The sequence below is a fragment of the Xanthomonas vesicatoria ATCC 35937 genome (genome assembly GCF_001908725.1).
GTDB classification, from domain to species: domain Bacteria; phylum Pseudomonadota; class Gammaproteobacteria; order Xanthomonadales; family Xanthomonadaceae; genus Xanthomonas; species Xanthomonas vesicatoria.
In genome coordinates this window covers 1897177-2127862 of record NZ_CP018725.1, presented here as the reverse complement: position 1 = coordinate 2127862, position 230686 = coordinate 1897177, and the positions used below count along the sequence as shown (strand labels likewise).

The 230686-nt window shown below is 64.2% G+C and carries 189 protein-coding genes, 5 other RNA genes, 3 pseudogenes and 1 riboswitch (2 of these 198 running past the window's edge); of the genes and pseudogenes, 98 read left to right on the top strand and 99 right to left on the bottom strand.

Annotation, left to right across the window (positions count from 1 at the left end):
• On the top strand, nt 1-32 hold the 3' portion of the coding sequence (locus BJD12_RS09220) for a MetQ/NlpA family ABC transporter substrate-binding protein (protein WP_005992101.1). 769 nt of this gene lie to the left of the window's left edge; only the last 32 of its 801 coding nucleotides appear in the window; its start codon lies off the left edge, out of view; the stop codon is at nt 30-32.
• Between the two features lie 669 nt (nt 33-701).
• Nucleotides 702-1259 carry a CcdC protein domain-containing protein gene (locus BJD12_RS09215; RefSeq protein ID WP_005992099.1) on the top strand — a complete coding sequence of 186 codons (558 nt, stop codon included), beginning with the start codon at nt 702-704 and terminating at the stop codon, nt 1257-1259.
• A 107-nt stretch (nt 1260-1366) separates the two neighbouring features.
• On the opposite strand, the gene BJD12_RS09210 is transcribed toward BJD12_RS09215, so the two are convergent.
• A complete protein-coding gene (locus tag BJD12_RS09210; RefSeq protein WP_005992097.1) occupies nt 1367-2038 on the bottom strand; it encodes an OmpW/AlkL family protein in 672 nt (223 codons plus the stop codon).
• Nucleotides 2039-2182: 144 nt separating this feature from the next.
• On the opposite strand from BJD12_RS09210, the gene BJD12_RS09205 reads away from it, so the two are divergent.
• From BJD12_RS09205 to lpdA, 5 genes are all read left to right on the top strand, one after another.
• Nucleotides 2183-2743: a DNA-deoxyinosine glycosylase gene (locus BJD12_RS09205; protein ID WP_039421809.1), complete on the top strand. Its 561-nt coding sequence runs from the start codon at nt 2183-2185 to the stop codon at nt 2741-2743.
• 184 nt (nt 2744-2927) lie between these two features.
• The gene (locus BJD12_RS09200) at nt 2928-3695 is read left to right on the top strand and encodes a DUF2884 family protein (RefSeq protein WP_042827967.1); all 768 of its coding nucleotides are present in this window, start codon (nt 2928-2930) and stop codon (nt 3693-3695) included.
• A 127-nt stretch (nt 3696-3822) separates the two neighbouring features.
• The gene (locus tag BJD12_RS09195; protein ID WP_005992085.1) at nt 3823-5592 is read left to right on the top strand and encodes a dihydrolipoyllysine-residue acetyltransferase; all 1770 of its coding nucleotides are present in this window, start codon (nt 3823-3825) and stop codon (nt 5590-5592) included.
• Nucleotides 5589-6236, top strand: a complete 648-nt coding sequence (locus BJD12_RS09190; RefSeq protein WP_042827966.1) for a hypothetical protein — start codon at nt 5589-5591, stop codon at nt 6234-6236. Before BJD12_RS09195 ends, BJD12_RS09190 begins: the two co-directional genes overlap by 4 nt.
• Before the next feature lie 16 nt (nt 6237-6252).
• Nucleotides 6253-8085, top strand: coding sequence for a dihydrolipoyl dehydrogenase (gene lpdA, locus BJD12_RS09185; protein WP_005992081.1), 1833 nt, complete (start codon nt 6253-6255; stop codon nt 8083-8085).
• A 566-nt stretch (nt 8086-8651) separates the two neighbouring features.
• On the opposite strand, the gene BJD12_RS09180 is transcribed toward lpdA, so the two are convergent.
• Entirely contained in the window at nt 8652-9464 is an 813-nt protein-coding gene (locus BJD12_RS09180; protein ID WP_005992077.1) for a porin family protein, read from the bottom strand.
• A gap of 634 nt (nt 9465-10098) precedes the next feature.
• Between BJD12_RS09180 and BJD12_RS09175 the strand changes: the two genes are divergently transcribed.
• From BJD12_RS09175 to BJD12_RS09130, 10 genes are all read left to right on the top strand, one after another.
• Nucleotides 10099-10464, top strand: coding sequence for a hypothetical protein (locus tag BJD12_RS09175; protein WP_074059361.1), 366 nt, complete (start codon nt 10099-10101; stop codon nt 10462-10464).
• 25 nt (nt 10465-10489) lie between these two features.
• Nucleotides 10490-11290, top strand: coding sequence for a F0F1 ATP synthase subunit A (gene atpB / locus BJD12_RS09170; RefSeq protein ID WP_005992073.1), 801 nt, complete (start codon nt 10490-10492; stop codon nt 11288-11290).
• A 72-nt stretch (nt 11291-11362) separates the two neighbouring features.
• On the top strand, nt 11363-11665 hold the full coding sequence (atpE, locus tag BJD12_RS09165; RefSeq protein ID WP_002814105.1) for a F0F1 ATP synthase subunit C: 303 nt from the start codon (nt 11363-11365) through the stop codon (nt 11663-11665).
• 113 nt (nt 11666-11778) lie between these two features.
• Nucleotides 11779-12249 (top strand): F0F1 ATP synthase subunit B, encoded by a 471-nt coding sequence (locus tag BJD12_RS09160; RefSeq protein WP_003483999.1) that lies wholly within the window; start codon nt 11779-11781, stop codon nt 12247-12249.
• Between the two features lie 3 nt (nt 12250-12252).
• Complete coding sequence (locus tag BJD12_RS09155; RefSeq protein WP_005992070.1) at nt 12253-12780, top strand: F0F1 ATP synthase subunit delta; 528 nt, start codon at nt 12253-12255, stop codon at nt 12778-12780.
• Between the two features lie 47 nt (nt 12781-12827).
• Entirely contained in the window at nt 12828-14375 is a 1548-nt protein-coding gene (atpA, locus tag BJD12_RS09150; RefSeq protein WP_005992068.1) for a F0F1 ATP synthase subunit alpha, read from the top strand.
• Nucleotides 14376-14559: 184 nt separating this feature from the next.
• A complete protein-coding gene (atpG, locus tag BJD12_RS09145) occupies nt 14560-15423 on the top strand; it encodes a F0F1 ATP synthase subunit gamma (protein WP_005992067.1) in 864 nt (287 codons plus the stop codon).
• A gap of 119 nt (nt 15424-15542) precedes the next feature.
• The gene (atpD, locus tag BJD12_RS09140) at nt 15543-16949 is read left to right on the top strand and encodes a F0F1 ATP synthase subunit beta (protein WP_005992066.1); all 1407 of its coding nucleotides are present in this window, start codon (nt 15543-15545) and stop codon (nt 16947-16949) included.
• A 168-nt stretch (nt 16950-17117) separates the two neighbouring features.
• A complete protein-coding gene (locus BJD12_RS09135) occupies nt 17118-17540 on the top strand; it encodes a F0F1 ATP synthase subunit epsilon (RefSeq protein WP_005992065.1) in 423 nt (140 codons plus the stop codon).
• Nucleotides 17541-17770: 230 nt separating this feature from the next.
• Nucleotides 17771-18358: a chorismate mutase gene (locus tag BJD12_RS09130; RefSeq protein ID WP_039421819.1), complete on the top strand. Its 588-nt coding sequence runs from the start codon at nt 17771-17773 to the stop codon at nt 18356-18358.
• Between the two features lie 384 nt (nt 18359-18742).
• On the opposite strand, the gene BJD12_RS09125 is transcribed toward BJD12_RS09130, so the two are convergent.
• Nucleotides 18743-19129, bottom strand: coding sequence for a GtrA family protein (locus BJD12_RS09125; protein ID WP_005992062.1), 387 nt, complete (start codon nt 19127-19129; stop codon nt 18743-18745).
• 146 nt (nt 19130-19275) lie between these two features.
• On the opposite strand from BJD12_RS09125, the gene glmU reads away from it, so the two are divergent.
• Together glmU and BJD12_RS09115 are read left to right on the top strand one after the other, a co-directional pair.
• Entirely contained in the window at nt 19276-20640 is a 1365-nt protein-coding gene (gene glmU / locus BJD12_RS09120; RefSeq protein ID WP_039421817.1) for a bifunctional UDP-N-acetylglucosamine diphosphorylase/glucosamine-1-phosphate N-acetyltransferase GlmU, read from the top strand.
• A gap of 102 nt (nt 20641-20742) precedes the next feature.
• Nucleotides 20743-21711 (top strand): right-handed parallel beta-helix repeat-containing protein, encoded by a 969-nt coding sequence (locus tag BJD12_RS09115; RefSeq protein ID WP_005992058.1) that lies wholly within the window; start codon nt 20743-20745, stop codon nt 21709-21711.
• Between the two features lie 134 nt (nt 21712-21845).
• Here BJD12_RS09115 and BJD12_RS09110 read toward each other — a convergent pair whose 3' ends face one another.
• The 7 genes from BJD12_RS09110 to BJD12_RS09080 form a co-directional block, all read right to left on the bottom strand.
• Nucleotides 21846-23198: a sensor histidine kinase gene (locus tag BJD12_RS09110; RefSeq protein ID WP_042827969.1), complete on the bottom strand. Its 1353-nt coding sequence runs from the start codon at nt 23196-23198 to the stop codon at nt 21846-21848.
• A gap of 8 nt (nt 23199-23206) precedes the next feature.
• Nucleotides 23207-24550 (bottom strand): sigma-54-dependent transcriptional regulator, encoded by a 1344-nt coding sequence (locus BJD12_RS09105; protein WP_039429036.1) that lies wholly within the window; start codon nt 24548-24550, stop codon nt 23207-23209.
• Nucleotides 24551-24729: 179 nt separating this feature from the next.
• On the bottom strand, nt 24730-25200 hold the full coding sequence (locus tag BJD12_RS09100) for a hypothetical protein (RefSeq protein WP_005993154.1): 471 nt from the start codon (nt 25198-25200) through the stop codon (nt 24730-24732).
• Nucleotides 25201-25320: 120 nt separating this feature from the next.
• The gene (locus tag BJD12_RS09095; RefSeq protein WP_005993156.1) at nt 25321-26547 is read right to left on the bottom strand and encodes an ABC transporter permease; all 1227 of its coding nucleotides are present in this window, start codon (nt 26545-26547) and stop codon (nt 25321-25323) included.
• A gap of 55 nt (nt 26548-26602) precedes the next feature.
• Nucleotides 26603-27904 carry an ABC transporter permease gene (locus tag BJD12_RS09090; RefSeq protein ID WP_005993158.1) on the bottom strand — a complete coding sequence of 434 codons (1302 nt, stop codon included), beginning with the start codon at nt 27902-27904 and terminating at the stop codon, nt 26603-26605.
• 11 nt (nt 27905-27915) lie between these two features.
• Nucleotides 27916-28635 carry an ABC transporter ATP-binding protein gene (locus tag BJD12_RS09085; protein ID WP_005993160.1) on the bottom strand — a complete coding sequence of 240 codons (720 nt, stop codon included), beginning with the start codon at nt 28633-28635 and terminating at the stop codon, nt 27916-27918.
• Nucleotides 28636-28682: 47 nt separating this feature from the next.
• The gene (locus tag BJD12_RS09080; protein WP_005993163.1) at nt 28683-29954 is read right to left on the bottom strand and encodes an efflux RND transporter periplasmic adaptor subunit; all 1272 of its coding nucleotides are present in this window, start codon (nt 29952-29954) and stop codon (nt 28683-28685) included.
• 206 nt (nt 29955-30160) lie between these two features.
• Here BJD12_RS09080 and glmS point away from each other — a divergent pair, with 206 nt between their 5' ends.
• The 3 genes from glmS to BJD12_RS09065 all read left to right on the top strand — a co-directional run bounded on the left by glmS (nt 30161) and on the right by BJD12_RS09065 (nt 34342).
• A complete protein-coding gene (gene glmS, locus BJD12_RS09075; protein WP_005993165.1) occupies nt 30161-31990 on the top strand; it encodes a glutamine--fructose-6-phosphate transaminase (isomerizing) in 1830 nt (609 codons plus the stop codon).
• A gap of 352 nt (nt 31991-32342) precedes the next feature.
• Nucleotides 32343-32816 (top strand): hypothetical protein, encoded by a 474-nt coding sequence (locus BJD12_RS09070; protein ID WP_005993167.1) that lies wholly within the window; start codon nt 32343-32345, stop codon nt 32814-32816.
• Between the two features lie 371 nt (nt 32817-33187).
• On the top strand, nt 33188-34342 hold the full coding sequence (locus tag BJD12_RS09065; RefSeq protein WP_058564151.1) for a hypothetical protein: 1155 nt from the start codon (nt 33188-33190) through the stop codon (nt 34340-34342).
• A 134-nt stretch (nt 34343-34476) separates the two neighbouring features.
• Here the strand turns inward: BJD12_RS09065 and BJD12_RS24200 are convergent, their stop codons facing one another.
• The 6 genes from BJD12_RS24200 to BJD12_RS09035 all read right to left on the bottom strand — a co-directional run bounded on the left by BJD12_RS24200 (nt 34477) and on the right by BJD12_RS09035 (nt 42007).
• Nucleotides 34477-36399 (bottom strand): peptidoglycan-binding domain-containing protein, encoded by a 1923-nt coding sequence (locus BJD12_RS24200; protein ID WP_039425674.1) that lies wholly within the window; start codon nt 36397-36399, stop codon nt 34477-34479.
• A 72-nt stretch (nt 36400-36471) separates the two neighbouring features.
• Complete coding sequence (locus tag BJD12_RS09055) at nt 36472-37233, bottom strand: hypothetical protein (RefSeq protein ID WP_039425673.1); 762 nt, start codon at nt 37231-37233, stop codon at nt 36472-36474.
• Between the two features lie 339 nt (nt 37234-37572).
• A complete protein-coding gene (gene gloA / locus BJD12_RS09050; protein ID WP_005998456.1) occupies nt 37573-38097 on the bottom strand; it encodes a lactoylglutathione lyase in 525 nt (174 codons plus the stop codon).
• Nucleotides 38098-38308: 211 nt separating this feature from the next.
• Complete coding sequence (locus tag BJD12_RS09045) at nt 38309-39361, bottom strand: copper resistance protein B (RefSeq protein WP_229000228.1); 1053 nt, start codon at nt 39359-39361, stop codon at nt 38309-38311.
• Nucleotides 39362-39564: 203 nt separating this feature from the next.
• Nucleotides 39565-41385: a copper resistance system multicopper oxidase gene (locus BJD12_RS09040; protein ID WP_005998453.1), complete on the bottom strand. Its 1821-nt coding sequence runs from the start codon at nt 41383-41385 to the stop codon at nt 39565-39567.
• A 223-nt stretch (nt 41386-41608) separates the two neighbouring features.
• Complete coding sequence (locus tag BJD12_RS09035) at nt 41609-42007, bottom strand: CopL family metal-binding regulatory protein (RefSeq protein ID WP_005998451.1); 399 nt, start codon at nt 42005-42007, stop codon at nt 41609-41611.
• A 132-nt stretch (nt 42008-42139) separates the two neighbouring features.
• On the opposite strand from BJD12_RS09035, the gene BJD12_RS09030 reads away from it, so the two are divergent.
• Nucleotides 42140-43243, top strand: coding sequence for a PLP-dependent cysteine synthase family protein (locus BJD12_RS09030; protein ID WP_005998449.1), 1104 nt, complete (start codon nt 42140-42142; stop codon nt 43241-43243).
• A gap of 92 nt (nt 43244-43335) precedes the next feature.
• Complete coding sequence (locus BJD12_RS09025; protein ID WP_005998447.1) at nt 43336-45360, top strand: M3 family metallopeptidase; 2025 nt, start codon at nt 43336-43338, stop codon at nt 45358-45360.
• A gap of 27 nt (nt 45361-45387) precedes the next feature.
• On the opposite strand, the gene BJD12_RS09020 is transcribed toward BJD12_RS09025, so the two are convergent.
• Nucleotides 45388-46332 carry an IS481 family transposase gene (locus BJD12_RS09020; RefSeq protein ID WP_042828825.1) on the bottom strand — a complete coding sequence of 315 codons (945 nt, stop codon included), beginning with the start codon at nt 46330-46332 and terminating at the stop codon, nt 45388-45390.
• A gap of 196 nt (nt 46333-46528) precedes the next feature.
• Here BJD12_RS09020 and BJD12_RS09015 point away from each other — a divergent pair, with 196 nt between their 5' ends.
• Nucleotides 46529-47299, top strand: coding sequence for an SH3 domain-containing protein (locus BJD12_RS09015; protein ID WP_042828826.1), 771 nt, complete (start codon nt 46529-46531; stop codon nt 47297-47299).
• Between the two features lie 217 nt (nt 47300-47516).
• Here the strand turns inward: BJD12_RS09015 and fabB are convergent.
• Nucleotides 47517-48724: pseudogene (fabB, locus tag BJD12_RS09010) on the bottom strand (beta-ketoacyl-ACP synthase I).
• Nucleotides 48724-49239, bottom strand: a complete 516-nt coding sequence (gene fabA / locus BJD12_RS09005) for a 3-hydroxyacyl-[acyl-carrier-protein] dehydratase FabA (RefSeq protein ID WP_039421849.1) — start codon at nt 49237-49239, stop codon at nt 48724-48726. The pseudogene fabB and the gene fabA overlap by 1 nt, the downstream one beginning before the upstream one ends.
• A 341-nt stretch (nt 49240-49580) precedes the next feature.
• Between fabA and dinB the strand changes: the two genes are divergently transcribed.
• From dinB to gph, 3 genes are all read left to right on the top strand, one after another.
• On the top strand, nt 49581-50660 hold the full coding sequence (gene dinB / locus BJD12_RS09000) for a DNA polymerase IV (protein ID WP_005998435.1): 1080 nt from the start codon (nt 49581-49583) through the stop codon (nt 50658-50660).
• A gap of 82 nt (nt 50661-50742) precedes the next feature.
• A non-coding RNA gene (locus BJD12_RS08995) (sX9 sRNA) lies at nt 50743-50819 on the top strand.
• A gap of 113 nt (nt 50820-50932) precedes the next feature.
• On the top strand, nt 50933-51583 hold the full coding sequence (gene gph, locus BJD12_RS08990; RefSeq protein ID WP_005998431.1) for a phosphoglycolate phosphatase: 651 nt from the start codon (nt 50933-50935) through the stop codon (nt 51581-51583).
• Between the two features lie 878 nt (nt 51584-52461).
• On the opposite strand, the gene BJD12_RS08980 is transcribed toward gph, so the two are convergent.
• Together BJD12_RS08980 and BJD12_RS08975 are read right to left on the bottom strand one after the other, a co-directional pair.
• On the bottom strand, nt 52462-52854 hold the full coding sequence (locus BJD12_RS08980; protein WP_005991787.1) for a TfoX/Sxy family protein: 393 nt from the start codon (nt 52852-52854) through the stop codon (nt 52462-52464).
• A complete protein-coding gene (locus tag BJD12_RS08975) occupies nt 52851-53333 on the bottom strand; it encodes a GAF domain-containing protein (RefSeq protein ID WP_005991788.1) in 483 nt (160 codons plus the stop codon). The genes BJD12_RS08980 and BJD12_RS08975 overlap by 4 nt, the downstream gene beginning before the upstream one ends.
• A 117-nt stretch (nt 53334-53450) precedes the next feature.
• Here BJD12_RS08975 and bioD point away from each other — a divergent pair, with 117 nt between their 5' ends.
• The gene (gene bioD, locus BJD12_RS08970) at nt 53451-54125 is read left to right on the top strand and encodes a dethiobiotin synthase (protein ID WP_005991789.1); all 675 of its coding nucleotides are present in this window, start codon (nt 53451-53453) and stop codon (nt 54123-54125) included.
• 163 nt (nt 54126-54288) lie between these two features.
• On the opposite strand, the gene BJD12_RS08965 is transcribed toward bioD, so the two are convergent.
• The 3 genes from BJD12_RS08965 to BJD12_RS08955 form a co-directional block, all read right to left on the bottom strand.
• Nucleotides 54289-54624 carry a phasin family protein gene (locus BJD12_RS08965; protein WP_005991790.1) on the bottom strand — a complete coding sequence of 112 codons (336 nt, stop codon included), beginning with the start codon at nt 54622-54624 and terminating at the stop codon, nt 54289-54291.
• A 191-nt stretch (nt 54625-54815) separates the two neighbouring features.
• Nucleotides 54816-55169, bottom strand: a complete 354-nt coding sequence (queD, locus tag BJD12_RS08960; RefSeq protein ID WP_039421851.1) for a 6-carboxytetrahydropterin synthase QueD — start codon at nt 55167-55169, stop codon at nt 54816-54818.
• A gap of 154 nt (nt 55170-55323) precedes the next feature.
• The gene (locus BJD12_RS08955; protein ID WP_005991792.1) at nt 55324-56709 is read right to left on the bottom strand and encodes a DEAD/DEAH box helicase; all 1386 of its coding nucleotides are present in this window, start codon (nt 56707-56709) and stop codon (nt 55324-55326) included.
• A 306-nt stretch (nt 56710-57015) separates the two neighbouring features.
• Here BJD12_RS08955 and BJD12_RS08945 point away from each other — a divergent pair, with 306 nt between their 5' ends.
• Nucleotides 57016-58074: a fumarylacetoacetate hydrolase family protein gene (locus BJD12_RS08945; RefSeq protein ID WP_172797243.1), complete on the top strand. Its 1059-nt coding sequence runs from the start codon at nt 57016-57018 to the stop codon at nt 58072-58074.
• Between the two features lie 43 nt (nt 58075-58117).
• Entirely contained in the window at nt 58118-58780 is a 663-nt protein-coding gene (gene maiA / locus BJD12_RS08940; RefSeq protein ID WP_005991795.1) for a maleylacetoacetate isomerase, read from the top strand.
• Between the two features lie 386 nt (nt 58781-59166).
• On the opposite strand, the gene BJD12_RS08935 is transcribed toward maiA, so the two are convergent.
• Nucleotides 59167-60300 (bottom strand): PilT/PilU family type 4a pilus ATPase, encoded by a 1134-nt coding sequence (locus BJD12_RS08935; protein WP_005991797.1) that lies wholly within the window; start codon nt 60298-60300, stop codon nt 59167-59169.
• A gap of 99 nt (nt 60301-60399) precedes the next feature.
• On the opposite strand from BJD12_RS08935, the gene BJD12_RS08930 reads away from it, so the two are divergent.
• From BJD12_RS08930 to BJD12_RS08865, 14 genes and pseudogenes are all read left to right on the top strand, one after another.
• Entirely contained in the window at nt 60400-60783 is a 384-nt protein-coding gene (locus BJD12_RS08930; RefSeq protein WP_039421837.1) for a DUF4398 domain-containing protein, read from the top strand.
• Nucleotides 60780-61670: a coiled-coil domain-containing protein gene (locus BJD12_RS08925; protein WP_005991802.1), complete on the top strand. Its 891-nt coding sequence runs from the start codon at nt 60780-60782 to the stop codon at nt 61668-61670. The genes BJD12_RS08930 and BJD12_RS08925 overlap by 4 nt, the downstream gene beginning before the upstream one ends.
• Before the next feature lie 352 nt (nt 61671-62022).
• A complete protein-coding gene (locus BJD12_RS08920) occupies nt 62023-62241 on the top strand; it encodes an HP1242/YdcH family protein (RefSeq protein WP_005991804.1) in 219 nt (72 codons plus the stop codon).
• 244 nt (nt 62242-62485) lie between these two features.
• A complete protein-coding gene (locus BJD12_RS08915) occupies nt 62486-63856 on the top strand; it encodes a pyridoxal-phosphate dependent enzyme (protein WP_005991806.1) in 1371 nt (456 codons plus the stop codon).
• A gap of 90 nt (nt 63857-63946) precedes the next feature.
• Nucleotides 63947-65146 (top strand): cystathionine gamma-synthase, encoded by a 1200-nt coding sequence (locus tag BJD12_RS08910; protein WP_005991808.1) that lies wholly within the window; start codon nt 63947-63949, stop codon nt 65144-65146.
• Nucleotides 65143-66522: a glycosyltransferase family 4 protein gene (locus tag BJD12_RS08905; protein WP_042827945.1), complete on the top strand. Its 1380-nt coding sequence runs from the start codon at nt 65143-65145 to the stop codon at nt 66520-66522. Before BJD12_RS08910 ends, BJD12_RS08905 begins: the two co-directional genes overlap by 4 nt.
• A 90-nt stretch (nt 66523-66612) precedes the next feature.
• Complete coding sequence (locus BJD12_RS08900) at nt 66613-67398, top strand: ABC transporter permease (RefSeq protein ID WP_042827951.1); 786 nt, start codon at nt 66613-66615, stop codon at nt 67396-67398.
• Nucleotides 67395-68680: pseudogene (locus BJD12_RS08895) on the top strand (ABC transporter ATP-binding protein). The gene BJD12_RS08900 and the pseudogene BJD12_RS08895 overlap by 4 nt, the downstream one beginning before the upstream one ends.
• 40 nt (nt 68681-68720) lie before the next feature.
• A complete protein-coding gene (locus tag BJD12_RS08890) occupies nt 68721-71129 on the top strand; it encodes a methyltransferase domain-containing protein (RefSeq protein ID WP_042827946.1) in 2409 nt (802 codons plus the stop codon).
• 51 nt (nt 71130-71180) lie between these two features.
• Nucleotides 71181-72242, top strand: a complete 1062-nt coding sequence (locus BJD12_RS08885; RefSeq protein WP_005991818.1) for a glycosyltransferase family 4 protein — start codon at nt 71181-71183, stop codon at nt 72240-72242.
• Nucleotides 72243-72262: 20 nt separating this feature from the next.
• Nucleotides 72263-74011: a glycosyltransferase family protein gene (locus tag BJD12_RS08880; protein ID WP_042827947.1), complete on the top strand. Its 1749-nt coding sequence runs from the start codon at nt 72263-72265 to the stop codon at nt 74009-74011.
• Nucleotides 74012-74042: 31 nt separating this feature from the next.
• Nucleotides 74043-74642 (top strand): hypothetical protein, encoded by a 600-nt coding sequence (locus tag BJD12_RS08875; RefSeq protein WP_050812867.1) that lies wholly within the window; start codon nt 74043-74045, stop codon nt 74640-74642.
• Nucleotides 74643-74721: 79 nt separating this feature from the next.
• Complete coding sequence (gene gmd, locus BJD12_RS08870; protein WP_005991824.1) at nt 74722-75756, top strand: GDP-mannose 4,6-dehydratase; 1035 nt, start codon at nt 74722-74724, stop codon at nt 75754-75756.
• Nucleotides 75740-76678, top strand: coding sequence for an NAD-dependent epimerase/dehydratase family protein (locus BJD12_RS08865; protein ID WP_042827948.1), 939 nt, complete (start codon nt 75740-75742; stop codon nt 76676-76678). The genes gmd and BJD12_RS08865 overlap by 17 nt, the downstream gene beginning before the upstream one ends.
• Nucleotides 76679-76862: 184 nt before the next feature.
• Here BJD12_RS08865 and BJD12_RS08860 read toward each other — a convergent pair whose 3' ends face one another.
• The 7 genes from BJD12_RS08860 to BJD12_RS08830 form a co-directional block, all read right to left on the bottom strand.
• A complete protein-coding gene (locus tag BJD12_RS08860; RefSeq protein WP_005991832.1) occupies nt 76863-79115 on the bottom strand; it encodes a hypothetical protein in 2253 nt (750 codons plus the stop codon).
• A gap of 89 nt (nt 79116-79204) precedes the next feature.
• Nucleotides 79205-79642, bottom strand: coding sequence for a GtrA family protein (locus BJD12_RS08855; protein WP_005991834.1), 438 nt, complete (start codon nt 79640-79642; stop codon nt 79205-79207).
• Complete coding sequence (locus BJD12_RS08850; protein WP_005991836.1) at nt 79629-80558, bottom strand: WxcM-like domain-containing protein; 930 nt, start codon at nt 80556-80558, stop codon at nt 79629-79631. Before BJD12_RS08850 ends, BJD12_RS08855 begins: the two co-directional genes overlap by 14 nt.
• Nucleotides 80559-80561: 3 nt before the next feature.
• Nucleotides 80562-81527 carry a glycosyltransferase family 2 protein gene (locus BJD12_RS08845; protein ID WP_005991838.1) on the bottom strand — a complete coding sequence of 322 codons (966 nt, stop codon included), beginning with the start codon at nt 81525-81527 and terminating at the stop codon, nt 80562-80564.
• Nucleotides 81512-82615, bottom strand: a complete 1104-nt coding sequence (locus BJD12_RS08840) for a DegT/DnrJ/EryC1/StrS family aminotransferase (RefSeq protein ID WP_005991840.1) — start codon at nt 82613-82615, stop codon at nt 81512-81514. The genes BJD12_RS08845 and BJD12_RS08840 overlap by 16 nt, the downstream gene beginning before the upstream one ends.
• Before the next feature lie 531 nt (nt 82616-83146).
• Nucleotides 83147-84091: an electron transfer flavoprotein subunit alpha/FixB family protein gene (locus BJD12_RS08835; protein WP_005991842.1), complete on the bottom strand. Its 945-nt coding sequence runs from the start codon at nt 84089-84091 to the stop codon at nt 83147-83149.
• Complete coding sequence (locus BJD12_RS08830; protein WP_005991844.1) at nt 84091-84837, bottom strand: electron transfer flavoprotein subunit beta/FixA family protein; 747 nt, start codon at nt 84835-84837, stop codon at nt 84091-84093. Before BJD12_RS08830 ends, BJD12_RS08835 begins: the two co-directional genes overlap by 1 nt.
• Nucleotides 84838-85064: 227 nt before the next feature.
• On the opposite strand from BJD12_RS08830, the gene rfbB reads away from it, so the two are divergent.
• The 5 genes from rfbB to BJD12_RS08805 all read left to right on the top strand — a co-directional run bounded on the left by rfbB (nt 85065) and on the right by BJD12_RS08805 (nt 90018).
• Nucleotides 85065-86120: a dTDP-glucose 4,6-dehydratase gene (rfbB, locus tag BJD12_RS08825; RefSeq protein WP_005991846.1), complete on the top strand. Its 1056-nt coding sequence runs from the start codon at nt 85065-85067 to the stop codon at nt 86118-86120.
• Nucleotides 86121-86178: 58 nt separating this feature from the next.
• Nucleotides 86179-87066 (top strand): glucose-1-phosphate thymidylyltransferase RfbA, encoded by an 888-nt coding sequence (gene rfbA / locus BJD12_RS08820; RefSeq protein ID WP_005991848.1) that lies wholly within the window; start codon nt 86179-86181, stop codon nt 87064-87066.
• Nucleotides 87063-87620 (top strand): dTDP-4-dehydrorhamnose 3,5-epimerase, encoded by a 558-nt coding sequence (gene rfbC / locus BJD12_RS08815; protein ID WP_005991850.1) that lies wholly within the window; start codon nt 87063-87065, stop codon nt 87618-87620. Before rfbA ends, rfbC begins: the two co-directional genes overlap by 4 nt.
• Nucleotides 87617-88516 (top strand): dTDP-4-dehydrorhamnose reductase, encoded by a 900-nt coding sequence (gene rfbD / locus BJD12_RS08810; protein ID WP_005991852.1) that lies wholly within the window; start codon nt 87617-87619, stop codon nt 88514-88516. Before rfbC ends, rfbD begins: the two co-directional genes overlap by 4 nt.
• A gap of 335 nt (nt 88517-88851) precedes the next feature.
• Entirely contained in the window at nt 88852-90018 is a 1167-nt protein-coding gene (locus tag BJD12_RS08805; protein ID WP_005991854.1) for a nucleotide sugar dehydrogenase, read from the top strand.
• Nucleotides 90019-90315: 297 nt separating this feature from the next.
• Here BJD12_RS08805 and BJD12_RS08800 read toward each other — a convergent pair whose 3' ends face one another.
• Both BJD12_RS08800 and BJD12_RS08795 read right to left on the bottom strand, forming a co-directional pair.
• Nucleotides 90316-91719, bottom strand: coding sequence for a mannose-1-phosphate guanylyltransferase/mannose-6-phosphate isomerase (locus BJD12_RS08800; protein WP_005991856.1), 1404 nt, complete (start codon nt 91717-91719; stop codon nt 90316-90318).
• Between the two features lie 45 nt (nt 91720-91764).
• Complete coding sequence (locus tag BJD12_RS08795; protein ID WP_005991858.1) at nt 91765-93111, bottom strand: phosphohexomutase domain-containing protein; 1347 nt, start codon at nt 93109-93111, stop codon at nt 91765-91767.
• Nucleotides 93112-93246: 135 nt separating this feature from the next.
• Here BJD12_RS08795 and BJD12_RS08790 point away from each other — a divergent pair, with 135 nt between their 5' ends.
• Together BJD12_RS08790 and BJD12_RS08785 are read left to right on the top strand one after the other, a co-directional pair.
• Nucleotides 93247-93978 carry a CoA transferase subunit A gene (locus tag BJD12_RS08790; protein WP_005991860.1) on the top strand — a complete coding sequence of 244 codons (732 nt, stop codon included), beginning with the start codon at nt 93247-93249 and terminating at the stop codon, nt 93976-93978.
• A complete protein-coding gene (locus BJD12_RS08785; RefSeq protein WP_042827949.1) occupies nt 93978-94607 on the top strand; it encodes a CoA transferase subunit B in 630 nt (209 codons plus the stop codon). Before BJD12_RS08790 ends, BJD12_RS08785 begins: the two co-directional genes overlap by 1 nt.
• 37 nt (nt 94608-94644) lie before the next feature.
• Here the strand turns inward: BJD12_RS08785 and BJD12_RS08780 are convergent, their stop codons facing one another.
• On the bottom strand, nt 94645-96732 hold the full coding sequence (locus BJD12_RS08780) for a glycoside hydrolase family 99-like domain-containing protein (protein WP_005991868.1): 2088 nt from the start codon (nt 96730-96732) through the stop codon (nt 94645-94647).
• Entirely contained in the window at nt 96729-98378 is a 1650-nt protein-coding gene (locus BJD12_RS08775) for an electron transfer flavoprotein-ubiquinone oxidoreductase (protein ID WP_005991891.1), read from the bottom strand. Before BJD12_RS08775 ends, BJD12_RS08780 begins: the two co-directional genes overlap by 4 nt.
• 125 nt (nt 98379-98503) lie before the next feature.
• Between BJD12_RS08775 and BJD12_RS08770 the strand changes: the two genes are divergently transcribed.
• The gene (locus BJD12_RS08770; RefSeq protein WP_005991893.1) at nt 98504-99103 is read left to right on the top strand and encodes an alpha-ketoglutarate-dependent dioxygenase AlkB family protein; all 600 of its coding nucleotides are present in this window, start codon (nt 98504-98506) and stop codon (nt 99101-99103) included.
• Between the two features lie 496 nt (nt 99104-99599).
• Nucleotides 99600-99675: non-coding RNA, sX9 sRNA (locus BJD12_RS08760), on the top strand.
• 22 nt (nt 99676-99697) lie between these two features.
• On the opposite strand, the gene BJD12_RS08755 is transcribed toward BJD12_RS08760, so the two are convergent.
• From BJD12_RS08755 to BJD12_RS08740, 4 genes are all read right to left on the bottom strand, one after another.
• Entirely contained in the window at nt 99698-100342 is a 645-nt protein-coding gene (locus BJD12_RS08755; protein ID WP_005991786.1) for an ABC-type transport auxiliary lipoprotein family protein, read from the bottom strand.
• The gene (locus tag BJD12_RS08750) at nt 100339-101265 is read right to left on the bottom strand and encodes an MlaD family protein (RefSeq protein WP_005991785.1); all 927 of its coding nucleotides are present in this window, start codon (nt 101263-101265) and stop codon (nt 100339-100341) included. The genes BJD12_RS08755 and BJD12_RS08750 overlap by 4 nt, the downstream gene beginning before the upstream one ends.
• A 2-nt stretch (nt 101266-101267) precedes the next feature.
• Complete coding sequence (locus BJD12_RS08745; RefSeq protein ID WP_042827943.1) at nt 101268-102110, bottom strand: ABC transporter ATP-binding protein; 843 nt, start codon at nt 102108-102110, stop codon at nt 101268-101270.
• Between the two features lie 85 nt (nt 102111-102195).
• The gene (locus BJD12_RS08740) at nt 102196-103425 is read right to left on the bottom strand and encodes an ABC transporter permease (RefSeq protein WP_172797259.1); all 1230 of its coding nucleotides are present in this window, start codon (nt 103423-103425) and stop codon (nt 102196-102198) included.
• Nucleotides 103426-103474: 49 nt separating this feature from the next.
• Here BJD12_RS08740 and BJD12_RS08735 point away from each other — a divergent pair, with 49 nt between their 5' ends.
• Nucleotides 103475-104734, top strand: coding sequence for a threonine/serine exporter family protein (locus tag BJD12_RS08735; protein ID WP_005991780.1), 1260 nt, complete (start codon nt 103475-103477; stop codon nt 104732-104734).
• 59 nt (nt 104735-104793) lie between these two features.
• Here BJD12_RS08735 and BJD12_RS08730 read toward each other — a convergent pair whose 3' ends face one another.
• From BJD12_RS08730 to BJD12_RS08720, 3 genes are all read right to left on the bottom strand, one after another.
• Entirely contained in the window at nt 104794-105258 is a 465-nt protein-coding gene (locus BJD12_RS08730) for an H-NS histone family protein (protein ID WP_005991778.1), read from the bottom strand.
• 144 nt (nt 105259-105402) lie between these two features.
• A complete protein-coding gene (locus tag BJD12_RS08725; protein ID WP_005991776.1) occupies nt 105403-107097 on the bottom strand; it encodes a proline--tRNA ligase in 1695 nt (564 codons plus the stop codon).
• 272 nt (nt 107098-107369) lie between these two features.
• Entirely contained in the window at nt 107370-107771 is a 402-nt protein-coding gene (locus BJD12_RS08720) for a DUF4124 domain-containing protein (protein WP_005991775.1), read from the bottom strand.
• Between the two features lie 132 nt (nt 107772-107903).
• On the opposite strand from BJD12_RS08720, the gene pssA reads away from it, so the two are divergent.
• The 4 genes from pssA (at nt 107904) to BJD12_RS08695 (ending at nt 111586) form a co-directional block, all read left to right on the top strand.
• On the top strand, nt 107904-108677 hold the full coding sequence (pssA, locus tag BJD12_RS08715; protein WP_005991773.1) for a CDP-diacylglycerol--serine O-phosphatidyltransferase: 774 nt from the start codon (nt 107904-107906) through the stop codon (nt 108675-108677).
• Nucleotides 108678-108701: 24 nt separating this feature from the next.
• A complete protein-coding gene (locus BJD12_RS08710) occupies nt 108702-109157 on the top strand; it encodes a hypothetical protein (protein WP_005991771.1) in 456 nt (151 codons plus the stop codon).
• Nucleotides 109154-109636: a ribosomal protein S18-alanine N-acetyltransferase gene (rimI, locus tag BJD12_RS08705; protein ID WP_039419880.1), complete on the top strand. Its 483-nt coding sequence runs from the start codon at nt 109154-109156 to the stop codon at nt 109634-109636. Before BJD12_RS08710 ends, rimI begins: the two co-directional genes overlap by 4 nt.
• 816 nt (nt 109637-110452) lie before the next feature.
• Nucleotides 110453-111586: a pectate lyase family protein gene (locus tag BJD12_RS08695; protein ID WP_005991766.1), complete on the top strand. Its 1134-nt coding sequence runs from the start codon at nt 110453-110455 to the stop codon at nt 111584-111586.
• Nucleotides 111587-111885: 299 nt separating this feature from the next.
• On the opposite strand, the gene BJD12_RS08690 is transcribed toward BJD12_RS08695, so the two are convergent.
• The gene (locus BJD12_RS08690) at nt 111886-113859 is read right to left on the bottom strand and encodes a transglycosylase SLT domain-containing protein (RefSeq protein WP_005991764.1); all 1974 of its coding nucleotides are present in this window, start codon (nt 113857-113859) and stop codon (nt 111886-111888) included.
• Between the two features lie 269 nt (nt 113860-114128).
• On the opposite strand from BJD12_RS08690, the gene BJD12_RS08685 reads away from it, so the two are divergent.
• Nucleotides 114129-117008 (top strand): TonB-dependent receptor, encoded by a 2880-nt coding sequence (locus BJD12_RS08685; RefSeq protein WP_005991756.1) that lies wholly within the window; start codon nt 114129-114131, stop codon nt 117006-117008.
• A gap of 195 nt (nt 117009-117203) precedes the next feature.
• On the opposite strand, the gene BJD12_RS08680 is transcribed toward BJD12_RS08685, so the two are convergent.
• Nucleotides 117204-118406: an FAD-dependent monooxygenase gene (locus tag BJD12_RS08680; RefSeq protein ID WP_005993070.1), complete on the bottom strand. Its 1203-nt coding sequence runs from the start codon at nt 118404-118406 to the stop codon at nt 117204-117206.
• A 58-nt stretch (nt 118407-118464) separates the two neighbouring features.
• Entirely contained in the window at nt 118465-118917 is a 453-nt protein-coding gene (locus BJD12_RS08675) for a MarR family winged helix-turn-helix transcriptional regulator (protein WP_005993072.1), read from the bottom strand.
• Nucleotides 118918-119130: 213 nt separating this feature from the next.
• Here BJD12_RS08675 and BJD12_RS08670 point away from each other — a divergent pair.
• Nucleotides 119131-119204, top strand: a non-coding RNA gene (locus tag BJD12_RS08670) — sX9 sRNA.
• 49 nt (nt 119205-119253) lie between these two features.
• Here BJD12_RS08670 and betA read toward each other — a convergent pair.
• The 7 genes from betA to BJD12_RS08635 form a co-directional block, all read right to left on the bottom strand.
• Nucleotides 119254-120924, bottom strand: coding sequence for a choline dehydrogenase (gene betA / locus BJD12_RS08665; protein WP_005993074.1), 1671 nt, complete (start codon nt 120922-120924; stop codon nt 119254-119256).
• Between the two features lie 148 nt (nt 120925-121072).
• Nucleotides 121073-122545, bottom strand: coding sequence for a betaine-aldehyde dehydrogenase (betB, locus tag BJD12_RS08660; RefSeq protein WP_005993076.1), 1473 nt, complete (start codon nt 122543-122545; stop codon nt 121073-121075).
• Nucleotides 122546-122583: 38 nt separating this feature from the next.
• Nucleotides 122584-124563, bottom strand: a complete 1980-nt coding sequence (gene betT, locus BJD12_RS08655; protein ID WP_005993079.1) for a choline BCCT transporter BetT — start codon at nt 124561-124563, stop codon at nt 122584-122586.
• A gap of 133 nt (nt 124564-124696) precedes the next feature.
• On the bottom strand, nt 124697-125434 hold the full coding sequence (locus BJD12_RS08650; RefSeq protein WP_039419894.1) for an endonuclease/exonuclease/phosphatase family protein: 738 nt from the start codon (nt 125432-125434) through the stop codon (nt 124697-124699).
• A 49-nt stretch (nt 125435-125483) separates the two neighbouring features.
• The gene (locus BJD12_RS08645; RefSeq protein WP_005993083.1) at nt 125484-126296 is read right to left on the bottom strand and encodes a thiol:disulfide interchange protein DsbA/DsbL; all 813 of its coding nucleotides are present in this window, start codon (nt 126294-126296) and stop codon (nt 125484-125486) included.
• Nucleotides 126297-126386: 90 nt separating this feature from the next.
• The gene (locus BJD12_RS08640) at nt 126387-127037 is read right to left on the bottom strand and encodes a thiol:disulfide interchange protein DsbA/DsbL (RefSeq protein ID WP_005993084.1); all 651 of its coding nucleotides are present in this window, start codon (nt 127035-127037) and stop codon (nt 126387-126389) included.
• Nucleotides 127038-127133: 96 nt separating this feature from the next.
• A complete protein-coding gene (locus tag BJD12_RS08635; protein ID WP_005993086.1) occupies nt 127134-127931 on the bottom strand; it encodes a c-type cytochrome in 798 nt (265 codons plus the stop codon).
• A gap of 144 nt (nt 127932-128075) precedes the next feature.
• Here BJD12_RS08635 and yihA point away from each other — a divergent pair, with 144 nt between their 5' ends.
• Entirely contained in the window at nt 128076-128699 is a 624-nt protein-coding gene (yihA, locus tag BJD12_RS08630) for a ribosome biogenesis GTP-binding protein YihA/YsxC (protein ID WP_005993088.1), read from the top strand.
• A gap of 270 nt (nt 128700-128969) precedes the next feature.
• Here yihA and BJD12_RS08625 read toward each other — a convergent pair whose 3' ends face one another.
• Both BJD12_RS08625 and BJD12_RS08620 read right to left on the bottom strand, forming a co-directional pair.
• Entirely contained in the window at nt 128970-129965 is a 996-nt protein-coding gene (locus tag BJD12_RS08625; RefSeq protein WP_005993089.1) for an MBL fold metallo-hydrolase, read from the bottom strand.
• Nucleotides 129966-130069: 104 nt separating this feature from the next.
• Nucleotides 130070-130916: pseudogene (locus BJD12_RS08620) on the bottom strand (helix-turn-helix transcriptional regulator).
• Nucleotides 130917-131234: 318 nt separating this feature from the next.
• Here BJD12_RS08620 and BJD12_RS08610 point away from each other — a divergent pair.
• Nucleotides 131235-132599: a glutamate--cysteine ligase gene (locus BJD12_RS08610; RefSeq protein WP_042828083.1), complete on the top strand. Its 1365-nt coding sequence runs from the start codon at nt 131235-131237 to the stop codon at nt 132597-132599.
• Between the two features lie 8 nt (nt 132600-132607).
• Here BJD12_RS08610 and BJD12_RS08605 read toward each other — a convergent pair.
• The 3 genes from BJD12_RS08605 to BJD12_RS08595 all read right to left on the bottom strand — a co-directional run bounded on the left by BJD12_RS08605 (nt 132608) and on the right by BJD12_RS08595 (nt 135200).
• Nucleotides 132608-132683: non-coding RNA, sX9 sRNA (locus BJD12_RS08605), on the bottom strand.
• A 343-nt stretch (nt 132684-133026) separates the two neighbouring features.
• The gene (locus tag BJD12_RS08600) at nt 133027-134484 is read right to left on the bottom strand and encodes an ATP-binding protein (RefSeq protein WP_005993092.1); all 1458 of its coding nucleotides are present in this window, start codon (nt 134482-134484) and stop codon (nt 133027-133029) included.
• Nucleotides 134481-135200 (bottom strand): response regulator, encoded by a 720-nt coding sequence (locus BJD12_RS08595; protein ID WP_074052817.1) that lies wholly within the window; start codon nt 135198-135200, stop codon nt 134481-134483. The genes BJD12_RS08600 and BJD12_RS08595 overlap by 4 nt, the downstream gene beginning before the upstream one ends.
• 137 nt (nt 135201-135337) lie before the next feature.
• Here BJD12_RS08595 and BJD12_RS08590 point away from each other — a divergent pair, with 137 nt between their 5' ends.
• Nucleotides 135338-136438 (top strand): glycosyltransferase, encoded by a 1101-nt coding sequence (locus tag BJD12_RS08590; RefSeq protein WP_005993094.1) that lies wholly within the window; start codon nt 135338-135340, stop codon nt 136436-136438.
• A 293-nt stretch (nt 136439-136731) separates the two neighbouring features.
• Here the strand turns inward: BJD12_RS08590 and BJD12_RS08585 are convergent, their stop codons facing one another.
• Nucleotides 136732-137910 carry a TDT family transporter gene (locus BJD12_RS08585; protein ID WP_005993095.1) on the bottom strand — a complete coding sequence of 393 codons (1179 nt, stop codon included), beginning with the start codon at nt 137908-137910 and terminating at the stop codon, nt 136732-136734.
• Nucleotides 137911-138016: 106 nt separating this feature from the next.
• Here BJD12_RS08585 and BJD12_RS08580 point away from each other — a divergent pair, with 106 nt between their 5' ends.
• From BJD12_RS08580 to fghA, 5 genes are all read left to right on the top strand, one after another.
• Nucleotides 138017-138931 carry a LysR family transcriptional regulator gene (locus tag BJD12_RS08580; RefSeq protein WP_005993096.1) on the top strand — a complete coding sequence of 305 codons (915 nt, stop codon included), beginning with the start codon at nt 138017-138019 and terminating at the stop codon, nt 138929-138931.
• A 219-nt stretch (nt 138932-139150) separates the two neighbouring features.
• Entirely contained in the window at nt 139151-139426 is a 276-nt protein-coding gene (locus tag BJD12_RS08575) for a metal/formaldehyde-sensitive transcriptional repressor (protein ID WP_074052815.1), read from the top strand.
• A 63-nt stretch (nt 139427-139489) separates the two neighbouring features.
• Nucleotides 139490-140599, top strand: a complete 1110-nt coding sequence (locus tag BJD12_RS08570) for an S-(hydroxymethyl)glutathione dehydrogenase/class III alcohol dehydrogenase (RefSeq protein ID WP_005993098.1) — start codon at nt 139490-139492, stop codon at nt 140597-140599.
• A 67-nt stretch (nt 140600-140666) separates the two neighbouring features.
• Nucleotides 140667-141242 carry an S-(hydroxymethyl)glutathione synthase gene (gfa, locus tag BJD12_RS08565; protein ID WP_042828087.1) on the top strand — a complete coding sequence of 192 codons (576 nt, stop codon included), beginning with the start codon at nt 140667-140669 and terminating at the stop codon, nt 141240-141242.
• A gap of 60 nt (nt 141243-141302) precedes the next feature.
• Entirely contained in the window at nt 141303-142133 is an 831-nt protein-coding gene (fghA, locus tag BJD12_RS08560; protein ID WP_039421602.1) for an S-formylglutathione hydrolase, read from the top strand.
• A gap of 312 nt (nt 142134-142445) precedes the next feature.
• Here fghA and BJD12_RS08555 read toward each other — a convergent pair whose 3' ends face one another.
• Together BJD12_RS08555 and BJD12_RS08550 are read right to left on the bottom strand one after the other, a co-directional pair.
• Entirely contained in the window at nt 142446-142784 is a 339-nt protein-coding gene (locus BJD12_RS08555) for a hypothetical protein (protein WP_005993101.1), read from the bottom strand.
• A gap of 86 nt (nt 142785-142870) precedes the next feature.
• Nucleotides 142871-143815: a DegV family protein gene (locus BJD12_RS08550; RefSeq protein ID WP_005993102.1), complete on the bottom strand. Its 945-nt coding sequence runs from the start codon at nt 143813-143815 to the stop codon at nt 142871-142873.
• A gap of 566 nt (nt 143816-144381) precedes the next feature.
• On the opposite strand from BJD12_RS08550, the gene BJD12_RS08545 reads away from it, so the two are divergent.
• The gene (locus BJD12_RS08545) at nt 144382-145197 is read left to right on the top strand and encodes a GH12 family glycosyl hydrolase domain-containing protein (protein ID WP_005993103.1); all 816 of its coding nucleotides are present in this window, start codon (nt 144382-144384) and stop codon (nt 145195-145197) included.
• Nucleotides 145198-145704: 507 nt separating this feature from the next.
• Here BJD12_RS08545 and BJD12_RS08540 read toward each other — a convergent pair.
• Nucleotides 145705-147306, bottom strand: coding sequence for a rhamnogalacturonan lyase B N-terminal domain-containing protein (locus BJD12_RS08540; protein WP_005993105.1), 1602 nt, complete (start codon nt 147304-147306; stop codon nt 145705-145707).
• Nucleotides 147307-147380: 74 nt separating this feature from the next.
• On the opposite strand from BJD12_RS08540, the gene BJD12_RS08535 reads away from it, so the two are divergent.
• Nucleotides 147381-147453: non-coding RNA, sX9 sRNA (locus BJD12_RS08535), on the top strand.
• 208 nt (nt 147454-147661) lie between these two features.
• Here BJD12_RS08535 and BJD12_RS08530 read toward each other — a convergent pair.
• From BJD12_RS08530 to BJD12_RS08505, 6 genes are all read right to left on the bottom strand, one after another.
• Entirely contained in the window at nt 147662-148003 is a 342-nt protein-coding gene (locus BJD12_RS08530; RefSeq protein ID WP_080553090.1) for a hypothetical protein, read from the bottom strand.
• Nucleotides 148004-148025: 22 nt separating this feature from the next.
• Entirely contained in the window at nt 148026-148781 is a 756-nt protein-coding gene (locus BJD12_RS08525; RefSeq protein WP_229003647.1) for a hypothetical protein, read from the bottom strand.
• A 21-nt stretch (nt 148782-148802) separates the two neighbouring features.
• Nucleotides 148803-149222, bottom strand: a complete 420-nt coding sequence (locus BJD12_RS08520; RefSeq protein WP_005993111.1) for a ribosomal maturation YjgA family protein — start codon at nt 149220-149222, stop codon at nt 148803-148805.
• Complete coding sequence (locus BJD12_RS08515; protein ID WP_005993113.1) at nt 149219-149800, bottom strand: hypothetical protein; 582 nt, start codon at nt 149798-149800, stop codon at nt 149219-149221. The genes BJD12_RS08520 and BJD12_RS08515 overlap by 4 nt, the downstream gene beginning before the upstream one ends.
• A 270-nt stretch (nt 149801-150070) precedes the next feature.
• Nucleotides 150071-151351, bottom strand: coding sequence for an amidohydrolase family protein (locus BJD12_RS08510; protein WP_005993114.1), 1281 nt, complete (start codon nt 151349-151351; stop codon nt 150071-150073).
• Nucleotides 151348-152748, bottom strand: coding sequence for an amidohydrolase (locus BJD12_RS08505; RefSeq protein WP_042828085.1), 1401 nt, complete (start codon nt 152746-152748; stop codon nt 151348-151350). The genes BJD12_RS08510 and BJD12_RS08505 overlap by 4 nt, the downstream gene beginning before the upstream one ends.
• A gap of 134 nt (nt 152749-152882) precedes the next feature.
• On the opposite strand from BJD12_RS08505, the gene BJD12_RS08500 reads away from it, so the two are divergent.
• Nucleotides 152883-153449, top strand: a complete 567-nt coding sequence (locus BJD12_RS08500; RefSeq protein ID WP_005993118.1) for a DUF924 family protein — start codon at nt 152883-152885, stop codon at nt 153447-153449.
• Between the two features lie 84 nt (nt 153450-153533).
• Here BJD12_RS08500 and BJD12_RS08495 read toward each other — a convergent pair whose 3' ends face one another.
• Nucleotides 153534-154403 carry a hypothetical protein gene (locus BJD12_RS08495; RefSeq protein WP_005993120.1) on the bottom strand — a complete coding sequence of 290 codons (870 nt, stop codon included), beginning with the start codon at nt 154401-154403 and terminating at the stop codon, nt 153534-153536.
• A 97-nt stretch (nt 154404-154500) separates the two neighbouring features.
• Nucleotides 154501-155427, bottom strand: coding sequence for a Grx4 family monothiol glutaredoxin (gene grxD / locus BJD12_RS08490; RefSeq protein ID WP_005993122.1), 927 nt, complete (start codon nt 155425-155427; stop codon nt 154501-154503).
• Between the two features lie 60 nt (nt 155428-155487).
• Here grxD and BJD12_RS08485 point away from each other — a divergent pair, with 60 nt between their 5' ends.
• Entirely contained in the window at nt 155488-156264 is a 777-nt protein-coding gene (locus BJD12_RS08485; protein ID WP_005993124.1) for a polysaccharide deacetylase family protein, read from the top strand.
• 84 nt (nt 156265-156348) lie between these two features.
• Here BJD12_RS08485 and BJD12_RS08480 read toward each other — a convergent pair whose 3' ends face one another.
• The 3 genes from BJD12_RS08480 to BJD12_RS08470 all read right to left on the bottom strand — a co-directional run bounded on the left by BJD12_RS08480 (nt 156349) and on the right by BJD12_RS08470 (nt 159400).
• Nucleotides 156349-157020 carry a methyltransferase gene (locus BJD12_RS08480; RefSeq protein WP_005993126.1) on the bottom strand — a complete coding sequence of 224 codons (672 nt, stop codon included), beginning with the start codon at nt 157018-157020 and terminating at the stop codon, nt 156349-156351.
• 458 nt (nt 157021-157478) lie between these two features.
• Complete coding sequence (locus tag BJD12_RS08475; protein ID WP_005993128.1) at nt 157479-158129, bottom strand: SGNH/GDSL hydrolase family protein; 651 nt, start codon at nt 158127-158129, stop codon at nt 157479-157481.
• Nucleotides 158129-159400, bottom strand: a complete 1272-nt coding sequence (locus BJD12_RS08470) for a pyridoxal phosphate-dependent aminotransferase (protein WP_005993130.1) — start codon at nt 159398-159400, stop codon at nt 158129-158131. Before BJD12_RS08470 ends, BJD12_RS08475 begins: the two co-directional genes overlap by 1 nt.
• 152 nt (nt 159401-159552) lie before the next feature.
• Here BJD12_RS08470 and rsgA point away from each other — a divergent pair, with 152 nt between their 5' ends.
• From rsgA to BJD12_RS08455, 3 genes are all read left to right on the top strand, one after another.
• Nucleotides 159553-160644, top strand: coding sequence for a ribosome small subunit-dependent GTPase A (gene rsgA, locus BJD12_RS08465; RefSeq protein WP_005993132.1), 1092 nt, complete (start codon nt 159553-159555; stop codon nt 160642-160644).
• Complete coding sequence (locus BJD12_RS08460) at nt 160644-161906, top strand: flavohemoglobin expression-modulating QEGLA motif protein (RefSeq protein WP_005993135.1); 1263 nt, start codon at nt 160644-160646, stop codon at nt 161904-161906. The genes rsgA and BJD12_RS08460 overlap by 1 nt, the downstream gene beginning before the upstream one ends.
• Before the next feature lie 160 nt (nt 161907-162066).
• Entirely contained in the window at nt 162067-162747 is a 681-nt protein-coding gene (locus BJD12_RS08455; protein WP_005993137.1) for a type 1 glutamine amidotransferase domain-containing protein, read from the top strand.
• A gap of 139 nt (nt 162748-162886) precedes the next feature.
• Here BJD12_RS08455 and BJD12_RS08450 read toward each other — a convergent pair whose 3' ends face one another.
• Nucleotides 162887-164806, bottom strand: coding sequence for an amylosucrase (locus tag BJD12_RS08450; protein ID WP_005993139.1), 1920 nt, complete (start codon nt 164804-164806; stop codon nt 162887-162889).
• 35 nt (nt 164807-164841) lie between these two features.
• Nucleotides 164842-167295, bottom strand: coding sequence for a TonB-dependent receptor (locus BJD12_RS08445; protein WP_058563701.1), 2454 nt, complete (start codon nt 167293-167295; stop codon nt 164842-164844).
• A 266-nt stretch (nt 167296-167561) separates the two neighbouring features.
• Between BJD12_RS08445 and BJD12_RS08440 the strand changes: the two genes are divergently transcribed.
• Nucleotides 167562-168881 carry an MFS transporter gene (locus BJD12_RS08440; RefSeq protein WP_005993777.1) on the top strand — a complete coding sequence of 440 codons (1320 nt, stop codon included), beginning with the start codon at nt 167562-167564 and terminating at the stop codon, nt 168879-168881.
• A gap of 165 nt (nt 168882-169046) precedes the next feature.
• Here BJD12_RS08440 and BJD12_RS08435 read toward each other — a convergent pair whose 3' ends face one another.
• The 3 genes from BJD12_RS08435 to BJD12_RS08425 all read right to left on the bottom strand — a co-directional run bounded on the left by BJD12_RS08435 (nt 169047) and on the right by BJD12_RS08425 (nt 172718).
• Entirely contained in the window at nt 169047-170078 is a 1032-nt protein-coding gene (locus tag BJD12_RS08435; RefSeq protein WP_042828154.1) for a LacI family DNA-binding transcriptional regulator, read from the bottom strand.
• A gap of 400 nt (nt 170079-170478) precedes the next feature.
• Nucleotides 170479-171219, bottom strand: coding sequence for an acetoacetyl-CoA reductase (gene phbB / locus BJD12_RS08430; RefSeq protein ID WP_005993781.1), 741 nt, complete (start codon nt 171217-171219; stop codon nt 170479-170481).
• 170 nt (nt 171220-171389) lie between these two features.
• Nucleotides 171390-172718 (bottom strand): CitMHS family transporter, encoded by a 1329-nt coding sequence (locus BJD12_RS08425; protein WP_005993783.1) that lies wholly within the window; start codon nt 172716-172718, stop codon nt 171390-171392.
• A gap of 71 nt (nt 172719-172789) precedes the next feature.
• Here BJD12_RS08425 and BJD12_RS24195 point away from each other — a divergent pair, with 71 nt between their 5' ends.
• Nucleotides 172790-172966 carry a hypothetical protein gene (locus BJD12_RS24195; protein WP_155616297.1) on the top strand — a complete coding sequence of 59 codons (177 nt, stop codon included), beginning with the start codon at nt 172790-172792 and terminating at the stop codon, nt 172964-172966.
• On the opposite strand, the gene BJD12_RS08420 is transcribed toward BJD12_RS24195, so the two are convergent.
• Nucleotides 172951-174144: an OprO/OprP family phosphate-selective porin gene (locus BJD12_RS08420; protein WP_042828155.1), complete on the bottom strand. Its 1194-nt coding sequence runs from the start codon at nt 174142-174144 to the stop codon at nt 172951-172953. The two genes, BJD12_RS24195 and BJD12_RS08420, sit on opposite strands and share 16 nt — an antisense overlap.
• Nucleotides 174145-174404: 260 nt before the next feature.
• Between BJD12_RS08420 and BJD12_RS08415 the strand changes: the two genes are divergently transcribed.
• The 4 genes from BJD12_RS08415 to BJD12_RS08400 all read left to right on the top strand — a co-directional run bounded on the left by BJD12_RS08415 (nt 174405) and on the right by BJD12_RS08400 (nt 178580).
• Nucleotides 174405-175106, top strand: a complete 702-nt coding sequence (locus BJD12_RS08415; RefSeq protein ID WP_005993785.1) for a response regulator transcription factor — start codon at nt 174405-174407, stop codon at nt 175104-175106.
• Nucleotides 175099-176484, top strand: coding sequence for a sensor histidine kinase (locus tag BJD12_RS08410; RefSeq protein WP_039421621.1), 1386 nt, complete (start codon nt 175099-175101; stop codon nt 176482-176484). Before BJD12_RS08415 ends, BJD12_RS08410 begins: the two co-directional genes overlap by 8 nt.
• Complete coding sequence (locus tag BJD12_RS08405; RefSeq protein ID WP_039428597.1) at nt 176484-177533, top strand: ABC transporter substrate-binding protein; 1050 nt, start codon at nt 176484-176486, stop codon at nt 177531-177533. The genes BJD12_RS08410 and BJD12_RS08405 overlap by 1 nt, the downstream gene beginning before the upstream one ends.
• A gap of 408 nt (nt 177534-177941) precedes the next feature.
• Nucleotides 177942-178580, top strand: a complete 639-nt coding sequence (locus BJD12_RS08400) for a response regulator transcription factor (RefSeq protein WP_005990924.1) — start codon at nt 177942-177944, stop codon at nt 178578-178580.
• Between the two features lie 146 nt (nt 178581-178726).
• On the opposite strand, the gene BJD12_RS08395 is transcribed toward BJD12_RS08400, so the two are convergent.
• The 7 genes from BJD12_RS08395 to BJD12_RS08365 form a co-directional block, all read right to left on the bottom strand.
• Nucleotides 178727-179113, bottom strand: a complete 387-nt coding sequence (locus tag BJD12_RS08395) for an Atu4866 domain-containing protein (protein ID WP_005990921.1) — start codon at nt 179111-179113, stop codon at nt 178727-178729.
• A complete protein-coding gene (locus BJD12_RS08390) occupies nt 179110-179655 on the bottom strand; it encodes a nuclear transport factor 2 family protein (RefSeq protein ID WP_005990919.1) in 546 nt (181 codons plus the stop codon). The genes BJD12_RS08395 and BJD12_RS08390 overlap by 4 nt, the downstream gene beginning before the upstream one ends.
• Nucleotides 179656-179671: 16 nt before the next feature.
• Complete coding sequence (locus BJD12_RS08385) at nt 179672-180742, bottom strand: aldo/keto reductase (protein ID WP_005990917.1); 1071 nt, start codon at nt 180740-180742, stop codon at nt 179672-179674.
• A gap of 455 nt (nt 180743-181197) precedes the next feature.
• Nucleotides 181198-183318: a TonB-dependent receptor gene (locus BJD12_RS08380; protein ID WP_228861022.1), complete on the bottom strand. Its 2121-nt coding sequence runs from the start codon at nt 183316-183318 to the stop codon at nt 181198-181200.
• A gap of 353 nt (nt 183319-183671) precedes the next feature.
• Nucleotides 183672-184508 (bottom strand): DUF1460 domain-containing protein, encoded by an 837-nt coding sequence (locus BJD12_RS08375; RefSeq protein ID WP_042827843.1) that lies wholly within the window; start codon nt 184506-184508, stop codon nt 183672-183674.
• A gap of 309 nt (nt 184509-184817) precedes the next feature.
• Nucleotides 184818-187463, bottom strand: a complete 2646-nt coding sequence (locus BJD12_RS08370) for a hybrid sensor histidine kinase/response regulator (protein WP_005990911.1) — start codon at nt 187461-187463, stop codon at nt 184818-184820.
• A gap of 347 nt (nt 187464-187810) precedes the next feature.
• Entirely contained in the window at nt 187811-188983 is a 1173-nt protein-coding gene (locus BJD12_RS08365; protein WP_005990910.1) for an OprO/OprP family phosphate-selective porin, read from the bottom strand.
• Nucleotides 188984-189273: 290 nt separating this feature from the next.
• Between BJD12_RS08365 and BJD12_RS08360 the strand changes: the two genes are divergently transcribed.
• A complete protein-coding gene (locus BJD12_RS08360) occupies nt 189274-190647 on the top strand; it encodes a dicarboxylate/amino acid:cation symporter (RefSeq protein WP_005990908.1) in 1374 nt (457 codons plus the stop codon).
• A 198-nt stretch (nt 190648-190845) separates the two neighbouring features.
• Complete coding sequence (locus BJD12_RS08355; RefSeq protein WP_005990904.1) at nt 190846-193155, top strand: NADP-dependent malic enzyme; 2310 nt, start codon at nt 190846-190848, stop codon at nt 193153-193155.
• Nucleotides 193156-193324: 169 nt separating this feature from the next.
• Here BJD12_RS08355 and BJD12_RS08350 read toward each other — a convergent pair whose 3' ends face one another.
• Nucleotides 193325-196669 (bottom strand): GH92 family glycosyl hydrolase, encoded by a 3345-nt coding sequence (locus BJD12_RS08350; protein ID WP_042827842.1) that lies wholly within the window; start codon nt 196667-196669, stop codon nt 193325-193327.
• Between the two features lie 705 nt (nt 196670-197374).
• On the opposite strand from BJD12_RS08350, the gene BJD12_RS08345 reads away from it, so the two are divergent.
• Genes BJD12_RS08345 through BJD12_RS08335 form a run of 3 tightly spaced genes read left to right on the top strand, consistent with a single transcriptional unit; the run spans nt 197375 to nt 200010 of the window.
• The gene (locus BJD12_RS08345) at nt 197375-197572 is read left to right on the top strand and encodes a zinc-finger domain-containing protein (RefSeq protein WP_005990898.1); all 198 of its coding nucleotides are present in this window, start codon (nt 197375-197377) and stop codon (nt 197570-197572) included.
• 10 nt (nt 197573-197582) lie between these two features.
• Nucleotides 197583-198695, top strand: coding sequence for a glycosyltransferase (locus BJD12_RS08340; RefSeq protein WP_005990896.1), 1113 nt, complete (start codon nt 197583-197585; stop codon nt 198693-198695).
• Entirely contained in the window at nt 198676-200010 is a 1335-nt protein-coding gene (locus tag BJD12_RS08335) for an O-antigen ligase family protein (protein ID WP_039424435.1), read from the top strand. Before BJD12_RS08340 ends, BJD12_RS08335 begins: the two co-directional genes overlap by 20 nt.
• Nucleotides 200011-200092: 82 nt before the next feature.
• Here the strand turns inward: BJD12_RS08335 and BJD12_RS08330 are convergent, their stop codons facing one another.
• Nucleotides 200093-201013 carry an LpxL/LpxP family Kdo(2)-lipid IV(A) lauroyl/palmitoleoyl acyltransferase gene (locus BJD12_RS08330; protein WP_042827840.1) on the bottom strand — a complete coding sequence of 307 codons (921 nt, stop codon included), beginning with the start codon at nt 201011-201013 and terminating at the stop codon, nt 200093-200095.
• Nucleotides 201014-201089: 76 nt separating this feature from the next.
• Here BJD12_RS08330 and waaA point away from each other — a divergent pair, with 76 nt between their 5' ends.
• The gene (gene waaA, locus BJD12_RS08325; RefSeq protein ID WP_005990889.1) at nt 201090-202406 is read left to right on the top strand and encodes a lipid IV(A) 3-deoxy-D-manno-octulosonic acid transferase; all 1317 of its coding nucleotides are present in this window, start codon (nt 201090-201092) and stop codon (nt 202404-202406) included.
• 590 nt (nt 202407-202996) lie between these two features.
• Here the strand turns inward: waaA and BJD12_RS08320 are convergent.
• From BJD12_RS08320 to BJD12_RS08310, 3 genes are all read right to left on the bottom strand, one after another.
• A complete protein-coding gene (locus tag BJD12_RS08320; RefSeq protein ID WP_005990888.1) occupies nt 202997-204391 on the bottom strand; it encodes a TolC family outer membrane protein in 1395 nt (464 codons plus the stop codon).
• 20 nt (nt 204392-204411) lie between these two features.
• Nucleotides 204412-205068: a protein-L-isoaspartate O-methyltransferase family protein gene (locus BJD12_RS08315; RefSeq protein WP_039426190.1), complete on the bottom strand. Its 657-nt coding sequence runs from the start codon at nt 205066-205068 to the stop codon at nt 204412-204414.
• Between the two features lie 128 nt (nt 205069-205196).
• A complete protein-coding gene (locus tag BJD12_RS08310; protein WP_039426195.1) occupies nt 205197-205850 on the bottom strand; it encodes a TetR/AcrR family transcriptional regulator in 654 nt (217 codons plus the stop codon).
• Between the two features lie 305 nt (nt 205851-206155).
• Here BJD12_RS08310 and BJD12_RS08305 point away from each other — a divergent pair, with 305 nt between their 5' ends.
• Nucleotides 206156-209179: a ligand-binding sensor domain-containing diguanylate cyclase gene (locus BJD12_RS08305; RefSeq protein ID WP_074052814.1), complete on the top strand. Its 3024-nt coding sequence runs from the start codon at nt 206156-206158 to the stop codon at nt 209177-209179.
• Nucleotides 209180-209264: 85 nt separating this feature from the next.
• Here BJD12_RS08305 and BJD12_RS08300 read toward each other — a convergent pair whose 3' ends face one another.
• Nucleotides 209265-210149 (bottom strand): LysR family transcriptional regulator, encoded by an 885-nt coding sequence (locus BJD12_RS08300; protein WP_005990878.1) that lies wholly within the window; start codon nt 210147-210149, stop codon nt 209265-209267.
• Nucleotides 210150-210276: 127 nt separating this feature from the next.
• Between BJD12_RS08300 and leuC the strand changes: the two genes are divergently transcribed.
• The 5 genes from leuC to BJD12_RS24190 all read left to right on the top strand — a co-directional run bounded on the left by leuC (nt 210277) and on the right by BJD12_RS24190 (nt 214783).
• Nucleotides 210277-211716: a 3-isopropylmalate dehydratase large subunit gene (gene leuC, locus BJD12_RS08295; protein WP_005990876.1), complete on the top strand. Its 1440-nt coding sequence runs from the start codon at nt 210277-210279 to the stop codon at nt 211714-211716.
• A gap of 70 nt (nt 211717-211786) precedes the next feature.
• Nucleotides 211787-212434: a 3-isopropylmalate dehydratase small subunit gene (gene leuD / locus BJD12_RS08290; RefSeq protein WP_005990874.1), complete on the top strand. Its 648-nt coding sequence runs from the start codon at nt 211787-211789 to the stop codon at nt 212432-212434.
• 32 nt (nt 212435-212466) lie between these two features.
• Nucleotides 212467-213216, top strand: coding sequence for a class I SAM-dependent methyltransferase (locus BJD12_RS08285; protein ID WP_039422771.1), 750 nt, complete (start codon nt 212467-212469; stop codon nt 213214-213216).
• A gap of 37 nt (nt 213217-213253) precedes the next feature.
• Nucleotides 213254-214327 (top strand): 3-isopropylmalate dehydrogenase, encoded by a 1074-nt coding sequence (gene leuB, locus BJD12_RS08280; RefSeq protein WP_005990870.1) that lies wholly within the window; start codon nt 213254-213256, stop codon nt 214325-214327.
• Between the two features lie 216 nt (nt 214328-214543).
• Nucleotides 214544-214783: a hypothetical protein gene (locus BJD12_RS24190; RefSeq protein ID WP_126936571.1), complete on the top strand. Its 240-nt coding sequence runs from the start codon at nt 214544-214546 to the stop codon at nt 214781-214783.
• Between the two features lie 395 nt (nt 214784-215178).
• Here the strand turns inward: BJD12_RS24190 and BJD12_RS08270 are convergent, their stop codons facing one another.
• The 6 genes from BJD12_RS08270 to BJD12_RS25110 all read right to left on the bottom strand — a co-directional run bounded on the left by BJD12_RS08270 (nt 215179) and on the right by BJD12_RS25110 (nt 221130).
• The gene (locus BJD12_RS08270) at nt 215179-216741 is read right to left on the bottom strand and encodes a 2-isopropylmalate synthase (RefSeq protein WP_005990867.1); all 1563 of its coding nucleotides are present in this window, start codon (nt 216739-216741) and stop codon (nt 215179-215181) included.
• Nucleotides 216738-217808: a threonine dehydratase gene (locus BJD12_RS08265; RefSeq protein WP_228861019.1), complete on the bottom strand. Its 1071-nt coding sequence runs from the start codon at nt 217806-217808 to the stop codon at nt 216738-216740. The genes BJD12_RS08270 and BJD12_RS08265 overlap by 4 nt, the downstream gene beginning before the upstream one ends.
• Before the next feature lie 138 nt (nt 217809-217946).
• Nucleotides 217947-218204, bottom strand: a complete 258-nt coding sequence (locus tag BJD12_RS08260; protein ID WP_005990863.1) for an ACT domain-containing protein — start codon at nt 218202-218204, stop codon at nt 217947-217949.
• A complete protein-coding gene (gene ilvG, locus BJD12_RS08255) occupies nt 218188-219909 on the bottom strand; it encodes an acetolactate synthase 2 catalytic subunit (RefSeq protein WP_005990862.1) in 1722 nt (573 codons plus the stop codon). The genes BJD12_RS08260 and ilvG overlap by 17 nt, the downstream gene beginning before the upstream one ends.
• Before the next feature lie 44 nt (nt 219910-219953).
• Nucleotides 219954-220958 (bottom strand): ketol-acid reductoisomerase, encoded by a 1005-nt coding sequence (gene ilvC, locus BJD12_RS08250; protein WP_005990859.1) that lies wholly within the window; start codon nt 220956-220958, stop codon nt 219954-219956.
• Between the two features lie 37 nt (nt 220959-220995).
• A complete protein-coding gene (locus BJD12_RS25110; protein ID WP_267473960.1) occupies nt 220996-221130 on the bottom strand; it encodes a hypothetical protein in 135 nt (44 codons plus the stop codon).
• 472 nt (nt 221131-221602) lie between these two features.
• Between BJD12_RS25110 and ggt the strand changes: the two genes are divergently transcribed.
• Complete coding sequence (ggt, locus tag BJD12_RS08245) at nt 221603-223312, top strand: gamma-glutamyltransferase (RefSeq protein ID WP_042827839.1); 1710 nt, start codon at nt 221603-221605, stop codon at nt 223310-223312.
• A gap of 76 nt (nt 223313-223388) precedes the next feature.
• Nucleotides 223389-225227 carry a methyl-accepting chemotaxis protein gene (locus BJD12_RS08240; RefSeq protein WP_005990855.1) on the top strand — a complete coding sequence of 613 codons (1839 nt, stop codon included), beginning with the start codon at nt 223389-223391 and terminating at the stop codon, nt 225225-225227.
• Between the two features lie 12 nt (nt 225228-225239).
• On the opposite strand, the gene BJD12_RS08235 is transcribed toward BJD12_RS08240, so the two are convergent.
• Nucleotides 225240-227210: a S9 family peptidase gene (locus BJD12_RS08235; protein WP_042827838.1), complete on the bottom strand. Its 1971-nt coding sequence runs from the start codon at nt 227208-227210 to the stop codon at nt 225240-225242.
• A 267-nt stretch (nt 227211-227477) separates the two neighbouring features.
• Nucleotides 227478-227575, top strand: a riboswitch (TPP riboswitch).
• 112 nt (nt 227576-227687) lie between these two features.
• Here BJD12_RS08235 and thiC point away from each other — a divergent pair.
• Nucleotides 227688-229565, top strand: a complete 1878-nt coding sequence (thiC, locus tag BJD12_RS08230; RefSeq protein ID WP_005990852.1) for a phosphomethylpyrimidine synthase ThiC — start codon at nt 227688-227690, stop codon at nt 229563-229565.
• Between the two features lie 417 nt (nt 229566-229982).
• A protein-coding gene (locus BJD12_RS08225; RefSeq protein WP_005990849.1) for a winged helix-turn-helix domain-containing protein crosses the window boundary here: on the top strand, nt 229983-230686 show its start. The gene runs 1642 nt beyond the window's last position; the window shows 704 of its 2346 coding nt (coding positions 1-704); it begins with the start codon at nt 229983-229985; the stop codon falls past the right edge of the window.

Sequence of the window (230686 nt, the reverse complement as noted above, 5' to 3'; positions counted from 1 at the left end):
AGTACAAGGGCGCGGTCCTGCCCGCGTTCTGAGCGCGATAACGACACGGCCGCGCTCACCAGCTGATGCGCGCGGCCCATGATGGCCAGGGCCCGGATGCAGTACGTGAGCAATGCGCGAGGCGTCCGAATCCGAGCCGCAAGCGCTGTGCCGATCGCCGCGTCCAGCCGCGCCTGACGGCTGCAACAACGCCATCTTTGCGCTGCAACAGAACGCAACGACAAGGTGCGAAGCTTCAAAGCGAAGCTTGCCAACATCGCGATATTGCTGTTCAACTGAGCCATGCGCACGTGCGCACTGCGAAGGCAACGCTGAATAAGTCTCGTCATCCCTGATAAGGTCGAATTAAGCCTCGTCCTTCCCCAAGATGCCAAAGGCCATGGACGTAAATCTCTGAATTGCAAGCGTGGCATGACATGCGCGGGAACCTGATCAGCGTGCTTTGATGCAGTGTGCCGCTGTCTGCGCATCGTACCCAGTCGATCGCGATGCGTTCCGCACTACTGGATGTGGCGCGGGACGCTCTCGCATCTATGCGATGTGCGTTGACGCAGGCCGCGTCCCCAGCCACTCACCGAGCCGGGCGCTGCCCTGTGAAGCGCCTGCAAGCGTGCGCGGCCGATTGCGCCTGCGGCACTGAACACGCGCGCCTGACGCAGGCGTAGTAGCGTGGTCTGCCTTGTTCTCCGGTCACCGACGCGATGCCCCTGCTTCTTGCCATTCCGCTGGCCGTGATCATCGCCCTGGCGGTGTTTGCGGTGCTGTTCCCGTTGTCGCTGCTGCAACGTTTCCGTGTCGGTACCGCACGCCGGCAGGCACGCGGCTGGTTGCTGATGATCAACCTCGCGTCGGCTGTGCTGTCCAGTGTGCTATTCGTGATTTTTACCGCGATCGCCGCGGCATTCTGGCCAGGTGCGATGAGTCATGCCGGGTTCGGTTGGGCATGCGGGTTGGCACTGGGTCTGCTGGCGTTGCGCCTGACCCGGTTCGAACGCACCCCAAAAGGTTTGTTCTATCGGCCCAATCTCTGGCTCGTGCTCGCGTTGACCGCGCTGGTGGTGGTGCGGGTGATCGCCGGCATGGTGCAGGGCTGGCGCAGCGCCTGGCAGGGCGTGGCGTGGCCGGTCGATGGCTGGCTCAGCCACGCCAGCCTGTTGGGCGCCGCCGGCGTGCTGCTCGGCTACGCGCTGGCTTATGCCACCTTGCTGTGGTGGCGTTGGCGCACCGCGCGGTTGCGCGGCAGCGTCTATTGGCGTTGAGGCGCAAGTCATGCATCGACGCAGGTCGACACCTGTCGATGTTATGCATAAAAAAACGGGCCTTGCGGCCCGTTCTTTCGACTCAGACGTTCTCTGTCGCTGTGTGCTTAGAAGCGCGCACCGACACCGAAGCCGACGGTCCACGGATCCAGTTCCAGCTCGCTGCCGGTACCCTGGCCGCCCACACGCAGTTCCGGACGCGAGCGCATGTAACGGGCGTCGGCACGAGCAAACCAGGTGGAGTTGATGTTCATGTCAACACCGACGGTGCCGATCACGCCCTTGGCGGTATCCAGGCCCACGTGCTGACCGGTGGTCGATGCCGCATCGATCTTCTCATTGCTGAAGTTCGACTCGTAATAGCCCACGCCCACGAACGGACGGAACACATTGTCGGCCTGGCCGAAGTGGTACTGGCCGCTGATGGCGATCGGCTGCTGCTCGACGGTACCGACCTTGCCCACGCCATCGGCGTTGACGCGGTGGTTGAACTTGTCGGCAGCGCCCCACAGTTCAACAGCCCAATTGTCGTTGATGTAGTAGCTGGCGCTCAGCGTCGGCGCGGGGCCGCCATCGACGTCCAAGCCCGGAGCCGGATCGTTCTTCGGCTTGATCAGGGCAACGCCGCCGACCACTGCCCAATGCTTGCCGGAGGCGCTATCGGCGCTGGTGGAAGTCGAGGAGGTGTCCCCGGTGTAGGTCGTGTCCTGCGCGAACGCGGACGGTGCAATCGCAAGTGCGGATACAGCAGCCAGGCTCAGGATGGAAATGGCACGCATTGGGGGTCTCCTCGCATAATTTTTGTTAGGCCCGTGGAGTGGGCCGCGCCAAAGCTATTCCTGAAAATCTGAATCCACGCCCACCTGCGACTCGCTAAAATTTCGTTTGTTCAGGAACTTTCCCAAGAAGGCCGTGGTTGCGACATGCAGGCTGAAAAAGACATTCACGCAGATGCGATTGCCGTGACGAAAAAGCACGTTCGTGACGGCTTGCCAGCGCACATTCCTAACGATTGCCGTGTATTGGTGCTCGGCTCGATGCCCGGAATCGCCTCATTGCAGGCGGGGCGCTACTACGCGCATCCACGCAATCGGTTCTGGTCCGTGATGCATGCCCTTTTAGATATTGATGCCGCCGCACCGTATGCCTTGCGCATGCAGGCGCTGAACGCGCGCGGCGTCGGCGTATGGGATGTGATCGGCCAATGCGCGCGTCGCGGCAGCCTGGATGCTGCCATCGTTGCAGACAGCGTCGTGGTCAATCCGCTGCCTGCCGTGCTGGAACGCTTGCCGCAGCTGCGCATGGTCGCCTGCAATGGCACTGCGGCGGCGCAGGCCTGGCGTCGCCACATCCATCTGCTGCTGTCGCCAGAGGCGCGCGGCGTGCCGTTGGTGGCGTTGCCGTCCACCAGTCCGGCCAACGCCGCCTGGTCGCTGCCGCGGCTATGCGATGCATGGCAACCGGTACGCGATGCGCTGGACTGAGGTGGCTTTGGCAAGCGTCAGGCATCGTCGACGATGATGCGGACCGGCGCGCTGCCTGCCGGTCAGCGCGTGCGCACGCAATCGCCATACTGCCAGCTGCCGCCATCAGTCATGCCAGCGTTCGGCACAGGCAGCCCGCAGCGCGTGGCCGCACAGTGCAGGCAGCAGATGAAGGAGCGCCGCGATGACGATCAGATACGCAATGACGATGGCGGCCGTGCTGGCACTGGGCCTTTTCGCTGCAGCGGAGGTGGCCGTTGCCGACGATATGCAGTGCGATGTCAGCAGCGATTACGACCTGACGCTCAACCCGCGCAGCCTGATCCTGATCCGCACGGGTGAATCCTCCGGCGCGCCCGCGCGGCTGGTGATGCGCCAGGGTGCGTTGTTCGTCGACGATCGCTGGGTGACGCTGAGCGCAGACGACCACACCCGGCTGGTCCAGTTCGAACGGCAGACCCGCGAGGTGGTGCCGCTGGCGCAGGAGGTCGGCCGTGAGGCTGCAGACATCGCGGTCACCGCGCTCGGCGAAGTGGCGGCCGGATTCAGCCGCAGCCCCGAGGCGACCCGCGCGCAGCTGGCCAGCGTGCGCGAGAAGATCGATCTGCGTTTGAAGCAGAGCTTCAGCAAAAGCCAGCTGACGCCGGTGAACATCGACGACGACATCGGCGCGCTGGTCGCCGAGGTGCTGCCGCAGTTGATTGGCGATGTGGTTGCCGGTGCGGTGCAGTCCGGGCTCACCGGCAACGCTGTGCAGCTGCGCTCGCTCGATGGCCTGGAAGCGCGCATCGAACGTCTGGTCGAGCCGCAGGCGCGTGCATTGCGCCCGCGTGCGCAGCGCCTGTGCGACCGCGTCGAAGCGCTGGATGGGCTGGACAATGCGCTGGCGTATCGTTTGCCCTCGGGCGAGCCACTGCAACTGTTGCGGGTGGATCGACGCACCACGAAATAAGCATGCCTGTGCGTGCGCGGACGCTGCATCCTGCCGGCCGTGCGATTTTTTCCGCGGCAATGGTTGGCGCTACGGCCCGTGGCCGGCCACAATAGGGGTTTCCCCATCTGTTGCCGGAGTTCCCCGTATGGCCGAAATCAAGGAAGCACTTGTCCCCGATATCGGTGACTACAGCGACGTCCCGGTAATCGAGGTGCTGGTGTCGGTCGGCGATACGGTCAGCAAGGACCAGAGTCTGGTCACGCTGGAATCGGACAAGGCCACGATGGAAGTGCCCTCGTCGGTGTCCGGCGTGGTCAAGGAACTCAAGGTCAAGGTCGGCGATGCGCTGTCGCAGGGCGCGCTTGTTGCGCTGATCGAAGTGGCCGACGCCGGTGCCGAGACCGCAGCCAAGCCCGCTGCTGCCGCGGCTCCGGCCAAGGCAGCACCCGCCGCTGCGCCGGCACCTGCCGCCAAGGCTGAGCCGGCCGCACCAGTTGCCGCTTCGGAAGGCGGTCTGGTCGAAGCGCGCGTGCCGGATATCGGCGACTACACCGACATCCCGGTGATCGAGGTGCTGGTCGCTGTCGGCGATACCGTCGCCAAGGACCAGAGCCTGGTCACGCTGGAATCGGACAAGGCCACGATGGAAGTGCCGTCCTCGGCCGCTGGCGTCGTCAAGGAACTCAAGGTCAAGGTGGGCGACACGCTGTCGCAGGGCAATGTGGTGGCGATCATTGCTGCCAGCGATGGCGGCGCCGGTGCGGCGCAGTCGCCGGCCAAGCCCACCACCGACACTGCCGAAACCGCCGGCAAGGTCGAGCCGGTCGCGGTATCGGCCGAGCCGGACAAGCTGGCCCAGCGCGAAATCGCGCAGGTGCAGGGCGCGCGCTCCAGCGAGTCTTCGCAGCCTGCACAGACCAGCCAGCCCTCTGCCGGTAACCCGTCCAGCCCGCCGGTGACCTTCGATGCCGACAGCGTGCTGCCATCCAAGGTGGCGTACGCCAGCCCGGTGGTGCGTGTGTTCGCACGCGAACTGGGCGTGGACCTGAACCAGCTCAAGGGCAGCGAGAGGGGCGGCCGCATCACCCGTGAAGACGTGCAGCGCTACGTCAAGGCCGCACTCAGCGGCGGCGCGCCTGCCGCAGCCGGTGCTGCGCCGGCCGGTGGCGGCAATGGCCTGAACCTGCTGGCCTGGCCGAAGGTGGACTTCAGCAAGTTCGGCGAGACCGAGACCCAGCCGCTGTCGCGCATCAAGAAGATTTCCGGTGCCAACCTGGCGCGCAACTGGGCGATGATCCCGCACGTCACCCAGTTCGAATCGGCCGACATCACCGACCTGGAAGCCCTGCGCGTGGCGCTCAACAAGGAAAACGAGAAGGCGGGCATCAAGCTCACCATGCTCGCCTTCCTGGTCAAGGCCAGCGCCGCGGCGCTGAAAAAGTTCCCCGAGTTCAACGCCTCGCTCGATGCGGCCGGCGAAAACCTCACGCTGAAGAAGTACATCAACATCGGTTTTGCGGCCGATACGCCGAATGGCCTGGTGGTGCCGGTGATCCGCGACGTCGACAAAAAGGGCGTGCTGCAGATCGCTCAGGAAAGCGGCGAGCTGGCTAAAAAGGCGCGCGATGGCAAGCTCGGCCCGGCCGATATGAGCGGCGGCTGCTTCTCGATCAGCTCGCTCGGCGGCATCGGCGGCACCGCCTTCACGCCCATCATCAATGCACCGGAAGTGGCGATCCTGGGCGTGTCCAAGTCGGCGATGCAGCCGGTGTGGAACGGCAAGGAGTTTGCGCCCAAGCTGATGCTGCCGTTGTCGTTGAGCTACGACCACCGCGTCATCGATGGCGCGCTGGCGGCCCGCTTCACCACCTACCTCAGCCAGGTGCTGGCCGACATGCGTCGCGTCCTGCTGTGAGGGCTGCGGCGCTGACGATCGCCTTGCTTGGTGTGTTGCCGTGTACCTGTGCGGTGGCACGCGAGTGCGACAGCACGCTAGGGCGCGGCTGGCCGCCGGCCGTGGGCAACTACGGTACCGCGGTGAGCACGCTGCTCGACGGCGCCAGCAAGCCGGCGTTGTCGTTGCTGACCCTGCCCACACGTGGCGTGGAAAGCGGCGTGTCGCTGGTGCCGGGCAAGGACGGCGGCGACTGGACCCTGCGGCATAGCCGTGCCGACGAGCGCGTCTACAACTGGGTCAGCGAGGCTGGTCGCGGCAGCGTGCAGTTCCGCACCGAACAGACCCCGGAAACGGTTGAGATCCCGATTCCGGCCGCCGTGGCCAAGCGTCTGGTCAGCAACTGGACCGCGGCGCTGACCCAGCTGGCACCGAGCGGCCGCACCGCACCGGTCACCGAGGGCGAAGTGCTGTCGTTCCAGGTCGAGGGCGTGCGCTACAGCGGCACGCGCCCCAGCTGCGGCGCTGGTGAGCTGCTGCTGCAGCAGGCCGCGCTGTTGATCGAAGCCAGCGACGGCAAGGAAAAGAAGCGCGACAAGCGCTGGACCCAAATCGAATCGTCGCTGGATGAACTCCAGCAGACGCTTGCCGGCACGGCCGGTTGAGCCACAGGAGAAGCAAATGGCGGTCATTGAAATCAAGGTTCCTGACATCGGCGATTACAGCGATGTCCCCGTCATCGAAGTGCTGGTCGCCGTGGGCGACAGCGTGGCCAAGGACCAGGGCCTGGTGACGCTGGAGTCGGACAAGGCAACGTTGGAAGTGCCGTCCTCGGCTGCCGGCGTGGTCAAGGAACTCAAGGTCAAGATTGGCGACACCCTGTCCGAAGGGGCGGTGGTGCTGCTGTTGGAAACCGAAGGCGAGGCCGCCGCGCCTGCGCCCGCCAAGGCCGAGACCAAGGCCGCTGCGCCTGCTGCAGCCCCTGCGGCCGCCGCGCCCGGCAGCAAACCGCCGGTCACGCCGTCGCACCGCGCCCCGGCCGAACCTGCTGCGCCCAAGCCGGCGCTGGCCAGCGGCAAGGCCGCCGATATCGACTGCAAGATGGTGGTGCTCGGTGCCGGCCCCGGCGGCTACACCGCCGCCTTCCGCGCGGCCGACCTGGGCCTGGACACGGTGTTGATCGAGCGCTACGCCAGCCTCGGCGGAGTCTGCCTCAACGTGGGCTGCATCCCGTCCAAGGCGCTGCTGCATGCCGCCGCGGTGATCGACGAAGTGGCCCATGCCGGCGACTTCGGCGTGGACTTCGGTCAGCCCAAGATCACTTTGGACAAGCTGCGCGAGTACAAGGAAAAAGTGGTCGGCAAGCTCACCGGCGGGCTGGCCAGCATGGCCAAGCAGCGCAAGGTGCGCACCGTTACCGGTGTGGCCAGCTTCGTGTCGCCCAACGAGCTGGAAATCGTCGGCGACGACGGCAAGACCCAGCTGCTGCGCTTCGAGCACTGCATCATCGCCGCCGGTTCGCAGGCGGTGAAACTGCCCAACTTCCCGTGGGACGACAAGCGCGTGATGGACTCCACCGACGCGCTGGAGCTGCACGACATTCCCAAGACCCTGCTGGTGGTCGGCGGCGGCATCATCGGCCTGGAAATGGCCACGGTGTACAGCGCCCTCGGCAGCAAGGTCACCGTGGTCGAGTTCATGGACCAGCTGATGCCGGGCGCCGACAAGGACCTGGTCAAGCCGCTGGCCGATCGTCTCAAAAAGCAGGGCGTTGAAGTCCATCTCAAGACCAAGGCCACCGACGTCACCGCCGACGGCGCCGGCATCACGGTGTCGTTCGAAGCGGCCGTGGAGGGCGAGAAACCCGGCCTGCAGGCCACTGCGTTCGATCGCGTCCTGGTGGCCGTGGGGCGTTCGCCCAACGGCAAGAAGATCGGCGCGGAAAAGGCCGGCGTTACCGTTACCGACCGCGGCTTCATCCCGGTCGACCGGCAGATGCGCACCAACGTGCCGCACATCTTCGCCATCGGCGACATCGTCGGTAACCCGATGCTGGCGCATAAGGCCACCCACGAAGGCAAGCTGGCCGCTGAAGTGGCGGCCGGCGAGAAGAAGGAATGGGTGGCGCGGGTGATCCCGTCGGTGGCGTACACCAATCCGGAAATCGCCTGGGTCGGCGTCACCGAGACCGAAGCCAAGGCCAAGGGTCTGAAGGTCGGCGTGGCCAAGTTCCCGTGGGCCGCCAGTGGTCGCGCGATCGGCATCGGCCGCACCGAAGGCTTCACCAAGCTGATCTTCGACGAAGACACCCACCGGATCATCGGTGGCGCCATCGTCGGCGTGCATGCCGGCGACCTGCTGGCCGAGATCGGCCTGGCCATCGAGATGGGCGCCGAGGCCGAAGATGTCGGTCACACCATCCATGCCCATCCGACCCTGAGCGAGTCGGTCGGCATGGCGGCCGAGGTGTACGACGGCACCATCACCGACCTGTACATCCCGAAGAAGAAGTAACCGCGCAGATCTGTAGCCGTCAGCAACGCCCCGCTCGATGCGGGGCGTTGTCGTGATGGGCATGGGCGCGTTATCGCGGTGATGATTGCTGCCGTTCCTGCCAGGAGGCTCTGGGCGCAGTAACGACGTCGGAGCCATTGCGCCAAGCCGCTATGCCGATCTGATCGCGGTCAGCGGCGATCCGCTGCGGGACGTCACCGTGCTGCGGCAGGTGAAGGGGGATCAAGGGCGGCGAGTGCATCGTCGAGTGAGCGTCCTTGCGGATGCACAGCGGCCCTGTGCCGCTGGTTGACGACGTGCACGCGCGCCAGGTGCGTTGGTCGGCGCGGTGCTCCCCGTGCAGCGTGGCAATGCGATAGGACTTGAAAGGGCGCGCAACTGGCGCGTCGGTGTGCAAGACCCGCATGGGCGGCACAGCTCTGCCTAGGCGTTGCTGCGCAGTTGCGCCTCGGAAGCGGGTATGGACGTTGCGCGCCTGTTCCCTTTGCCAGCGCGACGCCGCAGGGGCAGCCGAAACGCAAACGGCCCGCACTGGGCGGGCCGTTTGCTTGCAACTGTGGCGCAGATCAGAACGCGAACGTCACGCCTGCCACCGGGCCCTTGAACTCCTGCTTCAGGCCGATCAGGCCATCGCTGCCGCGCTGGTCGACATCGAGCTTGAACCAGTCGTAGCCGGCGAAGATGCCGAAGTTCTTGGTGAAGCGGTATTCGGCCATCGCATTGGCGCGGCTCAGGTCGCCGTCGTAGTCGCCGAAGTCGCCCCAGCTGGTGTTGAGGTACTGGCCCTGCACATTGAACAGCCAGTGCTCGCTCGGGCGTGCAGTGAAGCGGATACCCACCACCGGCGCTGCGCCGTCTTCGCTTTCGTCCACCACATCGCCACTGAATACGCTGCCCAGGTCGGCGTAGGCATTGGCTTCAACCTTTGCGTACTCCGCACCGATCTGCAGGCCCAGGCTGAGTTCCGGCGAATCGATGACCGAGTAGTCGTACACCAAGGTGGCGACCTGATACTTCAGTTCACCCTTGATGAAGCTGCCGGTTGGCACGGTGACGCCGCCGGCGCTCAGGTCCTGGGTCAGGGTTTCGCGGCGATCCTTGTCGTACTTGAAGTAGTCGAAGATCAGGCGCTGACGGGTGCTGATGCGGAACACGCCATCGACGCGCGGTTCCCATTCCTGGCCGCCCAGCTTGAAATCTTCGTTGACCGACACGTTGTTGCCCGCCAGCAGCGTATTGCCGCGGATGGTGTTGTCGTTGTCCACATTCATCGCACCGAGGCGAAGCTGGAAGCGGTCGTCGGTATCTTCGGCGTGTGCGGGCGCGACGTAGGCGACGGCCAGAACGCACGGGATCGCCAGTGCGAGGAGGTGTTTCATGGGGAGCTCCGGATTCTTGGAATGGTCAGGCCGTTTGGGCCAGTGGCGCGCACTATCGATAAGCTGGCGTCTTCCATAAGTGAAGAACCTGTCGCACAACTGTGAAGGCGGACATAGCAATCGGACAAAACGGTCCGCACGCCTAATGGGCATGGGCATGGCGCGTTGGCATCAAGAAAACTCTCCCTGGAAACGACATGCAAAAAGTGTGTCGCAGTGCATACCTACAGGTACGGTTGTCGCCGTGCACTGCGCAACTCAAGCCGACTCAAGCGGCATGGGAGCCCTCGTTGCGGCGCCGGCGAGACCGAATCGATCGTGCACTGCAGCGGATTGGACCGCGGATGGGAAAGTGTCAGGGTGCGACAAAATGCGTAAAAAGCAGGAGCCCCGGTCTCCCAGGGCTCCCATACGCGACCTGCGGCGGTACCTTTCGACGAGGATGTGCAGGCCTCGTAGGTTCCGACCGCCAGTTTGTGGCAAAGTTCCCACCCGCCGCCGCGGCAGGTTCTTGGTGCGCTGCAGCAGCGAATGACCTTTGCCGGTTGTCTCGCAATTTGTCCCATTGCTATACTTTCGCGGCTAGACGAGGCGCAACTGCGCTTCCCCCTCATTCACACGTAAGGTAACCGTAGTGCTGAACTCCGTTGACGCGGGTCGGCGGTTGATGCTGCGCGCTGCGGTATATCCGCTTGCCGCCGTAGCTATAACCAGTCTGGGGTTGCTGTTGGTCGGTCCCCGTTACTCTGCCGGTCTGGCATTGACCGGGTTTGCAACGGTACTGGGCGGTTGGGTTGCGGCACGTACCGCGCTCGGTGGTGGCATCCAGGCAGCAGGCATCGCGATGGTGCGGTTGGTGCTGGCGATGGTGCTGAAGTGGGTGTTGGTATTTGCGGCGTTGTCGCTGGGCTTTGCCCTGTGGCGGCTGCCTCCTCTGGCTCTGTTGGCGGGTATCGCCATCGGGTTGATTTTTCAGGTTCTGGCTCTGGCCAGACGTTGATTCGAACTTAAAGGGCTCCAGACACATGGCGGGCGAGGCAGCAACCCCTACCTCCTATATCCAGCATCACTTGCAGAACCTGATCTATCCGGTTCGCGAGGGTGGCGGCACGTTTTGGACCATCCACGTCGACACCCTGGTCATGGCGGTGTTGATGGGCCTGGTCATGGTGCTGGCGTTCTGGACGGCGACCCGCAATGCCACGGCCGGCGTGCCGGGCAAGTGGCAGGCGTTCGTGGAAATTTGCCTGGAATTTGTCGACCGGCAGGCCAAGGACACCTATCACGGCAGCAGCAAGCTGGTGACGCCAATTGCGATCACCATCTTCTTCTGGATCCTGTTGATGAATCTCATCAAGATGGTTCCGGCCGATTTCATCGCCATTCCGCTGGGCTGGGCAGGCATTCATGCCTGGAAGCCGGTGCCCACCGCCGACGTCAACGCCACCTTGGGCATGTCGATCAGCGTGTTCTTCCTGATGATCGTCTTCTCGCTGCGCTCCAAGGGCGTGGGCGGTATGACGAAGGAATTCCTGACGGCGCCGTTCGGCAAGTGGATGATGCCGTTCAACCTGCTTTTGAACATCGTCGAGTGGCTGAGCAAGCCGATTTCGTTGGCGATGCGACTGTTCGGCAACATGTTCGGCGGCGAGATCGTCTTCCTGCTGATCTGGGTGCTGGGCGGTGCGGGCATCGCCGGCATGGTCGCTGGCGGCGTATTCGGCCTCGGCTGGATGCTGTTCCACCTGTTGGTGATTCCGCTGCAGGCCTTCATTTTCATGATGCTGTCGATCGTGTATCTGAGCCTGGCCGAAGACAGTCACTGAGTTTGCGTCACCCTTCATCTGCTTCATTCCGCTTCATCCATCACCCTTAGAAACTTTCGTTCGGAGATCACCATGTACCTCGCCGTCCTGACCAACCTCGCTCAAGTCCAGAGCTCCACCGTCCTCGCCGTCGGCATCATGATCGGCCTGGCCGCGCTGGGTGCCGGCCTCGGTCTGGCCATCATGGCTGGCAAGTTCCTGGAATCGGCCGCGCGCCAGCCGGAGCTGATCCCGGTGCTGCAGGTGCGTATGTTCATCACCGCCGGCCTGATCGACGCCGCGTTCATCATCAGCGTCGCCGTCGGCCTGCTGTTCGCCTTCGCCAACCCGCTGGCCCAGGTGTTCATCGAGCGTCTGTCGCAGGCTGCTGGCTGATCCAGCGGTAGCAGGATGTGGAGGCAGCCCGTGCGGCTGCGTCCGCGGATGAAGGTCGGAAAGCGTCGCCACTGCGGCGGCGCTTTCACCCCTAAACAGCGATTGAGCGACCCATGGATATCACCCTTACCATCTTTGCCCAGGCGCTGGCCTTCGCCGGTCTGATCTGGATCGTCGCGACCAAGATCTGGCCGCCGCTGCTGCAGGCGATCGAAGAGCGTCAGCAAAAGATCGCTGAAGGTCTTGCCGCAGCCGATCGCAGTCAGAAGGATCTGGCGCAGGCGCAGGAAAAGGTCAACGAAGCATTGAAGGACGCACGCACCAAGGCCAACGAGATCATCGATCAGGCCCATGCGCGCGCCAACCAGATCATCGAAGCGGCCAAGCTCGAGGCAATTGCCGAAGCCAACCGTCAGAAGGATCTGGCACAGACCGAGATCGACGCGTCCGCCACGCGTGCCCGCGAGGAACTGCGCAAGCAGGTGTCCGTGCTGGCCGTCAGCGGTGCCGAGAAGCTGCTCAAGCGCGAAATCGATGCCAACGCCCACAAGGCGCTGCTCGACGAGCTGGCGGCGGAGATTTAATCGATGAGTCAGGCCCTCACCCTTGCCCGTCCGTACGGCCGCGCCGCGTTTGCGATCGCGCGTGAGGGCGGCAACTTCGCGCCCTGGTCCGATGCGCTGGCGTTTTCGGCCCAGGTGGCCGGCGACCCGCGCGTGGCTGCGTTGCTGCTCAACCCGGCCCTGGGCCAGGATCAGGCAGTGACCTTGCTAGCGCCGCCGCAGGCGGGCGAGGACTATCTGCGTTTCCTCGGCGTGCTGGCCGACGCGCAGCGGCTGTCGCTGCTGCCAGAAGTGGCAGGACTGTACGAACAATTGCGTGCCGAAGCCGAACACGTCGTCAAGGCGACGGTGACCTCGGCGGCTGCAATGAGCCCGGCGGAACTGGACACGATCGCTGCTGCGCTGAAGAAGCGTTTTGGCCGCGAAGTGGACATCACTACCGCGGTGGATGCTTCGTTGATCGGCGGCGCGGTGATCGACACCGGCGACGTGGTCATCGACGGCTCGCTGAAGGGCAAGCTTGCGCGTCTGCAAAGCTCGCTCGCCCACTGAATTCACATAAACGCATGGCCCTCGCGGCCGGCACCTAGGACTGAACGATGGCAACCACGCTCAACCCCTCCGAAATCAGCGACCTGATCAAGACCCGCATCGATGCGGTCAAGCTGTCCGCAGAGTCGCGCAACGAAGGCTCCGTGACCAGCGTGTCCGACGGCATCGTGCGCATCTTCGGCCTGGCCGACGTGATGCAGGGCGAAATGATCGAACTGCCGAACAACACCTTCGCCCTGGCCTTGAACCTGGAGCGCGATTCGGTCGGCGCCGTGGTGCTGGGCGACTACGAGAACCTGCGCGAAGGCGACGTGGCCAAGACCACCGGCCGCATCCTGGAAGTGCCGGTGGGTCCGGAACTGCTCGGTCGCGTGGTCAACGCGCTGGGCGAGCCGATCGACGGCAAGGGCCCGTTGGGTGCCACCCAGACCGCACCGGTCGAGCGCGTGGCGCCCGGCGTGATCTGGCGCAAGTCGGTCGACCAGCCGGTGCAGACCGGCTACAAGTCGGTCGATGCGATGATCCCGATCGGCCGCGGCCAGCGCGAGCTGGTCATCGGCGACCGTCAGACCGGCAAGACCGCGCTGGCGATCGATGCGGTGATCAACCAGAAGGGCACCGGCATCAAGTGCGTATACGTGGCGATCGGCCAGAAGGCCTCGACCGTTGCCAACATCGTGCGCAAGCTCGAAGAGAACGGCGCGCTGGCGCACACCGTGGTGGTGGCTGCGACCGCGTCCGAATCGGCCGCGATGCAGTACATCAGCCCCTACGCCGGCTGCACCATGGGCGAATACTTCATGGACCGCGGCGAAGACGCCCTGATCGTGTACGACGATCTGTCCAAGCAGGCCGTGGCCTACCGCCAGATCTCGCTGCTGCTGAAGCGTCCGCCGGGTCGTGAAGCCTATCCGGGCGACGTGTTCTATCTGCATAGCCGCCTGCTGGAGCGCGCCGCGCGCGTGTCCGAGGAATACGTGGAGAAGTTCACCAACGGTGCGGTGACCGGCAAGACCGGCTCGCTGACCGCGCTGCCGATCATCGAAACGCAGGCCGGCGACGTGTCCGCTTTCGTGCCGACCAACGTGATTTCGATCACCGACGGCCAGATCTTCCTGGAAACCGACCTGTTCAACGCCGGTATCCGTCCGGCCGTGAACGCCGGTATCTCGGTGTCGCGCGTCGGTGGCGCGGCCCAGACCAAGATCATCAAGAAGCTGTCCGGCGGCATCCGTATCTCGCTGGCGCAGTACCGTGAGCTGGCGGCGTTCGCGCAGTTCGCCTCTGACCTGGACGAAGCCACCCGCAAGCAGCTCGAGCGCGGTCAGCGCGTGACCGAGCTGATGAAGCAGAAGCAGTACGCGCCGATGTCCATCGCCAACCAGGCGCTATCGATCTACGCCGTCAATGAGGGTTACCTCGATGACGTGCCGGTCAACAAGCTGCTGGCGTTCGAGGAAGGCCTGCACGCGCACTTCGCCAACACCCAGGGCGAGCTGGTCTCCAAGATCAACAGCACCGGCGGTTGGGACAACGATATCGAAGCCGCCTTCAAGAAGGGCATCGCAGAGTTCAAGACCACCGGCACCTGGTAAGGGCGCCGGGATTCGGGATTGGGCATTCGGGATTTGTAAGAGCGGTTGGTCGAGGGCTTGTTGATCCTCGACCATCGTTTCGAATCTTCAGATTAGGTATTCGGAAGTCGTGGTGCGGGACGTGGGATGCTTTGGCCATTCCCGAATCCCGAATCCCGATTCCCACGAGCGAAGCGAGCGAGCAATGGCAGGCGGACGCGAAATCAAAACCAAGATCAAGAGCGTGCAGAACACCCGCAAGGTGACGCGCGCGCTCGAAATGGTCTCGGCCTCCAAGATCCGCAAGGCGCAGGAGCGCATGAAGACCTCGCGTCCGTATGCGCAGGCGATGAAGCAGGTGATCGGGCATCTGGCGCAGGCCAGCACCGATTTCCAGCATCCGTTTCTGGTCGAGCGTGAGCAGGTCAAGCGGGTCGGTTACATCGTGATCTCTTCTGACCGTGGCTTGGCCGGCGGTCTGAACAACAACCTGTTCCGCAAGATGCTGGGCGAAGTGCGCCCGTGGCAGGACAAGGGCGCCGAGATCGACGTGGTGACCATCGGTCAGAAGGCCTCGGCCTTCTTCCGTCGCATCAAGGTCAACATGGTCGGCAGCGTGACTCACCTGGGCGACAGCCCGCAGGTGGAGCAGCTGATCGGTGTGATCAAGGTAATGATCGATGCCTATATCGACGGCAAGGTGGACCGCGTGTATCTGGTCTACAACCGCTTCGTGAACACCATGACCCAGAAGGCCAGCTTCGATCAGCTGCTGCCGCTGCCGGCTGCCGAGCACAAGGTGGCGCACCACGATTGGGATTACCTGTACGAGCCCGATGCCGCGACCGTGCTGGAGCACGTGATGACGCGTTACATCGAGTCGCTGGTGTATCAGGCGGTGCTGGAAAACGTGGCATCCGAACATGCCGCGCGCATGGTGGCGATGAAGGCCGCCAGCGACAACGCCAACAAGATGATCGGCACCTTGCAACTGGTCTACAACAAGGCGCGTCAGGCGGCGATCACCCAGGAAATTTCGGAAATCGTCAGCGGCGCGGCCGCCGTATAGCCGGGAATAGGGAATGGTGAATCGGGAATGGTCGAGGCAGCACTTGGTCTTCCCAATCCCGAATCCCGTTTCCCTAATCCCGACACAAGAATCGAACAGACATTAGTGGAGTTATCCAAATGAGTCAGGGCAAGATCGTTCAGATCATCGGCGCGGTCGTCGACGTCGAGTTCCAGCGCAATGAAGTACCCAAGGTCTATCACGCGTTGAAGGTCGAAGGCACCGAAATCACCCTGGAAGTGCAGCAGCAGCTCGGCGACGGCGTGGTGCGCACGATTGCGCTCGGCTCCACCGACGGCCTGAAGCGCAACCTGCTGGCGACCAACACCGAGCGCGCCATTTCGGTGCCGGTCGGCGCCGGGACGCTGGGCCGCATCATGGACGTGCTGGGTCGTCCGATCGACGAAGCCGGCGACGTGCAGGCCTCGGACCATTGGGAAATCCATCGCACTGCGCCTTCGTACGAAGACCAGTCCTCCAGCACCGAACTGCTGGAAACCGGCATCAAGGTCATCGACCTGATGTGCCCGTTCGCCAAGGGCGGCAAGGTCGGCCTGTTCGGCGGCGCCGGCGTCGGCAAGACCGTCAACATGATGGAACTGATCAACAACATCGCCAAGGCGCACTCGGGTCTGTCCGTGTTCGCCGGCGTGGGCGAGCGGACCCGTGAGGGCAACGACTTCTACCACGAGATGAAGGACTCCAACGTCCTGGACAAGGTGGCGATGGTGTACGGCCAGATGAACGAGCCGCCGGGCAACCGTCTGCGCGTGGCGCTGACCGGCCTGACCATGGCTGAGTACTTCCGCGACGAGAAGGACGAGAACGGCAAGGGCAAGGACGTGCTGCTGTTCGTGGACAACATCTACCGCTACACGCTGGCCGGTACCGAGGTGTCCGCGCTGCTCGGCCGTATGCCGTCGGCGGTGGGTTACCAGCCGACCCTGGCCGAGGAAATGGGCGTGCTGCAGGAACGCATCACCTCGACCAAGAGCGGTTCGATCACCTCGATCCAGGCCGTGTACGTGCCCGCGGACGACCTGACCGACCCGTCGCCGGCGACCACCTTCGCCCACTTGGATTCCACCGTCACGCTGAGCCGTAACATCGCCTCGCTGGGTATCTACCCGGCGGTGGATCCGCTGGATTCCACCAGCCGCCAGATGGACCCGCTGGTGATCGGTACCGAGCACTACGACACCGCCCAGCGCGTGCAGCAGACCTTGCAGAAGTACAAGGAACTGAAGGACATCATCGCGATCCTGGGCATGGACGAGTTGAGCGAAGAAGACAAGCAGTCGGTGTCGCGCGCACGCAAGATCGAGCGCTTCTTCAGCCAGCCGTTCCACGTCGCCGAAGTGTTCACCGGCTCGCCGGGCAAGTACGTGTCGCTGAAGGACACCATCCGCGGCTTCAAGGCGATCTGCGACGGCGAATACGATCACCTGCCGGAGCAGGCGTTCTACATGGTCGGCAGCATCGAAGAAGCCGTCGAGAAAGCCAACAAGATGAGCGCCAAGGCCTGATGCGATCCCAGTCGCTGTGCGGCTGGAATCGGGAATCGGGAATCGGGAATCGTAAAGGCGGGTAGTAGGCGAGTCGGAACTACGGGAATCACGAAGAGTGCGCAACCAACCGCTCTTCCCATTCCCGATTCCCGATTCTCCATTCCCGCCTCACTACAGTGAGGCACCATGAGCACTATCCGTTGCGACATCGTCAGCGCCGAGAAGGAAATCTTCCACGGTGAGGCGACGCTGGTCGTCGCCACCGGCGAGTTGGGCGAGCTGGGCATCGCGCCCAAGCACGCGCCGTTGATCACGCGCCTAAAGCCGGGCAAGGTGGTGGTCACCACCGCCAGTGGCGAACAGCTGGACTTCGCCATCTCTGGCGGCATCCTGGAAGTGCAGCCGCAGGTGGTGACCGTGCTGGTCGACACTGCGGTGCGTGCGCAGGACATCGACGAGGCTGCGGTCCGCAAGGTCAAGGAAGAAGCCGAGCGTCTGCTGGCCAACCGGGGCGACACGGTGGACGTCGCCCAGGCGCAGCGTCAGCTTGCCGAGGCAACGGTGCAGCTGCAGGCGCTGGAGCGTCTGCGTCGCAACCTCAAGCACTGATCGATTGCCTGGCCCAGTGTGTCTGGGCAAGCGACACGCTTCAGCTGCACTACCGCCTGCAGAGATGGATTGAAAACGCCGACCTTCGTGTCGGCGTTTTTCGTTTTTGGAGATGCGCCTGCGTGGCACACGGCCGCGTATTGCCGACAGCGCGCACACTGCGTGGCTGGTTGCCATGCAGCGCTTCATTGCGGCATGGCATGGTCACCCACGACGTTGAGGACACCTCCATGACCCGCTCGATCGACGGCTTTCGCGGTTATGCACTGACTTGCACGCTTGCGGTTGCCCTCCTGGGTTGCGCGTTGCCGGCCCGCAGCCAGCCGGCGCTGGATCCGCTGCTGGACCGCATCGTGCAGCGCAATGCCATCGGCGATGCGGTAGCGCTGAGCAAGTGGGATAGCGGCAAGCCGGTATTGGATCAGACGCGCGAAGCGGCGGTATTGCTGAGCGTGCGCGATCAGGCCTCCGCGCATGGACTGGAGCCCGATGACGCGGTGCGCTTCTTTGCCGCGCAGATCGAGGCCAACAAGGCGGTGCAATACGCACTGCTGAATCATTGGCATGAGCGGGGCCGCGCGCCGGAGACCGCCCGCCCGGATCTGACCACGCTGCGCGCGCGCCTGGATCAACTGCAAGGTGAGTTACTCGACGCATTGGCGGCCGCAGGTTCGGCGCGGGCTGCTCCCGAGTGCGCAACCAGCACCGCGCGTGCGGCCGCGCACTATGCCGCGCAATGGCAACTGGACGCGCTGCATCGTGCCGCACTGGTGCGCAGCCTGGGCGACTTCTGCCAGCAGGTGGGCAACAAGTCCTAGCTGGTGGTCATCGACCAGGTGGATGGATGCAGTCGAGCCGATGATGCAGTGCCGCGTGGTGGTCTGCGCGCGGGTGGCTGTGGAGCCGGGCGATCAACCGGTCTGCGGTCAGGAACGTCTGCCCTCCCATCTGTTTATGGTGCGACGTCTTTACCGCATCTTCCGGATGCGGCGCCCCTCGCTTTGTGCAGCGGCGTCAGAGTGGAGGTCGCAAGACGCGTAGCTGACGTCGCCTTCGACCGACAGAGCGATGTGGCCAAGCGCCTGCGCCAACTCCATGGGGTCCTCGTTGGCCGCGCTCCAGGTCGAAAGCGGGCGCATACCCTACGGACTCAGGTCGAGCGCACGCTGGGGTAGGCCATGCGGCCGGTCGCTTGCCTTGCCTCAGCGATACACAACATGCCGGCCGAGAAAGAACGACACGATCGCCAGGCCGCCTTCGACCAGCGGCTTGGCCAACCAGGCCTGGCGCAGACCGACCAGATCCACCGTCGCCGACAGCAGCCAGGTGCTGATCACGGTCAGCGCCAGCCACATCACCGCAAAGCGGCGGAAGCGCTGCCAGCCCAGGCGTGCGCCACCGCCCTGCTGGGCGAAGGTGTAGCGGCCATTGAGCCAGAAACCCAGCACCGCGCCACTGATGCGCCCGAGCAGATTGGCCGGCACCGTCGGCATGCCGGCGGCAGTGGCGGCGATGAAGATGCCGCAATCCACAGCCAATTGCAGGCCGCCAATCAGGGTGAACTGGCTGCCTTGGCGGAACAGGCTCATGCGTGCCGGCGACGAAGAAAGGGCGCCCATCCTAGCGGGCGCACCGCTTAAAAAGTTGTCATCGCGTGTTTCAGGCATCGATCGAGCACGCGATTTTGCATGGCTGCGACTAGAATTTGGCCCATCTCCCGCCTTTGGAATTCTTGATGACCCTGCCCCTGCACGTCGTGATCCTGGCTGCGGGCGAGGGCAAGCGCATGCGCTCGTCCTTGCCCAAGGTGCTGCAGCCGTTGGCGGGCCAGCCGATGTTGGCGCATGTCATCGCCACCGCTCGGCAGCTGCAGCCGGCCGCGGTCCACATCGTCTACGGGCATGGTGGCGATCAGGTACGGGCCGCCTTTGCCGGGCAAGCCGATCTGCAGTGGGCCGAGCAACAGCAGCAGCTCGGCACCGGCCACGCGGTGCAACAGGCGATGGATGCGATTCCGGATGCGGCCACCGTGCTGGTGCTGTACGGCGATGTGCCGCTGATCCAGAGCGAGAGCCTGTTGCAGTTGCTGCATGCACCCGGCCGGATGGCGGTGCTGGTCGCCGAACTCGCCAACCCCACCGGCTACGGACGCATCCTGCGCGATGCCGAAGGCAAGGTGGCGGCGATCATCGAGCAGAAGGACGCCAACGACGAGCAGCGGCGCATCCGCACCATCAACACCGGCATCCTCACCGCCGAATCCACCGCACTGCGACGTTGGCTGGGTGGTTTGTCCAACAACAATGCACAGGGCGAGTTCTATCTCACCGACGTGTTTGCCAGCGCCGCCGCGGACTTCACGCCCGCAGACATGGTGCATGTGGCCGACCCGCAGGAGGTGGAAGGTGCCAACGACCCGTGGCAATTGGCCCAGCTCGAACGCGCCTGGCAGCTGCGCGCAGCGCGTGCGCTGTGTCTGCAGGGCGTGCGCATGGCCGACCCGGCGCGCGTGGAGCAGCGCGGCACGGTGCAGGTAGGACGCGATGTGCAGCTGGATATCGATGTGATTCTGGAGGGCGATGTCACGCTTGGCGATGGCGTGGTGATCGGCCCGTTCGTCCGGCTGCGCGATGTGACGCTGGGGGCCGGCGCGCAGGTGCGTGCGCACTGCGATCTGGACGGCGTGGTCACCGAAGGTGCGGTGCAGATCGGCCCGTTCGCGCGGTTGCGCCCCGGCACCATGCTCGCCGATGGCGTGCATATCGGGAATTTCGTCGAGACCAAGAAGGTCACCATGGGTGTGGGCAGCAAGGCCAACCATCTGACCTACCTGGGCGATGCGGTGATCGGCAGCAAGGTCAACATCGGTGCCGGCACCATCACCTGCAACTACGATGGCGTGAACAAGTCGCAGACCACCATCGGCGACAACGCGTTCGTCGGCTCCAACAGCGCGCTGGTGGCGCCGATCCAAGTCGGTGCCAATGCCACCATTGGCGCGGGCTCGGTGATCACGCGCGATGCCCCGGCCGGCCAGCTCAGCGTCGCTCGCCCGCGGCAGACGGTGATCGAAGGTTGGGAGCGGCCGACCAAGAAGTAGGATGAAATGCTGGCGCGTGCGCAGTGCATGCGATGGCGTGGCCGTGCGCATCGCGATGCGTGCCGATAGTGTGCGTCACGATCGACCGAAGCAAGGTGCACCATGCAGCTGCGAGCACAGATGTTGTTGATGCTGTCACTGAGTCTGCCGATGCTGCAGGCGGGTGCGGCATCGGCCCCGCCTTACCGGCTGTATCTGGCGCCCGATGGCAACGATACGGCAGCAGGTACCGCGCCTTCGACGGCATTGCGCAGTCTCGGCGCCGCGCAGCAACGCCTGGTCGAGCGCCGGCCGGCAGGGGAGGTGGAGGTAGTGATCGCCTCGGGTACCTATCTTCAACAGTCGGTGCACTGGACCTTTGCCAACGGCGCGCCGATCCGCTTCATCGCCGCTCCTGGCGTTGCGCGCCCGCCGGTCTTCGATGGACGCGGTGGCGCAACCTGGTTCGCCTTGAAAGGCGGGCGAAATGCACCGACGCGGCTGACCTTCGAGGGGTTGACCGTCAGCAACTACTGGATGGCGCTGGATCTGGGCAGCAGCAAGGCCGATGAGGACGGCAATGGCGGCAACACGATCCGCAACATGCAGTTCGAGCGGATCGGTGGGCGCTACGGCCGCAGTCAGGAGGCCGCCTATTCGTTTGCGGCGATCCGCCTGCAACAGTCGCGCGACAACCGCATCGAACACAATCGCTTCGTGTCGATCGAAAACGACACCACTACCTCCGGCTTTATCCATGCGCTGTATCTGGCGCGGCACTCGTCCGGTAACCGGATCGAAGGCAACACGTTTGTGGACGTCAACGGCGACGCAGTGCGTACGCGCGATGCCTCCGACCAGACCTATGTCGGCGGCAACCAGTTCCTCAGGGCCGGCAAATACGCTGCGTTTTCGGATTGGTTCAAGGCCGATGGCGAGTGCCCATCGCAAGGTGGCGAGTTTGTCGGCAATACCGTCGGCATCGGGTATTACCGCGCCATCGATGCGACCGGGACGACTGGGGCAGACGATGCCTGTGGCGCACTGAAGCGACCGCGCATTGCAGAGCGCGGCACGCGCAAACCCGATTGACGACGCTGCAGTCGCAGCGCGATTGTGCGCGTTTTTTGCAGCCACCGGCCGTGCGTTGTGTGGTCTTGCCGGGGCCTGGAAGGCCATCGGCTAGTTGGCCATGCGAGGCGTTCGATCGTATCGAAAGTGTCTGGCTACGCAGCCGATGCCGAGGGCAGCAACAAGGTCACACACAGCCCGCCATGTTCGCGGTTGTGCAGCGAAATACGCCCACCATGCGCTTCGGCAATCTCGCGGGTGAGCGCCAGACCCAGCCCGGTGCCGTTGCGCTTGGTCGAATAGAACGGCATCAGAGCGTTATGCAGCACCGCTTCGTTCATGCCATTGCCGCGGTCGAGCACCTCGATCCGTAGCCATTGCGGCAAGCGTGTCACGCGCACCGCCACGTCGCTGTTGGGCGGCTGCGCTTCGCTGCAAGCCTCGTGCGCGTTCTTGAGTAGATTGAGCATGGCCTGTTCGATCTGCGCCGCATCGATGCGGCTGCTGACATCGCTGATCTCGCCTTGTAACTGGAACGGGATCTGGTGCCGCAGGCGCTCCAGAAACGGCGCCCATTCGATGGTCTGCAATTGCGGTTGCGGCAGTTTGGCAAAGCGCGCATAGCCGCGGATAAAGCCTTCCAGATGACGCGCGCGCTCTTCGATGGTTTCGAAGACCGTGCCCAGGCGGTCGGTGCGTTCGCGCCGCAACAGTTCGGCGCCGGAATGCGCCAGAGAGGCGATCGGTGCGAGTGAGTTGTTCAATTCGTGGCTGATCACGCGGATGACCTTTTTCCAGGTCTGCACTTCCTGGCGCCGCAATTCGGTAGTCAGGGTGCGGATCAGCAGCAACTCATGGCCGCGTCCGTTGAGGTGGAAGCTGCGCCGGGACAGGTGATAGATCTGCTCGTCGTCTTCGTCATCGCCGTCCTCGCGCACGGCGAACAGGCAGTCGCCGCCGCGTGCCAATGCATCGCGTAGCTCGCCTGGCATGCGTTCGAGCACGTCGTCCAGATGCTGGCCTTCGAGCTTGCGTCCGCCGTAGAGCAGTTTGCGTGCGGCGTTGTTGGAAAACCCGATGCGGCGCAGCCCATCGCCGCCGGCCACCACCAGCAACATCGCCACAGGGGTGTTCTGCAGCATGGTGTCGAGCATCAATTCGCGCTGCACCAGATCGCGCCGCTGCGCGCGCAGTACGTCGCCGAGTTCGGCATGCGCCTGTACCAGCTGCGCCAGTTCGTCGGTGCCGCGCCAATACACGCCGAAGTTGTATTCGCCATCGCGGTAACTGCTGGTGGTGCCGGCCAGGGCGCGGAACAGCGAGCGCATCGGTGCGGTGGCGCGGGTGAGGCTGAACCACATCGCGGCCAGCAGCACGACGACCGAAATTGCAGCTACCTGCCAGCCGCGATCCAGCCAGTACGCCATGAACCAGGGCAGGGCGGCGGCCAGTGCCAGCACCGGCAATAGCCGTAAAAACAGTGCGAAGGTGAAGGAGCGATGCCACATATGCGCGCTCATTCGGACTTGATGCCGTAACGGTCCATCCGCCGGTACAGCGCCTGCCGGCTCAGTCCCAGTTCCGCGGCGGCTTGTGCGATCACGCCTTGGGCGCGCACCAACGCCTGTTCGATGCGCGCACGATCCGGCTCGCCGGCGACCGCTGCCACCGGTCGCGCCGCGGCGGCGCGCGGCAGGTTCAAATCGCCGGCTTCGATGCGTGCACCTTGCGCAAGCAGCGACGCACGTTGCAGCACGTTGCGCAGCTCACGCACATTGCCAGGCCAGGCGTGCCGATGCAGCGCATCGCGTGCCTGCGCAGACAACGGCTTTTCACCGGCGAGGAAGTGTTCGGCCAGTGGCGCGATGTCGCCCGGACGCTCTGCCAATGCAGGTAGTGCGATTTCCACAGTGTTGAGGCGGTAGTACAAGTCTTCGCGGAAACTGCCGGCACGGATCATCGCCGGCAGGTCGGCGTTGGTGGCGCTGATCACGCGCACCTTGGCGTGTCGCTCGCGGTTGGAACCCAGCCGCTCATAGCGCCCAGTCTCCAGCACGCGCAGCAGTTTCATCTGGCCCGCCAGCGGCAGGTTGCCGATCTCGTCGAGAAACAGCGTGCCGCCATCGGCGGCTTCGAACTTGCCTTCGCGCGCCTTGTTGGCGCCGGTATACGCGCCCGCCTCGGCGCCGAACAATTCGGCTTCGATCAAGTCGCCCGGCAGGGCGCCGCAATTGAGCGCGATGAAGGGTCCATGCCTGGTCGCCGAATTGGCCTGGATGATCTCGGCGATCTTTTCCTTGCCGCTGCCGTTGGGGCCGGTGATCAGCACCGGTAACTCCGAGCGTGCGACCTGGCAGGCGAGCGCGATGGCGCGTTCGCTGGCGGGGTCGGCGAAGACCGCGCCGCGCAGATCGTAGCGCTGGGTCAGTTGCTCGCGGCCACGGTGCTCGCGTTCGCGGCGGCGCGCGAGTTCGCGCCGCGCCTCGGAAAGTTCGAGCAGATTGTTGACCGTGGTCAGCAGCTTGGTGTCGTCCCACGGTTTTGCGATGTAGTCGGCGGCGCCGGCCTTGACCAGGCCGACGGCGCTGCCCAGATGGGTCCAGGCGGTGAGCAGGATTACCGGCAGATCCGGATGACGCTGGCGGATCTGGGTAAACAGCGCCTCGCCTTCCTCGCCGGAGGTGGTGTCGGCGGTGAAGTTCATGTCCTGGATCACCAGGTCGAATGCCTGCTCGTCCAGCAGCGCCAATCCGGCCTGCGGCGATGACGCATGCCGCGCTTCGATGTCGTGCAAGGAAAACAGCACCTCCAGCGCGGTGGCGACGGCAGCGTTGTCGTCGATGATCAGGATCTGCGGCATTGCGCGCTCGAAAGGCAAAAGGTGTGGGAGGAAGTACGCATCACAGCATACGGCGCAAGCCGGTGTCGCCGCACGCCGCGTGCCGCTGGCGATGGGAAGGCACGTTGCGATGGAACAGCGCCGCATAGGCGATGGTCAATGTGACAAGCCAGCGTGCGTAAGCCGGCTGCAAGCGACGGCTACCGCAGCGCTTGTGGCGGGGATGGTGGCGCAGGCGGCAGCGGCGGTAGCCGTGGCCCATACAGCTGCGACGTCCAGGTCAGGCTCAACTGTGCCTGACCGCGTGCTACCTGCACCTGTATTGGACGGCCTGCCGCAGCGCGCAGCGCGAACAGCAGATCGTCCACGGTCGCGATGCTGTGGCCACCAGCTGCACGCACTTGGTCGCCCTTGCGCAACTGCAGTGCCAGCGGCTCGCTGGCCTGCGTGACCCGCAGGCCGTCGGCTGTGGCGGGCAGCACCAGCGCCCGTGCGTCGCGGCGCCAATGCAGCTGATGATCGTCGATGCGCAGCGCGGTGCGCTCAGTCACCTGACCAGTGGTGGGTGTGGCAGGGTGCACGGCCGCGCCATCGCCGGCTAGCAGCGCGCCGCTCACCGCAGTGATGGCGAGTACACCGGCGACGATGCGTGGATCGACGATCGGACGCATAGGGAGAAGGGCCTTGGAAGGGAAGCATCGCGGTTTGTCGGCATGCGTCGCTGACCAGCAGCCGGCACCGCCGGTCGCCAGGGTGTGGTGATTGCCTTGAGGCAGCGTCCCATGGCCTGCTCAGGCGCTGCGCGTGGCGACTGCCGGCGGTACCAACGCCGCGCGACGTGCGGGCCAGAACACCGCAATCTGGCCCAGCATCCACAGCATGAGCGCGCCGATCGGCAGGTAGATCAATGGCAGGCGTGGCAATTCGTAGCGCGCCATCAACCACAGGTTGATCGAATAGGCCAACAGCATCCCGAGCACGATCCCGATCGAGGCCAGCAGAAAATTCTCGATCTGGAAGTACCGCAGGATTTGCGTGCGCGTGGCGCCCAATGCGCGGCGGATACCGATCTGTTTGGTGCGCTGCTGCACCCAGAAACTCGCCAGGCCGACGATGCCCAAGGCGGTCACAATCAACAGGGCGATGCATACCGCTCCAAGCAGCCAGATCATGGCACGATCGTTGCGAAAGTACTTTTCGCGGATTTCGGTATAGGTCTCTTGTTTCAGCACCAGCCGGCTGTTGTCCACCTTCATCAAGGCCGCCACCGCAGCCTTCAGCACCTCTGCCCGCCGGAGAGGGTCGCTGACGCGCACGATGTATTGCCCATCAGTGTACGGAGCACGGATAGGCAACAGCATCGAATAGGCCTTTGCCGACACTCCATTGACATTGTTCGGCCGCGCCAGGGTGCGAACGATTCCGACGATACGCAGCGGGACATCGCCAGAGTAGATGGTCTTGCCGAGCGCGCCATGGTCGGGGAACATCTTGTCGGCAGCGGCCTGCGTCAAAATGACCGCCGCGCCCTTTTTGCGGACCTCATCGTCGTTATCAGCCTTTTCCTGGCTGATGTATTCGTCGGGGCTGAAGTCGCGGCCGGCATTCAATTGCAGGCCAAGTGCATCCAGGCTGCCTTCGCTGACCAGATACTGCGCGGCATTGAGCGTAGAGCGTTCCTGCTCCGGGGTCAGGGCCAGCCCCGTGTTGGAGGAGTAATTGACGAAGGGGATCTGATTGGTGATCACCGCATTGCGCACGCCGGGCACCGCGCGTAGCGCTGCCAGATCTTCCCGGGTACGGGCATCGGCATTGGCCTGCGGACCGATGCCGTCCAGCTGGATGCTGAGCAACTGTTGTTCGGCGATACCGCTGGCGCTGTGGAGCGTGTCCAGGCGATTGCCGATCAGGAACAGCGAATTGCAGATGATGGCGCAAGCCAGTGCGATCTCCAGCACGATCAGTGCGGCGGCCGTCTTGTGGCGGCGCAAGGTGGAGATGATGGGGCGGATGTCCATGGGCTTACCTTGAAGATAGGGAGCGTGGCCCGCCGCGGTGCGGCGGGCAGGAGAGTCAGGACGACTTCAACTGCAGCGCCGGTGCGACCTGGATGGCGCGCCAGGACGGCAGGATGCCGGCGAGCAGACTCGCGGCGATCGCAATGGCGAACGTCAGCAGCAGCATCGTGATATCCAGGTGCGCCAGCGCGGCGTAATCCACCGGCTGCTGACGCACCGCCCACAGCCCCAGCCACGCCAGCACAAGTCCGCCGATGCCGCCGGCCAGGCCGATGGTTCCTGCCTCCACCAGACATTGCGCAAAGATTGCGCCACGCGACGCGCCAAGCGCGCGCCGCACACCGATCTCCCCGCTACGGCGCAGGAATTTCGCCAGCAACAGGCCTACCGTGTTGAGCAGGCACACCAGCAGAAAGCCCATGGCCAACCACAGCTGCAGGCGCACATCGCTGGGCACGACCTTGTTGTGATCCAGCCATTCCATCACATTGCGCAGGCGCACATTGTTCGGTCGGGTAAAACGCCCGGCGGCACGTTGTTGGTCGGAATAGTTTTCGAGATATGCCTTGTAATCGCCCGCCTGCTTTGCATTCTCCAACTCCACCCAATACTGCACCCAGCTGCAGGGGGCATTGAGAGCGGTGGTGTCGCCAGCTTCGACCTTGCCGTAGCAGTTGGTTCCGCCAGAATGACTCAACTTTAGATCCATCGCTACGCTGAATGGGATGTACAACTGCTCATCCGAGCCGTAGGTTTCGGTGATGTCATAGAAGCGAGGGTCGATCTTCCAGTTATCCAGAACGCCTACGATCCGGAATGTATTCTTGTCCACGCGAATCTCGCGTCCGACGCTGTTGCCACCATCGAACAACTTTTCGTTCAACGGCCTGCTGATCACCGCGACGCGTTCATGCCGCTGATCGCTGACACTTGACCAGGCCTGGCCGTGCAGGAACGGTACGTCGAACATCGGGAAGAAATCGGCCGAGCTATAACGCGCATTCAACTTGAAGGGGGTCATCCCGCTGCGCTGTGGCTCGATCGCGACATCTCCACCAGTCATTATTGCCTGGCGCATGGCGCGCTTCTCACGCAGCAGCGCTTCGGCGTCGAAACGGGTGGACTGGTAATCGGGTTCCTCTCCCGGCTGATAGCCGGACTTCGGGTGCGCATCGACCTGCACATAAAACAGCCGATCGCTTTTCTGCGGAATCGGGTCGCCCGACAACACATAGAACACCGTCAACGTGGTCATGCTGGCGCCGATGCCGAGCGCGATGGCCAGCACCATCAGTGCGGTGAGCACCTTGTTGCGGCGGAAACTGCGCACCGCCAGAGTGAAGTAATAGCCGAACATGGGCGGGCTCCTTAGTCGGCCAGGCTTGCAGCGGCGGCGGGTGCGCGCATGAGGCTGGGATTGCGTTCCAGATCGGTGGCCTGGCCATCGACGATGTGCACGTTGCGCTGCGCGCGCGCGGCCAGTTCCGGGTCGTGGGTGACCATCACGATGGTGGTGCCCTGACTGTTGATTTCTTCCAGCAACTCCATCACCCCGCGTGCCATCTGTGAGTCGAGGTTGCCGGTGGGTTCGTCGGCCAGCAGCAGGCGCGGGCTGCCGGCCAGTGCGCGTGCGATGGCGGCACGCTGTTGCTGGCCGCCCGAAAGTTCGGTGGGGTAATGCTTCAGGCGCGAACCCAGCCCGACCTTGGTCAGCGCTTCTTCGATGCGCTGCTTGCGCTCGGACGCGGGCATGCCGCGGTAGCGCAGCGGCACATCGACGTTGTCGAACAAGTTGAGGTCGGGGATCAGGTTGAAGCCCTGGAAGATGAAACCGATCTTCTGGTTGCGCAGCCGCGAACGCGCGTCGTCGGAGAGATGGCTGACGTCTTCGCCATCCAGCAGATACTGCCCGCTGGTAAAGGTTTCCAGCAGCCCGGCCAGGTTGAGGAAGGTGGTCTTGCCCGAACCGGACGGCCCGGTCACGGCAACGAATTCGCCTTCGCGCACATGCAGGTCCAGCGAGCGCAACGCGTGTGTTTCCACCTGTTCGGTGCGGAAGACCTTGGAGACCGATTGCATCTTGAGCATTGCCGATTCCTTTGCGAAAGAGAGTGCGACGAAGAGGATTGAATGAATCAGTGAACGGTGACGCGCGGTGCGTCGCCGAAGTTGTCTGCACCGGACACCACCACGCGGTCGCCGACCTGCAGGCCGGACAGCACCTGCACTTCGCCCAGACTGCTGACGCCCATGCGCACGGGGCGGCGTACCGCGGCGTTGCCTTCCATCACGTAGGCGTAGCTGCCGCCGGATTGCTCGACGAACGGGCCGCGCTCGACCTTGAGTACATTGCGACGCGTGTCCATCACCACACGCGCGCTCATGCGCTGGCTCTGGCGCAGGCCCGGCGGCTGCTTGTCGGCGAAGCGGATGCGTGCGGTGACCTCGCCGTTGACCACTTCCGGCGACACCGCCGAGATGGCGCCGGGGAATGGTTCGCCGCTACCGCTGGTGAGCTGGGCCGGCATGCCGATCGCCAAGTCGCGCGCGAAGCTTTCCGGCACCTTGATCTCCACTTCGAACTTGGACAGGTCCACCACGCCCAGGATCGGTGCGTTCGCCGCAACCTGGGTATGTTGCACAGCCTGCACCTGGCCGACTTGCCCATCGAATGGCGATAGCAGGGTGAGGGCGTCCACCTGGCGCTGCACTTCGGCCACCACCGCGCGCTGGCGGTCGGCGAGCAAGCGCTTGTTGCGCGAATCCAGGTCTGCGCCCTGGCTCTTCAGCAACGCATCGCGCTGGGCGTGTTGCAGATCGATGTCGGTCTTCTTCAAGGTGTCCTGCGCCTTGGCCAGCTCCACTTGCGGCACCGCGCCGCCATCAAAGCCGCGCTGGTAGCGCTCCAGGTCGCGCGCGGCGGCCTGCTTGTCGATCTTGGCCTGGTCGGTGAGCTTGCTGGCGTTGGCACGGGCCAGCGTGGCATCCAGCCCGGCGCGGCTGGATTCGGCTTCCAGGCCGGCCAGGGTGGCCTGTTCCTGCGCCAGCTTGCTGCGCAGCTCGGGGCTGTCGATGCGCGCCAGCTCCTGGCCCTGCTTGACCACGTCGCCGGCCACCACGCTCAGCGTCACCGTGCCGGCCGAGATGGCGTACAGCACCGGGCTGTTGGCGGCGATCACGCGGCCGTCGGCGGCGATGTCGCGCACCAGATCGCCCTGGCTCACCGTGGCGATGCGCACCCGGCTGGCATCGAAGGAGCTGCTGCCGGCGCTCCATGCGGTGATCGCCCAACCGATACCGGCCAGCACCGCCACGGTCGCGACGCCGGGCCACAGCCAGCGACGCCACGGCGCGTTGCCGGCGGGTGTACGAAGAACCTGGTCCTGGGCAGAAGTATCGCGAATCATGGTCGGCGTGCTCGGTGGCGTCATGTTGACAAAGCACGCCGCGTGCCAACTGCCAAGTGGCTGATATGAAAGACATTAACGCCGGGATGGCGGGTGTCCGCAGTGTCCGCGGACACCTGTGCGGACACGCTGTCCGGCCGCGGTCATGCAGTGGACAAGAGCGGACACGCTAAAATGCCGGTCTTCTTTCCTCATGAGCTGTCCCTATGTGCGGCATTGTCGGAGCGATCGCCGGGCGCGACGTGGTCCCGGTCCTGATCGAAGGACTCAAGCGCCTGGAATACCGTGGCTATGACTCCTCCGGCATTGCGGTGCTCGATGGTGCGCAGGTGCGCCGGGTGCGCCGGACCGGGCGCGTGGCCGAGATGGCACAGGCGGCGCAGGCCGAACAGTTCGGCGCGACCCTGGGCATCGGCCACACCCGGTGGGCCACCCACGGCGGGGTCACCGAAGCCAACGCGCACCCGCATATCAGCGCAGGCGTGGCGCTGGTGCATAACGGCATCATCGAAAACCACGAGCAGCAACGCGAGAAGCTGCGCGCGCTCGGCTACACCTTCGAGTCGCAGACCGACACCGAAGTCATCGCGCACCTGATTCATCACCATTTGGCCGACGCCGGCGATCTGCTCAGCGCGCTCCAGCGCACGGTCAAGGAGCTCAGCGGCGCCTACGCGCTGGCGGTGATGAGCCAGGCCGAGCCGGAGCGGTTTGTCTGCGCACGGATGGGCTGCCCGTTGCTGATCGGCGTGGGCGAGGGCGAAAACTTCGTCGCCTCCGATGTGTCGGCCATCGTGCAGGCGACCCGCCAGGTGATCTTCCTGGAAGAAGGCGATACCGCCGAGCTGCGTCGCGATGGCGTGCGCGTCTTCGATGCCAACGACGCACCGGTCGAGCGCCCGCTGCATCTTTCCGATGTGTCGCTGGCGTCGCTGGAGCTGGGCCCGTTTCGCCATTTCATGCAGAAGGAAATCCACGAGCAGCCGCGCGCGCTGGCCGACACCATCGAGGCGGCGATCGACGCGAAAGGTTTTCCGGCGTCGCTGTTCGGTGCCAATGCAGAAGCGGTGTTGCGCGAGATCGAAGGCGTGCAGATTCTGGCCTGCGGCACCAGCTATTACGCCGGCATGACCGCGCGCTACTGGATCGAAGCCATCGCCGGGCTGCCGTGCAGCGTGGAAATCGCCAGCGAATACCGTTACCGCGCCGCGTACGCCAACCCCAAGCATCTGATCGTCACCATTTCCCAATCCGGCGAAACGCTGGACACAATGGAAGCGCTGAAATACGCCAAATCGCTGGGGCATCTGCACACGCTGTCGATCTGCAACGTCCCCGAGAGCGCCATCCCGCGCGCCAGCGAACTGGTTTGCTACACGCGTGCCGGCGCAGAGATCGGCGTGGCCTCGACCAAGGCCTTCACGACGCAACTGGCGGTGCTGTTCCAGCTGACCATGGTGCTGGGCAAGTTGCAGGGACGCATCAGCGAGGCCGAGGAAGCCGATTATCTGGAGCAGCTGCGTTTCCTGCCCGGCAGCGTACAGCACGCCCTGAACCTGGAGCCGCAGATCATGGCCTGGGCCGAGCGTTTTTCGCCCAAGGAGAACGCCCTGTTCCTGGGCCGCGGCCTGCATTACCCGATCGCACTGGAAGGCGCGCTCAAGCTCAAGGAAATCTCCTATATCCACGCCGAAGCGTATCCGGCAGGCGAGTTGAAGCACGGCCCGCTGGCGCTGGTGGATGCGGCGATGCCAGTGGTGGTGATCGCACCCAACGACCGGCTGCTGGAGAAGGTCAAATCCAATATGCAGGAAGTGCGCGCCCGCGGCGGTGAGCTATTCGTGTTCGCGGACCAGGACAGCCACTTCAGCGAGTCCGAAGGCGTGCACGTGATCCGTACCCCGCGCCATGCCGGCGTGCTGTCCCCGGTGATCCACACCATCCCGGTGCAGCTGCTGGCGTATCACACCGCGCTGGCACGCGGCACCGACGTGGACAAGCCACGCAACCTGGCCAAGTCGGTGACGGTGGAGTAGCACCGGCGCACGACCTGCTGCGCTGTAGGGCGCGGGCGATGCCCGCAATGCGCGTGTACTGCGCGTTCCATTGCAATTGCAGTGCGCCTCCGCGCCCTACCACGCAGCGCTCGCCATCTGGTGATGGTTGCTCTGCAAGCCGTCGGTGGTTACCGGTGCAACATCGAGGCCATCGCTTATCGCCATCTGGCGTGGTGGCGGGTATGTGCCGTACCAAACCGGTTATGAAGACTCATCCCGCCTTCCAACGCAGACGCGAGACCGATTAGCGCTCGACCATGCCCGCTGCCAACGCTTTGGCCCAGGTTATGCATAAGCTTCTTGCGAGGGTCAACACCACGCAGGAGGACGTATGTACGAGTCTTTCAAACAGGGGGCGCCTGCAGAATTGTGGCAGGCGTTGGTACGCGAAGCGGGGCAGCGGATCGCACGTCCGCTGGACGAGTCGCGCGAACATTACTTGGTGTTCGTGTTGCTGCGCTTTCAGCGCGATGCGCATCTGCTCTCGCGCACGCAGGCGCTGGCGTGGCTGCATGCACAGGACCAGATCGGCAGCGTGCGGGCCGATGCGTTGCGCGATGTCGGCGATGGCTGCCTGCTGATTGCCGGGCTATTCCCCGGCGTGGCACAGCGCCGTCGTCTCAGCATTGATTACTACATCGACCTGGGGCGCGGCGCGTATTCGGAGGTGGCCGACACGCGTTGCAGCGATGCGAGCTTGTTCGCACAGCTGGCTGCGAGCTATCGCGAGTTGGTCCGCATCCTTACCGCACTGCGCACGCCCCGCGATTGGCAGCCTGGGGCTGGCGGGATCTTGCATGCCTGAGAGCGGCTGACAAAATATTTGGGCAGTCCCAACGCGCGCGCCAAGCGAGCGGTACGGCATGTACGCATGTGCGCTCCGGTTTTGAGCGTGCCGTTCGCACCATCTGACGACCGCCCAGCACGTCCGTTAGCTGCCCTGAGCAGTGAGCCTTGGCAGGGGCGGTCCCGACATGCGCGTCGGGCCCGCCCCGACTGCGATCGTCGCCGTCTGCGCGCACACTAGCCCCGCAGGCAGATCTGCGGGTGAGTGCCATTACCCAACGGTCAGGGCCCTGCACTGTTGATCATCGAGCGTCAATGCGTTGCGGCGCATCGCGCGCGCAGCATGGGGGACATGCTGCGCGTCGCAATCATCCAGAAGGACATGGATTCATGAAGACGTGTATCGCGGCGGTGCTGTTGGCACTGCCTGGTCTTGCTGTTGCACAAGACCTGCCGCCGGGCTACGCCGGTCAGGGTGGAATGACGCTGCAGGAAATCGACCCTGCCATCTATGCGTATCACTACGACCACGGATTCGTGGGTGAAGATGCAATGGGCTGGGATCCTGCACTGCAGTATGCCTGGTCGCGTATCGCCGCTGCCGAGGTCTGCGCACAGCAACCGCCATCGGATGCATTGATCGCCAAGCTGGTGGAGCAGTACGGCAAGGATGCCGTGTCGCACCGGACCAATGGCATCGGTCACGAAGCGCAGATGCGTGCCGCAAGCACGTTCTGCACACCGACGCGTAATGCAGAGGCAGTGATGGTGGTGCCGGCGTTTGCGGGCGGTGACTTTTCTACCGCAACCGCCTATGCCGCTGCTGCCGAGGCGGGGACGGTCGTGGTTGCGGCGGTAGACGGGCAATCATCAGCACAGACGCAGGGCGATATCGCCACGGTCGTTACGCCGCCGGCAGATTGGGCGTTGCTGCTCCCCTTGCGCGCCACCATGCGTGTTGGCTCTAACGGTCTGCCCAATGGCGATGAAATGCTGCGTGTGGTGCGCCGAGGGCATACCGGTGCGGTCGTCGGTACGCAGGTCGCCCTGGGCCTGCTACTTGGCAGCCAGGGACGTGGAGTCGGGGTGTCCATCTTCGGCAAAGGACACTTGAAAGGCGAGAAGATGGAAGGTGTGGGCAATCCTGGCTATCAATTGCAGCGCGATGCAGTCAACGCACACCTGAAAACCTACTTTACCGGGCATCCGGCAGCGCTTCCGGTGGATCCGTTCCCATTGCAGGTGCTGATGTCAGATTGGCTGCTGGTGTACCAGAGCCTGGCCGACGCAAAGTCACCTTACGAGCTGCGCTACGCAGTGACGATCGGAGGGGAACGGAGCGGTCTGCTGAAGCGCAAGGCAAGTCCGGTCAGTCTGGACTGTACGCCGACACCGCGCGTTGCCTCGCTGGAAGAGTGGGAAGCGAACGACTACGCGCTGGTCAAAGAAGCCGCACACGCCTATAGCGACGAATGTGCAGCGAAATTCGCCGAGCGCTTGCCGCAATGGTTTCCGGATAGAGAGAGTGTTGCGGCATCCCATTGAGCATCGGATCGGGCAACGACGGACAGCTGATCCTGCGGCGGTCCGGTAACTTTCGCAGTCAGCGCATGCTTGAAGCAGAACGGGCACTGATCCATCGATCAGTGCCCGTTTGTTTTTTCCGTATTGCAGATGTATCAGGCGACGCTGCGTGCCTGGCTGCGTTGCTGCTCTTGCTGATCTTGGACCTGTGTTTGTGATTGCGACTGCGCGTCCTGCCGGACCGCATTGCTGCTTTGCTCCAACGGGCGCTCCGCAGCAGCTGCCTTGTCCGTGTAGATGCGCTGGTGCGCGGGGTCGCTTGGCTGGCCCTGTACGGCGAACAATCCAGTGCCGTCCTTGCTCTGCATCACCGCATCGATACGCTGCAAACCGCTGACCTTGGCTTCGAACGCCAATGAACCCGCTGCATTCTCCAGTGCACGACGGTCCGCGAACGCATTCGGACCCAACTGTTCCAGCTTGCTCACGGCCTGGTTATACAGCGGATTATCGGGATTGGTTTTTTCCGACAGCAACGGCGTCTTCTCGGCTTGCTTCAGTGCCTTGAGCGTATCGACGCCAACGATGCCGTCATCCTGCAGCCCGTGCGCACGTTGGAATGCCTTGACGGCTTCGCCCGTCCGCTGGCCATAAGCACTGTCGGCTTTGAGTTCGTTGCCATTGGCATCTTTGTAGCCCAGCTGCTGCAAGGTCTGCTGCAGTTTCTCAACCTCGGCGCCATGCGCTTTTTCCCGCAGCACCCCGGATGTCCCTGCGGCATCCTGCGTATGCGTGGGTTTGTGTGCGTTGCCGTCCTGAGATTGCTGTTTGCTCTGGCTGCGGTCCTGCAGCAACTCGCGTGCCTCGGAAAGCGGGTCGCTGGCATAGAGCTTGACGCCCTTGGCATGCTTGCGCTCAAGGTAAGAATCCAGCGAGCTGAGCTCGACGCCCTCACCGCCACGCGATTGGCTGATCTTGAGTTCGCCATCCTTAGGGTCGCGCACCACCATCGTGATGTGGTCGATGCCCTTGTAGCGTCCTTTGTCCCAACTCTGGGGGCCATTGTCCTCACCAATGATCATGCCCTCTTTGAGGTTTTGGGCAGTGACCTCTTTGCCTTGGATCAGGACGCCAGAGCGCTGCTGCGCTTTTTCCACGATCATCGCCGCGCCGTCAATTGCCAGCTTGAATTCGTCTTTTTTACTGAACACGGTATGCCCAGCTTTTTCGTTGATCTCCTTCATGGTTGCGTTCTGCAGAGTGGCGACCCAGCCAGAACAATCAACATACCCTTGTTCCGGGTGCTTCCCATCCACACCTGCATGCTTGCCACTCATCGCGTATTTGACGTGGTCGTACTTCTCTGTCAAGTCATAGGCAGCGCCTAGCGCGATAGCGCCTTTCTGCTGTGCTGCCGGCGGCTGTGCTTGTGCAGGAGTACCGAGTGTCTGCGTCGATGCCCGTGAAGGTGCATCGTTAACCGGTTCGATCCCCTTTTCAGGAATGCGGATGCGATCAAACTTGCTATCCCAGTACTGACTGAACGTTTGTGCCATCTCCTTGTCGGGAAGACGTTTAAACGCGTCGTATTCGACCCCTGTAACTTCCTTCAGGTCTTCTCTGGAGACATTGTTGATGATCTTAGCGCGAGTATCGGGGCGGATGAACTCGCCGTGTGTGATCGCCGACTGGATCGAACGATAGCCGTCCGCACCCTGCTGGTGCGCCATGTACAGATCCATTCCATCGGGCTGCTCTTTGCCCGACAGATATGGCATGCCGTTGTTTCCATGGCGATTTACCAAGATGCGACGGTTGTCCTGATAAAGTTGTGCAGCGGCATCGGTATTAGCGACCGGATCCAACTCGCGGCCTCTAATTCCGTATTGCTCAGCCGTTTCGGGTACGAACTGGAATAAACCTTTAGCGCTATTTGGGCCGCGGGATGCCAGCTCGTTAAATTGGCCGCCAGTTTCGATATAGGCGAACCGCATGAAGTCGTCGCGCGGAATATTCCGCTGCTGCGCTTCACGTTCGATGATGTCCAGTACTTCAGCGCGGTTATAGTCACGTGCCATCGCGTTCTCCATGCGATCGAGGCGGCAGCAAATGCTGCCGCGTTAAGTCGACCTGAGCCAATCCTTTGACTCTTACCGGGAGGTCGACCGGTAGGTTTTCTGCGACGCATCGTAAAGGTATTCGGTTACCGTGTCACCCTGGCTGGCTGCTCCAGGGACGCTCACCCGCAACAGCGGCATGTCGCTACCATCTTGCGGCACGATGGCAAGCGTGCCGGTGACGTCGATGCAAGGGATGGATCCTGGGGAGTCGGGTCCGCAACTCGCATCGTTATTGGAACCGGCCTCGAGCGTTGCCAGGTGTCGCCACATGTTTTCATCGGTCTTCGTCAATTCATGCGGATTGAACAGTAATACGTCGATGGTCCGCATACGGACCCCCGAAACCAGATACCACGTGGGTAACGCCAGTAGCATGTCGCCCGAGGGTGTGGTCCATGTCTGGGGCTTGCGCTCGGTATCGACCTCGTTGCCTTTTTCGCTACCCCCGAATTCACCAATATAGGGTTCTACGCCAAGCAGCTTCCACTGGGACTTGCTACCCGGCTCGCTGGTCACAAACGTGGCGTGAGCAAGTGTCACCTTGGTATCAGGGGCAGCGTAGTGATTTTCGCGCTCGGCACCGTAGAGCTCGGGCGTTTCCCAGGCAAAGCCGGTGTAGTAACGCCTACCGCTGAGTTCAAATTGAAAGCCGTACCAGTAATTGATCCAGCTGCCATTGGCGACTTCATAGGATGTTGCGCCGTCGCCATCAATGTTGCTGATGAAGTACAGCACGCTATCCGGGCGGGGCGGCTGGAGCTGTTGGGTTGAACCCTGGGTTGCGTCCTGCATGGGAGAAGCATCCTTGTCTGAAGGTTTGGGGGTGGTGCTGGCCGCGGTGGCCGTTGTCTTCGGAGGTGTGGTGTCCATTGCCGCTGGCTTGCATGCGGCGATCATCGCTATCGCAAGGATCAGTGGAATCTTCCTGACGAGCATAGGGGTGCATCCATTGCGGAGGGCGGCGAAAGTCTACTCCAGCGCGGCGATGTGTCCAGTCGTCGCGCCGAGCATCGCGGGGCCAGGATGCCCGATGGGCGTGGGGCTTCCGGGCAAGCGGATGCGTGGGGTTTCAGGCCTGCACCTCATCCGTTGCATCACCCGTGAAGCCTCAGGGCCGAGCGGCCTGCGTGCTTACGCCAGCGGCGTGTTGGAGATGATCTCCACCCAGTAGCCGTCCGGGTCCTTGATGAAGGCCAGGTGCTTCATGCGCCCGTCTTCCAGACGCTTTTGATACGGCACGCCGAGACTGTCGAAGCGCGCGCAGGCAGCGTGGATGTCCGGAACCGAGACGCAGAGATGACCAAAGCCGCGCGGGTCGCTGTTGCCGTCGTGATAGACCGGCCCGTCCTGAGTCTCGGTGCCGTGGTTATGGGTGAGTTCCAGCACGCCGGGGATGCCGGCCATCCACAGACGGCGTGCTGCGTCGTCGTCTGGAATCGCTGCGTCTTTCGGTAACAGTGCAAGGAAGTACAGGCTGAACTCGGCCTCGGCGAAGTGGCGCGCATCCAGCAGGCGGAAGCCGAGCACACGCGTGTAGAAGTCCAGCGAGCGCTGTGCGTCCTTGATGCGCAGCATGGTGTGGTTGAATACGAAACCGTTGGTTTCGGCGGGCGCGGTGCTGGCGCCGGGGACGTGTTGCAGATCGGTCAGAGGCATTGTTGGGTTCCCTGTTGAGTTTTGGGCTACATGGCAGCGTGTATTGGACGCCGATGTTAGTGAGGTAATGGTGGTCGGCGTGTCTGCATTGCAGGCTCCGGTGATCTGTGTGCAGCGGGCTGGTCAATCATCGGTTCATGTCTACGCATGCAAGCGTGCGGGCAGTGCGCATGGGCGCTGCCCGACGTCCATACGCACTGCGTCGGCCACTTCAGAACCAGATGCGCACGCCAGCGATGAAGCGGCTGTCGCGCGCCGGCTCCTCATCCATCGTGGCGCGCTGGGCACGGTCGCCGAAGCTGCGCTGATGCACCCAGCCGATGTAGGGCGCAAACCGGCGCGTGATTTCGTAGCGGAGTCGCACGCCTGCTCGGAGCTGCTCCAGCCCACGGTCGATACCGCGCTGCGCATCGTCGCGCAATGCGATGTCTGCTTCCACGCGCGGCTGCAGGATCAGGCAGTTGGTCAGCAGGACGTCATATTCGCCCTCCAGTCGTAGGGCTGCGCGGCCGCCGCTGCCAACGAAGAGGGTGGCCTCGGTTTCGAACTTGTACGGTGCCAGACCCTGCACGCCGAACGCAGCCCAACTGCGATGGTCGGTGCCGATCTCCTGGCGCATGCCCACTAATACATCCCACCAAGGCGAGATGGCATGGCCGTAGAACGCTTCCACCGACGCGTCTTGCGTGCGACCCTGCTGCCGCTCGCCTTCGCTGCGTAGCCACAGACGGTTGATATCGCCGCCGATCCATGCGCGCGCTTCCCATTGCTGGCCGCTGCCGCGATCGGTATCGAACGCTTCCAGTCGATCGAGCAGCACGTAGCGGTTGACTGCCGTGCCATGCATCGCGTGGCCGTGCAGCGGTGCGAAGGCCGCTGCGATGTCTTCGGCGGTCGGCGCCGGAATCGGCTCGCGTGGTAGTGCGGCGCTGTGCGCGGAGGCCTGCGTTTGCACCGGCATGTGTGCCGGTGCGTCGTGATGCATCTGCGTATGGTCCATGGTTGTGTGATCCATCTGCACCTGCTGCACAGGGGCATCTTTCATGGATGAGTGATTCATCGCGCCATGCTCCATGCCCGCGTGCGACAGGTGGCCATGATCCGCAGGCGGCTTGACTGCGGATTCCTGCATCCGAGCACGGTGTAACACCGGTGCGTCGGTGGGTGCCACAGATGCTGCGGCATCGTGATGAGAATGCGCCGTAGACGAGGGCGTCCCGTCGCCGTGCTGCATGTGCGCGTGGGCCATCTCCATGGCAGGCATCGTGTCCTGTGCAGCTGCCGACTCCGCATCCGACGGAACTGCCGTTTGCAGATCGGCTTCGTCAGCTTGGGGCGTCATCTGCATCGCATGCGTATGCGCATCGTGCGCTGCGTCGCTGCCCGTCGCCTGCACGTGCTCCTGCGCAGCCAACGATCCACTCAACATCCACATGCTCACCAGCAGCGGGCTTAGACGGAACGCGCTCATGCGTCCACCCGCACTTCGCGCATCATGCCTGCTTCCATGTGGTACAGCAGGTGACAGTGATAGGCCCAACGGCCGAGCGCATCCGCGCGCACGCGGTAGGTGCGGCGGGTGCCGGGCGGCATGTCGATGGTGTGCTTGCGCACCTGGAAATTGCCGTCGGCATCTTCCAGGTCGCTCCACATGCCGTGCAGGTGAATCGGGTGCTGCATCATGGTGTCGTTGACCAGCACGATGCGCAGCCGCTCGCCGTAGCGCAGCCGCAGGGGGTCCGCCGAAGCGAAGGCGATGCCGTCGAAAGACCAGGCGAATTTTTCCATGTGGCCGGTCAGATGCAGCTCGATCTCGCGGCCTGGTTCGCGGCCATCCGGGTCGTCGAACAGGCTATGCAGGTCGCCGTAGCACAGCACGCGTCGGCCGTTATCGCGCAGGCCTACACCGGGGTCGTCCAGGCGCGGCGCGGTGGCATTGCTGCGCATGTCGATCAGTGGGTTGCCATCTTCGCTGGCGGGATGGTGAGGAGTCTTGTCCGATGCCGCGTCCGCAGCGTGCGCATGCTGGGCCGGCATCGGCATCGGCATCGGCATCGGCATCGCGTATGCGGCATGCGGGTCGCCTTGCATCGCATCGCCTGCATGCCTGGCATGGGCCGCGTGCGTCATGCCATCGCCATGTCCCATGTCCTGCATGGTCAAAATGGCACGCGGGTCCAGCGCGGGAATCGGCGCCCGCAGGCCATGCCGTACCGCCAACGTGCCGCAGGCGAAACCGGTACGGCCCATGTCCTGCGCAAATAGCGTAAATGCGTCCTGGCCAGTGGGCTCGACGAGCACATCGAAGGTCTCTGCAGCGGCAATCCGCAACTCGTCCACGCTCACCGGATGCACGTACTGGCCGTCGGCGGCGACCACGGTCATGCGCAGGCCGGGGATGCGGATGTCGAAGTAGGTCATCGACGAGCCATTGATGAAACGCAGCAACAGCTTTTCGCCCGGCGCGAACAACCCGGTCCAGTTGCTGGCCGGCGCCACGCCATTGAGCAGGTAGGTGTAGGTGTTGGCGTTGACGTCCGACAGGTCGGTGGGCGTCATGCGCATACGCCCCCACATGCCGCGGTCAGCCAGCGTGGCGCGCAGGCCGTCTTCGCGCGCATCGCGCAGAAAATCGCCCACCGTGCGCTGTGCGTAATTGTCGTGGCTGGGCATCTGTTTCAAACGGCGAAACAGTGCGGCCGGATCAAGATCCGTCCAATCCGACAACAGCACCACGTGTTCGCGATCAAAGCGGTACGGCGGCGGTGTCAGCGGGTCGATGACGATGGCGCCATACAAGCCGGCCTGCTCCTGGAACATCGAGTGGCTGTGGTACCAGTAGGTACCGGATTGGCGCAGCGCAAAGCGGTAGTGATACTCCTGGCCCGGCGCAATGCCATCGAAGCTCATGCCGGGCACGCCGTCCATGTTGGCCGGCAGCAGCAGGCCGTGCCAGTGCACCGAAGTCGGCTGGTCGGTCAGCGCGTTTCGCACGCGCACGCTCACCGTGTCGCCTTCGCGCCAGCGCAGCGTGGGCGCAGGCAGGCTCTGGTTGACGGTGATGGCAGGGCGCGTACGTCCGGTGAAATTGACCGGCAGCCGGCCGATCTGCAGCGACTGGCTGCTGCCGCGCAAGACCGGGGTGGTCACCGCGCCGGCTGCGCGCGCGTCGGCGCGCCACAGTCCGGTACCCGCGGCAAGACCGCCCAGGGCCAGGCCCTGCACGAAGCGGCGCCGGCTGGTGAGGGGCGGGGATGTTGGATCGAAGACAGGGGAATCGGAAGACATGTCACCTCCGGCGCATCTGCATGGATTGGCAGACGCGACGCATCGCTGGGAAATCCCGCGTGCAAGGACGCGGGGCGAAGCAGGCGTGGAATGGCCGATAGACACGGCGCGCACTAGTCGGACGGCGGGTGGTGGACGCACTGTGACAGCGTGCACGCAGTCCCTGCCGGTGTTGCGCACTGGCCACGCGCGCTCGCCGCGCAGCGCGGTGTCGTGTCGGCCGCTAGCCGATGGGAGGTCGAACCGGTTGCTCGTGTGCCGGGCTGCTGCGGCCTTCGTCCAGGGCGGCAGGCACCGCAGAATGACCGAGCAGCCCCGCCGGAACCGCAGGCAGGGTCAGCAAGGCCAGGCTGCAGTGCTGCAGGCAGTCGCAGCTGCCCAGCTTGCAGCAGTCGCTCGCGTGCGCGTGCCTGGCCTTATCGGGCAACGGCGCCGCATCGGCCGCTGGCATGGCGTCATGGCAAGGCATCGCCGCCGCCGTTACATGTATTTGCATCGTGTGCGGCTCCGTCTGCGGCATCACGCTGTGCGGCATGGCCATACCCACCGACGCCCACGCTCCGGTGGCCGTATTGGCGACCAGGCACAGGCATAGCAGCAGGCGGAACAGGCAACGCAGCACGGGCGGTCGGGGCTGGCAGAGGACACTGGCAGCATACCATCGGCCTGCAGCCGTCCGGCCGATGACCGCCTGCCGCGGGTGCGCGCCTGGTGGTGGTAGAATTGGCGCCTCTTTCGCATCACGTCCGTACCCATGTCGCAGCGCCAGTGGGTGGCCGCCGCCATCCAGAAGATCGAAGCCGATTTCAACCGTTCGGCCGACACTCATCTGATCCCGATGAATTTGCCGGGCCATCCGGGCATCGACCTGTACTTCAAGGACGAATCCAGCCACCCCACCGGCAGCCTCAAGCACCGCCTGGCGCGTTCGCTGTTTCTGTACGCGCTGACCAATGGCTGGCTGCGTGCAGGGCGTCCGGTGATCGAGGCGTCCAGCGGTTCCACCGCGATTTCCGAAGCCTATTTCGCGCGCTTGCTAGGTGTGCCCTTCATCGCAGTAATGCCGTCCTCGACTTCGCCCGAGAAGATCGCCGCGATCGAATTCCAGGGTGGGCGCTGCCACCTGGTGGAGCGCGCCTGCGACCTGGACAGCGCCTCGCACCAGCTCGCGCGCGAGACCGGTGGGCATTTCATGGACCAGTTCACCTACGCCGAACGCGCCACCGACTGGCGTGCCAACAACAACATCGCCGAATCGATCTTCAAGCAGCTGGCCGAAGAACCGCACCCGATTCCGGACTGGATCGTCTGCAGCCCCGGCACCGGCGGCACCAGCGCCACCCTGGGGCGCTATGTGCGCTATCGCCGGCACCACACCCGCATCCTGTGCGTGGACCCGGAGGTGTCGGTGTTCTTCGATGGCTATTGCCGCGCGGTGGATGGGCAGTGCCCCAAGGAGCTGGCGATCACCGGCGGCTCGCGCATCGAAGGCATCGGCCGGCCGCGGGTGGAATCGAGCTTCATTGCCAGCTGCGTGGACGAAATAATCAAGGTGCCCGATGCCTTGAGCCTGGCGGCGATGCGCCACGTCAGCGCCACCCTGGGCCGGCGCGTGGGCGGTTCCACCGGCACCAACTTCATCGGCGTGCTGCACGCCGCGCAGCGGATGCGCGCCGAAGGCCGCCAGGGCTCCATCGTCACCATCCTGTGCGATGCCGGCGAGCGCTACGCGCACAGTTATTACAACCCGGCCTGGTATGTGGAGCGCGCGATCGATATCGCCGACAGCGATGCGGCCATTACCGGCGCCGTCAACGGCGGCGCCTTGCCGCCGCTGCCTTGTGCTGCGCTGGAATGACCGCCATATCGGGAGCGTGCCAACGCGCTGAGCGTTGGCACGTGCCCCCGACATTTCGTCATCCCTGATCCAGTCCACCGCCGGAGCGCCCCATGACCAACCCGCTGCTCGACCTGTCCGGACTGCCGTCCTTCGATGCGATCCGTCCCGACCATGTAGGTCCGGCGATCGACCAACTGCTGGCCGAGGCGGAAGCGGCGGTGAAGGCGGCCGAGCAGGTCAGCCCGGTGAGCTGGGACAGCTTCGTGGTGCCGCTGGACGATGCCACCGAACGCTTGTGGCGCGCGTGGGGCCAGGTAGGCCATCTGCAGGCGGTGATGAACACGCCCGAGCTACGCGAGGCCTACAACAGCAATCTGCCCAAGGTCAGCCGCTTCGGCAGCGCGCTGGGCCAGAACCTGGCCTTGTACGCACAGTACAAGGCGCTGGCGCAATCGCCGGAAGCGGCCGATTACGACGCCGCACGTCGCAAGGTGCTGGACAACGCGCTGCGCGATTTCCGCCTCGGCGGCGCCGAACTGGACGACGATGCCAAGGCGCGCTTTGCGCAGATCCAGGAAGAGCTGTCGGCGTTGGCAGCCAAGTTTTCGCAAAACGTGCTCGACGCCACCGATGCATGGGCGTACGTGACCGAAGATCAGGCGCAGTTGTCGGGGCTGCCGGCCGAAGTGATCGCCGCCGCCCGCGCTGCTGCGGAAAAGGACGGTGTGCCGGGCTGGAAGTTCACCTTGCAGATGCCGTGTTATCTGCCGGTGCAAAGCGATGCCGATAGCCGCGAACTGCGCGCGCTGCTGTATCGCGCCAATGCCGAGCGCGCGTCCGAATTCGGCGACGCCGCGCTGGACAACAGCGCCAATATCGATCGCATTCTCGCCCTGCGCGCAGAACTGGCGCAGCTGCTCGGGTTTGCCACTTACGCCGAGTATTCGGTCGCCACCAAGATGGCGCAAAGCCCGGATGAAGTAATGGGCTTCCTGCGCGATCTGGCAGTGCGCGCAAAGCCCTATGCGCAACGCGACCGTGCCGAACTCGAAGCCTTCGCACGCGACGAACTTGGCCTGGACGAACTGCAGGCCTGGGACCTGGCCTACGTCAGCGAAAAGCTCAAGCAGGCGCGCTACAGCTTCTCCGAGCAGGAAATGAAGCAGTATTTCACCGAGCCCAACGTGTTGGCCGGGCTGTTCGATGTGATCCACAGCCTGTACGGGCTGCGCGTCAAGCCGGATAGCGCGCCGGTATGGCATCCGGATGTGCGGTTCTATCGCCTGGAAGACGCGCAAGGCGCGCTGGTCGGCCAGTTCTATCTGGATCTGTACGCGCGCGAAGGCAAGCGCGGTGGCGCATGGATGGACGATTGCCGCAACCGCCGCGAGACTGCCAATGGCGTGCAGACACCGTTGGTGTATCTGGTGTGCAATTTCGGCCGCGGCAGTGGCGATGTGCCAGCCACGTTCCGGCATGGCGAAGTCACCACGCTGTTCCATGAAATGGGGCACGGCCTGCATCAGTTGCTCACCCGCATCGGCGAGTTGGGCGTGGCCGGCATCAATGGTGTGGAATGGGATGCGGTGGAATTGCCCAGCCAGTTCATGGAGAACTTCTGCTGGGAATGGGAACGCGTGCAGGCGATGACCGCGCATGTGCAGACCGGTGAACCATTGCCGCGCAATCTGTTCGATCGGCTGCTGGCTGCGCGCAATTTCCAGAGCGGCGTGTTCACCGTGCGGCAGCTGGAATTTGCATTGTTCGACATGCAATTGCACAGCAGTTTCGACCCGGTCCAGGACAGCGTGCTGCAGCTGATCGAGCGCGTGCGCGATGAGGTGGCCGTCAATCGCCCGCCGGCGTGGAATCGCTTCCCGCATCAGTTCAGCCACATCTTTGCCGGTGGCTATGCGGCTGGCTACTACAGCTACAAATGGGCCGAAGTGCTCAGTGCCGACGCCTACGCCGCCTTCGAAGAAGCACCCGAGCAGATTGCCGAGACCGGTGCGCGCTTCCGCCATGATGTGTTGTCGCGTGGCGGCAGCCGCAGTGCTGCCGACAACTTCCGTGCCTTCCGTGGCCGGGCGCCCAGCATCGACGCGCTGCTGCGGCACAACGGCATGGCGGGCTGATGGTGCCGATTGGGCCGTCGTCACCGGCTAGTTGTGTAAACCCACCACGTTGTTCAGTGGGATTCGGGTGATGGGTGGCCTGTAGCCAAGGCTGGCATGTGGTCGATGCCAGTTGTAGTGATGAAGCCAGCCCTGCAGCGCGTGGGCTCGCTGCTCGGAGTTGGCGTAGGAGCGGGCGTAGGCCCATTCGCGCAGGCTGGTTTGCACCAGCCGCTCAGCCTTGCCATTGGTGCGTGGGGTGTATGGGCGCGTGCGCAGGTGACGCATGCCCAACCGACGGACCAGGCGTCGGAAGCTACGCGATCTGTAGCAGGCGCCGTTGTCGGTCAGGACGCGCTCAAATTGCACGCCCAAGCGCCGGTAGTAGCGCACTGTCCGCAACAGCGCCCTGCACGCACTGCGACCGCGCTCGTCCGGCTCGATGGAGCCGAACGCCATGCGGGAGTGGTCATCGATGGCCAGATGGACGTATTCCCAGCCGATGCCATCGGAGTTGACCTGGCGATTGCTGGTGACCCGATGTCCCGGCTGTCGGAAACGCGCGAGCTTCTTGATGTCCAGATGCAGCAGTTGGCCGGGCAAGGCGTATTCGTAGCGGTTCTCCGGCGCAGCCGGCTGCAGTTCGGCCAAGCGGTGCAGGCCGGCGCGACGCAGCAGCCGGGCGATGGTGCTCGGGGCCACAGGCAGGTGCCCGGCGATCTGCCGATACGTCTGTCGTGCGCGGCGCCGCTCGATGACGTGCTGCACAATCTCCTGTGGCGTGGCATGCGGGCAGGAACGTGGCCGAGAGGACCGGTCGACCAAGCCTTGCGGACCTTCTTCCTTGAACCGTCTGAGCCACTTATAGGCCGTGCGGACGCTGACACCGGCCGCATGCGCTGCTTCTTGGATGCGAAGGCCCTGAACAAGGATGCGGTCCACGAGCAGGGCTCGACCGCGCGGGCTCAAACGGGCATGTTTATGCAGGTTCATCCGGGGCTCCTGGGGGCTGGGTTGGCTTCGCAACCCCCATCTTCCAGAGATGCCCCGGATGAACAACCTACCGAGAGATCACAGCTAGCGGTCGCTACGGTGTTCGCATTGCATTGAGGTGAGCTGTCTTACAACAGCGACGTGGCGCCTCTTGGCGAGGCGCAACATGCAGTGGAACAGGCACAAGGAGAGCGCAATGCAGCGACGTTTGTCATGGAGTGCCCTATGGCTGATGGCCGCGGCCATGCCGGTTTGGGCGCAGCACGCCGGTCACGCCAACGGCCTGGTTGGCCTGCGCGCCGGGCCTGCTGAAGAGTACCGGCGCGTTGGCGAAGTTCAGCCCGGCAATGCGCTTCAGGTCTATGGTTGTCTCGACAGCGGCACCTGGTGCGACGTGCGTTCTCCGGAGGCACGGGGTTGGCTTCCTGCGACCTCGATCGTGCTGAATCACGGCGCCCTGAATCGCGTGGTGCCGAAAGTGAAGTTCTCGCTGGACACCTACTGGGACACGCACTATCGCGGCCGCGAATGGACGGTCGAGAGCGAGCGAGCGTTCTGGCGCGATCACACGCCGGGGGACGCGCTACCACTGGAGCTCTTGGCACCTGGCGAGGGCGTGCCGGCGGACGGAGTGCAGTCCATGGCACGACGCGCCAAGCTTGAGACACGTGCAGAGAACGAGCGCACCGAACGCGAGCGGGACGTGATCGATCGGGCTGCGCTGAATCGGCTAGACCGTGATAGACGGGATGAGAAGATCAACAGGTGCGAACGCTCAGGAGGCCAGGACAGTGCCGTGCAGAGTTGTATCTCTCAGGCACGCAGCGACTACGACGGAGCGGTTCTGAACAGGTGCGCAAGCTCACAAAGTCAGGACGGCGGCTCACAGAGTTGTATCGACCAGGCAAGCATCGACTACGAGCAATCGGTTCGGGAACGGAAAATTCGCGACCAGCAAGGCCGCTAGCCGGCCGTTGGTCGAACGAGGTCTGGCGTGCACTTGGCAGGGCATTGCGGTTGGCGCCTTGTGGCGGGACCAACTCCGTAGACCCCGCTTGCCGCGCCTGGCCCACGGCATCGACCGATTGCATGCAAGACCACGGCAGCCGCTACGTTCTCGGTGCGCTTTTGTCATCGCCGTAACCGGTGCCACCGCAGCGTGATCGCGGCAGTGGCACCAGCTATTACACCCGGCCGAACACCAATGTGCCGTTGGTGCCGCCAAAGCCGAAGCTGTTGGACATTACCGTGTTCAAGGTTGCGTCCTGGGTCTGTCGCAGAATCGGGAAGCCTTCGGCGCGCGGGTCGAGCTCATCGATATGTGCCGAGCCGGCCATAAAGCCGTCGCGCAGCATCAGCAGGCTATAGATCGCCTCGTGCACGCTAGCCGCCCCCAGCGAATGGCCGGACAGCGCCTTGGTCGACGATAGGGGGGGGCGTTGTCGCCGAACACCTCGCGCACCGCGCCCAGTTCAGTGACATCGCCCAGCGGTGTCGAGGTGCCGTGCGTGTTGAGGTAATCAATCGGGCGCTCCAGCCCTTGCATGGCCATATGCATGCAGCGCACCGCGCCTTCACCGCTGGGCGCCACCATGTCCGCACCATCGGAGGTCACGCCATAGCCAAGCAATTCGGCATGGATACGTGCACCGCGTGCAACGGCGTGGTCGTAGTCTTCCAGCACCAGCATGCCGCCGCCGCTGCCGATGACAAAACCATCGCGCTGCGCGTCGTACGGACGCGAGGCCACCGCCGGGCGATCGTTGAAGCCGGTGGACAGCGCGCCCATCGCATCGAACATCACGCTCATGGTCCAGTGCAGTTCTTCGCCGCCGCCGGCGAACATCACATCCTGCGCGCCATGGCGAATCAGATCTGCGGCCGCGCCGATGCAATGCGCGGACGTCGCGCAGGCGGCCGACAATGAATAGCTCAGCCCACGGATCTTGAACGCGGTGGCCAGCGACGCCGACACCGCCGAACACATCGTGCGCGGCACCATGTACGGGCCCACCTTGCGCACGCCACGGTTGCGCAGCAGGTCGGCGGTCTCCACCTGCCACTGGCTGGAGCCGCCGCCGGAGCCGGCGATCACCCCGGTGCGCACATCGCTGACCTGTTCGGCACTCAAGCCCGCGTCGGCAATCGCATCGCGCATGGCCAGATAGGCGTACGCGGAGGCGTCGCCCATGAAGCGCTTGAGTTTGCGGTCGATCAACGCTTCCAGATCCAGTGTGACCGCGCCGCCGACCTGGCTGCGCAGACCGGCATCGGCATGATCGGGCAGGGCGGTGATGCCGGAGCGGCTTTCGCGCAGGGCGGTGGAGACGGTGTCCAGGTCGTTGCCCAGACACGAATTGATGCCCATTCCGGTGACGACGACACGACGCATCAGAAGTTCTCCGTCGAAGTGAACATGCCCACGCGCAGGTCCTTGGCGGTATAGATCTCGCGCCCGTCCACCAGCATGCGCGCATCGGTCTGCGCCATCACCAGCTTACGGTTGATCACGCGGCTGACATCGATCTCGTAGCTCACCAGTTTGGCGCTCGGCAACACCTGCCCGGTGAACTTGACCTCCCCGCAACCCAGCGCACGGCCGCGGCCTGCAGCGCCGATCCAGGTCAGGAAAAAGCCGGTCAGCTGCCACATCGCATCCAGCCCCAGGCAACCGGGCATCACCGGGTCGCCGATGAAGTGGCAACCGAAGAACCACAGGTCGGGGCGGACATCCAGCTCGGCGCGAATCACGCCCTTGCCGTGCGCGCCGCCGGTGTCGCTGATCTCGGTGATGCGGTCGAACATCAGCATCGGGTCGTTCGGCAGCCGGCCGCTGTCGGGTCCGAACAATTCCCCACGCGCGCTGGCCAGCAGCTGGTCGCGCGAATACGCACTTTGACGAGTCATCACAAACGTTTCCTGCAGGGAGCGAATGGCGAAGCCGGCAAGGGTGCATGAGCCGGCGCGGTTCAATCAAACGTTTTATCCGTACGCATGCGTGCTGTTTTCAGCCGATGCGGCAGTGCGGCGCACGATGTGGAGAGTCGATGTCTGGCGCCCGTGCATGCAATCCGGCTATGACCAACCACCGGATCACCTGCACCACCATGCGGGTGCAGAGCGATGGCGAAGACAACAACGGGCAGCGGTCGCGCCCGTTCGCGCCGCGTTGCCGTTAGCACTGGATCAAGGCGTGAGACGCCGCTGCTTTATCATGGCTGCATCCTGAGTGGAGAGACGCCAGCTTGATGCGCAAGATCGTGCACGTGGACATGGATGCGTTCTACGCGTCCGTGGAGCAACGTGACGATCCCAGCCTGCGCGGCAAGCCGGTCGTGGTGGCCTGGCGCGGTGCACGCTCGGTGGTGTGCGCCGCGTCCTACGAAGCGCGTACCTTCGGCATCCGCTCGGCGATGCCGGCGCTGCGTGCAGAGCGGCTCTGCCCGGATGCGGTGTTCGTACCGCCGGATTTTGCGCGCTACAAGGCGGTGTCGCGGCAGGTGCGCGAGATCTTTCATCGGCATACCGATCTGGTCGAGCCGTTGTCGCTGGACGAAGCCTATCTGGATGTCACGCACGCCAAGACCGGCATGCAACTGGCGACCGAAATCGCACAGCTGATCCGCACCCAGATCCGCGACGAAACCCAGCTCACCGCATCGGCCGGCATCGCGCCGAACAAGTTCCTGGCCAAGATCGCCTCGGACTGGCGCAAGCCCGATGGTCAGTTCGTCATCGCCCCCAGTCGCGTGGATGCGTTTCTGCTGCCGCTCAAAGTCAATCGCATCCCGGGCGTGGGCAAGGTGATGGACGGCAAGCTGGCGGCGTTGGGCATCGTCACTGTCGCCGATCTGCGACTGCGCCCGCTGGAAGAATTGCAGGCGCATTTCGGCAGCTTCGGCCAGAGCCTGTATCGCCGCGCGCGCGGCATCGACGAGCGCCCGGTGGAGCCGGATCAGGAAGTGCAATCGGTGTCCTCGGAAGACACCTTCAGCGAGGATCTGGCGCTCGATGCACTGGACCCACATATCCTGCGTCTGGCCGAAAAAACCTGGCTCGCCACGCGGCGTACCGAGCGGATCGGGCGCACGGTGGTGCTGAAGCTGAAGACCTCGAATTTTCGCATCCTGACCCGCTCGTACACACCGGAGCAGCCGCCGGCGTCACTGGATGCATTGGCGCAGATCGCGCTGGCGCTAACCCGGCGCGTGGAGCTGCCCGACGAGACGCGCTATCGCTTGGTCGGTGTGGGGCTGAGCGGTTTCAGCGATGCCGAAGAGGGCGCGGTGCAGGGTGAGTTGTTCGGCGAGATGCCGCAGGCGCAGTGAGTGCGACTTGTGCTTGCGATGTGGTGCAGCTCCAAGAAGACTCTGCTCACCGCCAGGCGTGCATTCCGGTGCTCGGGGCGGTAGGTACCACTCGCACGCTCCGATTCTGAGCGCGCCGTCCACACCCGCCTGACGACTGCGCGCTACGTGTTGTTGGCCGCTCTCAGCTGCACGCTGCGATGACGGCATCCCGCATCTCCGCCATGCACGCTGACGCGCTCTGAATCCAGCCGCTCGTACACTGCAGGCCGCTCCCCAACGAGGCGTTGTGCATGTATCTGTATCCGCTGGTGATCTTCGACCTGGACGGCACGCTGGTGGACAGCGCACCCAATATTGCCGAAGCGCTCAACGCGACCTTGCAAGAACTCGGGCTGCAGCAGTTCAGCGAGGCGACGATCCGCGGCTGGATCGGCGAAGGCGTGCACGTGCTGCTTGCCGCTGCCTTGCGCGAGGCCGGCGGCACGCACGATGCCGACAGCGCGATGCCGGTGATGATGCGTCACTACGAAGCTAGTCTGCTGCACAACCCACAGCTTTATCCCGGTGTCGGCGAGGCGTTGGCCGGCCTGCGTGAGGCCGGCGCCACGCTGGCGTTGTGCACCAACAAACCGTCGCGATTTATCGCACCGCTGCTGGAGCACCTGGGCATCGCTGCACAATTCAGCAGCGTGCTCGGTGGCGATTCGCTGCCGCAGCGCAAGCCAGACGCGGCGCCGCTGCTGCACCTGGCCAGGCAATTCCAGCACAGCCCGCAGCAATGCCTGATGGTGGGCGATTCGGCCACCGATGCGGCCGCCGCAAATGCAGCGGCAATGCCATTGGCGATGGTGCGCTACGGCTATCTGCGCGGCTTCGACGTACAAACCGCCGGCGCGGTGGCGATCATGGATGACATGCGCGAGCTGCTTGCATTGACTTAGAGCGGTTAACAGAACGACGTCACGCCAGTCCACTGCAGTCCGGCTGATCTGCTGCCTGGCTGCAAGGCCCTTGCCCTTCCACCGTCGCGGGACACGCTGCAAGTACGTCCCTGTAAGCTCTTACGCGGCATCCATGCCGCGTAAGGTCCCGCGACGGTCGGCGGGCAATGACCCGTCGAGATGATCGGTGTGCATGTTTTCAACAACGCAGCCGACCAACTTTCTGGTGCGGGGTCCTCACCGCTTGCGGGGCCGTGTGGCGGCATGGATGCCGCCACTGAGCCTACAGGGACGTACTTGCGGCGTGTCCCGCGAACGGTGAGGGCACCGCGCATTCGACCCATTCAGCGTTTGATCTGGACTTTTGACTGCATCCACAAAGATGCGGCCGACAAAATCACTGCACTCACTGACAGGCGCTCGCTAGGTTGTGCTAGCCGCTCTTAAAACACGCAGAAGGGTCAGTGCGTGTCGCTGGCAACATTCGCACGACACCTCGCCACCTTATCGTCGTCGTTATCCGGCGTCACAGCCGACTCTGAGGCGTTGCCTGGCCTCAGCCATGATCAGGCGTTGGGTGCATTGTTCGCACCAAGCCTGCGAGCCGCGGCGGCGCATTGACGATGTGAGCGATCGACGATCAAGCGATCGAGAAATCTCACTGACGGCGCTTGCCTTGATCGAATTGCCATCGCCTCGCTTCGCGTAGCTAGCGGTAGCAACACTGCGCAACCAACTCAAGACGTCTGCCAGAACGTAGCGGGCGCTCCCCCGCGCACACAACGCGATGGAACCGGCGTATGTGCATGTAGGGAGCGCCGGTGCCGGTCACCGACTGCGTCCGCCTTGCGGCAGCGCAGCCATCTCGCCGGCGGTTCTCAATCCTCGCGCGTCTGGCTCAGGTCCGCAGCGTCGTCGTCTGCGTCGAGCATGTCGCCATGCGTATCGTCGTTGTCGGCTCGCGCGTAGTGCACGGTCTCCACCGGCCCGGCGACCGCGCGGCCGCGCACTGGTAAAAGCGCACTGGCCGCCTCGTATTCGGCCAGCAAGGCGTGCCGCCGCGCTTCCGGCACGTCCTGCCAATGGCAATCGGTCAGGGCGCCTTCCAGCGAATACAGCAGATTGAGGCTGGGCTTGAAACCGGCGCGGCGCACTTTGACGAACGCGCCCACCGCGCCGACCGCCTGCAGATCCTGCTGCGTGCGCAGGCCGACCTGGCGCAGCCACGCTGCACTTTTCGGGCCGATGTTGCGCAGCCGCTCGGTGGTCACGTCAACGCGCCGACGAAGACCTGCGCGATGGCTTCCAGGCCGTGCTGGTCGTCGGCGTCGAAGCGATCCAGCTCCGGGCTGTCCAGATCCAGCACACCGATCAACGTCTCGCCCTTGACCAATGGAATCACCAGTTCCGAGCGCGACGCCGAATCGCAGGCAATATGCCCGGGAAACGCGTCCACGTCGGCAATGCGCTGGCTTTGCCGGGTCGTGGCGGCCGCACCGCATACGCCCTTGTCCAAGGAAATGCGCACACAGGCCGGCAGGCCCTGGAACGGACCCACGACCAGCTCGCGGCCATCGTAAAAGTAGAAGCCGGCCCAGTTGAGCGACGGCAGCGAATGGAAGATCAGTGCGGCCAGATTGGCGGCATTGGCGATCCGATCCGGCTCGCCGTGCACCAGGGCCTGGGCCTGGGCGGTGAGCTGGGCATATTGTTCCGGCTTGCTGCCGGTTAGCGAAGAGGTGGCGAACATGGCCGAAGTTTAGCAGCGGCCATCCGCAGCGGCATTGCGACTCAGCCGCGCGTCTGGATTCGCGCGTTATGCTGCGCGCCCTCTCGGCAATGGCGGCCCGGCCGCAGGATCGAACGCATGCAGCACCCGGCGTTGTATGTCACCGGCACCGATACCGGCATCGGCAAGACCATGGGTAGCACGGCGCTGCTGCACGCACTACGCGCGCGCGGGCACACCGCGGTGGGGATGAAGCCGGTCGCCAGTGGCTGCGAACAGACGTCGGATGGCTGGCGCAATGAAGACGCGCTGGCGCTGCAGGCGGCCAGCCACCCGCAGCCGGACTACGCCACCCTCAACCCCTACGCCTTGCCCGCACCGTTGGCACCGGAGCTCGCCGCCGCCGATGTCGGCGTGACCCTGTCGCTGGACCCGATCACGCGGGCCTTCGCACAGTTGCGTCGCCAGGCCGAGGTGGTGGTGGTCGAAGGGGTCGGCGGCTGGGCCGCGCCGCTCAGCGCCGATCTGGACCAGGCCGACCTGGTCCGTGCGCTGCAACTGCCGGTGGTGCTGGTGGTCGGCGTGCGGCTGGGTTGCATCAACCATGCGCGCCTGACCGCTTCCGCCATCGCCGCCGACGGGCTCGCGTGTATCGGCTGGATCGCCAACGAGGTCGATCCGCAGATGGAGCGCGTGGAGGAGAACATCCAGATGCTGCACCAGCGGCTGGCGATGCCGTGCTGGGGGCGCATCCGTTGGCGTCCGGGTGCCGATGCCGCCAGCCAGGCGCAGGAGTTGCGGCTACCGATCTAGCCGCGCCTGGCCGTAAGCACGCCAGCGCCAATCGCTGCGCGCAAGCTGCGGCGATAGATCGCCTGCAAACGCGCAATAAAAAAGCCCGACAGAGGGAGGGATCTGTCGGGCCGGATTGCACGGGGGGAGGGACCCATGCAAAGACGCTGAATTTTGGTGGCCGTTACTTGCGCCGTGTCTTGCCTGTTGAGCCGGCCTGCTCGCTGCCGGTGTCGAACTGCTGCTTGGCGAACTGCCCAAGCTCGCTGGACGTCTTCAACCCCATCCCGACCACTTCCTGGTTGACCGAGGCCAAGCGCTCCAGGTTGTCGCGGGCCAGTTGCAGGCCTTTCGGCCACAGCGTCTGGTAGGCATCCAGATCGCGTGCTTGCGCAAACTCACCGAAGAAGCTGGTGGTCGCGTTGACGTTCTGCTCCAGCGTGTCCAATGCCAACTGATTGGCTCGTGCTGCGGCAGAGGCGAACTGACTGGTAAAGCTGTTATCGAACTGCGCCGACATTGCGAACCCCTTGGGGAATGCCGTGACCGTTTTTTGCGTTGCAGCATACGCAGATATTGGTGCGATGCAACAAGTTTGCTGAATTTTTCCAAAACCTTGCGTAAATTCTTTTGCATTCAAGAACTTGTTAGCGCGCCAGAAACGATGAAGCCGCCCATCGGGCGGCCTCATTTCAAACATTGCGCAGGCGATCAACCGCGATAGCGGCAACCGGAGGTGCAGGTCTCATGCACCACGATCTCGCTCAATTGCGGCAGTGCCGGCTTGAGCTGATCCCAGATCCAGATCGCCAGCCGCTCGCTGGTCGGATTCTCCAACCCCTCGATGTCATTGAGGTAATGGTGGTCCAGCCGGTCGTAGATCGGTTTGAAGGCCGCCTTGATATCGCCGAAATCCATGATCCAGCCGGTGTCGGCACCCGGTTCGCCACTGACGTGCAGCTCGACCCGGAACGAATGCCCATGCAGGCGGGCGCACTTGTGGCCGGGCGGCACATTGGGAAGCCGATGCGCGGCTTCGAGCGTAAAGACTTTGAAGATATCCATGACGGTGATCGGCAAGCGGTAACGAAAGGGAAGGGGGCGTGCCGGCGCAGCGCCGGATCACGCAAAGGTCCGGATTCGCCGGGCCAGGTACAAAACGTGGGCCTGATACAACAAGGGCCGCATGGCGGCCCTTGTGCCCAGCAGGCGCCGTCTATCAGGCGCCGCGGTTGGCCGGACGGCCAGCGCCGCCACGGCTGTCGCGCCGGCCGGCACCTGCGCCCGCATTGGCCTGACGCGGCCCAGCATTACGCTGGCCACCCGGCTTCTTCGGGCCGGCATGCGCATGCGCCTGACGCGGTGCATCGCCATGCGGACGACGGGCGTGGCTCTTGCGCGGTGCGCGATCGCCGCCCGGCTGCTCGGCACGGCCCGGCGCGCTGTTACCCCAACGGATCGGGGTCTGCGGCTCGTAGCCCGGCACGTCGCGGATTTCCACGTCGCGGCCCAGCATGCGCACGATCTGGCGCAGCAGCTTGGCTTCGTCCTGCGCCACCAGCGAGATCGCCTCGCCGGTGGAACCGTTACGGCCGGTGCGGCCGATGCGGTGCACGTAATCCTCGGCGACCATCGGCAGGTCGTAGTTGATGACCTTCGGCAGCTGGTCGATATCGATGCCGCGTGCGGCGATATCGGTGGCCACCAGCACGGTCACGCGGCCGGCCTTGAAGTCGCTCAGGGCACGCATGCGCTGGCCCTGGCTCTTGTTGCCATGGATCGCCGCGGTCTTGATGCCGGACTTCTCCAGGAACAGCGCCAGCTTGTCGCTGCCGTGCTTGGTACGTGCGAACACCAGGGTCTGCTCGCGGCTGTCCTGCGCCAGCAGGTGCAGCAGCAGATCGCGCTTGCGCGCGCCATCGACCGGGTGCACGCGGTGGGTGATGCTCTCGGCCACGGTGTTGCTCGGGGTGACCTGGATCTGCATCGGGTTGCGCATGAATTCCAGCGCCAACTGCTTGATGTTCTCTTCAAAGGTGGCCGAGAAAAGCAGCGTCTGACGGTCCTGGCGCGGCAGCTTGGTCAGGATGCGCTTGATCGACGGCAAGAAGCCCATGTCGAGCATGCGATCGGCTTCGTCCAGGATCAGCACTTCGATGCCGGACAGGTCCACGCTGCGACGCTCGATATGATCGATCAGCCGGCCCGGGCACGCGATCAGCAGGTCCACGCCACGACGCAGGGTGTCGAGCTGGTTGCCCATGCCCACGCCGCCGTAGATCACCGCGCTGGGGATGCGCAGGTACTTGCTGTAGCCGCGCAGGCTGTCGTGCACCTGGGTGGCCAGCTCGCGGGTGGGGGTCAGGATCAGCGCGCGCGGCTTGCGCGGGCCGTTGACCGGCTGCGGGCTGGTGCCCAGGTGCTGCAGCAGCGGCAGGCCGAACGCGGCGGTCTTGCCGGTACCGGTCTGCGCGCCGGCCAGCAGGTCGTGACCGGCCAGCACCAACGGGATCGCCTGCTGCTGGATCGCAGTGGGGGTTTCATAGCCCTGCTCGGCCAACGCGCGCAGCAGGAAGGGCGCAAGGCCCAGGGATTCAAAAGACATCAGGAAGCTCCAAGTAAAGCGTCGCCGCCAGGCCAGGCCTGGAGCGCAAACGCATTGCAGATGCAAAAGTGAGGCTCGGAGCGTTCCCGTGAACCGCGCTGCGAGATGGTGGATCAACCCGATCAAAGAGCGATGGGTTTGTCGGCACCACGAAAGGCGTCGGGTGGGGCGGGCGAGCGGATCGATCGATCCTGGCCTCGCCGGCTGTCCCTAAGGGAAACGGACGGCCGCATGCAGACCCGGCAAGTGTACGCGCGTTTGGCGCGCTGCACAAAAGGCGCGTTCACCAGTTGGGCTGCGGGTCAGCTGTTTCAATCGCAACCATTGTTGCGGCAGGTCGTACAATCGGCCGATCAGCCACACCACAGGATGGTCATGAAGCTAGGTTCCCTGAAGGAAGGCGGCCGCGATGGCAGCCTGATCGTGGTCTCGCGCGACCTGAGCAAGGCCGTGCACGCCACCGGCATCGCGCCGACGCTGCAGCGCGCGCTGGAAGACTGGAGCAACGTCGCGCCACGGTTGAACGCCTTGTCTGCCGCGCTTGATGAGGGCAGCGCCGACGGCGTGTTCGATCTGGATCTGCAGGCGCTGGCCGCACCCCTCCCGCGCGCGTACGAATTCGTCGATGGGAGCGCTTACCTGCCGCATGTGGAGCGGGTGCGTCGCGCGCGCAATGCCGAGGTGCCGGAGAGCTTCTACACCGACCCGTTGATGTATCAGGCCACCAGCGCCGGCTTCTACGGTCCGCGCGATGCCATCAAGGTGATCAGCGAAGACCACGGCATCGATCTGGAAGCCGAAATCGTGGTTGTCACCGATGATGTGCCGATGGGCGCCTCGCCCGACCAGGCCGCCGCGCATATCCAGCTGATCGGACTGGTTAACGATGTTTCGCTGCGCAACCTGATCCCGGCCGAGCTCGCCAAGGGCTTTGGTTTTGTGCAGTCCAAGCCGCGCTCGGCGTTGTCGCCAGTGTTCGTCACCCCCGACGAGCTGGGCGATGCCTGGCGCGGCAACAAGGTCCATCTGCCGCTGGTCACCCATGTCAACGGCGCCTGGTTCGGTGCGCCGGAAGCGGGCAACGACATGCAGTTCGACTTTGCCCAGCTGATCGCCCACGCCGCCAAGACCCGGCCGTTGTCGGCTGGCACGATTGTCGGGTCCGGCACCATTGCCAACCAAGACACCACGCTGGGCGCGTCGTGCTTTGCCGAACAGCGCGTGGTCGAGACCTTGCGCGATGGCAAGCCGAGCACCCCGTTCATGGCGTTCGGGGATGTGGTGCGAATCGAAATGTTCGATGCCAGCGGCGCCAGCATCTTTGGCGCGATCGAGCAGCGCGTCGAACGGCAGCCAGTGCCGTGACGCGTATCGTCCCGCCGACGGCCGCGGCTACCGGCCAGAGCACATGAGCGCGGTGCTGGAGCTGTTTTCGTACTGGCGTTCGAGCGCGGCGTATCGTGTGCGTATCGGCCTGCAGTTGAAGGCGCTTGACCACCTCATCCATCCGGTGCATCTGGTGCGCGAGGGCGGCGAGCAGCATGCGCCAGCCTACGCGCAGCTCAATCCGCAGGAACTGGTGCCCACGCTGCGCCACGGCGCGGTGATCATTTCGCAATCGCTGGCGATTCTGGAGTATCTGGAAGAGGCGTTCGCGGACACCGCCGCGCTGCTGCCATCTGGCCCGGTCGAACGCGCCCGCGTACGCGCGCTGGCGCAACTCATCGCCTGCGATGTGCATCCGCTCAACAACCTGCGCGTCACCCAGCTGCTGGAGCACGACTTTGCGCTGGAGGCCGCGCAACGCCTGCAGTGGACCCGGCACTGGATGCAGCGCGGGTTCGCCGCACTGGAAACACAGCTGGCGCGCGATGCGCAGACCGGGCGCTTCTGCCATGGCGACGTACCACGCCTGGCCGATTGCGTGCTGATTCCGCAGCTCTACAACGCGCACCGGTTCGACGTCGATCTGGCGCCGTATCCGACCTTGCAGCGCATCGAGCACGCTTGCCTGGCGTTACCGGCCTTCGATATGGCACGGCCTGAAATGCAGGTGGATGCGGTGGCCTGAGGGCAAAAACGCTGCAGCCCTCATCCGCCCTTGGGGCACCTTCTCCCGTGGTACGGGAGAAGGGCACTCAGCCACCCATCCGCCCTTCGGGCACCTCCTCCCGTAGTACGGGAAAAGGCAATCAGCCACTCATCGATCCGGGCAGATGTCGTCATGCTGCGCCGGCGTCGCGATGCAAGTTTGAAGAGTTTGGAGCCGGCACCCTGGAGGCATCACTTGGCCGCCGATCTCCCTTCTCCCGCAAGCGGGGGAAGGTGGCGCGCAGCGCCGGATGAGGGTGTTCGTCGCATCGACGTCGCGAATGAGGTGCTCGTCGCAGAGGTCCGGACCACCAGTCGCCAGTGGCCCCAAGCGCCGCAAGATCACCGATCTTCGCCGTCAACCGATCAGATAAACCCGTGACTGATCTTCGGTGCCGCTGCCGTCTCGTAGTCGGCATAAGGATCGTGCTCGCCGGAGCCACCTTCGGACAGCCGGAATTTCAGCGCCAGGCCGTCACGCGAATCGGCCGCACGCAACGCTTCCTCCTGCTCGATCTCACCGGTCTTGACCATCCGGAACAGGCATTGGTCGAAGGTCTGCATGCCTTCCTCCAGCGATTCTTCCATCGCCTGCTTGACCTCGTGCACCTGACCGCGGCGCAGCAGGTCGCGGATCATCGGGGTGTTGAGCAATACCTCGGTGGCGGGACGGCGGCGCCCATCCACGCCCTTGACCAGGCGCTGCGAGACCACGGCGCGCAGATTCAGCGCCAGGTTCATCAGTACGTTCTTGTGCGCGCTTTCCGGGAAGAAGTTGAGGATGCGCTCGATGGTCTGGTCGGCATTGTTGGAGTGCAACGTCGCCAGGCACAGGTGACCGGTTTCGGCGAAGGCGATCGCCGCCTCCATTGTCTCGGCATCCAGGATCTCGCCGATCAGGATCACGTCCGGCGCCTCGCGCATCGCGTTTTTCAGCGCGCTCTGGAAGGCGTGCGTGTCCAGGCCCACCTCGCGCTGGTTCACGATCGACATCTTGTGCTTGTGCAGGTATTCGATCGGGTCCTCGATGGTGAGGATGTGCCCGGTGGTGGTGCTGTTGCGGTGGTCGATCATCGAGGCAAGCGAGGTCGACTTGCCGGAGCCGGTCGAGCCCACCACCAGCACCAGCCCGCGCGGGGTCATGATGACGTCCTTGAGCACCTGCGGCAGGTTGAGCTCTTCGATGCTCGGGATCCGGCTGCGGATGGCGCGGATCACCATGCCCACTTCGCCACGCTGCTTGAACACGTTCACGCGGAAGCGTCCGGCGTCGGGCAGGGCAATGGCCATGTTGAGCTCGAGCTCGCGCTCGAACTGCGGCACCTGGCCTTCGTCCATCAGTGAGTAAGCGATTTTCTTGACCATCCCCGGCGGCAACCCCGTATTGCCGAGCGGGTAGAGCTTGCCTTCGATCTTGATGTACACCGGCGCGCCGGTGGTCAAGAACATGTCCGAGGCATTCTTTTCGGTCATCAGCTTCAGGAAGTAGCCGATATCCATGCGCAATGGTTCCCCAACAAACAGCAGCGTCTCGTTGCAAGTCCGCCGCAGGCTTCCGACAATGGCCGTGCTCGAGACTTCCTCGCTACGGCTCCCCTAATGACGGCTAGCTTCGCATACTTGCGGCGATCCCTGTATGGCATCGCCTGTTTCATGGTTCTTTCCTCTCCAGCCGCCGCCCAGGTGGCACCGGAGCTCACCGCCGCCGAACAGGCCGTGCAACGTGCCACCCAGGCCGATGCCGACCAATATGCCCCGGATCTGGTCAACCTGGCCCGCCAGGAACTGATGCAGGCCCAGCAGGCGCAACTGGACAAACGCCAGCGCAAGCAGGTGCCGCAGATTGCCCTGCGCGCCGCCGCCGATGCCGACCTGGCAAAGGCGCGCAGCGAAGAGGCGGTGGTCAGCGCCCAGCTGGAGCAACGCCGCAAGGAAGTGGCGCAGCTGCAGAACAGCCTCAACACCGGGGAGAACGGCCGATGACACTGCGCCCCTTCCTTTATATCGGTGTGCTGAGCCTGGCCACGCTGCCGTCGCTGGCGATGGCTGCCAAGGACGATCCACAGGCCGACGCGCTCAATCGGCGCCTGGCAGCGCTGCAGAACGACCCGCAGACCAGCGACCTGGCCCGCTACGAACGCCTGCAGGCGCAGCAGACCATCGGCGCGCTTGCCGAGGCCAAGCGTCGCGACCGCGATGAGCTGGTGTTTCTGGCCGACCGCCGGGTCGAGATCGCCGAGCTCACCGCCCGCACCTCGCTGGCCCGGCGCGAGCTGGACCGCCTGGAAGGCACCCGCAACGATCTGCTGATCGAAGCCAGCCGCCGCGACGCCTCGCGCGCCCGGCAGGAGGCCGAGCGCCTGCGCGTGCAGGCGCAGATCCAGGCCGAGGAGGCCGAGCGCATGCGACAGGCCGCCGAGCAGGAGACCCTAGCCCGCCAGGATGCCGAGCTGGCGCTGACCAGCGTCGCCGGCAAGCAGACGGCCAAGCTCAACGCCGCCCAGCAAAAAGCCCTTCAGCTCGCCCATGAAGAAGCCGAGCTGGTGGCCGGCGCCAAGCTGCCGTCGTCCAAGGTGGACAGCCGCGGCGAAGTGTTCTCGCTAGGCAGTGGCGCGTTTGGCGGCAAGGCGGCGTTGTCCGGCGATGCGACCGGGCAGGCCAAGGCGCTGGCCGAATACCTGAACATCGGCAAGAAGGGCCGGGTCAGCATCGTCGGCTTCGACAGCGATGCGGCGGTGGCCAAGAAGCGTGCCGAGGCGCTCCGCGACGCATTGGTCGCTGGGGGTGTTGCAGCATCGCGGCTGCAGGTCAGCGGTAGCAAGGGTGCCGCCAGCAAGACGCGTGCAGCCGAAATCGTTGTCTCGCCGTAATGCAAGTGGTTGGAAGTTAAGGCGTTTTAACCCGGGCATGACGCCCGGTTGAACCGCGGTCATTGATTGACGCAGGGAACGGCAAAAGCAGCCGTTCCGGCCTTGAACCCCCTCCGCGACCGGCGTAGGGTCGTACCTCTGGGCAGCAACTCCGCCGCCCGGAAGTACGGAGGGCCGGGTCAGTGACGCAAGGGCACGCAGTGACGCACGCAGTTGCAACAGGTAGTGGTTTTACCAGTGCGTCTACCGTGATGGCCTTTGCCGACGTGACGCGCGGGTCTTCGATTCCCAAGCAGCGCCCTGCGCCGTTCGCGGCCGGGGCGTTCTTGTTTTAAGTGAAGGAGGTAACGCCATGTTCGAAGGGCAACCGCAGACCGAAATCGACGCATTGATCAAGTCCGATCCCGAGTTCAAGCAGCTCTACCAACGCCACAAGCTCTTGAACAAGAAATGCATGGATGCCGAACTTGGGGTACTCCCCATCGACGACGTGACCTTGGGCCAGATGAAGCGCGAAAAATTGCAGGCCAAAGAAAAACTCACCCGGATGTACGACCAGCTCACGCACTGATCCTTCCCCACCGTTAGAACAAGTTCACCGTCGCGGGCGGTGGCAGCCTCCTCGTCGGCTTGCCACCGTCCGCGTCCTTGTTTGGGCCCATGCCTGCGCCCATGCCTGCGCTTGGCGCGCCTTCAGCCAGTTGAGCACGCTCGTTCATAGGCGGCCACGATCCTTTCCCGCCTGAATGAGCATTCCCCGGCCGTTCGTCGGATAATGACCGGTCTAGCCCGCGTGGCGCAGCGACGATATCCCGATGGCGATTCATTCCTCCGTACTCGAACTGATTGGCAACACGCCGATCGTCAAGGCCCAGCGCCTGGACACCGGCGTCTGCGAGTTGTTCCTCAAGCTGGAGGCGAACAATCCCGGCGGATCGATCAAGGACCGTATCGGCTTGTCGATGATCGAAGCGGCCGAGCAGCGAGGCGACCTGAAGCCCGGTGCCACTCTGGTTGAGGGCACCGCCGGCAACACCGGCCTGGGCCTGGCCCTGGTGGCGCAACAGAAGGGCTACCAGCTGATCCTGGTGGTGCCGGACAAGATGAGCCGCGAGAAGATCTTCAATCTCAAGGCCATGGGCGCCAACGTGGTGCTGACCCGCTCGGACGTGGCCAAGGGCCACCCGGAGTACTACCAGGACCTGGCCGCCAAGATCGCGGCCGAGACCCCGGGCGCCTACTTCATCAATCAGTTCGGCAACCCGGACAACCCGGCTGCGCACGAATTCGGCACCGGCCCGGAAATCCTGGCGCAGATGGACGGCCAGCTGGATGCCATCGTGTTCGGCTGCGGCAGCTCCGGCACCATGACCGGCCTGTCGCGCGCCTTCGCCACCGCCTCGCCGCAGACCGAGCTGGTGCTGGCCGACCCGGTGGGCTCGATCCTGACCCAGTACATCGAAGAGGGCACGGTCAGCGAAAAGTCCGGCAGCTGGCTGGTCGAAGGCATCGGCGAGGATTTTCTGCCGGATATCTCCGACTTCACCCGCGTCAAGAAGGCGTATTCGATCAGCGACGCGGAAAGCTTCCACACCGCGCGCGAGCTGCTGGCCAAAGAAGGCATCCTCGGCGGCTCGTCCACCGGCACCTTGCTGGCCGCCGCGCTGAAGTATTGCCGCGAGCAGACCACGCCCAAGCGCGTGCTGGTGTTCGTGTGCGATACCGGCAACAAGTACCTGTCCAAGATGTACAACGACTACTGGATGCTGGACAACGGTTTTCTGGAGCGCCCGCAGCACGGCGACCTGCGCGACCTGATCCTGCGCCCTTACAACAAGCGCGACACCGTGGTGGTCGGCCCCAAGGACCTGCTGACCACCGCGTACCAGCGCATGAAGCTGTACGACGTGTCGCAGCTGCCGGTGATCGACGACGGCGAGCTGGTCGGCATCGTCGACGAGAGCGACGTGCTGCTGCATGTGTATGGCGATGAGGCGCGCTTCCGCGACCCGATCTCCACCGCCATGGTCAGCAAGCTCGATCGCCTGGATGTCGCATCGCCGATCGAAGCGCTGCTGCCGGTGTTCGACCGCGGCCAGGTCGCCATCGTCATGGACGGCAAGCAGTTCCTGGGCTTGATCACCCGTATCGACCTGCTCAACTACCTGCGCCGCCGCGTGCAGTGACCCCCGTGCAGCCGCGCGTTTCGATGAGACGCGCGGCGCGGGCCATTCAGACCTGCTTGTTACAATCGCCCACTTTTTCCGGGAACCTCCATGTCCAACCGCACCACTCATAGCCATGACGGCGAGCGCGCGCTGTCGCTTGCAACGCTGGCGATCCATGGAGGGCAGTCGCCGGATCCCAGCACCGGCGCGGTGATGCCGCCGATCTATGCCACGTCCACGTACGCGCAATCCAGCCCCGGCGAACACCAGGGTTTTGAGTATTCGCGCACGCACAACCCGACGCGTTTTGCTTACGAGCGCTGCGTGGCCGCGCTGGAAGGCGGCACGCGCGCATTCGCGTTCGCCTCCGGCATGGCCGCCACGTCCACGGTGATGGAGCTATTGGATGCCGGCAGCCACATCGTGGCGATGGACGACCTGTACGGCGGCACCTTCCGCTTGTTCGAGCGCGTGCGCCGCCGCACCGCCGGCCTGGATTTCAGCTTCGTCGACCTGACCGACCCGGCCGCCTTCGAAGCCGCGATTCGCCCCGACACCAAGATGGTGTGGATCGAAACCCCGACCAACCCGATGCTCAAGCTGGTCGATATCGCCGCCATTGCGACGATCGCGCGCAAGCACGGCCTGCTGATCGTGGTCGACAACACCTTCGCCTCGCCGATGCTGCAACGCCCGCTCAGCCTGGGTGCCGACATCGTCGTGCATTCGGCAACCAAGTATCTCAACGGCCACTCCGACATGGTCGGCGGCATCGCGGTGGTTGGCGACAACGCAGAACTTGCCGAACAGATGGCCTTCCTGCAGAACTCCATCGGCGGCGTACAAGGCCCGTTCGATAGCTTCCTGGCGCTACGCGGTTTGAAGACTTTGCCGCTGCGCATGCGCGCGCATTGCGACAACGCCCTGGCGCTGGCGCAATGGCTGGAAACACATCCCGCGATCGAAAAGGTGATCTACCCCGGCCTGACCTCGCACCCGCAGCACGCGCTTGCGAAAAGTCAGATGTCCGGCTTCGGCGGCATCGTCTCCATCGTGCTCAAAGGCGGGTTTGAGGCAGCCAAGCGCTTCTGCGAAAAGACCGAACTGTTCACCCTGGCCGAATCGCTGGGCGGCGTGGAAAGCCTGGTCAATCATCCCGCCGTCATGACCCACGCCTCCATCCCAGTGGCCCGCCGCGACCAGCTGGGCATCAGCGATGCGCTGGTGCGGTTGAGTGTGGGGGTTGAGGATCTGGAGGATTTGCGGGGGGATCTGGAGCGGGCGCTTGAGGCGTTTAGCTCTTCATGACTGCGTCGCCGCAACGACAGGACTTCTTCGCTTATTGGCGGAGCGGGCTTGCCGGCCTTCGCCTGCAATCATGGATACGCCAACAATCCTGGTTGCAGCGTATTTATCGCGTTTTCCCGCAACGTTGGCGTGACCGCGTGTCTTCCACCCTGTCCGCCCGCTCCACGGTTCAAACGCGGTTTCAGCGCACGGATGCCTGGGAGCTGAATTCAGGAGGCGCTGACGTTTCCTTGCCGATGAGCGCTGATTTCTCCGTCACCCAGATTCCATCGGTCGGGATCAACATCGTTGGCTACCTTCGTGGCGAATTCGGGCTAGCGGAGAGCGCAAGGATGTATGCGCGTGCGCTGATCAGCGCTGGCGTGCCCGTGTCGTTGTATGACCTGGACATGGGGCTTCCGCACTCCTGGGACGACCGGAGCCTGGATGGTCTCATCGACCAGCGCATGCCGCACCAGGTCACCGTCGTCTTCGTCAATCCCGACTACCTCGAAGCCGCGTTTGAGAAGATCGGCCGGGACCGTATGGAAGGACATTACGTCATTGCATGCTGGTTCTGGGAGCTTGAAGTGATTCCGCCAAGTTGGCTGAGTGCCATTGCACTGGTGGACGAGATAATGGTGGCCTCACGATTCATAGAGGATGCATTCCGCAGCGTGACCGACAGACCGATCATGCGACTCCCGCTGCCGCTCTCTGACCAGCGTGATAGCGGCTTGCAGAGACAGGACTTCGGGCTGGATCCGGAAACCTTCGTCTTTCTTTTCACTTTTGATTTCCACTCTTTCGTGGCCAGGAAAAATCCCCAGGCCGTGGTCAGTGCATTCAGGCATGCGTTTCCCGACGGCCGCAACGACGTGCGCCTAGTCGTAAAGTCAAGCAATGGGCATATGTACCCCGAGCAGATGGCAGAACTCCTGAGCCTGGTGGCGGCAGACAAGCGGATCCTGCTGCGGGACGAGGTGATCGACAGGATGCATGTGCGCGCGCTGCAGCGCTGCTGCGACGTGTACGTATCGCTGCATCGGGCCGAAGGCTTCGGGTTGGGGCTTGCTGAGTGCATGTCACTCGGCAAGCCGGTCATTGCAACGGGCTGGTCGGGCAATATGGAGTTCATGAAGGACAGCAACTCTTGCCTCGTAGACTACGACCTGGTGCCGGTTGCGGGCCGATATCCGGAGTCGGATGGCGCGCGCTGGGCAGAGCCGAACATTGCATCTGCCGCAGCTGCCATGCGTCGGCTTGCGGACGACCCGTCACAGGCGCGGCGGCTGGGCGAAGCAGCCAGGGCCGATATCTGCACAAGGCTTGCTCCCCGAAGCGTAGCGGAGCATCTGCTGGCAAGGGCTGCGAACGTGGTCGCGTCAACGCACTGACCGTGACTTTTTTGTCGAGCCTGTGATGTAGCGATCTGGTTCCCCGCTTCACCAAAGTAGTGAACACTTTCAGAGGTAGCAATGTTGGACATGATCCGGTCCGTATGGGCCTTCCGATACTTCATTCTGTCGTCGATCAGGAATGACCTGCGTCTGCGCTTCCTGCGCAGCAAACTCGGTGCACTGTGGATGATCATCCACCCGCTTATGCAGGTGCTGATCTTTGCGACGATTCTTTCCGAGGTGCTGGCCGCGAAGCTGCCAGGGGTCAACAACAAGTTTGCTTACGCACTGTATCTGATGGCCGGAACGCTTTGCTGGACCCTGTTTGCCGAATGCATTGGCAAGTGTGTTTCATTGTTCGTGGATAACGGCAATTTGATGAAGAAGCAAGCCTTCCCGCGGATATGTCTCCCACTCATTGCCGGCGGCACCGTCATGGTGAACAACCTGTTGCTGTTCCTGGCAATCATCATCGTGTTCGCTATCCTGGGGCACACTTTGGGCCCGCAGGCAGCCTGGCTGCCGCTGCTGATGCTGCTGACGTTGGCTTTCGCGATGTCGATTGGATTGCTGCTCGGCGTCTTCAATGTCTTCGTGCGTGACATCGGGCAGGTTGTGCCGGTCGTTCTGCAGGCAATGTTCTGGGTGACGCCTATCGTTTACACCATCGATATCCTTCCCGCGCAGACCCAGGAACTCTTCAAGCTCAATCCGCTGTTCCCGCTTGTCAGCGCTTATCAGGGAGTACTTCTTTACGGGCGTTCCCCGGCGTGGATCGAGCTTGTCCCGCTCATGCTGGCGACCCTCGTCCTGTGTGTCCTGTCGTTGGTCGTTTTTCGCCGCGCGAGTGCCGAAATGGTGGATGCCCTATGAGCCCGGTGTTGATGGTTGAGGGGCTGGGGAAGTCCTATCGTGTCTGGGGTAGCGAGTGGCTACGCGCCGCCAGCTGGTTCGGGTTGAAGGTCAAGCCGCGAGAAGAGCACTGGGTTCTGCGGAATGTCGGGTTTTCGGTCGCTCCGGGTGAGTCGATCGGGATCATGGGGCGCAATGGCGCCGGAAAGAGCACATTGCTCAAGCTGATCACCGGTACCTCGCAACCTACCGAAGGACGCATCATCCGGCATGGCCGTATCGCCGCGATTCTCGAGCTCGGCATGGGTTTCAATCCGGACCTGAGTGGCCGGGAGAATGCCAGACATTCTGCCGGGCTCATGGGTTACACATTGGAACAAATCGACAAGGTGTTGCCCGAGATACAGGAGTTTGCCGAGATCGGAGAGTACTTCGATGAGCCGGTACGCACCTACTCAAGCGGTATGCAGGTGCGCGTCGCGTTTGGGGTGGCCACCGCATTTCGGCCCGATGTACTCATCGTCGACGAAGCATTGTCGGTGGGCGATGCGTATTTTCAGGCGAAGTGCTTCAAGCGCATCCAGTCTTACAAGGACGAGGGAATGACGCTGATCCTCGTCAGTCATGCGGTCGGAGATGTCGTCAAACACTGCGATCGTGCCATTTTGATCAAGGACGGTAGCGTGCATGCCGATGGTCCGTCCCGCGAGGTCTCCAACCTGTACCTCGATGAGCTATTTGGCAAAAAGCCCGTCTCGCTTCAAGCGGAGGCCAAGGACACCCCGGAGGAGTTCCGCACCGGCAGCGAAGACGTGTTCCATACCAGGCCATATTACAATGCGTCCGAGCATCGCTGGGGCAGGGCGGTGCCCGAATTCTGGACTACGTGGTTTCCAGCGACGGTCAGGAATTTCCCGCGCGCGTGGAAAGCGGCTCGAGGACGACGTTCTACGTCAAGATCGCATTCGATCAGGATTTCGACAACGTGGTCCCCGGTATCCTGGTGAAAACGATTGAAGGGCTGTTTCTTTACGGAACCAACTCCTTTCTTTCCAGCGAGGGTCGCACCGGGATTGCGGCTAAGGCAGGAGACGTGATTGTCTGCAAGTTCACCATGCCTCTTGACCTGAACGAAGCGAATTACCTGATCTCGCTCGGCATCTCCAGTGGAGATCCGCTGGTGGAACTGACGCCACTGGATCGGCGCTACGATGCCATCTTGCTGAACGTGGCCAGAGGGATGCAGTTTTGGGGAATGATGGACCTGAAGGCCGACTTCGAGATCGTTGAGGCCTTGTCATGACGACGGCGGAATTTCACATCAATTCAAAGAGCGAACAGTCATGACCGAGTCACTGAGTATGGGCGCCCTTGTGGCAGCCCTGCCTGAGAAGTATCAGCCGATTTTCGCGCATCCCGAACTTTCCGATGGCAGCTCGCGTGGTTGCGAGGATAGGCTGCTGTTGATCCGCCAGTGTGCGCAGCGCCTTCAGGCTGCGCTCGAGCGTCCGCTGCGCGTCCTGGATCTTGGATGTGCGCAGGGCTTCTTCTCATTGAACCTGGCGGCCGATGGCCACACGGTGCACGGAGTGGACTTTCTCGATCTCAATGTAAATGTGTGCAAAGCGCTGGCTGCCGAAAATCCTTTGTTTGCAGCGAGCTTTGAGCACGGTACTGTCGAAGACGTGATAGATCGGCTTGAACCGGGTCAGTACGATCTGGTCCTCGGGCTCAGCGTCTTCCATCATCTCGTACACGCCCGAGGCATCCTAAGCGTATCGGAACTGTGTCGCAAGCTTTCGGAAAAGACCGCTGCGGGCGTGTTTGAACTCGCCTTGCATGAGGAGCCGCTTTACTGGGCACCATCGTTACCGCAGGATCCTGCCGAAATCCTATCCAGTTATGCGTTCCTGCGCCTGCTTTCGCGGCAGGAGACGCACCTTTCGGCAGTGTCAAGGCCGCTCTATTTCGCGAGCAGCCAGTTCTGGTATGTGGACGGAATCATCGGCGATTTCACGTCCTGGACAGCCGAATCGCATGCGCATGGGCGGGGCACGCACTTGCAATCGCGTCGCTATTATTTCGGGCCACAGGTTTTCGTAAAAAGAATGACGCTGGCCGTTGAAGATCGCGCAGAGATCAACTTGCGCGAATTCGTCAATGAAGTGGAGTTTCTAAGCAATCCGCCACTCGGCTATCCGGCGCCGCGCCTGATCGCGTCGCTGAACGATTCCAGGGATTTGTTTCTTGCCAGGTCGATGATGGATGGGCGGCTTCTTTCCCAGGCGATCGACGATGGTTCGGCTTATGACGCCGATGAGATAATCGCGCAGATTCTCGAGCAACTTGTGTTGCTTGAACGTGCCGGTTTGTATCACAACGATGTGCGCTGCTGGAACATCCTCATCACGTCGGAAAAGCGTGCTGTACTGATCGATTACGGTGCGATTTCGAACAACGCCGCCGATTGCTCCTGGCTTGAGGACCTGTTGTTTTCGTTCCTGATCACGGTCAAGGAGATTCTTGAACGTCGGGTTGTTTGCTCCAGCCCGAGCCGTGAGCCTGCGCTGGATTTCACGACACTACCCGCCCGGTACTGCAATGCGTTCGTAGCGCTGTTTGGGCAGAATCGTTCCCAGTTGACGTTCGCCCTGCTGCAACAGTGTCTCCAACAAGCCGATGCCGCACCGGCCCCGCTTCCCGAGTGGGCATCGATTTATCGACGTCTGCATGACGCGCTACTCGTTTACAACGCGCGGCTGAGCGCGGTGCATATCGAGACGGAGCATCATCGGGTGGAGCTTGCCGCACGTGGCGCGGCGATCGAGCATTTCCGTGAGAGCGCATCGAAGGAACAGGGGCGCATCCAGTTGCTTGAACAGCAAATTGCCGCTTCCGAAAGCAGGTGCCAGCAACTCGAGGAGGACAGCGAGAAACTGGCAGCCTGGGCCAAAGGACTCGAAGCTCAAGCGATCGCATCTAACCGTGAGAGCGAGGCGTCGGCCGCGCGCGTTTCCGGGCTGGAATCAGACAGGGCGGCAGTGGCGGCACGCATCGCCGAACTTGAGCAAGGGGTAGAAGAGCGTCAGCGTGCGCGGGAGCTGACCGAGTCGCTGACCGCACGTGCTGCCGAGCTGGAATCTGACAAGGCTGTACTTGCAGCCAGGATCGAAGAGCTTGAGCAGGAGCTTGAGGAGCGCCAGCGCGCACGCGAGTTGGCCGAGTTGCTGGCCGTCGATGTGGCGCGGCTGACTGAGGAGCGCGATGTTGCGAGGACTGATGCGCTGGGCATCCAACGCGTCGTTGAGCAGCAAGAGGCGACCAATGCCGCCTTGCAGGCTCGGGTTGCCGCACAGCAGCAACAAATGTCCCACCTCGAGAACTCGCGCGAGCAGGATAGAAATCGAGTGAAGGAGCTGCAGGCCGATCTTTCCAGAAGCATGCAGATCGCTACTGCAGCACGAGAGCACATTCGCGAGCTTGAGTTGGCGGTGGAGGTCCTGGAAGGACAGATCGACAGCCTTCATGCAAGCCGGTCCTGGCGGATTACGGCGCCGCTTCGTTTGTTCACCACGCGGGTACTCAAACGTGGCGACGGCAATGTTGCGATTGTCCGTAACGCGCCAGTCCCACAGCTGGAGGTCGTAGCCACCCTTGATGGTTCGGTGCCGACTCCGGCAGAAGCTGCAATGGACAAACGTGTTGCCGCAGTCGATCAGCTGGGTAGTCGTATCCGCAAGTCACGTAAATAATCCAGAGGAAGTCAACGTTGTGGTAAGGACATCATGTAGGGGGTCTGGGTCGTGAAAAGAGTCATCGTGCTCGGTGCGCAGGTGCCGTTTATCAGGGGAGGGGCAGAGTTTCTGAATGAGGAGCTGGTCCGTCAGATCAATCTGTGGGGTAAGCAACGCCAGGTCGTTGCCGAACTGGTGCAGCTGCCGTATCGTTGGTATCCCGAAACGGAAATCCTTTCCTCCGCATTGGCGTGGCGGTTATTGGATCTGAATGAAAGTAACGGGCAGAAGATCGACCTGTGCATTTGTACCAAGTTTCCAACATACGCTGCCCAGCATGCGAACAAGACGCTCTGGCTGGTGCATCAGCACAGGGTACTTTACGATCTGGAGCGCACCCGTTTTGATTTCCCCCATCTGAACTCCCGCGATGTGGCGTTGCGCGACGCCTTGCGCGTTTCAGACACGCAGCTGTTGTCGGACATCGAATCGCGCTACACCATCTCGCAGACCGTGACCGAGAGGCTTCAGCAGTTCAATGGTCTTTCTTCGCAGGTTCTATACCCTCCATCCAAACTGGCCCCGTTGATCACATCTGGTGACTACGGCGATTATATTTTGTGCATCGGTCGACTCGAGTCGATGAAGCGGCCCGACCTGCTGATTCGCGCAGCGGCACATGTGCCAAAAGCCAAAATCGTCATAGCGGGCACAGGAGCCAGTGATTACGCGCTCTCCCTGGCACCGCTGGTGCATGAGCTGGGGCTGCAGGACAGGGTGGAACTGACGGGTTTTGTCGAGGATGAGAAACTGCTCGCGTTGATCGCCGGTTGCAGGGCCGTTTTCTACTCTCCCGTTGACGAAGACTACGGATTCGCAACCCTGGAGGCATTTGCGGCGCATAAGCCTGTCATTACGGTTGACGACAGCGGTGAAGTCGGAAGGATCGTAAAAGCCACCGGAAGTGGGTTGGTCACCGGTCCCACGGCAGAGGAAATCGCGCAGAGTATCGGGGATTGCTACGCAAGAACCGGTGCGCAACTACGCGCGCTTGCCGATGAAGGATACCGACTCAGTACCTCGATTACATGGGATCGCGTGATACGCGAGCTCGTGGAGGAAAGGATTTGAACACGCGTTTCCGCATTGCCATGGTCGGGCCACTACCCCCCGAGCATTCCGGCATTGCCGAGTATTCGGCCGGGCTGGTGGAACTGCTGCGCGCGCGCGGCGTGCAGGTCGATACGGTGGTCCGCGGTGACGTGGAACTCATGGGAACCCAGAAGGTTGTCGACGGGCTGCTTGAAGCGGATGCCGTTGTCTACCAGATGGGAAATCACCCCGCCTTTCATGGGTGGATGCTTCCGCTGATGGCATGTGTTCCCGGCGTTGTTCACCTGCATGATCTGGTGCTGCACCACATGGTGGCGGGTGTCCTGAGTGACGAGGCGCAGCTCGGCGACGGGTACACGCGGGTGCTGGAACAATGGCATTCGGCTGCTGAAGTGAAGAATGCAACGCTTGCACTGCGTTATGGCTCTCCGATCTGGGGCCGTGACGACATCGTGCATTACCCGCTTCATCAAGTGGCGACGAAATTCGCACTCGAGGTGGTCGTGCATTCCCGATACGCGGCCGACAGGGTTGCCAAGGAGTTTCCGTGGCTGCCTGTTACGGTCATCCCCCAGCTCTATCCTGTCGCCGCGCGGCATCGGGTGCGTGATCGTCTCAGCACCATTGCGGTGATGGGCGGTGGGCAGGTGAATCGCAGGTTCGACTGGATCGTTGAGGCGTTGCTGCAGGTCGAGCCCGAGTTGACTCACCCGCTTTGTCTTGAGATAGCCGGTGTGGTCGAACCTGCCGTGCAGCTACAGCTGGAACGGCTTTCGGGTTTGCAGAACGTGCGGCTGGTCAATCATGGTCGCATCGACGACGAGCAATTTCGCAGTGTGTTCGAGCGCGCCGACCTGATGATCGCGCTTCGCCAGCCAACCATGGGCGAAGCATCCGCGGTGGTGTCAAAGGCGTTGCAGGCGGGCCTGCCTGTCGTGGTATCGGATCAGGGCTGGTACGCAGAACTGCCGTCCTGCGTCAGGAAAGTGCCCCCCACTTCCGACTGTCCAGAGGTTCTTGGCCGTCTGTTGCGGTACTTTGCACTGGATTCGGCAGCGTACTCGCGTTGGGCAGAAGAATGTGGAGATCAGGCGAGTCGCCCGGAGCTTGACCCATACGGTGCTACCGACCGCTATGTGAAGCTGTTGAAATCCAACCGTGTCTTTTCCGATTTCAGGGATCGCGTCGCCGAGGCCTTGGTCGATCTCAAGATCGACCTTGATTCTCCGCTGTCGGGCGAAGTTCAGAGAATCGATGTCCGCAGTACGCTGCGTGGTGACCGGTGGGTCGATTCTGCACTCAAGGCCTTATCCGAGCGCCAGGTCGACGCGCACGGACAAATGGTCTTCGCCACGGTCGAGCCGTACCCTTATACTGAGGCCTTGCCGGTCGAAGCATGTCAGGGAGGGGCGGCACTGATCGAAACCGATCTTGGTGTGGCCGAGCCCTCCAGCGAGGTAACCGTACGGCTGATGCTGAACAATACCAGCGGGTTCCCGTGGCTCAGTCCGCCCGGGCACTCGGTGATGCCGTTCGGCATTTACATCGGATATTACTGGCGCTCCGTTGCTGCACCGCTGCAGCAAGTGGAGCAGCCGCGCCAATGGATCGACGAGCCAATCGAGCCAGCTTCGTGTCGCGAACAGGTCATCTCGCTTCGCGTGCCAGATGCAGTTGGTGAGTATGAATTGGAAATCGATCTCGTCCAGGAATCTGTTTGCTGGTTCAAAAGTCGGGGGTTTGTACCAGCCCGGCTGCTCGTACGTGTAGAAGCCACTCAATCATGAGGGCACATTCATCCAACCCAGGTCCTAACGCATGAAATCTTTTGTGAAAACCCCCGTCTCCTTGGGCACTGTCGCCATCCTGGCGACTGTCATCACCCTTGCTGGTTGCTCCAAATCGCCTGAGGCAGACCAGCCGGTAACCGCCGCACCTCAACCGGCTGCTCCGGCCTCCGAAGCACCCGGTATGACGACCCCCCTGACGCAGGAGCAGGTCGGGGCCCGCTATGCCATCGTCTCGGACCCTGTGGTTGCCAATAATGGCGAGGTGATACGCACCGTTGTGTCGGTCACCAACGCTGGCAAGGAAACGCTGAGTTCGAAGGGCACCTTGCCGGTCAACCTCGCAATCTCTCTGGTAGACAGTTCCGGCACTGTATCGGCGAAGGATTTCGTACGCGCTCCGCTTCCCGCTGATGGAATTGCTGCGGGTGCCTCCGCCGAGGTGATCGCCGAGGTGCCAGCCCAGGCAGTGGTTGGAAAGAGCCTGCGATTCGGGCTGGTACAGGAAGGCGTCGCCTGGTTCAGCGATTTCAAGATCGAGCCGCTCGACTACGGCCCGTTCACCAGCTGCGCAGATCAGGGCAAGCAGACCCTATGCGGTGCGGGTGGGAAGCCGCTGTCAGCGCGTTGAGCCGCACCGCGCGTCGGGCACAGCCCGATCCTGCATCGGCTCAAAGCCGGAACCAATACGTAAACAAGAGAATGTGTTAATGAAAACTGCGTTGATTACTGGAATCTCGGGTCAAGACGGCGCTTACCTGGCAGAACTGCTGTTGGACAAGGGCTACCGCGTATTCGGCACGTATCGCCGTACGAGTTCGGTCAATTTCTGGCGGATCGAAGAGCTTGGAATTGCAGCCCACTCGAACCTCAATCTGATCGAATACGATCTGACGGATCTAGGGTCGAGCATCCGTATGCTTGAAAGCACCGGAGCCACCGAGGTCTACAATCTGGCGGCCCAGAGCTTTGTGGGCGTGTCTTTCGATCAGCCGACCACAACGGCGCAGATCACCGGTATCGGTCCGGTCCACCTGCTGGAGGCGATCCGTCAGGTGAACCGGGATATCCGCTTCTACCAGGCTTCGACGTCGGAGATGTTCGGCAAGGTGCAGGCGGTCCCGCAGATCGAAAGCACGCCGTTCTATCCCCGCAGCCCCTACGGCGTCGCCAAGCTCTACGCGCACTGGATGACCGTGAACTACCGCGAGAGTTACGACATCTTTGGTTGCAGCGGCATCCTGTTCAACCACGAAAGTCCATTGCGTGGACGCGAATTCGTGACGCGCAAGATCACCGACTCGGTGGCCAAGATCAAGCTCGGGCTGTTGGACTGCATGGAGTTGGGCAACCTGGACGCCAAGCGTGACTGGGGCTTTGCGCGCGAGTATGTGGAAGGTATGTGGCGGATGCTGCAGGCCGAGGAGCCGGATACTTTCGTGCTCGCAACCAATCGCACCGAGACCGTGCGCGATTTCGTCAGCATGGCGTTCAAGGGCGCGGGCATCGACGTCGAGTTCCGTGGACAGGACGCTGAAGAGACTGCGGTGGATACTGCCACCGGCAAGGTGGTCATGCGCATCAATCCGAAATTCCACCGCCCTGCAGAAGTGGAGCTGCTGATCGGCGATCCCGAAAAGGCGGCCCGCATCCTCGGCTGGAAGCCTGAGACCACGCTGGAGCAGCTGTGCCAGATGATGGTCGAGGCCGATCTGAAGAGGAACGAGCGTGGCTTCTCATTCTGAGCTGACGGGCAAGCGGGTTCTGATCAGCGGAGCGTCCGGGTTCACCGGGCGCTACATGACCCAGCAGCTCAAGGAACAGGGCTGCACGGTCATTGGCGTCGGCACGCGTTCGGACGCTGCCGGCACGGGCAGCACCGACGAGTTCTGGCCGATGGATCTGCGCGACGCTGCCGACGTCGCCCGCGCCGTTGCGCAGGCCCAAGCCGACTACGTTGTGCATCTGGCAGCAGTGGCCTTTGTCGGTCATGGGGATGCCGACGATTTTTACCGCGTCAATCTGCTCGGCACGCGTAACCTGCTGCAGGCGCTGGCTGCAAGCCAACACCGCCCGGAGAGGGTGTTGATCGCGAGCAGTGCCAATGTCTACGGTAATGCAACCGAGGGCGTGATCGACGAGTCGGTCACGCCCGCGCCCGCGAACGACTACGCGGTGAGCAAGCTCGCCATGGAATATGTCGCCAGCTTGTGGCGCGAGCGCCTGCCCCTGGTGATTGCCCGCCCCTTCAACTATACCGGGGTCGGTCAGGCGACCAACTTCCTGATTCCCAAGATCGTTTCCCATTTCGCATCGCGCGCCTCTTCCATCGAGTTGGGCAACACCGAAGTGTGGCGCGATTTCGGCGATGTCAGGTCGGTCGTGCTGGCTTACCGCAAGCTCCTGCAGGCGCCAGCGGCCGAAGGGCAGATCGTCAATGTGTGTTCGGGTGTCGCCAGTTCGCTAGGGGACATCATCAGGATCTGCTCGAAAATCACCGGCCACGACATCGACGTCCAGGTGAACCCCGCATTCGTTCGGGAGAACGAGGTCAAGAAGTTGCTTGGCAGCAATGCCAGATTGCAGGAGCTGATCGGCGATTGGCAGAGTCTTGCGCTGGAGGACACGCTGCGCTGGATGCTTGAAGCTGCCAGCGCTGAGCAGTGAGGGCAATCCAAGGGCATTGAGAGCAATCGAGCTTCGGCTGGAAAATTCAGCCGAAGCTCGCTGCGAATGCCTGGTAGTGTTTTTGTTCAGCGTTATCTAACACGTTGACGCACCCGCAGTTGCCAGGAACCGTGCCAGGTGAAAGGGGCGATTAACGCGCTGGTGATCGCGCTTCCCGGCCTGCTTATCTGCTGCAATCGGACTTGCAAATTTCAAGACTGGTCAGCCCGAGGGCAAGCAGCCGCTGGTCCGCAGACATGCCGACCTGCGCGGGAGAGACCGGTGTTTCGTAGCTAAGAACCAGATGCACCACTTCACCAGGCTTGCGGGTCGTGACCGGAATCCGTAGTTCCAGCGGCACCGCTTGTGCTGCAGTGACGCGGGTGTCGAGCGCCTGGACGCCGTTGACCGTGGCACGGATGCGCAGGGCTTGCTGGGGGCCAGGCAGAAACGGGTTGCCGCGCAGAATCACCGTTGTCTTGCCGACGGTCGTTGAGTTGACACGGTAGCGCAGCGATGAGCTTGTGCCTTCCGACCAGACACCCCATGCCTCGTCGGACGACCAGCCTTGCGTAAGCAAGCTGCGGAGCGCGGGGAGCGTAATGCTGGTATCTGCCGCGGGCTCGGTGACCACGGTGTCCTTTGCAGCATCGGCGCTTGCAGGCTTGGCACCACCTGGCAGACGGAAGACCACAACAGCGCCATCCTCGCGCGTCATCGCCGGCGGCGCGCCAATGGCCTGGGTCCATTCAGCGATGACCTGCGCTCCCTGGTCGGCGTAGCCGCGCTTGTCGATGTAGACAGCGTCGAAGCCGAAGCGACCGATCGCCTTGAGCTGTGCGGCGGCGGGTTGGGTCTCCAGATTCCGGTAGAACAGGTCGCCCTCACGGCCCTTCATGCCTGCGTAGCTCCACTTCAGGTGCTGCGAGTGGACGAATCCCACCGCTAGGTCGTATGCGTGCAGGGCATTCTTGGGCGGCACTTCCGGAAACGGCATGTAGGGCAACTGGTAAACCGCTGCACCGACAGGCAGGGCAGCTTCAATGCTGCGGATGAAACGTTTGTCCTGCTCGTACGCAGTGCGCGCGCTGGATTGACACGGGCCGCACACCGCCGAGGTCTGGTCCCAGATGCCGAAGACCAGCATGCCGGCGGCAGCGATCGAGGCGATGGTCATGCGGTGCCGACGCCCCACCTTGTCGGACAGCATCTGCACGGCGATGGCTACCGCAGCGAGGGTGCTGAACGTGATGAAGATGCTGGCCCGGTTCCAGCCGCGGATGGAGGGCGATACGACGTGCGCGAAGAGTGAGCCAAGCCCGCCGATGGTCATGAAGGCCAGAAGGACGCCGGAAAGAATCGCCAACAGGGCAATGCGTTCTTCATTGCGCCGCTCGGACAGGCGCGCGAACGCGACCAGCGCCAGGATGGCAAGACCGAAGGAACCGATCAGGCCCAGCGAGGCGGTCGTGTTCTCGTTGATCAACGGTGTGCTGGCCATGTAGCTGGCCGTCACATTGGCCAGCTTCGGTAGCCTGTGGTCGGGGCGCGGCAGGATCAACTGCATCAACTTCACGCCGTAGATCTCGGACTCTGCCGGCGCGCGGGCAGCGACTTCCGGATTGTGACCGTTGATCCGCTCGTTGATCACGTTGGGTGCGACATTTGCCAGCGTGCCAAGCGCGAGGAAGAAAATGACGGGTGCTGCGAGGCGGGTGATGGACGCCCAGTTCTTCTGGAACAACGCCATGAGGCAGGCCGTTCCAATCAGGATCAGGCCGAATGCCGTGTAGTAGACGCCGAAACAGCTCAGGACCAGGTACAGCGCAGCAAGCGCGATCTTGCGGGCGGGCCGGGCGCTCCAGAAATCCAGCGATACGTCGGCGCGTGCAATCCGGATCGCAAGCATGAAGTAGATCGGGATGCCGAAATACCAGGTGTAGAAGATGTGCTGCAGGCGCAGGAAATGGAACGGCGCCAGCGTAAAGAGCATGGCAGTGGTAAAGGACAGCGAACGACCCACGCGCAGCCAGCGCATCACCCAATATGCCGTCAGAAAGTTCGCGGCAAAGCCCAGCAGGAAGAACAGATTCAGTGCTGCGGCACTGCTGCCGGTCAGCATGCCGGCAAGCTTCAGGAACAGGAAGCTGCCGGAGTCTGCCCCGGGGTAATCCAGGAAGGAGGAGCCGAATGGAAAGCCGCTACGGGCGTTTTCGAAGATCCATCCTTCCATTGCTCGCTGCGTCAGCCAGAGGCTGCTCAAAGCGTCGCCGCTATACGAGAGTGGATAGTCCAGCACGGGCAACAGGCCCGCCCGCCAGCCGACGAGCAGGACGCTGCCCGCCACGACGGACAGAAGGGCGCCTAGCAGTAGGGGCAGCCATTCGGTCTTGATGAGGGGGCGGACCGGCGTCGTCGGAGGAGGTAGGGTGCTCATGTGATCCACAGTTCAAGAATGGATGCGCTGCGTCAACGGGGGCTGCAGGCAGGCGGTAAGGTGGGGTGACATTCTGGGCTTCGTCTGGCTCAGCCCTGAGAGGGGGCTGGCTTGGGAGCCTGCAACAACAACTTGCTTAGGATGAACGATACGGGCAGCGTGACAACGATGGAGATCAGCGGACCGACCGCCGCCGGCACGCCCAGGTGCCCTACGCTGAGTTTAAGTGCCAAGGCCCCAAGTGCGTAGGTCACCAGATAGATGAGCGGAAACGCCGCAAACTTTAGCCAGCTGTGTTCAGCACGAAAGACGTAACGGGTGTTGATCAGGTAACTGAGCAGGATGCCTGCACAGAAACTCGCAAGATAAGCCCACTGATAATGCATGAAGCGAAGGAGCACCCAGTACAGCACCAGGGTCAGGCCCGTGTTGAGTGCTCCGCCCAGCAGGAAACGCAGGGCTACTGAGACTAATGACCGGTGCCGCCTCAGCAGGGCATCGGCCTGTGGGGACTCATCCGCCCGCATTCGCCAGACTCTTGAAGGACGCGTAATCGCGAATGTACTCATCGGTGTCGTAGGGCTCGGACGCAAACACCAGCAGCACGGCGTCTTTGGAGTACTTGTACTGTGTACCCCAGATCATCGGCGGCAGATGGATGCCCTGGTTCGGCGAGTTGAGCTCGACGTCGATGCGGCGTGCGCCGTCGTCTGCAAGAACCCTGACCGAGCCAGACACACAGATCAGAAACTGATGGCAGCGTTTGTGCGCATGCTCGCCACGGGTCTCCTGTGTGGGTACGCCGTAGACAAGAAAGTACCGCCGCGCATTAAAGGGCAGGAAGCTGTCGAAGTCGCCGACCGACAGAGATCCACGCATGTCGGCAAAACTGGGCATCTGGTAAAGCTTGACGCCGGGAACGACTGTGTCGGTGATTCCCTGGGCAGTGGGCAGTGGGGACGTCTTGCTCGCATCTTTGTCGGACACGTAACCCACGATGCGCGCAGGATTGCCAACCACGATGGCATTGGGTGGCACCGAGCGAGTGACCACTGCACCTGCTCCGATCATCGCGCCGCTGCCGATGGTGGTGCCGGCCAGGATTGTCGCATTGGCGCCAATCGAAGCGCCTGATTCCACGACGGTGCCGAGGAATTTCTCGGGATACACCCGGCTGCGTGGAAATAGATCGTTGGTGAAGGTGGCATTTGGCCCAATGAAAACGTCGTCGCCTAGACGCACGCCATCCCACAACTGCACTCCGCATTTGACAGTCACCCGATCCCCGACGACAACATCAGATTCGATGAAGACGCCGTCGCAGATGTTGCAGTCACGACCAAGGCGAGCGCCTGGCAGCACGTGGGCAAATGCCCAGACGCGGGTACCCTCGCCGATGGTGTCGCTTTCGCAAAGGGCATTGGGATGCACGAAATGACTCACAGGTTAATCCTTTTCGAAGTTTTCGACCGACTGCATGATCGATAGGGGCCGCGCTTTGGTATTTTCGAACGCATGCCAGGCGTAGGTACCCACGATACCCAGGCCCAACGAATTGAGTGCGCCGAAAAAGAGAATGGTCAAGATGGTCAGGGTGTAGCCCGGCACTGCGACGAGTCCAGAAAACTTCGCGGCTAGCACCAAGGCACCGAGCAACGTGGTAAATGCCAGCGCGATCAGGCCCAGCGCCGTCAGCATGCGGACCGGCAGGTCGGTGAAAGCAAAAACGCTATCGGACAGATACCGCAGTTTCTTGCTCAAGGTCCAGGCGCTCTTGCCATGCTTCCGCTCGCGCCGCTGATAACTGACAAATTCGCGCTTGCCGCCCAGCCAGAATAGTTGCGCAAGCAGGCTGGAATGGGCTTCGTTCAACAGCAACAGCCGTTCCAGGAAGCCGCGGCTGACAGCGAAGATATCCACGCCACCCTTTGGAATGTCCTTGATGACCATGCGCCGATAGGTCGCCCAGAACAAGGTTGACGCCAGCTTCGAGGCGGCCGGATCGCTGCGCGCTTCGCGTACGCCGAAGGCGACGTCGTACCGCTCGCTGGCGTAGCGCTGCCAGAAATCGATGACCAACTGAGGCGGTTCTTGCAGATCAGCGGCCATCACCGCGGTCAAATCGCCGCGGCTGAGCTGCAAGCCGGTGCGGATCGCCGGGAACGCGCCGAAATTTCGGGTCAAGGTCGCCAGCTGCGCACTAAAGGCGCAGCCAGGCAACTTGTCGCGCAGCAAGGCGTAGCTGCGATCGGGACTGCCGTCCACCACGAAAATGGCTTCAAACTTCCCCTCGACGCTACGAGCGATCGAATCGACAGCTTGCAGGAGCTCGTCAATCGAGCCCTCATTGCCGTAGATCGGAACAACCAGGCTAAGGGAAGGCGACTGCACCTCGCTCAGAACCGGTTGCATGCTTCGACAACCCGATCGACTTCTTCATCTGTCAGCTCCGGGAAGCATGGCAGCGTCGTCACGCGCGCCGCATCGGCTTCCGTGTTCGGTAATACCACGGAATCAAATGCACCCTCATGGCAGGGCTGACGGTGGTCGCACAATGGATAATGGACTTCTGTCTGCACGCCGGCGGCCTGAAGGTGTGCACGCAGCTGCTCGCGGTCATCGGAACGCACGACGTATAGATGCGCCACATTTTCGGCGCCCACCATGCCGCCCACTTCGATCTTCGGGTTGGACAGGCCCCGAGCGTAGCGGTTGGCGATATCCCGGCGACGCTGGTTCCAGCCGTCTAGCAGTGGAAGCATGTGGCGCAGCATGGCGGCCTGCAATTCGTCGAGGCGGCTGTTGCGGCCCCCACGCAGGGTATTGGTGTACTTGGCCGTCCATCCGTACTGGCGGAGTTGCGCGGCACGGGCGGCCAACTGGTCATCGTTTGTCACGATCGCGCCGCCATCGCCCAAGGCGCCCAGATTCTTGGTGGGATAAAAACTGAAGGAAGCAATATCGCCGAAGCTACCGGCGCGGTGGCCATTCCGTTCCGCGCCGTGTGCCTGTGCGCAGTCTTCCACGACCTTGATGCCACGTGGTTGACACAACGCGACGATCGCCTCGATGTCAGCCAGTTGGCCATAGAGATGGGTCACGATCACGGCTGCCGGCGCGCTGTCGACAACGAGCACCGCTTCCAGCGCAGGTACGGACATTAGCCCCGTCCCCGCGCCTGTATCGACAAAAACTGGTGAAGCGCCACAGGCCAGGACCGCGCTGGTGCCGTACATCGCCGCATTGGCAACAACGGCCACCGTATCCCCCGGGCCGATGCCCAGCGCCTTCAGGGAGAGCTCAAGGGCGTCGGTCCCGTTGGCAACGCTGACGCAGTGACGGCTTCCGCAGTAGCTGGCGAATTCGTGCTCAAAAGCCTTCACGTTCGGACCGAGCACATAGTAACCACTCGCGACGATCGTGCTTGCGATCTGGGAAAGTGCATCCTGTACGGGCGCAATGTGGCGGGACAACGAGTTGACGGGAATCAGGGCGTCCATGGAATCCGAGGTACCAAGTGATGTGCGGGTGGATTTGAAATGCTGCGGAGGTGGTATGCCGCCGTAGTGATCTTTGGCCGAGAGGATATCGCGTTCGGTAGATGGTCAGCGGGCCAGCCTGACTCAGACGAGTAAGCGGGAGCACCGAGCCGACCTGCCTGGGATCGCGCCAGACCTGCGGTGCGAGGCAACGCGCTTAAACGAGCACAAGCGCCCGTGCCGGAATGATTGAAGCTGTGCATAGACTCTGCTGGGCGGCAAGTATTGCCTCTTTGCAACGCGATCTGCCGTATATTCAGTACCTCCGCAGCACCTGAACTTGCCGAGTCATCAGTTCCAGCGGCAAGAGCGGCGACGCGGTGCCTAGAGGCTTTCAAACACCGGGGCCTCGAAGCTCTGGAAAGGCATCAGGTATCCTGCTAGTGATCGCGAATTATAACTGCACGAGCCGACGTGGCGGAAAGTTTGCCGCCATTCCATGCAACTCTGAAGGCGCCGCGTCGCCGACGAGCCCCGCGGCGGCCCCTACTCTCAGCCCAGCGCCTGTTCCAACTCAGGCAACAGCGTAAACAAATCCCCCACCAACCCAATATCCGCAACCTCGAAGATCGGGGACTCCGGATCTTTGTTGATCGCCACGATCGTGCCAGCGTCCTTGATGCCGGTTAGATGCTGGATCGCGCCGCTGATGCCGATCGCCACGTACAGCTCGGGCGCGATGATCTTGCCGGTCTGGCCGACCTGCAGCTCGTTAGGCACGTAGCCAGCGTCCACTGCGGCGCGCGATGCGCCTACGGCGGCGCCGAGTTTGTCGGCCAGGCTGTAGATGTGCTGGAAGTTCTCGGCCGAGCCAACGCCGCGGCCACCGGAAACCACGCGTTTAGCGCTCTGCAGGTCGGGGCGATCGGAGCTACCTGCAGCAAGGCCGATCAAACGGGTGTGGGTCGGCAGCGCGGCATCGACGGTGACTGCCTCAACCGTCGCGCTTCCGCCGCCGGCGGCTTCCGGCCAGGAGGCGCTGCGCACGGTTGCGACCACGATCTGGTCGGTCGGCGCTTTCACGGTGATGATCGCGTTGCCAGCGTAGATCGGGCGCTTGAAGGTGTAGGCATCCTCGACCGACATCAGGTCGGAGATCTGGTTGACGCCCAGCAGCGCAGCCACGACCGGCATCAGATCCTTGCCGAAGGTGGTGGAGGGGCCGAACACGTGCGTGTAGCCTTGGCCGGCGAGCTGGGCGATCTGCGGTCCCAGCACCTGTGCGATGGCATGTTCGTTGGCGGGGTTTGCCACTGTCAGTACGCGCGCGACGCCGGCCAGCTGCGCGGCCTGTGCAGCGACGGAGGCCGGGTCGGCGGCCAGCACGACCACATCGATCGAATCGGCCGACACCGCCAGCGCAGCGCTGAGGGTCTTGGCGGTGGCCGCATTGAGCTGGCCGTTGAGATGTTCGGCGACTACAAGAACCTTGGCCATTACAGCAACCCCTTCTGCTTGAGTGCGGCCACCAGCTCGGCGGCATCCTTGACCATCACACCACGGCTGCGCTTGGACGGCGCTGCGTAGTGGGTAGTGGTCAGGCTGTCATGCGCCGCGACTCCGAGATCGGCAAACGCCAGCGTTTCCAGCGGCTTGCTCTTGGCCTTCATGATGTCTGGCAGCTTGATGAAGCGCGGCTCGTTCAGGCGCAAATCGGTGGTGATGACCGCCGGCAGGTCCACTTCCAGCGTTTCCAGGCCAGCGTCGACTTCGCGGGTGACGGTGGCCTTGCCATCGGCGACGACCAGCTTGCCGGCGAAGGTCGCCTGTGGGCGGCCCCACAGCGTGGCGAGCATCTGGCCGGTCTGGTTGGCGTCGTCGTCGATCGCCTGCTTGCCCAGGATGACCAGGTCCGGCTGTTCCTTCTCGACCAGCTTGAGCAGGGCGCGCGCAGCAGTCAGCGGCTGGATGGCTGCATCGGTCACCACGTGGATGGCACGGTTGGCGCCCATGGCCAGACCGTTGCGTAGATGTGCTGCGGCATCCGCTGGCGCCAGGGTGGCGACCACGACTTCCGTGGCAATGCCGGCGTCGCGCAGGCGCAACGCTTCTTCCAGGGCGATTTCGTCGAACGGGTTGGGCGAGAGCTTGACGCCCTCGGTCACCACGCCGGAGCCATCCGGCTTGACCTGAATGCGGACGTTGTAGTCCACCACGCGCTTGTAGGCGACGAGGATTTTCATCGTGTACGAGATCCTTCAGCTATTGCGGGAAGGCCCGGCCGCGGCGGCAGGCTCGGGAGTGGGGCCATTCTAACCGGGCAGGGTGCACCATGCGATGGCGTATGGATGCTGCGGCGCAGCAGTCGAAATAGTGTTTAGGATGTCGCTTAAGCCCGGTATCGCCCGGACCATATATCCTGTGTGGCTTAAAACGCAGCGCGGTTCGCGCGCGACCAGGAGGGTAGACAGTGGCGACTTGGCTAGTAACCGGCGGTGCCGGCTTCATCGGTGGCAATTTTGTTCTTGAGGCGGTCTCTCGCGGTATCCGCGTGATCAATCTGGACGCGCTGACGTATGCGGGAAATCTGAACACGTTGGTATCGCTGGACGGCAATCCGAACCATGTGTTCGTCGAGGGGGATATCGGTGATGCCGCGCTCGTCACCCGCCTGTTGCAAGAACATCAGCCGGACGCGGTGCTGAACTTCGCAGCCGAAAGCCATGTCGATCGCTCGATCGAGGGCCCAGGTGCCTTCATTCAGACCAATGTGGTCGGTACGTTGGCCCTGCTTGAGGCCGTGCGCGATTACTGGAAAGCGCTGCCGGACGCACGCCGCGAGACATTCCGCTTCCTGCACGTCTCCACCGACGAGGTCTACGGCACGCTCGGCGAGACCGGCAAGTTCACCGAGAGCACCCCTTATGCACCGAATTCGCCATATTCGGCGTCCAAGGCGGCATCGGATCATCTGGTACGCGCGTTCCACCACACCTACGGGCTGCCGGTACTGACCACCAACTGCTCGAACAACTACGGTCCGTATCACTTCCCAGAAAAACTCATTCCGTTGGTTATCGCCAAGGCGCTGGCCGGCGAGCCGCTGCCGGTGTATGGCGACGGCAAGCAAGTGCGCGACTGGCTGTTCGTCAGCGACCACTGCGAAGCGATCCGCACCGTGCTGGCCAAGGGCCGGGCTGGCGAGACCTACAACGTGGGCGGCAATTCCGAGCGGCAGAATATCGAAGTCGTGCAGGCAATCTGCGCGCTGCTGGATCAGCATCGTCCACGCGACGATGGCAAGCCGCGTGCAAGCCAGATCACCTATGTGACGGATCGCCCCGGCCATGATCGCCGTTACGCGATCGACGCTTCCAAATTGAAGAACGAACTGGGTTGGGAGCCTGCCTATACGTTCGAGCAAGGCATCGCGCAGACGGTGGAGTGGTATTTGACCAACCAAGCATGGGTGCAAGGCGTGTTGGATGGCAGCTATCGCTTGGAACGGATCGGCGCCGCAGCATAACGCGCGTCCCTTACAAGAGTTCGTGCATTCGTGTGCGGGCCTCAAACAGGAGTAGCTCATGACACAACGTAAAGGCATCATTCTGGCGGGCGGGTCAGGCACGCGCCTGTACCCGATCACCAAAGGCGTCAGCAAGCAGCTATTGCCGGTGTACGACAAGCCGATGATCTATTACCCGCTGAGCGTGTTGATGCTCGCGGGCATCCGCGACATCCTGATCATCAACACGCCGCACGAGCAGGCGCTGTTCCAGTCGTTGCTGGGCGATGGCTCGCAGTGGGGAGTCAACATCCAGTACGCCGTGCAACCCAGCCCTGACGGTCTGGCGCAGGCCTATCTGATCGGTCGCGAGTTCGTCGACGGCAAGCCGAGCTGCTTGGTGTTGGGCGACAATATCTTCCATGGACATGGTCTTACCGATACGTTGCGCCGCGCAGATGCGCGTGAGCAGGGTGCGACTGTCTTCGGTTATTGGGTCAATGATCCGGAGCGCTACGGTGTTGCCGAATTCGATCAGCAAGGCAAGGTCATCGATATCGCCGAAAAGCCGGAAAAACCGCGCTCGAATTATGCGGTCACCGGCCTATATTTCTACGATGGAAAGGCCAGCGATTATGCGGCTGCCTTGAAACCCTCGCCGCGAGGCGAGCTGGAAATTACCGATCTCAATCGCTGCTATCTCGATGCTGGCGATCTGCATCTTGAACCTCTGGGACGCGGCTATGCGTGGCTGGATACAGGCACGCACCAGTCGCTGCACGAAGCGGCCAATTTCATCGAGACCATCCAGATGCGTCAGGGTCTGCAGGTATGCTGCCCGGAAGAAATCGCATTTGGGCAGGGCTGGATCGATGCGGAGCAGCTGGAGCGTCTGGCTGCGCCGTTGCTGAAGAATGACTATGGAAAGTATTTGACTGCATTAGCCAAGCGTGGGGTTGTCCATTGAAAGTGATCGAAACGACGTTGCCCGGCTGCGTCGTCATCGAGCCTGCGGTGTTCGGCGATGCGCGCGGTCAGTTCTTCGAAACATGGAATGCAGAGCGCTTCGGGCAGCATGGGCTGCCGACGAGTTTTGTGCAAAGTAACGTCTCCACCTCCGCCAAGGGGGTGCTGCGCGGTCTGCATTACCAGTGGCCTCGGCCACAGGGCAAGCTGGTAAGCGTGCTCGAAGGCGAGGTCTACGACGTTGCGGTGGATATCCGGGCTGGATCTCCCCACTTCGGGCGTTGGACCGCTGTTTTGCTGAGTGCAGAAAACCGCCGCCAAGTCTGGATACCCGAAGGCTTTGCACATGGGTTTGCAGTGCTTTCAGAGAGAGCGTTGTTCAGCTATCTCTGCACTGACGTGTACGTCAAGGAAGCCGATGCAGGCGTACGTTGGGACGACGCGGCGATCGGGATCGATTGGCCGATCAGCGACCCGGTACTCTCCGCCAAGGATGCCGCAGCGCCTTTCCTGGCGGATGTGCCGGGCGAGCGTCTGCCGGTATTTGCAGCATGACGACGTTGGTACTGGGTGCCAGTGGACAGGTCGGCACGGAATTGCTGCGGGCATTGGCAGGCGATGGCCCGATCCTGGCCAGCACCCGCAGTGGTCGGTTGCCGGATGGTGCAACGTGTGAGGTCGCCGACTTCGATGCGCCGCAAAGCCTGGTGGCATTGCTGGACCGGCTTGCGCCAACTCGCGTCGTCAACGCAGCCGCTTACACCGCCGTCGACCGTGCCGAGCAGGAGCGTGACGCGGCCTTCCGTGCCAATGCCGAGGCGCCGGCGGTCATTGCGCAGTGGTGCGCGCGCGCCGATGTGCCCATGGTCCATTATTCGACCGACTACGTCTTCAATGGGCAGGGTACTCGCCCCTATCGGCCGGACGACACCACCGCGCCGCTCGGTGTGTACGGGCAGAGCAAACTGGCCGGCGAACAGGCGGTGCAGGCGGCCGGCGGCCGTCATCTGATCTTCCGCACCGCCTGGGTCTACGCGGCGCATGGACACAATTTCCTGCGGACGATGCTGCGCGTGGGAGCCGAGCGCGACGTGCTGCGCGTGGTCGCCGACCAGATCGGCACACCGACGCCGGCCGCGTTGATCGCCGACATCACGGCGCACGCGCTACGCCAGCCCGGTGAACCCTCCGGCCTGTGGCATCTGACCGCTGGGGGGCAGACCTCCTGGCACGGTTTCGCCGAAGCCATCTTTGCCCAGGCGCATGCGCGCGGCATGCTCGCCCGCGTGCCGCACGTGGAAGCGATCAGTACCGCCGACTATCCAACGCCGGCCATGCGCCCTGCCTATTCGCGGCTGGATACCCACAGCCTGCAAGACACCTTCGGTGTGCACCTGCCCGCCTGGCAGGACGGACTGAGCCGTGTGCTGGACACGCTCGCCCGCGATTGAGCCTCTGAGTGGCTTGATGGGTAGGTGTGGCTTCAGTACTGACTCATAGCTTGCACCTCGCTTCGGCTACCATCTGAGACTGGTTCGCGCCGGGCTGACGAACTGCTTCGTGCAGGTCGCGGCTGGCGTGGATGTGCCGCTGAAGCGGGTGCGACGCGTGATGCACGGGCTGGACGCGTGCGTGCGCTGCATCGCATCGGTCGGCACCGTGCAGGTTCTTGCGTGTCCCCCAGCGGGCGCGCCGGCCCATGGCGGGCGCGGCCGCACCGTCATCACGCCATTGCCTGCGTGCAGCGCGCTGCATCCTCCCCCATCCAAAATTGCAAGGAATTCCAATGAAGATCGCTGTCGCGGGTACCGGCTATGTCGGTCTGTCCAATGGCGTGTTGCTCGCCAAGCACCATGAGGTCGTGGCGCTGGATATCGTCGAGGCCAAGGTCAAGCTGATCAACGAAGGCCGCTCTCCGATCGTCGACAAGGAACTCGAAGCCGCGCTGGCCGAGGGTGGCTTGAACTTCAAGGCCACGCTGGACGCCAACGAGGCGTTTGCCGGCGCCGAGTTCGTGATCATCGCCACACCCACCGACTACGATCCGGACACCAATTATTTCAACACCAGCTCGATCGAGGTGGTGATCGCCAAGGTGCTGGAGATCAACACCCAGGCGACGATGGTGATCAAGTCGACCATCCCCGTGGGCTACGTTGCCAAGCTGCGCGCGCAGTTCGGCACCGACAACATCATCTTTTCGCCCGAATTCCTGCGAGAGGGCCGGGCGTTGTACGACAACCTGTACCCGTCCCGGATCATCGTCGGCGAGCGCTCGGCGCGCGCGGAAACCTTCGCGCGGCTGCTGCAGGAAGGCGCGCTCAAGCCCGACGTGCCGGTGTTGTTCACCGAGCCTACCGAGGCCGAGGCGATCAAGCTATTCGCCAACACCTATCTGGCGATGCGGGTGTCCTACTTCAACGAACTGGACACCTACGCGCTCACCCACGGGCTGGACAGCCGTCAGATCATCGAAGGCATCTGCCTGGATCCGCGCATCGGCAGCCACTACAACAATCCGTCCTTCGGCTACGGCGGTTACTGCCTGCCCAAGGACACCAAGCAGTTGCTGGCCAACTACCAAAGCGTTCCGCAGACCATCATCCGGGCGATCGTGGATTCCAACACCACCCGCAAGGACTTCATTGCCGCCGACGTGCTGCGGCGCAATCCCAAGGTGGTTGGGATCTATCGCCTGATCATGAAAGCTGGCTCGGACAACTTCCGTTCGTCCAGCATCCAGGGCGTGATGAAGCGCCTCAAGGCCAAGGGCGTGGATATCATCGTGTACGAACCGACGCTGAGCGAGCCGGAGTTCTTCCGCTCGCGCGTGGTCAACGATCTGGAAGCCTTCAAGCGCGAGGCCGACGTCATCATCAGCAACCGTATGGCCGACGCGCTGCAGGACGTGCAGGACAAGGTCTACACGCGCGATCTGTTCGGCGACAACTGAGCGGGGCCGGCGCCAGGTTCTGGCGGATGGCAATGCCACTTGTCTAGGCGTCCATGAGGTTCACGCAATGCGGCGTTGTTTGCCGCCTCGCAGGTCGGAGCCATTTGGTTTCCTGACGGTACCGACGTGCGGGCGATGCAGTTGCGTCGCCCGCACGCACAGGTGTGCAATGCAGCCTACCCAAGCATGCGACCTGTGATCTGCCCACGCGAAGCGTGTCGCAATCGAAAGTCGCGGATAACGCAAGACGGCGGCCATGGGCCGCCGTCGATCTTGCCTCTTACGTTGGGCGGGTGATCAGGCCCGGCCGTAGGTGTCCTCGAAGCGCACAATGTCGTCCTCGCCCAGATAGCTGCCGGACTGCACTTCAATCAGTTCCAGCGGCAGCTTGCCCGGATTGCGCAGGCGATGGGTCACACCGAGGGGGATGTAGGTACTCTGGTTCTCGGTCAGCAGCAGCACTTCTTCGCCACGCGTCACTTCGGCAGTGCCGCTGACCACGATCCAGTGTTCGGCGCGGTGGTGATGCATCTGCAAGCTCAGCACCGCACCGGGTTTGACGGTGATGCGCTTGACCTGGTGACGTTGGCCCATGTCGATCGAATCGTAGGCACCCCACGGACGATAGACCTTGCGGTGCCAGGTGGCCTCGGAACGGCCAGCCGTCTTGATCTGGCTGACCACGTCCTTGACCTCCTGGATGCGATCACGGTGACCGACCAGCACGGCGTCCGGCGTCTCGACAACGACCACGTCTTCCAGGCCGACCATGGCGATCAGGCGCGAGCCGTACGCATAGGTGTTCTGGCAATCTATCTGGATCACATCGCCATGGTGCGCGTTGCCCTGAGCGTCCTGCTCGGACACGTCCAGCAGCGACGACCACGAACCCACATCGTTCCAGCCGGCGTCCAGCGGGACCACGACCGCATCGGCAGTCTTTTCCATCACCGCGTAGTCGATCGAGTCCGACGGGCTGGCCGCGAACGCGTCCTTGTCCAGGCGGGTGAAGTCGGCATCGCGCTTGCCGTTCTGCCACGCCTTCTGGCAGGCATCGGCAATGGCCGGGTGGAACTTGCGCAGTTCCTCCAGGTAACGGGAGGCGCGGAACAGGAACATGCCGCTGTTCCAGTAATACTCGCCGCTGGCGAGGTAACCCTGTGCAGTAGCCAGGTCCGGCTTCTCGACGAAACGCTCGACGGCAGTTGCGCCAGTACCGGAACCGGCCTTGATGTAGCCATAGCCGGTTTCGGGGGCGGTCGGCTTGATGCCAAAGGTGACCAACTTGCCCTGTGCCGCTGCTTCAGCAGCAACTTTCACCCCAGCCTGGAATGCAGCCTCGTCACCGATCACATGGTCCGAGGGCAGCACCAGCAGCAGCGGGTCGGCGCCGTCGCGCATGGCTTCCAGCGCAGCGACCGCAATCGCCGGCGCGGTATTGCGGCCCTTGGGCTCCAGCAGGATGGCAGAGGGCTTGACGCCCAGCTGCTGCAACTGCTCGGCGGCCATGAAGCGATGCTCTTCATTGGCCACGACGATGGGGGCGTGCCCCGCGACGGGCGCCGCGCGCAGCCAGGTGGCCTGCAGCATGCTCTTGTCGCCGACCAGCGGCAGGAACTGTTTGGGATAGGACTCGCGCGACAGCGGCCACAGGCGCGTGCCGGAACCGCCGGACAGAATAATCGGAAGGACATCGCTCATGAGCGGGGGAAACTCCAGTGCGTCAAAAGTGGGGGTGATGGTAAATCAGTCACGGAGTAGATCGGAAATCTCTTGCGTGCGGCTTTCTAGCAATGCGGCATCGCCGCGCGTTTCCACGTTCAGGCGCAGCAGCGGCTCGGTGTTGGAGCTGCGCAGGTTGAAACGCCATTGACCGAAATCGGCGCTGATGCCGTCGGTGTAGTCCAGCTCGGGCGACAGGTTGGCGTAATGCTCCATCACGCGGGCGACCGACGCCTTGGCATCGGCAACCTTGAAGTTGATCTCGCCGCTGCACGGGAACTTCTGCATGCGCGCTTCGACCAGGTCGGCCAGCGAACGGCCGGACTGAGAGACCAGCTCGGCGATCAGCAGCCACGGAATCATGCCGGAGTCGGCGTAGGCAAATTCGCGGAAGTAGTGGTGCGCGCTCATCTCGCCGCCATACACGGCGTTTTCGCTGCGCATCTTTTCCTTGATGAAGGCGTGGCCGCTCTTGCACAGCACCGGAATGCCACCGGCTTCTTCGACCTGCTCGACCGTGTTCCAGGTCAGGCGCGGGTCGTGCACGACCTTGCCGCCGGGCTGCTTGGCCAAAATGGCCTGCGCCAGCAAACCCACCAGGTAATAACCTTCGATGAAGCGGCCGGTGTGATCGAAGAAGAAGCAGCGGTCAAAATCGCCATCCCACGCGATGCCGAAGTCAGCGCCATGCTCCTTGACCGCCTTGGCGGTGGCGGCACGGTTTTCCGGCAGCAGCGGGTTGGGAATGCCGTTGGGGAAGTTGCCGTCCGGCTCATGGAACACGCGCACGAACTCGAACGGCAGGTGCGGTGCAAGCAGGTCTACGATCAGGCCGGCACCACCGTTGCCCGCATTGACCACCAGCTTGAGCGGCTTGAGCGTGCTGCGGTCGACGTAGCTGAGCAGGTGCTCCAGGTAGGCGGTTTTATCGGTGCGGCTCTGCTCGCTTGCGGTGGGCTCGCCGGGTGCGGCGGTATCGGCAGCGACCGTGTCGCGGATCGCGAACAGGCCGGTATCGGAGCTGATCGGCCGGGCCTGCTCGCGCACCAGCTTCATGCCGTTGTAGTCCATCGGATTGTGGCTGGCGGTGACCATCACGCCGCCGGCAGCCTTGAGGTAATCGGTCTGGAAATAGACCTCCTCGGTGCCACACAGGCCGATATCGATGACTTCGCGGCCGCTGGCGCGCAGGCCCGCTGAAAGCGCTTCCTGCAACGCTGGGCTTGCCAGACGCACGTCGTGGCCCAGGACCACGGGCCCCTGATCCAGCTGCGCCGCCAGTGCCACGCCGATTCGGCGGGCCAAGTCCTCATTGAGTTCATCCGGCACACGGCCGCGAATATCGTAGGCCTTGAAGGCGGGTAGCGTCATGGGCAAATCTCTGGTGTGGGGGACACCCGAGTTTAGCGGGTGCGCCGTGTCTTGGGTGTGGCGGAATTGCGACCGAGGACAGGGAACAGTCAGCGGATAGAATGGCCGTTTCACATCAGCGAGGTGAGGGCGGTGATGCGTAACGATGGAGAAGGTAAGCCCAGCGGTAAACGCTATGCCGATGCAACGACGGCGCTGGATGGCGTGCTGGCCGATGGCCAGACGCTGGCAGTGGGGGGCTTTGGTTTATGTGGGATTCCCGAAGCCCTGATCGCTGCCGTACGCCACAGCGGAGTCGGCGGATTGACGGTGATTTCCAACAACGCCGGCGTCGATGGATTCGGACTTGGTCAACTCTTGGCCACCCGGCAGATCCGCAAGATGATTTCGTCCTACGTGGGCGAAAACAAGGAATTCGAGCGCCAATATCTGGCTGGCGAGCTCGAGCTTGAGTTCAATCCGCAAGGCACCCTGGCCGAGCGCCTGCGTGCAGGTGGTGCGGGAATTCCTGCGTTCTACACCGCCACCGGCTACGGCACGATCGTGGCCGAGGGCAAGGAAACCCGCGAATTTGACGGCAAGCACTACGTGCTGGAAACGGCGCTGCATGCCGATGTTGCGCTGGTCAAGGCGTGGCGCGCCGATACCGCCGGCAACTTGGTCTTCCGCAAGACCGCGCGCAATTTCAACCCGGCCTGTGCCATGGCCGGCCGCGTCTGCATTGCCGAGGTTGAGGAGATCGTGGCGCTTGGCACCATCGATCCGGATCACGTGCATCTACCGGGTATTTATGTCGACCGCTTGGTGCTCAATGCGACGCCGGAGAAACGTATCGAACAGCGCACTGTGCGCGAAGGACAGCAGTAATGGCCTGGACTCGAGATCAGATGGCCGCTCGCGCGGCGCGCGAATTGACCGACGGCGCCTACGTCAACCTGGGAATTGGTCTGCCGACGCTGGTGGCCAATCACATCCCCGATGGCGTGGACGTGTGGCTGCAATCGGAAAACGGCCTGCTCGGTATCGGCCCGTTTCCTACCGAAGACGAAGTGGATGCCGACCTGATCAATGCCGGCAAGCAAACCGTGACCGCGCGTGCCGGTGCCAGTTACTTTGGCAGCCATGACTCGTTCGCGATGATCCGCGGCGGCCATATCGATTTGGCGATCCTTGGCGCCATGCAAGTCACCGACCGTGGCGACCTGGCCAACTGGATGGTACCCGGCAAGATGGTCAAGGGCATGGGTGGCGCGATGGACCTGGTAGCCGGCGTCAAGCGCGTGGTGGTGCTGATGGAGCACGTGGCCAAAGACGGCAGCCACAAGATCTTGCCGGAGTGTGATCTGCCATTGACCGGCGTGGGTGTGGTCGATCGCATCATCACCGACCTGGCCGTGTTCGATGTCACTGCCGATGGCTTGGTGCTGGTGGAGGCTGCGGACGGAGTGGAAATTTCAGAATTGCGCAGCAAGACCGGCACGGATTTCCGCAGCTGAGAGCGAGGCGATGTGTTTCACCAGCAGCAAGGCGCCGTTACGGCGCCTTGCTTGCATAGCGGTAGGGTGTGGATGCCGCCGGCTCGCGTTGGCCCATGAGGCCGTCGATCGTGGCGATGCGGTGACCGGAGTGCAGGACGGCATGTCCGAGGAAACGTTCGATCGCATGTGCCAGCGTGCCGTCGATCTGTCCTTGCTCGCCCTCGAAATCGCCAGGTTGCAGATGCGCGTCGAGTAATGGACGCAGTGCGTCGAGCTTTGCCCAGAACATGCTGCCGGAGGCGAACCGGTCATGCTCGGTCACCGTGCCGGTGCCGGTGCGGACAGCGAGATAATCCAGTGCATCGGCATTGCCACCGATAAAGTCGGTGACCGCCAACAGATGTTGCGCTGGCGCGGCAAGCCCAAGCTGTGGGTCGGCTACGAAGGCGTTGACGATTGCATCCACGCGCCCACCACCCAGCAGCGCGGCCAGCATCTCGCGCCGCCACGCATCGCCATCGTGACGATGTGTCGATTTCTTCGTATGCAGTTTCACTACCAACTGCTCGCCCTCGTCCAGCAATCGATTGGCGATGTGCAGGAACGGCAGGATGTCCCGGCCGCGATTCTCGAAGCCTTCCACCTCTGCCTCGATGCCATGCTGCTGCAGGCGTCCACGGACCTGGCCGACCAGCGTCAGATCGGTAGTGACGATCAGCCGTAACATGGCTACAGAGGGCGCAAGCGCATCGAGGATCTCGTCCAGGACATCCAGATACCATGCGTGCACGACCACGCAGGCGCGGTAAGTGCGTGGGGCCGGTACGTCATGGGCCGAACGCGTCATTGCCTGCCGCGTTGCGTCGAGCCATGCATGCCCCAGGCGCATATCCGGCTCAAGGACGGCGCCTTCAGCCCACTCGTTCCATGCATTGATGAATACCAGGCGATGCGCCGTCGGTACATGTGCAAGACGGTGATGCACTGTGGTCGACAACCAGTCCCGGTAGCGGCGAGGGGAGGCGTGTAGATAGACACGCCCCTTGCCGGAACGTCGCGGCTCGTTGTCCCAGCCGGGGTTCACTCCGGGATACAGCGTGTACTCCCGTAAGGGGCGCTGCTCGATATCGCTCGCAAGCGCACGCCAATCCAGTACCTCGCCACTGAAGTCAGGATTCAGCAGGCGCTGCCCGGCCGTTATCGATGGCGGAGTGCTCATGTTGGGAGGAAACTCGACTGCCGCATCGAACCCGATATCGCGCGGATCCGGACGTTCGAAACCCTGTACGTAAGCTAGGTGGATTTCGCCGATGCCATTATCGCGACACCATGTGCGCCAACGCACGGCGGTCTGTGCGGGCTCGGGAAGCAGGTTGGGTCGATACACCAGCAGTAGCGGACGTCCTTCGACACGCCAGTACTTCGGGTTACGCATGTACGACGCGACATGCGCAATGAAGGCGAGATCGTCGTCGGCGTCATGCGCCTGATCGATCAGAATGTCGTCGCCACGCCCATCCCAGCGCCGCGCCCACTTCTCGTTTGCCCAGCACAGGCAGAACGGTAATGTGATCGAGTCATCTTCATGCCATTGCGTGACAGGCATTTCCAGCAAGGTCTTGCCGGCGAACCAGTAGAAGTAGAAGCAGAATGCGGCGAGGCCGTATTCCTGTGCCAAGCGCGCCTGCTCGCGCATGATGTGCGGGTTGCGCAGATCGTAAAAGCCAAGGTCCGCGGGGAGGCGAGGTTGATGATGCCCTTCGAATTGCGGAAGCGCGCGCGCGACGTTGCGCCATTCGGTAAAGCCTCTGCCCCACCACGCATCGTTTTCCGGAATCGGGTGAAACTGCGGCAGGTAAAAGGCAATCAGGCTTGCAGGAAGCGCGTCAGGCAGGGGGTGTGTGCGATACGGCACATGGCCGATCGCGGCCTGGTCGCTGCGCGCGGCCGGACGCCGGGAGATGCCATGGCCTGTCCTGCCACGCGCAGGCTCCGGAACCCAGTCGCCATGTCGGTCCAGAAACCAGCCGCGCCAACGGTCGCGCTTCGCTTCGCTCAACGGAATGGTACGGAACGCAGCGCGTAGCAGCCCGAACAGGCAGTTGCGCAGGCGTGTCTGGATCGGACGGCGAGGCGAATTCACAGATTCTGGTAGTTCGGTCCCGAACCCCCCTCCGGTGTGACCCAGGTGATGATCTCGTAGGGGTCCTTGATGTCGCAGGTCTTGCAGTGCACGCAGTTGGCGGCGTTGATCTGCAGGCGCTTGCCGGAGGGGCTGGCGGTGTCTGCGACCATTTCGTAGACGTTGGCCGGGCAGAAGCGGGTGCAGGGGTTGTCGTACTCCTCCACGCAGCGGGTGGCGCAGACGTCGGTGTCCAGGACTTTCAGGTGCACCGGTTGGTCTTCGTCATGCTCGGTGGCGGCGAAGTACACCGCCTGCAGGCGGTCGCGCGGGGCCAGTTCACGCGTGCCGTAGTCGCGCTTGGGTTGTTCGTAGTCGCCGAGCTTGTGCAACGCCGACCAGTCCGCCTTGTTCTTCAGCGTCCAGGGCGAGGCGCCCTTGAGCGCGGTTTCCCAGGCAGCATTGAGCAGGCCAAACCACAGGCCTTTCTTGAAGCCGGGTTTGATGTTGCGTACTTCCTTCAGCTCGGCCATTGCGTCCGACGCACGTAGTTTCGCGTCGAAGCCCTGCGGGGCCAGATGCGACTGCGCCAGGTGTTCGGCGGCCAGCATGCCGCTGCGGATCGCTTGATGAGTGCCCTTGATCTTGGGCACGTTGAGAAGGCCGGCGGTATCGCCGATCAGCAGCGCACCCGGCATTTCCGTCTTCGGCAGCGACTGCCAGCCGCCGGTGACGATGGCGCGCGCGCCGGCGGAAAGAATGCTGCCGCCTTCCAGTAGCGTCTTGATCAGCGAGTGGTTCTTCCATTGCTGGAAGGCCTCCCACGGCTGGTACTTCGGATCGCTGTAGTCCAGCCCGCTGACATAGCCGAGCGCAATCTGGTTGTTGTCCAGGTGATACAGAAAGCTGCCGCCGTAGGTGCGATTGTCGGCCGGCCAGCCGATGGTGTGCACGATCTTGCCTGGCGTAACGCGGCCTTCGGGCACCTGCCACAGCTCCTTGATGCCGATCGAGTAGCCCTGCGGGTCGCTGTCGGCGGTGAGGTCGAAGCGCTTCAGCAGCCGCTTGGTCAGGTGTCCGCGTGCGCCTTCGGCAAGCACGGTGACCTTGGCGCGGATGTCGATACCGGGTGTATAGCCGGGCTTGTGCGAGCCATCCTTGGCCACGCCCATGTCGCCGATACGCACGCCCACTACCTGGCCGCTGTCGTCGTGCAGCGTCTCGGCGGCGGCAAAACCCGGGTAGATTTCCACGCCCAGCGCTTCGGCCTGCGGAGCGAGCCAGGCGCACATCGCGCCAAGGCTGACGATGAAGTTGCCATGGTTACGCATGCCCGGCGGCACCACCGGAAACTTGCGCGCGCTGTCCTTGCCAAGGAACCAGAATTCGTCGTCGGTGGCGGCCACGCAGATCGGTGGCGGGTGATCGCGCCAGCCGGGCAGCAACGCGTCCAGGGGACCGGGCTCGATCACCGCGCCGGAGAGGATATGCGCGCCGATGGTGCTGGATTTTTCGATCACGCACACGCTTAGCTCGGGGTTGAGCTGCTTGAGCCGGATCGCAAACGACAGCCCGGCCGGACCGGCGCCGACGGTGACGACGTCGTATTCCATGACGTCACGTTCGACCGTCTCTGACGCTTGCGCGCCGATTTCCGCTTCCGACATTGCTCCACTCCCGTTGGCTCGATGGCTGTTGCGTATTTTCCGGGATTGCATGTGACGGCGGCAAATCGGCGCGATTCATCCGCTGCCAACGACGCGCTCTGGGCACGCGTGCTAGCGTTTGTCTTATGAAGATCGAGGTGGCATTGCCGGGGGCGCAGATCAGCTGGCAGCGCGGATGGCTGGACGCGTCGCACGCCGATGCGCTGCTGCAGGCCCTGCTGGACCAGGTGCAGTGGGAGGTCCACCGCATCCGCATGTTCGGGCGAGTGGTGGATTCGCCGCGCCTGAGCAGCTGGATCGGCGATGCCGATGCCAGCTATCGCTACTCCGGCACGCAGTTTGCGCCGCAGCCGTGGCTGGAGGCGTTGCAGCCAGTGCGCGCCCGCTTGCAGGATGAAACCGGTTGCCCGTTCAACAGCGTGCTGGTCAACCGCTACCGCAGCGGCGCCGATGCGATGGGCTGGCATAGCGACGACGAGCCGGAACTGGGCGCGCAACCGGTGATCGCATCGCTCAGCCTGGGCGCTGCGCGGCGCTTTGCCTTCAAGCATCGCGACGATGCGGCGTTGAAGCAGACGCTGGAGCTGGGCCACGGTGATCTGCTGCTGATGGGCGGACAGACCCAGCGCCATTACAAACACGCCTTGCCGCGCACCGTAAAGCCGGTCGGCGAACGCATCAATTTGACCTTTCGTCAGATTGCGATGCGTGCGTCCCGGCGATAGGGGCGGCTAACAAAACGTAGCGAGCGTTCGTTTGGCAATGAGCGCAGTTTTTGGCTGGCCGTAGCTTTGGGATGCAGCTAGAAGTCCGGGTCAACGCTGAGTCGGTCGAGTGCGCGGTGCCCTCACCGCGTGCGGGACACGCCGTGAATCCGTCCATGGAGGCTCGGTGGCGGCATCCATGCCGCCACACGGTCCCGCAAGCGGCGAGGACACCGCACCAGACCGTTGGCTGGTGTTTTACCGAAGAACGAAACCGCCGCGTCTTGAGGTTAGGAGTGGCTGGTTGCTTTGCCGACACCCTGGGCACCGACCAACGCGACTGGTCCTTGCCTGCTCACCGTCGCGGGACCTTACGCGGCATGGATGCCGCGTAAGAGCTTACAGGGACGTACTTGCAGCGTGTCCCGTGATGGCGGGCAAGGAACGTGCAGCCAGGCCGCAGATCAGCCGCTCTGCGGCAGCGCTCAGGCGGGCGCTGCCAGTGCTCGGAATCGGCATGTGCCACTCGCACACCCCGGTCCTGAGCGCGCCGTCCGCGCCCACCTGGTGACTGCTCGCTGGGCTTTTTAGCCGCTCTAAGTCTGTCGCTTGCGCTTACAACGAACGCGGCAAGTTCTGGCTGTCCTGCTGCCCTGTGGTTAGCGTCCAGCCGACCAGCTCAGTGGTGACCTGGGTCAGCGCCTGCTCGAAGGCTGCGGCGACCGCGGCGATGTCGGTGCTGGTGGACGGGCGTGCGACCAGGAAGGTGCGCGAGGCGGCTACGCGTTGATCGGACGAATGCAACAGCTTGGCGTTGAGTTCGATGGTGGCCGAGGGCACCGATTGGCCGGCGTAATCGGCTTCGAAGCGGCGCACGTCGATCGCCAACTTGTAGTCCGAGCGGATGCCGGCGCCGATGCGCGCAACCGCGGCGATCTTGCCGGAGTCCTCGAACGCGCGCACCACGCTGTCTTCCAGCATATCGGTGGCCGGTTGTGCCCAGCCCGCGCCGTGATAGACCTGCAACTCGCCCGGCGTGGGACGCACGTTGATGCGCGGGCTGTCGATGATGCGTGCGGCGCTGGGCTTGGCAACCGCCAGCTGCCAGGTCACCTGCGGCCAGGTGGGATTGGGCGTGACACGCACGGTGGGGGCATAGATCGTGGCCGGCTTCTTATCGCCGCCGGTCAGTACCGAGCAGCCGCCCAGCGCCAGCAACGACACGCACAACAGGGGACGCAACAGGCGCATGGCAGTCATTTCGGTTCGAACTCCTTGGGTGCGTCGCGGCCGAGCAGGTAGCGCGCAGGGTTGTTGTCCAGTTTGTCGCTGACCCGGCGCAGGTCGCGGATCAGGCCGCGCAATTCGGTCAGTGTCGGGCCGAGCTGGCCCAGGCCGTCGTTGGCGAAACTGTTGATGGCGGCGCGGTTCTCGCCAAGGATGTTGTCGGCATTGCCGGCGGCCGAGTCCAGCTTGACCAGCGTTGCGTCCAGCTTGTTCAAGATGCCCGGCAACTGCTGCACCAGGTTCTGATCCAGCCGCTTGATGGTGCCGTTGGTGGTGGTCAGGGTGGTGTCCAGATTGCGCGCGGCGTCGCGCGCGCTGACGATCAGCGCCTGCATGCCTTCATCGCGATCGGCGATCCCGCCGCTGATCTTTTCCAGGTTCTGCAGCGTGGCCGAAATGCTGGCCACGTTCTTGTCCGAGAGCATTTCGTCCATGCGCTCGACAATGCGGTTGGCGGTATCGGTGATGTTCTGCAGCGCCGACGGCGTGGTCTGGATGATCGGCGCATCGCTCTTGTCGATGGTGGTCAGCGACGGCGCCTCGGGCGTGCCGCCGGAGAGCTGGATGATCGACGGGCCGGTCAGGCTGGTGATGGCCAGCTTGGCGCGGGTATCGCTCTTGATCGGCGTGGTGGAATTGACCCGCACGTGCGCGACCACCTGGCGCGGATCGTTCGGCGCCAGGGTCAGCTCGGTGATCGAGCCCACCGCGATACCGTTGTATTGCACCGGGCTGCCGACCGACAGGCCGGTGACCGCCTCGCGGAACACCACCCGGTATTGCTGCCAGGTGCGGTCAGAGGAGTATTTGGCGGCCCATAGCCCGAACAGCAGCAAGGCCAGGCCTGCCACGATGGTGAAGGCGCCGATCAGGACGTAATTGGCTTTGGTTTCCATGCTCAGGCGGTCTCGGTGGAGTCGGTCTTGGCCGCGCGCGCGGCGCGGGCGCGCGGACCGTGGAAATATTCCTGGATCCAGGGGTGGTCGATCTGCTCGACCTCGGCCAGCGGCGCGTTGGCGATCACCTTGCGATCGGCCAGCACCGCGATGCGGTCGCAGATGGCGTACAGCGTATCCAGGTCATGGGTGATCAGGAACACGGTCAGGCCCAGCGCCTGCTGCAAGGTGCGGATCAAACGATCGAAGGCGGCCGCGCCGATCGGGTCCAGCCCGGCGGTGGGTTCGTCCAGAAACAGCAGCGGTGGGTCCAGTGCCAGCGCACGTGCCAGGCCAGCGCGCTTGCGCATGCCGCCGGACAGTTGCGAGGGCAGCTTGTCCAGTGCATCGGCCGGCAGGCCGGCCAGCTTGATCTTCAGTAGCGCCAGTTCGAAATACCAGCGTTCCGGGAACTCGCCGTGATGTTCCTTCAACGGCACCTGCACGTTCTCGCCGACGGTCATCGACGAAAACAGCGCGCCGTCCTGGAACAGCACCCCGGTATTGCGGGTGATGTGCTGGCGGTCGGCGAAGCGACCCGAGCGCGCATCCGCACCCAGCACCTGGATGCTGCCGGCGTCCGGCTCGCGCAGGCCCAGGATGCTGCGCATCAGCACCGACTTGCCGGTGCCCGAGCCGCCCACCACGCCCAGGATCTCGCCGCGGCGCACGTCCAGGTCGAGCTCTTCGTGGACGACCTGACTACCGAACCGGTTGGTCAGCCCGCGCACGGAGATCGCCAACTGGTCGTCGTCGGCATCAGTCTCGGTGCCGGGAGTGGGGAGTGGGGATTGGGGACTAGTCAAAGCACCTTGCTCCCAGATAGCAGTGCAAGTGCCTTGCTCACGCTCTGCACGAATCCCAAATCCCGAATGTCGAATCCCCGCCTCATCACCACCCCATCTTCATGAACCACAACGCCGCAATCGCATCGAGGATGATGACCAAGGAAATCGTCTGCACCACCGAGGAGGTGGTGCGCTCGCCCACCGACTGCGCGGTGCCGCTGACCTTCAGGCCTTCCAGGCAACCGATCAGGCCGATCACCAGCGCAAACAGCGGCGCCTTCGACAGCCCGACCAGGAAATGCCGCAGCTGGATGGTGTCGTGCATGCGCGCCAGATACATCTGCGGCGGGATATCCAGATCGAATGCGCCCACGGTGACGCCCCCGGCCAGTCCGGCGATCATCGCGATGAAGGTCAGCAGCGGCAGGGTGAAGATCAGCGCGAGCAGGCGTGGAATCACCAGCAGGTCGATCGGGTCCAGGCCCAAGGTGCGGATGGCATCGACTTCTTCGCGCGATTTCATCGCGCCGATCTGCGCGGTGAATGCGCTGGCAGTACGCCCGGCCAGGACAATGGCGGTCAGCAATACCGCGAATTCACGCAGGAAGGCGATGGAGACCAACTCGACCACATAAATTTCCGCGCCGAAGTCGCGCAGGATGGTCGAGCCCAAAAATGCGATCACCGCGCCGACCAGATACGACAGCAGCACCACCAGCGGTACCGCATCCAGGCCCACCTGCTCCATGTGGTGCACGGTGGAGGTCAGGCGGAAGCGGCGCGGCTCGTGGATCAGCCGCATGATCTTGACCAGGTTTTCGCCCAGAAAGCTGTTGAGTTCCAGGATGCCCTGGCCGACACCGTGGGTCGTGCGGCCCAGGCGGTCTAGCGCGGCGACGAAGCCGTAGTCGCGCTTGGGCTTGGGGCGCTCGTCGTTGAGTTCCTCGATGGTGCACACCAGCGCCTGGTGTTCATCGCGGAAATCGATGGCGTCTTCTTTGAGCCCCATGCGACCGGCAAAGCGCAGCAGTTGCAGCACGCCGGCCGAATCCAGTTGCCCGATGCCGCGCGCGTCGATACGACGCACCCCGTCGGGCACGGCTTGCAGCAGTTCGGCCTGGGGCAGAGCGGTCGCCAGGACCCAACTGCCGGAGAGTCGGACCTGTGCCTGATCCTGCGAGTCTTGTTCGATGCGTGGAGGTTGCGGTTTGATCATGGGTGGCCTGTCCGTGGCGCCAGCATACCGCGCCGGTGTGAGCGAAAGATGGGGACGCAACCGCAGCGATGTGCATGCAGCCGCCAACCGGGGCGCCGGGCACGCGCGCTGCGGCATACACTGACGGCCTCGCCGCACGGCGTTTTTTCGATCCGACCCGCCACGCATGTCTGCTGCCACCGTCGTTCTCCCGTCCGCCAGTGCCACCTACGCCCAGCGCGTCGCCTTCGTGTCGGAAATCGCCGGGCGCCTGCATTCCTATGGCACCACGGCGCAGCGGCTGGAAGCGGCGGTTGTGGGTCTATCGCAAAAGCTGGGCCTGGATTGCGAGCCCTGGTCCAATCCCACCGGCATCATCTTGAGTTTCAGCGACCCGACCAAGGCGATCGGCTCCAGCGACATCACCCGTGTGATCCGGCTGGCGCCAGGCGAGAACGATCTCTACAAACTCAGCGTGGCCGACTACGTGGCCGACAGCGTGGCCAACGGGCGCATGAGCATTGCGCAGGGGCACACCGCGCTGCGCCGCCTGGACCGCGAAGTGGACCGGCGCGGCAAGACCTTGCAGGTGCTGGCCTTCGGCCTGGCCGCGGCCGGCGTGGCCGGATTGTGGAAGTTGCCCTGGCTGGATATCGCCACCGCTGGCGCAATCGGCATGTCGATCGGCCTGCTGACCCAGTACACCGATAAGCGTGCCGCAACCAAGGAGGCAGGCGAAGCGCTGGCCGGCCTGCTGGCCGGCGTGGTTGCCGCGCTGGTGGCATCGCTGGTCGGGCCGTTGAATCTTAATACGGTGATCATCGCCTCGCTGGTGGTGCTGTTGCCAGGCATGTCGCTGACCAATGCCTTCAATGAACTGGCCAGCCAGCACTGGGTGTCTGGCACGGCGCGCCTGGCCGGTGCGGTGACCACGGTGCTCAAGCTCACGGTGGGCGCCGTGATTGCGGTGACACTGACCCAATTGATCGGCCTGCACCCCCAGGTGGCTGCCTTGCGTCCGCAGGCCGGGTGGGTGGAATGGGCGTCGCTGCTGGTGGCCGCTTATGCGTTTGCGGTGTTGTTCAAAGCCAATCGGCGCGATTATTTATGGATCATGGCCGCAGCGATGTCCGGTTATGTCATTGCGCGTTATGCCGGGCATGCCTGGGGTGGCCCGGCTGGAGTATTTGCCTCGGCCATGGCATTGACTGCCGCCGGAAATCTGTTCGGGCGGTTGGTGCAAAAACCCGGTGCGCTGATTCGATTGCCGGGCATCATCATGCTGGTTCCCGGCAGCGTCAGCCTGCGCGGATTTTTGACCTTGGTGCAGCAACAGGATGTCAGTGTCGGACAAGCCGCATTGTTGGCAGTCACCAATATCGTGATGGCATTGATGGCCGGTTTGTTGTTTGGGAACCTGTTGATTCCGGCGCGCAAGAATTTATGAGCGGCCAGAAAATCGCCCAATAAAAACGCCGGCACTGCCGGCGTTTTTATTGGTTTGGATCAAGCGGCCTTGGACTTCTTGGTAGCGCGCTTCGTCACGGTTTTACGTGGCGCGGCCTTCTTGGCCGATGCCTTCTTTGCACCGCCGCCAACCTTGTTGATCAGGAAGTCTTCCACCTTCTTGCCAGCAGCGGTCAGTTCGGCCAGCCAGCGCGGCTGCTTGCCACGGCCGGTCCAGGTTTCCTGGGGATTGGACGGGTTGCGGTACTTCGGCGGAACCTTGCCCAGCTTGCGGCCGGCGCGTGGACCCGGCTTGCCGGCAGCAGCCGGACGACCCGGACCGGCACTGGCGGTGGTACCAAACAATTCTTCGATGGAATAACCCTGCGCTTTCGCAGCGCGGGTCAGCTGCGTGCGAACCTTGGCGATCGGTGCGCGCTTGGCAACCACGGTCTGCTGCTTCTTTGCATTTTTGATCAGGGCGCCCAACTGCTTGGCCGACAGGCCAGAAAGATCGATCGACATCGTTACTCCGGAAGATTGAGAGAGAAAGAATGCCGATCCTTGGCAGCGGTGGCCATCATAATGTCAGAAAACCCGCATGACAAATGCGCCGAAATACATCGGCGCCTTGTGTTCATGCAATTGAAGCGTGATTGACCGGTTTGATCAGCACCCAAGGCGGGAGAATAATCCGGCCTTATCCAGGTTTTCTGCCGCTTCGGCGGTGCGGGCGCGATATTCAAATGTACCGGCTGCCAAGCCACGTTCGGAGACCACCACCCGATGCGGAATGCCCAAGAGTTCCATATCGGCAAACATTGCGCCCGGACGCAGGCCGCGGTCATCCAATGCGGCATCCAGGCCCGCGGCGAGTAATTCGTCCAGCAACGCCTGGGCCGCAGCGACCACCTGGGCGTCCTGCTTGGGATTGATCACGCATACCACCACTTGCCACGGCGCCATCGGGGCCGGCCAGAGGATGCCGGCGTCGTCATGGTTCTGTTCGATGGCTGCTGCCACGATGCGCGAAATGCCGATGCCGTAACAGCCCATCTTCAGCACCGCGGGCTTGCCGCTTTCGTCGATGACGGTGGCCTGCAATGCCTGCGCGTACTGGCTGCCCAGCTGGAACACGTGACCCACTTCGATACCGCGGGCCAGGCGCAGCTCGCCGCCGTCGGCGGCACGTTCGCCCTCGATGACATTGCGCACATCGGCCACCGTCTGCGGCTCGGGCAGATCGCGGCCCCAGTTGACGCCGGCCAAGTGGGCGCCGGCTACGTTGGCGCCGACCACGAAATCGGCCATGGCCGCGACATCGCGATCGGCTACCACGCGGATCGGGCGGGCGGTGTTCACCGGGCCCAGGAAGCCCGGTTCGCAGCCGAGGTGGTCACGGATTTCGGCCTCGTTGGCCAGGCGGTAGTCGGCCAGGCCGGCCACCTTGGCCAGCTTGATCTCGTTGACCGCGTGGTCGCCGCGCACCAGCACCAGCACGAAGCCGGCAGCGGTCATCACCGCCACCGACTTGACCGTGCGCTGCAGCGCGATGCCCAGCAACTGGGCAACGTCTTCGCAGGTCTTCTGGGTGGGCGTGTCGACTTGCCGCATGCTCTCGGCGGCCTCCGGACGCGGACCCGGCAGCGCGGCGCTGGCGGTTTCCACGTTGGCGGCATAGTCAGAGGCGGTGGAGAACGCCAGCGAGTCTTCGCCGGAGTCGGCGATGACGTGGAATTCCTGCGACGCATCGCCGCCGATGGCGCCGGAGTCGGCCTGCACCGCGCGGAACTCCAGACCCAGGCGGGTGAAGATGCGGGTGTAGGCCGCACGCATGTTGTCGTATTCGCGCGCCATGTCCGCATCGGTGAGATGGAACGAGTAGGCGTCCTTCATCAGGAATTCGCGCGCGCGCATCACCCCGAAGCGCGGGCGGATTTCATCGCGGAACTTGGTCTGGATCTGATAGAAGTTGAGCGGCAGCTGCTTGTAGCTGTTGATCTCCTGGCGCGCGAAGTCGGCCGCGGCCTCTTCGGCGGTGGGGCTGTAGCAGAACTCCTGCTGCTTGCGGTCGCTGATCTTGAGCAGCTGCCCGCCGAACTTTTCCCAACGCCCGGTGGCGTCCCATAGCTCGCGCGGCTGAATGGTGGGGAACAGCACTTCCACGGCGCCGGCGCGGTTCATTTCCTCGCGCACGATCGCCTCGACCTTGCGCAGCACGCGCAGGCCCAGCGGCGACCAGGTGTACAGCCCGGAGGCCAGCTTGCGGATCATGCCCGCGCGCAGCATCAGACGGTGGCTGACCAGCTCGGCGTCGGCCGGGGTTTCCTTGGTGGTGTGCAGGTGGAACTGGGAAAGACGCATCGGGCTTCGCTTGGGCGGAAAGCCGATAGTTTGCCAGTGTCGCGCCCTGCCGGTCATCGGCCAGTGGCTGCGCGGGGCTACGTAGCGACAGTTGCAGACGCTCGGTGCGCCCGATCAGGCGGCCGTGACGCCGGAGCGTCGGCCTGTGGTGCGAGCCGGCCATAGGGCTTGAGGAGGTGGCCGCGCCACCTTCGACATGCAGCGCGCCAACGGTGCGGCGCGTCGTCTCACGCTCAAACGCCTGATAGCCGCAGACGCTGCTCGGCCCGAATTCAGCTCGCCGGGCCGCCGGTCGCTGCCGGCTTGCAATAGGCCTTGGCGGCGGCTTCGGCCAGATTGCGCTGGGCGGCGCGGGCGTCCGGGTCCAGCACGGTGCCGGGCTTGCCGTCGGTGCCCGCGCCCATGGTCACCTCGCCCTTGCCGCTGAGCAGCTCCAGGTTGCGGCGTGCAGTGAGGCAGTCGGCCGACTCCGGGGCGGCGGTCTCCGACGCGGCGATGGCCGCGGTGCCGCTGCGCGCGTCGATCCGGCGTGATTCGTAGCGCTGGCCGGTCGGCGGCGGGGTTTCGGTGTAATGGGTCACGCCCTTGGCGTCCTTCCACTTATAGAGGTCGGTGGCGCCCGCGGTGGCGCTGAGCAGCAGCAACAGGGCGCAGAGCCCGGACGACAGGTGCATGTGGCTTCCCCTGGATGATTTCCGCCGCGATTGCAGCATCCACGGCCTGCGCTGGCAAGTCATCGAGCGCCCAGGGCGCTGAACCAGCAAGCGCGCTACCGCCGGACGGACCTCAGGCCCTACACTTGCCGGATGGATGAAATGAGACCGCCCCCGCGCTCGCGCACGATTTACCTGCTGCCGAACCTGTTCACCACCGCCGGGCTGTTTTCCGGTTTCTACGCCATCATCGCCGCCGCCAATGGTCAGTTTGTCCAGGCGGCCATGGCGGTGTTCGTGGCGGCGGTGATGGACGGGCTGGATGGCCGGGTCGCGCGCCTGACCAATACCAGCAGCGAATTCGGCGTGCAGTACGACTCGCTGGCCGATCTGGTCAGCTTCGGCATGGCCCCGGCGCTGGTGATGTACCACTGGTCGCTATCGGCGCTGAAGTACGACAGCAACGTGATGGGGCGGGTCGGCTGGTCGGCCGCCTTCCTGTATGCGGCCTGCGCGGCGTTGCGGCTGGCGCGCTTCAACACCCAGGTTGGCGTGGTCGACAAGCGCTGGTTCATCGGCCTGGCCAGCCCGGCGGCGGCCGGGCTGATGATGTCCTTCGTGTGGGCGTTCGCCGATGATAGTTTGGGGTTCGACGGCGAGCAGCTGCGCTACGTGGCGCTGGCGGTCACGGTGGTATCGGCACTGCTGATGGTCAGCCGGATCCGCTTCTGGAGCTTCAAGGGCGGCGCGCGCGGCCCGCGTGCCGACCGCGTGCCGTTTCTGGCCCTGGCGATTGCCACGGTGGTGATCGCGCTGTTGGTGATCGACCTGGCGCGGTCGCTGCTGGTGATCGGCGTGCTGTATGCCTTGTCCGGCCCGGCGATGTGGCTGTGGCGGCGCTGGCGGCGCGTGCCAGAGTTGCCATGAGCTTGCAGCCATGAGCTTGCAGCCATGAGCGAGTCTGCGCACGAGCCGGTGTGGTCGGACCTGCAGGTGTCGTGCCTGCAGGCAATGGGGCACACCGTGTATCTGGATCGTGACACCGCCGATGCGCTGCCTGCGCCGGTTGACGTCGTGGAGCAGGCGCCGGCGTCCGCTCCAGTGCGTGAGCCGCGTGTTGCGCACTCGGCTCCCCTTGCTGCACCGCAGGCACGTCGCACTGCGCCTACCGCGCCGGCCGAGGCGCGTGCGCCCGGCGCAGCTACGCCGCAGCGGCGCAATCGCGTTGGTCTGCCCGACCGTTTGCAGATGGCATTGCTGCGCGCATCCGGCTGCGACCCGGGCAACCCGGCGACGCAAGCCTTGATGGCTTCCTGGCCGCTGGCCGAGTTGCGTGGCAACCCGGCTGCCAAGCGCGCGTTGTGGCCGCAGCTACGCGCACTGCGTCGCCGTCAGGACCCGGCGTGAGTGCGATGAACGCCCCGCTGCCGACGTCACTGCGTGCCATGCGCGAAAGCGATCTGGACGTAGTGATGGAGATCGAGCTGCGCGCCTATCCGTTTCCGTGGACGCGCAGCATCTTTCGCGATTGCCTGCAGGCCGGCTATCCGGGCTGGGTGATGGAGCAGGGTGGCCAGGTCATCGGCTACGGCATCATCAGCATCGCCGCCGACGAAGCACATGTCCTCAACGTCTGCATCGCGCCGGAAGCGCAATCGCAAGGACATGGGCGTGTGTTATTGCGCGCGCTGATCAAGGGCGCCTGCGACCGCGGCGCGCGGCGCGCATTTCTGGAAGTGCGCCCGTCCAATCCCTCGGCGATCGCGCTCTATCACTCCGAAGGCTTCAACGAGATCGGACGTCGTCCGCGCTACTACCCTTCTCACACCGGACGCGAAGACGCGTTGGTGATGGCGATTGAGTTGTTCTTCGAAGGGTTCTCCTAAGCACTGCGGCAGCCGCGCCTTCGCGGGTTGCCCATCATCGAATCGATGATTACAGGCACCGACATCGCGCATGGCGTGTGGGTAAGCCCATGGCTGTGCGCATGAAACGTGTGCGCTTGCCCGAGGGTATTTACAACCCTGCAGCCAGTCGCGTCACTGTGGCATCCGCAGGGGGTGTTGCAGGCGGATGCGGCGCACAGTGGCCTGTTCCGTTGAGTGCATGCAGCACGGCAGCGACGTCGGGTAGCGCGATGTTTGCGATCACGCTGTCTTGCGCATGGCGCGCATCAAGCGGTGCACGTGCGCCGATGCGTTTCACCTGGTCGGCTGCATCGCAGACGTTCTACATGTGTTTGTCGGCTGTACTGCATAGAGCGATTTCGATGCCTGTCTTGGCGTGATGCAGAGGGTTCGCACTGAATGCTTCAAGCATGCGGACAACGTGTATGCGCTTGCCATCTGTAAGTTGCAGTCGATGTTTTCCCAAGCAAAAGCGCGCACATGTGATCGCAGCAACAGGCTGCGTTGAATGCATGTCCAGCCGCGATGCGACACACATCATGCTGCGCTGCAGTGTCCCTGGCGCTGTCTCTGCGTGTCTTGATTACAACGTTTTGTCTTCTCTTTGGTGTCTCGCAACCGTTTGCGTGACTGCGCGTGCACATCGATGCATTGCCTAGATACAAGCGATTGCGATGCTCCTAGTATCCGTGTCGCGGAACTGAATATTACAGAGATGAAAAGTACGTTCCGCAGTCGCTAGACGAGGGGTGTGCCGCCGCGCGGCGCATCGAACACATTCGAGGGAGACATCAAATGAAGCCGAAATTTTCGACGGCGGCAGCCGCGTCGCTGTTTGTCGGGTCGTTGCTGCTCACTGGCGTTGCAAACGCCGATCCTGCGCTGGAAGTGGCAACCACTGGGTGGGCGACACAGAACGGCGGCACCAAGGGCGGCTCCAAAGCCGCTGCTGCCAACATCTACACGGTCAAGAACGCCGCCGAGTTGAAGAGCGCGTTGAAGGCGAGCGTGGGTAGCAACGGGCGCATCATCAAGGTCAGCGGCATCATCGATGTCAGCGAAGGCAAGCCCTACACCAAGACCTCGGACATGAAAACGCGCGCGCGTCTGGATATCCCGACCAAGACCACCTTGATCGGCATCACCAGCAACGCCGAAATCCGCGAAGGCTATTTCTACGTCAAGGCCAACGACGTCATCATCCGCAACCTCACCATCGAAAATCCATGGGACCCGGAGCCGGTCTGGGATCCGGATGATGGCAGTGCCGGCAACTGGAATTCCGAATACGACGGGCTGACCGTGGAAGGCGCCACCAACGTATGGGTGGACCACGTGACCTTTACCGATGGTCGTCGCACCGACGATCAGAACGGCACCGCCAATGGTCGCCCCAAGCAACATCACGACGGCGCGATGGACGTCAAGAAAGGCGCCAACTTCGTGACCATCTCGTATTCGGCATTCAAGTCGCACGAAAAAAACGATCTGATCGGCTCCAGCGACAGCGCCTCCAGCACCGATAGCGGCAAGCTCAAGGTGACCATCCACAACACCTTGTTCGAGAACATTTCCGCACGTGCACCGCGTGTGCGTTTCGGCCAGGTGCATCTCTACAACAACTACCACGTCGGCAGCACCAGCAATAAGGTCTACCCGTTCTCGCACGCGCATGGCGTGGGCAAGGAATCGAAGATCTTTTCCGAGCGCAATGTGTTCGATATCAGTGGCGTAAGCAGCTGCGACAAGATCGCCGCCGACTACGGTGGCAGCGTGTACCGCGACCAGGGCTCGCTGCTCAATGGCAAGGCACTGAGCTGCTCCTGGAACAGCAACATCGGCTGGACTCCGCCTTACACCTACAACTTGCTGTCGGCCGACAAGGTGGCTGCCGACGTCAAGGCCAAGGCTGGCGCCGGCAAGCTGTAGCTTCGACTCGATGCAGCGCTGCGATGGCTGCAGTGCTGTACGCAATCAACAACGCCCGCAGCGATGCGGGCGTTGTACGTGACGCGCTGTGGTCATCGAAGTCCGGGTGCGTCGCTTGAGGGTAGTCAGCCAGGCGATGACGTCATCGCGCAATGCAGCCACGCTGCAAACCATGGCATTGCGCAGCGTCCTGCAAGCGATCAGGGGATGGCACTTCGATCAAACAAGGCGCGCGTCGAACGACGCAACGACGTAGACGCGGCCGCTTCGCCAAGCGAACCGCGTCGATGCAACTGCCCTCAGTCCTGCGCTGCGTTACTCGTGCTCTGGCCCGGTGTGCATACCGGCTTCTGGCGCTTGTCCACCAGCCTGCCCATCAACCGGTCGCTGAGCGGCAGCATGTCGCCGTTGAGGCGCCAGTCGTAGATCACGCTGAAGGCCAGTACGCGTGCAACGTACTCGCGGGTTTCCTTGTAGCTGATGGTCTCGATCCAGAAGTCCGGATCGAACCCGGGCCGTTGCGACTGCCAGCGGCCAGTCGGGCCGGGGCCGGCGTTATAGGCGGCGATGGTGAGGTAGGGCAGGCCATAGGTGTTGAGCAACTGGCGCAGGTACGCGGTGCCGATGGCGATGTTGGTGTCCGGCTCGTACAGGCTGGCGGCACCCGCGTAGCCGGGCAGGGCGATGCCCTTGGCCACTGCCGCGCCGGTGCCGGGCAATACCTGCATCAGGCCCATGGCATTGGCCGGCGAACGCGCACGTGGGTTGAAGATGCTTTCGGCGCGGATCTCTGCAGCCACCCAGGCCGGGTCGATGGCATTCTTGGCGGCCTCGCGGCGAATGCTTGCATCGTGATGTAACGGGAAGCGCAGCGAATACAGCCGTTGCTCGTCCGGCTGTTTGCCGAGCGCAAACACCGCGCGGTCGAACCAGCCGTTGTCGCCGGCCACTTCCACCGCCAGGCGGCGCTGGGTGTCGTCGAAGCGGCTGGCGGCATCGTTCCACTCGGCCACGGCCCAACCGGGGCGATCAATCTGGAACAACGCAATCGCACGGATCAATGCCGCATCGCGCGCCACTGCGGCTTTGGCCTGGGGGCTGTCCTTGGGTTCCCATGAGCATAGCCGATACGGTTGCTGCAGGCGGTCGGCGGCCAGGAAGCCGTGGAAGGTGGGCGACTGCGCAGCGGCGCGGTACAGCGGCTGTGCGGCCGCCGCCGAACCGGTTTTTTCGCTGAGGCGCGCTTCGAAATACTGCCAGCGCGAGTCGGCCCGTTGGCTGGCCGGCATCTTGCGGATGGCGGCCAGTGCCGCCGGCCAATCGCCGCGCGACATCGCCTCGCGCGCGCGCCATTCGTGCAGGCGCTCGTCATAGGCCGCATCGGGCACGGCGTTGAGCCTGCGCGCCGAGTCCGGCAGGTAGGATGCCACTGTCCACAACGCAATCTGATACAGCACCTGCCCGCGTTGCGCCTCGCTGAAACCCAATGCGCTTGCGAACTGAGGCAGCTGTTGCTCGGCGGCATCCGGGTCGGTCTTGGCTAGCTTGGCCAGGCCATCGACAGCAACGCGCCGGCTGCGATCGGTCTTGGGCCAACCTAGTGCACGCGGGTGGACCTTGTCGAGAAAGGCAGCGTAATCGGTAGCCAGGGTCAGATCGGCCGCCGGCAGGCCACGCGCGGCGATGCGCATCACTGCAGGCTGCTGTGCATCGGCGGCGGCTTCCACCCGTTCCCACCGCAGTGCTGGTGTCAGCTCGCCGCGGGATTCCAGTGCGGCGACCACCGGCTCGCACGCATCCGGCAACGCCTTGCCGGTGCGCCACAGGGTGAGCGCATCGCGGCTCCATTGTGCGTCCAGCTTGCCGGTGGCCTGGCGCGCGGTCAGCTGTGCACAGCGCAGGCCGACGTTGTCGGTGGTCTTCCAGTTGGACAGCAAGGTGGTCCAATCCTGGCGGCGCGCGACCGCCGGCAACCAGGTGCTGCGGAAGCTCTCGGCGACCGGTTGGCCGGCGTAACGCTGCAAGAATCCCTGCGCCTGCGCATTGGAGACGTTGTCGATGTTGCGCTTGAGCGTGGCGTACTCCAACCAGCCATACAGCGGATGGCGGCTCAATGCAGAGAGCTGGGCGGGATCGGACTGGCCGCGCTCTGCGGCTGCGATCGCATCGCGCATGGCGGTCAATTGCGGATCCAGGCCTTGCGCATGCAGGGCAGTGCTGCCAAGGCACAACAGGCCGACGAAAACAGTGGCAAGACGCGGGAAATAAGTCATCGCGCGACTATACCGAAGCACGCCTGAGCGCTTGAGTGAACATGCCTCGCGGCTAACAGCGCGCGCCTGTCGATGTCGCTCCGCGATCGTCGTCTGGACGATGCGCCTGCGCGTCTGTCGCGGTGTCCGTGCTTACACCATGCACTGCGACGCGCATCGCAGTGCTGCACCGCCAGATTGCGATGCGTTAAGGTTTCGTTTACAACTTGGACCGGACCGCAGGCACGGGGGCGTGCGGACACTTAAAGATCCTTCTGGAGAGAGAAAGGATGAAGCGTCTGATCCGTGCGTCGCGGTCGTGCCTGGCCGTGCAGTTGTCGTTGTGTCTGATTCCTACGCTGGCCTGGGCGCAGCAGCCCGAAGCAGCCCCCGGTACGCGCACGCTCGATAGCGTGCAAGTCACCGGCACCCGCATCAAGACTGCCGAGCTGCAAGGCCAGGTGCCGATCCAGACGCTTAACCGCGCCGACATCGAGCGTACCGGCCTGACCTCGATCGGCGAAGTGCTGCAGGAGCTCACCGCTTCCGGCTCGGCGCTCAACGCCAAGTTCAATTCCTCCGGCAATTTCGGTTTTCCGCCCGACGGCGGCGGCGTGGGCGCCGGCTCGGCACAGGTGGATCTACGCCACCTCGGCTCCAAGCGCGTGCTGGTGCTGGTCGATGGCATCCGCTGGGTCAATGAATCTTCCGCGTCCGGCGTTGGGTCGTCGACCGACCTCAACACCATTCCGCTGGCGATCGTCGAGCGCATCGAAGTGCTCGAAGACGGCGCCTCGTCGCTGTACGGCTCCGACGCGATTGCCGGCGTGGTCAACATCATCACCCGGCGCAGTTTCGACGGCGCGCAGGTCACGCTCAACTATGGCCAATACGGCAAGGGCGACGGCGCCAACCAGGGCGTGGACCTGGCCTGGGGCACCAGTGGCGAAAATTTCAGCCTGTTTTTAGGCGCCAGCTACGTCAAGCAGGACCCGATCTACGCACGTGACATGGCGCAGGCGCGCTTTCCGATTCCGGGCACCGGGCTGACCTTCGGCAGCTCGGCCACGCCGGACGGGCGCTTCCAGTTCGTCGACCCGAATACTGGCGTACGCCAGAACCTCACCCCCAATGCTGGCGTCGGTACGCCGCAGTACGACGGTAGCGCCGGCTGCACGCGCAGCGACGATTACCACTGCTTCGGCACGGCCGACCGCTACAACTTTGCCGAGCAGAACCTGCTGCTGACGCCATCCGAGCGCAAGGGCGTGTTTGCGCAATTCCGCTATTACTTCAATGACGACGTGCAGTGGTACGTCAAGGCATTGGGCAATCGACGCGAGTCGACCAACCAGGCCGCGCCGGAGCCGATCTTTCTCGGCCCAGATGCCGGCACCGGCAATCCGCTGGCCGACAACATCGTGATTTCCGGCTTGAATCCGTTCAATCCGTTCGGCTTCGATCTGAACTCGGCCACCAACCTGATCCAGATCGGCCGACGTCCGGTGGAGGGCGGGCCGCGTCGCTACGAGCAGCAGGTGGATACGCAGTACGTCGGCACCGGGTTGGTGGGCACCTTCGAAGCGGCCGCGCGCACCTGGTACTGGGACGTCAACGGCATGTACAGCAAGAACAAGGCCGAGCAGACCAACTATGGCAGCTACAACCTGTTCAACATCAATCTGGCCCTGGGCGACCCGGCCGCATGCGCGGCGGTGGCCGGCTGTGTGCCGCTGGATATCTTCAGCGGTGCGGGCAGCATCACGCCGGACATGCTGCGCTGGATCCAGCCGGTGGTGCGCGACCGCAGCCAGAATGAACTGAGCCTGTTGACCGCCAACCTCAGCAGCGAGTTGTTCCAGCTGCCGGGCGGCGCGGTGTCGTTCGCCACCGGCTACGAATACCGCAAGTACGAAGGCGCGTATCAGCCAGATCCGCTCACCGTGGCCGGGCGCTACAACGGCGTGCCGTCGTTGCCCACCTCCGGCAGCTACGACGTCAACGAGGCCTATCTCGAACTCAATATTCCGATCTTCGCCAACGCGTCGTTGGGCGACAAACTCGATCTGAATATCGCCGGCCGCTATTCCGATTACTCCACCTTCGGCGGCGAATTCACGCCCAAGTACGGCCTGCGCTGGCAGGTCACCGACGAGTTGGTATTGCGCACCAGCTACGCCGAAGGCTTCCGTGCGCCGACCATCGGCGAGCTGTTCGGTTCGGCGGCGCGTGCGGATTTGCAATTGTCCGATCCCTGCTCGATCGGCCTGGGTGGTACCGCGCCGCGGGGCAGTGCGGCCAATTGCGCAGCGCTGGGCGTGCCGGGTGGTTATCAACAGGCCAATCAGCAGATCTCTGTCACCACCGGCGGCAACGAACAACTGGATCCGGAACGTTCGCGCAGCTTCAGCGCCGGCTTTGTGTTCAGTCCGGGCTTTGCCAGCAACGCCAGTTGGTCGGACCGTCTGGACATGGAAGTGACGTTCTATCGCCATCATGTCGATGGCGCGATCCAGGCCATCAATGCGCAGACGCAGCTGGATCTGTGCGTGGACACGCTGGATGCGCTGTATTGCGACGGTATTGCACGCGCGTCCACCGGCGGCATCAATGCCTTCAACAATCGTTTGACCAATCTTGGCTCGATCAAGACCGATGGCTGGGACGTGGACCTGTTCTGGACGCTGCCGGAAAGCGCGCTCGGCCGCTTCAAGCTCTCGTGGCAAAACACCTTCGTGGGCCGTTATGAAGCGCTGGGCGCGGCCGGGCAGCGGCAGCCACAGGGGCCGGGCATCGAAGTGGTCGACAGTGCGATTCCCGAGTGGACCAGCAACGCCGTTCTGGATTGGTCGCTGGGCAACTGGACCGCATCGTGGACGGCACGCCACATCTCCAAGCTCACTGAGCAGTGCGGCGATGCGGTGGAATTTGCGGTGTGTTCCAACCCGACCGAAGGAACCAACCGGCTGGATGCGATCACCTATCACGATGCGCAGGTGGGGTATCGCGTCGATTGGCTCAAGGGGCTGCAACTCACGGCTGGCCTGAACAACGTGTTCGACAAGGATCCGCCGCTCTGTCTGTCGTGCTCACTCAACGGCTATGACGCCTCCACTTACGACATTCCCGGTGGGCGCTTCTGGTATGCGCGTGTGGATTTGAAGTTCTAGCGGCTGCCAGACGCCGCGTGGTTCTTCAGTGAGAACCACGCAGGCGGATTGGGCGATCGCGGCGCTGCGGAGGCGTCGTGGTCGCAACGCGCATGGTTATGGCAGGTGATGCACAGGTGTTGGTTGCTTGCGTATCGCAGCGGTGCGGGCGTGTTGTCGTGCAGTCCTTGTCATCGATTGGCGACAACGACTGTTTCAGCGCGGCTCTACCGGCCGATAGTCTGGCAAGGCAATGCTGTTGGAATCGCGCGCAAAGCGGTTGTTGATGATGCGTCGGGCAAGCGGCGTACCTGCCAGGCGCATCGCGCTGCGTAACAGCGTCAGCCCGACAGCGGTGTGCGGCCAGAGCAGGCGAGGGACGATCTTGGGGACGTTCTGCCCCTCTTTGACGAACGGGCGCATGATCCGTTCGTAGTGCGTAAACGCTTGCGTCGGTGTGCTGGCCTGCGCAAGTTCGCCTGCCAGCACATAGCTGCCGACCATTGCCAGCGTCGTGCCGATGCCCGACAGCGATGTGGGGCACCAGGCGGCATCGCCGGTCAACACCACCCGGCCGGCGGACCAGCGCGGCATGCGCACCTGCCGCAGCACCTCGAAGTAGAAATCGTCGACCTCCTTCATCGCGTCGAGAATGCGCGGAAATTCCCAGCCGTCGTTGGCAAATTGCGCTTGCATGTAGCGCCGTTGCCGCTCCAGGCTCCAGGCGTTCTCGCCCTCGGGCCGCTTCTGCAGGCCCAGATAGGCGCCCAGCTTGCCGTCCAGCGCGGGCTTCAACGTCGCGCCGCGTCCGCCCACCGTGTTGTATTGCCGGGCATAGTCACTGTCGTGTGGGACTCGGGGGATACTGAAATACGCGATGGTCATGTCCATCCAGTACGGCACGTTCTCACCGGGAAACACCAGCTCACGCGTGTGCGCACCCACGCCTTCGGCGACCACGACAGCGTCGTAGCGCGCGGAGCGGCCGCTGTGGAAGGTGACGTCGACGCCGTCGTGGTCCTGGGCGAGGGCGCAGATGCTGTCGTCGAAGCGATAGGGCACGCGCTCGCGGGTGGCGTCGTACAGGATGCGCGCAAGGTCGCCGCGACGGATTTCCAGGTCGGCAGTGGGCCCACTGTCGGTGTCGGAGTCGTCTGCCTTGAAGCGTGCAATGACGCGATTGTCTTCGCTCACCCAATCGGTGCCCAGCTCTTGGGTGCTGCGTTCGAACGCACGCGCTTCCAGTCCCATGCGGCGCAGCACCTCGCGGGCATTGCCGCGCACGTCGACGTTCTGGCCGCCGTCTCGAAACGCCGGCGCGCGTTCGACGACCTCGATCTCGAGCCCATGAGCGTCAAGCCACCATGCCGCAGTGGTCCCAGCGACGCTTGCGCCGCTGATGAGAATCCGACGGGCCATGGAGCCGCTCCTGCAATAGGGATATATCAGACATGATACTTAAATATCATGCGTGATGCTATTCGCTTGCGGCGGCTTCCAGATTGTCGATCAGGCGGCCAAGCAGAACGGTCAGCAGCCTGGCTTCTTCGCTGGAAAATCCCGAGACGCCGACGGCATTGAAGTGAAGCAGCGCGGTTCGGCCGGTGGCGGCAGCTTCTTCCCCGGCGGCGGTCAGCCGAACCGTGGCAGCGCGTTTGTCGCTGGACAAGGCCTCGCGCGCAATCAGCGCCATCGCTTCGAGCTTGTCCAGCAGCGCGGCCATCGCTGGCTGCTTCACTGCAGAGTGGCGCACCAGGTCCCGCTGCAGCATCGGGCCTTTCCACGACAGCAGCAGCAACGGCGCGATCAGCGCAAGCGTCAGTCCGTGTTCGCGCAGGCGGGCGTCGACGCTGCGATTGAAGACGCGCGCGGCATGGTTGGCCAGATAGCCGGGCGCGATGGCCGCTTCCGGGTGGATGTCCGAGTTCATGCGCGAAGGATATCCCACGCGTGTGCGGCGATGGCACCGCGCGAGCGGCGCTCTCGCGAGGCGGGCAAGGTGGCCGGCACCGGGGGAAAGGCGCATCTTTCGACGATGGTGCAGTGCCTTGTGGTGGGCTGCGGCGAATGCGTGACGCATCAGAGCCGCTCACAAACCTGCTGTGCTCACCGCCAGGTGGCGCGGCCAATGCTCGGAATCCGCATGTACCACTCGCACACTCCGGTTCTGAGCGCGCCGTCCGCGCCCACCTGGCGATTGCGCGCTACGTGTTAGCCGCGCTTAGTACGTTGTCGCGCATCCGCAGGTCTCCCTGGTGGCCGATCGTTATCGGCGCACCGGCGCATCGCCGGCGATGTAGTAATCGGCCGTGCTGCGCGGCAGCGGTGTGCGTCCACGCATACGGTCGGCGATCTTCTCGGCGATCATGATGGTGGTGGCATTGAGGTTGCCGGTGATGATGCGCGGCATGATCGAGGCGTCGATGACACGCAGCCCGTCCATGCCATGCACGCGGCCTTGTCCATCCACCACGGCCATGTCGTCGGTGCCCATCGCGCACGAGCACGATGGGTGATAGGCAGTTTCTGCACGCGAACGCACGAATGCGTCCAGCTCGGCGTCGGTCTTGCAATCGGCGCTGGGGCTAATCTCGCGGCCGCGATACGCATCGAGCGCGGGCTGCGCGATGATTTCGCGGGTGATGCGGATTGCGTCGCGGAATTCCTGCCAGTCCTGGTCGGTGGATTGGTAGTTGAACAGGATCGACGGGTGCTGGTGCGGGTCGCGCGACTTGGCGTGCACGCGCCCGCGGCTGGGGGTGCGCATCGAGCCCACATGTGCCTGGAAGCCATGTTCCTTCACTGCATTGCTGCCGTTGTAATTGATGGCGACGGGGAGGAAGTGGTACTGGATGTTGGGCCAGTCGAACTCATCGCGCGTGCGGATGAAACCGCCGGCTTCGAACTGGTTGCTGGCACCAGTGCCGGTGCCGGCGAACAGCCACTCGGCACCAATCGCAGGCTGGTTCCACCACTGCAAGGCTGGGTACAACGATACCGGCTTGGTGCAGGCGTACTGGATGTAGACCTCCAGATGATCCTGCAGGTTCTGGCCGACGCCGGGCAGGTCGTGGACCAGTTGCACGTCGAGTGCGCGCAGCAGATCCGGTGCGCCCACACCGGAGCGCTGCAACAGCTGCGGTGAGGCGATGGCGCCCGCACACACCAGCACTTCGCGACGCGCATGCGCATTGATGCCCTCGCTACTGTTGCCCACCAGATAGTGCACGCCGATCGCGCGCTTGCCGGCAAACAGGATGCGGTCGGTGGTGGCATGGGTGACGATATGCAGGCCATCGCGCGGCTTGGCCATGTCCAGATAGCCGCGCGCGGTACTCGCGCGCCGTCCGCGTGGCGTCACGGTGCGGTCCATCGGCCCGAAGCCTTCCTGCTGATAGCCGTTGAGATCGTCGGTGCGCGGATAGCCCGCCTGCACGCCGGCATCGACCATGGCATGGAACAGCACGTTGTTGTCGTTTTTCGGCGTGGCCACGCTCACCGGGCCGTCGCCGCCGTGATAGTCATTGGCGCCGATGTCGCGCGTTTCGGCCTCGCGGAAGTACGGCAGCACATCGCGGTAGCTCCAGTCTTCCAACCCCGGGCGCTTGGCCCAGTGATCGAAATCGAGCGCGTTGCCGCGGATGTAGCACATGCCGTTGATCAATGAGGAACCGCCCAGGCCTTTGCCGCGCCCGCATTCCATGCGCCGGTTGTCCATGTGCGGCTCCGGCTCGGTTTCGTACCCCCAGTTGTAGCGGCGGCCCTGCAGGGGAAACGCCAGCGCGGCCGGCATCTGGGTGCGGAAATCCAGCCGGTAATCCGGCCCGCCCGCTTCAAGCAAGAGCACCGTCACGCCCGGGTCTTCGGTCAGACGTGCGGCCAGCACATTGCCTGCCGAGCCGGCGCCGATGATGATGTAGTCGTATTCGCGTTGCATGGTGGTCTCCTGATGCGTGAGCGGTGCAGCGGCAGTCAAGGCACTGCGCGGTCGCTGTCCTGGGCGCGGCGATGTTGTGGTGCGCACAGTGCGTGTGTAGGGCGCAACGCACGCATCCAGCGGTGACGTGCGTTGCAGCGTCGGCCGCTCAAAACACCGATGCGTAGCGTTCCAGCTCGACCTGAACCGACTTGGTGCGCGTATAGGCCTGCAAGGTGACCAACCCGTTCTCGCGACCCACGCCCGATTGCTTGTAGCCACCTACCGGCATCGGTGCGGGCGACTCGCCCCAGGTGTTGATCCAGCAGATGCCTGCTTCCAGGCGATGGATCAGCCGGTGCGCACGCGCCAGATCGGGCGTGACCACACCGGCAGCCAACCCGTAGGTGGTCGCATTGGCACGGGTCACCGCTTCGTCTTCGTCCTCGTAGGTGAGCAGGCTCAGCACCGGCCCGAAGATTTCCTCGCGCACGATCGTCATCACATCGCTGCAATCGCTGAAGATCGTCGGCGCTACGTAATAGCCCTGTGCCAGCGCACCGTCGCGTAACCGCTCGCCGCCGCACAGCAGGCGCGCACCTTCGGCCTTGCCCTGGTCGATGTAGTCCAGCACGCGCTGCATGTGCGCTGCGCTCACCATCGGGCCGAAGGTGGTGCGTTCATCGAGCGGGTCGCCGATATGGATGCGTTGCACGCGTGCCAGCAACCGCGCTTCGAAGGCGGTGCGCAGCGCTCGCGGCACGAACACCCGGGTGCCATTGGTGCACACCTGCCCGGAGCTGTAGAAGTTGGCCATCATCGCGATGTCGGCGGCCAGATCCAGATCCGCATCGGCGCAGACGATCAGGGGCGACTTGCCGCCCAGTTCCATGGTCACGTCTTTCAACGATGAACTCGATGCGCTGGCCATCACCTTGCGTCCAGTCGCGGTACCGCCGGTGAAGCTGATCTTTTCGATCTGCGGGTGCTCGGTGAGCGCGGTGCCCACGCTGGCGCCGTCGCCGGGCAGGACGTTGAATACACCATCGGGCAGGCCGGCTTCGGTGAACAGTTCTGCCAGCTTCAGTGCAGTAAGCGGGGTGACTTCGCTGGGCTTGAAGATCATGGCGTTGCCGGCGGCCAATGCCGGTGCCGCCTTCCACAGTGCGATCTGGATCGGGTAATTCCATGCGCCGATCGCGCCGACCACGCCGAGCGGCTCGTGCCGGGTGTAGAAGAAGCTGCCTTCGCGCAGGGGCACCTGTGCGCCTTGCAGTGCCTGCGACACGCCGGCGTAATACTCCAGCACGTCCGCGCCGGTGACGATGTCCACGCTGCGCGTTTCGCTCAGCGGCTTGCCGGTGTTGAGGGTTTCCAGCTCGGCCAGCGCATCGTTGCGCTCGCGCAGCAACGCCACTGCGCGCAGCAGGATGCGCGAGCGCTCCACCGTGGTAAGCGCGGCCCACACGCGTTGGCCGGCCCTGGCGCTGTCGACCGCAGCGTCCAGATCGTCGGCGCCCGCGTTGTGCACGTTGGCAAGCACCTCGCCAGTGGCGGGGTTGATGACTTCGAATGTATGGCCGCCGCGGGCGGGGACATAGCGGCCGCCGATGTACAGCAGCTGGTCGGGGAAACGTGGCATGACAAACCTCCTTGGGATGGTCGCCGCAGCGAGGCAGCTCAGCGCGTGAGGTGCAAAAACTGCAGGTGACGCTCGTATTGATCGATGATGTCGTTGATGATTTGTTCTCGGCTGTAGCCAACCAGGTCGTAGTCCTGGCTGCCTTCGTATAGATAGACTTCTGCACGGTAATAGCGCTGGTTGCGCAAGCGCTGCGCGGCGAACGACGGGGTGAGATACCCGCGCATCACCACCTGGTAGCGGAAGCCCTGTTGTTCGCCGTGATCGACGCTGATCTCCATGTCGCCGTCGTCGATGCGGCTGCTGACGTTCCAGCCTTCTTCCTGCAACTGCGTGGTCACCGCCTCGATCGCCGGGCGCACCTGGTCGTGCATGAAGCGGTAGACCTCATCGCGCGCCGGGAAGTGCATCGCCTGGCCCAGACGCTGACGCCAGCCGCCGTGATGACGCGATTGCCCGATGAGCGGGCTGGGGCTGTAGAGCTGCGCACGTTTGCGCTGCGATTCCTGGCTCAACGCGCGCGACAGGCCCCATGCCATCAGCAGCAACACCGCAGAAAACGGCAGCGACGCCAACACCACCGCCGATTTCAGCGCGTCCATGCTACCGGCCAGCAATAACCCTGCAGTGACCACGGCGGTGAGTACGCCCCAGAACACACGCAGCCAGCGCGGGCCGTCGTCGTGCGGCTCTCCGCCGTGCGAGGACAACGTGGACAGCACGACGGTGCCGGAGTCGGCCGAGGTGACAAAGAACACGAAGCTGATCGCCACCGTGACCGTGATTACCGTGCGGCTCCACGGGTAGCCTTGCAGGAGCGAGTACAGCACCGTCTGCGGCGCCTCGATGGCCTGTTGCGCCAATGCGCCCTGGCCATGATGTAGCAACTGGTCCAGCGCGCTATTGCCGAAGATCGACAGCCACGCCAGGGTAAAGCCGAGCGGGATCAACAACACGCCCAGCACGAATTCGCGAATGGTGCGGCCGCGCGAGATGCGCGCAATGAACAGGCCGACAAAAGGTGCCCAGCCGATCCACCACGCCCAATAGAACACCGTCCAGTTGCCCAGCCAGTCGGCACGGCCGCCATAGGCATAGACGTCGAAACTCTTGCCGACCACGCTGCCCAGGTAGTCGCCCAGGTTCTGCATCAAGGCATTGAGCAAATATTGCGTTGGGCCGGCAAACAGCATGAACAGCAGCAGCGCGATCGCCAGCAGCATGTTGATGTCCGACATCCAGCGCACGCCTTTTTCAACGCCGGACACCGCCACCACGATGGCCGCGCCCATCATCGCCACGATCAACGCGACCTGCACCCAGTGCGTATGCGGCACATCGAACAAGGTGCTCAGCCCGGCGTTGAGGTGCAGCACGCCGAAGCCCATGTCCGCACCGATGCCGAACACCGTCGCCACGATGCCCAGCGCATCCACCGTGTACCCGATCGGCCCGTTGATGCGCTTGCCGATCAGCGGATACAGCGCCGAGCGCAAGGCCAGCGGCAGGTTATGACGGAAGGCGAAGTACGCCAGCGCCATCGCCGCCAACGCGAACACGCCCCAGCCGTGCAGGCCCCAGTGCAGAAACAGCAACTGCATCGCCTGCCGTGCGGAAGCTTCGCCGCTGCCGGTGCCGCCTTGTGGCGGTTGCAGATAATGGGTCAGCGGTTCGGAGACGCAGAAGAAGAACAGCGTGATGCTGATGCCGGCGGCAAACAGCATGCCGGCCCAGGAGAGATAGCTGAATTCCGGCTCGTCGTGATCGGCGCCAAGCTTGATGTTGCCGTAGCTGGAGAGCGCGGTGCCCAGCACGAACACCAGATACAGCGTCATCGCCAACAGGTAGTACCAGCCGACATTGCGCGAGGCCAAGGTCTGCGCATCCAGCAGCACACGGCCTGCCTCCAGCGGAAACAGCGCAACCAGCAAGGCGAATGTGCACACCACCGTCGCCGCCAGCAAAAACACCGGCCGCAAGGTGCGCACCGGCAACGGCTGCGGTTCGACGGCACTCATGCCGACGCACTCATATGATGCGTATCACGTGACGTGTTCCCAACGAAAAACCGCCTGCGTTATCGCACAGGCGGTGTCTAGGGGGTGTCGTCGGTCGAGTCCGCCAGTGCGAACCCGTGGGCAGTTGCGTACGCTAGCGCAGCAACTGCAGCGGAACGCGGATATCCATGCCGACGGCCAGGTGATCGGAGAACGCCGCAGGAATCGCTTCGGTGTGTTCGATCACCAGACTGTCGCTGACCAGGATATGGTCGATCGCCCGGTCCGGGCGCCAGCTCGGGAAGGTGTGCACCACGCCGCTCGGCGGCTGCAATCGCGTATGCCGATACAGCGCCTGCATCTCCGGCCGGTCGGCCACGCAGTTGAAGTCGCCCATCAGCATTGCGTTCGGATGCTCGGAGAGCAGCTCGGCAATGAAGGCCAGCTGGGCCATGCGCGAATTGGCGCCCAGCGACAGATGCGCCACCGCCACCGCCAACCCGTCGCGGCCTTGCCCGAACTTGGCCAGCAGGATGCCGCGCCCACCGATGCGGCCGGGCAGGGCGTGGTCCTGCACTTCCAGCGGCTCCAGCTTGCTCAGCAAACCGTTGGCGCTGGAGGCCACCCCGCCCATGCGGCGGTTGGGCTGGTGGCTCCAGTAATGGAAGCCGGCACGCTCGGCCAGATAGTGGGTCTGGTTGGTGAAGCCCGAGCGCAGGCTGCCTGGGTCGGCCTCCTGCAGTCCGACGATGTCGCGGTCGCCGGCCAGCTTGGCGATGCTGTCCAGGCTGGTGCGCTTTGCGCCCAGCGGCAACGCATGCGACCAGCTGCGGGTCACGTAATCGCTGTAGCGGCGGGTGCTGGAACCGGCCTGGATATTGGCGGTCAGCACCCGCAGGGTGCGCGAGTCCGAAGCGTTCACGATGCGGCGATCACCCGGCTCACTTGGCCAGGGTGGCGCGTTCGCGCGCGATCAGGTGATCGGCGATACGCAGCATGTCCGGGAAGCTCTTGCCCTTGACCAGGTACTTGCCGTTGACGATCAGCGACGGCGTGCCGGTGATCTGGCTACGGGTGGCGAACTGCTTGGCGCGGTTGGTCTTGGCCGAGACGCCGAAGCTGCTCATGGTGTCGATGAAGGTCTTCTGGTCGACGCCGTACTTGGCGTAGAACGCGGCGATGTCCTGCACCGAATCCTTGCCGCGCTCGCCCTTGAGGGTCTGGTCGACGTGGATGGCCTTGTACAGCGCTTCATGGGTCTTTTCCTGCACGCCCAGCGTTTCGGCGGCATAGAACGCACGGGCATAGTCGTCCCACGGGCCACCGAACATCGCCGGTACATAGACGAAATGCACGTCGGACGGCAGCCCGGCCTTCCACGGACCGACCAGCGGCTGGAACGCGTTGCAGGCCGGGCAGACATAGCCAAAGATTTCGGCCACTTCGATCTTGCCGGCGGCCTGCTGGTACGGCTGGCCTGCCTGGATGTCCATGTAGTCCGTGCCGGCGACCGGCTCGGGGCCGTTCGGTGCACGCGGAGCGGCGCTGGGTGCGGCGGCAGGCGGCGTGGTGGCGCTTTCGCCAACCGCAGGCGGGGCGGCCGGATCGGCGGCCGGTGTAGCGGCAGGTGCAGGCGTCGTTTCGGCAGCCGGTGTGGCGGCGGCAGGTGCGGTGTCGGACGAGCCGTCCTGGGCCTTGCAGGCGACCAGGATCGGCAGCAGCGCCATCAGCGTCAGGGCGAAGCGGGTCTTCATCGGATGGAATCTCCAGCGTGGGGCGAGGAAAGGGCCGGACGGCCGCGGGGCGCATGATGCCACGGCGGCCGTCGGTGGCGGTTACGCGGTTCAGCGCTTGGCAGGCGCGGCGTGCTCGCGGGCGATGAGGTAGTCGGCCACGCGCAGCATGTCCGGGTAGTTGCGCGCGCCGATCAGATAGCGCCCGTTGACGATGATGGCCGGGGTGCCGGGCAGCTTGCTGCGCTGCGCGAACTCGCGTGCGGCCTTGAGCTTGGCATCCACCTCCGCGCTCTTGAACGTGTCGACGAAGCGCTGCTGCGGCACGCCGTAGTCGGCATAGAACGCAGCCAGCTCTTCCGGCGCCACGTTCTGGGTCGGCACGCTCTGCTTCTCGTGGATGGCGTCGAACATGGCGCGGTGGCTGCGTTTGGCCACGCCGAGGATGTCTGCAGCGAAGTACGCGCGCGCAAACGCGTCCCAGAACCCGCCAAAGGCGGCCGGCACCGGGGTGAAACGCACGTACGACGGTTGCTTGGCTGCCCAGGCTTCCAGCGTCGGCTCGAAGTGTGCGCAATGCGGGCAGGTGTAGCCGAACACCTCCACCACTTCGACCTTGCCGGCCAGCGGCGCATACGGCTGGCCGCCGTCGATCAGGGTGTAGTCCTCGCCTTCGACCGGGGGCGCCTTTTTGTCGGCGGCGCAGGCCGCCAGTGGCATCAGGATCAACAGCAGCAGGGACAGGCGGGAAAGCAGATTCATGCAGGCTCCGTGGGGATCAGAGAGGAGGGTTAGGAAACGACGACGCCGGTCGCGGGACCGGCGTCGTGACACGGTGGTGCGGATGGGCGGCTCAGCTCATGAGCGCGCCGGCGTCCCGGCAGGCGTCTGCGTAGCGGCGGCATCGTCGGCGCGGTCGTGCAGACCTTGCAGATAACTGGACAGCGCCTGGATCTCCTGCTCGCTCAGCGGGCGTGCCACCTGCGCCATGATATTGAACAGCGCCGGGTTGCGCTCCTGGGTAGTGCCGGCCTGGTATTCCTTCAGGCGTCGCGCCACGTAGTCGGCATGCTGGCCGCCCAGGCGCGGATACGCCGGGCCAGGGTTGCCGCCACCGGACGGGCCGTGGCAGGCCATGCAGGCCGGCACGCCACGCGCGATGTCGCCACCGCGGTAGAGCTTTTCCCCGACCTCGTAGAACTTCATGCCCTGATATGGCCCTTCGGCGATCACCGCATCGTCGGCGACCCCGGCGGACGCCTTCTGGGTGGCGAAGTAGGCGCCCAGATCGCGCATGTCCTGTGCGGTCAGGTCCTTGACGAACGGCACCATCACCGCCGACATCCCGGTATTGCGTTCGCCGCTTGCAATCAGCGCCACCTGATGCGCCACGTAGCGCTCGGTTTGCCCGGCGATGCGCGGGTACATCGCCACCGCCGGATTGCCGTCCGGGCCGTGGCAGGCCGCGCAGGCGGCGGCCTTGGCCTGGCCGGCCTTGGCATCGCCCCAGGTGGTCTTTGCCAGATCCACCTCCAACGGCGCAACGCGCACGGGCGGCGGATCGGGGATCGGCGTGACTGCCGATTGCGCAAACGCCACGGCCGCAACGACCGGCACGGCGAGGGCGGCGAGGACTAGCACACGAGCATGGCGCATCAGCTAAAGCTCCGTATGGACCCTGCCCGCGCGCGTTGGGTACTGGCTGTGGCAGGCGTGCTTCGATTATCGACACGCCTTTGCGCCAGGGTCAACGAACAGTGCAGCAAAACCGGCAGCGCCCGAACGTGCGATCCTAGGGGGATGTCGCTCCTTATCGAACAAGCCCGCTACCACCTGTCCGCCCACAACGCCCGGCAATTGCCCGACGATGGCGGCTACGAGGTGGCCTTTGCCGGCCGATCCAACGCCGGAAAATCCAGCGCACTCAATGCGCTGACCCGCCAGAACTCGCTGGCCCGTGTGTCCAAGACCCCCGGCCGCACCCAGCAGCTGGTGTTCTTCCAGATCCAGCCCGAGCGCTATCTGGTGGATCTGCCCGGCTACGGCTACGCCAAGGTGCCGCAGGACCTGCAGGCGCACTGGCAGGCCTTCATCGACCGCTATTTCCGCACCCGCGAGGCGCTGCGTGGCCTGGTGGTGGTAATGGACATCCGCCATCCGCTCAAGGATTACGACCTGCAGATGCTCGGCTACGCCGCAGAACGCGGCCTGCCTGCGCATGGGCTGCTGACCAAGGCCGACAAGCTCGGCCGTGGCCAGCAGATGCAGACCCTGCAGAAGGTCAAGAAGGAAGTGACCTCGCGCTTCGGCGACAGCGTGACCGTGCAGACCTACTCGGGCGAGTCGCGCCAGGGCGTGGACGAGTTGCGCGGCATCGTCGGCGGCTGGCTGGGCCTGGATGGGGTGCCGCCTGCAGCGGAGTGAACCGGGCCAGGCGCCAGACGCCTGTGCCTGCAGGCAGTCCAGCACGGCGAGCCAGGGCTCGCCGTTTTCATTTGCGGCATCGTAGGGCTGGCGACACCGGGGCCGCGCTGCGGGACAGGGACTGCGTGGGTGCGCAGCGCGCGACGCGTCGCCGGCGGCGCCTCCGGCTTACGCCGCAAACGGTAGCGCTAAGCCGCAGTGCCGCGTTCTGCGCGCCCGGCAGCTGCAGATCGCATCAAGAGGTGATGGGTCGCGCGGCTGCCCCATCGCTCAAGGCGTTGCCGGCACCGGGCCGAATTCGGTGGGCACCCAGGCGAACGCCTTGCCCTCGCGGCGCACATGACCCAGGCCCGGAAATGGCAAATGCGCGCCGGCCACCCACCAGCGGCCGGCGGCGGCTTGCGCCAGCAGGCGACAACGCGAGGCGATCGCCTTGCTGCGATCGCTGTCGGCCTCGAACGAGGCGTCCGGCTGCGCAAACTGCACGGCGTGGTAGTGCAACACATCGCCCCACACCAGCAGCGTGCTGCCGGCGCCGCCGTTGAAGCGATACGAGACGTGGCCGGGCGTATGGCCCTGGCTGTCCAGGGCCGTGATGCCGGCCGGTAATGCGGTCTTGCCCGGCTGGAAACGGCGCAGCCGCCCCTGGGCCTGATACGGCGCGACGGCCGCGCGCGCCAACGGGAAGGCGAACTGCAGCATCGGCGCGGCACCGGCCTCCGAGGCGGGATCCAGCCAGTACGCGGCATCGGCCTCGGACACCCACACCGTGGCGTTGGGAAAGGCCGGTGTTCCCTGCGCATCGAGCAGGCCGCACAGGTGATCCGGATGCGCGTGGGTGAGCAGCACATCGTCGACCTGGGCAGGGTCGACACCGGCGGCGCGCAGGTTACCCAGCACCTGACCCAGGCCGGGCCCCAGGCCGGGCCCCAGGCACTGCGCGGTGCCGGTATCGATCAGGCTGAGGTGGCTGCCGTCCTGGATCAGATAGGCATTGACTGCGGTCTGCAGCCCCTTGCTGTCTTCGGGGACGTAGCCCTGCGCGAGCAGGCGGTCGCGCTCGGCCGGGTCCACATTGGACAGCTGTCGACGCGTCAACGCCACGCTGCCGTCGAACAAGGCGGTGACGCGCAGCGTGCCGATGCGCTGCAGGTAGAAGCCGGGGACCTGTGCGTGGGTGGAGACGGGCGCAGCGGCGTGCGCCAGCGTTGCGCTTGCGGCGAGTAATACCAGCGGCGCCAGCGAACGCAGGGCGAAAACAGACATGGGCAATTCCAGGACAGGCGGCAATCGCCGCGGTGTCGTCATGCTGGCGGCAGCGACCTGCGCGATTCGCTCATTGCGCTGCGTGAAGCGCTCGCCCTGCCGATTTAGCGGTTATTGCCGATGCTGGCCGGGTCCAGTCCGTAGCGCTGCTGGAATCGCTGGCTGAAGCTGCGGGTGGAGCGATAGCCGGCACGCGCGGCCACCGTCTTGAGCGGCCAGCGCGTGCTGTAGAGCAAGGCCATGGCATGCGCCAGCCGCGCGTCGGTGATCAGGTCGCGCAGCGAACGCTGTTCGGCGGCCAGATGCCGGCGCAAGGTGGCGCCACTGACGCCCAGGCTGTCTTCGATATCGCGCGAGCGCCACGCCCGCTGCGGTTGCGCGGCGATCAGTGTACGCACCTGCTCGGCGATGCTTGGCGTCGGCGGCAGCAGCAAGCCGCCGTGGCCGCGACGACAGACGTGGATGACCAGTGCCGCCAGCGCCAGGCGTGCTTCGGTGTACAAACCGTGTTGCAGTGCATCGCGCCATTGCCGCAGCGGCAGCGCGACATCGATCGCCGGCAACCGCGCGATGTCGGCGCCGGCGTCGGGCAGCGGCTCGTTCCACAACGCGCGCGCAGCGGCCAGCGCCTCTTCGCAGATCTTCGCAGAGGGGGACCACCGCGCTCATGTAGAGCCCGGTCTGCGGGTCGGGCGTGTTGATCACATCGATCCGGCAAGGGCGGGTCGCCAGGAACAGATCGCCGGGCACGAGCTGCAGCGATTGGGTCGCGCTGCGCACCTGTTGGCGGCCCTGCAGCACAATCGCGAACTGCGCCTGGCTCAGATCCACCGAGCGTGCCCCGTGCTCGCGCCGCGCGCTCACGCAGGCGAAGGCATCGGCGCGCTCGCCTTGCATCAGGCTGGCCATCTGCGCAATCAGCGTGTCGGTGGGCGTGGGCGCAACGGTCATGGCCGGGCGATGCTACAGGAACGCGCCTGCGCGGCCGGGGCGATTGCACGCGGTGCAGCCCGCCTGCGGAAATGCACAGCGGTCGCGCGTCGGCGTGGATGGCTGCCTCCTGCGGCCTGTTCCGTCACGCCCGACGGCGGGCTGTAGGGGTGCGCCTGCGCCTGCCGTTGCGTCGGCCGCGCCGTGCGCATGGATGGAAATCTCAGACCCGGCCGATGACAGCAATCCTTTCCATGCCCTGCGGGTATAGTGCGGGCCTTGCGGTGGCTGGGGAGAATCCCCACATCGTCCCACCCCTTCACGTTTGCGAGCCTGCCCTTGTCGAGTCCCAGCCACGTTGCCGAAACGCCGATCACCGAACGCGCGGAACTGGTCCAGGTCCTCGCCTCTGGCGAGAAGCCCAGTGCGGACTGGCGGATCGGCACCGAGCACGAGAAGTTCGGCTTCCAGCTCGATGATCTGCGCGCGCCCACCTTCGAAGGCGCGCGCGGCATCGAGGCCTTGCTAACCGGCTTGACCCGTTTCGGCTGGGAGCCGGTGCAGGAAAACGGCCACACCATCGCGCTGCTGCGCGACGGCGCCTCGGTGACGCTGGAGCCGGCCGGCCAGCTGGAGCTGTCCGGTGCAGCGGTGGAAACCCTGCATCACACCTGCGTGGAAACCGGCACCCATCTGGACGAAGTGGCGCAGGTCGCCGGCGAGTTGCAGCTGGGCTTTTTGGGCATGGGCTTCCAGCCCAAGTGGCGGCGCGACCAGATGCCGTGGATGCCCAAGGGCCGCTACCAGATCATGAAGAACTACATGCCCAAGGTCGGCTCGCTGGGCCTGGACATGATGACGCGCACCTGCACGGTGCAGGTCAATCTGGATTACGCCACCGAAGCGGACATGGTGCAGAAGTTCCGCGTGTCGCTGGCGTTGCAGCCGATCGCCACCGCCTTGTTCGCTGATTCGCCGTTCACCGAGGGCAAGCCCAACGGCTACCTGAGCTATCGCTCGCACATCTGGACCGACACCGACGCCGATCGCACCGGCATGCTGGACTTCGTGTTCGAAGCTGGTTTCAGCTACGAGCGCTACGTCGATTACCTGCTCGATGTGCCGATGTATTTCTCTTATCGCAATGGCGTTTATGTCGATGCCAGCGGGCAGAGCTTCCGCGACTTCATGCAAGGCAAGCTGCCGGCATTGCCGGGCGCGTTGCCGACGCTGCGCGACTGGTCAGACCACATGACTACCGCGTTTCCGGAAGTGCGGTTGAAGAAATACCTGGAAATGCGTGGTGCCGATGCCGGCCCGTGGAATCGCCTGTGCGCATTGTCGGCGTTCTGGGTCGGGCTGTTGTACGACCAGACCGCGCTCGATGCGGCCTGGGATCTGGTGAAGGATTTCAGCCCCACCGAACGCCACGCCCTGCGCGACGGCGTGCCAAAGCATGCGCTGGGCCTGCCGTTCCGCAACGGCACCGTGCGCGACCTGGCGGTAGAGGCGGTCAACATCGCCCGCGAAGGCCTGCGCCGGCGCGCGCGCCTGAATGGCGACGGCCAGGACGAAACCGGCTTTGTTGATGTGATCGCCGAGATCGCCGAGAGCGGCGTCACCGCTGCCGAGCGCAAGCTGGCGCTGTATCACGGCGCATGGAACGGCGATATCGACCGGGTGTTTCGCGAGTTTGCATACTGAGTAGTAGCGGCTCACACAACGCAGCGCACAGTCTTCGGGTGAGTGCGGACAGCGCGGAGGAGCCGGCGTGTACGGGTGATGTATGCCGCACCGAGCACCGTGCGTGCCCGCCTGGCGGTGAGCAGTGCAGGTTGCTAGCTGCGCTAGTGATGTAGTCGAACGCGCCGTGATGCGGCGCGTTTTGCTTTGCGTGGATGTGTGACCGGCAAGTTGTCGCTTGGCGACGTGCGGTTTCATCCCGGCGCCTTTGATGCGTGCGGTCCCCGACGTCCTCCACGTGGTTGGCCGATGAGTGCGTTACTTACTTGCGCCGGATCGGACGCAATGGCTGGCTAGCTGGTGTAATGCGTTGCCTCGAGTGGGGCGCTGCACTGCCACTGGTGCGCGCCGTGCGTCCTGCTCCGGTCCCCGCCGCTTCCGGTCTCGCTCAGCGCCGCTCCGGCATGCACGGCAGGCGCACAGTCACGCGCAGCCCGCCGTGGGCGCGGTTGTCCAGGCGCAGGTCGCCGCCATGCGCCAGCACGATGCTATGTGCTACCGACAAGCCCAGGCCGATGCCACCGGTGCCACGGTTGCGCGAAGATTCGCCGCGCACGAACGGCAGTAGCAGTTGTTCGCGCTGAGTCGGGTCGATGCCGGGGCCCTCGTCGTCGATCCACAGCACACCATCTTCGCCATCGCGGGTGAGCTGCAAGCGCGCGCATTTGCCGTATTTCAAGGCGTTTTCGAGCAGATTCATCACGGCACGCCGCAATGCCAGCGGGTCGCCGTCCAGGGTGATGGTCGGGCCGGGCAGCAGCACCGCGTCGGCGCCGATATCGGTGGCGTTGTCGACCACGCTCTCCACCAGCAGGCGCAGGTCCAGCGGCGCGCGTTCGCCGCGATGGCGATCGTTCTGGATGAAATCCAGCGCCGCAGAAATCATCGCCTTCATTTCGTCGATATCGGCCAGCGCCTTTTCACGCAGCGGCGGTTGCAGGTCGTCCAGTCGAAACGACAACCGCGCCAGCGGGGTGCGCAGGTCGTGCGCGATGGCTGCCACCATGTGGGTGCGCTCGTTGATCAGTCGGTTCAGGCGCGCTTGCATCGCATTGAACGAATCTGCGGCGCGAACGATTTCCGGCGGGCCGCTACGTTGCAGTGCGGCCGCGTGGGGATTGCGACCCAGCCGGTCGGCGGCTTCGGCAAAGCGCTTGATCGGTGCCGACAGCGCGCGAGAGAACCACCAGGCCAGCGGTACATTGGCCAGCAGACCGGCCAGAAACAGCAGCACGATATGGGTCTTGAATTCGGCCGATAGCCGCCGCCGCGGCGATTCCACCGTCCGCCAGCGGCCATCGGGTTGTTGCAGCGCGGCGGTAAAACCATCCAGCAGCGGCACGCCGGGCGTCAGACGTTCGCTTTCCCAATCGTCCGGTGCCTGCTCCGGGCGCGGCGCGTCTCCGAACGACGGGTCCGCGGGCGTCCATTCGGGCGCCGTCCGTTGCCGGCCATCGCTTCCTGCGTCATTTGCGTGCAGTCGCCGCGGCCGATTAGCGGCAAGCCGCGGGCTTTCGCGGTCGTCGGCACTGCGATAAAACCGCACGCGTTGCGCGTCCACGTCTAGCCAATGCGCCAGCAGCATTTCCGCAAAGGCATCGCGCACGTGGCCGGGCGGTGCGGACGGCGCCTGCGTGCCGTCGTGGACCTTCAGGGTCTGGGTACCGGCGGGCATGCGCGTGGACAGCAGCGCCACCACTTCCGGCGGATGCACCGGCGGCTCGTAGACCGGGGTCCGCATCACCAGCAGGGCGATGCCAATGACCTGGGCGGTGAGCAGGGCCACCGCCAGCAGGACGAACGTGCGGGCAAAAATCGACAGTCCGCGACGTGCCGCTTTGCTCACAGACGCGAGACGCTTGGCAGCAACATGTAGCCTTCGTTACGTACGGTGCGAATCAACTCGGTATGGACCCGCTCATTGATCTTGCGGCGCAGGCGGCTGATCTGGCTGTCGATGGCCCGGTCGTAGACGTCGGTATCGCGGCCGCGCGCATATTCCAGCAACTGGTCGCGGCTGAGCACGCGCTGCGGATGCTCGACGAAGGTGCGCAGCAGGGCGAACTCGCCATCGGAGAGGTTGATGAAGATGCCGGTCGGGTCGCGCAGGTCGCGGCGCACCACATCCAGACGCCAGCCGGCGAATTCGTAGACGTTTCCGCGCTGGTCGGCCTGCTCGTTGCTGGCCTGGCTGCGGCGCAGCAGGGCGCGCACCCGTGCCAGCAGTTCGCGCGGGTTGCAGGGCTTGGCCAGGTAGTCATCGGCGCCCACCTCCAGGCCAATGATGCGGTCGGTATCGTTGCCCAGTGCACTGAGCATGATGACTGCCGGCGAACCGCGTTCGCTAGCCAGGGCACGTGCCGCGCTCAGTCCATCTTCTCCCGGCATCATCACGTCGAGTACGATGAGGTCCGGGCGATGCTGTGCCATGCGCGTGCGCATGTCCGCCACGTTCTCGGCAACGTCCACCTGGTAACCGTGGGTGCTCAGAAACTCGCCGATCAGCTTGCGCAGGTCCGGGTCGTCGTCGACCACAAGAACGCGGGGTTGTTGCATATCCATGGAGGTCATCGTCGGTGGCGCGGAGATTGGACCGCGCAGGGTGGTGGCTACCGGATACATGGTGCTCGCAGGTGCAAGGCTGGAACAGGCATCATAATGATCAAATTTGTCAATCATTGGCACACGTGCACAGCAACATGACGGGACGGGACATCACACAGGACGCCATCGCTTCGGCGCCGCGCCAGCCCGATGGCGGGTGGGTGCATGACAGGGCGTTTCCGATGATGCGGGTCATCAGCCGCGACAACGGCGTGGGCCTGACCCGCGACATGATACTGATGGCGCAGACCCTGCGCGCCGGTGGGGTGCCCGTACAGGAGCTGGGGTTCACCAGCCAGCGGTTGCAGGACACCGGGCGCGAGGTGCGCCTGTGGGCCAGTCGCGCGCTGTTCGGTCGGGTGCCGCTGCAGATCTTTTCCGAACGGGTGTACGCGCGCTGCCTGCCGCTTGGGCAGATCAACCTGCTGGTGCCCAATCCGGAATGGTTGCTGCCCAAATGGCTACCGCTGCTGCCGAAATTCGACGCGGTGCTGTGCAAGACCCACCATGCCGAGCGGATCTTCCAGCGGCTGGGCTGCACCACGCGCTTCATCGGGTTTACCAGCCCGGATCGCTACGATGCCCAGGTGCCGCGCCAGCGCGCCTTTTTTCATCTGGCCGGGCGCAGCACCGCCAAGGGCACCCGCGTGCTGCTAGAAACCTGGAAGCAGCATCCAGAGTGGCCGCTGTTGACGGTGGTGCAGAATCCGCGCACGGCCGGCAAGCCGGTGGTGGCGGCGAATATCGACCACCGCGTGCGCTATCTCGACGATGCGGAATTACGTCGGCTGCAAAACGCGCATCTCTTTCACATCTGTCCCTCCGAAGCCGAAGGTTTCGGGCACTACCTGATGGAAGCGCTGAGCGTGGGGGCGGTGACGTTGGCCACCGATGGCGAGCCGATGAACGAATTGGTCAAGCCGGAGCATGGCGTGCTGATTCCGGTGGCCGACGTGCGCCAGCGGCGGCTGGCCTCCTACTATTACGTGGATGCAGCGGGAATTGCGCAGGCGGTGGAAACCGCGCTTGCCATGCCGCAGGACGCGCTGGATGCGCTGTCGGCCAATGCGCGTGCGTTCTATCAGGCCAACGACGCCGCGTTTGCAGCGCGCTTCCGTGGTGCGGTACTCGCTTCGCTACCGGACCACACACCGCAAACCGCTGTTGACATTGCGCCGGTCGTGGTTGACGGATAAGAGATTTGCGCGTCTATTAGCGCTTGCTGCTGTGCATGACGGTATGCCCGCTGCGGACCGTTGTGGCGAGGCTACTTCGACGAACGCAATTTCAGGTCGGCGTTGCCTCCGCAAGTGCAACGTCAGAGGTGGTGTGATTCACCCCGTGGTTGATCCGGCTGGCGCGCTACTAGGCTTGCTCAGTACGCGAAGTGACGGCGTCGAATGCATGCGATGCACGATCCATTAGTAGCCGCCTGCGTGGAAGGCAGGGGTGGAATCCAATGGCCGCGCGCCGATCAAGCGCCACTGCTTCACGCCTCAACGCGTGGTGGCCCGCTTTGGATCTCCGCAATGCAGGGAGATACGAACAGATGGCCGCGATATGCACCGGCCAGCGTCTTGGTCGCGACAACTGCCCAGACCACGCCAAGCACTGCTACCAGCGCGACGCCTAGAGTGCTAAAGAACATCAGCTGCAGCAGCGCGCCAAGTTTCAAGGTGGCCAGCGCGTAGACACCAAGCGGGAAGGTAAAGCCCCACCAGCCCAGATTGAATGGCACCTCGGCACGGAAGTAGCGTGCGGTGATCAGCACCGACAGCAGTAGCCACCAGGCGCCCAGCCCCCAGAACAGCAGGCCGCCGATCACGCCGATGCCCGCTGCGATCTGTCCAAGATCGGCCAGCCCATGTGCGGCGAAGATCGCCGGGGCGTCGGCCCCCATCGCCAGCATACCCAGCGCACCGGTCGCGATCGGGCCAAGCGACAACCAGCTCGATGCTGCCATGCTGGCTGGCGGCAACTGATGCAAGGCCATGCGCAGCAGCAAGATGACCAGGATGCTCATCGCCACCGGCACCGAATACGCCCACAACGCATAGCTGGCGATCAGCACCGCGAACCGCATGCCCGCATCGGCAAGGTGCGGAGCCAGCAGGCCGCCGCTGGCCGCTGCCACTTCGGCCGCCACCACCGGCAACAGCCACACGGCGGTCATCTGTTCGATGCGGTGCTGTTGCCGGGTGAACATCAGATACGGCACGCCCACCCCGCAGGCCAATGCCATTGCGACGTCCACCCACCACAAGGTTTCTGCCAGCGGCAGCACGGCGCTGCCCCAGCGGGGCACGCCGTACAGCAACAGACCATTGATGACGGTCGCCAGCCCCATCGGGATGGTGCCCAGGAACATCGAGGCGCTGGCATGCGCGAAGATCCGTCTGGCTTGGTCGAAGTACAGCGCCCACCGCGCGGCGTACAGCAGCGCGAAGACGGCAAACAGCGCAACGTTACATATCCAGAGGCGCTCGCCGGCCGCCACCAAGCCTGGAGCGCGCCACGGCAGTTGAGCGAGCGCCAGCGCGAGAATGCCGGTGCCCATGGTGGCCGCGAACCAGTTCGGGGTGAACTGTCGGATGACCTCGCGCGGGCCGGACAACGCCTTGAACGGGCGCAGCCTCTGGGCAAAGGTCAGTGCAGGTGCAATGGACATGGCAGCAGGCGACGTGTGAGCAAGACAGTGGCAACAGTGTCGAGCGAAAGCGCATAGCTGTAAACGGGCAATATTGGTATTGCATACTTGTAAAACCGGTAGATTCGTGCGCCTGACATTGCGGCAACTTCAGATCTTTTGCGCCATCGCCCATCATGGCAGCACCACCAGCGCAGGGCTTGCGGTAGCGTTGTCGCAATCGGCGACCAGTGCAGCGCTCAACGAACTGGAACAGGCGTTGGCGACGCAATTGTTCGATCGCGTCGGCAAACGTCTGGTGCTCAATGATGTCGGTATGGCGCTGTTGCCGCAGGCGCGCAAGCTGCTCGATGGCGCACAGGAGATCGAGGCGGGTTTCCAACCAGGCGCTATCGCTTCTATGGCGCGTTTGAAGATCGGCTGCAGCACAACGATCGGCAACCATGTGCTGCCATTGGTGCTGCGTGCGCTACGCAAGCAGGCGCCAGCGCTGCGTGTGGACATGGAAAGTGCCAACAGCAGCGCGATCGCGCGCAAGGTGGCCAACTTCGAGCTGGATATGGGGCTGATCGAAGGTCCCTGCCATCTGCCGGAGCTGCATGCCGAGCCCTGGCTCGTGGACGAGTTGTTGGTGGTGGTCGGTCGCCGGCATCCGTTGGCCAAGCAGGCCAAGGTCACGCTGGCCGATTTGCGTGACGCCGACTGGCTGTTGCGCGAGCCAGGCTCCGGTACGCGTGAAGAAGTGGAGCAGTTGCTGCTGCGGCATCTGCATGTGTTGTCCGATACGCGGCAGATCGGTAGCTCTGAAGCGATCAAGAACATGGTGGTGCAAGGCTTGGGTGTGAGTTGCCTGTCGCGGTGGGTGGTGGAGGGGCTGATTGCGACCAAAAAATTGACGCCGCTGACCGGCGGGTTGCCGCGACTGACCCGGCGGTTCTTTGTGATCACGCATCGCGAGAAGTTCTTTTCACCCACGTTGAAGCGATTTCACGCCGCCTGCCAGCAGTTCAAGCAGGACCAGAGCGAATCACCCAGCCGGTAGTCGCGCGCACGCCAAGCTGCGCAAATCGCTTGCGGCAATGCAGCAGCTGGGCCGTCGCGGCACTGTCTGGAGTAGCGCGTAAAGGCCACATGCCACTGCTGTGAAGCCGGTCACCTTCTGTCGAAAACGACACGCCTTGGTCGCTGCGACCTGGTCGGCATCGCTTTTTTTACACAGATGCCTATACTGCCCCCCAGTATTTTGGGTTGGGGGGACGGCATGCCGCATTCGCCTTTGGAGAAGAAGCGCGCCCTGGCGCGGGTGCGACGATTGCGCGGACAGTGCGATGCACTTGAGCGTGCGCTCGCGTCGGGCGCAGACTGCGCCCCGGTGCTACAGCAGATCGCCGCGATCCGGGGAGCAGTCAATGGGCTGATGTCGCAGGTGCTTGAAGCGCATATCCGGGAAGATTTCGGACATGCCGCCGCGTCCGATGCGCAACGCGCCGAACGGGTTCAGGAATTGCTTGGCCTTGTCCGGTCCTATCTCAAATGAACTCCCACCGGGGCGGCGTGTGCCGTTCCCGTCCTCGTACATCTTCGTCAGGAGCGCTCATCCATGAAATCCCGTGCAGCAGTTGCATTCGGACCCGGCAAGCCGCTGGAAATCGTCGAGATCGACGTCGCACCGCCAAAGGCCGGCGAAGTGCTGGTCCGTATCACCCATACCGGTGTGTGCCATACCGATGCCTTCACGCTGTCCGGTGACGATCCAGAAGGCATCTTCCCGTCGGTGCTGGGGCACGAAGGCGGCGGCATCGTCGAGCAGATCGGCGAGGGCGTGACCAGCGTCAAGGTCGGCGACCACGTCATCCCGCTGTACACGGCCGAATGCCGCAAGTGCAAATTCTGTCTGTCGGGCAAGACCAACCTGTGCCAGGCCGTGCGCGCCACCCAGGGCAAGGGCTTGATGCCCGACGGCACCACGCGCTTTTCCTATAACGGCGAGCCGATCTACCACTACATGGGCTGCAGCACCTTCAGCGAATACACCGTGGTGCCGGAAATCTCGCTGGCGGTGGTCAATCCCGAAGCGCCGCTGGAAAAGGTCTGCCTGCTCGGCTGCGGCGTCACCACCGGCATCGGTGCGGTGCACAACACCGCCAAGGTCAAACCGGGCGAAAGCGTGGCGGTGTTCGGCTTGGGCGGGATCGGGCTGGCGGTCATCCAGGGTGCGGTGCAGGCCAAGGCCGGGCGCATCCTCGCCATCGATACCAACCCGGGCAAGTTCGACCTGGCGCGCAGCATGGGCGCCACCGACTGCATCAACCCCAAGGACTACGACAAGCCGATCCAGGAAGTGATCGTCGAGTTGACTGATGGTGGCGTGGATTTCAGCTTCGAGTGCATCGGCAACGTCAACGTAATGCGTTCGGCGCTGGAGTGCTGCCACAAGGGCTGGGGCGAGAGCGTCATCATCGGCGTGGCCGGTGCCGGCCAGGAAATCAGCACCCGCCCCTTCCAGTTGGTCACCGGCCGCGTGTGGCGCGGCAGTGCCTTCGGTGGCGTCAAGGGGCGCACGCAATTGCCTGGCATGGTGGAGCAGTCGATGAAGGGCGAGATCGACCTGGATCCGTTCATCACCCACACCATGCCGCTGGAAGAGATCAACGAAGCCTTCGACCTGATGCATGAGGGCAAGTCGATCCGCACCGTGATTCATTTCTGACCGCACGGCCAGGAGCGGCGCGCGGCCGCTTCCGCGCACGTGGGACCGAGACCCCGGGAGGGGCATGATGGCTAACGTGTCGATTCATCCTTCAGTAGATGGTGGCGTTGCGCGAGGTGGTGCGGAGAACTTTCAAGGGGGAACCCTCGAGTGCCACTGCGCCACCGACAAGGTGACCGTGGACGTGTCTGCGCAGACCGCGCACAACCACGCCTGCGGCTGCAGCAAGTGCTGGAAGCCGGAGGGCGCGAAGTTCTCCGTGGTGGCAGTAGTGTCACGCGACAACGTCAAGGTGACGGCGCACGAAGAGAAGCTGAAGATCGTCGATGAAAGCGCGACGATCCAGCGGCATGCCTGCACAGGCTGCGGTGTGCATCTGTTCGGCCGGATCGAAAACAAGGAGCATGCGTTTTACGGCCTGGATTTTGTGCACTCCGAGCTATCCAAGCAGCAGGGGTGGTCGGCACCGGGTTTTGCCGCATTCGTTTCGTCCATCATCGAAACCGGCACCCCGCCGGAGCAGATGGATGGCGTGCGCGCGCGTCTCAACGAACTGGGCTTGACGCCCTACGACTGCCTGTCGCCGGCATTGATGGATGCCTTGTCTACTCAGGTGGCACGCAAGAAAGGCTTGTTGCACTGATGGTCCAACCCTGCGGCCGGCAATCGGTCCGCAGGGTTTTTCTCCTCGCAAGGAATTTTCATGGAACGTATCGAACACCGTGCCTGTTTTGGCGGCTGGCAGGATGTGTATCGGCATCAATCGCAGAGCCTGGGTTGCGCCATGCAGGTGGGCGTCTATCTGCCACCGCAGGCCGCCGATGGCCCACTACCGGTGCTGTACTGGCTCAGCGGCCTGACCTGCACCGAGCAGAACTTCATCAGCAAGGCCGGCGCACAGCGCTATGCCGCCGAGCACGGCGTGATCTTGGTAGCGCCGGATACCAGCCCGCGTGGCGACGAGGTGGCCGACGCGGAGGGCTATGACATCGGCAAGGGTGCCGGTTTCTACGTCGATGCCACGCAGCAGCCGTGGGCGGCGCATTACCGCATGTACGACTATGTGGTGAACGAACTACCGGCGCTGATCGAAGCGCACTTTGCCACCACCGGTGCGCGCGCGATTAGCGGACACTCGATGGGCGGGCACGGTGCGTTGACCATCGCCCTGAAGAACCCGGGGCGCTATCGCAGCGTGTCGGCGTTTTCGCCGATCGTGGCACCCAGCCAGGTGCCATGGGGCGAGAAAGCGTTCGGGCAGTATCTGGGCGACGATCGCAACAGCTGGAAGGCGTATGACGCCACCGCGTTGATCGCGCAGGCGCAAGAACGTTTGCCGCTGTTGATCGATCAGGGCGGGGCAGACGAATTCCTGGAAAATCAGCTGAAAACCAGGTTGTTCGAAGATGCTGCGAAGGCAGCGGCGTACCCGGTGATCGTACGCATGCAGCCCGGGTACGACCATAGCTATTACTTCATTGCCAGCTTCATTGGCGAGCATATTGCGCATCACGCCAAGGCGTTGCGGGGATAAGTGTGTCGTGTTGCGGTTGCAAGCGAGCCAGCGCTGGAATGCACTCGCTGTAGACGTGTGCGCCTCCATGCAGCATGGGTTGCACGAGCCACTTGCTGCCGCTTAGCACGTAGCCCCCTCTTTCCCTCGGGAGAAGGTGCCCTGGAGGGGCAGATCAGGGTGCGGGCGGCGCTCGGTGCAGAGAGGGGCACCTGCTGCTTCGCCGCAGCCCCTCTCCCAATGGGAGAGGGGCTTGAGCATGGCGCGAAGCCTCTGACTGACCGGACCTAGCGCTGTTGCGGCGCAGCCTGTGTGCTTATCTGATGCACATGGTCAACGCACGTCGCGCATCTGCCAGTGGTGGCCGGCCAGAGCCTGCATGCGTTGCTTGAACAGGTCGCCCGGGATGCTGGTAGTGGCGACCAGGTCGATGCGCAGATCGTCCTGCTTGCCGCTGACGGTTGCCGATGGATCGGTGATGCCTAGCGCGGGGTCCACTTCGTCCGGGTCGGCCTGCAGCTGGCGCCAGCGGCCAAACCAGGCCGGGTCGCGTAGCGCCGCCTGCAACTGTTCGGCAAACGCCTCGGCACCGTTGGCGGTGAAGCTGACCGATGGCGCGCTGCCGCGGGCCAGCTTGGGGTCGGGCAGGCTGATCGAGTAGCTCACAGGCATGGATACACTCCGTTGAATGACGGCGGCACACTAGCCGAGAACGGGTGAGAACGCCGTCGAAGGCCATGCGCCGCCACGTGCTGGCTTCAGGCGGAAAACTTGTGCGGTTCAGCGGCGAAGGCCACCGCCAGCGCGCCCTTGCCCACGTTGACCATGCCGGTCAGGCTCATCACGCTTTCGAACAATTGCACGCCATGGCTCTGGCAGGCGGCCTGCAGCGCGGCATAACCGGGCAGGGCATGCAGCTCGGCCAGCTCGCCGCCATAGCCCACGCACACGGTGGGCGTCATCAGTCCTTCGCGGAGCTTGCGCACGGTGAAGCCGAACAGTTTCTCGGCCGACGGCTCGAAGCCCTTGAGCTTGGCCACCGGTTCGGTAACGCCGCGATACGCGCGCAGCACCGGTTTGATATCCAGCGCGCTGCCCAGCGCCGCGCCGATCAGCCCCACGCTGCGATCGCCCTTGGTGCGGGCACGTGCGCGCAGGTAATACAGATCGCGCGGAATCATGTAGCCATACGTGTGCTCGGCCAGCTGCTCCAGCCGGGTGCGAATCGCCGCCACGCCCTGGCCCTGGTCGCGCAGGCGCACCGCTTCCACTGCGGTGACGCCCTGGCCGGCAAACAGGTTCAAGGTATCGATTACGCGCAATGCGAATGGCGAGCTGTGACCTGCAGCCTGACGGATCGGCTTGTAGTCGTTGAGGATCGCGAAGCTGGCCTGCATGGCGTTGTGGTAGATCTGGCTGCGCAGCTTGGAGATGGTCAGGCAGAACACGTGGTCGTAATCGATGACCAGGCGCTGCAGAAACAGATCGCGGATCTGGTTGACCGAAAACGGTGTGGTCTCTGCCTCGTGTCCGCGCTCGGCCACATGCGCCTGCAGAAAACTCAATGTGGCTTCTTCATCGCGATGATCGGCCAGCACGGCCTCGCCGATACGGACGCTGATCGGCAGCACGATCACGTTGTTGCATTGGATGAAGTCCTGCGGCAAATCGCACGCACTGTCCACCACGATTCCGATGCGCATCGTCGCCCCCTCCGGCTATTGCGTCGTATCCAATTGCGAACGCTATCGCAAAACCGCTGCCGCGCGTAGAGCCAGCGGTCGGAACACTCGTGGCGGGGATGGCTAGCGGCACCAACGCTGTCGATCGAAGGGCGGTGAGTCACGATGTTCGGGGTGATTGCGCGCCGGAGTCTAGAGATTGCACAGGGTGCACCCGGCATGGCGGTCCGGTTGGACCGGGAGCCATTGCCCCGCACGTAGGACAAGGCAGCAGCCGACCAGCGCAGCCTCCGGTGTCGCATCGCGATGTGAACACACGACCATGTGGCTCTGCACAATTGGCGTACGGTGCCGATAGCGCATAGCTGAGCAGTACATGCCGGATCGCCAGGAAGTTGGGTATGAACTGAGGACCAGGACACGCTCGGCCTGCCAGGTAGCGCCCGCTATCGCGCTTGGCAGGGCTGCCTTGCTGGAATCGCTATAGCTCCAGCCGCAGCGCCGCTGCTAGGGTCGGCCGCAACCGCCACAGTGCGGTCCCGGGGCATCGCAACGGTGCTCCCGCGCTGAACACCATGGAGAGTCCAATGCATACCACCCTATCCAATACCTTCACCCAGACCGGTGCGCAGGCGCCCAGCACACGGCGGCGCGCATCGCGCTGGTGGAAGGCCGCGCTGGCCGTCGGCCTGGTGGCGCTGGCACCGGCGGCACTGGCCGGGCCGTACAAGATCTTTGGCAACCACTACGCGTGGGTCAACAACTTCAACGATCCCAACAACATCATCCAGGGCACCTTCGGCACCGGGAGCACGCCCGAGCTGACGGTGACCTTCAACTTTGCCGACTACAACCTTTACGGGTATCCGGCGATCGTGCGCGGCTGGCATTACGACTGGAATCCCACCAGCGACACGCTGTTCCCCAAGCAGATTTCCTCGATTTCCTCGCTCCCGTTCAAGTTCAACTACAGCGCCGGCGGCACCAACCTGGCGGGCGATTTTGCCTACGACATCTTCTTCCGCTGGGATACCGCAAAGGGCAACCCGCAACTGGAGGTGATGATCTGGGGCGACCATAACTCCTGGCCGATCGGCACGGTCACCGCCACCAAGGTGATCACTGCAGGCGGGCGCACCTTCGATCTGTGGGAAGGCTTCAACTCCGGTGCCGGCTATTACGTGTACACCTTCATCCCGACCGGCACCGCCGGCCAGCCGACGCTCAAGACCAGCGGCAATCTCAATATCGATGCCAAGCCGTTCTTGACGTGGCTACAGAACAACCGCTCCAAGGATGGCCGCTACAACAACAGCATGTACCTGCACGCGGCCGAAGCGGGATTTGAAGTGGTACGCGGCAATGGCTGGGCCAAGGTCAGCGCCACGATGGATGCCAAGTAAGCGCACCTGATGAGCCATGCATGGACCGACAGCGCAGTGGTCGGTCCATGCAGGCGGTGTGTCAGTGACGGTCTGCACGGTGTTGCTTGATGGCCACGACCGCTGAACTGCGCTGCATCGAACACCCACGTGTACGCCCCCATCTGCGTTCGGCATGGCAGCGCCGGCAACGGCAATGCGCTTGCGGCCAAAGGCAACCTCCCTCCTGACGTCAAAGCGTTTTGACCAGATTGCAGGCGCTAAGCGGCAGCGATGGTTGCTCCAGCAGTCATCTCTCTCTGATGAGGATGGTATCGCTCACCAGGTCGATTGCGGCCAAGTAACTGCGTCACTCGCCATCGATGCGAGGTGTGATCGCATGGTTGCTGTGTGCATGGTTGTAAGCGTGATATTTGCGCACAACGCCTGAGCACCCGCAGCGAATGATGGCAATGCCAAACCACGGCCACCATTGCACGTGCGTTCGCACAGTGGCGGCCATGCCGCTCTTTCCCGTGTGCGATGGAGTTAAAGCGCTACCAACTGGACGCTGTCGAACACGACCGCCGGGCTGAGGTAACCGTTGTCGGGCGATCCCGATGCAAGCCCGATCTCGATGCGGTTGCTGCCGGCCTGCAGCGCCGAGGCGGGAATGTCCACCTCGTACAGCGTGTTGTTGCCACGCGTGGTGCCACGGATAATGCCGCGCGTCTTGGGCTGGTTGGGTGCGGCAGGAAGCGGGCCATTCCAGCGTGCGTTGACGGCGATCTGCGGGCGGGCACTGGCCTGCGCCAGCGGCACGAAAATCCGCAGGCGATAGTTGCGGAGCGCATTGAATGCCAGGGTGAAGTCGATGCGGGTGGGCGTATTGACGCTGCGCCACTGCACGGCCGGAAAATTTGTCTGGCTGCTCGATCCTACAGTGTAGGTGACTGGCGCCCAGCGCATGCGTGTGTCGGAAGGATGCGCACGCGGTAGCAGGTCGGCATGGCGAAATCCGGCCGGCGTGCCGTCGGGCACACCGATCTGCCATTTCACCGTGCCCGGCAACGCCGTGGCCTGCAACATCGCCTGTGCGGTGGCATTGGCAACTACGTCGACATCGCGTTGCGCCACTTCCAGCTCGTTCTGGTACAGCGTCATGCGGTAGCGGCCCGGGCGCACGCTGGAAATCCGATAATCGCCGCTGCCGTTGGCAGTGGCCCAGTACTGCGCCTGGTCGCTGCGCAAGCCGACCACGGCCGGTTGGCCGGACAACACCCCGCTAACCCGCCCGCTCACCTTGCCACGCCCGCTACTCGCCAGATAGCCGCTCAAACCCAGTGTGGCATCCACAAAGTCGGTGCTCAGCTGCGCACGGTTCGGTGCACCGCCATCGGTAAACAACAGACCGTAGACACCATGCAGGCCACCGCGAAACGCTTCGGTCTGGGTGTGATCGGAATACATGTAGTTGTAGAGCTCATGTGTCACGCGGGTTTTTTGCGTGGCAATGTCCTTGAAGAACGGCCCGCCGGAACTATGCTCGCGGTCGCCCATCAGCATGAACACCGCAACCGCCGAGCCACTGACGCCATGTACCTGGTCGTCGATCATGCGGCGCGCCGAATAGAACTTGGAGCTAGTGCGCCCGTCCGGCAGCAGAAACACGTCTTCGGCTTCGATCGCAGTACCGACATTGGAGTCGGGCTCCTGCTGCGCGGTGGGCAACTTGGCGACGTTCAGGCGCGCGATGAAGCGCAGCTCGCCTACCGGCAGTCGTGTCGGTGCATACGTGGCCATGTAGATCGCATTGCGGCCCTTGCGTGCGATGTAGTACTGGGTCAGATCGCCGGCCCTGGCCGACACCACGACTGCCCCGCCCACCACGCGCGCTTCGACGCTGGCGCTACCCAGGCCCGAGGCGACATGCGATCCCTTGGATTCGGTGGTCTGCAACTCGTTGTCGCGGTAGCGCATCGACACGATGTCGCCGTTGTTGGCGTTGATCGAAAACATCAGTTCGGCGCCGGTGTCCACCACCACACGGTCGCCGCTGCGGGTGAATCCAAAAGCTGCCATGGCCGGTGTGCTGACGCCGCCGTAAAGACACAGCGCACATACCAGCATGCGCAAGGTGAAGTGGAGCATGTTCAGTTCCTTGGCGCCGCTACCAACACCGCTGTGCTCACTGCCAGGCGGGCGGGGCGGGTGCTCGGTGCGGTACGTACCACTCGTACACTCCGGTTTCTCCGCGCGTCCACCCATCTCACGGCTGCTCGCTGCGTTTTGTTAGCCGCTCTTAATTGAGGGAAGGACGTGGGCGAGATGTCGCTGCGCGATGCTAGACGGACGCAACCTGTGCTGCGACTGCCGAAGATGCGGAGCGTGCACCTGGTTCCAACTTAAGCCACGAATCTGACTGCGGTTTACGCTTGCATTGCGGCCTGGAGACGGGCGCAGGCGTTGATGCATGATCGCGATGGCTGCGTCTGGTCGCAGCTGTTCAAGGTTGCCCAGCTTGGCTGAGCGCGTCACGTGCGCTGGCTATGGCAGCGATCCATTGGTCCCGTTTGCCAATGACGAAGCGATGTGCGTCGCCGTTGTCCAACTGCACGGCCAATGAGGTCGGCGCCACCGGCAGCAGCCCGAACAGCCGTGTCCAGCGCGGCTGCAGCGACACGATTGCGCTCAGTGGAACGGCAAGCGAACGCGTTTGCACATTGAACGCGTGCGGCTGGAACAACAGTGTGTCGGCAGTGAGGATCAGACGCCCGCCCACTGCTTCGAGTCCGCGCTGCAGATTGGCCGGCGCCTGGCGCAGCACCACGCGCTGAATCGAGCGCAATCCGCCGCCTGCAAACATCATCTCACTGGGCCGCGTCGGTGGCGTCGCATGCGCGCCGCGGCTGCCAGTTCCATGCGCCTTGCGCGTTGGTCAGGCGGACTTGCCAGCGCTGGGTGTCGTCGCTCAGGCAGGTGGCGGTGGCCTGCAACTGCGTGCCGAACCACGTCGGTGCGCTCAATTCGGCGATACCGGTGGCGCCATCCTGGCTAAGCAGCATGCTGGTGGTGGAGATCAATGGGCGCTTGTTGAAATCCAGGACACGCCACTGCTCGCCGTCCATGCCGTCGCTTTGTGTCACGGCCAGATAGCGGCTGCGATCCGGCGCGATCACCACTTCGATCCCACCGGGAAGCTGCCTGCCGCTGCGGATGTCGATCAGCACGCCGGCAAAACTGTCGCCATCGCGGTGATGCAGCAACACGTACGCATCGCCGCGATCGCAATAGCGGTACTCGGCGCCGTCCAGCGGCTCATCGTAGGGCGGGCTGTCGGCGAACACCTGCGTGCCCACATCGGTTGTCACTTCCAGCCGATGCGCGTCTACGCGCCGCACGCGATCGCCCGCGCCGGCGGTAATGGCAGCGGCCTCAGGCACTGCATCGTCCAGATCGGGGCAGTGCAGCGTCAGTGCTACACGAGCAGGTGTTGTTGCAGAGGCTGCGATCGCTGCGGCGGGCGATGGCGATGCTGGTGCGCGATTGCGCTCGCATGCGCTCAGCGCAAACAGGGTGGCAATGGCAGCCCAGCGAACACTGGTCGAAGACAGAAGGGTCGTCATGGAAGTCCAGGAAAAACATGATCAATCGCTCAATGGCGCTGCGGGTGTCGCATGTTGCCGAGGCCGCAACAACACATCGCAGCCGACAGCCGCAACGCCGCCGAGGGCATACATCAGCACATCATGCAGCGTTGCAGTGTTGCCGAGCGCGATGTAGGCCGCACTGCCGGGACGCAGGCCAAGGCGGTCGGCCAGATGGATGGCCTGCAAGCCTTCGATCGCGCAGCCGATGCCGATTGCCAACATGCAGGCCCACCCCGGCGGACAGCCAAACACGCCACGCAGGCCACAATAGACCAGCGCCACGGCGAGCACATCGCCCAGGCTGCCGCGCACCCACGCACCGCCGATCCATCCGGCAGCGATCGCCACTTCGATCAGCAACAGCGCAACGGCGATCAGCAAGTAGCCCGCCCGCGCACGCAACGGCAGCGTGTTCATGGCGTCTTTGCGGGCTGCCGCTGGCGGCCCATGGTGAAGCTGCTGACAAGCGGAATGCGGATGCCGCGCCGCCGGTCGTTGACCGTGACCTGCACCTGCCAGCGCCCGGGCGGGTCGCTCGCCTCCGCACGCACCGCCAGGCTGACCTGGGCCAGATAGACATGGCGCGGGTCGCCTCCGATTTCCGTCTGCAGGCAGGGCGCATCGACGGTGTCCTGCGCGGCGTGGCCGGTGGGGTCGATGACGCGGATGCTGCACACCACATCGGCGCGTCGTTGCGCATCCAGCCCCGGGTTGGACAGGAAGATCAGCACAAACAGCGTGTCGCCCGTAGCGACATGGTCGGCCTCGGTGAAGTGCGGGACGGTGTCGCTGGGCGTGTTCCACTTCTGTTGCCAGTCCGTATCCGGAGTCAGCAGCAGGCTGGCGCCCATGTCCTGCACGGTCTTGCGGCTGGGCGATTCTGCAACCGACTCGCCCTGGGCGTTGATCCATCCCGATTGCGCCATGCCCGACAGCGGCAGCAATTCCAGGGAGGCAGCGATGATGGATGACAGCAGGCGACATGGCAGCCGCATCGGCAATCCTTGCGAGTGATACCGGCACGCTGCCGGCGATAATGGATGCGCAGGCCCATGCCCATGCCCATGCATACGCGCGCATGGGCTGGCGAATCCCGTGCGATACACGCTTGCACCGACGCAGACAGCACGCTCGAGCAGCTGAAGGGAACGGGCAGTCCTAAGCGAAGCACGGCCGGCGCGGAAGAATCGCAGTGTACGAGCGGAACATGTCGATTCGCAGCGCCGGCGGCGCTGGCGTGGCGGCCGCACAGCGCGTTGGCTGCTCTATTTCAGATACGCACGCGGTAGCGGTCCAGCCTGCTTCAGGTAGCGGTCGCGCAGTTCGGTCTGGCGCGAGCGCATCGGCATCTCGCGCCCGCCCAGCCATACCTGCTCGGCGTAATGCGCCACATCCAGCGGGTCGCCTTCCCACAGCACCAGATCGGCCTGCTTGCCCACCGCAATACTGCCGATACGATCGGCCACGCCGAAGATCTCTGCGGGCACGCGGGTCAGCCCGGCCAGGCCGGATTCCCACGGCAGCCCATTGGCTACCGCATTGCCAGCCAGCTGACGCAGCTTGCGCGCGTTGTGCGAGGCATCCCCGCTCTGGGTGAAGCTGACCTCCACACCGGCCGCGCGCAGGCGCGCGGCATTTTCCAGCGTGGCGCCGATCTGATCAAAGGTGGCCGGTAGATCGGCCAATGCGTTGACCAGCACCGGCACCTTGCCCTGCGCCAGTTGCGGCGCCAGCTTCCAGGCTTCGGCGCCACCTGCGATGGCGATGCGCACCTTCTCGCGCTGTGCCCAGCGCAGCAGTTGGCGGATGTCGGCGGCGCGTTCCACCTGCACCACGATGCGGCCTTGCCCGGCCAGATACTTGGCCAGCACGCTGCGGCCCATCGGGGTCAGCAAGGCATGCGGCGAATCGGCCGGCACGCGGCCGCGCGCTTCGGCCACCAGCTGATCGAGCAGCATCCATTGCGCCGCACGCGAGCTGCCGGTGAGATCGGACGCCGCCGCGCCGATGCGGAGGAACAACGCATGCGGCCCGACCGGATCCGGGCTGCCGTCCAGCCGCACGATGCCGCCTTGTCCTGCGATGAAGGCGCCGCTGGTGGTGGCGCCCAGCGCGGTGAAGCCGATGCCCTCCACACGCGCCACCGGCACCAGCACCGAATCGGGGTTATAGGCCAGGGTGACGTCGAACTCGGGACGCATCGGCTGCTCGGCCAGCTTGATGCCGCTGTCCACGGTGCTGTCTTCGCCTGACACTTCTTCGATGCCGATCTCGGTGATGCCGCCGAACAAGGCCGGCGTCAGCGGGCGCCCCCTGGCGTCGATCACGCGGCCATCGGCAGGCGCGGCCAGGTTGCTGCCAATCGCGCGGATCACCCCGTTCTGTACCAGCACGTCGGTGTGTTGCAGCGTGCCCTGCGCGGTAGCTGTGTGCACGGTGGCATCGCGGATCAGCACCTGCTGTGCGGCTGCAGGTGCGGCCAGTGCGACCATCGCCAGCGCGGCCAACGCGCGCAGACCCGGGCGTGCGAACCAGGCGCGGCTCATCGTGCCACCTCCTGGCCCAGCATGAAGTCCGACACCGGTTGCAGTGCGCGGTTATGCCGGTCGTAGACCTGCGCACCGTCGATGTAGACCTGTTCGGCCAAGGCGTAAGAACTGAAAGGATTGCCGTTCCACACCACCACATCGCCCATCTTGCCCGGCTCCAGCGCACCGGTCTGTTTCTCGATCCCGAGCGCCTTGGCGGCGTTGCTGGTGAGCCAGCGGATGGCGCGCTCGGGCGCAATCTCGGTGCCGCTGCGGCTTGCGTTGGCGATCACCTTGGCGGCTTCCTGGTTCAACCGCTGAATGCCTTCTTCCGAATCCGAATGCACGATGGCGCAGCTGTTGGCCGGGCGGTCGACCATGGCAATATTCTCCTGGATGCCGTCGAAGGCCTCCATCTTGAAACCCCACCAATCGGCCCACAGTGCACCGCAGACGTTTTCCTGCGCCAGCCGGTCGGCCAGCTTGTAGGCCTCCACGCCGTGATGGAAGGCGGCGATGTGGAAGCCGAATTCCTTGGACAGGTCGAGCATGGTCGCCATTTCATCGGCGCGGTAGCAGTGGATGTGCACGCGGATATCGCCGTTGATGGCGCCGGCCAGCGTGTCGAGTTTCAGGTCGCGCTTGCCACCTGCATCGCCGCTGCTGTCGTTGTCGCCGCCTTTGCTCCACCAATGGCGCTTCTTCTCGGTCTTCTTCTTCGGTGCGTTTTTCTGCAGATACTCTGCCGCATCGATGAACGCGGCGCGGTAGCCGGCCACGTTGCCCATGCGGGTGGCGGGGCCGCCCTTTTCGCCGTAGACGCGCTTGGGATTTTCGCCGCAGGCCATCTTCAGGCCCCACGGCGCGCCGGGAAACTTCATGCCCTGGTAGGTGGTGGAGGCCACGTTCTTGAGCGTGACGCCGCGCCCGCCGATCAGGTTGGCCGAGCCAGGCAGGATCTGCAGCGAAGTGATGCCGCCGGCCAGCGCGGTGCCGAAACCCGGGTCCTGCGGCCAGATCGAGTGCTCGGCCCAGACGTTGGGCGTCACCGGTGCGGTCATCTCGTTGCCATCGCTGTGCGCGCTGACGCCGGGGCTGGGGTAGACGCCCAGATGCGAGTGCACGTCGATGATGCCGGGTGTGACCCACTTGCCGGTGCCATCGATGCGGCGCGCATCGGCGGGTGCTTCGAGTGCGCGGCCCACCGCGGCCACCTTGCCGTCGCGCAGCAGTACATCGGCATCGTCCAGCCGCTCGCCGGTGCCGGTGAGGACCGTGGCGTGCTGGATCAGCACCGGACCGGACGCAAGCGCGCGGTAGGTGCTGGGGTAGGGGTCTTGCACAAACCGCGATGCCGCAGACGCAGGCCCGCACAGCAGCGCCGCGCCAAGGGCGGCGAACAGGATGGAACGCATGGATTTCCCCGGTGAAACGAAAGCGTAGGCCGCAAACCTAGCCGCCGGCGCCGCGCTTGCCAAGTGCTGGACGTTCGGGAGCGGCGGGCTCATCACATGCGCAGGTGCATGCTGTGCCGTATTCGTCAGGGGGAATGTCGATGATTGCCAAAACCGAGCGCAACAAACAGGCCGATGTGGTGCTGGCTTTCTGGGAACTGGCCGGCTTCGCGCGCTGGTTCACGCAAAACGATGCGTTCGATGCCAACGTTCGCCAGCACTTTAGCGAGCAGCATTTTGCCGCCGCGCGGGGGGACTATGCACATTGGATGGCGCGTGCCGAAGATGCGCTGGCATTGCTGATCCTGCTGGATCAGTTTCCACGTAATGCGTTCCGGGGCAGTGCGCACGCCTATGCCACCGACGGGCTGGCGTTGCGTTATGCCAAGCAGGCGCTGGAACAGGGGTTCGATCAACAGGTCTCGCCACAATTGCGGCTGTTTTTCTATCTGCCGTTCGGTCACGCAGAAGCGTCGCGGGAGCAGGCACGTGCCATGCAACTGATCGCTGCACTGGACGATGCGGAGAACACGCGCTGGGCGGCGGAGCATGAGCAGATCATCCAGCGCTTCGGCCGTTTTCCGCATCGCAATACGGTGCTGGGGCGCGAGACCACCGCCGAAGAACAGCAGTTTCTCGATGCCGGCGGGTTTGCCGGTTGACCGGGTGCAAGCCCGCACCTTGAGGCGGAATCTTCGCCAAGACGCGATGCCGCAATCGGCATCGCGCAGGTGGCAACACTGCGATCAGCAGCCGCCGGGCAATCCTTCCGAACGCCAGCCGGCGCCTTCGCCGAGCAGTAGATAGAACCCATAGCTTTCGTAGCCGCTTTCCGACAGCACGAAATCCAGCGTGCCATTGCCGTCGATATCACCGAACTGCAGCAGATTTGTACGCAGCGGCAGATCTTCGCAATCATCACAGCCGCTTGCCGCACTGCCACGACGGAACTGCCAGCGGCTACCGTCGTGTTCGAAAATCGCAAGCACGACGAGTACGCCGGTCGGATTTTCCGGGTTGCCGGTCTTGGTTGGGTGGTTGCTGGTGAGCACCGCCACGCGCCGCTGCGGCTGCTGTGCATCGGTCACGATCTGCAGCGATGCCGTGTCCTGCGCACGGTCCGCATCGAAGGCCGCCAGCGCGTTGGCTAATGCCGCCGGCTTGACGTTCTTGCGCAGCTGCGCGGTTTCACCGGCCTGACGCAGCAACTCGGCCTGTTCGGCAGCGGTGGCGGTGCGGCCGGCGAACCGCTTGCCCGGATTCAGATCCACCGTCGACAACAGCGGCGAGTGCGACAAGCTGGGGTTGCCCTTCAAACGCAGTTTCGAGGTGCCGCCGCACATGCTGTTGTCGTCAACTGTCAGCGCGGCGAGCCGCACGTTGGCGGTGGAGACGCCGTTATCGAAGGCCTGCAGCGGCTGGCTGAGCAGCGACGTGGGCATGGTGGAGTCCTTCGCAACGCTTTTGCCCAGCCACACCGGAATGTATTCCAGCGGATCTTCTGACGGCTGGCTGTCGTAAGTCTGTGCCAGCAGCACAGCGCGGGTTGGTTCGGCGGCATACGTTGCCAGTGGCAGCAGGGCGACCAGGGCGAGCGCGATCAGACGGGTTTGCATAGAGCGAAGTCCTTGTGGGTGTTGATCCATGAAAAAACGGACGCTCCATGGAACGCCCGTTTCGGTGTGCGGCAGTACGCGGCGTCAGTGGCCGCGCTCAGTATTTCGCCACGCCATTGTCCACCTCGTCCGACCAGGCGTCGATGCCGCCGGTGACGTTGTAGACATTACTAAAACCCAACCCGCGGAAATGCTCGGCGGCTTGCAGGCTACGCCCGCCGCGGTGGCACAGGAACGCCAGCGGGGTGTCCTTGGGTAACTGTTCGATGGCGGCGCGCTCGTCCGCATCCAGGGTACGGAACGGTGCGTTTACCGTTGCCAGTGCACGTTCGTCGGCCGGGCGCACATCCACCAGGGTCAGCGTGCCGGCCTTGAGGTGGTCGTCGGCATCGCGCACCGACAGCTCCTGCACCGGCTTGGGCGCGTTGGGGTTGTCGATGGCCAGGCCGCGGCCACGGATATCGTCTACCCAGTCGATGGTGATGCCATCGGCGCGGCGCGCGCTGGCCAGGTCGAACTGCACGCGCAGGCCATTGGATTCGGCCGCGATGGCGTTCGGGTTGGTCGGCGCCAGCTGGAAGTTCGGCTGGAAGTTGGCGTCGATGGCCAGCGTCAACGAGGCATCTGGCGCATCGGCCAGCGCGCCCTTGAGCATCTCCACGGCGGCCGGGGTGATCGTGATCTTCGGCGGGCTGCGATCCGGTGCCTGCAGGCCGAGCATGCTGCTCAGTTCGCCGCTGTCGGCCATCTGCAGGATGATGTCGCTGCCGCCGATCAGCTCGCCATCCACGTACAGCTGCGGAATGGTCGGCCAGTCGCCGTAGGCCTTGATGCCCTCGCGGATCTCCTGGTCGGCCAGCACGTTGACGTGGGCATAGTCGATGCCCAGCCCGTCCAGCACACCGACGGCCTTGGCCGAAAAACCGCACTGCGGCATGCCGGGCTGGCCTTTCATGAAGAGCACCACGCGGCTGGATTGCAGCAGCGTATCGATACGGGAACGCAGGGCGGGATCGAGGGACATGGCAGCACTTCGGTGAGAGCGTGGAGACCGGGCATTCTACGCCGCGTGGCATCATGCGGCATGACCACGCCGGAAACGCTGTATCGCATCCCCTCTCGCCCCTACCGCTGGGCGGGCTTATTTGCCCTTTCGCAGCTGGCGGTGGCGGTGCTGTGGTGGCATGTGGGCTGGGTCTGGGGCCTGCCGGCGCTGGTGGTATCGCATGCGTTATTCGTGGTGCCGGTGTTCCTGCCGCGCGCACGCCTGTACGCGCCGGTGCTGGCGCGGCTGCCTGGTCGCGGGCCGCAGGTCTGGCTGACCATCGATGATGGCCCGTCCGACGACACCCCTGCCATTCTCGAACTGCTCGATGCTTACGACGCCAAGGCCACCTTCTTCGTGGTCGGCGCGCGTGCCGAACAGCGGCCGGAGCTGGTGCGCGAGATCGTGCGCCGCGGGCATGGCATCGGCAACCACAGCCATACCCATCCGCAGGCCTGGTTCTGGGCGCTGGGGCCGCGCCGCATGGCGCAGGAAATCGGCCTGGCGCAGCGCACCCTGGCCAGCATCACCGGGCAGGCCCCGCGGCTGTACCGCTCGGTGGTGGGCATGACCAACCCCTTCGTCGCCTCGCCGCTGCGCGCGCATGGCCTGACCCGCGTGGCCTGGAGCGCGCGCGGTTTCGACGGCGTGCGCTGCGAGCCGAGCGCCACCGTGGCGCGCATCGTGCGCGACCTGCGCCCCGGCGCTATCGTGCTGCTGCACGAAGGTGCCGCGCATGGCCACAACCTGGCCATCCTGCGGGGCGTACTGGAGGCGATGCGGGAACGTGGCCTGGTGGGGCGACGCCCGGATTGAAGGAGTGCGCTGATGTTGGGCGCTATCGCGGCACGGGCATATGCGTGCAGAGACTGCGTCTGGTGCCCCGCTGTTGCCGATTGCTCAGCGCGTCTCGGCGACGATCAACCAGTTGTTGAACGGCGTGTTGCCGTACAGGGGCGCAAAGGTCGCACGCAAGCCGGCTGCATCCAGCTGCGCCTGCAGGCTGTCGCGAGTGGGGTAGCTGCGTGGCATGCGCTGCATCCAGCCGCTCAGATGCGCCAGCACATCGGTGACGCGGCTGGTGCGGCCACGGCCGCTGGCATCGCCCAATGCGCTGCGAATCACCAGCTTTGCGCCGGGCGTGAGCATCTGCGCAACGCTGCGCAGCAGACTGGCCTGCATGTCCGACTGCAGATACTGCAGCACGTCCAGAATGGTGACGCTGCCCTGGTGCTGCGGCCACGCGATGCTCAGGTCGACCACGTCGAACTTGGTATTGCCCAACTGCGAACGTTGCGCGATGTGCTGCGCGCGGCGGATCTTGGACGCATCCACATCCACGCCGTGATACATCAGGGCCTGGCCATCGGCGCGCAGTGCATGCGCCAGCAAGCCCAGCCCGCAGCCCAGATCCAGGACCGGCGCGGTGGTGCTGCGCAGCTCGGCCAGCACCCCGGGATACAAGGGGTCGGTGCGCAGCTTGGCCTGCGTGTAGTAGTAATCGTAGCGGTTGCCGAGCGGATGCTTGGGCAAGAAAGCGCGTGCGATCGCCAGCGCCTGTGCGCGGCTCATCGGTTGGGTGGCGGTGCTGTGCAATGTCGTTCCTTGGCAATCAGGCGTGCTGCGCGGCTAGCTTAGAGCCACTCGGCCTCGGTCCGGTAGGCCCCGTTGATGTTTTCGCGATGCATGGCGGCGGGCAACGTCGCCTGTCGTGGTAAATGTGCTTACAACGCGCAAGGTGTGAGCGTCGTACGCGCACGCTGCGCGCGCGCAGCTCGCAGCGGGAATCAAGCCACGGCACGCGCAGCGCACGGACATTCGGCTCGCGCTGCAGTAGCAGGTCGACGGCTCGCCTCACGCGACCCCCGGGAACACAGCAGGACGTCAGCGGTTTAGAGTGCTCAGCAAAACGTAGGGGGCAATGGGCAGGTGCATGTGGACGGCGCGCTCAGGACCGGACCGAACGATATGCAACCCGAGCGCCGGCCGCGTCCGCCTGCCAGTGAGCGCAGTCGTCGTGTTGACCGCTTTTACGCAATCGTGTCCACAGACCCGACAGCACCCAGCGCATCGCGCGCCGCAGGCAGCGCGACAGTTGTCCAACGTGCGTACATCGCACCTGAGGGGTGCAGGCCATCGTCGACCAGCATGTCGACAGCATCACCGCCATCGCGGCTGATGGCGGTGATGTCGACAAACCGCACGGCGTGCACTGCGCAACGGTCTGCCGCCACGCTGTTAAAGGCGTCGATCTGTGCAGTGATCAGCGCTGCATCGCCACCTTGCGCACGCGCGAATGGTGTCAGCCCCCAATCCGGAATCGATAGCACCACCACGCGCGCAGCATGACCGCCGGCAAACGCGATCGCGCGCTGCAACAACGCATCGAACTGGGTGCGGTACTCGTCCAGCGAGCGCCCGCGGTATTGGTTGTTGACGCCGATCAGCAGGCTCACCAGCTCGAACGGCCCCTGCGGCGCGGCCGTGTCGATACCAGCCTGCAATTCGTCGGTCGTCCAGCCGGTGGTGGCGACGATCTGCGGCGGCGCCACGTTCCAACCGTACGCGCGCAGCCCATCTGCCAGTTGCACCGGCCAGCGCTGCTCCGAGGCAACGCCTTCGCCGATGGTGTATGAGTCGCCAAGCGCCAGATAGCGCTGCGGCGTAGCAGACGCCGCCATCAAGCGACGCTGCGCGACTTGAGTGGCACCACTTTGGTCACCGCTTCGGCGCGACGTGCCAGTGCGCGGTCGATGCGCGCGAACACATCGCGCATGACCGTTGCCTCCGGCATCAGGGTCACGCGGAAGTGATGGCGGTACGGCACGTTGAAGCTGGAGCCGGGCACAACCAACACCCCTTCTTCGTTCATCAGATCGAGTGCGAACGCGTGATCGTCGAAATTGCGCGCGGCCGCGCCGACCACCGCCGGAAATGCGTACAGCGCCCCGGCAGGTGCCACCAGCTGCAGATGCTCGCTGGCCACACAGGCCTCGATCACCGCACGCCGGGTTTCATACAGACGGCCACCGGGCGCGCACAACGCGGAAATGGTGTCCGGCCCATTGACCGCCGCATCGATGGCGTACTGGCCCGGCACGTTGGCGCACAGGCGCAAGGCGCCGAGCAGGTCCATCGCGTTGCGCAGGTCGTTGATGCGCGATTGCTCGCCGGACAGCAGCGCCCAGCCCACCCGCCAGCCACAGGCGCGATGCACCTTGCTCAGTCCACTGAACGTGATGCACGGGTGCGCACCGGCCAACGGCGCCACCGGCATGAAGGCCGCGCCGTCGTAGAGCACCTGGTCGTAGATCTCGTCGACCATCAACAGCAGGTTGTGCTTGGTCGCAATCGCCACGATGCGTTCCAGCAACTCGCGCGAATAGCTGGCGCCGCTGGGGTTGTTCGGATTGATCAGCACGATGGCGCGGGTGCGCGAGGACACCAGCGTCTCGATCTCCACCGGGTCCGGCTGGAAGCCGTTCTCCGGCGCGCAGCGGTAATACACCGGGCGGCCATCGTTGAGGATGGTGGCCGCCGACCACAGCGGGTAGTCGGGCGAGGGCACCAGCACTTCGTCGCCGGGGTTGAGCAGGGCGCGCAACGATAGGTCGATCAGCTCACTGACCCCGTTGCCGACAAAAATGCGGTCTGGATGGGCATCGGGGTGCTGGCGACGCGAATACGCGGTGGCGATCGCCTCGCGCGCTTCGGGCAGGCCTTGCTGATGGGTATAGGGATCGGTGCGGCCCATGTCGTCGGCGATCGCGCGCTGCAGATGCTCCGGCGCGCGGAACCCGAACGCTCCCGGGTTACCGATATTGAGCTTGATCAGCTTGCGGCCCTGCGCCTCCAACTCCCGCGCTCGCCGCGCCAGCTCGCCCCGGATTTCGTAGCGGACTTCGGACAGACGCTCGCGAATGGCGAGCGGCTTTTGCGGGGCAGTGGACATACGACGGGCCGGTTGTAGGCGTGAGGCTTGGCATGGTAGCGGAAATAGGGCAGGCGGACATGCTTGCATCGGCAACGATGTCAAGGGGTGCTTGACGCTTGACGGTCTGCCGATTGCACAAGCCACTGCGTCCAGCCAGCTAGAATCTCCTGATGAGCGACACATCCCCCAACTACCCCACCCTCCAATCCATCGGCTGGCCCTGGCCCGGGCCGCCGGAAGAGGCGGCCTGGCAGGCGGTGTTTGCCGCGCATCCGCAGGCGTTGCCGGCGCGGGTGGTGGAGCAGCACCGCACCGGCTATGTGGTGGCCGATACGCCGGAGGCCAGCCTCAAGGCCGAGTCGTTGCCGGAGTGGCAGCGGCCGCGCTTTCCCAGCCATGAGCGAGCGGCGGTGGGCGATTGGGTGTTGATGGAGGGCAAGCGCATCGTGGCGCTGCTGCCGCGGCGCACCTCGATCAAGCGTGGGGCGGCCGGCGAGCATTACCACCAGCAGGTGATCGCGGCCAACATCGATACGGTGTTCATCGTGTGCGGGCTGGATGCGGACTTCAATCCGCGCCGCATCGAGCGCTACCTGTTGCTGGTCGGCGGTGGCGGGGCGCAGCCGGTGGTGGTGCTGACCAAGGCCGACCAGACCGAGTACGCCGAGGATGCGTTGGCGGTGCTGGAGGAACTGGAGGCGCAGAACATCCCGCTGCGCGCGGTCAATGCCAAGGACCCGGAGAGCGTGGCCGCACTGCGCCCGTGGCTGGGCGATGGGCGCACGGCGGTACTGGTGGGCTCGTCTGGTGCGGGCAAGTCCACCTTGACCAACACCTTGCTGGGTACCGAGAAAATGAAGACTAATGCGGTGCGCGAGAACGATTCGCGCGGCCGGCATACCACCACGCATCGTGCGTTGATTCCGTTGCCCACCGGTGCGTGCCTGATCGATACGCCCGGCATGCGCGAGCTCAAGCCCACCGGGGAGGAGGATCTGGCCGAAGGCGGTTTCTCCGATGTGGAGGCGCTGGCAGCGCAGTGTCGCTTCAACGATTGCGCGCATATCGCCGAGCCGGGATGCGCGGTGCGCGCGGCGATCGAGGCCGATACGCTGGACCCGGAGCGCGTGGCCAACTACATGAAGCTGCGCGTGGAGGTGGCGAGTGCGGCCGAAAAACTCGCCACCCGTGTTGCGCAGAACACTCGCGGCAAGGGCTCGGGCAAGCGTCCGGCCAGCGTCGATCGTCCCGGACGGCGCTGATGCCATCGCGCAAGGGGCCGCCGGACATCGTCCATCACGCGGCGCTGGATGCGCGTCTGGTCAAGGCCGTGCGCGGGGTGCGCCTGCTCGCCCTGGCGAGCTGGCCGCGCTCGCTGCAGGAGCCGTTTCTGCAGAGCGTGGCGCGCGGGCAGCCGGAGCTGCCGCAGGTGGACTACCCGGTGCTGGATTTTGGCGACACCCGGCGCGAACTGGCCGCGATTGCAAAGGCCGCCGACCCCCATCATCCGCTCGGCGCGTATCTGATCGATTCGACGCATAGCTGGAGCCTGGCGGCCGGCCTGCTGGAATCGCTGGGCACCAGCGCGGTCAGCGACTACTCGGCGCAGTTGTTTGGCGTGCCCGACGACCCGATGCCGGGCAATGGCCCGAGCACGCGCGAGGCGGCGCGGCATTTTATCCAGATTGCGCAGGAACTCGACCGTGAGTTGCTGGCGCCGGAAGAGCAGGTGCCGGTCTCCGCCACCGCATTGCGCATGCAGCTGCAGAACGATCTGGATGGGTTTTTCGAAGGGCGCGTCATCACCGTCACCCTGGACCCAGATCTGCTCGCCAAGGCGGCGGCGGGCGCGCACCGGATTCGTTTGCGCACCGGTGCCACCTTCAGCGATTACGATCGCGCGCAGCTGTTCCACCACGAGGCGCTGGTGCATTCGCTCACCGCGCTCAACGGGCGCGCGCAGGTGCATCTGCCCAGCCTGGGCATCTCCTCGCCACGCACCACCGCCACCCAGGAAGGCCTGGCAACCTTTGCCGAACAGATCACCGGCAGTATCGATATCGAGCGCATGAAACGCATCAGCCTGCGCATCGAAGCGATTGCGATGGCGCGGTCGGGCGCGGACTTTATCGACGTGTTCCGCTATTTCACCGGTAGCGGGCAGAGCGCCAGCGAAAGTTTTTCGTCGGCGCAACGCGTGTTCCGCGGGGTGCCCACTGCCGGCGGCGGTGCGTTCACCAAAGACACCGTGTACCTGCGTGGTCTGGTCGCGGTGCATACGTTCTTTCGGCATGCCCTGCAGCGCGACCAGCTGCAGCTATGCCGTTATCTGTTCGCCGGCAAGATGGCGCTGGGCGATGTGGCCCGTTTCGCCCCGTTGTTCGACAGTGGGGTGCTGATCGCGCCGCGCTGGCTGCCGCCGTGGGTGAGCCGGGTCAGCGGGCTGGCCGGCATGCTGGCATTCTCGTTATTCGCCAATCGCATCCGCATGGACCAGTTGCAGCCGCCGGCAATGAATATCTGAGGTGACACACAGCGTTCGATGAAAGGCGCGTTCGTGATCACATGGTGATCGCGTCAGTGAACCTGCGCACCTGTGGCTGCGGGTTCTACACGACGCTGCAACGAACCGGACCTCACACTGCACGCCTCGCCCGATCCGGGCCACAACACGAGGCAATGCGATGAAAATCTTGATGGTGCTCACGTCCCACGACCAATTGGGCGATACCGGCAATAAGACCGGCTTCTGGCTGGAAGAATTCGCCGCGCCGTACTACGTCTTCAAGGATGCCGGCGCCGACATCACCGTGGTCTCGCCCAAGGGCGGCCAGCCGCCGCTGGACCCGAAGAGCGACGAGCCCGACGCGCAGACCGAGGCGACCAAGCGCTTCAAGCAGGATAGCGACGCACAGAAGGTGCTGGCCACCACGCATCGTCTTGCCGACGTCAAGGCCGCGGATTTCGATGCGCTGCTCTATCCGGGCGGTCATGGCCCGTTGTGGGATCTGGCCGAAGACAAGCAGTCGATCGCGCTGATCGAAGCCTTTGCCGCAGCCGATAAGCCGCACGGCCTGGTCTGCCATGCGCCCGGCGCGCTGCGTCACGTCAAAGGCAGCGATGGCAAGCCACTGGTCAGTGGTCGCCGCGTGACCGGTTTCACCAATGGCGAAGAAGAGGCCGTCGGTCTGACCAAGATCGTGCCGTTCCTGGTGGAAGACGTGCTGACCGAGCTCGGTGGAAAGTACGAAAAGAAGGCCGATTGGGCAGTGCACGTGATTACCGACGGCACCCTGGTGACCGGCCAGAACCCGGCCTCGTCGGAAAAGACTGCAGAGACCTTGCTGACGCTGTTGAAGGGCTGAGTACAGCAACGAAAGAACTTAGCGAGCAGTCGTCAGGTGTGGACGGCGTGGCTGATGCAGCAAAGCAGGCCCCTCTCCCGCTGGGAGAGGGGTGAAGGTGCGGTTGAGATGCATCGACCCAACACCCGCACAGCCTGGCTCAATCGATACGTTCCAACCAGCGCACCGCGTATCCAGGCAGCGTAAGGTGCAGATCATCCCCTGGCGGTTCTGCCACCGCATTGCGCTGCCCGGTCACTACCCGCCACTGGCCACTCAGCTTGCCTGCAAGCACCACGTCGAGCAGTTGATCGCTGAAGTTGTGGACGGCAATAAAGCTGTCGCCGCGCGTCAGCGCAAATAGCTGCGGGTTATCCAACGCCACACTGCCTAACGCGCGATCTGCAGCCAGTGCCGGTAGCGCAGCGCGCTGCTGGATCAATGCTTGCAAACGCTGATAGACCCGCCCGCTCACGCTGCTGCTGTCTTGGCGCTGCGCGGCGCGTTGCCAGTCCATCGCCGGGCGATGCAACCAGCGGCCTTCGTGCTGTCTCTCCGCATCCATGCGATAGCTGATGTCGTTGGGCAATGCGAGTTCGTCGCCCATGTAGATGAGCGGCACGCCCGGCATCGCCAGCGCAACCGCGTACAGCAACACCAGTCTGTCGATTGCCTTTGCCAATGCCGCTGCATCGTCCGCATCGTGCGCCGCCTGGATGCCGGCGAGTGCGGCCGCCATCCCGTTGGTGCCGTGCACGCCATCGCCGCTGCTCTGGAAGCTCTCGCCGCGCGCGTAGCTGCCCGAGACTTCGTTGGCATAGAAGCGCGCGACATCGCGCAGCGAGAACGCTGGTTGCGTCGCATTGCCTGCGGCTTCGTGCTGCAACACATTCCAGCCGATATCGTCGTGGCAGCGCACATAGCTCAGCCACGCGCAATTGGCCGGCAACGGTGGGCTGTGTGCGATGACGTCATGCAGGATATCGCCACGTTGCAGTGCCAATGCCGACCAACCGGCTGCCATCAACGTGCTGTGGTAAGCCAGGTGGCATTCGTGTCCTTGATCCACGCCGCTGCCGAAGTAGGGCGGGAGCTGGCTCATCGGCACGATGGCTTCGGCCTTCATCGCCACCGATGGCGCGACGATGTCGGCAACCGCACGCAGCGCCACCAGCAAGGTATGCGCCTCGGGCTGGTTCATGCAGTCGGTGCCGGTACGTTTCCACAGGTAGGCGGTGGAATCCAGGCGAAAGGCTTCCACTCCCAGGTTGGCCAGCTGCAGCATCGCCAGCGCCATCTCGCCGAACACGGCCGGGTTGCTCCAGTTCAAATCCCATTGGTAGGGATAGAACGTGGTCCACATCCATTGCGCGGTGTCGTCCACCCAGGTGAAGTTGCCGGGCGCGGTCTGCGGAAACACCTGCGACAGCGTTGTTTCGTACTGATCGGGCAAGCTGCGGTCGGCGAAGTGATGGTAGTAATCGAGATAGCGTGCATCACCGCCGCGCGCGGCCTGTGCCCAGGCATGATCGTCGGCGGTGTGGTTGAGCACGAAGTCCGCACACAGGCTGATGCCCGATGCGCGCAGCCGCGTCGTGAGGGCGACCAGGTCGTCGTTGCTGCCCAGGCTCGGCTCCACCTGGCCGTAGTCGCTGACCGCAAACCCGCCATCGTTGTCGCCGGCGCGTGCGCGCAGGAACGGCAGCAGATGCAGGTAGCGCACGCCGAGTTCCTGCAGATACGGCACGCGCTCGGCCACGCCCTGCAAGGTGCCGGCAAAGCGGTCCACATAGGCGCTGTAGCCCAGCATGTGCTGTGCGCCGAACCAGCCGGGGGTGCGGGTGGCATCGAGCTGTTGCAATGCCTGCGGACGCTGCTGCGCGCTGCTGCCGAGCGCGGCCAGCCATTGCGTCAACCAGGTCGCGCAATCGGGACGTTGCCCATACAGCGACTGCAGCGCATGCAGCAGGCGCGGTGCATGTTCGTCAAAACGCGCCAGCAACGGGTCGGCGCGCTGTGCATCCAGCGGCGCGGCAAAGGCCGCACGTAATGCGATGGGATCAATGGGGGAGGTGCTCATTGGAAGCCGCCGGGCCTGGACCCGGCGCGGGGTCCTTAGAAGTCGTAACGCAGGCTGATGCTGGTGGTGCGGCCGGCAATCGAGCGCGCGCGGATGATGCCGTTGGCCGGAATCGTGGCTTCTTCGGCTTCGGTCAGGCCAAAGGTGTTGAACAGGTTGTTGACGTTGAGCGCGACGGTGAGCGCATCGGTCACGCGGTAGTCGCCGAACAGGTTCACCTGCGTGTAGCCGGGCATCTTCAACTGATTGGAATCCTGCGTGTAGGCATCGGTGGTGCCGATCAAGTTGACGCCGAACTGGTAGCCGTCGCCGCGGTAGCTCGGGGTGAGCTGCCAGACGACATCGGCCTGGCGACGCGGCACGTTGCCGGTGTTTTCCGGGGTGATCTGGTCGCGGGAGATCTCCGCATCGGTCCAGGTCAGGCCGCCGTTGACGGTGAAGCCCTCGTAGCGGTAGCTCGCTTCCAGTTCCACGCCGTGCGCTTCGTAGCTGCGGTTGAAGAAGCGCTGGCTGGTGACTTCGAAGTTCTGCTCCTGGGTACGTGCGGAGAATGCCGTGGCGAACAGGCTCAGCCCGTCGCGACGCCACTTCAGGCCGGCCTCGGCCTGACGCACCACGTTGACGCCTTCATCGGACGACACCGAGCCGTCGTCGCGCACCACGCCGAACAACAGGCGATCTGCGTTGGCGCGTGCACCGCGGCTGATGCGTGCAAACGCACCCAGGTCGTCGTTGATCAGGTAATTGGTGCCCAGCGAGTACGACAGGTAGTTCCAGTCGTAGTCCACCGGGCGTGCGTTGGCGGTGTCCACGGTGGCCACGCGCTGTTCCACCGGCTGGATCACGCCATCGCCGTTGACGTCCAGGTTCTGCGCAATCGCGGTGCCGCTATAGCTGCCGCGCGCATCGCCCATGTCGTAGCGCAGGCTGCCGTCGATGCTGAACTTGCCGCTGTCGAAGGTGAGCGCCACGTAAGGCGCGTTGACGTCGTAACGCACGTCGTAGCTGCGGGTGATGCAGCAGTCGCCCCAGAACGGCGTGCCATAGGCGTACAGGCCGTTCTGCGAGCGCGACACGCCTGCCGCGTCCACGACGTTGAGCAGGCGCGAGTCGCGGCCCAGGCTTTGCACGTAGGAGTTCCAGGTCCAGTCCATGTCGATGGTCTGGCGTGAGGTGTAGTAGCCCATGCGCAGATTCAGCGTGCGGCCGTCGCCATCGAACTCGCGCGAGAGGCTGAGGTCGTTGGTGACGTTGCCCAGATCGTTGATGGCCACGTTGAACAGATGGGTGCGGATGGCGTTGCCGGTGTAGGCCTGGCCGGCATTGGGGCCACCGGCTTCCACCAGTTGCGCACCGGCGCCGCCGATGGACGATGCCAGCGAGGCGGCATCGGTGACTTCGGCCGGGAACGGGCTGACGAAGCGGCCGCTGTTGTCGGCGATACGGAATTTATCGCTCAGGTTCCAGCCGTTGCCCAGGTCGAACCAGGCTTCGGCACCGATGGTGCGCGAGATCGGGTGCATGCCATCGCCCAGGTCGGTGCGGCGCGGCTGGTTGTTGCCGTCCAGGCCGACATCGGTGCGGAAATTGCGGCTGTACAAGGTGTCGTTGCCGGGATCGAAGCCGGGGAAGCCGCCCAGGTCAGGCGAGCCGTCGCGGCCACGCACGGAGGTGGGCACCGGCAGATAGCCGGCGGCGCGGTCGTTGAGGTATTTGCCGTACACACGCACGTAGCCGTTCTCGAACAGGCGGGTCAGGTTGGCCTTGAGTTGGCCGCCCTTGTCGGTGGTGTAGCCGGCATCGCGCACGCCATCGCCCTGGCGGAAGAAGCCGCCGATGTTGAACTGCCAGTGCTCGGCAAACGGGGCGCCGTAGTTGAAGTCGATGCGGGTGTTGTCGTAGTCCAGGCCGCGGCTGACGCCGACGCTGCCGCCTTCGGTGTCGCCGGTCTTGCTGATGAAATTGATGATGCCGCCGGGCGCGTTGCTGGTAAACGTCGAAGCCGAACCGCCGCGGATCGCTTCGATGCGATCCATCGTGAAATCCGAGCGCAGGAAGATATCGGCGTTGCCGAAAGCGATATCGCCGAACTCCATCACCGGCAAGCCGTCTTCCTGCAGCTGCAGAAACTTGGCGCCACCGGAGGCCACTGGCAGACCGCGCACGGCGATATTGGCGTTGCCTTCGCCGCCGCTGGATTCGGAACGGATGCCGGGGATGTTGCGGAAGATTTCCGCAGTGCTGCGCGGCGCCGACTGCTCGATCGCCTCGGCACCGACGGTGCTGACCGACACGCTGGACTTCAACTTGGTGGTGGCGGTGGAGGTGCCGGTGACGAACACCGAATCCAGATTGACCGCAGCACTGTCGGTAGCCGGCGGAGTAGCGGGCGCGGCGGCGGTGTCCTGGGCCAGCGCGGCGGGCGCGCACAGGCAGGAAACGACCGCGCAGGCCAGGGCATGCAGGCGCAGGGTGTGCAAGGTGGACATCGCGATTCTCTCTCTCACGGGTGGTGGTATGCCGACGCCTGCATCGTCCCCTCCCAGGGAATGGCCGTGCGGCCTGCAGTGCGAGCGCAGTAATACGCTCGAACACAATCGATTGCAATCTTGCATTGCAGCATTTTAACCTAAGTAAAAAGTCTCAAATTTCTAAGGAGCGGCGTGTTGCGCCGCAGCGTTACAATCGATTGCATAAACGGCAGGGTACAGTGCGCTGCGGCCACTGGGAGCCGCACCGATGCCCAGGGCCTTGCATGTCGTCGACCGCTCCTCCGCTCTCTTTTGCGCGCATCCTGGCGCTCAACGCCGGTTTCTTCGGTGTGCAGTACAGCTTCGGGTTGCAGCAGAGCAACATGAGCCCGATCTACAACTACCTGGGCGCCGACCACGCCAGCCTGCCGTACTTGTGGCTGGCCGGGCCGATCACCGGGCTGGTACTGCAGCCGTTCGTGGGGGCGTGGAGCGACCGCTCGGTGACCCGCTGGGGCCGCCGCATGCCGTACATGGTGCTGGGCGCATTGGTGTGCAGCCTGTGCCTGTTGGCGATGCCATTCAGCACGGCACTGTGGGTGGCGGTGTGCCTGCTGTGGGTGCTGGATGCGGCCAACAACGTGGCGATGGAGCCCTACCGTGCGCTGGTCAGCGACGTGCTTGCGCCACCGCAGCGGCCACTTGGGTATCTCACCCAAAGCGCGTTTACTGGACTTGCGCAGACGTTGGCGTATCTGACTCCACCGTTGCTGGTGTGGTGCGGCATGAATCAGGATGCCGCCAATGCGCATCATATTCCGTATGTCACCATCGCCGCGTTCGTCATTGGTGCGGGGTTTTCGGCCGCGTCCATCCTGCTCACCGCGCGCAGCGTGCGCGAGCCTGCAATCGCACCGGCCGAGATCGCGCGCATGCGCCAGCGCGGCGCCGGCCTGGGTGCGGTGGCGCGCGAGATTGGCGGTGCGCTGCGCGACATGCCGCCTACCATGCGCCAGCTGGCGCCGGTGATGCTGTTCCAGTGGTATGGAATTTTTTGCTACTGGCAGTACATCGTGCTGTCGTTGTCGACCACCTTGTTCGGTACCACCGACGCCACCTCGCACGGCTTTCGCCAAGCCGGTCTGGTCAATGGACAGATCGGTGGGTTCTACAATTTCATCGCGTTTCTGGCGGCTTTTGCGATGGTGCCGGTGGTCCGCCGCTTCGGCCCCAAATACACGCATGCGGCCTGCCTGCTGGCGGCCGGCGTCGGCATGTGGGTGTTGCCGGGTATCGAGAACCGCTGGTTGTTGCTGTTGCCGATGATCGGGATTGGCCTGGCCTGGGCCAGCATGATGGGCAATCCCTATCTGATGCTGGCCGACAGCATTCCACCCGAGCGCACCGGCGTGTACATGGGCTTGTTCAACCTGTTTATCGTGCTGCCGATGCTGATCCAGATCGTCACCCTGCCGCTGTATTACGAGCGATGGCTGCACGGCGACCCGCGCAACGTGATCCGCCTGGCCGGCGCGCTGTTGCTGGCAGCGGCAGTGGCGATGCTGTGCGTGCGTATCCGCAAGCCGAAGCCGGTGACTGCGTAATCACAAACAACTAAAGCGCGTTACCACACAAGACGTACAGCCTCCGCGCGCTAGATCTGCAAGCAAAAAAACACGTTTGCCACTGCTAACAGCGCGCCGCGCGCACGCTTACGATTCCCGATTCCCGATTCCCGATTCCCGATTCCCGATTCCCCGCCTCACGCCTCACGCCGACTCGCGCACCACCAGTTTCACCGGCATTTCAACCGATTCCACTGTTTCGCCCGCGATCAGCGCCAACAGCCTGTCGACCAGCAAGCGCGCGGCCAGTCCCAGATCCTGCCGCACCGTGGTCAGCGGCGGCTGGCTGTAGGCGGCCAGCGGAATATCGTCAAAGCCCACCAGCGAGATGTCCTGCGGCACGCGATGGCCGGCTTCGACCAGGGCGCGGATGGCACCCACGGCGATCACGTCCGACGCCGCAAATAGTCCATCCGGCGGGTCGGTCTTCTTGAGCATGGCGCGGGTGAGGCGGTAGGCATCCTCGCTGACGAAATGGCTGCGCGCGTGCAGGCGGGTGTCGAACTCCAGCCCGTGTTGTTCCAGCGCATGACGGTAGCCGGCAAACCGCGGCGCCACCTCGGGGAGCTGGTCGTCGCCCAGAAACGCGATGCGCTGGCGGCCGCTGGCGATCAGGTGTTCGGTGGCAAGCGCGCCGCCCTGGAAGTTGTCGCTGCCCACGCTGATGTACGACTGCCCATCGATGCGGCTGCCCCATACGGCCATCGGCAGGCCATCGCGCGCAGCTTCGTCCAGCGCGGCGTGTTCGGAACTTTGCCCGAGCACGATCACGCCATCGGAGCGGCTACCGCGTGCGAGCTGCTCTACCCAGCCATCCTGATGTCGATCCAGCTTGGACAGCAACATGCTGTAGCCACGCCCGGTGAGCTCTTCGGCCAGCAACGCTAGCATGGTCATTAGGAATGGATCGGACAGCGGTTGATCCAGTGCGTGCATCATCGGTACCGCAACGCTCACCGTGTTGGAGCGCTTGGCGCGCAGGCTGCGCGCAACCGGGTCGACCTGGTAGCCGGCATCGGCGGCAATCTGCTTGATATAGGCGCGGGTCCGCTCGGCCACCACCGGACTACCGGCCAGGGCGCGCGACACGGTGGACTCGGACACGCCCGCCATGCGGGCGATGTCGGCCATCTGCGGGCGCGCATTGGGCGTGGTGCGTTCTGAAGGTTTGGCCATGGCAGCGCACTGCGGAAAAGCCAGAGTGTAATCAGTTCGCACTAGAGGCGGGTTGTTCGTGCAGTGGCGGTCGCTTGTGCGCGACGGCGCTGTGCCATTGCGCACACGCGTCCTAGCCGTGCGACGACGGTTGCAGGTCACGCGCCGGGCGGGCGCGGCTGTCGGGTGCTGCATCGGGAGGCAGCGGGACATCAGCGGTCAAGTGGCGTATGCAATGTCGAGAGCGGCGAAGGAAATGCCGAGAACCGCCGGCAGGTTGTCATGGACAGTGCGCAGGACCGTAGCGGGGTATTTGCCGATTCCAGGTGCCGGCGGCATCGCGGTTGGGTGAATCGTTCTGCGTGATCGCAGCTGGCGTGCCGATGTGTGCACGACAACCATTCGTAACCAACCGATCGTGTCAGCCCATATAAAGGCCGCCGTTGACTGCATAGTCGGCGCCGGTCACATAGGCGGCATCGTCGGAGGCCAGCCATGCGCACAGTCCGGCAACTTCGACCGGCTTTCCCAACCGGCGCACCGGCACCGAGGTGGCCAGGCGGTCGAGCACGTCCGGCGGAAAACTGCTGATCGAGGCGCTGGCGATATAGCCGGGCGAAATGGTATTGACGGTGACCCCACGCGAGGCGACTTCCTGCGCCAGCGCACGGCTGAAACCATGCATCGCGGCCTTGGCGGTAGCGAAATTGATCTGCCCGATCTGGCCCTTGTGCGCGCTGACCGAGCCGATATTGACGATGCGTCCCCAGCCGCGCGATGTCATGCCATCCACCACCTGTTTGGTGATGTTGAACAACGAATGCAGGTTGCTGGCGATCACCGCATTCCAGTCGTCGCGTGTCATCTGCCGGAACAAGGTGTCGCGACTACCGCCTGCGTTGTTGACCAGCACATCGATCTCGCCGACTTCGGCCTTGACCTTGGCGAAGGCTGCCACCGTGGAGTCCCAATCGGCGGCATTGCCTTCGGAGGCGACGAAGTCGAAGCCCTGCTCGCGCTGTTCGCGCAACCAGGCCGACTTACGCGGCGAATTGGGCCCGCAACCGGCTACCACGGTATGCCCGCTGCGCGCCAGCTTCTGGCAGATTGCGGTGCCGACACTGCCCATGCCGCTGGTGACGTATGCGATGCGGAGAGTCATTGCTTGAACTCCTTCGGAGTTTGGGAATGGGGAATCGGGAGTGGGGAATCGGTAGAGCAGGAGCCGCTGTTGCGGGTCCGTTTTTTTCAGAGTGGAAGTCGGGAATCGAAATGCGAGCGCAGCACTGCTCTACCGATTCCCCACTCCCGCTTCCCCATTCCCGGCGGCGGTCAACGTGCCAACGGGAAGAGACCAAACAACAACCCGCCGCCCAGCATCAACATCGAAATCAGCACCGCCCACTTCAGCGTGAAGCGCTGATGGTCGGCAAAGTCGACCTTGGCCAGGCCGACCAGCAGATAGGTCGAGGGCACCAGGGGGCTGAGCAGATGCACCGGCTGGCCGGCGAGCGAGGCGCGGGCCATTTCCACCGGGGTAATGCCGTAGTGGCCAGCCGCCTCGGACAGGATCGGCAGCACGCCGAAATAGAACGCGTCGTTGGACATGAAGAACGTAAACGGCATGCTGACGATCGCGGTGATGACCGCCAGGTACGGGCCCCAGCTGTCCGGGATCACCGCCAGGAAGCTGCGCGACATCGCTTCCACCATGCCGGTGTTGGACAGGATGCCGGTGAAGATGCCGGCGGCAAAGATCAGCGACACCACCGACAGCACATTGCCGGCGTGATTGACCAGCCGGCGGCGCTGTTCGGCCAGGTTGGGGTAGTTGATCATCAGCGCCAACGCGAAGCCGATCATGAACAGCACCGGCATCGGCAGCACGCCGACGACCAGCGCGCCCATCAGCGCCAGGGTCAGGATCAGATTGACCCACAGCAGCTTGGGACGCTTCATGTCCTCGGTGTCTTCCACACGCGGCAGGGCGTCGTTGTCTTCGGGAATGCTGGTGTCCAGCCAGTTGCCGTCGGCCGGCAGGCGCACCACGCCTAGACGGCGACGCTCGCGCATGCCCAGATACCACGCCAACGCGAGGATGCCGGCAATCGCCAGCAGCATCGCCGGCACCAGCGGCACGAACACATCGGCCGGGTCCACATGCAACGCTGTCGCCGCGCGTGCGGTGGGGCCACCCCACGGGGTCAGATTCATCACGCCGCTGGCCAGGATGGTGACGCAGGTGAGGTTGAGCGCGTTCATGCCCAGGCGCTGATACAGCGGCAGCATCGCCGAGACGGTGATCATGTAGGTGGTGGAGCCATCGCCGTCGAGCGAGATCAGCATCGCCAGGATTGCAGTGCCCATCACGATCTTCAGCGGGTCGCCCTTGACCAGTCGCAGGATGCGCCCGACCAGCGGGTCGAACAGGCCGGCATCGATCATCACCCCGAAGTAGAGGATGGCGAACATCAACATCACGCCGGTGGGCGCGATCTTCTTGATGCCCTCGAGCATCATCTCGTTGATGCCGGAGCCGAAGCCGCCCAGCAACGCGAACACGATCGGCACCGTGATCAGAGCCACCAGCGGCGACAGCCGCTTGCTCATGATCAGGTACATGAAGGTGATCACCATTCCGAAACCGAGCGCGGTCAGCATGCGGGCAGATCCTTTGGGACATACAGCAGGGAGAGGGTGGAGCGCGCCGCTGCGCAGGACAGGCAACGGCGATGACGTGGTTGCGCATCGTGCGCGGCCGCCGAGCGCATTTTCGTGTGTCGAACTGGCCGCTGCTCCTGATGCGCCGGATCAGCAGTGACGACAACGGCGCCATGCTTGCGCTGCGCAGTGCTTTCAATCGCCTTGCATCCTGGCCCAGGCATGCACGTCATCAGAAGTCGTACTGAAAGCGGCCAGTCACCGCCAGCGTGTGGTCCACGACCGCATCGGCCATGCGATCGCGGTTGCGGCTGTCGATCACGTTGAGCATCACGCGCAGATTCGGCCTGAAATACCAGTTGCCGCCTAGCGTCCACGACTGCGTGCTGGCATTGAGGAAGTCCGGTTGCCCATCCAGATGCTGATCGCCGCGCATATAGTCATAGCGCAATGCCAGCTCGAACGCGCCGGAAGGGCGATGAGGTGTGGCGATACGGCTGAAACGACCAGTCTTGCGGTCGTAGCCGCGCGACTCGCCGGTCACGAACCAGCTCACCAATCCGTAGCTGGCCAACACCTTGGCGTGCTGCGCGCCGTCGTCGAGCAGGCCGCCACTGAATTCGGTCTGCCAGGACCACGGGCCAAGCACTTCGGCATATTCCAGCGACCACTTGTCGAAGTCTGTATCGCGGCCATCGGCAAAGCGCGCCAACGTGATGCGGCTGTTGTTGGCCAAATCGTTTTCCGGCCGAGGGCGGATCAACAGCGATGCCGCGCCACCGCTGCCGGGATGCGAATAGCGCTCGTGCGCCAGCGAGATGCCCAGGTGGCGCAAGCGCGCCTCGCCCATTTCCGGCGCGTAGGTCAGGCGCGTACCGAGCGCCCCGCCCTTGGTAGACGAGTTATCGATGCTTTCCAGGCTGTAGGCGGCCGTGGACCAGGTCGCATCCGGGCGATTGGTCTGCCAGGAAATCGCCTTGCGGTAGATCGGTGCCAGGGTGGTCGAAGCGTATCCGCGTTCCAGAAACGGGCCGTAGTTGGAACCGGTGCGATCATCCAGCGAGAAGTATTGTTTGAACTGGCCAACGGTCAGCGTACCGGCAGAGAATTTCTTGGCGATGTACACATCGCGCGCCAGGATGCCGCGGCTGCCTGATTCGTACTGCAGGCCGGCAAATTCCGCTTCGGCCTTGTAATTGAATCCGTAGAACTTGCCTGCCACATCCAGCCACACGCGGCGGAACTGGGTGTCGTTGCGCTCGGGTGTGCCGCGTTCATCGTTGTCGAACACGGTGAAGTCCCAGTGCACACGCCCGCCCACCTCGGCAGTGACCGGGCCGGCCTCGTCGGCCGCGTGCGCCGCCGGTGCCAGGCAGATCGCCGCGCAGGCGGTGAAGGCGCGCAGACGCAAAGTGTCGTTGCTCACAGACCCTCCCAGGTACATGTGTGAATCACGTTCAGCGATGCACCGCACAACCACACTGCGGCGCGTTGGGTGCAGCCTAGTCCCGCGAAGCTGTCATGGACCTGTCGTTGGGGGGGAATGGGGAATCGGGAATGGGGAATCGCAAGAGCGGGATTGGGGCAGCGGAATTGTTGGGGCGTAGAAGCTTTTGTTCGCCTGGCCTGTTACCTTCCGGCCGCGACCCATCGCCGTTCCGATTCCCCATTTCCGATTCCCCATTCATGCGCCTGCTGCTAGTCGAAGACAACGCCGACCTCGCCGATGCCATCGTGCGACGCATGCGCCGTAGCGGGCATGCGGTGGATTGGCAGGCCGACGGGTTGGCGGCGGCCAGCGTGTTGCGCTATCAGAGCTTCGATCTGGTGGTGCTGGATATCGGCTTGCCCAAGCTGGACGGATTGCGCGTGCTGGCCGGGATGCGCGAACGCGGCGATAGCACGCCGGTGCTGATGCTCACCGCGCGCGATGGCATCGAAGACCGCGTACAGGCATTGGACGTGGGCGCGGACGATTACCTGGGCAAGCCGTTCGATTTCCGCGAATTCGAGGCGCGTTGCCGTGTGCTGCTGCGCCGCAATCGCGGCCAGGCCAGCGAAGTGGTGCAGATCGGCGGATTCGTGTTCGACAACGCCGCACATACGGTGACCCTCGATGGCACGCCGATCGAATTGCCCAACCGCGAATACCGTCTGCTGGAAATCCTGATCGGGCGACTGGGCCATGTGGTCGGCAAGGACGAGATCGGCAACGGCCTGTTCGGTTTCGACGACGATGCCGGGCCCAATGCGATCGAGCTGTATGTCGGTCGTCTGCGGCGCAAGCTGGCCAGCGCGCCGCTACGCATCGTCACCGTGCGCGGTGCCGGCTACAAGCTCGAAGAAGCCGACCCGCATGCACCGGTGGAGCCGGGCAGCGATGGCTGAGCCGCTGACGGTGGCGCCGTCGATCCGGCGCACCTTGCTGCTGTATCTGGGCAGCCTGTCGCTGCTGGGCGCGGTGGTGCTGTTTTTTGCGGCGCGCGATTACGGCGAGCGAGCGGCCAACCGGTCCTACGATCACCTGTTGGTGTCCTCTGCGCTATCCATCATCGATAGCGTGGCGCTGGTCGGCGGCGACTGGCAGGTGGATCTGCCTTACGCCTCTCTGGATCTGCTTGGCATGGCGCCGGAAGATCGCGTGTTCTACCGCGTGTTCGATGCGCAGGGCCGCACCATCACCGGCGAAGAGGCGTTGCCGCTGCCGGCGCGCGCGCCCAGCGATGAGCGGCCAGTATTGTTCGACGCGCAGTACAGTGGCGAGCCAGTGCGCTTTGCAGTGGTGATGCATCGGGTGGCATCGGCCTCCGGGCAGGGCGAGGTGCGCGTGCAGGTGGGCCAGACCCGGCGCGCACGCGATGCGGTGGCGCGCGATGTGGTGCTCAACGCCTTGATCGCGATCGGGGTGTTGTCGCTGCTGGCGCTGGGCCTGGTGTGGCTGGGCGTATACCGCGCGCTGCGCCCATTGCAGCGCATCGAGCGCGACCTGTCGCGGCGCGAGCCATCGGACCTGAAACCGCTCAACGTGCCGGCGCCCCAGGAGATGCAGTTGATGGTGGCCGCGCTCAATCGCTTCATGGCGCGGCTGTCGTCCAGCAACGAGACCTTGCGTGCGTTCATGGCCGAAGCCGCGCACCAGATGCGCACGCCGCTAGCCGCGTTGCGCGCGCAGGCCCAGTTGGCCATGGACGACGACGACCCGCGCGACATGCAACGCAGCCTGGCCGCGATCGAGCGCAACGCCAGCCACATGAGCCGCCTGCTCAATCAATTGCTCAGCGATGCAAGCGTGATCCATCGTTCGAACCTGCAGCGTTTTGCCACGGTGGACCTGGCCGAGGTGCTGCACCAGGCATTGCACGAAGCGTTGCCGCGTAGCGAAGGCGCACCGCGCGTGCAGCTGGCCATCGATCCGCAGCCGGCACTGCTGCGCGGCGATGCGTTGCTGCTGCGCGAAGCGCTCAAGAATCTGATCGACAATGCCTGCAAATACGGTGGTGGCGCGTCGCTGCAGGTGGCGTTGACCAGCGATGGCAATCACCACGTGCTGACCATCGCCGACCACGGTCCAGGCATTCCGGCCGCCGAAGCCGAGCGAGTGTTCGAACGGTTCGTGCGTGGTCCGGATGCACCGGCGGGCGGGGCGGGCCTGGGGCTTGCCATCGTCAAGCGCGTGGTCGAAGCGCATGGGGGGCGTATCGATCTTGCCAATCGCATCGGTGGCGGGTTGATTGCCTCGTTGCATTTCCCCGGGGGAACCACGTGATGCGCAGGCTGTGGGCGATGGTCTTGTTGCTGGTGCACGGGTTGGCTTTGGCGGCGCCGGGCGATGTGCGGCGCTTTCCCGCGCCTGGGCCGATGCATGCGCAGCTACGCGTGCAGGGTTCCACCGATCTGGAAGTGTTCGGCGCGGTCATTCAGGACTACCAGCGCCTGCATCCCGGCACCGAGGTGATCTACGAGGATGTGATTGCCTGGGACATCTATGCGCGCTATCTGCGTCCGGGCGTGGGTGCGCCCACGGCGGACATGCTGATCAGCGCCAGCATGGATCTGCAGACCAAGCTGGTGAACGATGGGCACGCACTGGCCCATCGTTCTGCCCAGACCGAAGCGTTGCCGGTCTGGGCGCAATGGCGGCACGAGGTATTCGGCATCAGCTACGAGCCGGTGGCCATCGTCTACAACACACGCAAGCTCGACGCCGCACGCGTCCCGCGCACGCGACGCCAACTGCTGGCGTTGCTGCGTGCGCCCGATGCGCCGTTGCGCGGCAAGGTGGGCACCTACGATGTCGAGCGCAGCGGCGTGGGCTACCTGTTCGCCACCCAGGACGGGCAGGTGGGTAGCATTGCCGGCGCGCTGCTGGCCGCGCTGGGCGCAAATCAGGTCAAGCTGGAAGAGCGCACCGGCACCTTGCTGGACCGTGTCAGTCGCGGCGAGTTGCTGCTGGCCTACAACGTGCTCGGGTCCTACGCGCAGGCGCGCATCGATGCCGGTGCGCCACTGGGTATCGTGCAGCCGCAGGACTACACGCTGGTGGCGCTGCGCACCGCGGTGATTCCCAAGAATGCACCGCACGCGCCGGAAGCGCGCAGGTTTCTCGACTATCTGCTGTCGCCACGTGGCCAGCAGGTGCTTTCGCGCGAAGCGCGGCTGATGCCGATCCTGCCGGCCGCCGGCGGCCGTGGCGGCTCGGCGCAACCGCCGTTCCGGCCGATCCCGCTCGGTCCCGGCCTGCTGGTGTATCTGGACAAACTCAAGCGTCGACAGTTCCTGGAGGCGTGGCGGGCGAGTACGCATCCGCCGCGTTAGGGTGCGCATTCGCCGTCTAGATGATGTAGTGCTGTGCTGGCACGGTCGTGGCTACAGCCGGCCAGCATCATGGGTGGTTGCGCGACATCGGTGCAGCGTTGCCATCGTCATTGAGTGCTACGCGGCACGGCTGTCTGACGACGAATGGATATTGGGAAGGCCGATGCGCGCGCAGGCCAGTGAGCGCCTTGGTTCCAACGCGCGCGATGCGACCCGCGTGCGCAGTGGGGGTGCGGACAGCGCCGGCCAACCGATGAAGACAGCAAAAGCGCACTGGTAGCCGATTGCGCCGCGATCAAACGTCGATTGCCTGCTCCGCACCGTGCCAGCGGGGTTCAAGCACTGACCACCGGAGCACGGTCGGCGCCGCTGCGGCACACCGACGCGCCCATGTGCCAGACTTGGCAGATGGCCGATCTCACCATTCTCGTCGCCGACGACCACCCGCTGTTCCGTGCCGCCGTGATCCACGTGCTGCAGCAAACCCTGCCGCAGGCGCAGGTAGTGGAAGCGTCCAGCGCCACCACGCTGAGCGCGATGCTGCGCTCGCACCCGCAGGCCGAGTTGGTGCTGCTGGATCTGGCCATGCCCGGTGCCCGCGGTTTTTCGGCGCTGTTGCATGTGCGCGGCGAACATCCGGACATCCCGGTGGTGGTGATCTCGTCCAACGATCACCCGCGGGTGATCCGGCGCGCACAGCAGTTTGGCGCGGCCGGCTTCATCCCAAAATCCACGCCGGCCGACACCATCGGCACTGCGGTGGCCAGCGTGCTGGACGGCGGTACCTGGTTTCCGCCCATGACTGCCGAGCGCTCGGAGGCGGACGCGCAACTGGCGTCCAAACTCGCCCAGCTCACCCCGCAACAGTTCCGCGTATTGCTGAGCCTGGCCGATGGCTTGCTCAACAAGCAGATCGCCCACGAACTCGGTCTGGCCGAGAACACTGTCAAGGTGCATGTCACCGCCATCCTGAAAAAGCTCGATTGCTACAGTCGCACGCAGGCGGCGGTGCTGGTCAAGGCGCTGGAGCCGGAAGGCGAAGGCTGAGAACACCACGTCGCGTATGGGGTTGGAACGGCAAAAAAACGTCGCGAACAGTCGTCGGTTGGGTGTGGAAAGCGCGCTCATGCCCAGCGTGGGCGAGTGGTGCATGCCGCACTGAGCAAAGGGTGTGCAGTGGTCCATGAAGCACGTCAGTCAGCCCGCTGGCGATAGAACACCATGCCGCCGTGGTGCAGCTCGTCGGCACCGACGAAGCGGCCGTCGGCAGTGAATCCGCTGTCGTCCCAGTAATGGATGGTGTTGCCCGTGACTTCGTACCGGCCCTGGTAGGCGCTTTGCCGTGCATGGCGTGCTTCGTCGTAACGGCCGTTGGCCAACAAGGCCTGGCGGATCTGCCCATCGCGGGTGACCCACATGCCGATGTAGGGATGCTGTTGCATGGTCGTCTCCGTGCGGAGTGGGGAATGCGTCGTCGCCATCGGGCGCGCGGTGGCGTCAAGCGGGGTGGCATTGCAGAGCACGGCGGCACCCGCGCCGAGTGCAACAGCAATAGCGGCGCTCATGCGTGCATCGGTCATGTGCTTGTCCTGCGTCGCAGTTGGGCGGGTGCACGTTGCAGCACCGCGTCGTAGGCGGCCAGATCCAGATACGCATCCACCTGGACAGCTTTGCCGTCGCGCATCCGCAGGATCCAGACGTACTGATTGCGATAGATGTCGCCGTTGGGCAGGTTGGCAGCGCCTTGCCATTGCACGATGACGTGCTCGCCATCGGCCCAGAGTTGCCGCCGCAACGGGCGCAACGGCGATGCCAAGCGCTCGGTCAGTGGGCGCACCGCCTTGTCGATCAAGGTGTCGCGGCCATGCAGGGTGCCGGCGCTCGGGCCGGAGCCGTGGATGGTCCACACCACGTCCGGCGACAGCAGGTCTTCGAAGAAGCCGGTGCCGCCTGCCTGCCAACGTGCGAATGCGGCATCGACGCATTGCGTGTTGCACACCTGCTGCGATGTGCCGGCGCAGCCATCGGCGGCGGCTGCCGATCGCGGAACGATTGCCCCGGCGCCGGCGAACGCGCCGGCGGCGAGGCACAGCGCTGCGGCGATGGCGGATGGTCTGGTCATCTGCGGGTCCTTTGCATCAGCTACGGGGCTGCAGTGCGTGCGTGCCGTAGATCAACTGCTGCGCCATCGGCCGGCCGATGAAACGCGCCGGGAAGATCGGCGACAGGCCGCTGGCCTGATCCAGTCGTGCCAGTTGGTCGTCGTTGAACACGATCTCCAGTGCGCCGAAGTTGTCTTCGGCCTGTTGCAGCGTGCGTGCGCCCATCACCGGCGAGACCACTGCCGGATTGCGCAAGGTCCAGGCAAGCGCCACTTGCGAGCGCGAAGCGCCCAGCTCGTCGGCCACCGTGCCGACCACATCGGCGATTTCCAGCGCGCGCGCGTTGAGATGCCCGGTGGAGGCGATCACGCCCTTGCGGCTGGTGGAGACCTCTGCCGCGTTGTCGTCGGACAGATCCGCGTGGCTGTACTTGCCGGTCAGGATGCCGCCGCCCAGTGGCGACCACGGCAATACGCCCAGGCCCAATTCACTCGCCATCGGCAGCAACTCGTGTTCGACGGTGCGCTCGACCAGGCTGTATTCGATCTGCAGCGCGACCAAGGGCGACCAGCCGCGCAGATCGGCCAGCGTCTGCAATTGCGCCACGCGCCAGGCCGGCGTGTTGCAGATGCCGAGGTACACCACCTTGCCGGACTGCACCAGGTGCTCCAACCCGCACATCACTTCGTCCGGCGAGGTGGTGAAGTCCCAGGCGTGCAGATACAGCAGGTCGATGCGATCGGTGTCGAGCTGACGCAGGCTGGCCTCGACCGAGCGGATCAGGTTCAGACGATGATTGCCGCCGGAATTGATGTTGTCTGCATCGCGCGCCATGGTGAATTTGGTCGCCACCACAAAGCGCTCGCGACGCTGCTTGAGCAGGCCGCCGACGATGTGCTCGGCGCCGCCGTTGGTGTAGTTGACCGCGGTGTCGATGAAGTTGCCGCCGCGGTCGGCGTAGGCATCGAAGATGCGCCTGGCTTCGCTTGCATCCGCGCCCCAGCCCCATGCCTCGCCGAAGGTCATGGTGCCCAGCGACAGCGGCGAGACGCGCAGCCCGGAGCGGCCGAGCAGGCGGTAGTGGTCCAGCGAGCGTGTCTGATGCATGTGGGTCTCCCGTGCGTCGTTGCGTGCTGCAACTGTGCAGCCTGCAGATCCGGCAGCGTGAGCCCGGTTATCCGGCATCCTTGCCTGATCGTCCGGATCGTGCGCGAAGCGCTTTTATGCGGCGTGGGCAGTGCTTGTCATGCCTGGCAGCAGACGGTTGGATGGGCGGACGCGCGTGCCGTCTATTGCCGGTGCATCGGCATGCTGCTGTGCGCGGCTACGCGATGACACGCGTATCCGGGACCGGCGGTGCAGGTTGTCCGGGGCGGGCAGTGAACAACCGCGACGCTGAGCAAAGGGGCCTCTGCATGCATGTGGGCCGGGCTGCGGAAACGACACCGACGATGCCTCACGATCATCCGGCAGCGAACTCAAGCAAAACGGGGATCACCGCCACCGCGGCACGCTTGCGCATTGCTCCCCGCGCAAGCGTGCTGCTGGCGACGGCCACCTCATCAAAAATCCAGCGAATATCCCAGCGTCAGCGTGCGGCCACGGCCGGCGAAATAGCGTAGCGGCTCGACCAGGGCCGATTGCGAGTAGTAGGTGATGTACTGCTTGTCGAACAGGTTGGACACGCCCATCCGCAAGGCACCGCGCGGTAGTGAGTAGTTGAAGGTTGCATCGACCAGCGTGTACCCGCTGAAGCGCTTGTCCGCTTCGTCGAAGGATTGGCTGAAGGCATGCTGGGCCTGCACGAACGACGACAGCTTTGGCGTCCACTGCGCCGACCATGAGGCGATCACGCGATTGGGCGCCACGTTGAGCCCATCCAGGCGCGCATCCAGTTGGCCATCGTTGTCGCTGTCGTAGCGGCCGCGCGTGTATGCATAGGCCAGGCGCAGGCGATGCGCAGCATCCAGGCGATACCCCAGGCTGGCGTCCACGCCCTGCACGCGGGTTTTTTCGCGGCTCATCATGAAGGCGCCATTGATCGGTACCACGCGCGTACCCAGATCCGAGTTGGACTGGAAGTAGCTCAGGTCGGCATCGAACGCGCCGCGTGTGAGGCGGGTGCCGGCTTCTACGCTCTTGGTCAGGATCGGTTCCAGCGTGCTCAGGCTGGCCACGCGCGTGCCGGGCGTGTTGATCGCACGCAGCACCCTGCCCACATCCGGCATGCCGAAGCCTTCGGAATAGCTGGTGAAGAAACTCACCCCTTCGACCGGTGTGTAGACCAGGCCGGCGTTGTAGAGGGTCTGGTTGAAATCGAGCGTGCCGCCTTCGACATCGACGCGGTTGTAGCGCCACAAGCTCTGGTAGCTGTCGATCTTCAGCTCGGCCTCTTCGCGGCGTATGCCGGCATGCAAGGTCAGCGTGGGCAGCAGTTTGTATTCGCCTTGAACGAACAGCGAGAGGTTGCGATAGTCCGACTCCGGCACGTAGGTGCGACCGGTGCCGTAGAGATCCTGCTTGCCGGTATCTGCCAGCAGGTCGATGCCGCCGGTGAGCTTGATCCGGCTGTCGAGCAGGTCGTCCTTGGTCAGGCTGACCTTGCTGCCCCACTTGGAGGCGACCGACCGCGATTGGTCGTACAGCGTGCCGACCGGTGCGATACGCGGGTCCTGGAACGTGGACGAATTATCGGCGCCGAACAGCCCTTCGAATTCCTGGTTGAACACCATCGCACTCAGCTGCATGCCAGCCAGATCGTCGTGGCTGTACGACAGGCTGGAGGTCAAGACATCGTTCCACGGCGCAGTGCCTTGTGGGGTGCCACGCACCGAGGTGGTGGGGAGGCCTTGCGTACGGTTGCCGGCGATGCCGATGTAGTCGTTGTCGTTCTTGATGCGGTAGCGGTTGACGCTGACACTCAGGCGCTGCGCATCGGTGAGCGCGTAACCGAGCTTGGCCAGCACGTCGTAGCTCTTGGAGGTCATCAGGTCGCCCTGAGTGTTGTCGGCGCCGATCGGCCGGCCTTGTCCATCTACGTAAAGGCCTTGATCGCTGTAGCTGGCCGAGAACAGGTAATCGAGCTTGTCTGTGCGGCCGTCCACGCGGTAGCGGGTCTCAACGCTTGTGGTTTCCGCACGCGTTTGCGCGGTGGGCGCGGTGGCCTGCACATCGACGTGCTGGTTGAGCTCACCGTCGCGCGGGCGCCGGGTGATGATGTTGATGGTGCCGCCGGTGGCGCCCAGCCCGTTGATGGCGTTGGCGCCCTGGATCACCTCGATCCGCTCGACCATCGAGTAATCGATGGTGTGCGCCTCGCGTCCGGTGGGACGGATCGGATTGGACTGCGGCACGCCGTCGATCAGGATCAACGGCGTACGCCCGCGCAGCGTTTCGCCGCTGCCATTCATCTTGCCGCGGCTGGGCGTGTACGACGGAATCAGGTTGGCCAGCACGTCGGAGGAGTTGCTAGAGATGGTCAGCTGCTGCTGGATCTGCGCCTTGTCGATGATCAACACCGTTTGCGGCGATTCGGCCACGGTCATGTTGGAGCGCGAGGCGGCCACCACCACCGTATCCAGCGTATCGGTGACATCCGATTGGGCCGAAGCGGTGGCGGAGGCGAACAGGCAGAGGGTGGCAACGAACGGCATGCCGGCCGATCCATGGGCGGAAAGCTTCATCGAGTAAGAGCTCCAGGGCGCTGACGGCGCACGTGACATGCTCCGTGACGCAAAGTCAAATGGGAATCGTTCTCGATAGTGTAGCAGGTGCAGTCGCCCGGGTGCCTGGCACGCTACCGGTTGGGTGCGCGAGTGCCGGCGTCGCACCGACCTCCACGCGATCGCTCAGCGGCGATCGTGCAGATCCGCACGCTGCGTTGGCATCGCACGCTCACCCAGTGCGCGCTGCAGCGGGAGATGGGTGAGGGCTCGCCCACGCCCATCGACACAGTGTGGCTCCGGCAATGCACCAGCGGAGCGGACCGAGACGATGCTTGCCGCCGGACTGGCGGTTGCCCGCATGGCGACCGGGATCAGGGTCTGGCCCTGTAGACGACGATGCCCTGCGTGCGGGCAACGTACTCCATGAACGGCGAGTCCACGACCTTTTCGTTTTCCGGGCGCGATGAGGCATTGCGTAACACCGGGCCCCGGTCGGTCATGACGAAGATGCCGACATGGCTGACATCCAGCCCGGGCGCCGGCGAGTACCTGCCCACATAGTCGCCGGTGCGCAGTTGTCGGACCACCGTGCTGTCCACATTGACGGCGGGGATGTAGGTGATGGACCGCTGCACCAGCGGCAATCCCGGCAGATAGTTGCTGCCATCGGCCTTGAGATTGAGTGTCTTGTCCACGCTCACGGCCCTGGGGCTGAGCGTTGCGGTGATGTCGTCGGCAAGCTGGTAGGGACGTGCGACCCAGTCCGAAAAGAAGTGCTTGCGCGAGGTGAAGCCGATGACGCCATCGACGTAGCGGGTGAGGACCACGCGATCGACGAAGTCCTGCTGCGAATGGGCGTGGCGCGCCGCTTCGACATAGTCCAGATAGGTGAAGCAATCCAGGCCCCTGAAGTCGATGATCAGCCGCTCCGGCACGGTGGCCGAGCCCTGCAGCATGTTGGCCTGATACGGCGTGCCGAGAAATTCTGCCGAGAGCAGCTTGATCAGATGCCCCGGACTCATGCCGCGATGCTTGGATGCCTGGTGCAGCACGCGGTCCAGGGTCTGCAAGGTGTACGGGTCCATGTCCGCGCGCACCGGGCCGGAGGGCGGCACGGTCGCCGATGGTGTGGACGCCTGCACGGGCATCTCCGCTGCGCAACCTGCGGCAAGCAACGCGGTCAATATCACCGAGGCAGGCCTGAACATGAGGACTCCACAACTTTCTGGGGGCGGAGAAAAATCGGCAGGTGAGCTGTGTACGATGCAGACGTGTGCAGCAATGGACGCAAGTACTCTAGCGCCATCGCCAACGCGCGCTTGAGGCAGCACGCACTTCGGTACGCTGAAACGATCCGGCGAAACTCGCCGGACCATGCAGGGCCAGGAAATCGCCGCATGGGACGCGTGCAGTACGGCGCGCCATCATTCGGCCTCTCGGCGGCAAGCAGGCCGGAAGCGTCGCGACACACCCAGCGCAGCCCTTTGTTGCCTGTCGATGCTGCGCGACGGCGCAGTTCACCCGCGCCGCAACAGCATCTGTGTCATCAGGGCACGCAACGCCGGCGGGCGCACCGGCTTGGACAGAAAGCCCCAGCCTAGTTCCTGTGCATGCTCGCGCAGCGCCGGGTCGGGCTCTGCGGTGACCAGGATGATGCGGGGCTCATGTTGCCAGCGGCCTACCAGTTGCGGCAGCAGCATCGGGCCGTAGTGCGCGCCCATGCGCACATCCAGCAGCAGCAGTTCCGGTGCGTCATCGGCGCTGGCGCTGGCCAGCGCTTCGTCGGGGCCGCCGGAAAAATCCACGCGGCATTCCCAACGTTCCAGCAGCGCGCGGGTGGCCTCGCAAACACGTGGGTCGTCGTCTACGCACCAGACCCGGCAGCCGTGCAGGATGGGTTCGTTGCCGTGTTCGGCGGTTGCGGTGGGCGGCGGCAACTGCGTGGCGATGGCAGCGCGTTCGCCCAATGGCAAGGTGACCGAAAACACGCTGCCGCTGCCCAGCGTTGAACGCAGGCCGATGCGGTGGCCCAGCAGGCGGCCGATACGTTCGACAATCGCCAGCCCCAGGCCCGCGCCGCGGTCATTGGCCACGCCATCGTCCAGGCGGCGGAATTCTTCGAAGATTTCGTGCTGCAACGCGTCCGGAATGCCGGGGCCCTGGTCGTGCACTTCGATACGCAACCAGCCGCCACGCCGACGGCAGCCGATCAGCACGCGTCCGCGCGGGGTGTAACGGATCGCGTTGGACAGAAAGTTCTGCAGGATGCGGCGCAGCAGGGTTTCGTCGCTCAGCACCACTACCGATGTCGGCACCCACTCCAGCACCAGCCCGCGGTCTTCGGCCAGGATGCCGAACTCGCGCGCCAGCGTTTCCAGCAACGGAGCCAGTGCGAAGTCGCGCACCTGTGTCTTCAGGCTGCCGGCTTCCAGGCGCGAGATGTCGAGCAGGCTGTTGAGGATGGCGTCCTGCGCGGCCAGGGCGCCATCGATGTTGTCGACCACGCGCGCGCTGCCGGGCTCGCGCACCTGCCCGCGCAGGACCGAGACGAACATGCGCGCGGCATTGAGCGGCTGCAGCAGGTCGTGCACGGCCGAGGCGACAAAGCGGGTCTTGTAGCGGTTGGCGCTTTCGGCCTCGCGTTTGGCGGCAGCCAGGTCGCGGGTGCGCTCGGCCACGCGATGCTCCAGCGCATCGGCCAGCGAGCGCAGTTCGCGCGCGGCGTTCTTGTAGCTGGTGATGTCGGCGTAGCTGGTGACAAACCCGCCGTCGGGCAGCGGATTGCCGCGAATCTCCAGCACCGTGCCGTCTTCCTTCTCGCTTTCACGCATGTGCGGCTTGCCGCTGCGCAGGTGGTTCAGCCGTCGCTCGATGGCCGCTTCGATCGGCCCCGGCCCCAGCAGCCCGCGGCGGGCATTGAAGCGGAACAGGTCCTCAATCGGCCGGCCGATCTTGAGCAACTCCGGTGGGAAACGGAACAGTTCCACATAGCGCGAGTTCCACGCCACCAGGTTGAGCGCCTCGTCGATCACCACCACGCCTTGCGGCAGATGTTCCAGGCTGCGGCTCAGGCCTGCGTTGGACTGCTGCGCGGCCGTGACCACGCCATCCTGGGCGGTGCGCAGTTCTTCGGCATGTTGTTGTAGCAGGGTTTCCAGCTCATGCCGGCTGCGCTGACGCAACGCCGACAGCCGACGCCGTTGCTGCACGAACAACCACAGCAACGCCAGCGCCAGCCATGCGCCTGCGGCGGCGATGGCGGCGGCGCGCCCGGCGGCGGCGCTGGCGCGGGTGTCGTGCAGCAGATGCAGGCGCCAGCCACTCTCGGGCACTTCCAGCGTCTGCCACAGCACTGGTGCGCCGAGCGGCGGGTCGCGCACCTCGGCCAGCACGCCGCCGTTGCCGGTCTGTTCGATCAACCGCCGACGCAACGGCAGCAGCCCCTGATTGGCGTACTGGCGGGTAGTCTGCAACTCGGTGCGGTCGCGCGGGGTGAGCGGCGCCAGCATGCGGTAGCGCCAGCTGGCGCGGCTGGCCAGAAACACCACGCCGTGCGCATCGGAGGCCAGCACGATGTCCGGCGTCTGCAGCCATTCGCGCTCCAATGCGGCCAGCGCGATCTTGATCACCACCACGCCCTGCACCTGGCCGGCATCATCGACGATGGCCTGCGACAGGAAATAGCCCGGCTCGCTGGTGGTCATGCCGATGCCGTAAAAACTGCCGCTGCCGGTGGCCAGCGCCTGTTGGTAATACGGGCGGAAGGCGTAATCCATGCCGACATTGCTGCGCGCCGCGCGCCAGTTGCTGGCCGCCAGCGCAATGCCGCTGCGGTCGATCAGGGTCAGCGTGGACGACTGGGTGACGTTGTTGGCACGTTCGAGTTTGAGGTTGAGTTGCTGCACCTGTGCAGGGGATAGCGGGCCGGCGACTGCCGCGCGCAACTCCGGATCCAGTGCCAGAATCTGCGGCAGCGTGCGATAGCGGTCGATGCGTTGCTGCAGCGCTTGCGCATACAGACGCAACTGCCGACGCACGGTGGTGCTCTCCTCGCGCAGCGCATTCTGTTCGACGAAGTGCCCGGCCGGCAGCATGGCCACCACCATCCCGCCCAGCACGATGACCAGGGTAAGCAGCAGGCGGCGGCGTTGCGAGGCATACATGCCGTCAAGTATGGCGTTCCGCTCCTGCACGCGCAGCCATCTCCTGACAGTGCGCGGGCCGCCTTGTGATCGGCTAGCAAGCGTAGTCAGCAGTCCTAGGGCGTGTGTGCGTCGCGGAGGAAACGTAGCGTACGCGTGCTACAGCACCGCACCGCGCACCGCGCACCGGCTGCGCCCGCCCGGCAGCGAGCAGAGTAGGTCTGCTCGCTGCGCCAAACGACAACGGCCGCACCCGTGACCGGTGCGGCCGTATCGAAACGCCGGCTGCCGTTGCGACGACAGCTGTCCGTGGGCGACCTCAGTGCGCGGTAGTGCGTTGCCCGCGCGCTGGAGCGCTGCAGCGTCTTTTAGAACTGCACCTGCGCGCGTAGTTCCATCACATGCGGCGTTTCATGCACGCCGTTGCGCGAAGAATCCACCCAGCTGTAGTTGGCCTGCATCTTGAAGTGGCTGGTGAGGTACCAGTTGGCGCCGATGGTGGTGTCGTGCTGACGGCCGCCATGGACGTTGTTGTCTTCCAGGTTCAGGCGGCTGTAGCGCGCGGTCAGCTCCACCGCGCCATAGTCGTGTGCCGGCTTGATGTTGCCCGGTACGCCGCCGGCATAGGTGCGCGACTCGCCGGTCAGCGACCAGGTGCCGTAGACGTACTGGCCCTGGGCGATGAAGTGCGGCTGGCCGGCATTGCGCGCCACTTCCGCGCGCAGCGCTTCGCTCTGCAGCGAGAACGGGCCGTGGATCCAGACTCCTTCCACGCCGGTGCGGATCACGTGGTCCACATCGAGGATGGTGCCGGTGTCGATCAGGCGCACGTCGGTGAGGCCGGCTTCCGGGCGGGCGCGCAGGCGCACGCGCGGGCTGAACGACACGCCGCGGCCATCACTGAAACCGCGCGGGTTTTCCACCGAGCCGGCCAGGCCCAGGTGCAGCACGTTGCCTTCGGCCTTAAACGGGGTCCAGGCGGCATGCACGGCCTGGGTGGTGCCCGGGTTGTCGCCCTGCAGGTCCTTGCCACCGTAAGCGCCGGCCTGCAACAAGTACTGCTGGCGCTCCAGGGTCCATTCCACGCCGGTCCGACGGCCCTGGAACACTGCCTGCACCGGCAGGCCCAGTTCCATGAAGCTGCCCGCACGCGAGCTCTGCACCGCCTCAAGACCCACCGGCACCTTCATGTAGCCCAGGCGCACGCGGCCGTAGTCCTGGCCCAGCAGCGCCTTGGTTTCGAAGCGGTAGAACACGTCCAGCCACAGTTTGGCTTCGAAGTCGAAATAGACCATGGCGTCATAGACGCCCTTTTTCTTGAGGGTGGCGCCGAATTCCTTGCGGCGGAAATCGGTGCGGTCTTCCAGGCGGTCGTCGCCGGAGAAGTTGTTGTCGTCGTAGGCGTAGTTGCCGGTCAGGCCGATTTCGGTGCCGTCACCGAAGGTGTACTTGGTAGGCCAGTTCTCGATCGAGGTGGCGGCATTGGCGGCGGCGGGCGCGGCGGCGATGGCCAACGCGAGGACGAGCGGATTGAGGCGCATAGGAATGATCTTCGGCGAGGATGGATGGAAGGGCCGGGCGTCCTGCCGTGGCAGGTGCACTGAACAGCTTCATGAAACGCGCAGGGTCCGGATGGCCAACTGCACAGGAATCGGTGTCTGCGTTAAACGCAATTAACGGCCGGTGGCGGCGCGGCTGAAGTGTAAGGCGACGTTCAGCCCACGGACAGTGCGTAGTACCAATGGGTTATCGGCCCAAGCTGTGACGTGCGGCCAGAATGCCCGCACCGGGTGCCTGCTCAGGCGCCCTCCAGTTCCCCCGGAGTGGTGTCATGCACATCAGCAAGCCTGTCGGACCGATGCCGGCGCCCGTGCCCTTCTATCGTCAACTGTACTTCCAGGTGGTGGTGGCGATCGTTCTTGGTGCCCTGCTGGGCCATTTCGAGCCGGCCTTTGCCGAAAGCCTCAAGCCGCTGGGCGATGCCTTCATCAAGCTGGTGAAGATGATCATCGCCCCGGTGATCTTCCTGACCATCGTCACCGGTATCGCCGGCATGACCCACCTCAAGACGGTGGGACGGGTGTTCGGCAAGGCAATGGCCTACTTCCTGTTCTTCTCCACGCTGGCCCTGGTGGTGGGTCTGATCGTGGCGCACGTGGTGCAGCCCGGCGCCGGCATGAACATCAATCCTGCCGACCTGGACCAGAGCGCGGTCAAGAGCTATGTCGAGAAGTCGCATGACCTGACCCTGGTCGGCTTCCTGATGGACATCATCCCCAACTCGCTGATCGGCGCCTTCACCGGCGACCAGATCGTCAACGGCAAGTTGACCGGGCCGAACATCCTGCAGGTGCTGTTCGTGGCGGTGTTGTTCGGCGTGTCGCTGGCGCTGGTGGGCGAACGCGGCAAGCCGGTGCTGAACCTGCTGGAAGCCCTGATCGCTCCGGTGTTCAAGCTGGTCCACATCCTGATGCGCGCCGCGCCGATCGGTGCGTTCGGCGCAATCGCCTTCACCATCGGCAAGTACGGGGTGGAATCGCTGGTCAACCTGGCCTGGCTGGTGGGCTCGTTTTACCTGACTTCGTTGCTGTTCGTGCTGGTGATCCTGGGCGTGGTGTGCCGGCTGTGCGGGTTTTCGGTACTCAAGCTGATCCGTTACCTCAAGGCCGAATTGCTGTTGGTGCTGGGCACGTCCTCGTCGGAATCGGCGCTGCCGTCGCTGATGGAAAAGATGGAAAAGGCCGGCTGCGAGAAGTCGGTGGTGGGTCTGGTGGTGCCGACCGGTTATTCGTTCAACCTGGATGGCACCAACATCTACATGACCCTGGCAGCGCTGTTCATCGCCCAGGCCACCAACACCGAGCTGACCCTGGGTCACCAGATCGCGCTGCTGGCGGTGGCCATGCTCAGCTCCAAGGGCGCTGCGGGCGTTACCGGTGCCGGCTTCATCACCCTGGCTGCCACGTTGGCCGTGGTGCCGGAAGTGCCGGTGGCCGGCATGGCGCTGATCTTGGGCGTAGACCGCTTCATGAGCGAGTGCCGCTCGCTAACCAACTTCATCGGCAATGCGGTCGCCACCGTGGTGGTCTCGCGTTGGGAAAATGCGCTGGATCGCGACCGCCTCACGCTGGTGCTGGATGGCGGGGAGCCGCCGCTGCAGGCGCCGGTGGGTGCACCGGGCGCTGCGCCGGCCAGCCTGCGCTGATGTTTCCTACGGCCCTGTATTCCGTCGGTCATGCCGGCGGGGTGCAGGGCCGTTCTGCGTTGACCGCGAGCGCGGCATCGGCGCACGAGGCGCCGCAGCCTGCGATTTCCCTGCCGCGCTGACAGCTGCGCGACAGGCCCTTGTTCAGGCAGGAGGGTAGAATTCAGCCCTCCTGCGCCTTCGAGACCCACACAGCCGATGTCCAACGACGACTTCAAACAGGCCGCCCTCGACTACCACCGCCAGCAGCCGGCCGGCAAGATCAAGGTCACCGCGACCAAGCCGATGCTGACCCAGCGCGACCTGTCGCTGGCGTATTCGCCAGGCGTGGCGTTCGCCTGCGAGGCCATCGTCGAGGACGCCACCCAGGCCAGCGAGCTCACCGCCCGCGGCAACCTGGTGGCGGTGATCACCAATGGCACCGCAGTGCTTGGCCTGGGCAACATCGGACCGCTGGCGTCCAAGCCGGTGATGGAAGGCAAGGGCGTGCTGTTCCAGAAGTTCGCCGGCATCGATGTGTTCGACATCGAGATCAACGAGAACGACCCGGACAAGTTGGTCGACATCATCGCCAGCCTGGAGCCGACCTTCGGCGGCATCAACCTGGAAGACATCAAGGCGCCGGAGTGCTTCATCGTCGAGCGCAAGCTGCGCGAGCGCATGAACATCCCGGTGTTCCATGACGACCAGCACGGCACCGCGATCATCGTCGGCGCCGCCGTGCTCAATGCGCTGGTGGTCACCGGCAAGAAGATCGAAGAGGTCAAGCTGGCCACCACCGGCATGGGCGCGGCCGGCATCTCCTGCGTCAATATGCTGGTCTCGCTGGGCCTGAAGCCGGAGAACATCCTGGCGCTGGACCGCGACGGGGTGATCCACACCGGCCGCACCGACCTGGACCCGGACAAGCAGCGCTACGCGCGCGACACCGACAAGCGCACCCTGGCTGAAATCGTTGAAGGCGCCGATATCTTCCTGGGCCTGTCGGCTGCCGGCATCCTCAAACCGGAAATGGTCGCCACGATGGCGCGCCAGCCGGTGATCTTCGCGCTGGCCAATCCCAATCCGGAAATCACCCCGGAAGCGGCCAAGGCGGTGCGTCCGGATTGCATCATCGGCACCGGCCGCTCGGACTACCCGAACCAGATCAACAACGTGCTGTGCTTCCCGTACTTGTTCCGCGGCGCGCTGGACGTGGGCGCCACCGGCATCAACGAAGAAATGAAGATCGCCTGCGTCAAGGCAATCGCGGCGATGGCACGACGCGAGGCTTCCGACCTGGGCGCGGCCTATGGCGGCGAAACCCCGAGCTTCGGTCCGGACTATCTGATTCCGCGTCCGCTGGACCCGCGCCTGCTGGTGGAGTTGTCGTCGGCAGTTGCGCAGGCGGCAATGGATTCGGGCGTGGCCACGCGCCCGATCGCCGACATGGAAGCCTACCGCGACAAGCTCGGCCAGTTCGTCTACCGCACCAGCCTGATGATGAAGCCGGTCTACGACCGCGCGCGCGCCGACAAGCAGCGCGTGGTGTATGCCGAAGGCGAAGAAGAAGTGGTGCTGCGCGCGGTACAGAACGTGGTCGACGAAGGCCTGGCCTTCCCGATCCTGATCGGCCGCCCTGACGTCATCGAAGCGCGTATCGAACGCATGGGCCTGCGCCTGACCGCCGGTGTGGACTTCGAGATCACCAACATCCTCGACGACCCCCGCTTCAACGATTACTGGCAGTACTACCACGCGCTCACCGAGCGTCGCGGCGTGACCGTCACCGCGGCCAAGGAGCTGATGCGCTCGCGTCCGACATTGATTGCCGCCGTCATGGTGGCGCGCGGAGAGGCCGACGCGATGCTGTCCGGCGTGGTCGGCCGCTTCCACAAGAAGCTGGGCTACGCCCGCAGCGTGATTCCGTTGGAGCCACGGGTAAGTTCCACTTCGGCGATGACCGGTGTGATCAACCAGCTGGGCGTGTTCTTCTTCCTGGACACGCACGTGCAGGAAGACCCGACGGTGGAGCAGGTGGTGGAAGCCACGTTGCAGGCGGCGTATCGCCTCAAGCTGTTCGGCATCGAGCCCAATATCGCGCTGCTGTCGCACTCCAATTTCGGCAGCCACGATTCGCGCGATGCGCTGAAGATGCGCCAGGTGCGCGAAGCGCTGCTCAAGCGCAAGCCCGAGCTCAACATCGATGGCGAAATGCAGGGCGACACCGCCTGGGACGAAGCGTTGCGCAAGCAGATCATGCCCAACAGCACGCTCAAGGGGCGCGCCAACCTGTTCGTGCTGCCGAACCTGGAGGCGGCCAACATCGCCTACAACCTGGTGCGCGTGTTCACCGACGGCGTGGCGATCGGTCCGATCCTGATGGGTATCTCCAAGCCGGTGCACATCCTCACCACCAGCGCTACCTCGCGCCGGGTGATGAACATGACCGCCATCGCGGCGGTGGATGCACAGATCCGCAGGCAACGTGATGCGGAAAAGGCGGCAGCTGAAAAGGGTAACGACTGAGTTCGCGTGCAGTCACTGCCTGAAAGCCCCTCTCCCACCGGGAGAGGGGTTGGGGTGAGGGTGCCGCCCGCCCTCAGCAGCGCATCAGCATTGCCAGGCGCAAACGATCACCGACAAGGTCTTGCGCTCCATCGTCAGTCAAAGCCATCACGGCACTCACCATCTCGCGTCACCGCGCATCCGGCGCGCCACCCAGGATCTCGATTTCCGCCACCTGCGCACGCGCAGGCAGCGTCAGTCGTAGCCGGTAATCCACATAGTTACCGGGCGTCGCAATGCGAAACGGGCGCGTCTGCAACGGCCACTGAAAACGCTCGCCACTGCGCTGATCGACCACGCGCCATGCTCCACCTGCGCTGCGTGCTTCCAACGTCCAGCCAGCTGCAGACATCGCCGCACTGCCATTGGTCAAGGTGTACAGCGTCGGCGTACCAGCTTCCAGTCCACTCAGCGTCAACGTCGACGCGTTGGCGACCGCACTGACGGTGCCGGCGTCGTCATCATGCAGCGCCGCGATATCACGACCATCGTCCAAGGCGATGCGCGCGGTGGCACCAAGTAGATCGTGCAGCGGAGCAGGGCGCTGACCGGCCGGCGTCAATGACGGTGGCACATCGTTCGGCCCACTTCCCCAGCGCGACGGCGCCGGGCCCATCACGAACTCCAGCGTCGCGCCGTTGGCGATGTCTGCATGCGCCAACCAGGTCTTGTGCCACGGCTTGCCGTTGAGCTTGAGCGACTGCACGTACACATTCTGCGGCGAATTCTGGGGTGCATTGACAACCAAGGTGCCGCCATCGGGCAAGCGCACCCGCGCATGCTTGAACAGCGGCGAGCCGATCACATACTCCGGTGCGCCCATGCGTAACGGATACAGCCCCAGTGCCGCGAACACATACCACGCCGACATCTCGCCGTTGTCCTCGTCGCCGGGGTAGCCCTGGCCGATCTCGCTTCCCAGATACAACCGCGACAGAATCTCGCGCGTCAGCTGCTGGGTCTTCCATGGTTGCCCAGCGAACAGGTACATCCACGGGATATGGTGCGCTGGCTGATTGCTGTGCGCATACATGCCCATGCGCACGTCGCGCGCCTCGGTCATTTCATGGATGGTGTCGCCGTACGATCCGGCAAACGCCGCCGCCCCGGTTTCTGGCGTGGCGAAGAATGTATCCAGTTTGGCGGCCAATGCGGCGCGCCCGCCATACAGCGTGGCCAACCCTTCGCCGTCGTGCGGTGCGGTGAAAGCAAACGTCCAGCCGCTGGATTCGGTGTAGTCATTGCCCCACACGCGTGGGTCGTAATGCGCCTTGTCCACACGCCAGCTTCCATCGGCGTTTCGCCCTTGAAAAAAGCCGATCGCCGGATCGAACAACGCGCGATACCCCGCCGCGCGCTGCCGGAAATACATCGCTTCTGTTGCATACCGCTCGCGCTCGTCCGCGGCGGTCGCTTGTCTGGCTAACTCATCGGCCATGTTGGCGATACCGAAGTCGTTGAGCGCGCCTTCCAGCGACCAGGACATGCCTTCGTGCGTATCGGTATCGGCGTAGCCGTGGAAGGTCGAGCGCGCCATGCCCTTGCGGCCAACGTGGCGATCCGGCGCCACCACGGTCGCGTTCTTGAGCGCAGCGGAGTATGCCTCGGCCGGGTCGAAGCCCTGCACGCCCTTGAGCCAGGCATCGGCAAACGCCACATCGGAACTGGTGCCGACCATCAAGTCGGCGTAGCCGGGCGAAGACCAACGCGCAATCCAGCCTCCGGCACGCGCTTGTTCGATAAAGCCCTGCACAAACCTGCCGGCGTCGTCTGGTGCAAAGAGCGCATACGCTGGCCACGCGGTGCGGAAGGTGTCCCATAGCCCATTGTTGACGTACACCCGCCCATCGCGGACCGGTGCAAAACTACGCACCGCGCTGCCGTCGGCGTTGTCGTCCGACCAGCTGTTCTGGCTTGCATAACGCCAGTCGGGCGCATCGGCACTGCCTGCGTTTTCATGCGCGGAGTTCGGGTACAGATGCAGCCGATACAGATTGGAATACAGCGTGCTCTTCTGGTCGGCGGTCGCATCGGGCACCTCGAACCGCCCCAGCAACGCATCCCACGCATCCTGCGCCTGTGCGGCGATCTGCTCGAAGGATGCCTGCGGTGCGATTTCCAATGCCAGATTGTGTCTGGCCTGCTCCAGCGAGATCAGCGAGGTGGCGATGCGCATCTGCACCTGACGCGCATCGCCTGCATCGAACTTGATCCACCCGGTGGGCCGCCCGGTATCGATGCGGCCACTGGCCGTCCACGGCCGGTCGAAACTGGCATACACATACATGCGCGTTGCCCCGGTCGACAGCCCGCTGCGCACATCGGTGTAACCGGACAGCGTCTGCGTCGCGGCATCCAGGCGTAGCCCACCGCGCGCATCCACATTGTCGAATAGCAGGTTGGCGTCATCGTGATCCGGGAAGCGAAAGCGGAACAGCGCGGCGTGATCGGTCGGGGCGATATCGGCGTGCAGGCCATTGTCGAACTGCACCGCGTAGCGGTACGGGCGCGCGACTTCATTGGCAGGCGAAAACGCCAGCGCACGTTTGCTGCGATCGGCTTCGGGCACGCCCGCGCCGAGCGAGGGCATGACCTGAAAGGTCTGGCGGTCGCCCATCCACGGACTGGGCTGATGACTCAGCGCCAGCGCCTGCAGGCGCGGCCGGTTGTCGGCATCGTTTTGCTCGTTCCATCGATACAGCCAGGTCAGCGTTCCGGCATCGGTCACCGGCGTCCAGAAGTTGAATCCGTGCGGCACCGCTGTTGCCGGGAAATTATTGCCGCGCGAGAAGGTGCCATTGGAGTGCGTGCCGCGCGTGGTCAAGACCCAGTCCGATGGGCGTGCCGGCGTCAGCAGCGGTGCATCGCCCAGCGCGATGTCGTCGATCCAGCCGGCAGCTGTTGCGCCCGCAGGCGGTGCGAGGTCCAGCTCGATCGCACGCACGCGGCGCCCACGCAAGCCAGCCACCTCGCCCAGCCGTACGTCCTTGCGCGCCCACTGCTGCGGATACAAGGTCTTCGATTGCCCCTGCGCATCTGCGCCCATCGCCACGCCGTGCTGATCCCGCGCCGACGTGGCGGACAACCGCGTGCCATCGTCGAAGACCAGATCCAGCGACACGTAGGTCGAGGCAACATGATCGGTGCCGACGCTTTCCGGAAGCACCAGCCACGTCAGGCGGGTCTGTGCATCGATCACGAGGTCGGTGACAAACAAGATGCGTTTTCCACCAGTGCCGCTGCTGTCGTAACGCAGCGCATGCACCCCGCTGTAACCGGCGTTGGGCTTGGCCGCGTAGGGTGAAGCAGGGCCGTTGCCGACTGCGATCCGCACATCGGCAGTCATCCCGCCGACCGGCATGGGTTGTCCTCGCTCGAACGAACTGGCAAACCCGCTTGCTGCACTTGCGTGTGCAGGGGCGATGATCAGTGCAACAACCAACGGCAAACGCCGCACAACGACCGACAGACTCACGTGATGGTGTCTCCTTGGTGGCGGACCAATACCAGCGTTGCATCGCCATCGGTGCGCGGCTCGGGTGCAGCGGCGCACTGCCAGCGGTTGCCGCGATGGATGCGTGCTGGTCGATCGCGCAGATTCCGGTGCCGGCCGATCGTGGACAAAACACCGAGCACACGCAAGCGAGCTGTGCACTGAGTGGTGTGTGGCTGGCATACGGGGAGCGAGGGTCGTCCACGCACCGAGCTTGCGGGTTCTGCGTGTGCACACTCACCTCCACGCGCACGCGGTGATGACAGCTCACAGTGAACGCGACACGTCTTGATAACTTCGGGTTGCGGCGGAAAGGCATCACGGCATGGGTGACGAGTCCATGACTGGCATGGCGTTCTGCCGTGCATCGACGAAGCGGCCATCGCGGCTTTGGCGGCCGGCAACAAGCGCGCCGGTATGCGGAATCGATCAGTGCCGTGGAGGTCTCACGCGTCGGGCAGCCGTCTCCGAGCTGCACCCCATGTTGCGTTGTGTCAGTGCTCCCAGCCCTGTACCTCCCGTCGGCCAACTGCGAATGGCACGCATGGTCCGGCAACGACCGGTTCTCCGCGTGACCCGCGCCGCCCTCCGGGCTGCAAATCGCACGCGCTCCCCACTGCGCCGCCCTGCGCATGCAGGCAGGCTGCTAGAATCCGGGTTCTGTCTTCGTTTCCCGATCGCACTGCCATGAGCCAGACCGCCACCGCGCCCGCCAATGCCGAAAAGCGTTACACCGTGCAGCGGGCAGACCTGCCGCTGAGCTGCCCGACACCGCAGATGGCGCTGTGGAACTCGCATCCGCGCGTGTACCTGCCGATCGAAGACGAACCCAACGGCGAAGCCAAGTGCCCGTATTGCGGCGCCTTGTTCGTGCTTGCCGACTGATCCTGGCCGGATGCACCGCCTGACCGTGGTGCAACTGCTGCCGGCGCTGCAGTCCGGCGGCGTGGAACGCTCCACCCTTGAAATCACCGCCGCGCTGGTGCGCGCCGGCCATCGTGCCGTGGTGGTGTCGGCCGGCGGTCGCCTGGTCCAGCCGTTGCTGGAGGCGGGTGGCGAACACCTCACGTTGGACATTGGCCGCAAGTCGCTGTTGACCCTGCGTCATGTGGTCGGCCTGCGCCGTCTGTTTGCCGAACTCGGCGCGGACATCGTGCATGCGCGTTCGCGGCTGCCGGCCTGGCTGGGCTGGTACGCGCTACGCGGCATGCCTGCCGCCACGCGTCCGCGCTTCGTCACCACCGTGCACGGGCTCAACTCGCCCAGCCGTTATAGCGCGGTCATGACCTATGGCGAGCGCGTCATCTGCGTCTCGCAAACCGTGCGGGACTATGTCTGCGCGCATTACCCGCAGACCGATCCAGGCCGCCTGCGCACGATTCCGCGCGGCGTCGACATCGCGCAGTTTCCGCGCCGCTTACATCCAGATCACCGTGCGCGCAAGTGGGCGCAGTCCCTGCTGCCAGGGCTGCCTTCCGACGCGCCGCTGCTGCTGTTGCCGGGGCGCGGCACGCGCTTGAAGGGCCATGCCGATGGTCTGCAACTGCTGGCCGATGCGCGCGCGGCCGGCGTGCCGGCCTGGCTGTGGCTGCCCGGTGCGCGCGAACCCGGACGCGAGGCGTATGTGCGCGAGCTGGAGGCCGAGGCAGCCCGGCTGGGTGTGGCCGACGCGGTCGCGTTTACCGAGCCGACGGCGCGTATCGCCGACGCCTATGCCGCCAGCGATCTGGTGTTGCAGCTATCGCGCAAGCCCGAAGCTTTCGGCCGTACCGTGGTCGAGGCGTTGTCGGTGGGCCGGCCGGTCCTGGGCTGGGCGCATGGCGGCGTTGGCGAATTGCTCGCCGAGCTGCAGCCTGGCGGTGCAGTGCCGGCGTTCGATGCCGATGCACTGTGCGCTCAGGCGCTTGCCCTTTTGCAGCATCCGCCGACACCGCCGGCGGTGCTTCCCTATACGTTGCAGGCCATGCAAGCGGCCACCCTGAAGGTCTATGACGAATTCCGCCGTTGACACCCCGGTAAGCGTGCCTGCATTGACGCCCGATGCCGGGCGTTGGGCGCCGCTGTGGGTGCTCTTGTTTGTCGCGTTGTGGTCCACGCCCGGCTTGGCCGAAACCGTGCTGTCGCTGGGTGCATTGTTCGCGGCCTACCGGTTGCTGCACGCACGCTTTCGCGGCGGCACACGCCTGCTCAGTGGCGCGGCCTGGGCGCTGACCAGCGTGTTGTTCTTTGCGTACTGGCTGCCGCAGATGCTGTCCGCGTTCGATGCAATCGATGTCGGTCGCGCGCTGCGCAAGTCGGCCACCGATCTACGCTATCTGCCTTTCATGTGGCTATGCGCGATTGCGGTAGCCAACGCGCAGCGGCGGCGCCGCACCTTTATCGGCCTGGCGGTGATCGGCGGGGTGTGGACGCTGGATGCGCTGTTGCAGGCCGCCATCGGCAGCAGCCCATTGTTCTTCGCGCTGGATCAACTCAAGCAGCTGATCAGCGGCCACGGGCTGTGTACGCCGCAGGAGCTGGCGCTGGTCGACCGCCTTAGCGGGGTGCTGGGGCCGTGCAATCTCAAGTTCGGGCAGACCCTGGCCAGCCTGTCGCCGTTCCTGTTGCTGGCGCTGGGGCGGCGCACTGTTTGGGCCTGGGCGGGCGCAGCGGCGGCGGTCGGCGTGGTGCTGGTATTGGCAGGGTCACGCGCCTCGTGGGTCACCTACGGCGTGATCGTGCTGCTGTCCGGCTGGCAGCTGCTGGGTGGGCGGCGCCTGCTGGCCGCTGCGTTGGCCGGCGTGCTGTTGGCCGGCGGCGTGGTGGCGGTGGCACCGCAGGCGCGCGAGCGCATCCAGCGCACCGCCCTGGCATTTGGCAATGGCGAACAGGGCGTAGATCACGCCTTGTCCGGGCGCGGCCAGATCTGGGGCGCGGCGCTGTGCATGATCCGCGCGCATCCGCTCAACGGTGTGGGCGCGCGCGGGTTCCGACAGGCGTATCCGGCCTGTAATCCGACCCCTGCGCAGGCGCCGGCCTGGGGCGATGGCCCGGCGTTCCATGCGCATCAGATCGTGCTGGAAATCCTGGCCGAAACCGGTGTGATCGGTTTGCTGCTCTGGCTGGCCGGCGCGGCGCAGGCATGGCGCGCGTGGCGCTATTCGAGTGTGGCCGCGCGTGAGCAGGCGCGCCCGGCGATGATCGCTTTGGTGGCCACCGTTTTCCCGCTCAATACGCATCTGGCGTTCTATTCCAGTTTCTGGGGCGGTTTGAGTCTGATGCTGGCCGGGTTATATGCCGGCGCGTTGCTCAACGACGACGCAGATCGGCCGCCGCTGGGCTGATGCGCTTGCATGGGATCGCGCATGCCGGCGATCGAAAGTGGCCGCGCAATGCGTCATCGGCGGCTCGCCCTGGGGCGACTGCTCATTGATAGAACGCGCTGCGTCCACCCGGCTGACGCTTGAAGCGGCGATGGATCCATAAATATTGATCCGGCGCCTCGCGCACCATGTCCTCGATCGCCGCATTGACCTGCGCGGTATCGGCGATCACATCCTCCGACGGAATGCCTGCCAGCGGCGGCGCGATCTTGAGGATGTAGCGGCCGCCTTCGCGGCGATGGAAATACGGTACCACCGCGCAACCGGTCAGCCGTGCCAGCTGATGGGTGGCAGTGATGGTGGAGGCCGGATGCCCGAAGAACGGCACGAACACGGTGTCCTTGCCGCGCATGTCCTGGTCCGGCGCGTACCACAGGAAACCGCCGCGCTTGAGGTGCTTGATGGTGGCGCGCAGGTCTTCGTTGGCGAACATGTGCGTGGCATAGCGCAAGCGGCCGCGCTTGACCGCCCATTCGAACACCGGGTTCCGGTGCCTGCGGTACATGCCGGCCAGCGGCACGTGGTCGCACAGCAGGCGCCCGCACATTTCCAGCGTCATGAAGTGGCCGGACACCAGCAACACGCCGCGCTTTTGTTCCTGCAGCTGCTGCAGATGTTCCAGGCCTTCGATCTGCACGCCCGGGCGAATGGCATCGATGCTGCCCCACCACGCGCGCGCGAACTCGAACAGGCCCACGCCCAGCGCATCGAAACTATCGCGCAGCAGTCGCGCCCGCCAGGCATCGTCCTGCTCGGGAAAACACAGTGTGAGGTTGACCTCGGCAGCGCGCCGACGTGTGCCTGCCACCCGCATCGCGATCCAGCCCACGCCACGTCCTATTGCGCGCTGCAGGGTCCAGGGCAGACGCCCGGCCAGCACCATCACCGCAAGGCCCAGAAACATGGGCCAATGCCTGGGGTTGCGCAGGGAAGGGCGGACGGCGACGTTGGCGGACTCGGACATGCGCCAATTCTAAGGGATCGTGCGCATCGGGCAGCGTGCACATGCGCACGTGCGGGCGCTCCCGTATCCTGCACGGATGCGGAAAGACCCGATCGAATGGCTGTTGCGCGGGCTGTACTCGGCGCTGCTCTACCTGTTGTTGCCGGTCACGGTGTACCACCTGGTGTGGCGCGGTTTCCGTGTGCGCGAATACTTCAATCGGTGGAACGAGCGCTACGCCTCTTACACGCATGCCTGCGGGCGGCCGCGGGTATGGGTGCACGCGGTGTCGGTGGGCGAGGTCAATGCGGCCGCGCCGCTGGTCAACGCCTTGCGTGCGCAGCGCCCGGATATCCGCTGGGTCATCACCACCATTACGCCCACCGGGTCCGAGCGCGTCCGCGCGGTGTGGGGCGATGCGGTCGACCATGTGTATCTGCCGTACGACGTGCCCGGCAGCGTAGGGAGATTTCTTGAACATTTTCGCCCGCGCCTGGCGCTGATCCTGGAAACCGAGCTATGGCCGAACATGTTGTTTGGCTGCCGCGACCGCCAGATTCCGCTGTATATCCTCAATGCACGCTTGTCGGCGCGCTCGCTGCGCGGCTACCGCGTGCTGGCGCCATTGATCAGCCGCGCGCTGCGCACGGTGACGTGTGTGGCGGCGCAGTCGCAGGACGATGCAGAGCGCTTCATCACCCTTGGCGCGCGTCCGGACCAGGTGGTGGCGTTGGGCAATCTCAAATTCGATATCGCCGCCCCCGACCAATTGCAGGCCCTGGTCGCGCATTTCCGTACCCATGTGCCGGCAACCCGCCCGGTCTGGATTGCCGCCAGCACCCATGAGGGCGAAGAGGCAGCCGTTGCCGATATCCATGCGCAGTTGCTGACCCAGTTTCCCGACCTGCTGTTGCTATGGGCTCCACGCCATCCAGAGCGCTTTCCAAAGGTGGAGGCATTGGCGCGCGAGCGCGGATGGCGCGTGGCCACACGCAAGGCGCAGCAGTGGCCGCAAGCGCACGACAAGGTCTTCGTGCTCGATACGCTGGGCGAGCTGATGAGCTTTTATGCATGCGCGCAGGTCGCTTTCGTCGGCGGCAGCCTGCAGCCGATCGGCGGACACAATCTGCTCGAACCTGCGGCGGTCGGCACGCCCGCCGTCACCGGCCCGCATCTGCATAATTTTTCGGAAATCTCCCGGCGCATGCGCGAGGCCGAGGCGGTGGCCATCTGCGAGGACGCCGACTGCGTCCATCGCGATCTCGCACGTTTGCTCGCCGACCCGGCGCAGCGCGAAGCGATGGCCGCCGCAGGCCTGGCGTTGGTCGCCAATGGCAAGGGCGCGGTCGCCCGCACGCTGGTGCAGATTGCATCGGACCTGCCGCCAGTGGTTAGTGATGGTGTGACGTCTTGAAAAATGTATCCAAGTGCGTGCTGCATCATTGCAGCGACCTGTTGCAGTCATCTCAAGTCAGATCATCGAGCAGTCTTTGAGCAACGGACACAACGTGGCGTTCGCGCAATCGTGTTGTCGGCGCCGTTAGCGTCATCGGCAGAGCGCCAAGCCGAGTTGGTCCAGTGCGCGACTCCCTCACCGCTCGCGGGACACGCCGTGAGCCCATCCCTGCTGATCTGTTGGCGGCACCTATGTCGCCAACGATCACGCAATGGCGAGGACACCGCAAAAGAAAAGAGTCGGCCGGTTGCTTTAATGAAGCCATAAATACCGACCATCTCGACTGTTCCTTGCTCGCCCGTTGTCGCGAGCCCTTACGCGGCATGGATGCCGCTTAAGGGCTCACAAGGACGTACTTGCAGCGTGTCCCGCGACGGTAGGTGGGCAAGAAACCTGCAGCCAAGCCGCAATCGCGTTCTGTAACCCATGCATTCATAGCATCGAAGTCCGCCTCCCAAACCAGTCGGACCTGTCTTTCGGTGGCTGACGAGTCACACACAAAAAAGGCGGGCCTGAAGCCCGCCTCTTGCGTTACATCTCAGATCGTCCTACTGCAACGAGCCACTGCCCTGCAGCTTGGACTCGGCATCCTGCGACAGCAGGCGGTTCACGTCCTGCAGGTCGGTGATGTCGAGCTTGCCGATGGCTTGGCCCAGCAGCAGGCGGTTCTGCAAGAAGGTGTAGCGCGACTGCGCGTAGTTCAATTGCGCCTGGAACAACGTGCGCTGGTTCTGCACCACGTCCAGCACGGTGCGCGTACCGACTTCCAGACCGACCTGCGAAGCATCGTATGCGGCCTGCGCAGAGACCACGGCCAGACGGCGTGCTTCCACTTCGCTGATGCCGGCCACCACGGTCTGATAGGCATTGCGCGTATTGCGGTCCAGCGCGCGCTTCTGCTGTTCGTAGGTGTCCTGCTGGATGTCACGACGGGACAGCGCCTGGCGCACGGCCGACTGGGTTGCGCCGCCAGCGAAGATCGGGATCGATAAGGTCACGCCGATCGAATCGGTATCGATGTCGCGGCCGTTGGTGGTGAAATTACCGGCGGCCTGATCTGCTGCACCTTGACCTCCCCAGCTATTGCTACGGCCAACGTTGGCACCCAGGCTCAGCGTCGGGTAATGACCTGCACGCGCGGCATTGACCTGTGCCTCTGCCGCGCTGACCTGCAACTGCTGCGCTTTCAATGCCGGGTTATCGGCAATGGCGCTGGTCACCAATTGATCGACATTGCTGTAGGCCGGTGGCACTTCCGGGCGGAAGTCTTCCGGTAGCGCACGCAGGCCCACCACCGGCTGGCCGGTGAGTTCTGTCAGCGCCTGGTAGTAATCCTTGAGCGTGTTACGTGCGTTGATGGTGTCGGCACGCGCCTGGTCGTATTGGGCGCGGGCTTCGTGTACGTCGGTGATCGGCGCCAGGCCCACTTCAAGACGCTTGTCGGCGTAGTCGAACTGCTTCTTGGCGGCTGCCTCGTTTGTCTCTGCTGCGGCCAGCGACTCAATGCCCACCAGCACCTGGAAATAGGCCGCCGAGGTGCGCGTGATCAGGTCGTTGTTTGCTGACTCCAACGTAAAATCGGCGGCCTTCGCGACTTCGCGCTGCGCACGTACGTTGGCAAATTGCGCCCAATTGAAGATGGTCTGGCTACCCTGGATCGAATACTGGCGCTGCTTGGTGGTGGAGCGCCCTTCATTCAAGTTGTTAATGGTGTCCAGTTTGCGGTGCGCCTGCGTATAGCCCGCCGTACCGTCCAGCTGCGGCAGCAGCGCCGCACGTGCTTGCACCACCCCCTCCCGATTCACCAGCCGCGTGGACTCGGCCACGGCCAGCTGCGGGTCGCCGTTGCGGGCCATTTCGTAGACCTGCAGCAGATCGGTGGCGTGCGCAGCCATCGGTGACAGGGCGGCGGCCAGGGCCAGGGCGAGGGATCGGCGGATCATCGGGGAAGCTTCCTTGGGAATCAGAATTGGAATCGGGGCGTCGGTGCGGCGCCCTGGAGATAGGCGAGGTCGGTTTCGAACAACGATTCGATGCGTGGGGCGTTGACGTCGCCACGCACCAGGACCGCTTCCATCACCGGTGCGTGACCGCGAACCACAAACAGCCGGCCGTTCGGGCGCAGCCACTGCAGCCACTGGGTCGGCAGCGTATCGACAGCGCCCGTCACGCAGATGGCATCGAAGCGACGCTCGCTCTGCCAGCCGAACACGTCGGCGGTTTCGATGCGGACATTGCTGCCCAGACCGGTGGCATTGAGATTGGCGCGCGCCGCGTTGGCCAGTGCCGGGTCGATTTCCAGGCTGACCACTTCGCGCGCCAGTGCGGCCAGGCAGGCGGTGGAAAACCCGGTGCCGGTGCCGATCTCCAGCACGTCTTCGCCTGGCTGCAGATCCAGCGCCTGCAACATGCGGCCTTCGACAACCGGCTTCATCATCTTGTGGCCGGCCGACAGCGGAATTTCCACGTCGACATAAGCCAAGGTCTTGTAGGCCTCCGGCACGAAGGCTTCGCGCGGCAGGCGCGCCAACACGTCGAGTACGCGCAACTCCAGCACGTCCCACGGCCGGATCTGCTGTTCGACCATCTTTTCGCGGGCCTGGGTGAAATCGATCGTCATGGTGCGGTTATCCAACGCGGTGGGGCGAGCATTTTACCGGTGCACGGGGCAACTGGCGCATCTAGCATCGCTGCGCGCCGGCCGCTGGCGCAGTGCCGGAAGTCATCGCCACCAAAGGCGGGGGGCGATCAACGGGGCGCATACGCCCTCAAGAAGAAGTCCACGCTGGATTGGATGTGCTCATCCACCTGCGCGCTGGTGGGCTGGCCGTGCAGGCCGCACATCATCAAGGCATACAGCTCGCCCTTGAGCAGGCAGAAGAATTGCGAGGCCGCGCGTGCCAGGTCGGCGATGTCGAGCTGGCCGTCGGCCACACGTGCCGACAGGAAATCCGCCAATGCCAGTTGGGTTCGCTTGGGGCCGGCTTCCCAGAACATTTCGCGCACATGCACGTCGCCGGTGCCGGGCGCCATCATCATGCGGTGGGTGGAAATGGCCGACTCGGTGCTGACCATGGCAAAGAACGCGTGGGCGATTTCAATCAACTGGTCGCGCAACGCCCCTTCGGGAGCATGATCGAACAGGTCGTCCGGCATCATCTGCTGGCATTGCGCGCGGATCGCCTCGGAAAACAGGCTCTCCTTGTCGCCAAAGTGACTATAGACGGTGAGCTTGGAGACACCGGCCTGCGCGGCGATCCCATCCATGCTGACACCGGCATAGCCTTGCTCCATAAAGAGCGCGCGAGCAGCCCCCAGGATGGCGGCACGTTTCCCAAGATCCTTGGGACGCCCAGGACCGTTGCTCTTGGCCTTGGACTTGAGGGAGGGCGAGCTGGACATACGGTCAATACTAGACCATCGGGTTCTATATTTATACTCGGCGTCCTGAATGCATCAGCGCGTGGCGCTTTCGCCGACTGCGCCCAACGTGCGCGGGGCACCCGTCTGTGCCAGTGGCGGCAAGACCCACGGCGCCGCCGCGCCAGGCCACACCGGTCATGACGACCACGCACTGTTCACTTGAATGCCTCCCGGTGTCATGGTCCGACCGGCAGCTGTGGGGAATCCACCTAGGGCGGCCCGAAAACCCCGGTGATAGATTGGCTAACGCCTGTTGGTACATACCGACACGCATGGTCAGCGGCATGGACGAGGGGACGTGGAGCGTGAAAAGGGTCGGGACGCAGGCGCGCGCAAGCTGCGTTCGCAGCGCACGCATGCTGCGGGCGGCCCTTGTGTGGCTGTGGCTTGGGCTGTGCTGCGGAGCGTTGGGGATGTCCCCGGCCAGCGCGCAGGGGCTCGACCACACCGCCTATCACACCGTCACGCGCTGGAACATGGACGACGGCCTGCCGCACAACCTGGTGCACGCCGTGGCCCAGGGCGAAGACGGACTGATCTGGCTGGGAACCTGGGAGGGTGTGGCGCGCTTCAACGGCCGCGATTTCACCGTATATGACCGCCAGAACACGCCGGGTGCCGAATTGGGCGGCGTGTTCGTGGTGGTGCGCGACAGCGCCGGCGGCATGTTGTTCGGCACCGCGTTCGACGGGGTCTATCACTATCAGGACGGCCACTGGCAGCAGCTGGGCGACGCGACGGCGCGCCACCTGGCGGTCAGCGCGTTGTTGCGCCGTGCAGACGGGGCGCTGTGGGTGGGGACGCCGCAGACGCTGTATCGGATCGAAGCCGATGGGCGCCTGGTCGATGTGGGGCGCCAGGCCGACCTGCCGCGCGCGCGCATCACCGCGTTGTCGGCCGACGACAACGGCGATCTGTGGGTGGGCACCGAGGTCGGGTTGTATCGCTTGCCAGGCAATGGCACCGCTGCCGAGGCCTGGGGCAGGACGCATGGCATGCAGGCGGTGCCGGTGCGCCGGCTTGCCAGCGATCGCCAGGGCGGCTTGCTGGTCGCCGGCGATGACGGCGTGTGGTGGTGGAGTCGCGGCGGCGGGTTGCAGCGGTTTCGTCAGGGGCAGCGCGTGGATGCCTTGCTGCTGGATCGGGGTGGCCACCTGTGGATGAGCATGCCCAGCGGGACGTTGGTGGTGCACAGCGGCGCAGGTGTGCCGGACGAGCAGATCTCGATCACCGGCGTTGCCAGCCCAGCACTGCTGGAAGATGCCGAAGGCCTGATCTGGGTCGGCAGCACGCACGGCCTGTTCCGGATCGCCGAAGGCGCCGCGCACGGCGTGACCCATGAGGACGGCCTCGCCTCCGATTACGTGCGCACCGTGTTGCAGACCGGCAATGGCACCGTGTGGGTGGGCAGCGCGGTGGGCCTGGATCGCTGGCGCGACGATCAGATCAATCGCGTTGCGCTGTCGCCGGCCGAAGGCGGTCGTGTGCTGGAGCAGTCGGTGTTGTCGTTGGCCGATGCCGGCGACGGCGGGGTCTGGACCGGTACCTACAGTCAGGGCGTGCTGCGGCTGGATGCGCAGGGCAAAGTGCTGGTGCGTATCGGTGCGGGCGATGGACTGCCATCACTGTCGGTGCGCGCGGTATTGCCTGATGGCGATGATCTGTGGATCGGCACCACCGGCGGGTTGGTACGCTGGCGGCACGGTAAGGCGCGCCGCTACACCGCCGCCGATGGCGTGCCCGACGGCTCGGTACAGGCGCTGTATCGCGACACGCAAGGCATCCTCTGGATCGGCACCGATCGCGGCATGACCGGGCTGTCGCCGGGCGGTAGCACCCGCGCGTGGCTGGGCGAACAAGACTTCCCGGGGCAAAACGCGTTTGACTTTTTGCGCGATGCCGGTGGCGACCTATGGATCGCCAGCGATCGCGGCCTGCTGCGCCTGCAGGGCGACCACTTTCGCGTTTACGACCACCGCGTTGGATTGCCGCGCGACAAGGTGTTCCGGGTGATCGATGACGGCCGCGGCTACCTGTGGCTGTCCAGCAACCACGGCGTCTTCCGTATCGCGCGCAGCAATTTCGACCAGATCGATGCCGGCACCCGCGAACAATTGAGCGTGGAAGTAGTGGACCGTAGCGATGGCATGCCCAGCAACCAAGGCAACGGCAGCAGTGCACCGGCCGGCTGGCTGACGCAGTCCGGGCAGTTGTTGTTTCCCACCTCGGCCGGGCTGGGCGTGATCGATCCGGCGCGTGTGGGCACCTTGCAAGGCCATCGCGTGCCGATCGTGTTCGAGCGCTTGCTGGTCGATGGCATGGTGCAACCGTTGAGCGGGCCGCATCAGCTCGGCGCGGAGACTCGCCGTATCGCGATCACCTATGCCGGCCTGAATTTTCGTGGCCCGGACAAGGTGCGTTACCGCTATCGCCTGGAAGGTTTCGACCCGGATTGGGTGGATGCCGATAACGCCACCGAGGCGGTGTACACCAACCTGCCGCCGGGCCGTTTTCGCTTCCGCGTGCAGGCGATGTCGCTGCCGGTGGATTGGCGTCAGGCCGCATTGCTGGGTGAATCCAGCCTGGTCATCGCGTTGGCGCCGCCCTGGTGGCGCCGTGGCGAAGTGATCGCCCTGGGCATCCTTGCGCTGGCTAGCCTGATCTACGGCTTTTATCTGTGGCGCACGGCCAGCTACCGGCGCAGCCAGCGCCAGCTCAATACCGTGATCGACAAGCGCACCCGCGAATTGAGCGACAAGAATCTCGCCCTGCAGCAGGCCAGCCAGGAGCGCGAGGCCTTGATGCGCCAGCTGGAATACCGCGCCAGCCACGATGTGCTGACCGCATTGCCCAACCGGCGCGAAGCCGAGCGCGTGCTGCAACAGTGGTTCGACGCGGCGCGTAGTGGTGGCCCCGCGCTGGCGCTGGCATTGATGGATATCGACCACTTCAAGCACATCAACGACGAATACGGTCACGACGTGGGCGATGCGGTATTGAGCGCGCTGGGCGAGGCGCTGAGCGATCAGGATCAGGCGCAGTGTTTCGCTGCACGCCATGGCGGCGAAGAGTTTCTGTTGGCGGCCACCGGGCTGGATGCCGAGCAGGCGCGCGCGCTGTTCGAGCGCATGCGACAACGGCTGGCGACGATCGATGTCGATGCGCACGGCATCACCGTGCGGTGCACCGCCAGCATGGGCATGGCGATGAGCGATGAGGCGCCAACCAGGCGCGAACTGCTCGCGTTGGCAGACCGCCGCCTGTATCAGGCCAAGCGGCAGGGGCGCGATCGATTGGTCGATCGGTAGTGCGATGGCACGGCGGTGCGGTGAAGAAGGCAGTAATGCAGGTGCGCACGTTCCAGGCGCGTGGTGTGGTGTCGAATCGTGATGCTCAGGGAGCCTCCATCTCCGCTTGCGCCTGCAGCAACGCAACAAATGCCTGCGCTGCGCGCGACAAGGTGCGCCCGCCGTGCGTGACGCTTCCCAACTCACGCGATAGCGCTACATCGGCCAGCGGCAGCGCCACGATCTGATGATCGATCATGCGCTCGGGCAGGACGCTCCAGGCCAGCCCCACCGAGACCAGCATCTTGATCGTCTCCAGATAATTGGTAGTCATGCGCAGGTGCGGCACCAGGCCGCGCTCGGCAAACAGGCCGGCGACGATGCGATGGGTAAAGGTGCCGGGGTCGGGCAGCACCGCCGGGTGCGCCACCACATCGTTCAGCGCCACCTCGCGCAGGGTGGCCAACGGATGATCCGGCGCCACCACAAACTGCAGACGGTCGTGCCAGATCGGCTGCGCGCGCAGCGGCGCGCGGGTATCTGGCGCCAGGGTGGTCACCGCCAGTTCCACCTCGCCACGCAATACCGCCGCGTAGGCCAGTTCGGAATCCAGAAACTGAATGTCCAGTGCAGCCTGCGGATGTTGCGCGGCGAAGTTGCGTAGCAATGCAGGAAGCCGATGCAGGCCGACATGGTGACTGGTGGCTAGGCTGAGCCGTCCGCCAACCGCCGCACCCAGGTGTTCCAGTACGCGGCGGGTGTCCTCCAGCTCGGCAAGGATGCGTTGGGCGCGCGGCAACAACGCCTGCCCGGCCTCGGTCAGCACCACCTGGCGGCCCAGGCGATCGAACAGCCGCGCGGACAATTGCCCTTCCAGCAGGGCGATGCGTTTGCTCACCGCCGGCTGGGTCAGATGCAAGGCCTCGCCCGCTGCAGAAAAACTGCCGCTCTCGGCAATCGCCACGAAGGCGCTGAGGCTGGCAAGGTCCATTTCTATTCCTAAAATTCATTTGTCTAATAAAAGATATGAATTTGCGTTATCGATGGCAAGCTCCTAGCATCGAAAATAGCCGGGTGGGCGCATCCCACCCTTCGCCACCCGCTTTCGGATCGCCGCAATGACCGCCAAGACGCTGTACGACAAATTGTGGGAAATGCACGAGGTCACCCGCCGTGACGACGGCTCGTCGCTGATCTACATCGACCGCCATATCCTTCACGAGGTGACCTCGCCGCAAGCCTTCGAGGGCCTACGGCTGGCTGGGCGCAAGCCATGGCGCATCGATGCCAACATCGCCACGCCCGACCACAATGTGCCGACCACGCGCGCCGAGCGGCAGGGCGGGCTGGAGTCGATCACCGATGAAGTCTCGCGCCTGCAGGTGCAGACCTTGGACGAAAACTGCGACGACTTCGGCATCCTCGAGTTCAAGATGAACGATGCGCGTCAGGGCATCGTGCATGTGGTCGGCCCGGAGCAGGGCGCCACCTTGCCGGGCATGACCGTGGTCTGCGGCGATTCGCACACCTCCACGCATGGTGCGTTTGGCGCGTTGGCACACGGCATCGGGACCTCCGAAGTCGAGCATGTACTTGCCACGCAGTGCCTGATCGCCAAAAAGATGAAGAACATGCAGGTGCGCGTGGAAGGCACGCTGCCGTTCGGCGTGACGGCCAAAGACATCGTGCTGGCGGTGATCGGCAAGATCGGCACCGCAGGAGGCAACGGGCATGCACTGGAATTTGCCGGCAGCGCGATTGCTGCGCTGTCGATGGAAGGCCGCATGACCATCTGCAATATGTCCATCGAAGCCGGTGCGCGCGTGGGCATGGTGGCGGCGGACAACAAAACGATTTCGTATGTCCAAGGCCGTCCGTTCGCGCCCAAAGGTACAGATTGGGACGCGGCCGTTGCGCTGTGGAAGACGCTGGTCTCCGATCCGGACGCCCGCTTCGACACCGTGGTGGAGCTGCGCGCCGAAGACATTAAACCGCAGGTCAGCTGGGGCACCTCGCCGGAGATGGTCCTGGCGGTGGATCAGCAGGTACCGGACCCGGCCGCCGAGCAGGACCCGACCAAGCGCGACTCGATCGAGCGCGCGCTGAAATACATGGGGCTGAAGGCCAACCAGCCGATCACCGACATCCGCCTGGACCGCGTGTTCATCGGCTCGTGCACCAACTCGCGTATCGAAGACCTGCGCGCGGCCGCTGCAGTGGCCAAGGGCCGCAAGGTGGCGGCCACCATCAAACAGGCGCTGGTTGTCCCCGGCTCGGGCCTGGTCAAGGCGCAGGCCGAAGCCGAAGGGCTGGACAAGATTTTTTTAGAGGCCGGCTTCGAATGGCGCGAGCCGGGCTGCTCGATGTGTCTGGCGATGAACCCGGACAAGCTCGGCAGCGGCGAGCATTGCGCATCCACCTCCAACCGCAATTTCGAAGGCCGCCAGGGCGCCGGCGGACGCACTCACCTGGTCAGCCCGGCTATGGCGGCAGCGGCAGCGGTGAGCGGTCACTTTGTCGATGTGCGTGACTTCCAGGGAATCGAGAATCGGGAATAGGGAATCGCAAAGTCCTGCTTCCCGCTCTGCCCATTCCCGACTCCCCATTCCCCATTCCCGGCCTCTCTCAATGACTCCTTTCACCCAACACACCGGACTGGTCGCGCCGCTGGATCGCGCCAATGTCGATACCGACCAGATCATTCCCAAGCAGTTTCTCAAGTCGATCAAGCGCACCGGCTTCGGGCCGAACCTGTTCGACGAGTGGCGCTATCTGGACATCGGCGAGCCCGGCCGCGACAACAGCCGGCGGCCGCTGAATCCGGAGTTCGTGCTCAACTTTCCGCGTTACCAAGGTGCCAGCGTATTGCTGGCACGCGAGAACTTCGGCTGTGGCTCCTCGCGCGAGCACGCGCCGTGGGCGCTGGACGAATACGGCTTCCGGACGGTCATTGCGCCGAGCTTTGCCGACATCTTCTTCAACAACAGCTTCAAGAACGGCTTGCTGCCGATCGTGCTGGACGAAGCAGACGTGGATGCGCTGTTCGAGCAATGCCTGGCCAACGAGGGCTACCAACTCACCGTGGACCTGGCCGAGCAGCGCGTGCGCCGGCCCGATGGCGTGGAGTACGCATTCGACATCGACGCCTTCCGCAAGCACTGCCTGCTCAACGGGCTGGACGACATCGGCCTGACCTTGCAGGACGCCGATGCAATTGGCCGATTCGAGCAAGGCCATCGTGCGCGTCAGCCGTGGTTGTTTGGCGCGCTGCAGTGAGTGATGCCTCGCCCGCTAACGGCACCGATGCCCTGTCCACGCATGTTGCCGCACAATTCGGGCCACGGGCGCAGGCATATCTGCACAGCGATGTGCATGCACACGGCGCGGAGTTTGCCGAGCTGCGCGCTGGCTTGGCAGGCCATCGCAACGGACGTCTGCTGGACCTGGGCTGCGGTGCCGGGCATGTAAGTTTTCAGCTGGCGCCGCTGATGGCCGAAGTTGTGGCCTACGATCTGTCGGCCGACATGCTCGATGTCGTGGCAGCTACGGCCGCTAGCCGTGGACTGAACCAGATACGCACTTTGGAGGGTGTCGCCGAACACCTGCCGTTCGAGACCGGCAGCATCGATGTGGTAGTCAGCCGTTATTCGGCGCATCACTGGCGCGACCTGGGCCAGGCACTGCGTGAGGTACAGCGCGTATTGCGACCAGGCGGGCTCGCTGCATTCATCGACGTGGTGGCGCCGGGGCTGCCCTTGCTGGACACGCATTTGCAAGCCATCGAGTTGCTGCGTGACACCAGCCATGTACGCGATTACAGCGTGGCGCAGTGGCTGCAGGTGGTGGGTGATGCCGGCCTGCACGTGCAGCGTCATCACTGCCAACGTCTGCAGCTGGACTACCTGAGCTGGGTGGATCGCATGCGCACGCCGGAAGTGTTGCGCGGCGCCATCCGCGCGCTGCAGGACGCGGCGGTGGACGATGTACGCCATTACTTCCAGATTGCAGCCGATGGCTCCTTCAGTACCGATGTATTGGTGCTCTGGGCGTCACGGTGACTTCTATGGCGCTGCGGCGCCGACTCACGAGGATGACATGAGCAAGCAGATTCTGATTCTTCCCGGCGACGGCATCGGCCCGGAAATCATGGCCGAAGCGGTCAAGGTGCTGACGCGTATCGATGCCCAGCACGGCCTGGGTTTCACCCTTGCGTACGACGACCTGGGTGGCGCAGCCTACGACAAGTACGGCAGCCCGTTGGCCGATGAAACGCTGGAGCGCGCGCGCACTGCCGATGCGGTGCTGCTGGGCGCAGTCGGTGGGCCGCAGTGGGACACGATTGACCCATCGCTACGTCCGGAACGTGGGTTGCTCAAGATCCGCTCGCAGCTGGGCTTGTTCGCCAACCTGCGTCCGGCGCTGCTGTATCCGCAGTTGGCCGATGCCTCCACGCTCAAGCCGGAGGTCGTGGCCGGGCTGGATCTGTTGATCCTGCGCGAGCTCACCGGCGGCATTTATTTCGGCCAGCCGCGTGGCACCCGCACCCTGGACAACGGCGAACGCCAGGCCTACGACACGTTGCCATATAGCGAAAGCGAGATCCGCCGCATCGCCAAGGCCGGCTTCGAGATGGCGCGCCTGCGTGGCAAGAAGCTGTGCTCGGTCGACAAGGCCAATGTGCTGGCATCAAGCCAGTTGTGGCGCGCGGTGGTGGAAGAGGTCGCCAAGGATTACCCGGACATCGCGCTGTCGCATATGTACGTCGACAATGCGGCGATGCAGTTGGTGCGTGCGCCCAAGCAGTTCGATGTGATCGTGACCGACAACATGTTCGGCGACATCCTGTCCGACCAGGCCTCGATGCTCACCGGCTCGATCGGCATGCTGCCCTCGGCCTCGCTGGATGCCAACAGCAAGGGCATGTACGAGCCGTGTCATGGCTCGGCGCCCGATATCGCCGGCAAGGGCATCGCCAATCCGCTGGCCACCATCCTGTCGGTGGCAATGATGTTGCGCTATACGTTTGCGCAATCTGCTGCAGCGGATGCCATCGAGCAAGCGGTCGGTAAGGTGCTCGACCAAGGCCTGCGTACCGCCGATATTTGGTCGGAAGGCACGACGAAGGTTGGCACCGTGGCAATGGGTGATGCAGTGGTGGCCGCGCTGTAGAAGCGCTCGCATCCTCGCGGTATCTGGTGGCTATCGTTCTTCGGGCGATAGCCACTTTTGTTTGGCTGAACGATCCGCGATCACAGTAGGCAACCGGAGTGGTGACACGAAACCGGCAGCTGTCGTGCACAAGACTGATCGGTACGCGGTGTCGATCGGCAGCGCGGCGCCGCATCCGGGGTCGGGACACGCCGTGAATCCGTCCATGCAGGCTCGGTGGCGGCACCCATTTCGCCACACGGTCCCGCCCCCGGACGCGACACCGTGCCCTCAAGATTGCTACTGCTGATCGGCAAGCAATGCTTCAAGCAGGTGTTGATTCCTGAGGACTTCGTGGCCGATGTGATCGGCAAGCCATCCATCTACTGCCATGTCGCCAGCGATGATGACGCTCCGAAAGATGTCCAGACCACCAGGCTCTTCGCATTTCTTTTAGCAACCGACAACAACCGATAGTGCTTGCGCGCGTGCCGGCGTGGGACCTTGAGCGGCATGGATGCCGCGCCAGAGCCTACATGGACGTACTTGCGGCGTGTCCCACGCCGGTACGCGTGCAAGCGCCCGCAGCAAACCGAAGCAGTCGCACACCGCTAGCAAGCTTACTTTAAGAGCTTGTTCTGTGTCGGTACGAATCCAAGCGCCCCCGGCACACCGACTCATTCGTACAGAACCGGCGGACGTCGCTTGCAAGGTTGGTCCTGGGCGCAGCGGGGTTTCCAGTCTAGGTATGCCCGCGGGCGCCGGCAACAAGGCGGCACGCCTGCAAAAAAAATTGCGGCACCAAACGTCAAAACGGCCAGCAGATCGCTCTGCCGGCCGTCGGGTTTGCATCGTCGAGCGAATGAGCTGTGTTACGCCACCGCAGCCGTCTTGCTGGCGACCACGCCACGCTGGCGCTGACGCAACAGGCGGTTTGCCACGTCCAGCCACGCCAGCGCACTCGCTTCGATGATGTCCTTGCTGGTGCCGGTGCCTTCGTATTCCACGCCGTCGTGGCGCACGCTCAGGCTGGCTTCGCCACGCGCGTCTGCGCCGATGCCCACGCTATGTACCTGGTAGCTGTCCAGCTCCAGCTTCACGCCGGTGGCCGACGCCAATGCACCGAACAAGGCATCCACCGGTCCGTTACCTTGCGCGGTCTCCGCAACCCGATTGCCATCCGGGTCGGATAGTTCCACCAACGCGTTCGCACGACTGCCGACATCGCTGATGGTCATCGATGCCAGGCGGTAGCCTTCCTGCACGGTCGCGTCCTGCATCAGTGCCTGCAGATCCGCGTCGGTGACCACGCGCTGCTTCTCGCACAGCGCCTTGAATTGTTCGAAGACCAGCTTGACCTCATCCTCCTCCAGCAGATAGCCCAGCGCACGCAGGCGCTGCTCGACCGCTGCACGGCCGCTGTGGCGGCCCAGTACCATCTGCGACGACTCCCAGCCCACATCCTCCGGGCGCATGATTTCGTAGGTGCCGCGGTGGCGCAGCATGCCGTGCTGGTGGATGCCCGACTCGTGCGCGAACGCATTGCCGCCGACCACCGCCTTGTTGCGCTGCACGGGCATGCCGACCAGACGCTGCAACAACTGCGAGGTAGACACGATGCGCGGCGTGTTGATCGCCGAATCGATGTTGTAGAACGCACCACGCACCTTCAGCGCCATGGTGATTTCTTCCAGCGCGCAGTTGCCGGCGCGCTCGCCGATGCCGTTGATGGTGCATTCGACCTGCCGTGCGCCGCCTTCGATGGCTGCCAGCGAATTGGCCACCGCCAGCCCCAGATCATTGTGGCAATGCGCGCTGAAGATGACGGTGTCGGCACCTTCCACGTTGGCGATCAACCGCGCGAACATGCCGCGGATTTCTTCCGGTGTGGTGAAGCCCACCGTATCGGGCAGGTTGATCGTGGTGGCACCGGCCGCAATCGCCACACGGGTGACTTCGGCCAGGAAATCTTCTTCAGTACGGGTCGCGTCTTCGGCAGAAAACTCGACATCGTCGATGTAGCCACGCGCCAGCGTCACATGTTTGTGCACCGATTCCAGCACTTGCTCGCGGCTCATGCGCAGCTTGTGCTCGCGGTGCAGCGGGCTGGTGGACAGAAAGACATGCAGGCGCGGGTTGGCCGCGGCTTCCAGTGCCTTGGCCGAAGTCTCGATATCGGACTGCAGGCAGCGCGACAGCACTGCCAGCGTCGGACGGCGCAACTCGCGTCCCATCATGGCGACCGCTTCGCGGTCGGAGTGCGAACTGGCCGGGAAGCCGGTTTCGATGATGTCCACGCCGAGTTCGTCCAGCGCGCGCGCCATGACCAGCTTCTGCTGGGGCGTCATGCTGCAGCCGGGGGATTGCTCGCCGTCGCGCAGGGTGGTGTCGAAAATTCGGATATGTGGGGTCTGGTTGGATACGGTCGTGTTCACCAGGAAGACTCCTCTACTGCGATGGCGGTGACAGGCGTTGAAGCGACTGCGGATGGGCGGGAAAGGACGGGTGTTTGGGGTAAAGCTTTGACGCTGCGTTCGTTGCGAAGTCGCTCGGTATTGCGACGTCGCGGTTTGCGTGGCGGACGCGGCCGCACCTCGGACAAGAGTGTGACCAGAACAGTTGCGTCGATATTACCGCCAGAGACCACCGCACATTTGCGTTTGCCTGCAACACGGCGACCGGCGGCCAATGCGAGGGCGCCAGCGCCTTCGGCGATGACGTGCTCTTCCAGTGCCAGGCGCACCAGGGTTTCGCGGAGTTCGGCCTCGCGCACGATCACCACATCGTCGAGCAGGCTCGAGCACAAGCGGCGGGTCAGAAAGCCCGGGATCTTGACCTTGACGCCGTCGGCCAGCGTGGGCACCGGCGTGATTTCGCGCAGATCGCCGCGCACGGCGCGTGCCATCGAATCGACGCCTTCCACCTGCGCGCCGACGATGCGCACGCCCTGCGATTTCAACGCCAGCGCCACACCGGACGCCAAGCCGCCGCCGCCGATCGGCACAATCACCACATCGGGTGCATGCGCGGCCAATTCGATACCGACCGTGCCTTGTCCGGCGATCACGTCCGGGTCGTCAAAGGCCGAAAGAAACCGATAACCGTTCTGGTCGGCAAGCTCGCGTGCAAACGCAAACGCTTCGTCATAGCTGTTGCCGTGTTGGCGTACGGTGGCGCCCCAATGCGCAACACCGGCGATCTTGGTCTGCGGCGCGCCGTATGGCATCACCGTGATGGCCTGCACGCCCAGCCGATACGCCGACCACGCCACACCCTGCGCATGATTACCCGCCGAGGCGCAGATCACCGGGCGCTCGTCGCCGCGTTCCAGCCCGGCCAGCAGTGCATTCAGTGCGCCGCGCACTTTGTAGGAGCCGGTGCGCTGCAGGTTTTCCAGCTTCAGCCACACGCCGAAACGCTCGGCATAGTGCAGCGGCGTGGGCGACAGATATTTGCGCAGACGTGCCTGCGCGGCCAGCACGTCGGCCACGCTGACGACCACGTCGCCTACGTCTGGTTCCTGCGAAGCGGGGCGGCCGGAATCAGGCATTGCGGCACGCGCGCGACCGATCCGGAAGAAGACACCTCCGAAGGGCGGTCTGATGGTCCCGCGAGGTCTGCGTGGCCCATGTATGCGTGGTCATGCGGCAGCCTCGACCGATTCCAGCGCCGTGATTACCACCGACTCGCAGTCGTACACCTTTTCCAGCTGCAGGCGCAGCGTTTCCGCTGGCCGGTTGCTGTCCACGTCCAGTTGCAGATGCCAGCGCCCGGCATCATCGGGCGCTGCCCCGCCTTGAATGGCGCACGGGCGAAACCCGCGGCGCTCGGTCATGCCGATCACCCGCACCAATGCGCCTTCGGCCGGCTTCAGCACCAGGTCAAGCCGGTAACGCATGTGTCGTCTCCTTGACCGCGTGTGCGGGGTTGCTGTCCAGCATGGTGCTGTTGGCGTTGTTGGGCGGCACCAGTGGCCACACATTGGCGCGTGCGTCGATGGCCACATGCAGCAGGCCGGGGCCCGGCTGGGCCAGCAATTCCGCCAGCGCCGCGTCGACATCGCCGCGCGCGATGATGCGCTTGGCCGGGATGCCGAACACCTGCGCCAACGCCGCAAAATCCGGGTTATCGGACAGGTCGATCTCGCTGTAGCGCTCGGCAAAGAACAGTTCCTGCCACTGGCGCACCATGCCCAGCGAGCTGTTATCGAGCAGCACGATCTTCACCGGCAGCTTGCAGCGCGCGATGGTCACCAGCTCCTGCACGTTCATCATGAAACTGCCATCGCCCGAGACCAGCACCACGGTGCGGTCGGGGCAGGCGAACTGCGCGCCCATCGCGGCCGGCAGGCCGAAGCCCATGGTGCCGAGTGCGCCGCTGGTGAGGTGGTTGCGCGGATCGTTGAAGCGGCAATGCTGGGCTACCCACATCTGATGCTGGCCCACATCGCAGGCGATGATGGTGTCGGGCGGCGCAACTTCGCTCAGGCGCTTCAGCAGCGCTGGTGCGTAAATATCGGTCCCGGGCGCGTCGTAGCGCGCGGCGAATTTTTCGCGATTGGCAAAGCAGCGCGTACGCCATGCCTGGCAGTTGCCGCGCGCTGCGCTCAAGGCCTTGAGGCTTGTCGCCACGTCGCCAGGCACGGCGATATCGGCGGTGCGCAACTTGGAGATCTCGTACGCATCGGCATCCAGATGGATGACGCGTGCGAACGGTGCGAATTCACTTAATTTGCCGGTGGCGCGGTCGTCGAAACGGGCACCGACCACCACTAACAGATCGCATTCCTGGATGGCCATGTTGGCGGCACGAGTGCCGTGCATGCCAAGCATGCCCAGGTAATCCGGGTGTGCGTGCGGCAATGCACCCAGGCCGCGCAAGGTCAGCGCGGTTGGGATGCCGGTGGCTTCGACAAAGCGCCGGAATGCATGTACCGCACCGGCTAGTGCGATCCCGCCACCGCCGTACACCACCGGCCGCTCGGCGCTGGCGATGGCGGCTAGCGCTTCCGCCAGTTTCGCGTCCGCCGGTGCCGGTGGCGGTAGCACCGCCGCTGGCACATGGTCTGGTAGATGCGAGGCGTCGGCGATCTGCACGTCCTTGGGCAGGTCGATCAACACCGGGCCCGGGCGACCTTCGCGCGCGATGCGGAACGCCTCGCGCACCATCTCCGGCAACTGGTCCACGCTGCGGACCAGGAAGCTGTGCTTGACGATCGGCATGGTCATGCCGAATACGTCCAGTTCCTGGAATGCATCGGTGCCCAGCAGCGGCGTGGCGACCTGGCCGGTCAGGCACACCATCGGCACCGAATCGAGCATCGCGTCTGCAATGCCGGTAACCAGATTGGACGCACCGGGCCCGGAGGTTGCCACGCACACGCCAACCTTGCCGCTGGCGCGGGCATAGCCGTTGGCGGCAAGGGCGGCGCCCTGTTCGTGACGGACCAGGATGTGCTTGAGCCTGGAATCCACCAGGGCGTCGTAGAACGGCATGATGGTGCCGCCCGGATAACCGAACAGCGTTTCCACGCCCTCGGCTTCCAGGGCCTGCGTCAGCCAGCGCGCGCCGTTGCGGGGCATGCTGTGTGCGGAGGTATTCATGCGTTGCGGACCTTCGGTGTTAAGCGGTGGGGATGCGGCGGCAATTACGCCGCTTGTTGATTCGCTGGTGCGGCGGCGGCGGCTTGCTGCTCGCCGTTGAGCCAGACCATCTTGGCGCGCAGCTTCTTGCCCACTTCTTCGATCGGGTGCTCCAGATCGGCCTGCTTGAACTTGGTGTAGTTCGGCAGGCCCGCTTCGTATTCGGCCACCCAGTTCTTGGTGAAGGTGCCGTTCTGGATGTCGGTCAGCACGTCCTTCATGCGCGCCTTGGTGCTGGCGTCGATCACGCGCGGACCGCTGACATAGTCACCGTATTGCGCGGTTTCGGAGACGAATTCCAGCATGCGGGTGATGCCGCCTTCGTAGAACAGGTCCACGATCAACTTCAATTCGTGCAGGACTTCGTAATAGGCGATTTCTGGCTGGTAGCCGGCTTCCACCAGCACTTCGAAACCGGCCTGCACCAGCGAAGATGCACCACCGCACAGGACTGCCTGCTCGCCGAACAGATCGGTTTCGGTCTCCTCCTTGAAGGTGGTCTTGATGATGTTTGCGCGTGCGCCGCCCAAGCCGCCGGCATAGGTCAACGCGAACTGCTCGGCCTTGCCGCTGGTGTCCTGATACACCGCATAGATGCACGGCACACCGCGACCGATTTCATATTCGCGACGCACCAGCGCGCCTGGGCCCTTCGGTGCCACCAGTACCACGTCCAGATCGGCGCGCGGTTTGATCATGTCGAAATGCACGTTCAAGCCATGCGCGAACAGCAGGCAGGCACCCTGTTTCATGTTCGGCGCGATGACGTCTTCATAGAGCTTCTTCTGCACCATGTCGGGTGTCAGGATCGCGACCAGATCGGCGCTCTTCACTGCCTCGGACGGCGCCACCACGGTGAAGCCGTCGGCCTGCGCCTTGGATTCGGTCGGGCCACCGGCACGCAGGCCGACGGTGACGTCGAAGCCGGAATCGCGCAGGTTCAGCGCGTGCGCGCGGCCCTGGCTGCCGTAGCCGATGATCGCGATTTTGGGCTGGGTGTCGTTGCTCATGAAGTAATCCTTGCGGGGTTGGCAGAGTGGGTAAGAATCAGCTGGCAGCGCGAACGCTGGCTGGCCGAACAAAGCGGGGCTGAGCGAGAACACCGTGCACGCGCACGTTTGCAGCAGCGCAATTGCTGGCGCTGGTTGAAAAGGTGGCCGCGATGTCGGTGATGTCGTTCATGTCATTCGAAACTTTTGGGGGTCCCTGAAACGCGAAACCCCGCGCCGTTGCCGGTGCGGGGTCTGATCGAAGCCTTGTGTGTCTGTTGCCTACACGAAGTCTCGTCCCGCACCGGTTGGCGAGGTAATAAGTACGAGCACGAGAAGCGACGCTGCCGACGCGCCGAAGGGCGCGGACATCAAAGCATTCGAGGTGGTGTGGCGTTGCGGCATGCACTGAGATAACCATCGCCGCCGGTAGGGTGTCAACCCTTGCGGGTGAAACATCTGGATGAGCGCTGTTCACCCGATGCGAAGCCTCATCGCAGCAGCATGGTTTCCGCTGAAACCGGATCGCCTTGCTGCCGACAGGGTCGACCCGCATCACCAACTGCGCGGTTTTATCGCCGCAATGCAGCTGGGACCAAGCGCTGCGACTGAGGCCGCTGGTATCGTTGGTCTTTCATTCGTTGTGTCATGGGGAGCTCTCGATCATGCGTCGCCTACCTGTCTTGCTCGTGTCTGCTCTGGCGCTGCTCGCGCCGCCTCTTGGCGCTGCCGACCGCATCACCGGGCAGGGCTTTGCCACCCGCTCGGAAGTCATCGCGCCGCATGCCATGGCGGCGACCTCGCAGCCTTTGGCGACCCAGATCGCACTGGATGTGATGAAGAACGGCGGCTCGGCGGTGGATGCGGCGATTGCGGCCAATGCGGCGCTGGGCTTGATGGAGCCGACCGGCAATGGGGTGGGAGGGGATCTGTTCGCCATCGTCTGGGACCCCAAGACCAGCAAGCTCTATGGTTACAACGGCTCGGGCCGCTCGCCCAAGTCGCTGACGCTTGCCGAGTTTCAGCGCCGCGGGCTGAAGGACATTCCGCCGACCGGCCCGCTGCCGGTGTCGGTACCGGGCGCGGTGGATGGCTGGTTTGCGTTGCATGAGCGCTTCGGCCGCAAGCCGATGGCGCAGAACCTGGCCCCGGCCATCCGCTACGCGCGCGAAGGCCATCCGGTGGCCGAAACCATCGCCTATTACTGGGACCGCTCGGTGCCGCGGCTGTCGCAATATCCCGGCTTCAAGGAACAGTTCACCATCGACGGGCACGCCCCGCGCAAGGGCGAGCTGTGGAAGAACCCGAACCTGGCCAACACATTGCAGCAGATCGCCGACGGCGGCCGTGACGCGTTCTACAAGGGGCCGATCGCACGCACCATCGGCGCCTATTTCAAGGCCAACGGCGGCTACCTGAGCTACGAGGACATGGCCAGCCATCAGGGCGAATGGGTGGAGCCTGTCAGCACCAATTACCGCGGCGTTGATGTGTGGGAGTTGCCGCCCAACAGCCAGGGCATCGCGGCATTGCAGATGCTCAACATCCTGGAAGGCTACGATTTCTCCAAGATTCCGTTCGGCTCGGCCGAGCACGTGCACCTGTTTACCGAGGCCAAGAAACTGGCGTTCGCCGACCGCGCGCGCTTCTATGCCGACCCGGCCTTCCAACCCGCGCCGTTGGCCAAACTGGTGTCCAAGCAGTACGCGGCCCAGCGCCGGTCGCTGATCTCGATGGACAAGGCCTTGAAGGAAGTGCAGCCCGGCACCCCCAAGCAACTGGAAGAGGGCGACACCATCTACATGACTGTGGCCGACGCCGACGGCATGATGGTGTCGTTGATCCAGTCCAACTATCGCGGCATGGGCAGTGGCATGGCCCCGCCGGGATTGGGCTTCATCCTGCAGGACCGCGGCGAGATGTTCGTGCTGAAGAAGGACCACCCCAACGGCTATGCGCCCGGCAAGCGGCCGTTCCAGACCATCATCCCGGCGTTCGTCACCAAGGACGGCAAGCCCTGGCTGAGCTTTGGGGTCATGGGTGGGGCGATGCAGCCGCAAGGCCACGTGCAGATCGTGATGAACCTGGTGGATTTCCACATGAACCTGCAGGAAGCCGGCGATGCGCCACGCATCCAGCACGAGGGCTCCACCGAGCCCACCGGCCAGGCCACTGCGATGAGCGATGGCGGCGAGCTCAATCTGGAGACGGGGTTCTCCTACGACACCATTCGCGCGTTGATGCGCAAAGGCCACCGGGTGATTTTTGCCGATGGCCCGTATGGTGGCTACCAGGCGATTGCGCGCGACCCCGGCAATGGCGTGTATTACGGCGCTTCCGAAAGCCGCAAGGACGGGCAGGCCGCCGGTTATTGAGTCGCTGCGGATGAGTACGCCGCTCAACTCTGCCTATGGCGCGCCGCTAACCACACTGACGGTTTAGGAAATCCCCATGAGCTCGATGCAATCGTCTGACCTGCCTGCGCACGCGCGCGCTGCACTGCTCCCCGACGCGCCGGTCGCCTTGCTGCGGCTGTCCGCGGAGGCGTGTGTGGTCGCCTGCAACCGTGCCGGCCTGGACGTGCTGGGCAAGACAGCCAATGAATTGGACGGTTTGCCGGCAAGCATACTGTGGGGACTGAGCGTCACCGATCTGGTCGGCGACGAGGGTGTGTGGGCCGCTCCGGGCGACGACCCGGCCCGGCGTGTGCGTTACACCCGCGACCGCGAGCATGGCGGCTGGCTACTGTCGTTGCCGCACGTGGAGACCGCAATCTTGCTGCGCGAAGCCACCCGGCTGGCCGACGGCAGCCGCCCGGTGCCGATCTCACCGCTGCTGCAGCCCCTGGTGGCACGTCTGCAGGCCGAGCACGAAGACCGCACCGTGCTGGAGCGTACCGCGCAGGCGCTGGCTGGTTGCGAGCTGGAACTGCTGTTACCGCCCGGGCTGGCAGACACCGAAATGGGACGCCGCCTCCAAGCCGGCTTCGGTAATCTGGCCGAAGCGATCCGCCAGGCGGTCGCGCTGTCGGTGCAGATCGCCGCCGAAGTCCCGCCGTTGGTGGCCGAAAACGACGAGATGGTGCGTCAATCGCAGGCGCAGACCGAGGCACTGGACGGCGCACGCATGGCAGTGGAAAGGTTGTCGTCGAGCCTGCAGGACGTCAATGCCGAACTGGCGCAGGTGATTGCGCTGGCCGCCAGCGCTGATGACAGCGCGCGCCAGGGCGTGGCTGCGGCACACGCATTGGGCCAGGCCATGCACGAAGTGGAGCGCCGCGCGGCACGCGCCGGCGAGGTCATCGAGGTCATCGACTCGGTGGCGTTCCAAACCAATATCCTGTCGATCAACGCAAGCATCGAAGCAGCACATGCCGGCGATGCCGGGCGCGGCTTTGCGGTGGTCGCCACCGAGATTCGTCGTCTGGCCGAACGCGCGGCGACCGCGGCGCGCGATGTGCGCGCGATCCTGGCCGAAACCAGCGCTGCAGTCGGCGAAGGTGCCGCGTCCGCGCGCGGCACCGAAGCGGTACTCGATGGCATCACCCGCGTGCTCGGACAGGCCAGTACCGCAATGAACACGGTGGCTGGGCGCATCCAGGCGCAGGATGGCGAAATTCGCGGCATCGAGCGTGCGGTGGACGGCGTGGTGGCGCTGGGTCGCAGCAATCTGCAGCACGCTGCGCATGTGGCCGAACGCAGCGAAGCACTAGAACGCGGCACCGAAACCTTGCGCGACTGCGTTGGCCTGTTTCGTCTGCCCGCCGACCCGCTGCAGGTACCCAGGCACGCGCGGGTCAAGGAACTTGCTGTTGCCACGGCGGGCAAGATCGGCACTGCATTGGCGCAGGCCATTGCGCGCGGGCAGATCGACGAAGCGGCGTTGTTCGCGCGCACCTACACGCCGATCGCCGGCGTGGAGCCGCCCAAGTTCAGCACCGATTTCGACGCGGTCTGCGATCACGTGCTGCCCCCGTTGCAGGAGCCGTTGCTGGACGCGCATCCGTGGATCGTGTTCGCGATCTGTGCCAATCCCGATGGCTACGTGCCCACCCACAATCTGCGTTTCACCCAGCCGCTGACCGGCGATGCCAAACGCGATCTGGTCGGCAACCGCACCAAGCGCAAATTCACCGACCGCGTCGGCCGCAGCGTCGGCGCGCATACCGACCCGTACCGCCTGCAGGTCTACCGCCGCGACACCGGCCAGATCATGTTCGATCTGTCTGCACCGATCTTCGTCGGCCGCAAACATTGGGGCGGCCTGCGGGTGGGCTATACGCTGGAGTGACGTCGGCCGGCGTTACTGCGGCGTAGCCGGCGTGGCGCTGTCCGCCGATGCGGTTGTCGGATGACCTAGCTGCTTGGCCAGGAAGCGGTCAAGGGTGCGATAGAAGGCGATCTGGTTGGCGTCCTTGTAAAACCCGTGGCCTTCCTTGGGCACCGCAATCCATTCGGGCGTATTGCCGCTGCGGATGAGCGCGGCACGCAGGCTCTTGGCCTGCGCAAATGGTGCGCGCTCATCCTCTTCGCCGTGGACCAACAGCACCGGCGCCTTGATGCGCTCGGCCAGCGAGACCGGCGAGTGCGCGGCTAGCTCGGCCGCGTCGCGGCCGATCACTCGCTCCAGGTAATTGGTACCGGACGCGCTCTGATTGATGTCGCCTTTGGTGTACATCATCTGCAGGTCGTAGATGCCGGCCACGCCGACCGCGCAGCGGAACAGGTCCGGCGCCTTCACCTGCACCATCATCGCCGCGTACGCGCCAAAACTGGCACCGTAGCTACAGATACGCGATCGATCGGCCAGGCCCTGGTCGATCGCCCAACGCACGCCATCCACCAGATCGTCCTGGATCCGTTCGCCCCATTGGCGATAGCCCGCGCGTTCGAAGTCATTGCCGCGACCCGTGCCGCCGCGATAGTTGACCTGCAACACCAGGTAGCCGCGGCTGGCGAGAAATTGCGCATCGGTATCGAACGCCCAACCATCGCCGTCGACATGCGGGCCGCCATGCGGCAGCAGGATCATCGGCAGCGGTGCGCCCTGGCCAGCCGTCGCCGGAACGGTCAGTACGCCATCCAGCATCAGCCCGTCGCGCGCCTTGAACCGCACCATGCGCCGCTCGCCCATCAGTGCCGCGGGCAGGGCGCTGCGGGCCTTGATCACCAGCTTGAGCGTATTGGTCGGGCGATTGAAGATGTACCAGGCGCCAGCATCGCGGTCGCTATAGGCCTTCAGCAGCACGGCGCCGCCATCTTCCGTGAAGTTGACGAAATCCACGTACTGACCGGACAACGTCTCGCTGAGGCTGCGATGCAACTGCGCCGGTGCGCTGTCGGGCGCAACATAGCGCAGCGTGGGCCGGCCCGGTCCCAGTCGGGCCGCGAACGGCGCAAATGGCGCCAGTCCCCATTGCAGATCAACCACGTCGTAGAACGGGTCGGACGCCAGGACGCTGCGCTGCTGGCCGTCCGGGTCGCTGGACACCAATGCCGCCGGGCCGCCGGAGACGCTGTACCACCCATAGACACGCGCGGGCTCTTCGGCAAAGGCAATCGGGCGCCAATTGGCCTGGACCTGCGTCAGCGCTGTCCAGCCGTTGCCGTTGCGGCGAAACAACAGCGAATTGTCGTCGTCGTCGGTGCCGTATGCGTACTGCGCCACATCATTGTTATCGAGCACAAACCTCAGGCGCGGGACGTCGATGTCGGCCATCAGCCGGTGGGTGGTGGTGCTGGCATCCACGTCGTACAGCATCGAATGGCGCGAATCCAACGACAGCCGCCGCATGTAGAAGTGCCCGTTGCGCCGGCTCGGCAACCCTTCGATGTAGCCGAAGCCGCGCTCCAGCCCGGCATTGCGCGTGCTTTGCTGGTAGCCGTAGATGTAGCGCTGATTGCCGCCATCCAGGTCGGTGGCGATGATCTCGCCCATCGGCACGGGTTCTTCCAGCGAACCGAGCTTGCGGCCCTTGCCGATCACCAGGCGCCGATCGCTGACCCAGGCAATGCGCACCGGTAACTCGTAGCGCGGCAGGCGCAACATGGTGGTGGATTGCATGTCGGCGATGCGGTACACCACCAGCGCGTAGCTGCCGTCCCCAAGGTCGGCGCTGACCGCCAGATGCTTGCCGTCCGGCGACATCGCGGGCGAAGAAATCGGGCCCGATTCGACGAAGGCTTCTGCTGGTAACGGCTCGGCCGCTGCAGCCGGTCCCGCCGCTCCGAGCAGCACTGCCGCAATCCACGCACACCGTTGCATCCATTGCATTTGCGTCGCCCACCCCTTGTTTCACGCGACGATAACGAAATCTGGCGGTCGGCTGCAAGGGGGCGAAAAAAAATGCCGCCGGAATGCGGCGGCAAGGAAAGAGAGCAGCTTTATGGTTGTTGTGCAGCCACGCTAGCCAGCCGATGTGCCGTGAACATGTCTGGGTATGTCAGATGCACTGCTGCGTTCATCGAATAGTTCCCGCTTGGCAGGGTGCGCCACGTGCCAGTTGCGCATGCGCGCGCCAGCGGCAATGTGGTTTAATCGCCGCCGAAGTGGGGGTACCGCAGTGCGCTGCGGTTGAGATAGTCCCTTCGAACCTGATCCGGTTGATACCGGCGTAGGGAAGCTTCGTAAGATGCGATGGTCCGTGCGTGCACGGTTCGTCCTGTTGAGCGCCGCCGCTTCGTCCGCACTGCGACTTCTTCGCAGAGCCAGCGCCATTGGTGCTGGTCACCAGCACACAGGACGAACGCCATGAATGCCGCGCCTACCGTTTTGCAGCAACAAACCCAATCGTTATCCGAAGCGGTGACCCAGCCGATTCCCGGGTCCCGCAAGATCTTTGTGTCCGGGTCGCGTGCCGACCTGCAGGTGCCGATGCGCGAGATCATGTTGACGCGCACGCCGACGCTGTTCGGCGGCGAAGACAACGCGCCGCTCAGTGTCTACGACACCTCCGGGCCTTATACAGATCCACAAGCGGCGATCGATCTTGCTGCCGGCCTTGGGCCGCTGCGTGCCGGCTGGATTGCCGAACGTGGCGATACGGTGGCGCTGGAAACCCTGAGTTCCCACTTCGGGCGCGGCCGCGAACACGATGCGCGGCTGGATGCGGTGCGCTTCCCGGGACGACGTTTGCCGCGTGTGGCGCGCAGTGGCGCCAATGTCACGCAGATGCATTACGCGCGGCGCGGCATCGTTACCCCGGAAATGGAGTTTGTAGCCATTCGGGAGAATCAGCGCTTGGAAGCGATCACCGATGCGGTATTGCGCAAGCAGCATCCTGGTGAAGCCTTCGGTGCGGCGATCCAGCAGCGCATCACGCCAGAGTTCGTACGCGACGAGATCGCACGTGGCCGCGCCATCCTGCCCAACAACATCAACCATCCTGAAAGCGAGCCGATGATCATCGGACGCAATTTCCTGACCAAGATCAACGCCAATATCGGCAATAGCGCGGTGTCCTCGGGCATTGCCGAAGAAGTGGAGAAACTTGTGTGGTCGATCCGCTGGGGCGGCGACACGGTGATGGATTTGTCTACCGGCAAGCACATCCATGAAACGCGCGAGTGGATCATCCGTAACTCGCCGGTGCCGATCGGCACGGTGCCGATCTATCAGGCGCTGGAAAAAGTCGATGGCCGTGCGGAAGAACTGACCTGGGAGATCTTTCGCGACACCTTGATCGAGCAGGCGGAGCAGGGTGTGGACTATTTCACCATCCACGCCGGTGTACTGCTGCGCTATGTGCCGCTCACCGCCAGGCGCGTCACCGGCATCGTGTCGCGCGGTGGATCGATCATGGCCAAGTGGTGCCTGGCGCACCACAAGGAAAATTTTCTCTACACGCACTTCGAAGACATCTGCCAGATCATGAAGGCGTACGACGTGGCGTTTTCACTGGGCGATGGGTTGCGCCCGGGCTGCATCGCCGATGCCAACGACGCCGCGCAGTTCGGTGAACTGGAAACCCTGGGCGAGCTGACCAAACTCGCCTGGAAGCACGACGTGCAGACCATGGTCGAAGGGCCGGGCCATGTGCCGATGCAGTTGATCAAGGAGAACATGGACAAGCAGCTGCGCGAATGCGGCGAGGCTCCCTTCTACACATTGGGACCGCTCACCACCGATATCGCGCCGGGCTACGACCACATCACCAGCGCCATCGGTGCGGCGATGATCGGATGGTTCGGCACCGCGATGCTCTGCTACGTCACACCGAAAGAGCACCTCGGTCTGCCCAACCGGCAGGACGTACGCGACGGCATCATGGCCTACAAGATCGCCGCGCATGCGGCCGATCTGGCCAAGGGACATCCAGGCGCACAGGTGCGTGACAACGCCCTGAGCAAGGCGCGCTTCGAGTTCCGTTGGGACGACCAGTTCCATCTCGGGCTGGATCCGGAAAAGGCCAGGGAATTTCACGACGAAACCCTGCCCAAGGACGCCCATAAGCTGGCGCACTTCTGCTCGATGTGCGGGCCGCACTTCTGTTCAATGAAGATCACCCAGGACGTGCGCGACTACGCGGCCGAGCACGGCATGGGCGAAGAGCGCGCCTTGTCGGCTGGCATGGAAGAGAAGGCCTCGCAATTTCTGGCGCAGGGTGCGCAGGTCTATCGCGCCTCCTAGCCGCAAGCCTGCATTCGGTTGCCCGTAATGCACGGCCCACTTATCAAAAATTCAGCTTCGTCGGTGCAGATCTCGTCGCTGCGCGCAAGTGCCGCGACGAGATCGCATTGCAAGCGTTTACAGCGCACAAGGGCTTGCAGCGTTTTAGCTGAATCGCAGATAAAAAAATCGCGCCAGAAGGCGCGAAGGGAACGTCGTAATTATTTGAATTCGTCGGCGAGAGAGAGAGAGCCTGACGTCGCCACCCGTTATAGGAAGCAACGGGGCATAGAGTAAAATTTGCACCAAATGGATGCATGACACAGTTGGTCGTGGTCCTTTGCTGAATTTGGCGTTTCGCACCGAGTGCGATGCGTTTTTGTAGTCCTTGCATGCCGACGCGTGTTTTTGCCGATGAGTGTTCCTCCTGCTACTGCAATGCCATCGGGCCGGCTGCGTGTCGGGCAGTGTGTGGTCGACATTGCCTCGCGCGAAGTGCACGCACCTGGCGCACGACGGGCGTTGCGGTTGCCTCCCAAATCCCTGGCGGTGCTGCTGACCCTGGCGCGACAGCCAGGGCAGGTGATCACGCGCGAGCAGCTGCTCGCCGAGGTATGGCCGGACACCTTGCCCACCAACGACGTGGTGACCCAGGCAGTCACACAGCTGCGCAAGGCATTTGCCAGCAGCGGCAGCCAGCGTTCCGACTACATCGAGACGATTGCCAAGACCGGGTATCGCCTGATGGCGCCGGTGGCGTGGGAAGCGTCTGCGGATGCGCTGGCGCAGCCTATGCAGACGATGTCGTCGCTGGAGTCGTCTGGTAGGCAGGAGGCCATGCAGGTAGCACCGCTTCCCACAGATGAGGCCAGCACTGCCGCTGAGGCCGTTCATCGCCCGATGTCGCAGGCTGCAATGTCGCCGTCGCCTTTGCTAGCAGCAGCGACGCCGCGTCGTGGTCGCTGGATGGCCCTTGCCGTTGCCGGTATTACGCTGGCGCTGGTACTCGGTCTGGCGGCACGCACGCTGTGGTTGCGCGCGCCGGCAACGGATGTTGCGACGTCCACCGCTGTTCTGGGCAGCCCCAAGCGGCCGTATCAGGTCATCACTGCCGGCGGCGGATTCGATCTCACGCCCAGCCT

Coding starts and splice junctions, on each gene's coding strand:
- BJD12_RS09215 (WP_005992099.1), top strand. CDS start 702: ATGCCCCTGCTTCTTGCCATTCCGCTGGCCGTGATCATCGCCCTGGCG.
- BJD12_RS09210 (WP_005992097.1), bottom strand. CDS start 2,038: ATGCGTGCCATTTCCATCCTGAGCCTGGCTGCTGTATCCGCACTTGCG.
- BJD12_RS09205 (WP_039421809.1), top strand. CDS start 2,183: ATGCAGGCTGAAAAAGACATTCACGCAGATGCGATTGCCGTGACGAAA.
- BJD12_RS09200 (WP_042827967.1), top strand. CDS start 2,928: ATGACGATCAGATACGCAATGACGATGGCGGCCGTGCTGGCACTGGGC.
- BJD12_RS09195 (WP_005992085.1), top strand. CDS start 3,823: ATGGCCGAAATCAAGGAAGCACTTGTCCCCGATATCGGTGACTACAGC.
- lpdA (WP_005992081.1), top strand. CDS start 6,253: ATGGCGGTCATTGAAATCAAGGTTCCTGACATCGGCGATTACAGCGAT.
- BJD12_RS09180 (WP_005992077.1), bottom strand. CDS start 9,464: ATGAAACACCTCCTCGCACTGGCGATCCCGTGCGTTCTGGCCGTCGCC.
- atpB (WP_005992073.1), top strand. CDS start 10,490: ATGGCGGGCGAGGCAGCAACCCCTACCTCCTATATCCAGCATCACTTG.
- atpE (WP_002814105.1), top strand. CDS start 11,363: ATGTACCTCGCCGTCCTGACCAACCTCGCTCAAGTCCAGAGCTCCACC.
- BJD12_RS09160 (WP_003483999.1), top strand. CDS start 11,779: ATGGATATCACCCTTACCATCTTTGCCCAGGCGCTGGCCTTCGCCGGT.
- BJD12_RS09155 (WP_005992070.1), top strand. CDS start 12,253: ATGAGTCAGGCCCTCACCCTTGCCCGTCCGTACGGCCGCGCCGCGTTT.
- atpA (WP_005992068.1), top strand. CDS start 12,828: ATGGCAACCACGCTCAACCCCTCCGAAATCAGCGACCTGATCAAGACC.
- atpG (WP_005992067.1), top strand. CDS start 14,560: ATGGCAGGCGGACGCGAAATCAAAACCAAGATCAAGAGCGTGCAGAAC.
- atpD (WP_005992066.1), top strand. CDS start 15,543: ATGAGTCAGGGCAAGATCGTTCAGATCATCGGCGCGGTCGTCGACGTC.
- BJD12_RS09135 (WP_005992065.1), top strand. CDS start 17,118: ATGAGCACTATCCGTTGCGACATCGTCAGCGCCGAGAAGGAAATCTTC.
- BJD12_RS09130 (WP_039421819.1), top strand. CDS start 17,771: ATGACCCGCTCGATCGACGGCTTTCGCGGTTATGCACTGACTTGCACG.
- BJD12_RS09125 (WP_005992062.1), bottom strand. CDS start 19,129: ATGAGCCTGTTCCGCCAAGGCAGCCAGTTCACCCTGATTGGCGGCCTG.
- glmU (WP_039421817.1), top strand. CDS start 19,276: ATGACCCTGCCCCTGCACGTCGTGATCCTGGCTGCGGGCGAGGGCAAG.
- BJD12_RS09115 (WP_005992058.1), top strand. CDS start 20,743: ATGCAGCTGCGAGCACAGATGTTGTTGATGCTGTCACTGAGTCTGCCG.
- BJD12_RS09110 (WP_042827969.1), bottom strand. CDS start 23,198: ATGTGGCATCGCTCCTTCACCTTCGCACTGTTTTTACGGCTATTGCCG.
- BJD12_RS09105 (WP_039429036.1), bottom strand. CDS start 24,550: ATGCCGCAGATCCTGATCATCGACGACAACGCTGCCGTCGCCACCGCG.
- BJD12_RS09100 (WP_005993154.1), bottom strand. CDS start 25,200: ATGCGTCCGATCGTCGATCCACGCATCGTCGCCGGTGTACTCGCCATC.
- BJD12_RS09095 (WP_005993156.1), bottom strand. CDS start 26,547: ATGGACATCCGCCCCATCATCTCCACCTTGCGCCGCCACAAGACGGCC.
- BJD12_RS09090 (WP_005993158.1), bottom strand. CDS start 27,904: ATGTTCGGCTATTACTTCACTCTGGCGGTGCGCAGTTTCCGCCGCAAC.
- BJD12_RS09085 (WP_005993160.1), bottom strand. CDS start 28,635: ATGCTCAAGATGCAATCGGTCTCCAAGGTCTTCCGCACCGAACAGGTG.
- BJD12_RS09080 (WP_005993163.1), bottom strand. CDS start 29,954: ATGATTCGCGATACTTCTGCCCAGGACCAGGTTCTTCGTACACCCGCC.
- glmS (WP_005993165.1), top strand. CDS start 30,161: ATGTGCGGCATTGTCGGAGCGATCGCCGGGCGCGACGTGGTCCCGGTC.
- BJD12_RS09070 (WP_005993167.1), top strand. CDS start 32,343: ATGTACGAGTCTTTCAAACAGGGGGCGCCTGCAGAATTGTGGCAGGCG.
- BJD12_RS09065 (WP_058564151.1), top strand. CDS start 33,188: ATGAAGACGTGTATCGCGGCGGTGCTGTTGGCACTGCCTGGTCTTGCT.
- BJD12_RS24200 (WP_039425674.1), bottom strand. CDS start 36,399: ATGGCACGTGACTATAACCGCGCTGAAGTACTGGACATCATCGAACGT.
- BJD12_RS09055 (WP_039425673.1), bottom strand. CDS start 37,233: ATGCAGGACGCAACCCAGGGTTCAACCCAACAGCTCCAGCCGCCCCGC.
- gloA (WP_005998456.1), bottom strand. CDS start 38,097: ATGCCTCTGACCGATCTGCAACACGTCCCCGGCGCCAGCACCGCGCCC.
- BJD12_RS09045 (WP_229000228.1), bottom strand. CDS start 39,361: ATGCCTGCCATGGAGATGGCCCACGCGCACATGCAGCACGGCGACGGG.
- BJD12_RS09040 (WP_005998453.1), bottom strand. CDS start 41,385: ATGTCTTCCGATTCCCCTGTCTTCGATCCAACATCCCCGCCCCTCACC.
- BJD12_RS09030 (WP_005998449.1), top strand. CDS start 42,140: ATGTCGCAGCGCCAGTGGGTGGCCGCCGCCATCCAGAAGATCGAAGCC.
- BJD12_RS09025 (WP_005998447.1), top strand. CDS start 43,336: ATGACCAACCCGCTGCTCGACCTGTCCGGACTGCCGTCCTTCGATGCG.
- BJD12_RS09020 (WP_042828825.1), bottom strand. CDS start 46,332: ATGAACCTGCATAAACATGCCCGTTTGAGCCCGCGCGGTCGAGCCCTG.
- BJD12_RS09015 (WP_042828826.1), top strand. CDS start 46,529: ATGCAGCGACGTTTGTCATGGAGTGCCCTATGGCTGATGGCCGCGGCC.
- fabA (WP_039421849.1), bottom strand. CDS start 49,239: ATGACTCGTCAAAGTGCGTATTCGCGCGACCAGCTGCTGGCCAGCGCG.
- dinB (WP_005998435.1), top strand. CDS start 49,581: ATGCGCAAGATCGTGCACGTGGACATGGATGCGTTCTACGCGTCCGTG.
- gph (WP_005998431.1), top strand. CDS start 50,933: ATGTATCTGTATCCGCTGGTGATCTTCGACCTGGACGGCACGCTGGTG.
- BJD12_RS08975 (WP_005991788.1), bottom strand. CDS start 53,333: ATGTTCGCCACCTCTTCGCTAACCGGCAGCAAGCCGGAACAATATGCC.
- bioD (WP_005991789.1), top strand. CDS start 53,451: ATGCAGCACCCGGCGTTGTATGTCACCGGCACCGATACCGGCATCGGC.
- BJD12_RS08965 (WP_005991790.1), bottom strand. CDS start 54,624: ATGTCGGCGCAGTTCGATAACAGCTTTACCAGTCAGTTCGCCTCTGCC.
- queD (WP_039421851.1), bottom strand. CDS start 55,169: ATGGATATCTTCAAAGTCTTTACGCTCGAAGCCGCGCATCGGCTTCCC.
- BJD12_RS08955 (WP_005991792.1), bottom strand. CDS start 56,709: ATGTCTTTTGAATCCCTGGGCCTTGCGCCCTTCCTGCTGCGCGCGTTG.
- maiA (WP_005991795.1), top strand. CDS start 58,118: ATGAGCGCGGTGCTGGAGCTGTTTTCGTACTGGCGTTCGAGCGCGGCG.
- BJD12_RS08935 (WP_005991797.1), bottom strand. CDS start 60,300: ATGGATATCGGCTACTTCCTGAAGCTGATGACCGAAAAGAATGCCTCG.
- BJD12_RS08930 (WP_039421837.1), top strand. CDS start 60,400: ATGACGGCTAGCTTCGCATACTTGCGGCGATCCCTGTATGGCATCGCC.
- BJD12_RS08925 (WP_005991802.1), top strand. CDS start 60,780: ATGACACTGCGCCCCTTCCTTTATATCGGTGTGCTGAGCCTGGCCACG.
- BJD12_RS08920 (WP_005991804.1), top strand. CDS start 62,023: ATGTTCGAAGGGCAACCGCAGACCGAAATCGACGCATTGATCAAGTCC.
- BJD12_RS08915 (WP_005991806.1), top strand. CDS start 62,486: ATGGCGATTCATTCCTCCGTACTCGAACTGATTGGCAACACGCCGATC.
- BJD12_RS08910 (WP_005991808.1), top strand. CDS start 63,947: ATGTCCAACCGCACCACTCATAGCCATGACGGCGAGCGCGCGCTGTCG.
- BJD12_RS08905 (WP_042827945.1), top strand. CDS start 65,143: ATGACTGCGTCGCCGCAACGACAGGACTTCTTCGCTTATTGGCGGAGC.
- BJD12_RS08900 (WP_042827951.1), top strand. CDS start 66,613: ATGATCCGGTCCGTATGGGCCTTCCGATACTTCATTCTGTCGTCGATC.
- BJD12_RS08890 (WP_042827946.1), top strand. CDS start 68,721: ATGACCGAGTCACTGAGTATGGGCGCCCTTGTGGCAGCCCTGCCTGAG.
- BJD12_RS08880 (WP_042827947.1), top strand. CDS start 72,263: ATGGTCGGGCCACTACCCCCCGAGCATTCCGGCATTGCCGAGTATTCG.
- BJD12_RS08875 (WP_050812867.1), top strand. CDS start 74,043: ATGAAATCTTTTGTGAAAACCCCCGTCTCCTTGGGCACTGTCGCCATC.
- gmd (WP_005991824.1), top strand. CDS start 74,722: ATGAAAACTGCGTTGATTACTGGAATCTCGGGTCAAGACGGCGCTTAC.
- BJD12_RS08860 (WP_005991832.1), bottom strand. CDS start 79,115: ATGAGCACCCTACCTCCTCCGACGACGCCGGTCCGCCCCCTCATCAAG.
- BJD12_RS08855 (WP_005991834.1), bottom strand. CDS start 79,642: ATGCGGGCGGATGAGTCCCCACAGGCCGATGCCCTGCTGAGGCGGCAC.
- BJD12_RS08845 (WP_005991838.1), bottom strand. CDS start 81,527: ATGCAACCGGTTCTGAGCGAGGTGCAGTCGCCTTCCCTTAGCCTGGTT.
- BJD12_RS08840 (WP_005991840.1), bottom strand. CDS start 82,615: ATGGACGCCCTGATTCCCGTCAACTCGTTGTCCCGCCACATTGCGCCC.
- BJD12_RS08835 (WP_005991842.1), bottom strand. CDS start 84,091: ATGGCCAAGGTTCTTGTAGTCGCCGAACATCTCAACGGCCAGCTCAAT.
- BJD12_RS08830 (WP_005991844.1), bottom strand. CDS start 84,837: ATGAAAATCCTCGTCGCCTACAAGCGCGTGGTGGACTACAACGTCCGC.
- rfbA (WP_005991848.1), top strand. CDS start 86,179: ATGACACAACGTAAAGGCATCATTCTGGCGGGCGGGTCAGGCACGCGC.
- rfbD (WP_005991852.1), top strand. CDS start 87,617: ATGACGACGTTGGTACTGGGTGCCAGTGGACAGGTCGGCACGGAATTG.
- BJD12_RS08805 (WP_005991854.1), top strand. CDS start 88,852: ATGAAGATCGCTGTCGCGGGTACCGGCTATGTCGGTCTGTCCAATGGC.
- BJD12_RS08800 (WP_005991856.1), bottom strand. CDS start 91,719: ATGAGCGATGTCCTTCCGATTATTCTGTCCGGCGGTTCCGGCACGCGC.
- BJD12_RS08795 (WP_005991858.1), bottom strand. CDS start 93,111: ATGACGCTACCCGCCTTCAAGGCCTACGATATTCGCGGCCGTGTGCCG.
- BJD12_RS08790 (WP_005991860.1), top strand. CDS start 93,247: ATGCGTAACGATGGAGAAGGTAAGCCCAGCGGTAAACGCTATGCCGAT.
- BJD12_RS08785 (WP_042827949.1), top strand. CDS start 93,978: ATGGCCTGGACTCGAGATCAGATGGCCGCTCGCGCGGCGCGCGAATTG.
- BJD12_RS08775 (WP_005991891.1), bottom strand. CDS start 98,378: ATGTCGGAAGCGGAAATCGGCGCGCAAGCGTCAGAGACGGTCGAACGT.
- BJD12_RS08770 (WP_005991893.1), top strand. CDS start 98,504: ATGAAGATCGAGGTGGCATTGCCGGGGGCGCAGATCAGCTGGCAGCGC.
- BJD12_RS08755 (WP_005991786.1), bottom strand. CDS start 100,342: ATGACTGCCATGCGCCTGTTGCGTCCCCTGTTGTGCGTGTCGTTGCTG.
- BJD12_RS08750 (WP_005991785.1), bottom strand. CDS start 101,265: ATGGAAACCAAAGCCAATTACGTCCTGATCGGCGCCTTCACCATCGTG.
- BJD12_RS08740 (WP_172797259.1), bottom strand. CDS start 103,425: ATGCCGCAGCGCGCGTGCCCGGCGCCCCGGTTGGCGGCTGCATGCACA.
- BJD12_RS08735 (WP_005991780.1), top strand. CDS start 103,475: ATGTCTGCTGCCACCGTCGTTCTCCCGTCCGCCAGTGCCACCTACGCC.
- BJD12_RS08730 (WP_005991778.1), bottom strand. CDS start 105,258: ATGTCGATCGATCTTTCTGGCCTGTCGGCCAAGCAGTTGGGCGCCCTG.
- BJD12_RS08725 (WP_005991776.1), bottom strand. CDS start 107,097: ATGCGTCTTTCCCAGTTCCACCTGCACACCACCAAGGAAACCCCGGCC.
- BJD12_RS08720 (WP_005991775.1), bottom strand. CDS start 107,771: ATGCACCTGTCGTCCGGGCTCTGCGCCCTGTTGCTGCTGCTCAGCGCC.
- pssA (WP_005991773.1), top strand. CDS start 107,904: ATGGATGAAATGAGACCGCCCCCGCGCTCGCGCACGATTTACCTGCTG.
- BJD12_RS08710 (WP_005991771.1), top strand. CDS start 108,702: ATGAGCGAGTCTGCGCACGAGCCGGTGTGGTCGGACCTGCAGGTGTCG.
- BJD12_RS08695 (WP_005991766.1), top strand. CDS start 110,453: ATGAAGCCGAAATTTTCGACGGCGGCAGCCGCGTCGCTGTTTGTCGGG.
- BJD12_RS08690 (WP_005991764.1), bottom strand. CDS start 113,859: ATGACTTATTTCCCGCGTCTTGCCACTGTTTTCGTCGGCCTGTTGTGC.
- BJD12_RS08685 (WP_005991756.1), top strand. CDS start 114,129: ATGAAGCGTCTGATCCGTGCGTCGCGGTCGTGCCTGGCCGTGCAGTTG.
- BJD12_RS08680 (WP_005993070.1), bottom strand. CDS start 118,406: ATGGCCCGTCGGATTCTCATCAGCGGCGCAAGCGTCGCTGGGACCACT.
- BJD12_RS08675 (WP_005993072.1), bottom strand. CDS start 118,917: ATGAACTCGGACATCCACCCGGAAGCGGCCATCGCGCCCGGCTATCTG.
- betA (WP_005993074.1), bottom strand. CDS start 120,924: ATGCAACGCGAATACGACTACATCATCATCGGCGCCGGCTCGGCAGGC.
- betB (WP_005993076.1), bottom strand. CDS start 122,545: ATGCCACGTTTCCCCGACCAGCTGCTGTACATCGGCGGCCGCTATGTC.
- betT (WP_005993079.1), bottom strand. CDS start 124,563: ATGAGTGCCGTCGAACCGCAGCCGTTGCCGGTGCGCACCTTGCGGCCG.
- BJD12_RS08645 (WP_005993083.1), bottom strand. CDS start 126,296: ATGAAGACCCGCTTCGCCCTGACGCTGATGGCGCTGCTGCCGATCCTG.
- BJD12_RS08640 (WP_005993084.1), bottom strand. CDS start 127,037: ATGAATCTGCTTTCCCGCCTGTCCCTGCTGCTGTTGATCCTGATGCCA.
- BJD12_RS08635 (WP_005993086.1), bottom strand. CDS start 127,931: ATGCGCCATGCTCGTGTGCTAGTCCTCGCCGCCCTCGCCGTGCCGGTC.
- yihA (WP_005993088.1), top strand. CDS start 128,076: ATGTCGCTCCTTATCGAACAAGCCCGCTACCACCTGTCCGCCCACAAC.
- BJD12_RS08625 (WP_005993089.1), bottom strand. CDS start 129,965: ATGTCTGTTTTCGCCCTGCGTTCGCTGGCGCCGCTGGTATTACTCGCC.
- BJD12_RS08595 (WP_074052817.1), bottom strand. CDS start 135,200: ATGGATATGCAACAACCCCGCGTTCTTGTGGTCGACGACGACCCGGAC.
- BJD12_RS08590 (WP_005993094.1), top strand. CDS start 135,338: ATGACGGGACGGGACATCACACAGGACGCCATCGCTTCGGCGCCGCGC.
- BJD12_RS08585 (WP_005993095.1), bottom strand. CDS start 137,910: ATGTCCATTGCACCTGCACTGACCTTTGCCCAGAGGCTGCGCCCGTTC.
- BJD12_RS08575 (WP_074052815.1), top strand. CDS start 139,151: ATGCCGCATTCGCCTTTGGAGAAGAAGCGCGCCCTGGCGCGGGTGCGA.
- BJD12_RS08570 (WP_005993098.1), top strand. CDS start 139,490: ATGAAATCCCGTGCAGCAGTTGCATTCGGACCCGGCAAGCCGCTGGAA.
- gfa (WP_042828087.1), top strand. CDS start 140,667: ATGGCTAACGTGTCGATTCATCCTTCAGTAGATGGTGGCGTTGCGCGA.
- fghA (WP_039421602.1), top strand. CDS start 141,303: ATGGAACGTATCGAACACCGTGCCTGTTTTGGCGGCTGGCAGGATGTG.
- BJD12_RS08555 (WP_005993101.1), bottom strand. CDS start 142,784: ATGCCTGTGAGCTACTCGATCAGCCTGCCCGACCCCAAGCTGGCCCGC.
- BJD12_RS08550 (WP_005993102.1), bottom strand. CDS start 143,815: ATGCGCATCGGAATCGTGGTGGACAGTGCGTGCGATTTGCCGCAGGAC.
- BJD12_RS08545 (WP_005993103.1), top strand. CDS start 144,382: ATGCATACCACCCTATCCAATACCTTCACCCAGACCGGTGCGCAGGCG.
- BJD12_RS08540 (WP_005993105.1), bottom strand. CDS start 147,306: ATGCTCCACTTCACCTTGCGCATGCTGGTATGTGCGCTGTGTCTTTAC.
- BJD12_RS08525 (WP_229003647.1), bottom strand. CDS start 148,781: ATGACGACCCTTCTGTCTTCGACCAGTGTTCGCTGGGCTGCCATTGCC.
- BJD12_RS08520 (WP_005993111.1), bottom strand. CDS start 149,222: ATGAACACGCTGCCGTTGCGTGCGCGGGCGGGCTACTTGCTGATCGCC.
- BJD12_RS08515 (WP_005993113.1), bottom strand. CDS start 149,800: ATGCGGCTGCCATGTCGCCTGCTGTCATCCATCATCGCTGCCTCCCTG.
- BJD12_RS08510 (WP_005993114.1), bottom strand. CDS start 151,351: ATGAGCCGCGCCTGGTTCGCACGCCCGGGTCTGCGCGCGTTGGCCGCG.
- BJD12_RS08505 (WP_042828085.1), bottom strand. CDS start 152,748: ATGCGTTCCATCCTGTTCGCCGCCCTTGGCGCGGCGCTGCTGTGCGGG.
- BJD12_RS08500 (WP_005993118.1), top strand. CDS start 152,883: ATGTCGATGATTGCCAAAACCGAGCGCAACAAACAGGCCGATGTGGTG.
- BJD12_RS08495 (WP_005993120.1), bottom strand. CDS start 154,403: ATGCAAACCCGTCTGATCGCGCTCGCCCTGGTCGCCCTGCTGCCACTG.
- grxD (WP_005993122.1), bottom strand. CDS start 155,427: ATGTCCCTCGATCCCGCCCTGCGTTCCCGTATCGATACGCTGCTGCAA.
- BJD12_RS08485 (WP_005993124.1), top strand. CDS start 155,488: ATGACCACGCCGGAAACGCTGTATCGCATCCCCTCTCGCCCCTACCGC.
- BJD12_RS08480 (WP_005993126.1), bottom strand. CDS start 157,020: ATGAGCCGCGCACAGGCGCTGGCGATCGCACGCGCTTTCTTGCCCAAG.
- BJD12_RS08475 (WP_005993128.1), bottom strand. CDS start 158,129: ATGGCGGCGTCTGCTACGCCGCAGCGCTATCTGGCGCTTGGCGACTCA.
- BJD12_RS08470 (WP_005993130.1), bottom strand. CDS start 159,400: ATGTCCACTGCCCCGCAAAAGCCGCTCGCCATTCGCGAGCGTCTGTCC.
- rsgA (WP_005993132.1), top strand. CDS start 159,553: ATGAGCGACACATCCCCCAACTACCCCACCCTCCAATCCATCGGCTGG.
- BJD12_RS08460 (WP_005993135.1), top strand. CDS start 160,644: ATGCCATCGCGCAAGGGGCCGCCGGACATCGTCCATCACGCGGCGCTG.
- BJD12_RS08455 (WP_005993137.1), top strand. CDS start 162,067: ATGAAAATCTTGATGGTGCTCACGTCCCACGACCAATTGGGCGATACC.
- BJD12_RS08450 (WP_005993139.1), bottom strand. CDS start 164,806: ATGAGCACCTCCCCCATTGATCCCATCGCATTACGTGCGGCCTTTGCC.
- BJD12_RS08445 (WP_058563701.1), bottom strand. CDS start 167,295: ATGTCCACCTTGCACACCCTGCGCCTGCATGCCCTGGCCTGCGCGGTC.
- BJD12_RS08440 (WP_005993777.1), top strand. CDS start 167,562: ATGTCGTCGACCGCTCCTCCGCTCTCTTTTGCGCGCATCCTGGCGCTC.
- BJD12_RS08435 (WP_042828154.1), bottom strand. CDS start 170,078: ATGGCCAAACCTTCAGAACGCACCACGCCCAATGCGCGCCCGCAGATG.
- phbB (WP_005993781.1), bottom strand. CDS start 171,219: ATGACTCTCCGCATCGCATACGTCACCAGCGGCATGGGCAGTGTCGGC.
- BJD12_RS08425 (WP_005993783.1), bottom strand. CDS start 172,718: ATGCTGACCGCGCTCGGTTTCGGAATGGTGATCACCTTCATGTACCTG.
- BJD12_RS24195 (WP_155616297.1), top strand. CDS start 172,790: ATGACGTGGTTGCGCATCGTGCGCGGCCGCCGAGCGCATTTTCGTGTG.
- BJD12_RS08415 (WP_005993785.1), top strand. CDS start 174,405: ATGCGCCTGCTGCTAGTCGAAGACAACGCCGACCTCGCCGATGCCATC.
- BJD12_RS08410 (WP_039421621.1), top strand. CDS start 175,099: ATGGCTGAGCCGCTGACGGTGGCGCCGTCGATCCGGCGCACCTTGCTG.
- BJD12_RS08405 (WP_039428597.1), top strand. CDS start 176,484: ATGCGCAGGCTGTGGGCGATGGTCTTGTTGCTGGTGCACGGGTTGGCT.
- BJD12_RS08400 (WP_005990924.1), top strand. CDS start 177,942: ATGGCCGATCTCACCATTCTCGTCGCCGACGACCACCCGCTGTTCCGT.
- BJD12_RS08395 (WP_005990921.1), bottom strand. CDS start 179,113: ATGACCGATGCACGCATGAGCGCCGCTATTGCTGTTGCACTCGGCGCG.
- BJD12_RS08390 (WP_005990919.1), bottom strand. CDS start 179,655: ATGACCAGACCATCCGCCATCGCCGCAGCGCTGTGCCTCGCCGCCGGC.
- BJD12_RS08385 (WP_005990917.1), bottom strand. CDS start 180,742: ATGCATCAGACACGCTCGCTGGACCACTACCGCCTGCTCGGCCGCTCC.
- BJD12_RS08380 (WP_228861022.1), bottom strand. CDS start 183,318: ATGAAGCTTTCCGCCCATGGATCGGCCGGCATGCCGTTCGTTGCCACC.
- BJD12_RS08375 (WP_042827843.1), bottom strand. CDS start 184,508: ATGTTCAGGCCTGCCTCGGTGATATTGACCGCGTTGCTTGCCGCAGGT.
- BJD12_RS08370 (WP_005990911.1), bottom strand. CDS start 187,463: ATGTATGCCTCGCAACGCCGCCGCCTGCTGCTTACCCTGGTCATCGTG.
- BJD12_RS08365 (WP_005990910.1), bottom strand. CDS start 188,983: ATGCGCCTCAATCCGCTCGTCCTCGCGTTGGCCATCGCCGCCGCGCCC.
- BJD12_RS08360 (WP_005990908.1), top strand. CDS start 189,274: ATGCACATCAGCAAGCCTGTCGGACCGATGCCGGCGCCCGTGCCCTTC.
- BJD12_RS08355 (WP_005990904.1), top strand. CDS start 190,846: ATGTCCAACGACGACTTCAAACAGGCCGCCCTCGACTACCACCGCCAG.
- BJD12_RS08345 (WP_005990898.1), top strand. CDS start 197,375: ATGAGCCAGACCGCCACCGCGCCCGCCAATGCCGAAAAGCGTTACACC.
- BJD12_RS08340 (WP_005990896.1), top strand. CDS start 197,583: ATGCACCGCCTGACCGTGGTGCAACTGCTGCCGGCGCTGCAGTCCGGC.
- BJD12_RS08335 (WP_039424435.1), top strand. CDS start 198,676: ATGACGAATTCCGCCGTTGACACCCCGGTAAGCGTGCCTGCATTGACG.
- BJD12_RS08330 (WP_042827840.1), bottom strand. CDS start 201,013: ATGTCCGAGTCCGCCAACGTCGCCGTCCGCCCTTCCCTGCGCAACCCC.
- waaA (WP_005990889.1), top strand. CDS start 201,090: ATGCGGAAAGACCCGATCGAATGGCTGTTGCGCGGGCTGTACTCGGCG.
- BJD12_RS08320 (WP_005990888.1), bottom strand. CDS start 204,391: ATGATCCGCCGATCCCTCGCCCTGGCCCTGGCCGCCGCCCTGTCACCG.
- BJD12_RS08315 (WP_039426190.1), bottom strand. CDS start 205,068: ATGACGATCGATTTCACCCAGGCCCGCGAAAAGATGGTCGAACAGCAG.
- BJD12_RS08310 (WP_039426195.1), bottom strand. CDS start 205,850: ATGTCCAGCTCGCCCTCCCTCAAGTCCAAGGCCAAGAGCAACGGTCCT.
- BJD12_RS08305 (WP_074052814.1), top strand. CDS start 206,156: ATGGACGAGGGGACGTGGAGCGTGAAAAGGGTCGGGACGCAGGCGCGC.
- BJD12_RS08300 (WP_005990878.1), bottom strand. CDS start 210,149: ATGGACCTTGCCAGCCTCAGCGCCTTCGTGGCGATTGCCGAGAGCGGC.
- leuC (WP_005990876.1), top strand. CDS start 210,277: ATGACCGCCAAGACGCTGTACGACAAATTGTGGGAAATGCACGAGGTC.
- leuD (WP_005990874.1), top strand. CDS start 211,787: ATGACTCCTTTCACCCAACACACCGGACTGGTCGCGCCGCTGGATCGC.
- leuB (WP_005990870.1), top strand. CDS start 213,254: ATGAGCAAGCAGATTCTGATTCTTCCCGGCGACGGCATCGGCCCGGAA.
- BJD12_RS08260 (WP_005990863.1), bottom strand. CDS start 218,204: ATGCGTTACCGGCTTGACCTGGTGCTGAAGCCGGCCGAAGGCGCATTG.
- ilvG (WP_005990862.1), bottom strand. CDS start 219,909: ATGAATACCTCCGCACACAGCATGCCCCGCAACGGCGCGCGCTGGCTG.
- ilvC (WP_005990859.1), bottom strand. CDS start 220,958: ATGAGCAACGACACCCAGCCCAAAATCGCGATCATCGGCTACGGCAGC.
- BJD12_RS25110 (WP_267473960.1), bottom strand. CDS start 221,130: ATGAACGACATCACCGACATCGCGGCCACCTTTTCAACCAGCGCCAGC.
- ggt (WP_042827839.1), top strand. CDS start 221,603: ATGCGTCGCCTACCTGTCTTGCTCGTGTCTGCTCTGGCGCTGCTCGCG.
- BJD12_RS08240 (WP_005990855.1), top strand. CDS start 223,389: ATGAGCTCGATGCAATCGTCTGACCTGCCTGCGCACGCGCGCGCTGCA.
- BJD12_RS08235 (WP_042827838.1), bottom strand. CDS start 227,210: ATGCAATGGATGCAACGGTGTGCGTGGATTGCGGCAGTGCTGCTCGGA.
- thiC (WP_005990852.1), top strand. CDS start 227,688: ATGAATGCCGCGCCTACCGTTTTGCAGCAACAAACCCAATCGTTATCC.